This window comes from Caballeronia sp. BCC1704 (assembly GCF_902833455.1).
Classification (GTDB): Bacteria; Pseudomonadota; Gammaproteobacteria; order Burkholderiales; family Burkholderiaceae; genus Caballeronia.
This window is the reverse complement of record NZ_CADFFT010000004.1, coordinates 112,983-336,598: the sequence shown is the minus strand read 5'-3', so window position 1 is coordinate 336,598 and position 223,616 is coordinate 112,983. Positions and strand designations below refer to the sequence as shown.

The following is a 223,616-nucleotide window of genomic DNA, read 5'->3' as shown; positions in this document are numbered from 1 at the left end:
CGCTTGCAAACCTCGTCGGCGACCTCCATATCACCTTTCGCGAGGGATGCGCGCAGCTCGACGGCGTCGATGTATCGACTGAGATCCGCGCCGAGGAAATCGGCAATCGCGCGTCCGCGATCGCAGTGCATCCCGAAGTGCGGCAGGCGCTCGTCGCCCGCCAGCGGGCGTTTCGCAAGCGCCCGGGGCTCGTTGCCGACGGCCGCGACATGGGCACGGTCATCTTCCCCGACGCCACACTGAAGGTGTTTCTGACCGCGAGCGTCGAGGCCCGCGCGGCGAGACGCCATAAGCAATTGATGCAAAAAGGCTTTTCTGCTAATATGGATGACTTGCTGCGCGATTTGCGCGAACGCGACGCCCGTGACATGAACCGGGCAGCCGCGCCGCTCAAGCCCGCGGCGGACGCGAAGACGCTGGACACCTCCGGTTTGTCGATCGATCAAGCGGTCGAGCAGATCATCGGCTGGTACAGCGAAGTGCGCGTATAGCTTGAAACGTAGTAGATGTGCCGGTTCGCCCGCCGCAGTGTTCGACTGATTGGTCGGCTTCCGGATAGTTGGGTGCTCCGCCATGTGGCGGAGCGTGTGTTAAACCCCTTAACCCCGTACGGCTTCGCGCATCGTCGGCCTTTTTGGCCATTCGCGCAAAAGCTGTGCAAATATTGATTTTTATGTCCGACCTGCAAACCTCCACCCCGAATAACGAATCTTTTGCGGCTCTGTTCGAAGAGTCGCTGACCAAGCAGGACATGCGCGCTGGCGAAGTGATCTCCGCCGAAGTCGTGCGTGTCGACCACAACTTCGTGGTCGTGAATGCTGGTCTGAAGTCCGAAGCCTATATTCCGCTCGAAGAGTTCCTGAACGACGCGGGTGAAGTGGAAGTGCAGGCGGGCGACTTCGTTTCCGTCGCGATCGACGCGCTGGAAAACGGCTATGGCGACACCATCCTGTCGCGCGACAAGGCGAAGCGTCTGGCTTCGTGGCTGTCGCTGGAAAAAGCGCTGGACAACAACGAGCTGGTCACCGGCACCATCACCGGCAAGGTGAAGGGCGGCATGACCGTGATGGTCAACGGCATCCGCGCGTTCCTGCCGGGTTCGCTCGTGGACACGCGTCCGGTCAAGGACACGACCCCGTACGAAGGCAAGACGCTCGAATTCCGCGTCATCAAGCTCGACCGCAAGCGTAACAACGTCGTGCTGTCGCGCCGTGCCGTGATCGAAGCTACCCAAGGCGAAGAGCGCGCAAAGCTGCTCGAAACGCTGAAGGAAGGCGCGATCGTGGAAGGCGTGGTCAAGAACATCACCGACTACGGCGCGTTCGTGGACTTGGGCGGCATCGACGGCCTGCTGCACATCACCGACATCGCATGGCGTCGCGTGCGTCACCCGTCGGAAGTGCTGTCGGTCGGCCAGGAAGTCACCGCGAAGATCCTCAAGTTCGACCAAGAGAAGAACCGCGTTTCGCTTGGCATCAAGCAACTGGGCGACGATCCGTGGGAAGGCATCTCGCGCCGTTACCCGTCGGGCACGCGTCTGTTCGGTAAGGTCACGAACATCACCGACTACGGCGCATTCGTCGAAGTGGAATCGGGCATCGAAGGCTTGGTCCACGTGTCGGAAATGGACTGGACGAACAAGAACGTTGCACCGTCGAAGGTCGTGCAGCTGGGCGACGAGGTCGAAGTCATGGTTCTCGAAATCGACGAAGATCGCCGCCGTATCAGCCTCGGCATGAAGCAGTGCAAGCCGAATCCGTGGGATGACTTCAGCCGCAACTTCAAGAAGGGCGACAAGCTGCAAGGCGCGATCAAGTCGATCACCGACTTCGGCGTCTTCATCGGTCTGCCGGGCGGCATCGACGGTCTGGTTCACCTGTCGGACCTGTCGTGGTCGGAAACGGGCGAAGAAGCGGTTCGCAAGTACAAGAAGGGCGACGAAGTCGAAGCAGTGGTTCTGGGCATCGACGTCGAGAAGGAGCGTATCTCGCTCGGCATCAAGCAGCTCGAAGGCGATCCGTTCAGCAACTTCGTCGCGATCAACGACAAGGGCGCAATCGTCGACGGCGTCGTGAAGTCGGTCGATCCGAAGGGTGCGGTCGTCACGCTGTCGGGCGAAGTCGAAGGCTACCTGCGCGCTTCGGAAATTGCACAGGACCGCGTGGAAGATGCGCGCAACGTGCTGAAGGAAGGCGACAAGGTCAACGCGATGATCATCAATATCGATCGCAAGTCGCGCGGCATCAACCTGTCGATCAAGGCGAAGGATTCGGCCGAGCAGCAGGAAGCCATGCGCGGCCTGCAAGCTTCGGACTCGAACGCCGCCGCTACCGGCACGACCAACCTCGGCGCGCTGCTGAAGGCCAAGCTCGACGGCCAGAACAGCTAAGCCTTAACGGTACTGCTGCAGTATGACCAAATCGGAATTGGTCGCCCAGTTGGCCTCGCGATTTCCGCAACTTGTGCTCAAGGATGCGGATTTCGCGGTCAAGACGATGCTCGATGCGATGTCGGAGGCGCTTGCCAACGGTCATCGCATCGAAATTCGCGGCTTCGGCAGCTTCGGGCTCAACCGTCGTCCGTCGCGCGTCGGGCGCAATCCCAAGTCGGGGGAAAAAGTGCTGGTGCCGGAGAAATTCGTGCCGCACTTCAAGCCGGGCAAGGAATTGCGCGAACGCGTCGATGGCCGCGCCGGCGAGCCGCTGAAGGCGTCGAATGACGACGATGCGGACGATCTCTGATCGGCGCGCATCGGTACGAATCATTGCGTGCGCGCAAGTGATCCGCCGCGACGTCCGGCCATGAGGCAATCGACCAGAAAAGCACCCCATGTGGGTGCTTTTTTTTCGTCCCGACGGGCTGCACGCGGCGCCTCGCGTTCGCTAGCGCACATAGTTCGGACGTTTCGTCGGAGGCTTGGGCCGCGCCGGTGCTTCGAAGCAAACGCATCCATTACAATACCGGTCACTTTGACTCGGGTAATCACGTAGGCCGAACGGCGAAGCGACGGCCGCGAGATGCACCGCCATTGCGAGACGTTCATGAAATTCATAGTCTGGCTGATCCGCGTTCTGGTCTTCGTGTTGTTGCTCGTGCTGGCGCTGGCCAACACGCAGACGGCGACGCTGAATTTCCTCGCAGGCTACGCCTGGCAGGCGCCGCTGATCCTGATCGGGCTGGCGTTCTTCGTCGTGGGACTGCTCGCCGGGCTCGTTTCGGCGGTGCCGGCGATGCTGCGCTTGCGGATCGAAAACGGGCGTCTGAAGCGTGACGTGCGCGCCGCACGGGAGACGCCGCTGGTCAAAGAAGAACCGCCGATGCCGCCGCTCATCTGATACGCGCATCGTCCGGGCGGCGGCGCTTGCGCCCGATTCGTCCGAAGCAGACACCTAACCGACTCACCGAACATTCGCATGGATCTAGACTTCTGGTGGCTGCTCGTCATCCCGGTCGCTTTCGCGCTAGGCTGGATGGCATCCCGCTACGACCTGAAAACGCTGTTATCCGAGAATGCGAACCTGCCGCGGTCGTACTTTCGCGGCCTGAATTTCCTGCTCAACGAGCAACACGACAAGGCGATCGACGCGTTCATCGAAGTCGCCAAGCTGGACCCTGAAACCATCGAACTGCACTTCGCGCTCGGCAATCTGTTCCGGCGGCGCGGCGAGACGGATCGCGCCATTCGCGTGCATCAGAACCTGTTGAGCCGCGCGGACCTGCCGGCGGCCGAACGCGATCACGCGCTGTACGAACTGGGGCAGGACTTCCTGAAAGCGGGCCTTCTGGATCGCGCGGAGGAAACGTTCCGGTCGCTGGAAGCCGGCGAGTATTCGCTCGGCGCGCAACGCGCGTTGCTCACCATTTACGAGATCGAAAAGGACTGGCCGAAATCCATCACGACGGCCGAACGCATCGAGAAGATGGGCGCGCCGTCGCTGCACATGGAAATCGCGCATTTCCACTGCGAACTCGCGCAGGAAGCCTTGCAGCGCAAGAATCAGGACGATGCGCGCGCCGAACTGAAGCTCGCGCTGGCGTCGAATCCGGACAACGTCCGCGCCACGATTCTCTCGGGTGACGCCGAAGCCGCCGCCGGAAACGTCGAAGCCGCGATTGCCGTCTGGAAGCGCGTCGAGGCGCAGAACGAAGCGTATCTGCCGCTCGTCGCCGAGAAGCTGATGAAGGCGTATGCCGCGCTGGGGCGCAAGGAAGAGGGCGTCGACTTGCTGATCGACTACGCGACGCGCTATCCGTCGAACGATCTTCTGGATGTCGCGTACAAGCATGTTCAGGAACTGCGCGGTCTCGATGCGGCGCACGCGCTCGTGCGCAGGCAGATGGAGATCGCTCCGAATCTCGCGGGCATGACGCGCCTGCTCGAAGCGCAGGAAGCGACCGCCGAGGAGCCGCGCCGGGGCGAACTGCAGCTCATGCGCACGCTCGTCAAGCAACGCACCAAGAATTTGCCCCGCTATACGTGTCAGACTTGTGGCTTCCGCGCGCGTCTATTCTATTGGCAGTGCCCCGGCTGCAGCGGCTGGGAGACTTACGCGCCACGACGCGTCGAACCGATCACGAGTTCGGCCTGAGTTCGCACACTATCGCGAGCGCGCTGTTTGCGCGCTCATCATCATCGCCGCTATCTTAGAAACCCACGGAGAGCTATGAAAGTTACCATCGTTGGTACGGGTTACGTCGGTCTTGTGACCGGTGCTTGCCTCGCTGAAATCGGCAATGACGTGTTTTGTGTCGACGTCGATCCGCGCAAGATCGAGATTCTCAATAACGGCGGCGTGCCGATTCACGAGCCGGGCCTCCAGGAAATGCTCAAGCGCACGCGTGCAGCGGGGCGCATCCAGTTCTCCACCGACGTGAAGGCGAGCGTCGAGCACGGCGACATTCAGTTCATCGCGGTCGGCACGCCGCCCGACGAAGACGGCTCGGCCGACCTGCAGTACGTGCTCGCGGCCGCGCGCAATATCGGACGCTATTCGAACGGCTTCAAGGTGATCGTCGACAAATCGACGGTGCCGGTCGGCACGGCGCTGCAAGTCAAGCGCGTCGTGGACGAAGAACTGAAGGCGCGCGGACGCGACGACGGCTTTTCCGTCGTATCGAATCCCGAGTTCCTGAAGGAAGGCGCCGCGGTCGATGACTTCATGCGGCCGGACCGCATCGTGATCGGCATCGACGATGATCAGGCCGGCAACCGCGCGCGCGAAATGATGAAGCGCCTGTACGCGCCGTTCAACCGCAATCACGAGCGCACGCTCTACATGGACGTGCGTTCCGCCGAGTTCACGAAGTACGCGGCCAACGCCATGCTCGCCACGCGCATTTCGTTCATGAACGATCTGTCGAATCTCGCGGATGCGGTCGGCGCGGACATCGAATCCGTGCGTCGCGGCATTGGCTCCGACCCGCGCATCGGCTATCACTTCTTGTATGCGGGTTGCGGCTACGGCGGCTCCTGCTTCCCGAAGGACGTGCAGGCGCTCGTGCAGACGGCGCGCGAAAACGGACATCGGCTGCAGATTCTCGAATCGGTCGAAGCGGTCAACAACGCGCAGAAGGAAGTGCTCGTCAACAAGATCGTCAAGCGCATGGGCGAAGACCTGCGCGGCCGCACGTTCGCCGTGTGGGGCCTCGCGTTCAAGCCGAATACCGACGACATGCGCGAGGCGTCGAGCCGGCGTCTGATCGCGTCGCTGCTCGAACGCGGCGCGACGGTGCGAGCGTACGATCCGGTCGCGATGGCCGAGGCGCAGCGCGTGTTCGCGCTCGATCTCGAAGGCCGCCGCGAAGACATGGAGCGTCTGCACTTCGTGCAAACGCAACAGGAAGCGTTGACGGGCGCGGACGCGCTTGTCATCGTGACCGAATGGAAGGAATTCAAGAGTCCGGACTTCGGGCACTTGAAGAGCGAGCTGAAGATGCCGGTTATCTTCGACGGCCGCAATTTGTATGAACCGGAAGCGATGGCAGAACTAGGCATCGATTATTTTGCAATAGGACGTCCCCATGTCGAACTCGACGGCAATGGCAGCCGGCAATAGCCCGGCGAATATCCCAGTGGTGCCGCGCGCCCGCATTTCCGCGGCGCGCGTGCTGGTGGTCGGCGATGTGATGCTCGACCGCTACTGGTTCGGCGATGTGAACCGCATCTCGCCCGAGGCGCCCGTGCCGGTCGTGCACGTGCAGAAGAAGGAGGATCGCCTGGGCGGGGCGGCGAACGTCGCGCGCAACGCGGCGGCCCTCGGCGCGCAGGCGGGTCTGCTGTGCGTCGTGGGGCATGACGAGCCGGGCGAGCGCATCGTCGAGCTGCTCGGCGAGAGCCGGGTCGCCGCGCACCTCGCGCGCGACCCGGAACTGCTCACGACCATCAAGCTGCGCGTGTTGTCGCGCCAGCAGCAACTGCTGCGCGTCGACTTCGAGAACACGCCGAATCACGAAGTGCTGCGCGCGTGCCTCGAACGCTTCACCGAACTGCTGCCGCAGCACGACGTCATTCTGATGTCGGACTACGCGAAGGGCGGTCTCACGCACGTCACGAAGATGATTGCCGACGCGCGCGAGGCCGGCAAACCCGTGCTCGTCGATCCGAAGGGCGACGACTGGGAGCGTTATCGCGGCGCGACGCTCATCACGCCGAATCGCGCGGAATTGCGCGAAGTGATCGGCCACTGGAAGTCCGAGGAAGACCTGCACGAGCGCGTGACGAAGCTGCGCGCGGACCTCGACCTCGGCGCGCTCTTGCTGACGCGCTCGGAAGAGGGCATGACGCTCTTCACGGAGAACCAGGTGCTGCACAATTCGGCCGAAGCGCGCGAAGTGTATGATGTGTCGGGCGCGGGCGACACCGTCATCGCAACGGTCGCGACGATGCTCGGCGCGGGCGTGCCGCTCGTCGATTCGATCGTGTACGCGAACCGCGCGGCCGGCATCGTCGTGGGCAAGCTCGGCACGGCGACCGTCGACTACAACGAACTCTTCGCCTGATCTCACATGACTTTCATCGTTACCGGGGCGGCCGGCTTTATCGGCAGCAATATAGTCAAGGCGCTCAACGAGCGCGGCGAGCATCGCGTGATCGCGGTGGACAACCTCACGCGCGCCGACAAGTTCAAGAATCTCGTCGATTGCGAGATCGACGATTACCTCGACAAGACCGAGTTCGTCGAGCGCTTCCGGCGCGGCGACTTCGGCAAGGTGCGTGCGGTGTTCCACGAAGGCGCCTGCTCCGACACGATGGAAACCGACGGCCGCTACATGATGGACAACAACTTCCGGTACAGCCGGGACGTGATGGACATCTGTCTCGCGCAGGGCGCGCAGTTTCTGTATGCGTCGTCGGCGGCCACGTACGGCGGGTCGAGCCGCTTCGTCGAGGAGCGCGAAGTCGAGAAGCCGCTCAACGTGTACGGCTACTCGAAGTTCCTTTTCGATCAGATCGTTCGTCAGGTCTTGCCGAAGGCAGGCAGCCAGATCGTCGGCTTCCGCTATTTCAACGTGTACGGTCCGCGCGAGACGCACAAGGGGCGCATGGCGTCGGTCGCGTTTCACAACTTCAACCAGTTCCGCGCCGAAGGCAAGGTCAAGCTCTTCGGCGAATACAACGGCTACGCGGCGGGCGAGCAGACGCGCGATTTCGTGTCCGTGGAAGACGTGGTGAAGGTCAATCTGCACTTTCTCGATCACCCGGAGAAGTCGGGCATCTTCAACCTCGGCACGGGGCGCGCGCAGCCGTTCAACGACATCGCGTCGACGGTCGTCAACTCGCTGCGCGCGATCGACGGCGAAGCGCCGCTGTCGCTCGCGGAACTCGTGCAGCGCGGGCTGATCGAGTACATCCCGTTCCCCGACGCGCTGCGCGGCAAGTACCAGTGCTTCACGCAAGCGGACCAGACGCGCCTGCGCGCAGCCGGTTACGAAGCGCCGTTTCTCACGGTTCAGGAAGGCGTCGACCGCTACGTGCGTTGGCTATTCGGCCAGCTATAAACGCGTTCGAAGTCTCTCTACACTGGGTCTCGCGGTCGGCACTGTTCGCCGGCCGGTTCTTCTGGAGACTCAGCATGTTCAAGCAAGCCCTTTCGACCCTCGTTGCGCTCGCGCTCACCCTGTCCATCGGTTCGGCGCTCGCAGCGGTCGATGTCAACACCGCCAATACCGATGCCCTGCGCGGCATCAAGGGCATCGGCCCGGCGAAGGCGAAAGCCATTCTCGATGAACGTCAGGCGCACGGCCCCTTCAAGGATGCGGCCGATCTCAGCTCGCGCGTCAAAGGCATGGGCGGCAAGACGGTGCAACGGCTCACGGCCGAAGGCCTGACCATCGGCACGGCGTCGAAGACCGCGGCCACCGGCACGACTGCGGCCACCGGCGCCAATGGTGCCAACGGCGTCAGCGCGACGCCCGTGCTGTCGTCGCAGGCGTCCAAGCCTGTGGTCGTCAAGAAGTAAGCGGTAGGGCGCGCGGCGCGGCTTGTCGGCGGCCGCGTCGCGCGCTGCAACGGGTTTCTTCGCTCCTTCAGCCTTCGGATGTTTGGGCTCCCCGCGGTCTGCCTCGCCGCGGGTTTTTTGCGTGACGAAAGCCGCGCGTTCGGCCGCTCGCGTAGCCATCCGCGCGGGAGGGGCGAGGCGCATGGCGGGAAGCGGTGGGCTACAATCAGTGGACTCCCATATCAATATTCCGGCGAACGCGCGCACGAGCATGCGCAGTCGTTCCGTGGAACCCGAATTCGGTCCGCTATGGCTTACATGACTATCGAAGACACGATCGGCAATACGCCGCTCGTGCAACTCGTCCGCGTGGTGGACGATGAAATCCGCAGCCGCAATAACGTCGTGCTCGGCAAGCTCGAAGGCAATAACCCGGCGGGCTCGGTGAAAGACCGTCCGGCGCTGTCGATGATCAGGAAAGCTGAAGAGCGCGGCCGCATCAAGCCGGGCGACACGCTGATCGAGGCGACGAGCGGCAACACCGGCATTGCGCTCGCGATGGCAGCAGCCGTGCGCGGCTACAAGATGGTGCTGATCATGCCGGAGGACCTGTCCATCGAGCGGCGTCAGAGCATGGGCGCGTACGGCGCGCAAATCATTCTCACGCCGGTCACAGGCGGCATGGAGTACGCGCGCGATCTCGCCGATCAGATGCAGCGCGACGGCCGCGGCATCATCCTCGATCAGTTCGCGAATCCGGACAATCCGCTCGCGCACTATGAAACCACCGGTCCGGAACTGTGGCGGCAGACCGAAGGACGCATCACGCATTTCGTCTCCTCGATGGGCACGACTGGCACGATCATGGGCGTGTCGCAGTATCTGAAGGAGAAGAACGAGAGAATCGAGATCATCGGCGCGCAGCCCGAAGAAGGCTCGCGCATTCCGGGTATCCGCAAGTGGCCGGAAGCGTACTTGCCGAAGATTTTCGATCGGAGCCGCGTGGATCGCGTGGAGAACGTGAGTCAGGCGGCAGCCGAGGCAATGGCGCGGCGGCTCGCGTCGGTGGAAGGCATCTTCGCCGGCATTTCGTCGGGCGGCGCGTGCGAAGTCGCGCTGCGCGTTGCGCGTCAGCTCGAGAACGCGACCATTGTGTTCATCGTCTGTGACCGCGGCGACCGTTATCTGTCGACGGGCGTCTTTCCCGCCTGAGCGCTCATCAATCGCGGTCCGCTTCGCACGGCGGACCGCCGATGAGAGCGACCTTACTGCGACGCGTCGCCCGCCGCCATGCGCGCCTTGACGGCCTCGCCCAACTGATACACGGCGAGCGCGTAGAAGAAGCTGCGGTTATAGCGCGTCAGCACATAGAAGTTCTTGAGGCCGAGCGTGTATTCGGTCGCGCGGCCCGGCGTCGGCAGGTCCACGACGGTCAGCGGCGTGGCCGCCTCCGCGCCCAGATTCAGGCCCGGTTCGGTCAGCAGCATGCCGGCCTTCGTCAACTGCGCGAGCGACCAGTGCGGCTCCGGCTGCCCGTCGGCCGCGGCTTGCGCGATGCCCTGGCTGCCTTCATCGCCCGCAATGCGCCACACGACCGGACGGCCCGGCTCCCAGCCGTTCTGCTTCAGATAATTCGCGACACTGCCGATGGCATCGGCCGGACTCGTGCGCAAGTCGATGCGGCCGTTGCCATCGAAGTCCACCGCGTATTGCACGATGCTGCTCGGCAGAAACTGCGGAATGCCGATGGCGCCGGTGTACGAGCCGAGCACGGTCGTCGGATCGATTTGCGAATCGCGCGTCCAGACGAGCAGGTCTTCGAGATTCTTGCGGAACGTCGCCTGACGTTCGGCGCGGTTCGGCGTGTTCGGGTAGTCGAACGTGAGCGTGGTCAGCGCGTCGAGCGCGCGGAAATTGCCCATGTACTTGCCGTAGATGGTCTCGACACCGATGATCCCGACGATCACTTCCGGCGGCACGCCGAACTGCGCGGACGCGCGCTGCAACGTGGCCTGATTCGCGCGCCAGAACTTCACGCCCGCGTTGATGCGAATCGGCTCGATGAAACGCGACTGGTACGCGCGCCAGTTCTTGAGCGAGGGCGTGGGCGACGGCAACACGAGCTTCACCGCCGTCGCGGAGTAGCTCACGCGATTGAAGAGGTCGTGCAGCGTGGCGGGATCGAAATCGTAGCGCGCGACCATGTCGTTGATGAACGCGTCGACATTCGGGTTGTTCGCGTACCGCTGCGGCACGATCTCTTCTTCGAACACTTGCCCTTGCGGCGTCGCGCTCTGCGGCTGCTGCGACTGCGCAAGGGCACTGTTGCCGCAAACGCCGCCGATTGCGCACAGCAAGGAAGCGATGAACGCGCGCGTCAGCGGCTTGAGAGAGGAATCGAGCGAGGCAAGCTGAAAAGTCATAGTGTGCTTGGTGAGCGATTGAGGGCGATGCCGGATGTTCTGCCGTCGCGTGCAGCTTCTTGCAACGATTCTTGACCGAGCGCATTGGCCTGCAACGTGCCGTCGGCGCTGGCTGCCGGGGCGTCGGGGCAGTATAACCGACGCCCTGCGCGCGCCATGCCGATGCGGCTCCGCAAGACTCGGGGCGACGGCCGTTTCGAACGGTGTGGTAACTTAACGTCAAATGCGCGGCACAGGATCGCGTATGACGAAAAAAGACGAGACGCGCCGACGACAGCGGCACTGCGAGACATCATGGCCACCGGCTTCTACACCCACTCCGACTGCCTTCAGCACGATAACGGCCAGTGGCATCCCGAATGCGCCGCGCGCCTTCAGGCAATCGAAGATCAACTCATCGCGAGCCGCATCGACGCCCTGATCGAGCGTGAAGACGCGCCGCTCGCCGACGAAGCCGATCTGGCGCGCGTGCACACGCAGGCGCACATCGACTACATCAAGAGCCGCACGCCCGAACATGGGCGAAGCGAACTGGACCCGGATACGTCGATGTGTCCGCAGTCGTATCGCGCGGCGTTGCGCGCGGCGGGCGCGGCCGTCGCGGCGACCGATGCCGTCATCGAAGGCCGCTACGACAACGCGTTCTGCAGCGTGCGTCCGCCGGGCCATCACGCGGAGCCCGCGCGCGCGATGGGCTTTTGTCTTTTCAACAACGTCGCGATCGCCGCGCGTCATGCGCTGGAAGTGCACGGACTGCAACGCGTAGCGGTCATCGACTTCGACGTGCATCACGGCAACGGCACCGAAGCCGCCTTCACCGGCGACTCGCGCGTGCTGATGTGCAGCTTCTTCCAGCATCCGTTCTATCCGTTCAGCGGCGCGGACAGCCACGCGCCGAACATGGTGAACGTGCCGCTGCCCGCGCGCACCAAGGGCATGGCGGTGCGCGAAGTGATCGACATGATGTGGCTGCCTCGCCTCGAGGAATTCAAGCCGCAGATGCTGTTCATCTCCGCCGGCTTCGACGCGCACCGCGAAGACGACCTCGGCAACATGGGCCTTGTGGAAGACGATTACGCGTGGATCACCGAGCAGATTCGCGCGGTCGCCGAGCGGCACGCAGAAGGGCGCATCGTGAGTTGTCTCGAAGGCGGATACAACCTGTCGGCGCTCGGGCGTAGCGTCGTCGCGCACTTGCGGGCATTGGCGCAGATTTGACGCTGCGCCTCGCCGGTTACTGCATTTATTTCTGTTCTGGCGGGAGGCACACGATGTATGTGGACGCACTCAGAACCATCTCCCCGGCTTGCCCATCCCTACCGGTGAAGGCTGTGATGTAGCCGGTTGGGGTCGCGTGCGACGGACATGAAAATGTCGCCGTCGTGGGGCCTGTGGGAACGATCGAAATATCCGTCCCCCGCCAGTGGAAGGCGGTGGCGGAACCAGAGGCGAGGCCGCCGCCCCTGGCCGATACGGTGCAGGTCCCGCTTGTTCCGCCTGTGCAACTTAATTGCACATAAGCGTCCTGCGTGGCGAATGCGGTGACCGGCGCAGCGGCTGCAACGGAAAACGCGATTGCGGCAACAGAGAAAGCAGCCGTTTTCTTCATTTTTTGACGACTCCACAGTCATTTAGGAGTGTTGAATCTAACTCGGCGCTCGTCTCGTTAATAGATGAATTCATCTCGGCGCGAATCGTTTCTTCCACAATGATCAAACCGGGGAGACAGATAAAGCGCGCGATCATATAAGATTTGGCAATGAGAGCATCGATTTCGATTATTAAAAGAAATCTAACCGACACGGTAGAATCGCTGCCTCAAAATCACGAGCCGCGCGGCAGTCCGCTTTGCGATAGCAAATTCCTTCGGCAGCCACCGCGTCGCGTTTCCATGATCGACATACGTAACCTCTCGCAGCGTTTCGCGGGACCCCGAGGCTGGGTCGAAGCGCTGCACAACGTCAACTTGACGATTCCGGCCGGCGAAGTGTTCGGCATCATTGGGCGCAGCGGGGCGGGCAAGAGCACGCTGGTGCGCACGCTCAATCTGCTGACGCGGCCGAGCGAAGGCAACGTGATCGTCGATGGCCGCGATCTCACGACCCTGCGTCCGGACGACTTGCGCGCCGCGCGCCGGGACATCGGCATGATCTTTCAGCACTTCAACCTGCTGTCGTCGCGCACCGTGTACGGCAACGTCGCGCTGCCGCTCGAACTGGCGGGCAAGAAGCGCGCGGAAATCGAAGCGGCGGTGCTGCCGCTACTCGACCTCGTCGGCCTGACAACACACAAGGACAAGTATCCCGCGCAAATCAGCGGCGGGCAGAAGCAGCGCGTGGGCATCGCGCGGGCGCTCGCGAGCAAGCCGAAAGTGCTGCTGTCGGATGAAGCCACGTCCGCGCTCGATCCCGAAACCACGCGCGCGATTCTCGACCTGCTGCGCAAGATCAATCGCGAACTCGGGCTCACCATCGTGCTCATCACGCATCAGATGGAAGTCATCAAGCAGGTCTGCGACCGCGTGGCCGTGCTGGACGCAGGGCGCGTGGTCGAAGAAGGCAAGGTCGTCGATGTCTTCATGCAGCCGCATCACGAAGTCACGCGCGCGCTCATCGGCGATGTCATCGCGCACGAGCTGCCGCCCGCGCTGAAGGCGCGCGTCGCCGAGCGGCTCAAGAGCGGCAGCGGCCATTTGCTGCGGCTGGCGTTCACGGGCTCGGGCGTCGACCAGCCGATTCTTTCGGAAACGATCCGCCGCTACGAACTGGACTTCAACATTCTGCACGGCCAGATCGACGAGATTCAGGGTCAGGCGTTCGGATCGCTCGCCGTGCTGGCGGGCGGTCAGCCGGTCAAGGTCGCGGAGGCGATCGCTTATTTGCGCACGCAAGGCGTGGTGGTGGAGGAGTTGTCCCATGTTGAGTGAAATGTTCGACATGTTCGTGCAGTCGTTCTGGGAAACGCTGATCATGGTCGGCATCTCGGGACTCGTCGGCGCGGCGGTGGGCCTGCCGCTCGGCGTGCTGCTCTATCTGACCGACCGCGACGGCGTGCTGCGAAACATGGCCGTGAACCGCGTGCTCGGTGGCATCGTTAATGCGGTGCGCTCGACGCCGTTCATCATCCTGCTCGTCGCGGTCATTCCGTTCACGCGGCTCATCGTCGGGTCGTCGATCGGAACGGCGGCGGCGGTCGTGCCGCTCACCATCGCGGCGGCGCCGTTCATCGCGCGGCTCGTCGAAACGGCGCTGCGCGAAGTGGATCGCGGTCTCATCGAAGCCGCGCAGGCCATGGGCGCGACCACGAGCCAGATCGTCTTCAAGGTGCTGCTGCCCGAATCGCTGCCGGGCGTCGTCGCGGGACTCACCATCACGTTCGTCTCGCTGGTCGGCTATTCGGCGATGGCGGGCGCGATCGGCGGCGGCGGTCTCGGCGATCTCGGCATTCGCTACGGCTATCAGCGGTTCCTGCCGGAAGTCATGCTGGCGGTCGTCGTCATTCTCATCGTGTTCGTGCAGCTCGTGCAGTCGTTCGGCGACTGGCTCGTGCGCCGTCTGAGCCACAAATAATTCCACCGAAAAAAGGTCAGCACATGCAACGTCGATTCATTCTGAAGTTCGCCGCGGCGCTCGGCGCGGCATCGCTCATCAGCACGCTCGCGCACGCGGACGACAACGCCATCAAGGTTGGCGTGACGGGCGGCCCGCACGCCCAAGTCATGGAAGTCGTGAAGCAGGTCGCCGCGAAGAACGGGCTGAAGATCACGGTCGTCGAATTCTCGGACTATGTGCAGCCGAACGCGGCGCTCGCGGCGGGCGATCTCGACGCCAACAGCTATCAGCATCAGCCGTATCTGGACGCGCAGGTGAAAGACCGCGGCTACAAGCTCATCAAGGTGGCCGATACGGTCACGTTCCCGATGGGCATCTATTCGAAGAAGCTGAAGTCGCTGAATGAGTTGCCGAATGGCGCGCGCATCGCCGTGCCGAACGATCCGACCAACGGCGGCCGCGCGTTGCTGCTGCTGCAAAAGCAGGGCTTGCTGAAGCTGCGCGCGGATGCGGGCCTGAAGGCGACGCCGCTCGATATCGTCGAGAATCCGAAGAAGGTGAAGATCGTCGAGCTGGACGCCGCGCAGATTCCGCGCTCGCTCGGCGATGTCGATGCCGCCGCCATCAACACGAACTTCGCGATGGAAGCAGGCCTGAAGCCCAAATCCGACGCAATCGCCATCGAAAATCCGCACGGCCCGTACGCGAACATCATCGCCATCCGCGCCGCCGACAAGGACAAGCCGTGGGTCGGCAAGCTCGTGGCCGCCTATCATTCGCCGGAGGTGAAGCAGTTCATCGAAGGCAAGTACGCCGGCGCGGTCATCGCGGCCTGGTGAGAGGGTTTCGCAGCGTCTCCGGGTTTATTGGGATGGGAAGCGAACGACCGTTCGATTAAAGTAGCCTCAATCTATTGCACGCTGACCCTGCTCGCTTGTCGATGGCCGAAGCGCAAACGCGCCGCTCGTATAATGACGCTGGGTTGACGTAATCGTAACTTTGGAGCGTGTGGATGAAAATTCTGGTGCCAGTCAAGCGCGTGGTCGACTACAACGTGAAGGTCCGCGTGAAATCGGACAACACGGGCGTCGAACTCGCCAACGTGAAAATGTCGATGAACCCGTTCGACGAGATTGCCGTGGAAGAGGCGGTGCGTCTGAAGGAAGCGGGCGTCGCAACCGAGGTGATCGCGGTGTCGTGCGGTGTCACGCAGTGTCAGGAAACGCTGCGCACGGCGCTGGCGATCGGTGCGGATCGCGCGATTCTCGTTGAAACGTCCGAAGAGTTGCAGCCGCTGGCGGTCGCGAAGCTGCTCAAGGCGCTGGTCGATCAGGAAAAGCCGGAACTCGTGATTCTCGGCAAGCAGGCGATCGACGACGATTCGAACCAGACCGGTCAGATGCTCGCCGCGCTCGCGGGCCTGCCGCAGGCGACGTTCGCATCGAAAGTGGTGATCGCCGATGGCCGCGCGACTGTCTCGCGTGAAGTCGATGGCGGCGCGGAAACGCTGTCGCTCAAGCTGCCCGCGGTCGTCACGACCGACCTGCGCCTGAATGAGCCGCGCTACGTGACGCTGCCCAACATCATGAAGGCGAAGAAGAAGCCGCTCACGACCGTGACGCCCGCGGATCTCGGCGTCGATGTCGCGCCGCGTCTGAAGACGCTGAAAGTCACCGAGCCGCCCAAGCGCAGCGCCGGCGTGACGGTGCCGGACGTGAAGACGCTGGTGGAGAAACTGAAAACCGAAGCGAAGGTGATCTAACGTGACGACTCTTGTAATTGCGGAACACGACAACGCGTCGATCAAGGCGGCGACGTTGAACACGGTCGCGGCAGCGGCCAAGCTCGGCGGCGATATTCACATTCTCGTTGCGGGTTCGAACGCGCAGGGCGCGGCGGAACAAGCGGCGAAGATCGCAGGCGTTTCGAAGGTGCTGCTGGCCGATGCGCCGCAACTCGCCGAAGGGCTTGCCGAGAACGTCGAAGGCACCGTGCTGAATATCGCGAAGGTTTATTCGCACATCGTCGCGCCAGCGACGGCTTACGGCAAGAACATCGCGCCCCGTATCGCCGCGCATCTGGATGTCGCGCAGATCAGCGAGATCACGGCTGTGGTGAGCGCCGATACGTTCGAGCGTCCGATCTACGCGGGCAACGCGATCGCGACGGTGCAATCGGCTGATCCGATCAAGGTCATCACGGTGCGCGCGACGGGCTTCGATCCTGTCGCGGCTGAAGGTGGCAGCGCATCGGTCGAAAAAATCGAAGCAGCGGCCGATGCAGGCGTCTCGCAGTTCGTGAACCGCGAAGTCACGAAGCTGGACCGCCCGGAACTGACGAGCGCGAACATCATCGTCTCGGGCGGGCGCGGTCTCGGCAGCGGCGAGAACTACACACAAGTGCTGGAGCCGCTCGCGGACAAGCTGGGCGCGGCGCTGGGCGCATCGCGCGCGGCGGTCGACGCGGGCTACGTGCCGAACGATTATCAAGTCGGCCAGACGGGCAAGATCGTCGCGCCGCAGTTGTATGTGGCGGTCGGCATCTCCGGCGCGATTCAGCACTTGGCCGGCATGAAGGACAGCAAGGTGATCGTCGCGATCAACAAGGACGCCGAAGCGCCGATCTTCAGCGTGGCGGATTACGGCCTCGTCGGCGATCTGTTCTCGGTCGTGCCGGAACTGGTGAAAGAACTCGGCTGATCGCGTGCGTCGCGAGCGGCGCCTGCAATAGAAAAACAAAGGGCGCGACAACCGTTGCGCCCTTTTTGCATGCGGAAACGAAAGAGGAGACAAACGATGAGCTACCGCGCTCCCGTGAAGGACATGCTGTTCGTCATGAAGGAACTGGCCGATATCGACAGCATCGCCGCGCTGCCGGGCTATGAGGACGGCAACTTCGACACCGCGCAGGCTGTCGTCGACGAAGCCGCGCGCTTCTGCGGCGAAGTGCTTGCGCCGCTGAACGTCACGGGCGATCGCCAACCCAGCACGTGGGCGAACGGACAGGTGACGACGACGCCCGGCTTCAAGGACGCGTTTCGCCAGTTCGCGGAGGGCGGGTGGCAAGGCATCGTGCATCCGGCGGAGTTCGGCGGACAGAACCTGCCGAAGCTCATCGCGACTGCCTGCATCGAAATGCTCAACTCGGCCAATCTTTCGTTCGCGCTCTGTCCGCTGCTGACAGACGGCGCCATCGAAGCGTTGCTGACCGCGGGCAGCGAGGAGCAGAAGGCGCGCTATCTGCCGAAGTTCATTTCCGGCGAATGGACCGGCACGATGAACCTCACCGAGCCGCAAGCCGGCTCCGATCTCGCGCTCGTGCGCACGCGCGCCGAGCCGCAGGGCGACGGCACGTACAAGCTCTTCGGCACGAAAATCTTCATCACGTACGGCGAGCACGACATGACGGAGAACATCGTGCATCTGGTGCTCGCGCGCACGCCGGATGCGCCGGAAGGCGTGAAGGGCATCTCGCTCTTTATCGTGCCGAAGTTTCTCGTCAACGACGACGGCTCGCTCGGCGCGCGCAACGACGTGCATTGCGTCTCCATCGAGCACAAGCTCGGCATCAAGGCGAGCCCGACCGCCGTGCTCCAATACGGCGACCACGGCGGCGCGGTCGGCTATTTGATCGGCGAGGAAAATCGCGGCCTCGAATACATGTTCATCATGATGAATGCCGCGCGTTTCGCCGTCGGCATGCAGGGCGTCGCGGTGTCGGAGCGGGCGTATCAGCAGGCGGTCGCGTATGCGAAGGAGCGCGTGCAAAGCCGCCCGGTGGATGGCAGCGCGAAAGCCGCGGTGCCGATCATCCAGCATCCGGACGTGCGACGCATGCTCGCCACCATGCGCGCCTATACGGAAGGCGCACGCGCGCTCGCGTATGTCGCCGCCGCGCACAGCGACCTGGCGCACGCGCATCCGGAAGAAGCAGTGCGCAAGCGGCATCAGGCGGTCTATGAATTTCTCGTGCCGATCGTCAAGGGCTTCAGCACCGAAATTTCCGTGGATGTCGCGAGCCTCGGCGTGCAGGTGCACGGCGGCATGGGCTTCATCGAGGAAACCGGCGCCGCGCAGCATTATCGCGATGCGCGCATCCTGCCGATCTACGAAGGCACGACCGGGATTCAGGCCAACGATCTGATCGGGCGCAAGACCGTGCGCGATGGCGGCGCAACCGCGCAGGCGCTGCTCGCGCAGATCGACCAGACCATCTCGGCGCTCGCCGAAGTCGATGGCCAGGCGTTCAAGTCGATGCATCGTCATCTGAGCGCGGGCAGCCTGTCGCTCGCGCGCGTCATCGAGTTCGTCGTGGCGCGGTTCAAGAGCGATCCGAACGCGGTGTTCGCGGGCAGCGTGCCGTATCTGAAGCTCGCGGGCATCGTGCTTTCCGGCTGGCAAATGGCCCGCGCGATGCTCGTCGCGCAAGCAAAACGCGCCGAGGACGAGCCGTTCTATTCGGCGAAGATCGCGACCGCCGAGTTCTTCGCGGAACACATCTTGTCGCACGCGCCCGGCTTCGAGGCGGCGATCGTGAGCGCCAACGGACACGAAGGCGTGCTCGCGCTGAGCGAAGATCAGTTCTGAAAACGACGACGGCGCCTTTGCAGGCGCCGTCGTTCAATCAGCCGGTCGAAACGTCAGGCGTCGGCGTAGGCGGGTCGCCCGGTGACGCTTGCATCGCCGAAGTAGCGATGCACCGACAAGTCGTCCGAGCGGATTGCCGGCTGTCTGCCGGACATCAGATCGGCGAGCAACTGGCCCGAACCGCACGACATCGTCCAGCCGAGCGTGCCGTGGCCGGTGTTGAGGAAGAGATTGGGCACGGGCGTGCGGCCGACGATCGGCGTGCCGTCCGGCGTCATCGGGCGCAGGCCGGTCCAGAAGCTCGCGCTCCCGGTGTCGCCGCCGCCGGGAAACAGGTCGTTCACGCACATTTCGAGCGTCTCGCGACGCGCCTGCTTCAGCGTCTTGTCATAGCCGACGATCTCCGCCATGCCACCGACGCGAATGCGGTCGTCGAAACGCGTGATCGCGATCTTGTACGTTTCGTCGAGCACGGTGGAAACCGGCGCGCGCGTCGCATCGACGATCGGCGCGGTAATCGAATAGCCCTTCAGCGGATACACCGGAATCTTGACGAGATCGCCGAGCAGCTTCGGCGAATACGACCCGAGCGCGACGACATACGAATCCGCCGTGATAAGTTCGCTCCCGCACTGCACGCCGGCGATGCGGCCGTTGTTCACGCGCAGCGCGTCGATCGGCGTGTTGTAGCGGAACTCGACGCCGAGCGCTTCGGCCATCGCGGCCAGGCGCGTGGTGAACATCTGGCAGTCGCCGGTTTCGTCGTTCGGCAGGCGCAGGCCGCCCGTCAGCTTGTGCGACACGGCGGCGAGCGCGGGCTCGGCCGTCGCCAGTTCCGCCGCCGACAGCAGTTCGAACGGCACGTTGGCGTCCTTCAATACCGCGATGTCTTTCGCCGCGCCGTCCAACTGCTGCTGCGTGCGGAAAACCTGCAACGTGCCGCCGGTGCGGCCTTCGTATTGAATGCCGGTGTCCGCGCGCAACGCCTGCAGGCAGTCGCGGCTGTATTCGGCGAGGCGCACCATGCGGCCTTTGTTCACCGTGTAGCGCTCCTGCGTGCAGTTGCGCAGCATCTGCCACATCCACTGCAGCTGGCTCATCGTGCCGTCGAGGCGGATGGCGAGCGGCGCGTGCTTTTCGAACATCCATTTGACGGCCTTGAGCGGCACGCCCGGCGCGGCCCACGGCGACGCGTAGCCCGGCGAAATCTGTCCCGCATTGGCGAAACTGGTTTCCAGCGCGGGGCCGGCTTCGCGGTCGATGACCGTGACTTCGTGCCCGGCGCGGGCGAGGTAATACGCGCTCGTCACGCCGACGACGCCGCTTCCCAGAATAACGATTCGCATGTGATCTCCGTTTCCGATCCGACTGGACAGTCGCGAATCGCACGAGGGCTGCGACGGATTGTCCGGCTAGTGTTATCGCCTATACTATTGGCAGTAAGGCAGTTTTAGTTATTGTATTTCGCGGATTTTCAGGAAGGAGACGATGAGAACGCAGCGAAATCCGCTTCGGACGCTCGATAAACTCGATCACAAGATTTTGAGCATCCTGCAGCAGGACGGACGCATCGCGATGAAGGATCTGGCGGAGCGTGTCGGCCTGTCGGTGACGCCGTGCATCGAGCGCGTGCGGCGCATGGAACGCGACGGCGTGATCACCGGCTACTACGCGCGCGTGAACCCGGCGCAACTGGGCGCGGCGCTGCTCGTGTTCGTCGAGATCACGCTGGATCATAAAAGCGGCAACATGTTCGACCAGTTCCGGCGCGAGGTTCAGCGCATTCCCGAAGTGCTCGAATGTCATCTCGTTTCGGGCGATTTCGACTATCTGATCAAGGCGCGCATCGGCGAAATGGCCGACTACCGCAAGCTGCTCGGCGACATTCTTTTGCAACTGCCCGGAGCCGTGCAGTCGAAAAGCTACGTGGTGATGGAGGAGATCAAGGAGACGCTGACCATTCCGGTCGACGTCTAAAAAACTGTTTGCGGTCGCGGCGCAATACTGTATATTTGTACAGTACTTCAAGACGCAACTCTGTGACCGCAATGCGCACGCCGGACGATGAATTCCCTGTCGCGCCGCCTTCGCCGCTGAAGGGGCGCGGCGCTGTGTCCAACCTTCAGGGCCGCTACGAGAAGGACGAGCGCGAGCGCGTCGACGACGGCTGGACGCACGAAACTGCCGAGGACGAAGGCTCGCCGCCGCTGCGCACGCAGGTTTTCGAGGAACGCGCGAAGAGTATTCTCACGCGCAACAACTCGCCGGACATCCCCTTCACGGTTTCGTTGAACCCCTACCGTGGCTGCGAACACGGCTGCATCTATTGCTTCGCGCGTCCGACTCACAGCTATCTCGGCCTCTCGCCGGGACTGGATTTCGAAAGCCGCATCTACGCGAAAATCAACGCCGGCGAATTGCTCGAGCGCGAGCTGGCGAAGCCGAGCTATCAGCCGGACCCCATCGCGCTCGGCGTAAATACGGACGCGTATCAGCCGGTCGAGCGCGATCTGAAGCTGACGCGGCGGGTGATCGAGATTCTCCACGACTGCGGGCATCCGTTCGGGGCGATCACGAAGTCGTCGCTGATCGAACGCGATATCGATCTGCTCGCGCCCATGGCCGAGCGCAAGCAGTTCATGGCGGCGATCACCGTTACGACGCTCGATGCCGACATCGCGCGCACGCTCGAACCGCGCGCCGCCACGCCGTCGCGCCGGCTGCGCACCATTCGCACGCTCGCGGAGGCGGGCATTCCGGTCGGCGTGAGCATCGCGCCGGTGATTCCGTTCGTCACCGAACCGGACCTAGAGCGCGTGCTGGAAGCCTGCGCGGAGGCGGGCGCGACCACGGCGAGCTATATCGTGCTGCGTCTGCCGTGGGAAGTGGCGCCCCTTTTCAAGGACTGGCTCGCCGCGCATTTTCCGGATCGCGCGGACCGCGTGATGAGCCGCGTGCGCGACATGCGCGGCGGCAAGGACTACGACTCGGACTTCGCCACGCGCATGAAGGGCGAGGGCCTGTGGGCGGACATGTTGAAACAGCGCTTTAGTCAGGCGACGAAGCGGCTCGGTCTAAACCTGCGCAATCGCGGCATTCTGGACATGTCGGAGTTCCAGCGGCCAGCGAGCGCGAAGGCCCAGCGGGCGGCGGCGCCTGCCGCTGGCTGCCAGTTGAACCTATTCTGACCTTATTGCGACAACGTCTTGGCGGCTTCCACCTGGCCTTCGAAATACGTCTGGAACGTCAGCGCGAGGCCCGTCATCAACAGGAATGCTCCGATCAGCAGCGAGAAGATCACCACGAAGATCACCGTCCAGCCCGAGTGACTCTGGCGGCCGGTATGGGCGTTGAACTGCGCGTCCCACTTCGCGTCGGGCCGCAGTCCGTAGACGATTGCCGAGAGAAATGCCGCGAGCAGCGACACCGCGCCCGGCAGGGCGAGCGCCCAGCCGAGCACCGACGTACGCTCGGTCGCGGCGAGCAGCAGATAGCCGACCGCGCCCATCGCGATCCCCACGATATGCGCCCAGCCGTACTTGTCGCGCATGCCATACAGATAGAAGCGGTGAAGCCCGATGCTGCCGAACAGAAACGCAAGCGCGGCGGTCAGTGTTTTCGAACGGAAGTAGGTCGGAGCCGCCTTGCCCGCAGGCTTGGACTCGGACTGCGCGGCAACGGACGAGGAAGTCATCTTGGAGAGCGGTGATAAGTGCAGATTCGTCATTTTACGATGCGGCGCGCGGCGTAGACAGAACGCGACATTTCGGTCGCGGCGGCTCCCGGCGCTGCACGTTGCCAGCAAAAAATGCGTTAAGTGTTTGTTAGGGCTTCGGATTCCCGTTATAATCGCGTGTTCTGGTAGTTCCGAACCCCGGTTTTCAAGGATTTCAGCATGGTCATCATCCGCTTGGCTCGTGGCGGCTCGAAGAAGCGCCCGTTCTACAACATCGTCGCAACCGATTCGCGTAGCCGCCGTGACGGCCGCTTCATCGAGCGCGTGGGTTTCTACAACCCGGTCGCCACCAAGGGCGAATCGCTGCGTATCGCTCAAGATCGCCTGACCTACTGGCAAGGCGTCGGCGCGCAACTGTCGCCGACCGTCGAGCGTCTGGTCAAGCAGTCGAAGCAAGCTCAGCCGGCTGCTTAAGCTGTCTTGTGCTTGTCGATTGAGTGGCGCGTCACGCCGTCAAGCGTGGCTGCTGCTCGGTCACTCCATATTCGCCCAAAGGTTCGCTGATGCCCGCGCGTGATCCCCAAAACGGCCACGAGTCCGGTTCCGTCAGTCAACCGAAGCCGGGGCAACAGGAAGGTGCCGCCACGTTCGGCGCGTTCGTCCGCAAGCCGGGCGCGCGCCGCGTGGCGGCCGGCGTTTCGGGCGCAGGCAAGTCCGAAGGCGGGGTCGAGGGCATCGAACCGGCGGAGCATCTGCCGGAAGATGCAGTCGAAGTCGGCTTCATCGTGGATGCCTACGGCCTGAAGGGCTGGGTCAAGGTCATGCCGCATGCGCACGGCAAGTCGGGCGGCGACGCGCTGCTCACGGCCAAGCGTTGGTGGCTCGTCAAGAATCGCGACCGCAAGTCCGCGCGCCGTTTGCAGTCGAAGGTGCACGGAGATTCGATCGTCGCGAGTTTGGCGGGTTGCGACGACCGCGACGCCGCGCTGACGCTGAAAGGCTACGCGGTGCATATCGCGCGGAGCGACTTTCCGAAGCTCGACGACGAAGACGAGTTCTACTGGGTCGATCTGATCGGCCTCGATGTCGAAAACGAAGCGGGCGTGGCGCTTGGCCGCGTCGCCGACATGATCGACAACGGCGCGCACTCCATCCTGCGGGTCGAGTACCCGGCCACGAACAAGGATGGCGAGCCCGTCACCGGCGAGCGGCTCATTCCGTTCGTCGGCGTGTACGTGAAGACGGTGGATCGGGCGGCGAAGCGTATCGTCGTCGACTGGGACGCCGATTATTGAAAGCCATCGGCAGAACACGGAGAGGGCGATGCAGTTCGATGTCGTGACGCTCTTTCCCGAGATGTTTCGCGCGCTGACCGACTGGGGTATTACCAGCCGGGCGGTGAAGCAGGGGCGGTTCGGTTTGCGTACGTGGAATCCGCGCGATTTCACCACCGACAACTACCGCACCATCGACGACCGTCCTTACGGTGGCGGCCCCGGCATGGTCATGCTGGCGCGTCCGCTGGAAGACGCGATCGATGCGGCCAAGACAGCGCAGCGCGAGCAGGGCATCGAGAACACGCGCGTCGTGATGATGTCGCCGCAAGGCGCGAAGCTGGACCATGATCGCGTGATGCGTTTCTCGCAGGAACCCGGCCTTGTGTTGTTGTGCGGCCGGTACGAAGCGATCGATCAGCGCTTGATCGATCGCGTGGTGGACGAGGAAGTGAGCCTCGGCGACTTCGTGCTCTCGGGCGGCGAATTGCCGGCCATGGCGCTGATGGACGCGGTCGTGCGCCACTTGCCCGGCGTGCTGAACGACGCGCAATCGGCGGTGCAGGACAGTTTCGTCGACGTATTGCTCGACTGTCCGCACTACACGCGCCCGGAGGAATACGAAGGCGTGCGCGTGCCGGATGTGCTGCTCGGCGGCCATCACAAGGAAATCGACGCCTGGCGCAGGCGCGAAGCATTACGCAATACGTTCATCAAGCGGCCCGATCTGATCGAGCGGGCGCGCAAAAGCAAGTTGCTGAGCCGTGCCGACGAGGCGTGGCTTGCAAGTCTCGCGAAGGACGCGTCGAAGCCGCAATAAGCTTCGGGCGACGAGCGGGACAAAAGGGGGCGCCGACCGACATCGGCGCCGGAAGTGAACCCATCCTCTACCGGGGCCTCATTACCAGAAGTCGAGGCACACAACTCCGGCAAGATGGCACAAGGAGTCAGTAATGAATCTGATTGAACAACTCGAGAAGGAAGAGATCGCACGCGTGCTGGGCGAGAAGGCCATCCCCGACTTCGGTCCGGGCGACACGGTCGTCGTCAACGTGAACGTCGTCGAAGGTACGCGCAAGCGCGTGCAGGCTTACGAAGGCGTCGTGATCGCAAAGCGCAATCGTGGCCTGAACTCGAACTTCATCGTCCGCAAGATTTCGTCGGGCGAAGGCGTCGAGCGTACGTTCCAGACCTACTCGCCGCTGCTCGCGAGCATCGTCGTGAAGCGTCGCGGTGACGTTCGTCGCGCGAAGCTGTACTACCTGCGCGAGCGTTCGGGCAAGTCGGCTCGAATCAAGGAAAAGCTGGTCTCGAAGGACCGTGCCGCTACCGCCGCCGAGTAAGCGCTCAGCAGCGCAGTCGCACCGGAAAAAGCACCCCTCGCGGGTGCTTTTTTCTTTGGTGTGTTCAAATCGTATCTTCCACATTCAGGCTTGAGACCCGTGTCCACTGGCAAGACATCGACTCCGCGTATTCTCGAACCCGAACTGATGCCCGTCGTCTCGACGGGCGAAGCCATGCCGCCCATTCCGCCGGAACACCTGACGCCGGATGGACTGCGCGAACGCTTCACGAAAGAACTCGACTGGACGCAGGAGCCGCCCGAGCAGCGCATCAAGGCGATCGGCGGCGATCCGCGCGTCGCTTCGGTGCTCGTGCCGCTCGTCGTGCGCGAGGGCGGGCTGACTGTGCTGTTGACTCAGCGAGCCGATCATCTGTCCGATCATGCCGGCCAGATCAGCTTCCCTGGCGGACGCCGCGAGCCCGAAGACGCCGATGCCGCCGCCACCGCGCTACGCGAAGCGCGCGAGGAAGTCGGCCTCGGCGCGGAGCATTGCGAAGTCATCGGCGCGATGCCCGACTATCTGACCGGCACGGGCTTTCGCGTGACGCCGGTCGTCGCGCTCGTCTATCCGCCGTTCACGTTGCAGGCCGACACGAGCGAAGTCGCCGATATCTTCGAAGTGCCGCTCGCGTGGCTCATGAATCCCGCGAACCACGAAGTGCGCGTGTTTCGCTGGGAAGGCGGCGAGCGCCGGTTCTTTGCCATGCCGTACGCGCCGTCCGAAGGCAAGGCGCCGTACTTCATTTGGGGCGCGACGGCCGGCATGTTGCGCAATTTCTATCGCTTCCTCGCTGCACGTTAGCCACGCTCGCAACGCGCGCAGCGACCGATCGTACAAAACGCGCAAGGCGCTGTGATATCGTTACGCGAAACTCGAATCAACCGACTGTTTCGGCGCTTCGCATGACTTTTTTCTCCGTATTGCTGGCTCTCATCATCGAGCAAGTGCGTGCCTTATCGCCGCACAATCCTGTTTCGTCGTTGCTTCAGTATCATGCGGAATCCACCGCGCACGGCTTCGATGCCGGCAAGCCCAAGCACGGCGTTCTCGCGTGGCTGCTGGTCGTATTGCCGTGGACGCTCGCGGTCGGCCTCGTGTATTACGTGTTGTATCGCATCAACTTCGTTCTGGCGTTCTTGTGGAACGTGGTGATCGTGTACTTCACGCTCGGCTTTCGCCAGTTCAGCCACTATTTCACCGACATCCATCTCGCGCTCAATAACGACGACGTTCCGCGCGCGCGCGAAGTGCTGACGGAGTGGACCGGGCTGGATACCGTCGATATGCCCGTGAGCGAAATCGTGCGGCACACGCTGGTTCATGCGGTGGTCGCGTCGCATCGGCACGTGTTCGGCGTGTTCTTCTGGTTTCTCATCCCGATCGGTCCGGCGGGCGCGGTGTTCTATCGCATCGCCGAATATCTGGCGCGTGCATGGGCGATGCCGAGCCCCGAGCGCACCGCGGAGTTCTCGTCGTTCGCGCAGCGGGCGTTCTTCGTGATCGACTGGATTCCGACGCGCCTGACCGCAATGGGCTTCGCGATCGTCGGCAACTTCGAGGACGCGATCTACGCGTGGCGCAATCACGCGCGGCAATGGCCGGACTCGAACGACGGCGTGCTGCTGGCCGCAGGCAGCGGCGCGTTGGGCGCGCGTCTCGCGGGGCCGCTCGCCGAACCGTTGAGCGTGGAAGCCCTCGCTGTCGGCGATGCAAGTCCGCTTCCCGTCGGCGACGACTGCACGCCGCGCACGTTGCAATCGGCGGTCGGCCTCGTGTGGCGCGCCGTCATCTTGTGGATGCTGCTCTTGCTGATGCTCACCATCGCGGTGTGGCTAGCGTGAGCGTCAGCCGTCGAGCGGATCGCGCTCCGTCTGACATTGCCAGCACACGGTGAACTGCGGCTCCAGCCGTTCGCCGCAATGCTTGCAGAACCAGGGCCGGGCGTTCGCGTCCGGCCCTTTTTGCGCGCGGTCCAGCATACGGCGCGCCAGCGCTTCGTCGCGATCGTCGACGATCCATATTTCCGGTGAACATTGATCGGCCGGGATCTCGCCTAGCGCACCGTTGAGATAGCGATTGTGCAGCTCGCACGGCACGCCCGCTGTCGCCAGCACATTCACCCAATGTTGTGCCGTGATCAGGTTGGGCGCCCACGTGAGCCGTTTCATCGCACGATCTGGCTGGCTTCGTGCACGAGTTGCGCGTAGAGCGCGTGCCGCTCCGGCCGGATCTTGCCGGCCTCGACCGCTTCGAGCACCGCGCACCCCGGTTCTTGCAGATGATGGCAGTTGTAGAAGCGGCAGTGGCCCAGATACGGGCGGAAGTCGGCGAATGCGCGTTCGAGTTGGCCTTCCGACAGGTGCTGCAGCCCGAATTCCTGAAAGCCGGGCGAATCGATCAGCGAGCCGCCGCCAGGCAACGTGTAGAGGCGCGTGAACGTGGTCGTGTGCCGGCCGCTGTTGAGTGCCGACGATATCTCGCGCGTGGCGGCGTCCGCATCGGGCACGAGCAGGTTCACGAGCGTCGACTTGCCCATGCCCGATTGCCCGAGCAGGATCGTCGCGCGGTTGCGCAGATGCGCATCCAGTTGCGGATGCACTTCGCCCGGACGCGCCTTCGCCGACAGTTCGATCACCGTGTAGCCGAGCTCGCGATACGGCGTGAGGCGTTCGCGCGCGAGCGGCAGCGCGTCCGTCACGTCGGTCTTGTTGAGCACGATGAGCGCGTCGAGTCCGTGCGCTTCGGCCGCAATGAGCGCGCGCCCGAGCAGGTCTTCGCTGAAGTGCGGCTCGGTGGCGAGCACGACCAGCAACTGATCGAGATTCGCGGCGAAGAGCTTCGACTTGAACTGGTCTGAGCGGTAGAGCAGATTGCGCCGCTCGCCGATCTCGATGATCACGCCCTGATCCGCCGACGACTGTTCGTACATCACGTGGTCGCCCACTGCCACGTCGCTCTTCTTGCCGCGCGGGAAGCATTGAAGCATCGCGCCGCCGTCGTCCGGCATCACGAGATAGTGCCGGCCGTGCGCGGCGATCACCGTGCCGCGAAGGCGCGCGGCGGACGACGCGCCGGTCTTGCGCGGGGCGCGCGTCGTCATGCGGCGTGTTGCATCAGACGGTCGATGCGCTGCGAGGCGGGCGGATGCGAATAATAGAACGCGGTGTAGATCGGATCGGGCGTCAACGTGGATGCGTTGTCCTCGTACAGCTTCACGAGCGCGTTGACGAGATCCTTCGGGTCGGTCTGGCTCGCGGCGAAAGCGTCGGCTTCGAACTCGTTCTTGCGCGATGTCAGGCTGCCGAGCGGCGTCACGAAGAACATGAACACGGGCAGCACGAGCATGAACAGCACGAGCGCGAGCCCGTTGTTGCCGCCGACGAGCGACGGCCGCACGCCCAACCCTTCGTAGAACCAGACCGTCTGAACGAGCCAGCCGAGCAGCGCGAGCATCGCGAGGCTGATGCCGAACATCACGATCATCAGCTTGAGCACGTGACGGCGCTTGAAGTGACCGAGTTCGTGCGCGAGCACCGCTTCGATTTCGCTGCCGGACAGCCGCGCGAGCAGGGTATCGAAGAACACGATGCGCTTGGCCGCGCCGAAGCCCGTGAAGTACGCGTTACCGTGCGCGGACCGGCGGCTGCCGTCCATCACGAAGAGGCCCTTGGCCGCGAAGCCCGTGCGCGACATCAAATTTTCGATGCGCGCGCGCAGCGCCTCGTCTTTCAGCGGCTCGAACTTGTTGAAGAGCGGCGCGATGAACGTCGGGTAAATGATCATGGCGAGCAACTGGAACGCGACCCAGACCATCCACGTCCACAGCCACCAGTAAGCGCCTGCGCGATCCATGAGCCACAGCGTGAGCAGGAGCAGCGGCGCGCCGATCACGACGCCGAGCACCGTGCCCTTAACCAGATCGACGAAGAAGAGCTTCTTCGACATGCGGTTGAAACCGAACTTCTCTTCCACAACGAAGTGGCGGATGTAGTCGAACGGCAGGTCGATGAGGCTCGTGATCGCGACGACCGACGCCACCAGCGCGATCTGCCCGAGATAACCGCGGCCGAGCCAGCCGGAGATGGCGTTGTCGAGCGCCTGCACGCCACCGAGCAGCGTCAGCGCGATCAGCACGACGGCGCTCGTCACGACCTCGATCATCGTGAGGCGCGTGCGCTCGATCGTGTAATCCGCCGCCCGCTGATGCGCCGCGAGCGGGATGGTGCCGGTGAACTGCGGCGGCACGCCGTTGCGGTGCGCGGCGACGTGGCGAATCTGGCGCGACGCGAGCCAGAGCTTGGTCGAGACCATGGCGGCGAGCGCCACGACGAAGACGGTCGAGAAGGCGAGCGAGAGGTGGGTCATCCGGGCATTCCGATTGAACTATGCGAGAATTATAGGTTCTTGGCCGTGTCGCCGTTGTCACATCATGCCATCGCGGTGGCTTAGCAGATGCCTTCGGCCCGCGCCTCATTCTCTTCTCAGGCAGCATCCATGACCGACTCTTCCGACCGTCCCGCAAGCGCTGACCTCGCCGCCGAATCCGCACTCGCGCGCAGCGACATGAATCTCATCTGGCTCGACATGGAAATGACCGGGCTGGACCCGGACAACGACCGCATCATCGAAATCGCCGTGGTCGTGACGAATTCGACGCTCGACAAGATGGTGGAAGGTCCGGTGCTCGCCATCCACCAGACGGAAGAAGCGCTCGAACGCATGGACGAGTGGAACCGCAACACGCACGGCCGCTCGGGGCTGATCGAGCGCGTGAAGGCGTCCACGGTGGATGAAGCCGAAGCGACGCGGCAGATTCGCGAGTTTCTCGGCCAGTACGTGCCGCCCGGCAAGTCGCCGATGTGCGGCAACTCCATCTGTCAGGACCGCCGTTTCATGGCGCGCTGGATGCCGGAACTGGAGACGTTCTTCCACTACCGCAATCTGGACGTCAGCACGCTCAAGGAACTGTGCCGCCGCTGGCAGCCGGCTATCTACAAGGGCTTCCAGAAGCGCGCGATGCACACGGCGCTCGCCGATATCCACGAGTCCATCGACGAACTGAAGTACTACCGCGAGCACTTCTTGATTCCGGCGGCGGCGAGCAGCGCGCCTTAAACCTTCGGCGGCCGGATCGCGCTCTTGGGACGAAACGCGGCGACGACTTCCGGCTGCGTGTCGATATACGGCCCGCCGATCAGGTCGATGCAATAGGGCACCGCCGCGAAGATGCCCGGCACGGTCGTCTTGCCGTCCGCGTCCTTCACGCCTTCCAGCGTCTCGCGGATGGACTTCGGCTGCCCCGGCAAGTTGATGATGAGCGCCGCGTGATCGGCGGTCTCGCGAATGACTGCCACTTGTCGCGAAAGGATGGCGGTCGGCACGAAGTTCAGGCTGATCTGGCGCATCTGTTCGCCGAAGCCGGGCATCGGCTTCGTGGCGACGGCGAGCGTGGCTTCGGGCGTCACGTCGCGGCGCGCCGGGCCGGTGCCGCCGGTGGTCAGCACGAGATCGCAGCCGAGCGTATCGACCAGTTCGATCAGCGTCGCGGAAATGGTGGCCGCGTCGTCCTGAATCAGCCGCGTTTCGGCGCGCCAGGGCGACGCCATCGCGCCGCCGAGCCACGCTTGCAGCGACGGCAAGCCCTTGTCCTCATACACGCCTTGCGACGCGCGATCGCTGATGGACACGAGTCCGACGATCAACTCGTCCGGATGACTGCGCTCAGGCTTCATCTTTGCCTTCCTCGTCGTTCTCGTCGATGTCTTCGTCTTCCTCGTCTTCCACGCCCGCCGCGTTCTTGATCCACTGGAACAGCTCGCGGTAGTAGCGCGGCGGCTTCTGCTGCTGGCGCTCCTTGCGCGCGTTGCGAATCAGCGTGCGGCCTTCCTGCGGATCGACGCCCGGATGCTCGCGAATGAAGTCGGTGAGCGCGGCGTCATCGGCGAGCAATTGTTCGCGTGTGCGCTCGATCCAGTGCAGCCGCGCCGTTTCCGCCTTGTTTACGCCGCGATGCGTGTCGAGCGCGGTGCGCAGCGCGGCGACTTCCTCGTCCGAAAGCGAGCGCATCACGCGCCCGACATACTGCAATTGGCGGCGCTTGCCTTCGTGATCCGTGATGCGGCGCGCTTCGCGCACGGCGCTGTCGAGATCTTCGGGCATCGGCATGCGCTTGAGCGCGTCTTTCGGCAGCGCGATGAGCGCTTCGCCGAGCTCTTGCAGCGCGTGCATCTCGCGCTTCAGTTGCGATTTGCTCGGGCGGTCGTAGGCCTGATCGGGCGCGTCGTCGCGATCGGCTTCCATCGGTTGAATGCGGGTTTTACGGTTCATGGCGACATTGTAGCTTGCGCTCGCGCGCGAGCCGACGCGGTCGCGGCGGGTGAACGCGCGCCGTCCTTGCTATGATCGCGTGGAGAGTCGGCGCGCGTCTTGAGCGACGACAGGCGCAACAACGGGCGCAACGACGGGCGCAACGACAGGCGCAACGACAGGCGCGACATTCATGACACGGAGCGCGACGGGCGCTTGCGCGGTCAACAAAACCGAAGGCAACGACACATGGCAGCAGACATCGACGTCAGGCAACGCTTTTTTCCGCACACGCAAGACGAGTTGAAGGAGATCGCGTCGGATATCCTGCGCTACGCGAAGGAACTCGGCGCGAGCGATGCCGCCACCGAAATCTCCGAAGGCGACGGCCTATCGGTGAGCGTGCGGCGCGGCGAAGTGGACACGATCGAGCATAACCGCGACAAGATGGTCGGCGTCACGGTGTTCATCGGCAAGAAGCGCGGCAACGCGAGCACCGCCGACTTCACGCGCGAGGCGTTGCGCGACACGGTCGCGGCGGCGTACAACATCGCGCGATTCACGGCGGAAGACAGCGCCGCCGGGCTCGCCGAGGAAGAACTGCTCGAGAAGTCGCCGCAGGACCTCGATCTCTATCACCCGTGGGACATCGACGCCGAAGAGGCCGCCGACATCGCGCGCCGCGCCGAGGCTGCCGCGTTCGCGGTCGACAAGCGCATCACGAATTCGGAAGGCGCGAGCGTGTCCGCGCAGCATTCGCAATTCGTGCTCGCGACTTCGCGCGGCTTCATGGCGGGCTATCCGTACTCGCGCCACTACATCGCGTGCGCGCCGATCGCGGCGAGCGGCCGCGATATGCAGCGCGACGACTGGTACACGTCCAAGCGCGACGCCTCCGAGCTTGCCGATCCGGAAGCGGTCGGGCGCTACGCCGCCGAGCGCGCGCTCGCGCGCCTGAACGCGCGCAGCCTCGACACTCGCAAGTGCCGCGTGTTGTTCGAAGCGCCGCTCGCCGCGGGCATTCTCGGCGCGTTCGTGCAGGCCGTGAGCGGCGGGGCGCTGTATCGCAAGACCACATTTCTCGTCGACAGTCTCGGCAAGCCGGTGTTCGCGCCGCACATTCAGATCGTCGAAGACCCGCACGTGCGCGGCGGCATGGGCAGCGCGCCGTTCGACGAAGAAGGCGTGCGCACGCAGCGGCGCAATGTCGTCGAAGACGGCGTGGTGCAGGGCTATTTCCTCTCGACGTATTCGGCGCGCAAGCTCGGCATGCAGACGACCGGCAACGCGGGCGGCTCGCACAATCTGTCGATGAAGAGCACGCACACGCAGCCCGGCGACGACTTCGAAGCCATGCTGAAGAAGCTCGGCACGGGCCTGCTGCTGACGGAGCTGATGGGGCAGGGCGTGAACTACGTGACGGGCGATTACTCGCGCGGCGCGTCGGGCTTCTGGGTCGAGAACGGGGAGATCCAGCACGCCGTGGAGGAGATCACGGTCGCGAGCACGCTACAGGAAATGTTCCGCCATATCGAAGCCGTGGGCGCGGATACCGTGGTGCGCGGCACCAAGGCAATCGGCTCGGTGCTGATCGAGCGGATGACGGTGGCGGGGCAGTAAGCGCTTCCCGCGCTGCTGCTGGCGAAACGAAAGGCCCCGGACGACGCGCAGTCGTCCGGGGCCTTGGTCTTTGTTACGCGCGCCGCTCGTACGTGACGAACGCGAACTCGAAGTCGTTGGGCGCCGCCGCGCGATGCCGCTCGCGCGACACTTCGCGCCACAGCGACGCGTCGGGCGCGGGAAAATGCGTGTTGCCGTCGAAATCGGCGTCGATTTCCGTGACGATCAGCTTGTCCGCGCGGCCGATCGCATCGCCATAAAGCTGCGCGCCGCCGATCAGGAACGCCTCGGCCGCGCCGTCGGCAGTCGCGAGGGCGAGGGCTTCGTCGATGCTCGTCACCGTGTCGCAGCCTTCGAAGCGGCGCGTGGCGTCGCGCGTCACGACGATGTTGCGCCGCCCGGGCAACGGCCGCCCGATCGACTCGTGCGTCTTGCGTCCCATGATGATGGGCGCGCCCATCGTCGTGCGTTTGAAGAAGGCGAGGTCTTCGGGCAGGCGCCACGGCAGTTGGTTATCGCGTCCGATCACGCCGTTGCGTGCGCGGGCGACGATGAGAGTGAGCGTCGTCATGTGCAGTCAGGAGAGAGGCGGCGCGCGCCGCCGGGCCGGGGCACGCATTCTAACCGACGCGCTGCCATCGACGAGGGGCTCAGCCTCCGGAAGCGTCCTCGGCGTCGTCGCGATAGGCGCGCGGGATTTCCGGCGCGATCTCGTCCCACAACGTCACGCTCGGAATGGCGGCCGGTCCGCGCCTGCCCGCGGCGTCTGAATCATTGGCCGCACTGTTATTGATCGCGGACCAGTCGAATACTTGCGTCTCGCTCGCGTCCGGCTGCCCATTAGCTGTCAATTGAAGGTGCGGTAAATTGTGATCGAGAGCCATTGTCAATGCATTGAACGAAGTAATTAATTCCAAAAGTCAGTATCGGGAAATAAAATCGCGGGTCGACAGGTATGAAAGACAATTCGCCGTTTCATTCGTAGGGCGCGCGGGCGAAACCATAGCTAAATGCATGCCATCCGCATCGCGGCCTTGACAGGCAATGCGCCCAGCGAAGCGGGTCTGAGTGAATCGGTGAAAACCTTCGGAAAACGTTTCATGCGCGAAACGTCGGGCAAGAAAGGGCGAAATCCTGGGCAGAATCGGTATAAGCTCTCGTCGTATAAAATGCACGACGCAAACTTGCAATAAATCCGTGCGAAGCTGGTCGCGAGCCTTAGCCAGCAAGGTTTCGCGACGAGTCAAGCGGTCTCGGACGGTATTTGTTTTTGGTGATTCTGGGTTATAGTAGTCTCTTCAATGCGGCGCAGAATCAAACCAAAAGGGTTTCGCGGAAGGCTGCCGGCGCCATGCGCGGCACGTTCCAGGGGGCGAGGTATCGAATTGCAAGTCCGTACGCATCACCTGCGAGGGCCAAGAATTCTGCTTGAAGCGAAAGCCTGAACTACGCGACCTTTTCAACGAACGTTGAACCAAGGATCTGAATAATGGACGTCGCTCGGCGGCAACTGATCTATGTGACTCGGGACCCCAGCGAAACGCTATGCGCGCGTTTCGAGGAACGCGGCTGGCAAATCGAGATCGTGGCAAGCGCGCGCGACACGCGCAAAGCGTTGCGCAGCGACCTCGCGATGGGCGGGCTGCTCGATTTATCGGGACATTTCGAATCACACGAACTGGCGGCGTTCGAATCGTCGCTGACCATGACCAACGTCGGCTGGGTGGCGGCAACCGTCGCCGGCCAGCTCGAAGACGCTGCAGTGCGCCGGTTGATCCGCGACTACTGTTTCGACTACGTCACGCTTCCCACGTCGAACGACCGCGTGGTCGATTCGGTCGGCCACGCCTACGGCATGGTGGCGCTGCACGACGCGGCGTCGAACGACGCGCGCAGCGAGGGCCGCGCCGAGGGCGAGATGGTCGGTTCGTGCGACGCCATGCTCGCGCTCTTCCGCTCGATCCGCAAAGTCGCGATGACGGACGCGCCCGTCTTCATTTCGGGCGAATCGGGCACCGGCAAGGAACTCACCGCCGTCGCCATCCACGAGCGTTCGGCGCGCCGCGATCAGCCGTTCGTCGCGATTAATTGCGGCGCGATTCCCGCGCATCTGCTGCAATCCGAGCTCTTCGGCTACGAGCGCGGCGCTTTCACGGGCGCGAATCAGCGCAAGATCGGCCGCGTGGAAGCGGCCAACGGCGGCACGCTTTTCCTCGACGAAATCGGCGATCTGCCGCTCGAAAGCCAGGCGAGCCTGTTGCGCTTCCTGCAGGAGCGCAAGGTCGAGCGTCTCGGCGGCCACGGATCCACGCCGGTGGACGTGCGCATCATTTCGGCGACGCACGTCGACATGCAGACCGCGATGATCGAAGGGCGTTTCCGCGCCGACCTGTATCACCGTCTTTGCGTGCTTCAGATCGACGAGCCGCCGCTGCGCGCGCGCGGCAAGGACATCGAACTGCTCGCGAAGCACATGCTCGACCGCTTCAAGAAGGACGCGAGCCGCCGCCTGCGCGGTTTCTCCCCGGATGCGATCGCCGCGATTCACAACTACGGCTGGCCGGGCAACGTGCGGGAACTGATCAACCGCGTGCGCCGCGCCATCGTGATGTCGGAAGGGCGGCAGATCACCGCGCGCGATCTCGAACTCGGCGAATATGTCGAAGTGGCGCCCGTCTCGCTCGCGCAGGCGCGGGAAGCGGCCGAGCGGCAGGCCATCGAGCTCGCGCTTCTGCGGCATCGCGGGCGTCTGGGCGACGCGGCGCACGAACTCGGCATCTCGCGCGTCACGCTGTATCGGCTGCTGAGCGCGCACGGCATGCGTCACATCGAAGTGGACGCGCCCCCGGAACACGCCACGCGCGGCTGACCGGCGCATCGTTTCCGCTCACCGCAACGGGCGCCGCAAGGCGCCCGTTCTTCTTTTTACGAACGCCAGCGCCGAGGCGGGCCGCTTGATAAAATCGGTGGTTTCCGCCTCTCTTCGCGTGGCCCGTGCCCGCATTCAAGGAACATCGAATGAAACAGTATCTCGAGCTCGTCCAGACGATCCTCGATACCGGCACGTGGCAGGAAAACCGCACGGGCATCCGCACCATCAGCATTCCGGGCGCGATGCTGCGCTTCGATCTGCAAGAAGGCTTTCCCGCCGTCACGACGAAAAAGCTCGCATTCAAGTCGGCGATCGGCGAGATGATCGGTTTTCTGCGCGCGTCGAAAAGCGCGGCGGACTTCCGCGCGCTCGGCTGCAAGGTGTGGGACGCGAACGCGAACGAAAATCCGCAGTGGCTCGAAAATCCGTATCGCCGCGGCACGGACGATCTCGGCGACGTCTACGGCGTGCAGTGGCGCAATTGGCCCGCGTACAAGCTGATCGACGCCGGCGCGGGCGACCAGATCGCCGATGCGACCAACCGCGGCTATGAACTCGTGACGAGCTTCGTCGAAAACGGGCGCGAGCAGGTGTTGCTGTACAAGGCCATCGACCAGTTGCGCCAGTGTCTCGACACCATCATCGAGCGGCCGACTGACCGGCGCATTCTCTTTCACGCGTGGAATCCTGCGAAGCTCGACGAGATCGCGTTGCCCGCGTGTCATCTGCTGTATCAGTTCATCCCGAACGTGGCGAAGGGCGAGATCTCGCTGTGCCTGTATATCCGCAGCAACGACGTCGGCCTCGGCACGCCGTTCAATCTGACCGAGGGCGCGGCGCTCCTGCATCTCGTCGGGCGGCTCACGGGCTACAAGCCCCGCTGGTTCACGTACTTCATCGGCGACGCGCACATCTACGAGAATCAGCTCGACATGCTCAACGAGCAGTTGAAGCGCGAGCCGTATCCGCTGCCGCAGTTGATCATCTCGGATCGCGTGCCGGATTACGCGGTGACGAAGCGCTATGAGCCCGAGTGGCTGGAGAAGGTCGAGCCGAGAGACTTCGCGCTGGAAGGCTACCGTCATCACGATCCGATCAGCGCGCCGATGGCGGTTTGATCGAATCTAGAACCTCTGCAACGCGCGGCTCCGGTCGCGCGTTTTTGTTTCTAGCGTCCCGATAGAAACGCTTCGAAATGTCGCTGCCCCGCGGGCGTCACGCGCAACACGCGGCGCTTGGCGGTGTGCTCGACCCAGCCGTGCGTTTCGCACGCTTCGAGATACGCCGCGCCGAGCGCGCCGCCCAAGTGCGGACGCCGCTCGCTCCAGTCGATGCACGTGCACGCAAAACGCCGCCGCCGCGCGCGCTGCGCTGTCACGTCTATGCCCAGTTCCGCGAACGCGTGCGCCCCGTCGGGCGTGGTGTCGAGCGCGGACGATTCGCGCGTCGCAAAATCGCCGGGCGCGGCCGCGAGCCAGCGGCGCGCGAGCATGCCGTCGAAGAGCCGCACGGCCAGTTCGCCCGCGAGGTGGTCGTAGCAGGTGCGCGCATAGCGCATCTCGAGCGGCACGGCGCTCGCCGGACGCTGCGGCGCGGCTTGCGGCGCGCTCGCGCGCGCGAGGTTCGCGAGCGCCTCGATGGCGGCGGCGATATCGGGCGTCGCGATGCGGTAGTAGCGATGCCGCCCGCTGACTTCGAGCGCGAGCAGCCCGCCTTCGGTCAGCCGCGCGAGATGCGCGCTCGCGGCGGACGGCGACAGGCCCGCGATCATCGTCAGTTCGCCGGCGGGACGCGCGGTGCCGTCCATCAGCGACCAGAGCATCGCGGCGCGGCCCGGATCGGCCAGCAGCGCGCCGATGCGCGAGAGGCCGGGACAATGCCGCGAGCGAACGTCATCGAGAGCGGAATTCATGGCAAGGGCACGCAAAAGAAGGGTACGCAACGGTCGATGCCACCACTCTAGCGCGCTCGCGCACCCGACGTTTCACATCCGCGTGAAATGTCGATGCGGCGCTAGCGGCGCTAGAATGGTCGCTCGTATCTCCCTTGTATCACCACGCAGCCAGGAATTCGCATGTCTAAGCTCATCACGGCAGCCGCGCTCGCCGTTCTCACCCTGTGCGCGGGCTGCGCGGGCGGGCCGTCGTCGTCGGCGGGCGGCGGCAGCATCACGATGTACGGCACCATGGATCAGGGCGTCACGGTTCACAACTAGCCGCCAATTTTCGCGGCCTATAATCGCGGCTTCTTTCTTCGCTGCGAGCCGCCATGACCACGCCGACCCCGCCCGCCGCCTTGCGCGCAGGCCGCGCCGAAACCACCTTCCGCTTCCTTGCCGAGCCGATTTCCGTCAATTTCGGCGGCAAGGTGCATGGCGGCGCGCTCATGAAATGGATCGACGAAACCGCCTACGCCTGTGCCGCGATGTGGAGCGGACGCTATGCCGTGACGGTGAGCGTCGGCAACATTCGCTTCAGGCGGCCGATTCTCGTCGGCAATCTCGTCGAGTTGCGCGCGCGCGTCGTGCTGACGGGACGCACCAGCATGCACATTCACGTCTCGGTGCACGCGGGCGATCCGAAAGTCGGCGAACTGGAGCAGACCACCGACTGCCTGATGGTGTTCGTCGCCGTCGACGAAAAGGGGCAGCCCACGCCAGTGCCGGCGTTCGTGCCCGAATCGGAAGAAGAGAAGCGTCTCGCGAAATACGCGATGGACGTGAAAGACGCGCTCGATGCAATCGTCGAGCTGAAGCCGGAAGAAGTGGCGGCGGGCAAGGTCTGATGCCGACTTCGCGTTCAGCGCGACGCGCTTCCGTTCACGACTGCGCTTCTGCGCCGGCTCGACCGTCCCGTGCGCCCGACGCGACTACGCCGTGCGAACGCTGGCCGTAGCAGGCGCGCTCGCCCGACTTGCGCTTGTTGACCGAAAACGCCTGCGAACGCCTGCTGCCTGCCGACCATTCGCGTGCGCACGACGCCATTGCGCCGTGCGAACGCTGGCCGTAGCAGGCGCGCTCGCCCGACTTGCGCTTGTTGACCGAAAACGCCTGCGAACGCCTGCTGCCTGCCGACCATTCGCGTGCGCCCGACGCGACTGCGCCGTGCGAACGCTGGCCGTAGCAGGCGCGCTCGCCCGAATAGCGCTTGTTGATCAAAACGCCTGCGAACGCCTGCTTCCTGCCGACCATTCCCGTGCGCCCGACGCGACTACGCCGTGCGAACGCTGGCCGTAGCAGGCGCGCTCGCCCGAATTGCGCTTGTTGACCAAAAACGCCTGCGAACGCCTGCTTCGTGCCGACCATTCGCGTGCGCCCGACGCCACTGCGCCGTACGGACGCTTGCCGTAGCAGGCGCGCTCGCCCGACTTGCGCTTGTTGACCGAAAACGCCTGCGAACGCCTGCTTCGTGCCGACCATTCGCGTGCGCCCGACGCGACTACGCCGTGCGAACGCTGGCCGTAGCAGGCGCGCTCGCCCGACTTGCGCTTGTTGACCGAAAACGCCTGCGAACGCCTGCTTCCTGCCGACCATTCCCGTGCGCCCGACGCGACTACGCCGTGCGAACGCTGGCCGTAGCAGGCGCGCTCGCCCGAATTGCGCTTGTTGACCAAAAACGCCTGCGAACGCCTGCTTCGTGCCGACCATTCGCGTGCGCACGACGCCATTGCGCCGTACGAACGCTTGCCGTAGCAGGCGCGCTCGCCCGAATAGCGCTTGTTGATCAAAACGCCTGCGAACGCCTGCTTCGTGCCGACCATTCGCGTGCGCACGACGCGACTGCGCCGTGCGAACGCTCGCCGTAGCAGGCGCGCTCGACCGACTCGCCCTTGCCGGCCGAGAGCGCCTGAGACCGCCCGAGACCGCCTACTTCCTGCCGACCATCTCGTGCGGCTTCACCCATTCGTCGAACTGCTGCTCGGTCACGTGCCCGAGCGCGAGCGCGGCGGCCTTGAGCGTGGTGCCTTCCTTATGCGCCTTCTTGGCGATCTGGGCGGCCTTGTCATAGCCGATGTGCGGATTGAGCGCCGTCACCAGCATCAGCGATTCGTTAAGCAGGCTGTCGATGCGCTCCTGATTCGCCTCGATGCCCACCGCGCAGTTGTCGTTGAAGCTCTGCGCGCCGTCCGCGAGCAGGCGGATGGACTGCAGCACGTTATGCGCGATCATCGGCCGGAACACGTTTAGCTCGAAATTGCCGCTCGCGCCGCCGAAGTTCACCGCCACGTCGTTGCCGAACACCTGACAGCAGAGCATGGTCACGGCTTCGGACTGCGTCGGGTTCACCTTGCCCGGCATGATGGAACTGCCCGGCTCGTTCTCCGGAATCGATAGTTCGCCCAGGCCGCAGCGCGGGCCGCTCGCGAGCCAGCGAATGTCGTTGGCGATCTTCATCATGCTCGCCGCGACGGTTTTCAACGCGCCGTGCGCGGCGACGAGCGCGTCGGCGGCGGCCATCACCTCGAACTTGTTGGGCGCGGTTTCGAACGGCAGGCCGGTCAGCTTGCCGATGGCCTGCGCCACTTTCACCGCGAACTCCGGATGCGCGTTCAGCCCCGTGCCGACCGCCGTGCCGCCCTGCGCGAGTTGATAGAGATGCGGCAGCGTCGCTTCGACGTGGCGGATGCCCTGGTCGAGTTGCGCCACATAGCCGGAAAACTCCTGACCGAGCGTGAGCGGCGTCGCGTCCTGCAAGTGCGTGCGGCCGATCTTCACGATATCCGCGAACTGCTTCGCCTTCTGGTCGAGCGTCTCGCGCAGCGTCTTGAGCGACGGCACCAGATGCTTGACGATCGCATACGCGGCGGCGACGTGCATCGCGGTCGGGAACACGTCGTTGGACGACTGGCCGCGGTTCACGTCATCGTTCGGATGCACGAGGCGCTCTTCGCCGCGCGGCCCGCCGAGCAGCTCGCTCGCGCGATTGGCGATCACCTCGTTCAGATTCATGTTCGTCTGCGTGCCGGAACCGGTCTGCCACACGGCGAGCGGAAATTCGTCCGGATGCTTGCCGTCGATGATCTCGTCGGCCGCCTGCATGATCGCCTGCGCCTTCTTTGCGTCGAGCACCTTCAGGTCCTGATTCACCTCGGCGGCGGCGCGCTTGATGATCGCGAGCGCGGTGATGAGTTCGGGCGACTGCTTTTCCGTCGATATCTTGAAGTTCTGCAACGACCGCTGTGTTTGCGCGCCCCAGAGCTTGCCGTTGGGCACGGCGATCTCGCCGAACGTGTCCTTCTCCATACGTACATCGCCCTGTGCGTTCTGTGTCATGGCCTGATGTTCCTTTGAAGTGGTCAAAGCTGTTCGTCGACGGGCAGCAGCTTGAAGACGCCCGTCATCGCGTTACGGTAAAAGCCGGCGTCGGGATCGAAGTTATAGGTCACCGTGCCGATGTCTTCCTGGCTGGTCCACACGAGACCGGACTGCGGCGAGCCGGTGCGGCGCAGCTCCGCCATCACCGCCGCGCTCGCCAGTTCCACGCGCCAGCTCGCTTTCGGCGAGATGCCCCTGTCGAACAGCGCCGCGACCTGCTCCGCGACGGGCTTGCTGTGAATCACGAGCGCCAGTTCGGTGTTGAGCCGCGCCGAGCGGGGATCGAGATTCATCGATCCGATCACGAGGATACTCCGATCGATCACATACGCCTTGGCATGGAGACTCGCGCGCGACGAGGAACCGAAGAGGCCGGGCGGCGGGCGGCTTTCGCCCTCGGGCTGAAGCGGCTTGAATTCGTACAGTTCGACGCCGTTTTGCAGAAGCGGCACGCGATACGGCGCATAGCCCGCCTGAACCGCGACGGCATCGGTGGCGGCGAGCGAGTTGGTCAGCACCGCGACGCGCACGTGGCGGCGCGTCAGGTCGGCGAGCGCCTTCACGCCCACGTCGTGCGGCACGAAGTACGGCGACAGAATGAGGAACTCGTTCTGCGCGTTCTTCATCAGCTCGGCGAGCCGCGTCATCGGCGGGCTTTGGTAGTCGTCGCTCGGATGCTCGATTTTCGCGGGCGAATCCGCTTCGAACTCGGTCGGCGCCCAGACGAGGCTCATCTCGCCGCGCGATATCTGCTGGGCGAGCGGCGTCGCGTTGAGCGGCTTGGCGTTCAGCGGGTCGGCTTGCTCGCGCCAGTGGTTGCGAAGATCCTCGCGCGTCTTGTCGAGTTCGGACGGATCGAACTTCTGCTTGTTCAGCACGCGCAGCGGGTAGGAGAGCGTGCTGTTCCAGTAATCGTCGAAGCTCGCGGAAACCTTGTGCACGACCGGGCCGGCCGTGAACATGTCGAGGTCGCGGAATTGCAGCGTCGGGCTGGCGTTGAAGTATTCGTCGCCGAGATTGCGCCCGCCGACGATCGCGATCTGGTTATCCGCGATCATCGCCTTGTTGTGCATGCGGCGCGTGAAGTGGTTCAGATTCGTGAAAAAGTTCTGCGTGCGCTCGGCGAAGCTGCGTTGCGCGCTGCCGTACGGGTTGAACACGCGAATCTCGATGTTCTCGTGCGAGTTTAGCGCCGCCATGATGCGGTCGATGTCCTTGAAGTTCAGGTCGTCGACCAGCATCCGCACGCGCACGCCGCGATCCGCGGCATAAAGCGCCGCGCCCAGCAGCAGCTTGCCGGTGTTGTCCTCTTCGGCGATGTAGTACTGCATGTCGAGCGTCTTCGTCGCGGCGCGAGCGAGCGCGACGCGCGCCTGAAGCGCATCGGAGCCGGTCGGCAGCAGGCGCACGGCGGATTCGTCCGGATGCTGCTTTTCGAGCGGCGCGAGCGCTGTTTGGAGCGGCGTCGGCTCGGTCGCGGACAGCGCGTGCGTCACCGGACGATCGAACGCGGTGGCGGGCGGGCGCGTCGCGCATCCGGCGCAGAGCGCGGTGATGACCGCCATGGCCGCCATGCGGCGCGTGCGGCTCGTCCATTTAGTTGTATTCGTCGCGATTGGAGCGCGCGCGACTTCGCTTTCGGCTTGGCGAATTCCCCGGATTTCCGACACTTCGCTTCCTCTTTTTTGTTTATCTCGATTCGGCTGCTTCCGTGCGACCGCTTAAGGCAAGCAGCTTCGCCACACAGCAAGAAGCGTTCTCGCCGATGCGGCATCTCGAAATCATTCTAGGGGAACTGGCGTGCGGGCCAGGCGAGCAAACGCACGATGCGCGGAAATCGGCAGGCGAAAAAAAGCCCGCTCGGCAGAGCGGGCTATAACCCCTGTTACTGGATAAGTCTCAAGGAGGAGACGGGTTCATCCTAACAACGCGCGCCACGAGCACCAACCAAGCATTCTTGCTTTGCATATGCATGGCGCGTCGAACTCATCAGGCGACGCTTTTGGAAGCAGCATCGACGCGATCGCCGGCGCGCGCGACGCCCGTTTCCACCAGCCGCCTGCTGATGCGATGAAAGCGCAGCGTCATCAATACAGCGACGCTCGCCAGTCCCGCAGCGAGTCCCCACCACAAGCCTTTGGCGCCCAGTTCGAAGTGAAACGCGAGCACATAGCCCGTCGGAAAGCCGACGCCCCAGTAGCCGAACGCGGCGGCGAGCATCGGCACGCGCGTGTCTTTCAGGCCGCGCAGGCAGCCCGACCCGACCGTCTGCATGCCGTCGACGATCTGGAACACGGCCGCGACGCTCAATAGCGATGCGGCAAGCGCGACGGTTCGCGCATTGGCGGGATCATCGAGATGCAGATACAGGCCGACGATCGCGCGCGGCGCGGTAATGAGCACGAGCCCCGAGCACATCATGAAGCCGACGCCGAGCGCCAGCGCGACGAAGCCCGCGTGACGCGCCGCGACCGGCACGCCCGCGCCAGCCCAGTAGCCGACGCGCACGTTCGCGGCCTGTCCGATCGCGAGCGGCACCATGAATGCCGCCGACGCCACGTTGAGCGCGATCTGGTGCGCGGCGAGCGGCGCTTCGCCGAGCAGGCCGACCATCATGCCGGTCGCGAGAAAGAGCGTCGATTCGACGCCGTACGTGATCGCGACCGGCCAGCCGATGCCGAAGAGTTCGCCCATGAGCGGCAGATGCGGCCGCGCGGCGGCGACGAAATGGCGGTAGCGCGGGCGCAGATGCAGCAGCGCGACGAGCGCGAAGGCCGTCAGCCAGACGGTGATCGCGGTGGCCGCCGCCGAGCCGAGAAAGCCTTCGCGCGGCAGGCCGTACGCGCCGTGGATCAGCCCGTAGTTCAGAAAGCCGTTGACGAACACGCCGCCGATGGACACCCACAGCAAGCGCTTCGCCGCGCCGATGGCCGGCAGAAACGCGCGCATCATGCCGATGCCGATCAGGCTGCCCGGCGTGCCCCAGCGCAGCACCGCGCAGTATTCGCCGACGTTGTGCGCGAGCGTCGCGGGTTCGTGGAACGCGAGCAGAATCGGCTCCGCATACGACAGCAGCACGAACGCCGGCACGGCGAGCAGCACGGACAACACGAGCCCCGTCCAGTAGATGCCGGGCACGCGGTGTTCCGCATCCGCGCCGCGCGCATGGGCGACGGCCACGCTCACCGACGTCAGTACGCCTTGCAGCAGGGTCACCACGACGAAGAACATGTTGGCGCCCAGACCGCCCGCGGCGAGCGCGTCGGGACCGAGCGAGCCGAGCAGAATCGTGTCCGTCACGCCCATCGCCATTTGCGACAGTTGCGCGATGGCGAGCGGCGCGGCGAGGCGCGCGGTATCGACGGCATGGCGAGACAGACTGACGTGTCCCGAATGCGCGCGGGTCGCGCGGCTGGTGTGCGATTGCATGATCGAGAGAAAGGAGCGCAAGGGCGCGTGGACGCGTCCGTGTCGTGCGCTGAAACCTGAACGAAAGACGACTAGCTTATTGCCTCGCGCGCGGCATGTCGATGACGCGCCCCGTTATGGTCGTCTTTTCGCAAGCGGCGGGCGCATGGGCGCAAGCGGCATCAGTCGGGCGCGCGCACTCGGATCTTCTGGCCGTCGAGCATCACGACCTGACCCGCGCGGATCTTGCACGTCTTGCGCAGTTCCACTTTGCCGTCGACGGTGACATCGCCCATCGCGACGCGCGCCTTCGCCGAGCCGCCGCTGTCGGCGAGTCCCATCAGCTTGAGCAGGTTGTGGAGTTCGACGTAATCGCCCGTGAGGGTGAATTGAAGCTGCGGCATGGCGGGCGTTCGGAATGCAAGAAGACTTGGATGATAAACCAGCGCGGAGCATCTTCCGGGCATAGCGCGTGCTCGTACACGATCGACCGTTCGTTTCGCCGGATTAAGCAGATGTAGCGAAGTGAAACCGCCGGTAACAATGACTCGTTTCGGGAAACTCGCGCGTCGTCCGGCCGGTCTGTAGGTTTGATCGATGCAGCTTCGGTCATCTTCTAAACGACAAGTCGCGTCATCGCGTTCCGAGTTGTCGAACGCGTTTGGCGGACACACCCAGAGAGGACAAGCTCATGACTAAGGCTCGAATTCTGATGATCGGCGCCGCTTTCGCCGCGATGGCTGCCACCGGCGCGCAGGCGCAAACCGCCCAGCCGGCCGACTCCGCTCCCGGTCAGGCGCCGATGCAGGCTCAGCAGCAAGTGTCGCCGCCGCCGCAAAACGTGGTCGCCCCGGCACCGACCGATCCGCTCGTGCAGAAGCGCAACGCCGACGCGCAGGCCAACGCGGAATATCGCGCGTCCAAGAAGGCGTCGAAGGCGGAGATGAAGGCTGCCGACAAGCAGGCCAAGCAGCAGTACAAGGAGGAAGTCCGCAACGCGAAGATCAATCGCAAGGCCGACAAGGCCGCCGCGAAGGACGACCTGAACGCCGCGACCGACCGCACGCCGAAGGATGAAGGCGAGCAGCACTGATCGCGCAGGACGCCGCGAAGCCTGGCTGACTCTCGCTTCGCGGCGGGAACACAACGACCACACTAACGACCACACGGAGGACGCCATGAATCGACGCACCCATACATTGCTGGCTGCGCTCATCGCGGGCGCACTGACGAGCGTGAGCGCGGCACCGGCTTTCGCGCAATCGACGAGCGACGCGCCGACCCACGCCGACAAGAAGGCCGCGAAGAAGCAGGCCGAAGCGGACAAGGAATCCGCCGTCGCGCAGGCGAAGGCGGACAAGAAGAAGACCGAAGCGCAATCGGAGGCGAATGAAGCCGCCGCAAAAGCCAATCTGAAGGATGCCAAGAAGGCCGATTAAGCGCGTCTTGTAGAGCCGCGGCCCGTCGAAGGAAACACGTGCCGCGGCAAAGACTTGCGTGCGCGGGTTGTATGGATATACAGTGTGCGTCACTTCTTTCGACGCCCGCATTTCTCTGTGCTGACCCTTCCGGACGACACCGCCACCGCCGACGCCTCCTCTGAGAACGTCGCCGCTTATCTTGCCAAGCTCAACGATGCGCAGCGCCGGGCGGTCGAATTCGGTGTCGACGCGCCGGGGCGCTGCGGCGGTCCGTTGCTCGTCATCGCGGGCGCGGGCTCGGGCAAGACCAACACGCTCGCGCATCGCGTCGCGCATCTGCTGGTGAAGGGCGCGGATCCGCATCGGATTCTGCTGCTGACCTTTTCGCGCCGCGCGGCGCTCGAAATGACGCGGCGCGTGACGCGCATCGCGACGAACGCGCTCGGCAGCAAGAGCGCTATCGCGCAGGGGCTCACGTGGTCCGGCACGTTTCACGGCATCGGCGCGCGGCTGCTTCGCGATTACGCCGATCTCGTCGGCCTCGCGCCGTCGTTCACCATCAACGACCGTGAAGACTCCGCCGACCTGATGAACCTCGTGCGCCACGAGCTCGGGCTCTCGTCGAAAGAGAAGCGGTTTCCCGCCAAATCGACGTGCTTCGCCATCTACTCGCGCGTCGTCAACACGGGCGCGTCGCTCGCCACCGTGCTGGACCAGGCGTATCCGTGGTGCCGCGAGTGGGAAGCGGACCTGAAGCGCCTCTTCGCCGCGTACGTGAGCGCGAAGCAGGCGCAAAGCGTCCTCGACTACGACGACCTGCTGCTCTACTGGTCGCACCTCGCCGCCGAGCCGAGCATCGCGGCGGACTTGTCGAGCCGCTTCGATCACGTGCTCGTCGACGAATATCAGGACACCAACCGCCTGCAAGCCACCATCCTGCTCGCGATGAAACCGGACGGACGCGGCCTCACCGTCGTGGGCGACGACGCGCAGTCCATCTATTCGTTTCGCGGCGCGACGGTGCGCAATATCCTCGACTTCCCGCAGCACTTCGACCCGCCCGCCGCGACCGTCACGCTCGACCGCAACTATCGCTCGACGCAGCCGATTCTCGAAGCGTCGAACGCGGTGATCGGGCTTGCCACTGAGCGGTACACGAAGGATCTGTGGACCGACAAGGCATCGGCGCAAAGGCCGCGCGTCGTTTCGGTCGCCGACGAGGCGGATCAGGCGCGTTATGTCGTCGAAAAGGTGCTGGAGGCGCGCGAGGCCGGCATGAAGCTCAAGTCGCAGGCGGTGCTCTTTCGCGCGGCGCATCACAGCGCGACGCTCGAAATCGAGCTCACGCGGCGCAACATTCCGTTCGTGAAGTTCGGCGGCCTCAAGTTTCTGGACTCCGTGCACGTGAAAGACGTGCTCGCGGTGCTGCGCTGGGCCGAGAATCCGCGCGATCGCGTCGCGGGCTTTCGCGTCGCGCAACTGCTGCCGGGCATCGGGCCGGCGATTGCGGGGCGCTTACTCGATAGCGTCGCGCAGGCCGAGCGCGCGCCGACCGCGATCGCCGCGTTCGGAGCGCCCGCGCGGGCGAGCGAAGACTGGCCGCGCTTCGTCGCGCTCATGGGCAAGCTGTGCGGCCGCGAATCGCCGTGGCCCGCCGAATTCGAGATGATCCGCCGCTGGTACGAGCCGCACCTCGAACGCAATCACGAAGACGCGGCTATCCGCATCGGCGACGTATTGCAGATGGAAAGCATCGCGTCCACGTACCCGACGCGCGAGCGTTTCCTCACCGAACTCACGCTCGATCCGCCCGACGCGACGAGCGACGAGTCCGGCGTGCCGCTCATCGACGAGGACTATCTGATTCTCTCGACCATCCACTCGGCGAAGGGGCAGGAGTGGCGCAACGTGTTCGTGCTGAACGGCGTGGACGGCTGCATTCCGTCCGATATGGGCACGGGCAGCGACGAGGAAATCGACGAAGAGCGCCGCCTGCTGTATGTCGCGATGACGCGGGCGAAAGAAGATCTGCACATCGTCACGCCGCAGCGTTTCTACGTGCACAACCAGACGAATCTCGGCGATCGCCACGTGTGGGCGCAGCGCACGCGCTTCATTCCGCCGCATCTGATGCAGCACTTCGAGGCCGGCGCATGGCCGCCGGTGCCGGTCGCGGCTGCGCCGACGGCGGCGGGCCTGGCCGCGGCGGCGAAAGCGAAGATCGATATCGCCGCGCGGCTGAAGGGAATGTGGGAGTAGGGCCGCGCTCGTTCAGCGCGGGGCGCGTGAGGCGCGCGGCACGCGCGGCGCGCTGCCGAAAATGCTGCGCAGCCACGCCGCGAAGCGCGTGAAGCCGTCGTAGGGTTCGTCGACGAAAAGCTCCGGCCGCATCGAGCGCAGATATTCCAGCAGTTGCTGCGCTTCCTGTTTCTGGATCGATCCGTAGAAGATGCCCAGCCGCAGCAGCGCGCGCAGTTCGCCGAGCTTTTCGCGCGCGGTGGAGCCGACGTTCGTTTCCACCGCGATCTTCGCATCGAAGACGCGCTGGCGCAGCGAATCGGCGAGCCGCCAGGCGGGCGTCTGCATCTTCTGCTCGACTTCGCGGATATCCACCGCCGCCGACTTGATCTGCGAGGCGAGCACGTCCACCTGCGAGGCGTCGCCCTTGGCTTCGGTGACGATGGCCGTCGCCCATTCGCGCGACGCTTTCACCAGATCCTCGGCGCTCCAGTCGGAGCGGATCGCGAACGCGAAGCCATGCTCGGCCGCCTGCCGGATCAGAATTTCGACGACATCCGGGAACTCCTTGTCGAGCGCGCGCTTGGCCCACGCATACTGGCCGTGCGTGAGCATGCGCTGCACGGCCTGCTCGGTGAGCGGCGTGTCGTTGTCGAGCAGCTTCGCGCGCAAAAAGTCCTCGAACGACGGCGTGACGAACTGCGGGTCGAGCTTGAGCGACAGACGCAGGAACGCCTCGAAGTCGCGATTCAGCGACGCGATCGTTTCATCGCGCAACGAAAGAGTGATTTGACGCATGTCGGTTTCCGGTTCCGCGCTCGGCTGGCCCGATGGCGGGAAATGCTGTCGGCCTGCCGCGCGGGCGGAGTCCGTTCGTTTCAGATAACGGCGGAGCGGCCGGAAACTTGAGGGCTCTAGAAAGGCGCCTCGCTTCGGTGTTCAGCGCAGCACGACGAGCTGCCAGACGAAGAACACGCCGAGCGATACCGCGATCGTTAGCAGCGCGCGGCGTGTCAGCGCGCAGACGGCGATCGCCGCCAACGCCGCGATCAGTTGCGGATTGCGCCACGTCAGCTCGGCGCCGTTGCCGTGCGGCGAGACCGTCATCGGCACGATGATCGCGGTGAGCACCGTCACCGGCACGAAGCCGAGCGCCGTGCGCACGACCGGCGCAAACGACAGCCGCTCGCCGAGCACGAACACCGCGGCCCGGATCAGATACGTGACGAGCGCCATGCCGACAATCAGGATGACGTAGTTCATTGCGCGCGCTCCTTGGCGTCTTTCATGCGCGGTTTCTGTTCGATGAGCGTCAGCAGCAAGCCCACGGCGACGCCGGCGAGCACGGCCGCGAGCAGCCCGAGCTTGTACGGCCAGCCTTGCCACGCGAACGACAGCACGCCCGAGGCCAGCGCCGCCGCGATGAAGCGCAGCGCCACGAGTTGCGGAACGATGATCGCGATGAACGTGGCGACCATCGCGAAATCGAGCCCGAGCGACTTGAGCCCCGGAAACGCTGCGCCGAAGAAGAGCCCGATGAGCGTCCACGCTTGCCAGTTCGCATACATCGCGAGACCGGAGCCGAGAAAGTAGTGCGGCCCTGTTTCGCCCGGCGCGCGCGCTCGATAGTGCGCGTAGGCGACGGCGAACACTTCGTCGGTCAAGAGGCCGGCCAGCGCCCAGCGCCAGCGCGCGGGCAGATGCGCGACGTAGGGCGCGAGCGTCGCCGAATAGAGCACATGGCGCAGATTGACGACGAAGGTCGTCGCCCAGATGACGGCGAAGCTCGCGTGTCCCGCGATCATGCCGGCCGCGATGAACTGCGCCGAGCCCGCGAAGACCGCGAGCGACATCAGCTGGCCGTGCCAGAGCGTGAGCGGACTAGCCGTGACGAGCGTGCCGAAGATCACGCCGAAGGGCGCGGCGCCGATCATCATCGGAATGGTGTCGCGAGCGCCGGCGGTGAGTTCCCGCCAGGCGTTGCCGGATGGTGCGTTCAAGATCGTCCTCCTGATTCGCGGAGGATAAGGCGGCGTGAATGCGAAAGCTTGTACGTTCTTGCGGTGTCAGTGTTGTCGCGCGCGGTTGCTTGGGCGGACGCGGCCGTGATGCAGATTGCGGTGCTGTGCGATCCCGGAGTGGTTTCCGTTGCACGCGTCGTGCGTGCGAAACGAGGGTGCATCGGCGTGGTGGGCGTCGGTGTTGGCGTTCGTGTTGACTTTGGCGTCACGGTCGGGTCGCGCTCGCCGCCGACGGCACGCGACTCACGCCCTCCTGCAACTCACCGCCAGCGCCCCCGGCGCAACGCGGAACGGCTGCTTGCCGTGCCGCGTGAAACAGCCGCGGTCGGCGAAGCCTCTCGCCGTTCACGGCGAGCAACTCCCGCACTCCCGGCCAATCACCGCCAGCGCCCCGGCGCGACCCCGAACGCCCGCTTGAAATGCCGCGTGAAGTGGCTCTGATCGGTGAAGCCGCTCGCGGCCGCCACCTCCGCGATCGACGCCCCCGCGCGCAACGCCGGCAGCGCCCGCGCGATACGCAACTGATTGCGCCACGCATGCGGCGCGAGGCCCGTTTCGCGTGTGAAAAGCCGCGCCGCGTGAAACGTCGAAAGCCCGACGACGCGCGCCAGTTCGGCGAGCGTGACCGGTTCGAGCAGATCGTCGGCGAGGCGGGATTTCATCGTGGCGACGCGGGCGGCATCCGCGGCGGGCGGCCCGCACGACGGACGTTGCACCGCATGCCGGGCGAGCAGCGTCGTCACGGCATCGACGAGCGCCGTCTCAGCGGCGAGCGGATCGGCGCGGGTGGCGTCGTTTGTGGCATCGCTCGTCAGGCTTTCCAGCGCCCGATGCGCGCGCAAAAGCCGGCGCGCGAGATCGTCGTCGTGGATGATGTCGGTCGAGAACCACGGCGAAGCCGCGCGCGGCGACAGCTCACGCGCGAGCGCTTCCACGAACGGCACCGGCAGATAGAACACGCGATAACGCCACCCGGCGTCGACGGCGCGCGCGCCGGTATGCAGCTCGCCCGGATTGATGACCGGCACCGACCCCGCTTCCGCCACGTGATGCGAGCCGCGATAGTCGTAACACTCCGCGCCCGCTTCGATGACAGGCACCGTGTACGCGTCGTGCCAGTGCGGCGTGAACGCGTGATCGTAGTACTCGGCGGTGACCATGTCCGCGTCCGGCACGAGCGGCGAGCGCCAGTAACGCGCGGCGTTGCGAAAGCGTGGGGCGGTCATCGGTGGATGCGCGGATTCGAAGGGCGAATTGCTCAGTCTACCGCTTCATCGCGCGGCGCAAAGCGCGGCGAGTGCATTCTGGCTGCCGCTACGGTTGGATTGGAATGCGGCCGACAACGCCGCACTCGTGCGGCCCGCGACGACGCGGCTCGCTCACTTGACCGGTATCGTCGTGCCTTCTGGCATCGGGACCGCCGTGACGCTGTTTTTCCCGCTGCCGCTCGTCACGCGGTCGCTGTACGTCAGGTACACGAGCGTGTTGCGCTTCGTATCGACGATGCGCACGACATGCAGCGTCTTGAAGATGAACGACATCCGATCCGTGAAGACATCGGTCTTCTGCTTGAGCGGCTGCGCGATCTTGATAGGCGCGACCTGACGGCAGGCAATGGACGCCTCGGTCGGGTCTTCCGCGATGCCTAACGTGCCCTTCACGCCGCCCGTGCGCGCCCGCGACACATAGCAGGTCACGCCGGAGACGAGCGGATCGTCGTACGCCTCGACGCTCACGCGGTCAGAGCCGGTGAAGCGGAAGTTGGTATTGACGCTCGCGATTTCCTCGGCGTGCGCGATGCCCGCGCCGAAAAGAAACACGAGCGATGCGCTCAGAACGAACGGTGCGGTGCGCTTCATTGAGATCCCACGCATAAAAGAAAAAGGGCGTCGTATTGTAACGACGCCCTTCGGTCTCTTCGATTCTTCTGCTGCCCGCGGCGCCGGCATCAATGGAAGATCAGGTAAAGGATCACCAGCACCACGACCGGCACACCGAGCAGCCATCCGAGTAGGTAAGGCATATCGTCCTCCTTGCGCATGTTTGTTTTCGACGGTTCCAGTATCGCGGACCGTGACGGCCCGCGTTAGCGGTGCGCGTCCGAAATGCGTGTAGGCGCTGTCCTATCGGGTCTTACGGCGGCGTTACGGATTCGTCATGCCATCATGAGATACGCCGTCGCGCGATTTCTTCGCCGGCCGGTCGCGATACAGCGCGCGCACGTAGTCCAGATGGGCGCCTGCGCAGTCGCGCGCGCGGGCCGGATCGCGCGCCACGATGGCGTCGAGCATTGCCCGATGCTGCGCCAGCAGGTCGGCTTCCACGGCGTCGTCGTAATCGACGAGGCGATGCGACGTGAGCATCGACTCGCGCATCACTTCGTTCAGGCCGTGCATCACGTGCGTCAGCGCGATGTTGTGCGTCGCATCGGCGATGGCGAGATGGAAGGCGGCGTCTTTTTCCGCGATGCGCGTGCTTCTCTGCGCGACGGCGGATTGCAGCGCATCAAACGCGGCGGCAATGCGCGCGAGATCGGCGTCGGTCGCGCGCTCGGCGGCGTAGGCCGTGGCGAGCGTCTCTAAGCCGTGACGCAGTTCGAGCACGTCGGCGCTCGCGTCGGGCTGCTGTTCGAGCAGTGCGGCGAGCGGATGCGACACGAGCGGCGCCGTCACGTCCGATACGACAAAGCCGCCGCGCCCCGCCGCGCGAATGAATCCGTCCGATTCGAGACGAATGAGTGCCTCGCGCAGCGACGGCCGCGACACGTTCAGCTGCTCCGCGAGATCGCGCTCGGCGGGCAGGCGCTGGCCGGGCAGCAGCGTGCCGTTCGAGATCAGTTGACGAATCTGGCCGGACACGACATCGGAGAGGCGCACGCGGGCGTAGGCGTGCGAGTGGACGGGCTGGAAGGTCATCGGTTGGAGCAACGCGGCGAGAGGCTTTGGATTACCCTAGTTTGACACGAAAGCGCCGCATCCCTAAAGTCTTGGTCAGACCAAGCTGACCAACGCGGACTGTCCGCCAAGCAATCACCATGAAAGTTGCCCTTTTCGTCCCCTGTTTCATCGACGCGTTTTATCCGCAGATCGGCATCGCCACGCTGGAATTGCTGGAGCGGCTCGGCCTCGATGTCGACTATCCGCAGGATCAGACATGCTGCGGCCAGCCGATGGCCAATAGCGGCGCGCACGCGGACGCGGCCGGCGCGGAGCGCGTGTTTGCCCGCAACTTCGCGGACTACGACTATGTGGTCGGCCCGTCGGCGAGTTGCACGCATCACGTGCGCGAGCACTTCACGGCCATCGAGCAGACGAGCGCCGTCCAGAAGGTGCGCAAAAGCACATATGAACTCGTCGAGTTCCTGCACGACGTCTTGCAGGTGCGTGACTTTCCGTGGGCCGAGTTCCCGCATCGCGTCGGCCTGCACAACAGTTGCAGCGCGGTGCGGCATCTGCGCGAGACGTCGAACTCGGAAGTCGCGGGCACGCCGTATTCGAAGCCGCGCGCCTTGCTGGAACGCGTGAAGGGCATCGAGTTCGTCTCGCCCGCGCGGCCCGATGAATGCTGCGGCTTCGGCGGCACGTTTTCCGTCACCGAAGAGGCCGTGTCCGTGCGCATGGGGCAGGACAAGGTGCGCGACCACATCGGCGCGGGCGCGGAGTACATCGTCTCGGGCGACATGTCGTGTCTCATGCATCAGCAGGGCTGCGCCGAGCGCATGAAGCTCGACGCGAAGTTCATCCACATTGCGCAGGTTCTGAACGGAGCGCGGGCATGACGAAGACCGTTCGCATCGATCACGCAAAGGCTGCGGGCGCGTTCCTGCAGAAAGCCGACCACGTGGCGTTTCACGACAAGCGTCTCTGGGACTTGCGTTCGAAGCGCGACGCGCAGGCGCACGGCATACCCGAGTGGGAAACGCTGCGCAATCTGGCATCGGGCATCAAGGAGCACACGCTGTCCCATCTCGCGGATTACCTCGCCCAGTTCGCGGATCAGGCCGAGAAAAACGGCGTCGTCGTGCATTTCGCGGCGGACGCGGAAGAGCACAACGCGCTCGTCTACAAGCTGATGAGCGAGCGCGGCATGACCACGCTCGTCAAAAGCAAGTCGATGCTGACCGACGAGTGCTACATGCGCGACTATCTGGAGCCGCGCGGCATCACGGTGATGGAGACCGATCTGGGCGAGCGCATTCAGCAGCTCGACCATCAGGATCCGAGCCATATGGTCGTGCCGGCCGTCCACAAGCTGCGCGCGGACGTGGCGGAACTCTTCGGCAAGACCATCGGCACCGATCCGAAGAACAGCGACATCCACTATCTTGCCGAAAGCCAGCGCATGAACACGCGGCCGTACTTCGTGCGCGAAAAGACGGCGGGCATGACGGGCTGCAACTTCGCGGTCGCGGAGACGGGCACGGTTGTCGTCTGCACGAACGAAGGCAACGCGGATCTCTCCGCGAACGTGCCGCCGCTGCATATCGCGTCCATCGGCATCGAGAAGCTGATTCCGACCATCGCCGATCTCGGCGTATTCGTGCGCATGCTCTCCCGCAGCGCGCTCGGCTCGCCGATCACGCAGTACACGTCGCACTTTCGCGCGCCGCGGCCGGGCACGGAGATGCACTTCATCCTCGTCGACAACGGACGCTCGGAGCGGCTCGCGCTCGAAGACTTCTGGTATTCGCTCAAGTGCATCCGCTGCGGCGCGTGCATGAACACCTGTCCGGTGTATCGGCGAAGCGGCGGGCTGTCGTACGGCGGCACGTACTCGGGGCCGATCGGCGCGATCATCAACCCGACCTACGACCTGAAGCGCTACAGCAGCCTGCCGTTCGCCTCGACGCTCAACGGCAGTTGCACGAACGTCTGCCCGACGAAGGTCAACATCCACGAGCAGATTTACAAGTGGCGCGCGGTGATCGCGGAGCGCCACGAAGTGCCGTTCGTGAAGCAGGAAGTGCTGAAGATGGCGGGGCGTCTGCTCGCGAGTCCGACGCTTTACCGCGCGACGGTCGCGTCGCTCGGCGGCGCGTTGAAGCGGCTGCCGAACTTCGTGCTGTACAACCCGCTCAACATCTGGGGCCGCGGGCGCGACTTGCCCGAAGCGCCGGCCGAGACCTTTCACGAGTGGTACAAGAAAAACCGGAAGCCCGCCAAATGACGACCCGCGATGCCTTTCTCGCAAAGATTCGCGCCGCGCAGCCCGCAGCGCGTCCGCGCCCCGAACTGCCGATTTTCCCGTCGCCCGAAGGCGACCTGCAGACGCGCTTCATCGCCGCGCTGACCGCGATGGGCGGCACCACGGCGCACGCGCACAGCCTCGACGAAGTGAAGGAGATGATTGCCGCGCGTTTCGGTGCGGATGCGGTTGTGGCGTCTGCCGTGCCCGGTATCGAAGGCACGCGTGTGCTCACGCCGGATACGGCCCCGGCGTCGCTCCAGGATGTCGATGTGGGCGTCGTGCGCGGGCGTTTCGGCGTCGCGGAGACCGGGTCCGTCTGGTTCAGCGAAGACGAGTACGTCGTCAATTCGATCGGCTATCTCGTGCAGCATCTCGTGGTGCTGCTCGATCCCGCGCAACTCGTCGACGGCTTGCAGCAGGTGTATCGACGGCCCGACTTCCAGTCGGCGCGCTATGCCGTGCTGGTGACGGGCCCCTCCGCGACGGCGGATATCGAAGGCGTGCTGATTCGCGGCGCGCAGGGCGTGCGCTCGCTGACCGTCGTGTGGATTCAGTAGCGCCAGAAGATTGCGACCGCGATGCCGCCGAACAGCAGCCACTTCACGATGTAATACACGGTCCGGTTCCACGCCTTCAGCCGCTTGCCGACGAGCCGGATCGAATACAGATACTTGAACGCGCGATTCAGGCCGCCCGTGCGGTCGCCGGTTTCGTTGGGCGAGGCCGCCGCGCGCATCAGAAAGCCGCCGACTGCGTTGTTTACCGCCTGCGCCCAGCGGTACTTCATCGGCCGCTCGATGTCGCAGAACAGAATGATGCGGTCTTTGTCCGTCGTGTTTTCGGCCCAATGCAGATAGGTTTCGTCGAAGACGACTTCCTCGCCGTCGCGCCACGAATATCGCTCGCCGTCCACGACGATCGCGCAGCCGTCGTCGTTCGGCGTCACAAGCCCGAGGTGATAACGCAGCGACCCGGCGTACGGATCGCGATGCAGCGTGAGTGTGCCGCCGGGCGGCAGCATCGCAAACATCGCGGCTTTCACGCTCGGGATGTTTTGCAGAATCGAGAGCGTCTTCGGGCAGACCGCGACCGCCGACGGATGCGGCCGGTCATACCACTTCAGATAGAAGCGCCGCCAGCCGCGCCGAAAGAACGAATTGAAGCCGATGTCGTTGTACGCGCCGGCCGCCTGAATCTTGCTTGCTTCGTGCAAGGCGAGGGCTTCGTCGCGAATCGTCTGCCAGTGCGCCTTGATCGGGGCGAGATCCGGAAACAGGGAAGGGTGAAGATACGGCGTGGACGGCACGCGCGAGAAGAGATACACGAAGCCGTTCACCGGCGACATGAACGTCGAATGATCGGATAGCTGCCGGAAGAAACCGTGGCGAACCTTGCCGCGCCAGTGCGTGTACGCGGCACACGCGATAAACAGCATGAGAATCAGCCACCGCATCTGCGTTTCCCCCTTGCGTCACTGTCGCCGTTAGCGTCAACAAAACGTGACGGAATTATCAAACGGAAACGCAGTGTCTGCTGAAACGGCAGCGCGAAGGCCAGAGCGTGAGCACAAAACAAAAAGCCCAGTCGCATGACTGGGCTTTTTGCTTGGAGCTTTTGGCTCCCCGACCTGGGCTCGAACCAGGGACCTACGGATTAACAGTCCGGCGCTCTACCGACTGAGCTATCGGGGAACATCTACTACATTGACACTGACTAAAAAGCCCAGTGAACTGACTGGGCTTTGCTGAATTTTTGGCTCCCCGACCTGGGCTCGAACCAGGGACCTACGGATTAACAGTCCGGCGCTCTACCGACTGAGCTATCGGGGAACATCTACAGCAGAGAAGCGGAATTATAGGGAGCGTCTCTTACCCTGTCAACGCCGATTCTTCACTCAAAACACCTTTTTGCACCGACGCGAACTCGTCCTATAGCTGACCACAGAAGCTGGCCGCAGGAAGGACGGCCGTTCGCCTCAACGCTCGAGCAGATTCAGCTTGTCCTTCACGTCCTTGAACTCGTCGGCTTCGGGCAGCGGCGCCTTCGTCTTCGTGATGCTCGGCCAGTTGCGCGCGAGATCGGCATTCAGTTCGATGAACTGCTGCTGGTCGCCGGGCACGTCTTCTTCGGCGTAAATGGCATTCACCGGGCATTCGGCCACGCACACGGCGCAGTCGATGCACTCGTCCGGATCGATCGCGAGAAAGTTGGGACCTTCACGGAAGCAATCCACCGGGCACACATCCACACAGTCGGTGTAGCGGCACTTGATGCAGCTTTCGGTCACAACGTGAGTCATTCAGGCTCCTGCATGCGGAATTCGTGGGGGCGGCGTCCGGCAGCCTGCGTGGGTCAATGCGGGTACGCGCGCTGAAACGCGTATTGTAGCGTAACGGTCAAAACGGGCGCGACCGCCGCGGGACGTGCCTTATATCGTTTTGGAATGTATGTATGCGCGGTTGCCAAAAACGGTCGGCGAGCGTCTTGCCGGTCCGCGCATTCGGGTAACATGGCCCCAAGGCACGCCGCGGCAAGACGGCGCGCGGTCTCATCGCTCGATGTTCCAGCCAAACCATGATCATCAATTCGCTGCTCGATACCGACCTCTACAAGTTCACGATGATGCAGGTCGTGCTGCATCACTTCCCGGCTGCGCACGTGGAGTATCGCTTCCGCTGCCGCACGCCGAATGTGGATCTCGTGCCGTACATCGACGAGATTCGCGACGAAGTGCGCCAGCTCTGCAATCTGCGCTTCCGTGAAGAAGAGCTCGACTATCTGCGGCGCATGCGCTTCATGAAGAGCGATTTCATCGACTTTCTCGCGCTCTTTCATCTCAACGAGAAGTCGATCCAGATTTCGCCGTCGCCGAAGAACAACGGCGAGATCGACATTCTGATCGAAGGGCCGTGGCTGCATACGATCCTGTTCGAGATTCCGGTGCTCGCGATCGTCAACGAGGTCTACTTCCGCAACACGCAGCGTCAGCCGGAGTACGAGACCGGGCGCGAGCGCCTGCGCGACAAGATCAAGCTGCTCGCCACGCCGCCCGAGTACTCGGATTGCAAGATCGCCGATTACGGCACGCGCCGCCGTTTTTCGAAGCAGTGGCACGAGGAAGTGGTGCTGACGCTCAAGGAGCGGCTCGGCGCGCAGTTCGCGGGCACGAGCAACGTGTTCTACGCGATGAAGCACGGCCTGCGGCCGCTCGGCACGATGGCGCACGAATATTTGCAGGCGTGTCAGGCGCTGGGTCCGCGCCTGGGCGATTCGCAGATTTTCGGCTTCGAGATGTGGGCGAAGGAATATCGCGGCGACCTCGGCATCGCGCTGTCGGACGTGTACGGCATGAAGGCGTTCCTGCGCGATTTCGACATGTACTTCTGCAAGCTCTTCGACGGCGCGCGCCACGATTCGGGCGATCCGTTCGACTGGGGCGAGCGCCTCATCCGGCATTACGAAGAAAATCGCTGCGATCCGCGCACGAAGGTGCTGGTCTTCTCGGACGCGCTCGACATTCCCAAGGTGCTGCAACTCTACGAGCGTTTCCGTGGGCGCTGTCAGCTTGCGTTCGGCGTCGGCACGAATCTCACGAACGATCTCGGCTATCAGCCGCTGCAGATCGTCATCAAGATGGTCCGCTGCAACGGCCAGCCGGTGGCGAAGCTCTCCGATTCGCCCGGCAAGAACATGTGCGACGACAAAGCGTATCTCGCTTACTTGCGTCAGGTGTTCGGCATCGAGCAACCGGTCGAAGAAAGCTGACACCGCACGCGGCCTATGCCGTTCGGCCGAGGTCCGTCCCGCGCGGACCGGTCGATATAATCGGTTTCAGCTTCACGTCGCGGATTTATCGCCGCGACTTCTCCACGCATGCATCGACGAGGACGGCACCATGGACACATCGGCCGCGCGCCGCAACATTCTCGCGCGCATTCGCAGCGCGCAGGGCAGGAAAGGCGCGCCGACCGAGGCCGAGCGTGCCGCCGTCGACGAGTATCTCGCGCGGCATCCCGCCGGTCCGCGTCCGCCGCTTCCCGCCACGCGCGACGAACTGATCGCGCGTTTTCGTCTGGAAGCGGAGCGACTCTCGACGAGCGTCGCCGAAGCCGAGGCGCTCGCCGACGCCCCTGCCGAAGCCGCCCGCTATCTCGACGCGCTCGGTCTGTCGCGCGATGTCGTCGCGTGGCCCGCGCTCGCTGATTTGCCGTGGATGCAAGCGGGCATCGCGGCGTCGCTGCGCAAGCCCGTCGATGCGGACCTCGTCGGCATCACCGGCTGCTTTTGCGCGGCTGCGGAGACCGGCTCCATTGTGCTGCTGTCGGGACCGGAGACGCCCGCGTCCGGCGCGCTTCTGCCGCAGACGCACATCGCCATCGTGCCGGCGTCGCGCATCGTCGCCGCGCACGAAGACGCCTTCGCGCTGATGCGCGCGGAGCGGGGCGAGTTGCCGCGCGCCGTGAACTTCGTGTCGGGGCCGTCCCGCACCGGCGATATCGAACAGACCATCGTGCTCGGCGCGCATGGCCCGTATCGTGTCCACGCCATCATCGTGCGGGGAGCGTAGGGACAGTGCCGCGTTTCGTTTGGGGCTTTCTGCTATCGCTTTGCGCGATCTCTGACGCTTCGGCCGCCGCGCTCGACGGCGCGTCCCTGTCAGCGGCGTGGGGCGTTCCATTCATCGGCATCCTGCTGTCCATCGCGGTGTTTCCGCTCGTCGCCGGCAAAGTGTGGCATCACCATTTCGGCAAGATCGCGGCGGCCTGGGCGCTGGCGTTCCTCGTGCCGTTCGCGTTCGCGTTTGGCATCGGCACGGCGTTCGGCGTGCTCGTTCACGCGATGGTCGAAGAGTACGTGCCGTTCATCATCTTGCTCGCCGCGCTCTATACGGTAGCGGGCGGCATCTGCGTGCGCGGCAATCTGCACGGCTCGCCGCGCGTCAACACCGCGTTGCTCGCGCTCGGCACCGCGCTTGCCAGCATCATGGGAACGACGGGCGCGGCCATGCTGCTGATTCGTCCGCTCTTACGGGCCAACGACAATCGCAAGCATGTCGCGCATGTCGTGGTGTTCTTCATCTTTCTGGTGGCGAATGCGGGTGGCTCGCTGTCACCGCTCGGCGATCCACCGCTCTTTCTCGGCTTTCTGAACGGCGTCGATTTCTTCTGGACGACGCAGCATCTCGCACTGCCGACGCTCTTCGTCTGCGGCGTACTGCTCGCGCTTTTCTACGCGCTCGACAGCTACTTCTGGCGCGGCAAAGGCGAGTCGCGGCGGCCGTTTCTCGATCCGACGCCGGACACGCCCACGCTCGGCGTCGACGGCATGATCAATTTCGTACTGCTCGCCGTGATCATCGGGCTCGTGCTGATGAGCGGCTTGTGGAAGCCGGGCGTCGCATTCGATGTATTCGGCACGCACGTCGCATTGCAGAACGTCGTGCGCGATGCGGCGCTGGTGCTCGTGCTCCTTGCCTCGCTCGCGCTCACGCCCAAGCGCGCCCGCGCGGGCAACGCATTCGACTGGGCGCCGATGATCGAAGTCGCCAAGCTCTTCGCGGCGATTTTCGTCACCATCGCTCCGGTCATCACCATCCTGCGCGCCGGCGAGGCGGGCGCGTTTGCCGGGATCGTGCGCGCGGTATCGGATGCGAACGGCGAGCCTGCTCATCTGGCCTATTTCTGGGCGACCGGGCTGCTCTCGTCGTTCCTCGACAATGCGCCGACTTACCTCGTCTTCTTTAACCTCGCGGACGGCGACGCAGACACGCTGATGACCACGGGCGCCACGACGCTCGCCGCCATCTCGGCGGGCGCGGTCTTCATGGGCGCGAATTCGTATATCGGCAATGCGCCGAATTTCATGGTGAAGGCGATCGCGGAATCGCGCGGCGTGCGCATGCCGGGTTTCTTCGGTTACCTCGGCTGGTCATGCGTCGTGCTGTTGCCGCTTTTCGCCGTCACCGGCTGGCTATTTTTCTAGGAGCATGAGATGAAGAAAGTGCTTGTGGCTCGCCCTACGTTTCCTGACGTGATCGAGCGCCTGAAACAGTATTTCGAAGTCGACGTGAACCTGGGCGACGTGCTGCCGCAAGACGAATTCGCGCGCCGGCTCGCCGATAAGGACGGCGCGTTCACGGCCGGCGAGATGGTCGGCGAGAAGGAACTGGCGGGCGCGCCGAACCTGAAAGTGGTCGCCAACATGGCGGTCGGCTACAACAATTTCGACATGCAGGCGTTCGACGCGCACAAGGTGCTCGGCACCAACACGCCGCATGTGCTCAACGAAAGCACCGCCGATTTCGGCTGGGCGCTGATGATGGCGGCGGCGCGTCGCGTCACCGAGTCGGAGCACTTTCTGCGCGCGGGCAAGTGGCAAAAGTGGTCCTACGATTCGTTCCTCGGCGTCGACGTGTACGGCTCGACGCTCGGCGTGATCGGCATGGGACGCATCGGGCAGGCGCTCGCGCGGCGTGCGAGCGGCTTCAACATGCGCGTGATCTATCACAACCGCTCGCGCGTCGCGCCCGAGATCGAGGCGCAACTCAATGCGGAGTACGCGTCGAAGGAAGATCTGCTCAAGCGCGCGGATCATGTCGTGCTCGTGCTGCCGTACTCGAAGGAAAGCCACCACACGATCGGCGCGGCCGAGCTCGCGCTGATGAAGCCGACGGCCACGTTGACGAACATCGCGCGCGGCGGAATCGTCGATGATGCGGCGTTGATCGAAGCGCTGCGCGAGAAGCGCATCGCGGCAGCGGGCATCGACGTGTTCGAAGGCGAGCCGAATCTGAATCCCGGTTTCCTCGCGCTGGAGAACGTCGTGCTCACGCCGCATATCGCGAGCGCGACGGAGACGACGCGTCGCGCGATGGCGAATCTCGCCGCGGACAATCTGATCGCCGCGCTCGGCGAAGGCCCGCGCGCCGGCAATCCGCCGAATCCGATCAACCCCGGCGTGCTCGGCTCATGATCGAATTGCTGTACGGCGCGCTCGCGTTGCTGGCGGTCGCGCTGGTCATCGCGTTGATCGCGCTTGTCGCTGTCATGCGGCGCGCCGCGTCTGTCGATATCGACGAGGAGTTCGCCGCGCTCACCGATCGCGTGAACGACATGGGCGAAGCGCATGCGCGCGCGCAGGAGCGGCTCGAACGCGGACTGCGCGGCGACATCGCGGAACATGCGCGCGTCTCGCGCATGGAATCGCAGGGCGGTTTCGCGCAGTTTCATCAGACGCTCGCAACGCAACTGGCGAGCACGTCGAGCGTGCAAAACGCGCAGTTCGACGCGCTCGCCCAGCAACTCGCGCAGCAGAGCCAGCAGGCGCGCGAGGATCAGAGCAACGCCCTTAAGCGTTTCGCCGATTCCATGACGCTGCATCTCGCGCAACTTTCCGAAGCGAACGACCGGCGCCTGGCGGAAGTGCGCGCGACGCTGGAAGCGCGCCTTAAGGACATCGAAGCGAACAACGCCGCGAAGCTCGAAGAAATGCGTCGCACGGTCGACGAGAAACTGCACGCGACGCTCGAGCAGCGGCTCGGCGAATCGTTTCGGCTGGTGTCGGAAAGGCTGGAGCAGGTGCATCGCGGGCTGGGCGAGATGCAGTCGCTGGCTGCGGGCGTCGGCGATCTGAAGAAGGTGCTCACCAACGTCAAGACGCGCGGCATCTGGGGCGAAGTGCAGCTCGAATCGCTGCTGGAACAGTTGCTCACCCCCGATCAGTACGCGAAGAACGTCGCCACCGTGCCGAACAGCAACGAACGCGTCGAGTTCGCGATCAAGCTGCCGGGCCGGCACGACGCGCCGGGTATCGCCGGTTCATCGGGCGATGTCGCGACGCCGGTGTGGCTGCCCATCGACGCCAAGTTTCCCCGCGAGGACTACGAGCGTCTTATCGACGCTCAAGAGCGCGCCGATCCCGTCGCGGTGGAAGAGGCGTCGCGCGCGCTCGAAGGACGCTTGCGCGCCGAGGCGCGGGCGATCGCGCAGAAGTACGTCGCGCCGCCTTATACGACGGATTTCGCGTTGCTGTTCCTGCCGACCGAAGGGTTGTACGCCGAAGTACTGCGCCGTCCGGGCCTGAGCGACTTCTTGCAACGCGAGTACCGCGTGAGCGTCGCTGGCCCAACGACGCTGACCGCACTGCTCAACAGTTTGCAAATGGGATTCCGGACGCTCGCCATCGAGAAGCGGTCGAGCGAAGTGTGGCAAGTGCTCGGCGCGGTGAAGACGGAGTTCGGCAAGTTCGGCGACGTGCTCGCGCGCACCAAGGCGCAACTGGAAACCGTCACGCGGTCGATCGAGGCGGCGCAGACGCGCACGCGTCAGATGGGCAAGCGCCTGCGCGACGTGGAGGCGCTGCCTCACGAGAAGGCGGCAGGCGTGCTCGGAGATCTGTCGTCGCCCGAGAGCGACGACGAAGTGTGAAGCGCGCTCAGGCGGCGCCGTCCGCGAGACGATCCAGCGAATCGCCGGTAATACGCACGACGCGCCAGTCCGGCAGCACCGTCGCGCCCATCTTCTCGTAGAAGTCGATGGCGTTCTGGTTCCAGTCCAGCACCGACCACTCGAAGCGTCCGCACTGGCGCTCGACGGCGAGCGCGGCCAGTCTCTTCAGCATCATCGTGCCGACGCCGCTGCCGCGCAGCGCGGGGCGCACGTAGAGGTCTTCGAGATAGAGACCGCGCTTGCCGAGGAAGGTCGAGAAGTTGTGGAAGAAGAGGGCATAGGCGACGACTTCGCCTGCCTGCTCGGCGACGAGCGCCTCCGCTGCCGGGCGCGCGCCGAAGAGCGCGTCCCGCAAGCCGTCCTGCGTCGCGACGAAAAGATGCGTGAGCTTCTCGAACTCCGCGAGTTCGAGCATCAGGCCGTAGATGGCGCCGATGTCGGCGGGCGTGGCCGGTCGAATGGACGCGGCGCTCATGCTTCTTCCGGTGCGTCGGACAGCACAATTTCGATGCCGCCGAAGCGCGACGCCACCCAGTTATACGCGTGGCAGGCAATCCACAGCAGCACGAAGCCGAGAATCGCGTTGAGCAGCAGCGCGCTCGTCACCGTGCTCACCTCGACCGAGCCGTAGCGCACGAATGCGACGACGACGCCGAGCAGCACGATCGGCACGCTGAAAGTCAGATACACGAGGATCAGCGCCTTGGCCGTCTGTCCCGGTGCGATGGATGAGATCTGCTTTTTCATGGGAGGAGAACCCCGTCTATCGATAGTTGGAATGTGGGTCGCCGCGGCTTCGCGCATGATGAGTTCGCTATTGACTGTTCGCTGTCAGATGAGGCCGTCGAACGGCACGATGTTCACTTCGTCGCCCGCGTCGATATCGGCGCGGTCGTGTTCCAGCACGATGAAGCAGTTCGCCTCGCTCATCGAACTCAGCACGCCCGAGCCTTGCGGGCCCGTCGTCACGACGCTCCACTGGCCGTTGCTGTCGCGCGTGGCGATCCCGCGCTGGAATTCTGTGCGGCCCGCGCGTTTGCTGATCGGCGCGGCACTGCGCGCGCGAATCACCGTCGGTTCGTGCCGCGTCGCGCCGGACATTGCGATGAGCGCCTCGCGCACGATGAAGTAGAAGGTCGCCATGACCGCGACCGGGTTTCCCGGCAAGCCGAAGAAGAGCGCCGACTTGCCTGTGCCCGCGCGAGGACCGGACCACAGACGGCCGAACGCGAGCGGCCGTCCGGGGCGCATCGCGATTTTCCAGAACGCGACGTCGCCGAGCGAGTTCATCAGTTCGCGCGTGAAGTCGGCATCGCCCACGGACACGCCGCCCGAGCTGATCACCACGTCCGCGGCTTCCGTCGCCTCGCGCAGCGCTTTTTCCAGCGACGCGCGATCGTCGCGGACAATGCCCAGATCGACGGTTTCGACATTCAGCCGGCGCAGCATCGCGAAAAGCGTGTAGCGGTTGCTGTCGTACAGCGTGCCGGGCGTCAGCGGTTCGCCGACGGAGCGGAGTTCGTCGCCCGTCGAGAAGAACGCGACGACGAGGCGCTTATGCACGTCGACTTCCGCGATGCCGAGCGAGGCCAGCAAGCCGAGATCCGACGCGCGCACGATGCGGCCCGCGCGCAACGCCGGCTTGCCGCGCGCGAGGTCTTCGCCCGACAGCCGCCGGTTCTGGCCTGCGCGGACGGCGTCGGCAGCAAAACGAATCTTGTCGCCTTCGCGGGCGACGAGTTCTTGCGGCACGACGGTGTCGCAGCCTTCGGGCATCAGCGCGCCGGTCATGATGCGCACGCATTCGCTCGGCGTCGGTCGACCCGCGAACGGCCGTCCGGCGAGCGCGGCGCCCGCGACTTCGAGCGTCAAAGCCTGCGTTGCCGACGAGAGCGCCGCGCCGGAGAACGCATAGCCGTCCATCGCGGAGTTGTCGAACGCCGGCACGTCGATGGGCGAGATCACGTCTGCGGCGAGCACGCGGTTCAGCGCATCGAAGAGGCCGACGCGCTCCACCTGCTGCGCCTGCCCGCGCGGCATCGCCCATTGACGCACGATTTCCTGCGCCGCCTCGACGGGCAACGCATTCGGATCGTAGTGAGCGACGCAACCGGACAGTGGCTTCAACGTGGTCATGAACTGGCGTGAGGCGCGACGTGCGCGAGAAGCGGCAGACGCCGCGTGACGAAAGGCCGCCGGTGGGCTGGCGCAACGCTGTGCGAGCGCCGGCGTCTCTTTACCGGCGCTCCAGCTCGGCTAGCTGGCGTAAATCATTAATATTGTAAAACGCGCGATCCTCGTGAAATGGCACTTGCACCGCCTTGTGGCGCGCGTACCACGCGCGTACTTTGCGCTCGCCGGCCGCGAGCCGGGCGTCGAGATCGTCGGCGAGCGAGGCGCGCTGAATCGCGAAAACCGGGTGCGCGATGCGTTCGCCGGTCGGTTCGATCGTCGCGGCATAGGCGATGTCGGCGTTTTCGGCGTCGAGCGCTTCGCCGAGCAGCACGCCGAGCCGTTCATCGACGAACGGAGCGTCGCACGGCGCGATCAGCACGAACTCCGTGTGCGCCGCGCGCAACGCCGCCGCGATGCCGGCGAGCGGGCCGGGGTAGTCGCCGAGCGTGTCCCCGATCACGCGGGCGCCGAACGGCGCGGCAAGTTTCGAATACGCCTGGATGTTCCGGTTGGCGCTGATCAGCATGGCGCTCGCTTGCGGCGCCAAGCGGCGCAGCACGTGCAGCGCGAGCGGTTCGCCGAGAAACGGCTGCATGCCCTTGTCGACGCCGCCCATGCGCGAGCCGCGCCCGCCCGCGAGCACGAGACCGGTGATGTTCGAAGCCGAAGCGGCGCGCGCAGTCCCGATCACGTGAAAAGACTCAGCCGCCGATGTACGACATTTCCACGCGCGGGCCGTCTTCCCGCGAGGCCGCCGACGCGCTGCCGCGCAACTGCGAGTAGCGGTCGCCGCGCGCTTCCCAGATGCGGGCGATGGCCGTGGCTACGTCGTCATCGCTCGCACCGCCGCGGATCAGCGCGCGCAGATCGTGGCCAGCGGACGCGAAGAGGCACAGATAGAGCTTGCCTTCGGTGGAAAGCCGGGCGCGCGTGCACGAGCCGCAGAAGGCGCGCGTGACGCTCGAGATCACGCCGATTTCGCCGCTGCCATCCCGGTAACCCCAGCGTTGCGCGGTCTCGGCGGCGGTGTGCGCTTCGAGCGGCGCGAGCGGGAAGTGCGCCGCGATGCGCTCGACCACTTCCGCGGACGGCAGCACTTCGCTCATGTTCCAGCCGTTGGACGCGCCGACGTCCATGTATTCGATGAAGCGCAGAACCACGCCGCTGCCTTTGAAATGGCGCGCCATCGGCACGATTTCCTGGTCGTTCGTGCCGCGCTTGACGACCATGTTGACCTTGATCGGCGCGAGACCGGCCGCTTGTGCCGCCGCGATGCCTTCCAGCACGTCGGCGACGGCGAAATCGGCGTCGTTCATGCGGCGAAAGAGGGCGTCGTCGAGCGCATCGAGGCTGACCGTGACGCGCGAGAGGCCCGCGTCCTTCAACGACCGAGCCTTGCGCGCGAGCAGCGAACCGTTGGTCGTGAGCGTGATGTCGAGCGGCCGGCCCTCGGGCGTGCGCAGTTGCGCGAGCCGCTCGATCAGAAATTCGATGTTCTTGCGCAGCAGTGGCTCGCCGCCCGTCAGGCGAATTTTCTCGACGCCATGCGCGACGAACACGCGTGCGAGCCGCTCGATTTCCTCGAACGACAGCAGCGCGGAATGGGGGAGAAACGGGTAGTCCTTGTCGAAGACATCGCGCGGCATGCAGTAGACGCAGCGGAAGTTGCAGCGATCCGTGACCGAGATGCGCAAGTCGCGCAGGGGACGCGCGAGCGTGTCCGTCAGCAAGCCGGATGGCGCTGCCGCGGCGCCGGCGAAATCCGGGATCGCGCTGACATCGGCTAACGGGATGATGCGTCGGTACATGGCTGCTCGGGACTTCGGTCGAAAAGGCGATCAGCCCATTTTAGCGGAAGCGGGCAAGTCCGGCCGGGCACGGCCAGGCTCGGTGGACCGGGCTTTCCACTAGTGCGCAAAGAAAAAACGCCATCGACCTGAGGTCGATGGCGTTTCGCATGCTACATCGCGCGATCCCGTCAGTGCGCGCTCTTGCCGGTTTCCACCTGCTGCATCGGGGCGGTGTCGAGCGGCGGGAGCGGCTTGCGCTCGCGCGGCACGCGCACCGGCGCCGGTTCCTGCGCGGCCGCGGCATTGGCCGCGCGCAGCTTGTCGGCGTCCGTGTTCACCCAGACGAGGCCGGCCGTGTCGAGCATCGGCTTCAGCGCGTCCGTTCCCGTCGACGATGCGGCGGGCGTCGGTTGCGTCGCGGCAGGCTTCACCGGCTCCGACACGACCGGAACCTGCGGCTCGATCGTCACTTCCGGCTGCGCTATCGGCGCGGCTTCCGACTGGATCGGCTCGACCGCGGTCGCAGCCGGCGTCGAAGCAATCGCGGCGGTTTTCACCGGCTCGGAGACCACGGGTGCTTCCTGCGCTGTTTCCGCCTGGCTCGCGGCTTCGACGGGCTTCGGCTCGTCGACGACCACCGGCGCGAACGGATCGACCGGCTTCGTTTCCGCGACCTTCGGCGACGGCCCGAACGGGTTCTCGACGGCCGGTGCCACTGCGGGCTTCGCGAAGATGTCCGGCGCAGGCTGGGAATCCGCGTTGGCTTCTGCCTTCGCTTCTTCGCTCGCTTGCAACGGCTCGGCTTGCGCGGCCGACGCTGCTACCGGCGCGGCTTCCTGCGGCTGCGCCTGGCGGTTGTCCGCAACCCGCTGCGACTCGGCTGCAACTGGACGCGTTTCTCGGCGTGCGGCGGCTTCCTGCGCGGCTTCGGCATCGAACACACCAGCTTGCGCCGACGTGCTTTCGGCTGCGCCTTCGGCTTCCGCGACATCGGCGGCGTGGTTCACCGTCATGCCTTCTTCATCGCGATCACGGCGACCGCCACGGCGACCCCGGCGGCGGCGACGGCGCTCTTCGCCTTCGCGCGCGGCTGCGGCCTGATCGGCGGAGAGGGCATCGATGTCTTGCGGCAAAGCGTCGGCATTAAGCGGCGTGGTGTCCGCAATTTCCGATGCTGCCGTCTCGCCTTGCGTCAATGCTTCGACGGCGGCTTCCGGCTGCGGCTTGCGGCGCTCAGCGCGTTCGGGACGCTCCGTCCGTTCGGCGCGCTCGCCACGGTCGGCACGCTCGCCACGGTCGGCACGCTCGCCACGCTCCGGACGCTCGCGGCGTTCCTGACGCTCGGCGGCTTCCGGACGCGGTGCGCGCTCGGCGCCACGTTCCTGGCCGCGATCGCGCGGCTCACGCGGCTCGCGCGGCTCACGAGCCTCGCGCGGTTCGCGGGCCTCACGCGGTTCGCGCGTCTCGCGGGGTTCACGCGCCTCGCGCGGTTCCCGGGCTTCGCGCGGCTCGCGGACTTCGCGCAGTTCACGGCCTTCGCGTCCTTCGCGAGCTTCGCGCGGCTCGCGGCCTTCACGCGTGCCACGTCCTTCGCGATCTTCGCGACGCGCGGGCTGACGGCTCGCACCGTTGCCGGTCGTCGCCGCGCCATTGGCGGCCGCGCCTTCACGGCCCGCGCCGCCGCGACGATTGCGATTGCGGTCGCCGCCGCCCGTGCGCTCGCCGCGCTCGCCGCGTTCCGTACGCTCGCGCTGCGGGCGCGCTGCCGGCTGCGCTTCGACGGGTGCCGGCGCGGGCTTCATTTCAGGCTGAATGCCAAAGAGGTTCTTGATCCAGGCGATGAAACCGCCGGTCGCCGGCACCGGGGTCGGTGCGGGCGCGGGCGCGGCCTCGACAGGCGCGGGCTTGACCGGCGCGCTCGGCGCCGGCTTCTCGGGCGTGATGCCCTTGACCGCCGCTTCCTGCTTCGGCTTCACTTCCTCGGCGCGCTTGCTGTAGCCGGTCTCGGATTCGAGTTCGCTCGCCGCTTCGACGGCCATCTTCCACGAGGCGCGCGGGTCGTCCAGACGCGCATCGTCGTGACGCAGGCGCTCCAGCTTGTAATGCGGCGTCTCCAGATGCTTGTTCGGAATCAGAACGACGTTCACCTTGAAGCGCGACTCGATCTTGTTGATTTCCGAGCGCTTCTCGTTCAGCAGGAAGGCGGTCACCTCGACCGGCACCTGGCAATGAATCGCCGCGGTGTTTTCCTTCATCGCTTCTTCCTGAATGATCCGCAGCACTTGCAGCGCGGACGATTCGGTATCGCGAATATGGCCCGTGCCGTTGCAGCGCGGGCAGGTCACGTGGCTGCCTTCGGACAGCGCCGGACGCAGGCGCTGACGCGACAGTTCCATCAAGCCGAAGCGCGAGATCTTGCCCATCTGCACGCGCGCGCGGTCGTGCTTGAGCGCGTCTTTCAGGCGTTGCTCGACTTCGCGCTGGCTCTTGGCCGACTCCATGTCGATGAAGTCGATCACGATCAGGCCGCCCAGATCGCGCAGGCGCAACTGACGCGCGACTTCGTCGGCGGCTTCGAGATTGGTGCGCGTGGCGGTTTCCTCGATATCCGCGCCCTTGGTGGCGCGCGCCGAGTTCACGTCGATGGCGACGAGCGCCTCGGTGTGATCGATCACGATCGCGCCGCCCGAGGGCAGCGGCACCGTGCGCGAGTACGCCGTTTCGATCTGATGCTCGATCTGGAAGCGCGAGAAGAGCGGCACGTCGTCGTGATAGCGCTTCACCTTTTGCAGGTTGTCGGGCATCACGATATCCATGAAGGCGCGCGCCTGGTCATGGATTTCGGTCGTGTCGATGAGGATTTCGCCGATGTCCGGCTGGAAGTAGTCGCGAATCGCGCGGATGACGAGGCTCGATTCGAGATAGATGAGCATCGGCTGGCCGGCGACGCCACTTTGCGACGCGGCTTCGATCGCGCGCCACAGCTGCATCAGGTAGTTCAGGTCCCACTGGAGCTCTTCCGCCGAACGGCCGATGCCGGCCGTGCGCGCGATGATGCTCATGCCTTCCGGCAGTTCCAGCTGCGCCATGGTTTCGCGCAGTTCCTGCCGCTCGTCGCCTTCGATTCTGCGCGAGACGCCGCCGCCGCGCGGGTTGTTCGGCATAAGCACCAGATAGCGGCCGGCCAGCGAAATGAACGTGGTCAGCGCCGCGCCCTTGTTGCCGCGCTCTTCCTTTTCGACCTGAACGATGAGTTCCTGGCCTTCGCGCAGCGCATCCTGGATGCGCGCGGAGCGCATCTCGACGCCGTCGCGGAAATACTGGCGGGCGACTTCCTTGAACGGCAGAAAGCCGTGGCGGTCTTCGCCGTAGTTGACGAAGCAGGCTTCGAGCGACGGCTCGATGCGGGTGACGACTCCCTTGTAGATGTTGCCTTTGCGCTGTTCGCGCCCGGCGGTTTCGATGTCGATGTCGATGAGCTTCTGTCCATCGACGATGGCGACGCGCAGTTCTTCTTGCTGCGTCGCATTGAACAGCATGCGTTTCATTGAACGGCTCCAGAGCGGCTTTGACCCTTCCTCGTCTGGCGAATCGGCGCGGATTCGAACATCGGCGCGAAGCGGGAGGGCGGGCGTGCCACGCTTTTTGTGTTGTCACAAAAGCACGCCGGAGCGGATTTTAGGCGGGAGAATTGCCGAAAGCTGGCATCGGGCCGACGAATGCGGCGGCCGGGCCAAGGGGCACATGCGACAACGGCAGCGCGCGGAGGCGATGCGGCCCGTGGCAAGGACGAACGGCGGCGCGGGGCTTTCCGCGTCTCGAAATGGACGCACGGAAAGCCGCAGCGCTCTTTCAACAGAGCCTTTCCCTCCCGACGGCGTTCGCGAAAGGAAGAGCGGTGTCGCGCGAACCGGCGCGATGCTTCGTTACCGATCTTCGTCTTCGCGGACGTGCCGCGCCGGCAGCCGCGGGCTACGTGCTCCCGCCTGCTTGCCGTGTCTCGCCTCGTTGCGGCGTTTTTTTGCGTCTCGCGCTTCGCAGGAATCAGCGCAGCAGCGAGATGCGTCGCCGTTGTTCGCAAATCGGCGAGCCCCGATGTGCCGTCTTCGCCCGTTGCTCGATGGCAGGGCTAAATTGGGCGGGCAGCCGGTTGAACGCCCGGATGCCATCAGTTCTCGCCGATGAAATTCTTTTTGACCAAAAATCCGTTACCGATCGGCGATCGACCCGACCGAACGCGCCTGTGGGCTCCGTCCCTGCCGGTGATATCGCCGTGCGTGCAACTCGTTGCTCGATTTTCCGGGCGAGCAACCGGCCCTGGGCGCAAGTAAAATAACGGTTTATCGCTTGCACCTGTACAGTCTGATGAATCGCGCCGTAGCTCCTCATGGGTAACTGAGTCGAGTCCGGCCTTTTCAGGCTGCTCGCAAATTATATTCAGAATGAATGAGTTAGGCAAAACATCCCATAAACAAGTTGCAAGCGAGCGCACGTCGATGATCGAAGTCGATGAAACCGCTGCCGGACAGCGCATCGACAACTTCCTTCTGCGCGTCTGCAAGGGCGTGCCCAAGAGCCATATTTACCGGATTCTCCGCAGCGGCGAAGTGCGCGTGAACAAGGGCCGCATCGACGCCGCGTACCGGCTGGAGCTGGGCGATCTCGTGCGCGTGCCGCCCATTCGCATCGCGCAGGCCGACGAAGCGCCGGTGTCGTCGAATGCGCCCGCCGCCGAATTCCCGATTCTCTTCGAAGACGAGCACCTGATCGTCATCGACAAGCCGTCGGGCGTGGCGGTGCACGGCGGGAGCGGCGTGGTGTTCGGCGTCATCGAGCAACTGCGCAACGCGCGGCCGCACGCGAAGTTTCTGGAACTGGTGCATCGGCTGGACCGGGAGACGTCCGGCGTGCTCATGCTCGCCAAGAAACGCGCGGCGCTCGTCAACTTGCACGAGCAGATTCGCGAAAATCGCGTCGACAAGCGCTATTACGCGCTCGGACACGGCGACTGGCCGAGCGACTGGGGCCGGCGGCGCATCGTGAAGGCGCCGCTGCACAAATACGTGGCGGCGGACGGCGAGCGGCGCGTGCGCGTTCAGGAAAACGGGCTGGCGTCGCATACGGTGTTCAACTTGATCGAACGTTGGACGGATTACGCGTGGGTCGAGGCGGAACTCAAGACCGGCCGCACGCACCAGATTCGCGTGCACATGCAGAGCATCGGCCTGCCGATTGCGGGCGACGCGAAATACGGCGACTTCGCGCTGAACAAGGAACTCGCGCGGCCGAGCGCGATGCCTTCGCTCAAGCGCATGTTTTTGCACGCCTATCGGCTGAAAATCACGCATCCCGCGACCGGCGCGCCGCTGCAGTTCGAAGCGCCGCTGCCCGCCGAGTGCAGGCGCTTCATCGAACAACTCAAAAACCGAGAGACATAAATGGCGCGGCAGCAATTCGATCTGATCGTTTTCGACTGGGACGGCACGCTCATGGATTCGACCGTCCACATCACGCGGAGCATTCAGGCGGCGTGCCGCGATCTCGGCCTGCCGGTGCCCGCCGACGAATCCGCGAGCTACGTGATCGGCCTCGGCCTCAAGGACGCGCTGCAAATCTGCGCGCCGACGCTCGATACGAAGGACTATCCGCGCCTCGCCGAGCGGTATCGCTTCCATTTTCTGACGATGGGCCAGCAAACCGAGCTTTTCGCCGGCGTGCGCGAACTGCTGCAGGAATTGCGCGACGAAGGCTATTTTCTGGCAGTGGCAACAGGCAAGAGCCGCGTCGGGCTGAACCGGGCGCTGGATCAGTCGCGCCTGACGAGCGTTTTCGACGGCACGCGCTGCGCCGACGAAACCTTCTCGAAGCCGCACCCGGCGATGCTTCAGGAGCTCACGCGCGAACTGGGGCAGGACCTGTCCCGCACGCTGATGATCGGCGACACCACGCACGACCTGCAAATGGCCATCAACGCGGGCGCGGCGGGCGTGGGCGTCGCGTACGGCGCGCATCCGGCGGATTCGCTCACCGCATTGCAGCCGCGTTTTTGCGCAGATAGTGTCGCGTCGCTGGCCGGCTGGCTTCGGGAGCACGCATGACCGAGCCGACACGAGAGGCGGTGCGCGTCTGCGCATCCGACGAACTGGTCGATGGCGGCGCGGGCGTGCGGCTCGGGGCGCAGGACGGGAGCGGCGAGGCGGTCGTGTTCTTCGTCCGCTACGACGGCAAGCCGTACGGCTACCTGAACCGCTGCGCGCACGTGCCGATGGAACTCGACTGGGCCGAAGGCCAGTTCTTCGAAAGCTCGGGCCTATACTTGATGTGCGCGACGCACGGCGCGATCTACGAGCCGGACACGGGCAAGTGCGTCGGCGGCCCGTGCCGAGGCGCGCGGCTTCGGCCTGTCGCGGTCGAGGAGCGCGAGACGCCGGAAGGCCGCGCGGTGTTCTGGCTGCCCGACGACGCGCTTCGCCCCGCCTGATTCCCCTTTTTTCCTTTGACCCGGCCGTACGACCGGAAGACCACGCATGTCCGATAACCTTTCGCCCAACCCGCGCGGCAACGACAACTGGGAGCGCGACGCGCTGGAACGCGTCGCGCTTGCCGCGATTCGCGAGCAACGCGCCGCGCGCCGCTGGCGCATCTTTTTTCGCTTCGTCTTTCTCGCGGTGCTCGCGCTGATCGGGTGGGGCGTGTTCGATTTCACCGGCGATCACGTCGCCAAGTCCGGCAAGCACACGGCGCTGATCGACCTTCAGGGCGAAATCTCCGCGAACAGCGACGCGAGCGCCGACAACATCGACGGCGCGCTACAAAGCGCGTTCGAAGACGACGGCACGGCGGGCGTGATCCTGCGCATCAATAGTCCGGGCGGCAGTCCGGTGCAGGCGGGCATCATCAATCGCGAGATTCGGCGGCTGCGCGCGAAATATCCGAAGACGCCGCTCTACGTGGTCGTCGACGACATGTGCGCGTCGGGCGGCTATTACGTCGCGGCGGCAGCGGACCGCATTTATGTGGATCGCGCGAGCATCGTCGGGTCGATCGGCGTGCTGATGGACGGTTTCGGCTTCACGGGCCTGATGGACAAGCTCGGCATCCAGCGCCGCATGCACACGTCGGGCGCGAACAAGGGCGCGTTCGATCCGTTCTCGCCCGAAACGCCGCAAATGACGGCGCACGCTCAGGAGATGCTCGACGAGATTCACACGCAGTTCATCGACGCGGTGAAAGAGGGACGCGGCAAGCGTCTGAAGGACGATCCGGATCTCTTCTCCGGCATGTTTTGGACGGGCGAAAAGAGCGTGCAGCTCGGTCTCGCAGACGGCTTCGGCGACGCGAACTACGTGGCGCGCGAGATCATCAAGCAGCCGGATATCGTCGATTACACGCAGAAGGAAAGCATCAGCGAGCGCGTGGTGCGGCGCTTCGGCGCTTCCGTGGGCGATGCCGCCGTGCGCGCGCTGACGCTCGGCGGCAAGGTGCAGTTGCGCTGATTCGTAACGCGCTTACGACGCGAGCAGCAGAAAAATGGCCGGGCGCTTGTGCAGGTCCGGCGCGGCGTGCTTTTTCCAGTCGGCTGCCGTGCGCGTGACGATTTGTTCGCCCGGCAGCGTCAGGTCCACGGCCACGCAGATCAGCGTCGAAGGCGCGCAGGCCGCGACGAGCGTGTCGAGCATCGCGCGGTTGCGGTACGGCGTTTCGATGAAAATCTGCGTTTGATTCGCCTTGCGCGACAACTGTTCGAGTTCGCGCAGGCGCTTGCCGCGTTCCGCTGCATCGACCGGCAGATAACCGTTGAACGCGAAGCTCTGGCCGTTCATGCCCGAGGCCATCAGCGCGAGCAGGATCGAACTCGGACCGACGAAGGGCACCACTTTCACGCCGCGCTCGTGCGCCCGCCGCACCAGCAGCGCGCCGGGATCGGCGACGGCGGGGCAGCCCGCTTCTGAGACGAGGCCGGCGTCGGCGCCCGCGAGGATCGGCGCAAGCAGCCGGTCGATTTCGGCGCGCGGCGTGTTCACGTTCAGCTCGCGTATCTCGATTTCCTGAATCGGCCGTTCGGTGCCGACTTTCTTCAGAAACGCCCGCGTGGTCTTCGCGTTTTCGCCGATGTAGTAACCGAGCGCCGCAGCCCGCGCGCGCACCGGCTCGGGAAGCACGGACGCGAGCGCGGCGGCGTCGCCTTCGCCGAGCGTGTTCGGGATCAAATAGAGAACGCCGCTCATGCCGCCCCCAGAACCGAGAGGCCGGCGGCGCGCAGCATCTTTGTCAGCGCGATGAGCGGCAGGCCGATGAGCGCCGTCGGGTCGTCCGAGTCGATCGCGTCCAGGAGCGCGATGCCCAGACCCTCGGATTTCGCGCTGCCCGCGCAGTCGTAGGGCGTTTCGGCGCGCAGATAGGCTTCGATTTCAGCGTCCGAGTAGTCGCGAAAGCGCACGCGCGTGACGATATCGGCGGATTGCACGTCACCCGTGCGCGTGTCGAAGAGGGCGAGCGCGGAGTGAAATTCGACGCTGCGGCCGCGCATCGACCGAAGCTGTTCGACGGCGTTGTCGTGCGTGCCCGGCTTGCCGAGCTGACGGCCATCGAAGGTCGCGACCTGATCGGACCCGATCACGAGCGCGCCCGCCGCGTCCGCCAAGCGCTCGGCAGCGGCGCGCGCCTTCGCGATCGAAAGCCGCACGGCGGTGGCTTCGGGCGATTCGCCTTCGAGCGGCGTTTCGTCGATATCGGGCGAAACGACGTCGAACGGAATGCGCAGGCGCTGCAGCAACTCGCGCCGATACGGCGAACTGGACGCCAGCACGAGGCGCGGCGCTTGAGGAATCGACATATTGAAAACCGGTGAAATGGGTGGATAAGCCACAGACCGCGTACGCAGCCTTAACTATTTGACTCGAAAGAATAAAGCCTATATGATTTTGGGCTTTTCATCGGCTGTCAGGGCATTGGCGCGGGCGGGAATGCAAATTGGGGCGTGCCGGGCGTGCTCCAAGTCGGCGGGCAGTGCATACTGAGCGCATGCAGACCGATGCAAGCCCACGCTGCGTCGGCGGATGAAAGAACGAACAACCCGGCATAAGGCAGGAGCGCGCATGACTCAGAATCCTGGCAAACCTGCGAGCCTCGCTGATCTGCGCGCGCTCGACCTTTACGACTTCGCCGAGAACAAACGGCAGGCGGCGGGCGCGTTGCGTACGTCGCAAATGCCGCGCATGTTAGCCGAAGTACCGGCGGACGCGCCAGAGGACGACACGGTCTTCACCTGGCAGGGCGAGGGCTCGACCCAGCCGGAATTGCAGGACGACGGCACGGAAGCGCCGCAGCCGTATCTGCGCCTCGCGGTGCACGGTTCGGTGTGGCTCACGTGCCAGCGCTGTCTTTCGCCGTACTCGCAGCATCTCGACGTCGACGCGACGTATCGGATCGTCGCGACGGAGGAAGAAGCAGACGAGTATCCGCTCGACGAAGATGAAATCGAAGTGATCGTCGGCTCGCGCCAGTTCGATCTCATCGACTTGATCGAAGAAGAGCTGTTGCTTTCCTTGCCGCTCGTGCCGAAGCATAGCGTCTGTCCGGAAGTGCATGAAAGCCTGCTCGCAGGCAGCGCCGAGGACGAGGCCGACGAAGGCGGCGAGGAAGCCGAGAAACCGAATCCGTTTGCCGTTCTGGAAAAGCTCAAGACGAGCGGTCCGGACGACAAGAAGCATTGATGGCGCAGTGCGGCGAATCCTCGCCGCACGCAATCTCCCGCTTCGAGCGGTGGGCCGGGACGGCCGGAGTTTTCCGCGAACGCGGAGACAGGTCGCCCTGTGTTAGAATTCGCAAAATTTTTCTGGAGTAATCATGGCAGTTCAGCAAAACAAGAAGTCGCCGTCCAAGCGCGGCATGCACCGTTCCCACGACTTCCTCCCGACGGCACCGCTGGCTGTCGAACCGAGCACGGGGGAAGCGCATCTGCGTCACCACGTGAGCCCGAACGGCTACTATCGTGGCAAGAAAGTCGTCAAGACGAAGAACGACTAAGCGTTCGTTCTGCGCTTTGCCGCGTGCGCATCGCCGTCTTGCGGTGGCTCGCGCCTGGCACGCTGTTGACACTTTCCCGGTACGACAAGAAGGCGGCATTTCACTGCCGCTTTTTTGTGCCTGAAATTCGTCGCTTTCCATGACCGTAAAGATAACCATTGACTGCATGGGAGGCGACCACGGTCCGGCCGTGACCGTTCCCGCCGCTGTCAATTTCGTGCGCTCGCATCCCGACGCGCACCTGATGCTCGTCGGCATCGAACAGGCGATCCGCGCCCAGTTAAAGAAGTCGAAGGCGCTCGACGAGCCGCGCCTGACCGTCGTTGCCGCAACCGAAGTCGTCGCCATGGACGACCCGGTCGAAGTCGCGCTGCGCAAGAAAAAAGATTCGTCGATGCGCGTGGCGCTTAACCTCGTGAAGGAAGGCGAGGCGCAGACCTGCATTTCCGCGGGCAATACGGGCGCGCTCATGGCGGTGTCGCGCTACGTGCTCAAGACGCTCGCGGGCATCGAGCGGCCGGCCATCGCCTTCGCGATGCCGAGCCAGAAGGGCTACACGACCGTGCTGGACCTCGGCGCGAACGTCGATTGCGAGCCCGAACATCTGTTGCAGTTCGCCGAAATGGGCCACGCGCTCGTGTCCGCGATTGAAGGCCGCGAGCGGCCGACCATCGGGCTGCTCAATATCGGCGAAGAAGTCATCAAGGGCAACGAAACGATCAAGCGCGCGGGCGAGCTGCTGCGCGCGAGCACGCTCAACTTCTACGGCAACGTCGAAGGCAACGACATCTACAAAGGCACGACCGACGTGGTCGTGTGCGACGGCTTCGTCGGCAATGTCGCGCTGAAAACGTCGGAAGGGCTCGCCAAGATGCTCTCCGACATGATCAAGGAAGAGTTCACGCGCTCGCTTTCGAGCAAGCTGATGGCGCTCGTCGCCATGCCGGTGCTCAAGCGGTTCAGAAAGCGCGTCGATCCGGCGCAATACAACGGCGCGGCGCTCCTCGGCCTGCGCGGGCTCGTGATCAAAAGTCACGGCTCCGCGGAAGCGTACGGCTTTGAGTGGGCGATCAAACGCGGGTATGATGCCGTCAAAAATGGCGTGCTCGAACGCCTCGTGCGCGCGATGGAGGAAAATGCGCTGTCCGCGCCGTCCGGACAAGACTCGGGCACGAGCGCGCCGGCTGCCGGTGCGTCCGCCGACGCGCTCGCGCTTCAGCCGAATTCCTCGCCTAACCCCTCGCCTAACCCGCCGGACGCGTCCGGCACCGCGCAACACACGAAGGCATAATGGCTCAATCCAATCTCTACGCTCGCGTGCTCGGCACTGGCAGCTATCTGCCGTCCGAGCGCATCACGAATCAGGCATTGGCGGACCGTCTCTCGCAGCAAGGCGTCGAGACGAGCGACGAATGGATCGTCGCGCGCACGGGCATCCACGCGCGGCACTTCGCGGCTCCGGATCAAACCACGAGCGATCTCGCGCTCATCGCTTCGCAGAAGGCCATCGCGGCGGCCGGCATCGATCCGCAGTCGATCGACCTCATCATCGTCGCCACATCGACGCCCGACTTCGTGTTTCCGAGCACCGCGTGCCTGTTGCAGAACAAGCTGGGCATCAAGAACAACGGCGCCGCGTTCGACGTGCAGGCCGTGTGCTCGGGCTTCGCGTACGGCATGGCGACGGCGGACAGCTTCATTCGTAGCGGCATGCATCGCACGGCGTTGGTCGTCGGCGCGGAGACGTTCTCGCGCATTCTCGACTTCAAGGACCGCACGACCTGCGTGCTGTTCGGCGACGGCGCGGGCGCAGTGGTGCTTCAGGCGTCGGAAGAGCCGGGCGTGCTCGCGAGCGCGCTGCACGCGGACGGCAGCTACGCCGACATTCTCTGCACGCCGGGCAACGTGAACGGCGGCGTCGTGAGCGGCAGCGCGTTCCTGCACATGGACGGCCAGGCGGTGTTCAAGCTCGCCGTGAACGTGCTGGAGAAGGTCGCGATCGAAGCGCTCCAGAAAGCGCATCTCACGCCGCAGGAGATCGACTGGCTCATTCCGCATCAGGCGAACATCCGCATCATGCAGAGCACCTGCCGCAAGCTGCACTTACCGCAGGAGCGCATGGTCGTGACGGTCGGCGACCACGGCAATACGTCGGCGGCGTCGATTCCGCTCGCGCTCGACGTCGCGGTGCGCGACGGCCGCATCAAGCGCGGACAGAACGTGCTGATCGAAGGCGTCGGCGGCGGCTTCACGTGGGGCGCGTCGGTCTTCCGCTATTGATTCTTTCATCCGTCTCCCTCCATTAATCTGCAACTGATCCGCTGTCGATGAAGCTGCGCGCCGCGCGTGCAACCGGCGACGCCGCGCGCGCCCTCGACGCATAGGCGGATCATTCCAATCCAACGAGGACGATATGAAATTTGCGTTCGTTTTCCCGGGCCAAGGCTCGCAATCGATCGGCATGCTCAACGCCTTTGCCGATCACGCCGTGGTGCGCGAGACGGTGCAGCAGGCATCGGATGCGCTCGGGCAGGATCTCGCCAAGCTGATCGCCGAAGGTCCGGCCGAAGAGCTCAATCTGACGACGAACACGCAGCCGGTCATGCTCACGGCCGCGTACGCCATCTACCGCGTATGGGAAAAGGAAACCGGCCTTTCGCCGGCGCTGGTCGCGGGCCACAGCCTCGGCGAATACACGGCGCTGGTCGCGGCGGGCGCGCTCGCTTTCGCGGACGCGGTGCCGCTCGTGCGCTTTCGCGCCCAGGCGATGCAAAGCGCGGTGCCGGTCGGCGAGGGCGGCATGGCGGCGATTCTCGGTCTCGACGACGACACGGTGCGCGCAGTGTGCGCGGAAACCGCGTCGGCGGGCGTCGTGGAAGCGGTGAACTTCAATGCGCCGTCGCAAGTGGTGATCGCGGGCGCGAAGGCGGCTGTCGAAAAGGCGTGCGAAGTGGCGAAAGCGAAAGGCGCCAAGCGCGCGTTGCCGCTGCCGGTTTCCGCGCCGTTCCATTCGTCGCTGCTCAAGCCCGCGTCCGATCAACTGCGCGACTATCTCGCGAACGTCCGCATCGAAGCGCCGCGCATTCCGCTGATCAATAACATCGATGTTGCGAAGGTCTCGGACCCCGCCGCGATCAAGGACGCGCTCGTGCGTCAGGCCGCGGGTCCCGTGCGCTGGGTCGAGTGCGTGCAGGCAATGGCGCGTGAAGGCGTCACGCACGTCATCGAATGCGGTCCCGGCAAAGTGCTCGCGGGGCTCACGAAGCGCATCGACGGCAATCTCGTCGGCGGTGCGGTGTTCGATCCCGCCTCGCTCGAGGAAACGCGCAAACTGATCGCTGGATAAGAGGCAACCACATGAACATGGACAATCAGGTAGCTATCGTCACGGGCGCGTCGCGTGGCATCGGGCGCGCCATCGCGCTGGAACTCGCTCGTCAGGGCGCGACGGTCATCGGCACGGCCACGAGCGAAAGCGGCGCGGCGGGCATCAGCGAAGCGCTGGCGCAGGCGGGCGGCAAGGGCCGCGGCGCGGTGCTGAACGTGAACGACGCCGCAGCGGCCGACGCGTTCATCGAAGCCACCGTGAAGGAGTTCGGCGGCCTCAACGTGCTCGTGAACAACGCGGGCATCACGAAAGATCAGCTCGCCATGCGCATGAAGGACGACGAATTCGACGCCGTCATCGACACGAACCTGCGCGCGGTCTTCCGCCTGTCGCGAGCCGTCCTGCGCCCGATGATGAAGGCGCGCGGCGGCCGCATTATCAACATCACGTCGGTGGTGGGCTCGTCGGGCAATCCCGGTCAGGCGAACTACGCGGCGGCGAAGGCCGGCGTCGCGGGGATGACGCGCGCGCTGGCACGCGAGATCGGCAGCCGCGGCATTACCGTGAACTGCATCGCGCCGGGCTTCATCGATACGGACATGACCAAGGTCCTGCCGGAAGAGCAGCGCGCCGCGCTCACCACGCAAATTCCGCTCGGCCGGCTCGGCAGTCCGGAAGACATCGCGCATGCGGTGGCGTTCCTGGCATCGCCGTTCGCCGGCTACATCACGGGCACGACGCTGCACGTGAACGGCGGCATGTACATGTAATAGGCATTTCGCCGAATATCGCTTAATATCCGCGCGGCACACGGGCGCGCAAAATGCTCTCACCGGCATGCGCGCCCCGTACAGCGCGGCAGCAACGAACGATGCAGGCCGTCGGCTCGCGCCTTGATGAAGCGCAGCAGGCGGCGAAGCATGGAACTGACGCGCCGTATTTTGCGGGTACAAACCTGATAAAATGCGCGCACTCGTATTTTTGAACTTTTATTCCCTCGGAGGGCTGCATGGACAACATCGAACAGCGCGTGAAGAAGATCGTCGCCGAACAACTCGGCGTGGCGGAAGCCGAAATCAAGAACGAAGCGTCGTTCGTGAACGATCTGGGCGCTGACTCGCTCGACACGGTGGAACTGGTGATGGCGCTGGAAGACGAGTTCGGCATGGAAATCCCCGATGAAGAAGCCGAGAAGATCACCACGGTTCAGCAAGCGATCGACTACGCTCGCGCCAACGTCAAGGCCTAAGGCCGGACGCGCCAGCGACCCGTCGCTCTTCGAGCTTGAAGCATCGTCGCTGCAAAGACCGATTTAACAGCCACAGGGCACACAGGGCGGTTTCCTGTGGCCGCTGTGGCTTTTGCTTTTCGTCATTCTATGGATAAGGGGTTAACGTGAGCCGTCGTCGAGTTGTTGTTACAGGCCTTGGGCTCGTTTCGCCTGTCGGCAATACCGTTGCCGACGGCTGGGCCAATCTGGTGGCGGGCAAGTCGGGCATCGCCAACATCACGAAGTTCGACGCCACGAACTTCTCCACGCGTTTCGCGGGCGAGGTGAAGGGCTTCAGCATCGAAGACTACATGCCCGCCAAGGAAGCGCGCCACATGGATACCTTCATCCATTACGGCTTCGCGGCAGGCGTTCAGGCGATGCAGGACAGCGGCCTTGCGATCACCGACGAAAACGCCGAACGCGTGGGTGTGGTGGTCGGCTCGGGCATCGGCGGGCTGCCGATGATCGAAGTCACGCAGACCGAGCTGCTCAATCGCGGTCCGCGCCGCATTTCGCCGTTCTTCGTCCCGGCGTCGATCATCAACATGATCTCCGGCCATCTGTCGATCCGCTTCGGCCTCAAGGGCCCGAATCTGTCGATGGTCACGGCGTGTACCACTGGCCTGCACTGCATCGGCGAAGCGTCGCGCCTGATCGAATACGGCGACGCCGACGTGATGATCGCGGGCGGCGCGGAAGCGACGGTTTCCCCGCTCGGCATCGGCGGCTTCGCGGCGGCGCGCGCGCTCTCGCAGCGCAACGACGACCCGGCGACGGCCAGCCGCCCCTGGGACACGGACCGCGACGGTTTCGTGCTCGGTGAAGGCGCGGGCGTCATGGTGCTCGAAGAATACGAGCATGCCAAAGCGCGCGGCGCGAAGATCTATGCCGAAGTGCTGGGCTACGGCATGAGCGGCGACGCTTACCACATGACGGCGCCGCCCGAAGACGGCGACGGCGGCCGCCGCGCGATGGTCAACGCGCTCAAGAACGCGAAGGTCAACGCGGACGAAGTCAACTACGTGAACGCGCACGGCACGTCCACGCCGCTCGGCGACATCGCGGAGACCATCGGCATCAAGCGCGCGCTCGGCGATCACGCGAAGAACATCGTCGTGAACTCCACGAAGTCGATGACCGGGCACCTGCTCGGCGGCGCGGGCGGGCTGGAGTCGGTGTTCACGGTCCTCGCCGTGCATCATCAGGTCTCGCCGCCGACCATCAACATCTTCAATCAGGACCCGCAGTGCGACCTGGATTACTGCGCGAACACGGCGCGGGAGATGAAGATCGACGTCGCGGTGAAGAACTCGTTCGGCTTCGGCGGCACGAACGGCTCGCTCGTCTTCAAGCGTTTCTGAGCACGGCGCACTCGTCAAGGACGGGGGACACGATGACGGGCGCGCATCTGAATCGGCCGCATGGGGAAGCGGGCACACCGCCGCGCATCCCCATGCGGCCTTCGCGTTTTCTGTTCGCGGCGCTCATCGGTTTTGTCGTCCTGGCGGACGCGGCCGTCTTCCGGGCGGTCTTCGCGCAATTTGGGCCGCTTCACGCGACCGTGGCCGCGCTAGCGTGTCTAGCGGCCCTCGCCCTGGCGGCCGTGCGCTGGACGCTGCGCCAACCGGCGGCCATCGGCCTGCACGCGGACGGCGTCACGGTCTGGAACCGCGCGGGCTACGCGCAGTACCGGCGCATCGTCGGCTGCGCGCAATGGGGCGCGGTCGTCGCGCTCACGTTGTCATCGGAAAAAGGCGGGCCGCGCGCGCTTCTCGTCGCGGCGGATTCCATCGATCCCGACACCTTCCGCCAGCTTGCCGTGCGCGCCCGCCGCGCCGCCAGCGCCTACCTGTAAAGACTGTAACGGTAGATGAGCGTCCGGGATAACGCGAAGTCCGTGACGCTACAATACCCGTCCGCGCAACAGCCCAAAGTCAAACGGATTCCCAGGTGAGCGAAAAAGAAATCGACCAAGTGCTGGTCGAACGCGTGCAGAAGGGCGACAAAGCCGCGTTCGAACTGCTGGTCGCCAAATACCACCGCAAGATCATTCGACTGATCTCGCGCCTCGTGCGCGATCCCGCCGAAGTCGAGGACGTCGCCCAGGACGCCTTCATCAAGGCCTACCGCGCGCTGCCGCAGTTTCGCGGCGAATCGGCGTTCTACACCTGGCTGTACCGCATTGCCGTCAACACGGCGAAAAACTACCTCGCGACGCAGGGACGCCGCGCTCCCACTTCTACCGAAGCAGATGCGGAAGAAGCGGAAACTTTCTCCGACGCCGACCAACTAAGGGATATCAACACGCCCGAGTCGATGTTGATGAGCAAGCAGATCGCTCAAACGGTCAATGCTGCGATGGCGCTGCTGCCCGAGGAATTGCGCACCGCCATCACGCTCCGGGAAATCGAAGGATTGAGTTACGAGGAAATCGCGGAGATGATGGACTGCCCGATCGGCACCGTCAGATCGAGAATTTTCCGTGCTCGGGAAGCCATTGCGGCAAAATTGCGTCCGTTGTTGGACACACCCGAAGGCAAACGCTGGTAAGCCGGCTGGAAACTTCGGGACAGGGACGCGATATCTGGGTTAGGTGGTGTCACTACGGCTGGTTTCGAAGGATTGGGGAGCATCATGGGGTCGGTCTCGATGCAATCGAACGCAAAATCGCAGGGAAATTCGCAGGCAAGCTCGCGCGGGGAGCGCATGTCGGCGTTCGCCGACGGTGAATCGCTCGGCGAAATTGGAAACATCGGTCAGTTCCTGGCGGAACTGACGAGCGAGGACCGCGCGGCGTGGTCCGACTATCATCTGATCGGCGACGCGCTGCGTTCCGACGATCTCGCCGAGAGCCCGGCGCGCAGCCGCGCGTTCATGGCGTCGTTCGCGGCGCGCTTCGAGGCCGAGGCGCACGTGCTGGCGCCCGCGGCATCGGCTTCGGCGCATAAGGCGCGCAGCGGCATGCTGCGCCGGCGCGTGGTGCCGGCGTTCGCGGTCGCGGCCGCCGCGGCCACGCTCACGTGGATCGTCGTGCCGCAAATGCAGGGCGTCGGCGTCCACTCGGGCGCGCAAGTGGCAAGCGTCGCGCAGCCGGATTCGGTGCAGCGTGTGGCGCTGGCGTCGGTGCCGGCCGTGACCACCGCCGCGCCGGTCGTCGAGGCGAACATCATCCGCGACGCGAATCTCGATCAGTACCTCGAAGCGCATCAGCAGTTCTCGCAGCAGCCTGCGATTCCCGGCGCCATGCCACTGATTCGCGCCGCGGTGACAACGCAGAGCCAATAACTGAAGGCAGGTGTGCGGTTGAATAAAACTAGATATTGGGGGCGGCTGCCGGCATTGATGTTCTGCGCAGCCGCGTTGTTGTGCGCGGCATCCGCATCGTTCGCTGACAGCGGCAACGCGCCGGATCGCAAAACCGCCGCCAACCTGCTCAACCGCATTCAGGAAGCGGCCCAGCAGCAGAATTACGAGGGCACCTTCCTTTATCAGCGCGGCGCGACGGTCCAGTCGTCGCGCATCACGCACGTCGCCACCCGCGGCGACGGCGATTACGAATCGCTCGAAAGTCTCGACGGCGCGCCGCGCCGGATGCTGCGCCACGACGACGACATGCTCACGTTCGTGCCGGAGCGGCATCTGCTCGTCATGGAGCATCGGCAGAGCAAGGATTCGTTTCCGTCGCTGCTCGCCACGAGCGGCGATCAGGTGCTCGCGGTGTACGAGCCGAAGCTGCTCGGCACCGACCGCGTCGCGGGCATCGAGAGTCAGGTGATCGAACTCGACCCGAAAGATGCCTATCGTTTCGCCTACAAGCTGTGGGCGGACGCGAAGACCGGTCTCTTGCTGCGCGCGCAGACGCTCGATCCGGACGGCCAGGTGCTGGAACAGCTTTCGTTCTCGCAGGTGCGTATCGGCGGGGCGATCGATAAAGCCTCGATCGCGAACGGCATGCGCGCCACGGCGGGCTGGAACGTCGTGCGCCCGCCGGTGCAGCCGGTCGACTTGCAGGCGCAGGGCTGGCAGATCAAGCCGACCATTCCCGGCTTCAGGCTGATCCGCCAACTGCGCCGGCCGATGGCGTCGAGCGAGCAGGGCCAGCCGCCGATTCCGGTCGATCAGGCCGTATTCTCAGACGGCCTTGCCGCCATTTCCGTGTTCGTCGAGCCGGTCGAGAAGAATTCCCGCAAGGAAGGCGCGGGCAATAACGGCGCGACGCATGTGCTCGTGAAGCGTCGCGGCGATTTCTGGATTACTTTGCTGGGCGAAGTGCCGCAAGCCACGTTGCAGCAATTTGCTTCTACCATAGAATACAAGCCTTCCAAGTAATCGAATCCCTCGGCCTTCCATCCATGAGCAACTACTCGCTGCGCAAGTTCATCGCGGCCGCGGCGCTCGCCGTGTGCCTGCCGTTCATCTCGCAAGCGGCGGCAGCAGCGCCCACGGTGAATCTGCCGGACTTCACCACGCTCGTCGACAAGGTCGGGCCTTCGGTCGTGAACATCCGCACGACCTCGCGCGTCGGCTCGTCGGGCGAAATGCGCGGCTTGCCGCCGGGCCTCGATGAAGGCGACATGTCGGAATTCTTCCGGCGCTTCTTCGGCATTCCGATGCCGGGGCAGCCGGGCTCGCCGCGCGGCCACGGTGGCGGCGGCGGTGGCGGAGGAGGCGGCGATCAGGGCAAGGGCGGCAGCCGCAGCCTCCCGCCCGATGACAGTCAGGACAACTCGGAGCAGAGCAGCGGCGTCGGCTCGGGCTTCATCCTCTCGACCGACGGCTACGTGATGACCAACGCGCACGTGGTGGACGACGCGGACACGATCTACGTCACGCTCACCGACAAGCGCGAGTTCAAGGCGCGGCTCGTCGGCGTCGACGAGCGCACGGACGTCGCGGTCGTGAAGATCAGCGCGTCGAATCTGCCGGCCATCACCATCGGCGATTCGAACAAGGTGCGCGTCGGCGAATGGGTGCTCGCCATCGGCTCGCCGTTCGGGCTCGACAACACGGTGACGGCGGGCATCGTCAGCGCGAAGGGCCGCGACACGGGCGACTACCTGCCGTTCATCCAGACCGATGTCGCGGTGAATCCCGGCAACTCCGGCGGTCCGCTCATCAACATGGCGGGCGAGGTCATCGGCATCAATTCGCAGATCTACAGCCGCACTGGCGGCTTCATGGGCATTTCGTTCGCGATTCCGATCGACGAGGCCATGCGCGTGGCGGATCAGCTGAAGACGTCGGGCAAAGTCACGCGCGGGCGCATTGCGGTCGCGATCGGCGAGGTGACGAAGGACGTGGCCGATTCGCTCGGCTTGCCGAAGGCGCAGGGCGCGCTCGTCAGCAGCGTCGAGGCGGGCGGGCCGGCCGACAAGGCGGGCATTCAGCCGGGCGACATCATCCTCAAATTCAACGGCGTGAACGTGGAAACGGCGACTGACCTGCCGCGCATGGTCGGCGACAGCAAGCCGGGCATGAAAGCGACGATCACGATCTGGCGCAAGGGCCAGTCGCGCGATCTGCCGATCACCATCGCAGAAATGCAGCCGGACAAGGTCGCCAAGACCGAGCAGCGCCGCGCGCCGCAGCCGAAGGAGCGGGCGAGCAATTCGCTCGGCCTCGCGGTGAGCGACATCCCGGCCGAGCAGAAGAAGGCGCTCAAGCTCAACGGCGGCGTGCAGGTGGATGCCGTCGAAGGGCCGGCGGCGCGCGCGGGCTTCCAGAAGGGCGACATCATCATGCGGATCGGCGACACGGACATCACGAGCGCGAAGCAGTTCGAATCCATCGCGCAGGGGCTCGATGCCAGCAAGATGGTCGCGATTCTCGTGCGCCGTGGCGACAACACGCAGTTCGTGCCGCTGCGCCCGCGCGTGCCGGCGCAGAAGTGACGGCCGCGCGATGAGGGCGGACCACGCCGCGCATTTCGTGCTGTACGGGCGCGCGTGGTGCCATCTGTGTGAAGACATGCGCGCGGAGCTCGAGCCGATCGCGCAACGCTTCGGCGTGGCGATCGAGTGGATCGATATCGACGACGATCCGCACCTGGAGGCGCGCTACAACGAGCGCGTGCCGGTGCTGATGCTGGACGGCGTCGAGGTGTGCGAGCACCGGCTCGACGTGGATGCCGTCCTGGCGGCGCTTGCCTCGCGCCGTTCATAGAGCCGCCGAACGCCGAAAACGCCTGCCCACCCCCTTTTCGGCTAAAATGCAGAAGTTTTCCCCCAAATTTTTCAAGGCGTGCTCCGCATGTGTGAGGGCGCGCCTTTTTCGCTTGATCGGCACTGAATGAATCATATTCGTAACTTTTCGATCATTGCGCACATCGATCACGGCAAGTCCACGCTCGCGGACCGCATCATCCAGTTGTGCGGCGGGCTGTCCGATCGTGAGATGGAAGCGCAGGTGCTCGATTCGATGGACCTGGAACGCGAGCGCGGCATCACGATCAAGGCGCAGACGGCGGCGCTCACCTACAAGGCGCGCGACGGCCAGGTCTACAACCTCAATCTGATCGATACGCCAGGACACGTCGACTTCTCGTACGAAGTCAGCCGTTCGCTTTCCGCTTGCGAAGGCGCGCTGCTCGTCGTCGATGCGAGTCAGGGCGTCGAGGCGCAGACCGTTGCGAATTGCTACACGGCAATCGAACTGGGCGTGGAAGTCGTGCCGGTGCTGAACAAGATCGACTTGCCGGCCGCGAATCCGGAAAACGCGATCGCCGAGATCGAAGACGTGATCGGCATCGACGCGACGGACGCCGTGCATTGCAGCGCGAAGACCGGCCTCGGCGTGGAAGACGTGCTCGAATCGCTGATCGCGAAAGTGCCGCCGCCGAAGGGCGATCCGGACGCGCCGCTGCAGGCGCTGATCATCGACTCGTGGTTCGACAACTACGTCGGCGTCGTGATGCTCGTGCGCATTTTCAACGGCACGCTGAAGCCGAAGGACAAGATCAAGATGATGGCGACCGGCGCTCAATATCCGGTCGAGCATCTCGGCGTGTTCGCGCCCAAGTCGACGAACCTGTCGCAATTGTCGGCGGGTCAGGTCGGCTTCGTGATCGCGGGCATCAAGGAACTGACAGCCGCGAAGGTCGGCGACACGGTTACGGTCGCGAACCGTCCGGCGGCCGAGCCGCTGCCGGGTTTCAAAGAAGTGAAGCCGCAGGTTTTCGCGGGGCTGTATCCGGTCGAAGCAAATCAGTACGACGCGCTGCGCGAATCGCTCGAAAAGCTGAAGCTCAACGACGCGTCGCTGCAATTCGAGCCGGAAGTGTCGCAGGCGCTGGGCTTCGGCTTCCGTTGCGGCTTCCTCGGCCTTCTGCACATGGAGATCGTGCAGGAACGGCTCGAACGCGAATTCGACATGGACCTCATCACCACCGCGCCGACGGTGATTTACGAGGTCGTCCAGCGCGACGGCACCACCATCTCCGTCGAGAACCCGGCGAAGATGCCGGAGCCGTCGAAGATCGAGGAAGTGCGCGAGCCGATCGTTACCGTGAACCTGTACATGCCGCAGGAGTATGTCGGCTCGGTCATCACGCTGTGCACGAACAAGCGCGGCCAGCAGATCAACATGCAGTACCACGGCCGTCAGGTGCAGTTGACCTACGAAATCCCGATGGCGGAAATCGTGCTCGACTTCTTCGACCGCCTGAAGTCGACGTCGCGCGGCTATGCGTCGATGGACTACGAGTTCAAGGAATATCGCGCGGCGGATGTCGTGAAGGTGGACATGCTGATCAACGGCGACAAGGTCGATGCCTTGTCCGTCATCGTTCACCGCTCGCAAAGCCAGAGCCGCGGCCGCGAAGTCGCGTCGAAAATGCGCGAACTGATCCCGCGCCAGATGTACGACGTGGCGATTCAGGCGACCATCGGCTCGAACATCATCGCGCGCGAAAACATCAAGGCGCTGCGCAAGAACGTGCTCGCCAAGTGCTACGGCGGCGACATCACGCGCAAGAAGAAGCTGCTCGAAAAGCAGAAGGCGGGCAAGAAGCGCATGAAGCAGGTCGGCTCTGTCGAGATTCCGCAAGAGGCTTTCCTCGCCATCCTGCGCGTGGACGAGTGACGTTCGCGCGCCGCCGGGCGCAGAACAACAACCGACGATAACAACCGGAAGCGATTGATGAATTTCGCATTGATTCTCTTGATCCTCGTCGTGGTGACGGGTATTGCATGGGTGCTGGACAAACTGGTGTTCGTGAAGCAGCGCCGTCGCTCGGCGGACGCTGCCGTGGCCGAGTTCGACCGCCAGCAGGAACGCGTCGGCGAGCGCTTCGCCGATGAAAACGCCGACCAGACGCGCGCGCGCCTGCGCAACGAGGCGCTGCGCCAGCCGTGGTGGCTGGAATATACGGCGAGCTTCTTCCCTGTGATTCTCGCGGTGTTCGTGGTGCGCTCGTTCATCGTCGAGCCGTTCAAGATTCCGTCCGGGTCGATGGTGCCGACGCTGCTTGTCGGCGACTTCATTCTGGTGAACAAATACGAGTACGGCCTGCGCCTGCCGATCAGCAACACGAAGCTGACGCAAGGCAAGCCGCTCACGCGCGGCGATGTTGTCGTGTTCCGCTATCCGAAAGACGAATCGGTCGACTACATCAAGCGCGTGATCGGCCTGCCGGGCGATACCGTCGCGTACGAAAACAAGCAGCTCACGATCAACGGCAAGCCGGTGCCGGAAACGCCGCAGCCGGACTACTTCGACGACGAGCGCATCGGTTACGCGAAGCAATTCATCGAAGATCTCGACGGCCGCAAGAACGCCATCCTCAACAATCCGCAAGTGCCGCCGTTCGTCGTCGGCCAGGACGACTTTCCGTATCGCGACAACTGCGTCTACAACGCGCAAGGCGTGACCTGCAAGGTGCCGCCGGGCCATTACTTCATGATGGGCGACAACCGCGACAACAGCGCCGACAGCCGCTACTGGGGCTTCGTGCCGGACAACAACATCGTCGGCCGCGCGTTCTTCATCTGGATGAACTTCAGCAACCTGAAGCGCATCGGCTCCTTCGAGTGATCCATCGCGGTGCCGTCGCGCTCGCGTCGGCGCTGCTTCGAAACGGCGTGAAGAAGCGCGGCTAAGACCGTCTCGCCACGCGTTTTCCCGGCTCGCCGGGCGGAATCGGCCGCCCGCGCGGGCGCGTTATACTCTGTCCATGCCATCTTCTCCGTTGGAAAGCCGGCTGCAGTACGAATTTCGCAATGCGGAATTGCTGCGCCAGGCGATGACCCACCGCAGTCACAGCGCCACGCACAACGAACGGCTCGAATTTCTCGGCGACTCCGTTCTCAATTGCGTGGTGGCGGCGCTTTTGTTCCAACGATTCAGCAAGCTCGACGAAGGCGACCTCTCGCGCGTTCGGGCGAACCTCGTCAAACAGCAATCGCTTTACGAAATCGCGCAGGCGCTCAACGTCTCGGAAGGCTTGCGTCTGGGCGAGGGCGAACTCCGCAGCGGCGGCTTCCGGCGTCCGTCGATTCTGGCGGACACGCTCGAAGCCATCTTCGGCGCGATCTTTCTCGACGGCGGCTTCGACGCCGCGTTTGCCGTCATCAAGCGTCTCTACACGCCGGTGCTCGATCACATTGATCCGCGCACCATCGGCAAGGACGCGAAGACGCTGCTTCAGGAATATCTGCAGGGCCACAAGATCGCGCTGCCGACTTACACCGTGGTCGCCACTCACGGCGCCGCGCACAACCAGCAGTTCGAAGTCGAATGCTCGGTGCCGAAGCTCGATGTGAAAGTGTCCGGCTCCGGCGCGAGCCGCCGCGCGGCGGAACAGGCGGCGGCCAAGAGGGCGCTCGATGAAGTCATGGCCGCGGCGCCCACGCTCGGCGTGAAGCCTAAGCGCAAGGGCGCGCGCGCCGCCAAGCTCGCGCAGGTGGAAGTGGTGCCGGGCGTGACCGGCGTGCAGGCCGCGCTCGACTTGCGCTCGCCGGAGCGCCGCGAGCGCGATCGTCAGCGCAACCATTCCGCCGATGCGAGCGCGTCCGCCGAGCAGACGCCCGCCGCGCCGCTTGCCGTGATTCGGGCAACGCACGTCGAGCCGTCCGCTGCGTCGTACGCAGCCGCCGAGAAGCCCGAGCGGCACGTCATCCATCGCCCGGAGAAGGCGGTGAAGAGCGAAGCGGCGCAAACGCCGGATGCGAGCGCCGACAACGCGCCGCCCACCGACGACGCCCGCAGCACCGCCAGCGACGACGCCTCGGCCAGCCGCGTCGTGCGCGCCGCCGACGCCGGCCACTGACGCGCCTTCAGCCGCACATGCGCCATCGCGCCCTCGCAACATCGCGCACAACGAACCTTCGCCGCACACCACTATGAACGCTCCCACATCTCCCGGTTTCCGCTGCGGCATGGTCGCCATCGTCGGCCGGCCCAACGTCGGCAAGTCGACGCTCATGAACGCGCTCGTCGGCCAGAAGGTGAGCATCACGTCGCGCAAGGCGCAGACGACGCGCCATCGCATTACCGGCATCAACACGGTCGAGGACGCGCAGTACATCTTCGTCGACACGCCGGGCTTTCAGACCCGCCACAGCGGCGCGCTCAACCGCTCGCTGAATCGCGCGGTGACGTCCACGCTGACTTCGGTCGATGCGATCCTGTTCGTGATCGAAGCGGGCCGCTTCGGTCCCGACGACGAGAAAGTGCTCGACCTGATTCCGGCCGGCACGCCGACGCTTCTGATCGCGAACAAGCTCGACCGCGTCGGCGACAAGGATTCGCTCTTTCCGTTCATGCAGCAGATGTCCGCGCGACGCGACTTCCGCGAAATCGTGCCGCTCTCGGCGAAGAATCCGGATGACATCAAGCGGCTCATGTCGGTCGTGAAGCCGTATCTGCCGGAAGGCGAGCCGATCTACGGCGAGGACGATCTGACCGACCGCAGCGAGCGCTTCCTCGCAGCCGAGATTCTGCGCGAGAAAGTGTTCCGCTGGACCGGCGACGAGTTGCCGTACACGAGCACCGTGCTCATCGACAAGTTCGAGACCGAAGGGCGCCTGCGCCGCGTGTTCGCGACCATTCTCGTGGAGCGCGACGGCCACAAGGCGATGATCATCGGCCAGAAGGGCGCGAAGCTGAAGCAGATCAGCACCGAGGCGCGGCTCGACATGGAAAAGCTCTTCGACGGTCCCGTGTATCTGGAAACCTTCGTCAAGGTGAAAAGCGGCTGGGCCGACAACGAAGCGGGCCTGCGCGCGTACGGCTACGAGTGAGGCCCGGACGACGCTCATGGACGCCGGCTCGAACGACGCGTGGATGACCCCGCCCGCCGACGATCGTCCCGAGGACGACGTCGGCGCGAGCGAGCGACCGTCGCCGAAGCGGCGGCGGGGATCGTCGTCCACCGCTGCCGCCAGCACGAACCCCCAACGACCGCGCCCGCGCTCCGACTTTCGCGTCAGCGAGCAGCCGGGCTTCGTGCTGCATAGCTATCCGTATCGCGAGACGAGTCTCATCATCGACGTGTTCTCGCGCGATCACGGGCGCATTGCGCTCGTCGCGAAGGGCGCGAAGCGGCCGCATTCCGCGCTGCGCGGCGTGCTGCAAACCTTCCAGCCGCTCGGCCTTTCCTGGACCGGCAAAGGCGAAGTCCGCACGCTGACCACCGCCGAATGGGTCGGCGGCATGCTGCCGCTGCGAGGCGACGCGCTCCTGTGCGGCTTCTACGTCAACGAACTGCTGGTCAAGTTCTGCGCGCGCGAAGACCCGCATCCCGCGCTCTTCAATCACTACGTGCTGACGCTGTCGCGGCTCGCGCACGACGAACCCGCCATACAGGTGCTGCGCTCGTTCGAACGCGTGCTGTTGCGCGAAACCGGCTACGCGATGGCGCTCACGCGCACCGTGGCGCGTTCCGCCGTACTGCCCGAAGGCCGTTATACGTTCGATCCCGAGCGCGGCGTGCGCGAAGCGTCCGACGACCTTCCCGCGCAATGGCCGGTCATCGCGGGCCAGACGCTCATCGACATGGAGCGCGACGACTACAGCAGCCCGCAAACCGGCGCGCAGAGCAAGACGCTGATGCGCTTTCTGCTCAACTACCATCTGGGCGGCGCGCCGCTCGCCACCCGTCAGATTCTGATCGACCTGCAAAATCTATGAGCTTCTTTCTCTCATCGCCCGCGAGCGTGATCGATCTCGGCGTGAACATCGATCACGTCGCCACGCTGCGCAACGCACGCGGCACGTCGTATCCCGACCCGATTCGCGCCGCGCTCGCCGCCGAAGAAGCGGGCGCGGACGCCATCACGCTGCATCTGCGCGAGGATCGCCGTCATATTGTCGATGCGGATGTGCGGACGCTGCGTCCGCTCCTGAAAACGCGCATGAATCTGGAATGCGCCGTTACGCGCGAAATGCTCGATATCGCGTGCGAAATCAAGCCGCACGATGTCTGCCTCGTGCCGGAAAAGCGCCAGGAATTGACGACCGAAGGCGGACTCGACGTCGCGGGGCAATTCGAAGCCGTGAAGGCCGCGTGCGCGCAGCTCGCGGGCGCGGGCAGCCGCGTGTCGCTTTTCATCGATCCCGACGAGACGCAGATTCGCGCGGCGAAGGAAGCCGGCGCGCCCGTCATCGAACTGCATACCGGGCGCTATGCCGAAGCGCACGACGAAGCCGAGCAGCAGCGCGAATTCGAGCGCGTCGCGAGAAGCGTCGAGTTCGGCAATTCGCTCGGCCTCAAAGTGAACGCGGGCCACGGACTGCATTACACCAACGTGCAGCCGATCGCCGCGCTCGATGGCATCGTCGAATTGAACATCGGGCACGCGATCGTCGCGCACGCGATCTTCGCGGGCTGGGACAACGCGGTGCGCGAGATGAAAGCGATCATGGTCGCTTCGCGTCTCGCCGCGCAAACGAAGCGTTGAGCACAGCCATGGCTATCTACGGAATCGGCACGGACCTCGTGCAAGTCAGCCGCGTCGCGGGCGTCATGGAGCGCACCAACGGGCGCTTCGCCGAGAAAGTGCTCGGCCCCGACGAGCTGCGCATCTATCACGCGCGGCGCGCGCGCTCCGAAGTGCGCGGCCTCGCGTTTCTCGCCACGCGCTTTTCCGCGAAGGAAGCGTTCTCGAAGGCCATCGGCCTCGGCATGCGCTGGCCGATGACCTGGCGCGCGCTGCAAACGCTCAACGAGCCGAGCGGCAAGCCGGTGATCGTGGCATCGGGCGAACTGGCCGAATGGCTCGCGCAACGCGGCATCACGGCGCAAGTGACGCTCAGCGACGAGCGCGACTACGCGGTGACGTTCGTCATCGCGGAAATTGCGGAAACCGCGGACAAGGCGTGATCGCGCCGAATCATCACACTCACATCACAACAAGAAGCCAATTGAATCCGATGAAACGCATTCCCGGCCCCGTCATGTACGACGTCGCCGGCACGACGCTCAACGACGCGGATATCGAGCGCCTTTCGCATCCGATGACGGGCGGCATCATTCTCTTCGCGCGGCATTTTCAGGACCGCGCGCAACTGGTCGCACTCACCGACGCCATCCGCGCGGTGCGCGACGACATTCTGATTGCGGTCGATCACGAAGGCGGGCGCGTGCAGCGTTTTCGCACCGACGGCTTCACGGTGCTGCCCGCGCCGGGCAAGCTCGGCGCGTTGTGGGACCGCGATGTTCTGGCCGCGAGCAAGGCGGCCACCGCGTTCGGCTACGTGCTCGCGTCGGAACTGCGCGCGTGCGGCATCGACATGAGCTTCACGCCGGTGCTCGATCTGAACTACGGACAATCGCAGGTGATCGGCGACCGCGCGCTGCATAGCGATCCGCGCGTGGTGACGATGCTCGCGAAGAGCCTGAATCACGGTCTTGCGCTCGCGGGCATGGCGAACTGCGGCAAGCATTTTCCGGGGCACGGCTTCGCGGCGGCGGACTCACACGTCGCGTTGCCGACGGATGACCGCCCGCTCGACGAGATTCTCGCTGCGGACGTGCGTCCGTACGACTGGCTCGGGTTGTCGCTCGCGTCGGTGATTCCGGCGCACGTCATCTACACAAAGGTCGACGACAAGCCGGCCGGTTTCTCGCGCATCTGGCTGCAAGACATTTTGCGGGGCAAGCTCGGCTTCAACGGCGCCATCTTCAGCGACGATCTCTCGATGGAAGCGGCCCGCGCCGGCGGCACGCTCACCGAAGCCGCGACGGCCGCGCTCACGGCGGGTTGCGACATGGTGCTCATCTGCAATCAGCCGGAAGAGGCGGGCAAGGTGCTGGAGCAGTTGCGCTTCACGCCGACGAAAGCGTCGCAGCAGCGCATCAAGCAGATGCGTCCGCGCGGCAAGGCGCTGCGCTGGAGCAAGCTGCAAAGCCAGCCCGAGTATCAGGCCGCGCGCCAGTTCGTGAAAACGGCGCTCGGCTGAACGGCTCATCCGAATGACAAAACGCCACGGCAGTTGCTTGCCGTGGCGTTTTCATTTGACGACTCGCGCCGCTTTACGACGATTCCAGCTTCATGCGCTGGAGCTTGTTGTAGAGCGTCTTGGGACTGATGCCGAGCAGCGTTGCCGCCCGATGCCGCGTGCCGCCGACCGCTTCGAGCGTCGCGCGAATCAGCATGTCCTCGACATCGGCGAGCGCCGTGCCCACCGTCACCTGTACGCTGCTGCCATTGAGCCCGCGCCCGCCGATTCCGCCCGGCTCGTCGACGCGCAACGTCTCGATCGTCTCGCCCGACGCGTGATACGCGCGGCGCACGCGCTCGCGCATTTCGCGCACGTTGCCCGGCCATTCGTTCGCGAGGCATTCGCGCAGGAAAGCCGGGCTGATGCGCTTGGGCGACCCGCTCGTGATGCCGGCGATGTGATTTTCGCGGTTCAATTCGTCGACGAACTGCTCGGCCATGAGCGCGATGTCGTCGTCGCGTTCGCGCAGCGGCGGCAGCACGATCGACGACGCCGACAGGCGCTGGAACAGGTCTTCGCGCAAGGCGCCGCTCGACACGGCATCGCGGGCCGGCGCGCGCAATGCGGCGATCAGGCGGAAGTCCGTCATGATGCGATTGCTGCCGCCGACGCGCATGAACGTCTGCGAGTCCAGCGCGCGCAAGAGCGCTTCCTGCTGGGCCGCGGGCAGGGAGTCGATTTGATCGAGAAACAGCGTGCCGCCGCCCGCTTGTTCGAGCAGGCCCGGCTCGCGGTTTTCCGCGCCGGCGAACGCGTTGCGCTCGTGGCCGAAAAGAACGCTGTCCATCGAGCGGTGCGCGCCTTCTTCGCGAATCGTCGAGCAATCGAAGCTGATGAACGGCCCCTTGCGACGGCGGCTCAGCTGATGGATGGTGTGCGCCGCGAGCTTCTTGCCGGTGCCCGGCTCGCCGCTGATCAGCACGGCGGCTTCCGTGGGCGCGGTGTGCTCGATCTGATCGTAGACGTGCTGCATCGGCACGCTGCGTCCGAGCATGTCGCCGAAATGGCCGAGTTCGCGCAGCGTCGAGCGCAGCGCCTGCACTTCTTCCGTCAGTTCGTAAGGACGCGGAATGCGCGCCAGCAGGCTGCGCAGACGCGGAATGTTGACGGGCTTCAGCAAGTAATCCCAAATACCGTGGCGCAGACCTTCGATCGCGCTTTCGACCGTCGCATTGCCCGTCATCACGATAACGGGGAGCGCGCCGTCGGGCGGCTGCGAGGGCAGGCTCGGCAGGAGGTCGAGGCCGCTGCCGTCGGGCAGGTTAAGGTCGATCAGCACGACGTCGGGAATGAAGCGCGTCAATGCGGAACGGGCTTCGGCGAGCGTCGTCGCGGTGTCGACCGAGAAGCCGTCGGCGGACAAAATCGCGGACAGGCCGGAAAGGCTATTGGGATCGTCTTCGACAATCAGAGCGTGTGGCATGGCAGACACAACGTATCAAAATGGACTGTAATTGCCGTTGCCGCATGCGTCGCCAGGCGAGGGCGGCGCTTGAAACTCGGGCGCTCGTGGGCGGGCTGCGGCGTCTCGTCACGGTCGAACATCGGATCGGCGTAGCATCCCGCTGCGGTTTTTCTTTTTGTCCTGCGAGTGGATGGGGCTATTGCGTCATTGCGGCTTCACGTGCAGATCGTTGTTGACGGATTGCACCCCCGACACGCTGCGAGTTACTGCGACGGCCTTCCGAATCTGTTCCTCCGAGTTCACGTTTCCGGACAGCACCACGACGCCGCGATACGTCGACACGCTTACCGCGAGCGACTTCAATCCGGGGTCGGCCAAGAGCGCCGTTTTCACGCGCGCGGTCACCGAGGCATCCGACGCGTGATCTCCGGCGGACTCCGTGGTCGGTGCCGACGCGCATGCCGCCAGGAAGAAGGCGGGCAAGGCGAGCGTCGCGACGATCAGCAGTCGGCCACAGAGAGACGGCGAGTTGCGCATGTCGTGTTGTTTAGTCCGTATCAGCCGAACTGAGCAGGAACTGTGCCAAGCGATTATTGACGAACTGCCGTCCACCCCAGCGCCTGATTTCTCTGGGAAAAGGGGAGCGAAGGACAGTCGTTCGGAACGCGCCACACCACGACATTGCAACAATGACCGGTAAAGTTTGCCTGAAATTGTCAAAAACTTCATGCAAAAGAAAAAGCGCCCGCGATGGGGCGCTTTTTTGTGACAGCGGCGGGAGGCGGTTTCGGAACCGCCGCCCGCGTGCCGCGCAAGGGCGTAATCGTTACGTCTTACGCGCGGCTGCGGTACTCGTTCGTGCGCGTGTCGATTTCGATCTTGTCGCCGATGTTGCAGAAGAGCGGCACTTGCAGTTCGAAGCCGGTGTGGAGCTTGGCGGTCTTCAGCACCTTGCCCGACGACGTATCGCCCTTGACGGCCGGTTCCGTGTACACGATTTCGCGAACCAGCGTGGTCGGCAGTTCGACCGAGATCGCCTTCTCGTTGTAGAACACGACTTCGCACGCCATGCCGTCTTCGAGGTAGTTGAGCGCGTCGCCCATCATTTCGGCTTCGACTTCGTACTGGTTGTAGTCGGCGTCCATGAACACGTACATCGGGTCGGCGAAGTACGAGTACGTCACTTCCTTGCGGTCGAGCACGACGACGTCGAACTTGTCGTCCGCCTTGTAGACGGTTTCCATGCCCGCGTTCGTCAGCAGGTTCTTGAACTTCATTTTCACGACCGCTGCGTTACGGCCGGACTTGTTGTATTCGGCGCGCTGCACGACCATGGCATCGTTGCCGATCATGACGACGTTGCCGACGCGGAGTTCTTGTGCGGTCTTCATAAAACTGGATCCTTACGAATGAATATGGCCAGACTTGGCTAATTAATGTTGATAGTGGCTGATCGGACTCGCGGCGCTGTCAGAACGTTTTCGTCATGGGCCGCGACAGATTCGCGCGACAGAAAGCGGCTTGCTCATCGGATAACCGCTTATTTTAACTGAGTTTTTGCTTATTTGGCGAGCCGGGCCGGCACCGCGCGCGGTTTCATGCGATACGGACGACGGCGCGTTCGCCGTTGTCACGGCGCCATGCGGGCAGTCACATGCGAGACCAGATTGCCGGCCAAATCGCCGACGCTCGCCAGTTCATCCGCCCAGGCAGAAGCCCGCGACTCGAATTCGCCCCGATGCCGCCAGAAGTCCGCCCAGTCCGGCGTGCCCGCGCCATTCCATGCGTGCCAGAAGCGGCTGATCGACTGTTCCGCCGCTGGCGACAGGCCACGCGTGATGTGCGCGAGCGCGGCGTCGAGCTTCGGCAGATGCGCGTCGTCGGCCTGCGGATAGATGTGCCAGACGAAAGGCTTTCGCGCCCACTGCGCGCGCACGAACGAGTCTTCGCCGCGCACGAAGTTGATATCGGACGCCCACAGCAGGTCGTCGAAACGCGGTTGCTCGACGAATCCGAGCGCGTGCGCCTGAAGCGCGCCCGCCCGCGCCGATGTGCCCGCCGCGAATTTCGGCAGGCCGAAGAAACGCGCGACCGCGCCGGAGATGCGGCCCTCGGGCACAAGGAGAACGATAGGCGCCGCGCCGTCGCGCCATTGCGCGAGCAGCGCATCGACGGCGGGGTTCTCGTACGCGAAGAGGGAAACGACCGTCGAGCCGTCGTCCGGACGCGCGATGCCCACGCGTTCTCGCCACCAAGCCGCTGCATCGAAGCGCGTGCGCGCGGTGTCGAGATCGCGCTCCTTCAACACGCCGCCCGTGCCCGCGCCGAGGCCGGGAAAGAAGAACGTCTTGTCGAGCGGATAGCGCGGATGCGGCGAGGGCCGCAGATGGAAGTCCGCGACCCAGTCCTCGCCGCTCAGATATTCGAGGTTGATCCACACGGGCTTGCGCTCGCGCCGCGCCATCGCCGCGATGTACGCGTGCGGCAGTTCGCACGCGAAGGCTTCGACGACGACATCCGCGATTTCGATGGTGTCGCCAGCGTGCGCGGGCTCGCGCCAGTGCTCGATGACGACGCCCTCAGCCTCCTGCCGCGCGAGCGACGCATCGACGGCGGGGCAGAGCGCGTGAAAAACCGCGAGATCATCGACGAAAAGCCGCACGCGCCAGCCATGTTCCGCGCGCAGTTGACGCGCGAGCCGCCAGCACACGCCGATATCGCCGAAGTTATCGACGACCGCGCAGAAGATGTCGCAGGCGAGTTCCGCGGAGGGAGATGTCGTGGAGGCGGTAGACATGGCGAGAGGGCGGCCGGCGGGACCGCGCCGTAATGATCTAAACTGGCGATTCTAAGATACCGTCCGCCCCACGGCTTGCCGCCGCCCTTGTCCCTTCGCGCTTCGTCGCGATATTCGCTGCATGACTCAGACCGACGCCCCCGAATCCCATTTCGACCCGAAGAAGACGCTCGCGCAACTGCCGCATCTGCCGGGCGTGTACCGCTATTACGACGGCGACGGCAACGTGCTCTACGTCGGCAAGGCGCGCAATCTGAAGAAGCGCGTGTCGAGCTACTTCACGAAGACGCTGCATTCGCCGCGCATCGCGATGATGGTCACGCGCATCCGCAAGATCGAGACGACGGTGACGCGCTCGGAAGCTGAAGCGCTGCTGCTCGAAAACAATCTGATCAAGGCGCTCGCGCCGCGCTACAACATCCTGTTTCGCGACGACAAGTCGTATCCGTTTCTCAAGCTGACCGGGCATCAGTTTCCGCGCATGGCGTACTACCGCGGCGCGGTGGACAAGAAGAACCAGTATTTCGGGCCGTTTCCGAGCGCGTGGGCCGTGCGCGAGAGCATCCAGATTCTGCAGCGCGTGTTTCAGTTGCGCACGTGCGAGGACTCGGTGTTCAGCAACCGCACGCGTCCGTGTCTGCTGCATCAGATCGGGCGATGCACCGCGCCATGCACCGGCCTTATCACCGAGGAGGACTACGCCCGCGACGTCGCCAACGCGTCGCGCTTTCTGCTCGGGCGGCAGGGCGAGGTGATGAAGGAACTGGAGCAGAAGATGCACGCGTTCGCCGCCGATCTCAAGTTCGAGCAGGCAGCGGCCGTGCGTAACCAGATGAGCTCGCTCTCGACCGTGCTGCATCAGCAGGCGATCGAAGTCGGCAGCGACAGCGACGTGGATATCCTCGCGGTCGTCGCGCTGGGCGGCAAGGTGTGCGTGAATCTCGCGATGGTGCGCGGCGGGCGGCATCTGGGCGACAAGGCGTATTTCCCGGCGCATGTGGAGAGCGCGGTGGCGCTCGGCGGCGACGAGGACGACATCGAGGATGGCGAGCCGGGGGAAATCGCGGTCGAGGGAGAGGTTGACGCGGATGTGGACTTGTCCTCAAGCGTGGAGGCAAAGGCGAAGTCTGAGTTGAACGCCGAAGCCAACGCCACAGCCAACGCCAACGCCGAATCGGAGATCGAAGCCGAAGCGCCACCCGATGCCAGCGCAGACACAAAAGCCACCCCCGAACCCCGCGAAGGCTCCCTCGAATCCGAAGTGCTCGAAGCCTTCATGGCGCAGCACTACATCGGCAATCGCGTGCCGCCGGTGCTGATCGTGACACATGCGCCAAGCCGCGAACTCGTCGATCTGCTCATCGAACAGGCCGGGCACAAGGTCGCGCTGCTGCGTCAGCCGCAAGGCCAAAAGCGGGTATGGCTTTCGATGGCCGAGCAGAACGCGAAGCTCGCCCTCGCGCGTCTCTTGTCGGAGCAAGGCTCGCAGCAAGCGCGCACGCGCTCGCTGGCGGAAACGCTCGGGCTAGAGATGGACGATCTCGCGCTGATGCGAATCGAATGTTTCGACATCAGCCATACGATGGGCGAGGCGACGCAGGCGTCGTGCGTCGTGTATCACCATCACAAGATGCAGACGGGCGAATACCGTCGCTACAACATCAACGGCATCACGCCCGGCGACGACTACGCCGCGATGCGCCAGGTGCTCACGCGCCGCTACGAGAAGATGGTCGCGCAGGCGGCCGCCAACGCGAATGAGGAAGCGGCGGCCCTGCAACCCGAAAACGCCGCCGATCCGAACGTCACGCCCGATGCGGCGCCCGCGGTCGCGGCAGGCGGCACGCTGCCGAACATCGTGCTGATCGATGGCGGCAAGGGGCAGGTCGAGATCGCGCGGCAGGTGTTCTCGGAACTCGGGCTGGATCACGGCATGCTCGTCGGCGTGGCGAAGGGCGAAGGGCGCAAGGTCGGCCTGGAGACGTTGATCTTCGCGGACGGGCGGCCGGCGCTCGAACTAGGCAAGGAAAGCGCCGCGCTGATGCTCGTCGCGCAGATTCGCGACGAAGCGCACCGCTTCGCGATCACCGGCATGCGGGCGAAGCGCGCGAAGGCGCGCCAGACGTCGCGTCTGGAGGAACTCGAAGGCGTCGGCGCGAAACGGCGTCAGCGGCTGCTGTCGCGCTTCGGCGGATTGCGCGGCGTGCAGGCGGCGAGCGTCGAAGACCTGGCGAGCGTCGAAGGCATTTCGCTTGCGCTCGCGCAGCAGATTTACCGGCAGTTGCATTGACAGGCCCCGCCGCGCGGCCCGCTGCGAGCCGCGCCGCGCGGGGCGCGCCTTGTGAGCGGCAGAGCGACACGGCACAATGGCGGCTCCCTTACATGTCCTTCACTCGCTGATCGCCCATGCCGTTCAACTTACCGATCTTTCTGACGTGGTTGCGAATCGTGCTGATTCCGCTCGTCGTGGGCGTGTTCTATCTGCCGGACATGATGTTGAGCCCGGAGCATCGCAATCTGCTCGCGATGATCATCTTCGTGCTCGCCGCGCTCACCGATTGGTTCGACGGCTTTCTCGCGCGCAAACTCGATCAAACCTCCGCCTTCGGCGCGTTCCTCGATCCGGTCGCCGACAAGCTGATGGTGACGGCCGCGCTCCTCGTGCTCGTGCAGCTTTCACGTCTGAACGCGGTGATCGCGCTCGTGATCGTCGGCCGGGAGATCACCATTTCGGCGCTGCGCGAATGGATGGCGCAGATCGGCGCATCGAAGAGCGTGGCGGTGAATTCGCTCGGCAAGTTCAAGACCGTCTGCCAGATGGTCGCCATTCCGATGCTGCTGTTCTACGGTCCGCTGCGTATCGCGGGCACGCAGTGGGTCATGGACACGCGCGTGTGGGGCTTGTGGCTCATCGACGTCGCGGCTTTCCTCACCGTCTGGTCGATGCTGTACTACATGAAGCTCGCGTGGCCGCAGATTCGGGAGCGCGGCGGCATGTTGTGAGCCGGTGTCGGCGCAGTGCAAAAAATTGCGTCGAATGCGAATAAACCGCACGAGAGACAGTTGACAGGCGGCTTTTCCTTCTACATAATCTCGTTTCTCTGATGCGCGACGCAAAGCAGCAAGCGAATAAGCGAAGCGGTCAAGCAAGAAGTGAATGCGGGAGTAGCTCAGTTGGTAGAGCGCAACCTTGCCAAGGTTGAGGTCGCGAGTTCGAGACTCGTCTCCCGCTCCAGGTTTCGAAGTTTTCGGTGCAAGCAGCGCGTGAGCGAAGCGGCATCGGAAACAGCAAGCAGTAGATAGCAGTAAAGCAGCGCAGGTTTTACGCGGGAGTAGCTCAGTTGGTAGAGCGCAACCTTGCCAAGGTTGAGGTCGCGAGTTCGAGACTCGTCTCCCGCTCCAGTCAAAGGGGAAGCAACGCTTCCCTTTTTGTTTGGTGAGTCAGCCGGCGTCGTTCGACCGGCGCGCACCACACCGCTTTCGGCGCGATAGCAAAGCGGTTATGCAGCGGCCTGCAAAGCCGTTTAGACCGGTTCGACTCCGGTTCGCGCCTCCACTTGAAAAGCCCTGACCCGTCAGGGCTTTTTCTTTATCCGCGCTTCATTCGGCACCGACGCAACCGGCCGCGCGGCATAATCGCAGAACGCCCGTGCGATCCGATATCTATTCCCATGACCGACCGACTCTCCGACATTCAATGGCGCTGGAAGCCCTTCGACGACCTCACGCCCGCTGAAGTCTACGACATGCTCGCCGCCCGCAGCGCAGTGTTCGTCGTCGAGCAGAATTGCGTGTATGGCGACATCGACGGGCTCGATACGAACGCGTGGCATCTTCTCGCGTACGGGGAAGGGGACAAGCGTCCGCGCTTGGCGGGCTACCTGCGCGTGCTGTTGCCGGGCAATCCGGACGCCAGCGAGAAAGACGTGCGCATCGGCCGCGTGCTGACGACCGCCGGCTTTCGCGGCATGAAGCTCGGCAACGCCATGCTGGAACGCGCGCTGAAACACATCCTCGAACAATGGCCGGATGAGCCCATCAGCCTGCACGCCCAGGCGCACTTGCAACGGTTCTACGGCGCATTCGGCTTCGTGCCGTCGTCGGGCGTGCATGACGAAGACGGCATCCCGCACGTCTGGATGCGCCGTCCCGGCTTCGGCTCATGATTCGGCTCATGACGCGGTCGCGCGCACCGGCTTGACCGGCGTCGCGCGCTCCTGACGCAGCCGCGAGCGCGCCGACAGCCGCAGCCAGTGGCGCAGCGCGATCAACGCGCCGATCACGCTCATCATCGAGCCGGGAATCCACAGCAACAGACCGCCGATCTGCTGATCGCGCATCGGCGTGATCCAGGTGAACGCGCGGCCGCAGATCGAATAGATCGGATACAGCTCGTGCGGCGTGAAGAAGATGAACGCGCCGAGAATGATCTGCGGCGGAATCGCGGCGATCACCACGAGAATGCGTCGTCCCGGCGCGAGCCGCGCGGGCGGCGCGGGCCGCGGGTCCAGCACGAGCCACCAGAACAGCAGCCCGTCGATCACCATGCTCCAGTTCATCACGCGATAGAGCCGGGCATCGAGCATCGCCTTGAAGTGGATCGGCGAGAGCAGCCAGAAGTAGATCAGCCCGACGAACAGCAGCACGGCGACGGCCGGATTGAACACGATATCGAAGAACATGCGCGCCGCTCGCGTCTCGGTGAGCGGGCGCAGCCAGCGTTGCCGCCAGGCGAACGGCACCCCGGCGCGCAGCGCCGCACCGGGATACGACAGCGCGATCAAGAACGGCCCGAGGTGATGCAGCACCAGATGTTGCAGCCGATGCATGAAGAACTCGTGCTCGAAAAAGTAATCGAGCCGCGTGTGCAGCGCCACGTACAGCGCGCCCAGGCCCAGCCAGAACGCAATGTGCCGCGAGACGGACACTCGCGCATGCCGCGCGCCGCGCGCGAACAGCACCGCGGCGGCGAGCACGGCGATCACGACCGTCGGCGACGGTTCCCACGGGTCGAGCCAATAGAGGAGCGTGTCCATGTCACGCGTCCTTCGAATGGATGATGCGGCGCAGATCGGCCGCGATGGCGTCGATGGAATCGCGGTCGGTCGCAAGCAGGCGCGCGTGGCCTTCGCGATCGAAGATATAGACGCCTGAGCTGTGCGAGACCTCGTAGGCGCCGCGCGGATCGCGTTTTTCCATCTGATACGCGATGCGATACCGCTGCGCGACCGCTTCGATGGCGCGGTCGCTGCCGGTCAGCCCGACGGCATGCTTTTCGTCGAACGCGCGGACGTACGCGCGCAAAAGCGGCGGCGTGTCGCGCGCGGGATCGACGGAGACGAACAAGATGCGTGCGTTGTCCGCGTCCGGTCCGACGCGCTGTAAAACCTGCATCAGCCGCGCCATCGTTTCGGGACAGACATCCGGGCAATGCGTGTAGCCGAAGTACACGAGCGTCGTGTGGCCCTCGAACGAGCGTCCGGTCACGGGCGCGCCGCTGTCGTCGGTGAGCGAGAAGTTCAGGTCGGGCAAGTGTCCTGACACGTCCGTCAGATGCCACGGCTCGCCGGGCCGCGAGCATGCGGCGAGCGCGAGAAAAGCAAGCGGAGCGGCAAACCGGCGCCAGCGCGCGGCCAGCGTTAGAGGCGAAGCGGGGAACGAAGTGTGCATCGGGAGGATCGGGCCGCGATAGGCGGCGGGCTTTGACGGCAGGAACATCTGTCGCAAAATACACGCCTTTGCGGACCGAGGTGGCGCATCATCTACGTTGCGGACCATTTTTGAGACGATTTGCCGCACAATCCCGGCGTGCCGAAAGCTCCGTCGAAGATGAACGGAAGGCTCGCCGAATGCGTCCGTCAGTCACGCGGCTTTCCAGACCGAAAGCTGGCGCACGTAAGATGCGCAACACTTCGCGCGCCGCGCGCCGTCAAAGGGAAACCACAGGCCAACGACCGATGCAAATTCTTCCCGATTCCCTGTCTCTCGCCGAGACCGCATTCTTCTTCGATTTCGACGGCACGCTCGTCGAGCTCGCCTCCACGCCGGACGGCATTTTCGTGCCGCGATCGGTGCCCGACATTCTCGCTGCGTTAAGACGCGCGACCAACAACGCGGTCGCGGTCGTGTCCGGGCGGGGTATCGACAATATCGACTCGTTCTTGCAGATGCCGGACTTGCCCGTCGCGGGCATGCACGGCGCGGAGCGGCGCGACGCCAACGGCGATGTCCAGCGCATCGGCTTCAACGACGAGCGGCTTCTTCGCATGGAGCATGTGCTCGAAGGCGTGGTCAAAGCCAATCCCGGCATGCTGCTGGAGATCAAGGGCGCGGCGCTCGCGCTGCACTACCGTAACGCGCCCGACCGCGAGCCGGCCGCGCGCGCGGCGACCGAGCGGCTCGTGAACGAGTACGCCGATGCCTACGTGCTCCAGCCCGGCAAGATGGTGTACGAGATCAAGCCGAAGGACGTGGACAAGGGCCGCGCGTTGCGCGCCTTCATGGCCGAGCCGCCGTTCACGGGTCGTAAGCCTGTGTTCATCGGCGACGACCTGACCGACGAGAAAGGCTTTGCGGTCGTCAACGAGTTCGATGGTCTGTCCATCAAAGTCGGTCCGGGCGAGACGGTGGCGCGCTCGCGCATCGAATCGGTGGAACTGCTGCTCGACTGGCTGCAAGTGATCGCGGGAACGGCGGGGAAGCACGCGTGAGCCGTCTGATCATCGTTTCGAACCGGGTCGCGCCGATCTCCGAGGGCGGTCCGGCAGCGGGCGGGCTGGCGGTCGGCGTCTACGACGCGCTCAAGGAGACCGGCGGCGTGTGGTTCGGCTGGAGCGGCGAAGTGCTCTCCACGCCGCCCGACGGCATCACGCTGGAGGAGCACGGACCGGTGACGTTCGCGACCATCGGGCTCGTGCGGCGCGACTACGACCAGTATTACCGCGGCTTTTCGAACGCGACGCTGTGGCCTGCGTTCCACTATCGCCCGGACCTGATCGAGTTCGATCGCCATGAGTACGACGGCTACTGCCGCGTGAATCACTGGCTCGCCGCGCGGCTCGCGCCGCTGCTGCGGCCCGACGACGTCATCTGGGTCCACGACTATCACCTGATTCCGTTCGCGCAGGCATTGCGCGCGCTGGGCGTCGAGAATCGCATCGGCTTCTTTCTGCACATTCCGTTTCCCGCGTCGCAGATTCTGTTAAGCGTGCCGCGTCACCGCGAACTGGTCGAGGCGCTCTGCGCGTTCGATCTGCTGGGCTTTCAGACTGAGCCGGACGTGCGCGCGTTCTGCGATTACATCGAAACCGAGGCGGGCGGGGCGCTCACGCGGCACGCTGACAAGCCTGTCGAGATTCGCGCGTTCGGCCAGACGCTGAAGGCGGCGGCGTATCCCATCGGCGTGTACCCGGACGAAGTGCGCGCGCTCGCGAAGGACGGCGAAGGCGGGCGCGACGTGCAGATCGTCAAGGAGACGCTGCATCAGCGCAAGCTGGTGATGAGCGTCGACCGGCTGGATTACTCGAAGGGCCTCGTCGAGCGGTTTCGCGCGTTCGAGCGTCTGTTCGAGCACGATCCGCAGCAGCGCAACAACGTGTCGTTGCTCCAGATCGCGCCGCCGACGCGCACGGACGTCGACGCTTACCGCGACATCCGCCAACAGCTCGAAGCCGAATCGGGGCGCATCAACGGGCGCTATGCGGAGCTGGACTGGACGCCGATCCGCTATATCCATCGCCAGTACGAGCGGCCCGTGCTCGCCGCGCTCTTTCGCGAGGCGCATGTCGGCCTCGTGACGCCGCTGCGTGACGGCATGAACCTCGTCGCGAAGGAATACGTGTCCGCGCAGAATCCGGACGATCCCGGCGTGCTCGTGCTCTCGCAGTTCGCGGGCGCGGCGCGCGAACTGACGGCGGCGCTGATCGTGAATCCGCTCGACATCGACGGCATGGCGGATGCGCTCGCCACCGCGCTCGCGATGCCGCTCGACGAGCGCCGGACCCGGCATCAGGAGATGTATGCGCTCTTGCGCGACAACAATGTATCGGTGTGGCGCGACAACTTCCTGCGGGATCTGAAAGCGCGATAGACGCAAAAAAAAAACCGCGTTTCCTTGTCAGAAAACGCGGCTTATTCGTCACTTGCTTGTCAGGCCGGCTGCTTGTGCGGCGTCGCGACGATGGAAGGCAGCTTGCCATGTTGCTTGGCGAGCAACTCGCGATACAGCCCCGGCCGCTCGCGCAGTTCTTGCGGCGAGCCGTCGTCGATCACGCGGCCCGCGCTCATCACGATGATCCGGTCGAAGTTCTGCAGCGTCGAGAGCCGGTGCGCGATGGCGATGACCGTGCGGCCGATCATCAGCCGGTCGAGCGCCTGCTGAATCGCTTCTTCCGAGGCGCTGTCGAGCGCGGACGTGGCTTCGTCGAGCAGCAGGATCGGCGCGTTCTTCAGAATGGCTCGCGCGATCGCAATGCGCTGGCGCTGGCCGCCCGACAGCTTCACGCCGCGATCGCCGACGATCGTATCGAAACCTTCCGGCATCGCCTCGATGAAATCCGTGCAGCGCGCCTCGCGGGCCGCGGCGAGCACTTCCTCGCGGCTCGCATCCGGACGCCCGTACGCGATGTTCTCGAACACCGTGCGATGGAACAGCGAGATGTCCTGCGGCACGAGCGCGATGGCGTGACGCAAGCTGTCCTGCGTGATCGTGGCGATGTCCTGACCGTCGATTTTGATGCTGCCTTTCTGCGTCTCGTAGAAGCGTTGCAGAAGCGCGAGCACCGTGGACTTGCCCGCGCCCGACTTGCCGATCAGGCCGACACGCTGGCCCGGCTCGATATGCAGATGGAAGTTGTCGAGAATCGGCCGGCGGCGCGGATACGCGAACGTCACACCTTCGAAGTCGACGCGTCCGCCTTGCGGCACGAGCTCCGTCGCGTCCGACCGGTCCGGCATGCCGTGCGGCTCCAGCAGCGTCTGCACGGCTTCGGCGAGACGCGCGACGTGCTGCGTCACATCGACGAGGGCGACGGCGAGATCGCGCGTGCCGTGCAGGATGGTGAAGCCGAGCGAGCTGACGAGCACGATATCGCCCGAGGTCGCGCGGCCTTGCGACCACAGCCACAGCGCCCAGCCGAGCAAGCCAGCGGAAAGAATCGCGGTGACGACCGCGTGGAAGAGGCGCAGCTTCTCGAGGTACAGCAGGCTTTGCTGGCGCGCGACCATTTCGGCCTTCACCGTCGAGCCGAAGCGTTTTTGCTCGCGAAACGTCATGCCGAACGCGCGCACGAGCGCCATGTTGCCGATTACGTCGACGAGCTCGCCATCCACCGACGCCGCCTTCGACGCAAAGCTGTGATGCCGCGCCGAGCCGCGCTTCGCGAGCCGGTAGAGCACGAGCGCGAGAATGATGGAGGCGGCCATGAGGCCCGCCGCCATCAACGGATTGACCGCGACGATCATCACGATCGCGCCCAGCACCGCGATGCACGGCGGCAGGACGTTCCACGCCATCACGTTTTCGGAGGTGTAGATGGCGTTCGAGGTCGCGGTAATGCGGCTCGCCAACATGCCGGGCTGCTTCTCGGAGAAGTACGTCGGCGAATGGCCGGAGAGGTACGAGAACAGGTCCTTGCGCAGATCGCCCGTGACGATCACGAACACGTGCGCGCCGACCCAGCCGCCGACCCGCCACAGCAGGTTGTCGGCGGCGATCAGGCCGACCAGGATCATGAACGCGCCCCAGAGCGGGCCCGGGTGGCCGCGCCCTTGACCGAGCACGTCGATCAGATGCTTGATCGCGTATTGCGACGCCAGCGCGCACCCGACGGCCGCGAACACGCTCGCGAGCACGATGGCATGGGCGATCGGATGCCGGCGGATGTAGCGCATCAGGAACGCGAGCGGGCGGTGCGCATAGCTCGCGAGCTTGGCGTTGTGCGCGTTACGCTGGGAGACGGTGAGTTGGTCCAATGGTCTTTTTGGGTCGTAAAGCGGTTGAGCGTGTGTTGCGCCTTCGGGCGATGCCATGCGGATGCACTGCCTGTCCGATGCGTCGGCGTGGCCGGCGCGATTGACATCGAAACCGAGGCGGCGCGGCGCCGTCTCCATCGCTGAATTGTAGCCAGTAACCGGGCGTGCGAACGTCGTTCAGGCAAATGATGCACGGCGGATGTTGCCGTCCGTACATCGACTGTGCGCTTCGCGTCGTATCCGCGAGCACGTCTTTTCGGCTTGGGCGCGCATTGTAAGCATATCGCGCGCATTTTTGCGATGAAGCGGCGGCTGGCGGGCCGCCGCGCGTGCTCCTGTCCGGGAGCTTCTCGCGCGGCAGCGTCGATATAAGCATGGGATGCGCCAGCATCCCGTTCAATGTGTCTCGCGACGACAGCGAGCGAGTGGCCGCCCGTGCATCGCCGCGGCACGTGCTCCAATGTAGAACAACCTTAATAAACAGGGGTTTGTTAAATGTTTCCCCGGTGTAACAAGGTAGATAAGTTGAAATGACTCCCTGTCGCCGATGTAAAAGGCTCCATAATGCGCTCCGGGTTTTCACTTAGACTTTTTGACAGCTTTCTGTAGGAAGTCGTCAACCGCCCGAGCCCGAGCGCGTTTATTGCTGGGCGCGGCGGTTTTTGAGATATGGCTCCGAAGTTGCTTGTGGCAACGCCCGCGTGGAGCCGGTGATCAGCGACCCGCTTTTTCACTCGAGCACCAGCCGCTGCCGAGGCCGACGCGCCGCGAAAAGCTCTCGCCCGAGCCGAGCGATTCGCTCCCGATGTCAAACATGACAGCAGTACCTTGCCTGACCTTTTATTAGGAGTTTCACGATCATGCGAATCGCTCAAATCGCGCCCCTCCACGAGGCTGTTCCGCCGAAGCTCTACGGCGGCACGGAACGCGTGGTGTCTTATCTGACCGAGGCTCTTGTCGAGGCTGGACACGACGTCACGCTCTTCGCGAGCGGTGATTCGCAGACGTCCGCGAAGCTCGAAGCCTTCTGGCCGCAAGCGCTGCGCCTCGACCCGACCATCCGCGACACGATGGCGCCGCACATGCTGCTGCTCGAAGAAGTCCGCCGCCGCGCCGACGAGTTCGACGTGCTGCACTTCCATATCGACTATTACCCGTTCTCGCTGTTCGCGCGCCAGCCGGTGCCGTTCCTGACGACGATGCACGGCCGTCTCGATCTGCCGGAACTGCAGCCGATCTTCAATACGTTCAAGGACGTGCCGGTGGTGTCGATTTCGGACAACCAGCGCCAGCCGCTGCCGCAAGCCAACTGGCTTTCGACGGTGTACCACGGCCTGCCGGAAAACCTGCTGAAGCCGATTCCGAACGTGAAGCCCGGCTATCTGGCGTTCCTCGGCCGCATCTCGCCGGAGAAGCGCGTGGACCGCGCTATCCGCATCGCGCAGGCCGCGGGCATGAAGATCAAGATCGCGGCGAAGCTGGACAAGGCCGACCGCGCTTATTACGAAGAAGAGATCAAGCCGCTCTTCGCGTTGCCGCACGTCGAGTACATCGGCGAGATTAGCGAGGCCGAGAAGACCGAATTCCTCGGCAACGCGCATGCGCTGCTGTTCCCGATCGACTGGCCGGAGCCCTTCGGCCTCGTGATGATCGAGGCGATGGCCTGCGGCACGCCGGTGATCGCGTTCAATCGCGGCTCGGTGCCGGAAGTGATCGAGAACGGTGTGTCGGGCTTCGTCGTGGAAGACGAACTCTCCGCGATCGCTGCGGTGAAGCGCCTCGACTCGCTGTCGCGCGCGAAGGTTCGCGAGACGTTCGAGACGCGCTTCTCGTCGAAGGTGATGGCGGCGCGCTACGTGCAGAACTACGAGGAACTGCTGCGCCAGAAGCGCCGCACCGTTCTGCGCGAAGTGAACGCCTGATAGCTGCGAACTGTCCGTGGCCGCAGCGATGCGGCTCGGAGAACGCCCCGCCCGCCGAAAGGTGCGCGGGGCGTTGTCGTAATGGCACAGTCCAGACGTAATTCGAGCGCTGCGCCGCATGCGCGAAGCGAAACCGATGACGCCCTCCGTAATCTCCCTATAATGTCCGAGCTTTGCGCTGCGCAAGGCGCAGTGGCCGCCCGCTCGCACGGACAGCGGCGGCAGGCAACGTTTGTGGACAGGAGCGCACCCTTTGGCGAGAACCAAGCAAACCAGCGCGAGCCAGGCACCGGGCGCAGGGACGTTGTTCGCGCTGCGGGCCATCGGCGTGATCCTCGCGGCACGATGGGCGCTCTCGATGTCGCAGATGGGCTATCTGTCCTCGGTGCGCGCGATGACTTCGTCGCCATGGGCCTGCCTTAATCTCGTCTTGATCTTCCTTCTGATCGTGCTGCCGGGCGCGAAGCCGCGCATGGAGCGTCCGCTGCACCCGTTGCCGCAGTGGCTTCGGCAAGCGCTGAGGCTGCTCGCGCTGCTGACGTTCGGCTTCGCGATATTCTCGGTCGGCGCGTTTGTCTGGACGTCGGGCTGGCGGCGCTTCGTGCACACGCTCGCTGAAACCAACGGCTGGCTGGCGGTCGCGCCGGCGCTCTATGCGGTGGTGATGTGGATCTGCCGGCCGCGCGCGCTGTGGCGCACGAACATCGCGGCGCGGCGCTTCGCTATCGGCCGCTATGCCATTTCGCTCGATCCCGTCACGCGCACGGCGATGGTCTGGGCCGAAAGCCGCAAGCTCGGCCAGTACGACGCACGAGAACTGTCGGTGAAATGGCCGGTCCTGGCGGCATCGGCGCAGCCGGCCGCGGTGCCTGTGGCATCGAACGGCATCGCGCGGCGAAGCTGGTTTTTGCGGCGTCCGAAAGTGGAACTGCTGTGGGATTCGCCCGCCGCAGCCGGTCACAATCGCACGACGGTTTTTCGCGCGTCGCTTTCCACCGAGAGCGACCGCAGCGCCGCACGCGCGCTCGACGCCACGCTGAGCCAGGTCTAAGCTGCGTCGGACGGAGCCGTACCGGTCTTTCTTGTCGATCGAGGGAGGAAAGGATGCTGATACGTTGGTTGCTCGCCGCGCTTCATCTCCTCGCCTTCGGCTTCGCGCTCGGTTCGGTGCTCGCGCGTGCGCGCGCATTGCGCCGGCTGGACGCGTCGGAATCGGTGCAAGCGAACGCATTGCGTCTGCGTGACGTGTTCCGGTCGGACGGGGTGTGGGGCATCGCGGCTGTCGTGCTGATCGTCACCGGCCTGACGCGCGCGTTCGGCAGCTTCGAGAAGGGCGGTGCGTACTATCTGCACGAGCCGCTTTTTCACTTGAAGATGACCGCGCTCGTGGTCATTCTGCTGATCGAAGTCTCGCCGATGCTCGCGCTGATCCGCTGGCGTGCGGCGCTGGCGCAGGGCGGGGCGATCGACTTGACGGGCGCGCGGCGCTTCGCGTGGATGAGCGATCTCGAGGCGGCGCTCGTCATCGTGATGGTGATTGCGGCGACTGGGATGGCGCGGGGCGTTTGGGCGAGGTGAAGTGCCGGGTTTGCGCGCGGGAAATGAAAAAGGCCCAAGTCGCTAGACTTGGGCCTTTTGATCTTCGGTGTCTTGGCGTTACCAGCACCAGAATTCTGGTGGGTAGTACTGGGATCGAACCAGTGACCCCTGCCGTGTGAAGGCAGTGCTCTACCGCTGAGCTAACCACCCGAAGAGATTGAGATTATGTCAGGACTATCTCGTCTCGTAAAGCGATTCTTTAAGCAATTTCGAAAAATTATGCGGCGACCGCATCCGGCTGGGTCTGCGGCGCTTCCGTGCGCCACACGCTCGTGCCCTTGAGCGCCTTGTCGAGATCGTTGAGCATCGCTTCGTGCGCGGCGAGTTCTTCGCCGCTCGCGACGATCACCGGCAGATCGAGGTCGTCGAGCGCGATGCGCGGCGCCGCCGTCGCGCCTTCCGTTTCCGCATCGCCCAGCATGTCGATGACGAGGCTCTCCTGGCCGCGCGTCATCGCCAGATAAACCTCGGCGAGCAATTCGGAGTCGAGCAGCGCGCCGTGCAGCGTGCGGTGCGCGTTGCTGATGCCGAAGCGGTCGCACAGCGCGTCGAGCGAATTGCGCTTGCCGGGGAACATCTGCTTCGCATGCGCGAGCGAGTCGATCACGCCGGCGCAGATATCGGACACCTTCGGCAGCCCGAGCAGCGCGAATTCCATGTCGAGAAAGCCGATATCGAAGGGCGCGTTGTGGATGATGAGCTCCGCGCCCGCGATGAAATCGCGCAGCTGCGCGGCGATCTCCGCGAACTTGGGCTTGTCGCTCAGGAATTCGGTGGTGAGGCCGTGCACCGCCAGCGCGCCGGGGTCGCTGTCGCGTTCCGGGTTGACGTAGATGTGCAGGTTGTTGCCCGTCAGCCGGCGATTGATCAGCTCGACACAGCCGATTTCGATGATCCTGTCGCCCGTGCGAGCGTTCAGGCCGGTGGTTTCGGTGTCCAGTATCAGTTGGCGCATGAGATTCGGTGTAGTGCTGCGTTCAGCTTTCGGCAAGCGATGTCACGCCGCGATTGGCGAGCGCATCCGCGCGTTCGTTCTCGGGATGGCCGGCGTGTCCTTTGACCCAGCGCCATTCGATCTCGTGTTGCGCGACGAGCGCGTCGAGGCGCTTCCACAAGTCGGCGTTCTTCACGGGCGTCTTGGCGGCCGTCATCCAGTTCTTTTTCTTCCAGCCGTGAATCCACTCGCTGATACCTTTCTGCACATATTGCGAGTCGGTGTGAATCACGGCGTGGCACGGCCGCTTCAACGCCTCGAGGGCGGCGATCACGGCCATCAACTCCATGCGGTTGTTCGTGGTCGCGGCTTCGCCGCCGAACAGTTCCTTTTCGAGCGCGCCGAAACGCAGAAGCGCGCCCCAGCCGCCTGGACCGGGATTGCCTTTGCAGGCGCCGTCAGTATAGATGTCGATTACTTTGGCCGATGCGGATTCGTCAGTCATCAATGCTCGTTGCGAGTGTGCGGGGCCGCGACCGGAGCGAGTCCGGGCGCGAGCGCGGTTTTTATCAGCTTGCGTGGACCGATGAGCCGCATGCCGCGCACGCGCTTCACCGCGGTGATCATGTACGCAGCGCCGAAGATGGGCCACCAGCGGTCGCCGGCGGGCTCCATGAATTCATAGCGCTGCAGCCATTTGTCCGTCAGCAGCGGCGGACGATAGCAGCCGAAGCGCCCGCGTTCAAGGTCGAAGCCGAGCAGCTTTATCCAGTCCTTGATGCGCGTGAACGCGATCATGTCGTGCGCCTCTGGCACGAACGGGCGTCCTGCCACCTTTCCGAGCGATTGCCGCGCGCCCCACAAGCTCAGCGAATTGAAACCCAGGATGATCAACTGGCCTTCGGGCACGAGCACGCGCTCGGCTTCGCGCAAAAGCCGGTGCGGATCACGCGAGAATTCCAGCGTATGGGGCAGCACGAGCAAATCGACGCTCTGCGCTTCGAACGGCAAATCCAGGAATTCGCACCAGACCGTGCTCCGGCCTTCCGGCGCGCTCGCGCCTCGTGCGGACGTGCGCGGCAGCGTGTACGGCGCGCTGGCGCCGCTTTCGGCGTCGAGCACGAGGGCGCGCCCGGTCATGCGATTCTCGCGCAAGGCGTCCAGTTGCGGCATGCCGAGCTGAAGCGCGTGATAGCCGAAGATGTCGCAGACCACGCGGTCGAGCTGCGCCTGTTCCCACTCCAGCACGTAGCGTCCGGGCGCGGAGTTCGTCCAGGCGGGCCAGTCTATAATCGCTCGGTCAGACATGTTCGGATGCCGCGTAGATGATCGCCATGGATTCGTTTGCTGAAGATTCGTCCAAACGCGCGCCCAGGCGCGAACTCGAGTACGTGCCGGTCCCGGCCTTCGAAGACAACTACATCTGGCTCGTGTCGGATTCGCGCGATGCCGTCGTGATCGACCCGGGCGACGCCGCACCCGTCGAGGCCTATCTCGCCGAACGCGGCTGGCGGCTGACCGCTATTTTACTCACGCACCATCATCGCGACCATGTCGGCGGCGTGAAAGCATTGCTCGATAGCCGATCGGACGAGGGCATTCCGGTGTACGGACCGGCCGGCGAGCGCATTGAGCATCTGACCGAGCGGGTTGCCGACGGCGACACGGTGCGCATCGCGCAGCCTGCGCTCCGCTTCACCGTCATGGATGTTCCCGGCCATACGGCCGGCCATATCGCATACTTTCAGGAAGACGACGGCAACGGCACGCCGCATGTCTTTTGCGGCGACACGCTGTTCGCGAGCGGCTGCGGGCGTCTTTTCGAAGGCACGCCGCAGCAAATGCTCACGTCGCTCGACGCACTCGCCGCGCTCCCGGACGCGACGCTCGTGCACTGCGCGCACGAGTACACGCTGTCGAACATTCGCTTCGCGCGGGCCTGCGAGCCGGACAGCGCGGCGCTCTCACGCTGGAGCGACGAAGCGCAGGCGCTGCGCGCCGCCGGCAAGCCGACGCTGCCTACGACCATCGGTCATGAAAAAGCGGTAAATCCGTTCTTGCGCGTCGATCAGCCGACAATTCAAGCGGCGCTTGTCGCGCGGTTCCAGGAGCCGGTCAGCAGCCGCACGGAGGCGTTCCGCATGCTGCGCGGATGGAAGGATAACTTCCGCTGATCGCAGGGAACTTAATCCAATACTTTAGGAACGGCGATAGATGCAAGATTTTGCAGGGGTTTTACGTGCATTCTTATTGACGTCCTAGGTTCGGTTCCGTACCATCGGCTCCAAATTTCCAAGCATATCTTTTGGAAGCCGAGACGTTCATGCGACTAACATTAAGTGCGCTATCCGTCCTGACGCTGGCCGCGTGCGCCAGCCAGGGGCCGACAGCGCCCGCCTCCGATCCTACTTCCGCCACTCCTACCGCCGCCTCGCAGCAACAAGTCGCCGACACGATTCGCCGCACCGCAGCCGCCAAGGAAACCATCAACGTCGACAAGACGCCTGTCACTTCGCTCGCCGGTTCCGCGGACTTGTGGAGCCGCATTCGCAATGGCTTCCAGATTCCGGACCTGCAAAGCGATCTCGTCGACATGCAGGTGAACTGGTACGCGCAGCGTCCGGATTACGTCGAGCGCATGACCACGCGCTCGCAGAAGTACCTGTATCACATCGTCGAGGAACTGGAGCAGCGCCACATGCCGACGGAACTGGCGCTTTTGCCGTTCATCGAGTCGGCGTACAACCCGCAGGCGCTGTCGGTTGCGAAGGCGGCCGGCATGTGGCAGTTCGTGCCGGGCACCGGCCGCGATTACAACCTCAAGCAGAACATGTGGCAGGACGAGCGCCGCGACGTGCTTGCGTCGACGAGCGCCGCGCTCGACTATCTCTCGCGTCTGCATGACATGTTCGGCGACTGGCACCTGGCGCTTGCCGCATACAACTGGGGCGAGGGCAATGTGCAGCGGGCCATTGCGCGCAACGAAGCGGCCGGCTTGCCGACCGACTACGAAAGCCTGCGCATGCCCAACGAGACGCGCAATTACGTGCCGAAGCTGCAGGCCGTCAAGAATATCGTGACGAATCCGCAGCAGTACGGTCTCGCGCTGCCGGACATTCCGAATCACCCGTACTTCGTCACGGTCACGACCGCGCGCGATATCGACGTGACCATGGCCGCGAAGCTCGCCGGCATGAGCGTCGAGGAATTCCGCTCGCTGAATCCGTCGTTCTCGAAGCCGGTCATTCTCGGCGCGACGAATCCGCAAATCCTGCTGCCGTTCGACAACGCCGCCACGTTCCAGCGCAACCTCGGTTCGTACACGGGCGCGTTGTCGTCGTGGACCACGTACACGGTGACGGAGCGGGCGCGGCCCGCAGCCATCGCGGAGAAGATCGGCGTCGACGCGGACACGCTCATGTCGGTCAATCGCATTCCGGCGGGCATGCGTCTGAAGCCGGGTTCGACCATCGTCGTGCCGCGTACGGACGACGACGACGAAGACATCAGCGCGGACGTCGCCGCCAACGCGATGCTCGCGGTCGAGCGCGACGTGCCCGACACGCGCAAGATGGCCATTCGCGTGCGCCGCAAGCAGTCCATCGCGACGCTGGCGGACCGTTACAACGTATCAGTGGCGCAGGTGCGCGCCTGGAACCATACGCATCGCGATATGTTCATGCCGGGGCAAGTGGTCGTGCTGCATGTTCCGTACGGTCGTGCCGTGCCCGCCGAGCCGGGCCCGGTGCGCGTCGAGACGGTGGCGGCGTCGAGCCGTTCTTCGGGCGGCGTCAGCCGAATCGGCACGCATGTCACCGCGAAAACGCCGCACGGCAAGGCGCCGGGGCATACGCTCACGCGCGTGTCGGCCACGATCTCGCCGAAGACGGGGGCTTCCGCCAAGCCCGCTGCCGCGGCCAAGACGGAAAAGCACGCCGCCGCGCATCCGGCCGGTTCCAAGGCCAAGAAGAAATAAGCGCAGCGCGGCTCGCGCTTTCTGCTTATTCCACGCCGTCACCAAGGTGACGGCGTTTTCATTTGGCGGCGCAGTTAAACTGGCGTTTCAAAAGAACAACTGTCCAGCGCATGCCGTCCTCCGTTCGTCTCCGGGTGTTCTTCCTCTTCGCCGCCGGGTATTTCGTCTCGTACGTGTTCCGCGGCGTCAATCTCGGCTTCGCGCCGCTCATCACGCATGATCTCGGTCTCTCCGCCGCCGATCTCGGCTTGCTAACGTCGCTCTATTTCATCGGCTTCGCGATCGCGCAGATTCCGGTCGGCGTGCTGCTCGACCACTACGGGCCGCGCCGCGTCACCGCCGGCATGCTGGTCTTCGCGGCGGCCGGCATCTGGACGTTCGGTGCGTCGCACGGGCTGGGCGGATTGATGGTGGGCCGCTTGCTGATCGGCGTAGGCGTTTCCGTCTGTCTGAGCGCGGCGTTTAAGGCGTCCGCGCAGCATTTTCCGGTCGCGCGCCTGCCGCTCGTCAACGGCTTCACGATGGCGGTCGGCGGGCTCGGCGGCGTGGTCGTCGGCTCGCCGCTCGCGTCGCTGTTGCAGACGGCGACATGGCGGCAGGTGTCGATCGGCCTTGGCGTCTTCACGCTCGTCGTCGCGGCAGCCATCGCGCTGTTCGCGCCTCGCAAGGCCGACACGCATCATCAGGCCGATATCATCAGCCAGTTCAAGGGCACCTGGCACATCCTCAAAAGCGGCGCGTTCTGGAAGATCGCGTCGTTCTCCGTCGTCACGCAGGGCGTCTTTTACGCGATGCAATCGCTGTGGATCCGCCCCTATCTGCTCGACGTGATGAACCTGACGCCCGCGCACGCCGCCGCGCTCGTCTCGGTGCTCGGTTTCGCGATGATGCTCGGTTGCGTCGGCTTCGGCGCGGCGGCGCGCGGCATGGAGCGGCGCGGCGTGTCCGTCTACGCGTTCTGCGGCGTGGGAATGGCGCTCTACGTGCTCGTGCAGGTGTTGATGGTGCTGCGCGTGCCGCTGCCGCCCGCGACGTTACTTGCCGCGTACGGCGTGTTCGGCGGCACGGGCATATTGAGCTATGCGGTGATGGCCGAGTATTTCCCGTCGCACATGATCGGCCGGGCGACGACGACGCTCACGCTCGTGATTTTCCTGTTGATCTTCGGGTTCCAGGTCGGCGTGGGCGCAGTGCTTTCGCGCTGGACGCCGGAAAGCGGCCACTATCCGGCAGCTGCGCACGTGACGGTGTGGAGCGTTTTGATCGCGTTGCAATTGGCGAGCGCGGTATGGTACGTGTTGCCGAGCCGCGTGCTGCATAAGACGGGGCGAACTGCATCGTAGAGGTGTCGCGAGAACGGGACGTGCGGCAAGCGGAGACTTCCGAAATTTGGCGAAACGTCTGATTTCACGCTATAATTCGAAGGTTTGAGCATATCAACCCGCACCCTAGCGCCTACCTCCCATACACCGTCGTTCGCTGCGCCTGGCAGCGCGCGCTGCACGCCGCAATCGTCCGCTCCGCAACCTCGTTCGCTTAGTGCGAGCAAGCTGGTCGGAGCCGCGATTCCCGGGTTTCCCGCGTGTCAGCCGCCGCCCTCGCGCAAGGATGCCCGCGCTCGTTTCGTGCCGCGGCCCCACGCCTGAATTTCGGACAGACAGGTCGGTAACAGGGTGTTCCCCCAAGGAGCTTCCCGTGTTGCCGTCATTCTCCCCAGCACTTCTCGCACTTGCCGACGGCACGGTCTTTCGTGGTCAATCGATCGGCGCCGAAGGTTCGACGATCGGCGAAGTGGTGTTCAACACCGCGATCACCGGCTATCAGGAAATCCTGACCGATCCGAGCTACGCCCGCCAGATCGTCACCCTGACGTATCCGCATATCGGCAACGTCGGCGTCAACGCCGAGGACGTCGAAGCCAGCCGAGTCCATGCCGCCGGCCTCATCATCCGTGACCTGCCGGTGCTCGCTTCGAATTTCCGTTCCGAGCAAACCCTCTCCGATTATCTGAAGGCGCAAGGCATCCCCGCCATTGCGGGCATCGACACGCGCAAGCTCACGCGCATTTTGCGCGACAAGGGCGCGCAGAACGGCTGCATTCTCGCCGGCAGCGACGACGAGGCGAAGGCTCTCGAACTCGCGCGCTCGTTCCCCGGACTCGCCGGCATGGACCTCGCGAAGGTCGTGTCGACGAAAGAGCGTTACGAGTGGACGCAGCGCGAATGGCGCCTCGGCAGCGGCTACGGCACGCAGGACGCGCCGAAATTCCGCGTCGTCGCGTTCGACTACGGCGTCAAGTACAACATTCTCCGCATGCTGGCCGAGCGCGGCTGTCACGTGACCGTGCTTCCGGCTGAAGCGACTGCCGCCGACGCGCTGGCGCTTAACCCGGACGGCATCTTCCTGTCGAACGGCCCCGGCGACCCCGAACCGTGCGACTACGCGATCGCCGCCACGCGCGAATTCATCGAGCGCGGCATTCCCACGTTCGGCATCTGCCTCGGGCATCAGATCATGGGGCTCGCCGTCGGCGCCAAGACCACGAAGATGAAGACCGGCCACCACGGCGCGAATCATCCGGTGAAGGACATGGAAGACGGCCGCGTCGTGATCACGTCGCAGAACCACGGCTTCGCGGTCGATGCCGCGACGCTCCCCGCGAACGCCAAGGTCACGCACGTCTCGCTTTTCGACGGCACGCTGCAAGGCTTCGCGCTGACCGACAAGCCCGCGTTCTGCTTCCAGGGCCACCCGGAAGCGTCGCCCGGCCCGCACGACATCGCGTATCTGTTCGACCGCTTCATCAAGCTGATGGAGACGGCGAAGGTCGCCGCATAAAGAACACCACAGAGCACAGTTATGCCGAAGCGCACAGACATCAAGAGCATTCTCATCATCGGCGCGGGCCCGATCATCATCGGTCAGGCGTGCGAGTTCGACTATTCCGGCGCGCAGGCGTGCAAGGCGCTGCGCGAGGAAGGCTACAAGGTCATTCTCGTCAACAGCAATCCCGCGACGATCATGACCGATCCGAACACGGCGGACGTCACCTACATTGAGCCGATTTCGTGGGAAGTGGTCGAGCGCATCATCGCGAAGGAGCGCCCGGACGCGATCCTGCCGACCATGGGCGGGCAGACCGCGCTCAATTGCGCGCTCGACCTGTTCCATCACGGCGTGCTGGAGAAGTACAACGTCGAGCTGATCGGCGCGTCGCCGGAAGCCATCGACAAGGCGGAAGACCGCCAGAAGTTCAAGGACGCGATGACCAAGATCGGCCTCGGTTCGGCCAAGTCGGGCATCGCGCATTCGATGGAAGAGGCGCTCGCCGTCCAGGCGCAGATCGCCGAAGCGACCGGCAGCGGCGGTTATCCGACCGTGATCCGGCCGTCGTTCACGCTCGGCGGATCGGGCGGCGGCATCGCGTACAACAAGGAAGAGTTCGAGGAAATCTGCCGTCGCGGTCTCGATCTTTCGCCGACGCGCGAGCTCTTGATCGAAGAATCGCTGCTCGGCTGGAAAGAGTACGAGATGGAAGTGGTCCGCGATAAAAAGGACAACTGCATCATCGTGTGCTCGATCGAAAACCTCGATCCGATGGGCGTGCACACCGGCGACTCCATCACCGTCGCGCCCGCGCAGACGCTCACCGACAAGGAGTATCAGGTGCTGCGTAACGCGTCGCTCGCGGTGCTGCGCGAGATCGGCGTGGACACGGGCGGCTCGAACGTGCAGTTCGCGATCAACCCGAAGGACGGCCGCATGGTCGTCATCGAGATGAATCCGCGTGTGTCGCGCTCATCCGCTTTGGCGTCGAAGGCGACGGGCTTCCCGATCGCGAAGGTCGCCGCGAAGCTCGCCTGCGGCTACACGCTCGACGAGCTCAAGAACGAAATCACCGGCGGACAGACGCCGGCATCGTTCGAGCCGACCATCGACTATGTCGTGACGAAGGTGCCGCGTTTCGCGTTCGAGAAATTCCGCGAGGCCGATTCGCGTCTCACGACGCAGATGAAGTCGGTCGGGGAAGTGATGGCCATTGGCCGCACGTTCCAGGAGTCGTTCCAGAAGGCGCTGCGCGGTCTGGAAGTCGGCGTGGACGGTCTCGACGAAAAGACCACGAGCCGCGACGAAGTGATCCGCGAGATCGGCGAGCCGGGCCCGGACCGCATTTGGTATCTCGGCGACGCTTTCCGCCTCGGCCTCACGCCCGAGGAAATCTTCGAGGAAACGTCGATCGACCCGTGGTTCCTCGCGCAGATCGAACAGATCGTGCTGAAGGAGAAGGCGCTGCAAGGCCGTGCGCTCGAAAGCCTCACGCGCGACGAACTGCTGTATCTGAAAAAGAGCGGCTTCTCGGATCGGCGTCTCGCGAAGCTGACGGGCTCGACGCAAGCCGACGTGCGCAAGAAGCGCCATGAACTGAAGGTGCGTCCGGTGTACAAGCGCGTCGATACGTGCGCGGCCGAATTCGCGACGAAGACCGCCTATATGTACTCGACCTACGAGGACGAGTGCGAAGCGAATCCGACGGACAAGAAAAAGATCATGGTGCTCGGCGGGGGGCCGAACCGGATCGGGCAGGGCATCGAGTTCGACTACTGCTGCGTTCACGCCGCGCTCGCCATGCGCGAAGACGGCTATGAAACCATCATGGTCAACTGCAATCCGGAGACCGTGTCCACGGACTACGACACCTCCGACCGCCTCTACTTCGAATCGCTGACGCTCGAAGACGTGCTCGAAGTCGTCGATCTGGAAAAGCCGGTCGGCGTGATCGTGCAGTACGGCGGCCAGACGCCGCTCAAGCTCGCGCTGGACCTCGAGGCGAACGGCGTGCCGATCATCGGCACGTCGCCGGACATGATCGACGCCGCCGAAGACCGCGAACGCTTCCAGAAGCTCCTGAAGGATCTCGATCTGCGCCAGCCGCCGAACCGCACCGCGCGCAACGAAGACGAAGCGTTGAAGCTGGCCGAAGAGATCGGTTATCCGCTCGTCGTGCGTCCTTCGTATGTGCTGGGCGGCCGCGCGATGGAAATCGTGCACGAGCCGCGCGACCTCGAACGCTACATGCGCGAGGCCGTGAAGGTGTCAAACGATTCGCCGGTGCTGCTCGATCGCTTCCTGAACGACGCTATCGAATGCGACGTCGACTGCATCTCGGACGGCGAAGCCGTGTTCATTGGCGGCGTGATGGAGCACATCGAGCAGGCGGGCGTGCACTCGGGCGATTCGGCCTGTTCGCTGCCGCCGTATTCGCTGTCGGACGCGACCGTCGACGAGCTGAAGCGCCAGACCGCTGCCATGGCCAAGGCGCTGAACGTCGTCGGCCTGATGAACGTGCAGTTCGCCATCCAGCAGGTTCCGCAGGAAGACGGCACGAAGAAGGACGTCATCTACGTGCTGGAAGTGAACCCGCGCGCATCGCGCACGGTGCCGTATGTGTCGAAGGCGACGAGCCTGCCGCTCGCGAAGATCGCCGCGCGCGCGATGGTCGGTCAGACGCTCGCGCAGCAAGGCGTGACGAAGGAAGTGGTGCCGCCGTACTTCAGCGTGAAGGAAGCGGTGTTCCCGTTCGTCAAGTTCCCGACGGTCGATCCGGTTCTCGGACCGGAAATGCGTTCGACCGGCGAAGTGATGGGCGTGGGCCGCACGTTCGGCGAGGCGCTTTTCAAATCGCAACTCGCGGCCGGTTCGCGCTTGCCGGAATCGGGCACGGTGCTCTTGACGGTGATGGACGCGGACAAGCCGAAGGCCGTGGAAGTGGCGAGCATGCTGCACGAGCTCGGCTATCCGATCGTCGCGACCAAGGGCACGGCAGCGGCCATCGCGGCGGCGGGCGTGCCGGTCAAGGTCGTCAACAAGGTGAAGGACGGCCGGCCGCATATCGTCGACATGATCAAGAACGGCGAGATCGCGCTCGTCTTCACGACGGTCGATGAAACCCGCGCGGCGATCGCCGATTCGCGCTCCATCCGTATGAGCGCGCAGGCCAACAAGGTCACGTACTACACGACGATGTCGGGCGCGCGTGCCGCCGTGGAGGGCCTGCGTTATCTGCGCGATTTGGAAGTCTATGATTTACAAGGCTTGCATGCTCGCCTAAACTAAGGCTTCGACGACTGGTCTAAGTAACACGAGCCGCGGTTGAGCGGTATCTCCTCATACGGGAGATGCGCTAACCGCGGTAATTTTTTTACGGCTGTTTTTTGCTTTGGGTTGTCTATGAGCACGATTCCCTTGACCAAGCGCGGCGCGGAGTTGCTGCGCGACGAATTGCAACGCCTGAAGGCTGTCGAGCGTCCGGCGGTCATCAACGCGATCGCGGAAGCGCGCGCGCAGGGCGATCTTTCTGAAAACGCAGAATACGATGCCGCGAAGGAGAAGCAGGGCTTCATCGAGGGCCGGATCGCCGAACTCGAATCGAAGCTGGCTGCAGCGCAAGTGATCGACCCGACGACCGTGGATGCCGATGGCCGCGTGGTGTTCGGCGCGACGGTCGAACTGGAAGACCTGGAATCGGGCGACACCGTGACGTACCAGATCGTTGGCGACGACGAAGCGGATATCGATCACGGCCTGATCTCGGTGAGCTCGCCGATTGCGCGCGCGCTCATTTCGAAGTCGGAAGGCGACGTCGCGTCGGTGCAGGCGCCGGGCGGCGCGCGCGAGTACGAAATCATCGCTGTCCGTTACGTCTGATGGCCATCGCGCACCGCGTTTTTCGCATCGTCAGCATGCTCTGGGTCGGCAGCCTGCTGACGCTCGGCCTCGTTGCCACGCCCGTTCTCTTTTCGATGCTGGACTCTGCCGTGGCCGGATCGGTGGCCGCGCAGTACTTCAGGATGGAGGCGTTCGTGGGCGTCGTCAGCGCGCTGGTTTTGATCCTGATCGGCAATCGCTTCGTGAAAAGCGGTATCGCGGACTATAAGCGCGTGCGGTGGATTGTCGCCGTGATGCTGGTGTGCGTGCTCGTCGGTTACTTCGCGTTGCAGCCGTTCATGAACTCGCTGCGCATGGCGGCGCAGGCAGCCGGCACCGAGCTCGCCAGTTCGCCGTATGCGCGGCAGTTCGGCATTTTGCACGGCATATCGAGCGCCATCTATCTGATCGAATGTCTTTTCGGCATCGCGCTCGTGTGGCGCTTGCCGGGCAGTGCGCCTAGCGCCATCGTGCCGAAGAACAAATCGGCGAAGATGGCGGCCAAGCGGGCGCGGAGCTAATCCGCGCCGTGGCCGCATGCGGCGCGAACGTTCTCGCGCCGCGCTGCTTACTTCGCGGCCTGATGCTGGCGCTTCGAGCTCGTCTGACGCTTCTTCGCGCGCTTCACGTTGCCACCCGCGGTCACGCGCTCGTTGCCGAGCACTTTGAGCGTTTGCTTCTTTGGCTTTTTAAACGCAGGCGCATCGCGCGAAATTTTCACGGCTTTGACGATGCGCGGCGCGCGGCCCTTCGAAGGGCGCTCGACGGCTTCCGCCGCGCTCGGCGGCATGGTGCTGCGCGTGCGCGCGTTGCGGCTCTTGGCCGGCGCGGCGCCTTCCGGCCGCCAAATGACGAGCAGCTTGCCGATATGCTGGATAGGCGCTGCGTTCAGGCGGTCGCAGATTTCGTCGTAAATAGCGATGCGCGCTTCGCGGTCGTCGCCGAACACGCGGATCTTGATGAGCTGGTGCGCTTCAAGGTGCACGCCGATTTCGTTCAGCACGGCATCCGTCAAACCCTCCGCGCCGACGAGCACGACGGGCTTGAGCGCATGGGCCTGGGAGCGCAGGTCGGAGCGTTGGGCAGGAGAGAGTTCGAGAGCTGGCATGAGAGATTGGGGAGTCGACTAAAATAGGGCGGCGCGGGCCTGACGGCGTGCCAAACGCGTCATGCGAAGTGCGAAGAAGCCGGCAAGATGGCCGGGTTCGGCCGGTCGAGGTGGACCGCCGCCAAAAACAAAATAGGCCGGAGACGCGATTGCCGGGCGCATTCGAGCGCCCGCGGAAACGTTCCGGCCGACAAGACGCGTATTATCCGCTAAAAGCGCCGCATGTTGCTGCAAGATTTCGCGCACGCAATCCCGAGACCACGCATCGGCGCGGACTGCTCGCGCCACCGAAACACCTTCCACGCCGCATGAATGCGGCATGAGTTCAGCTTGAATGGCAAAGAATCGCTTCAATCATTCGTGGTTGCATGACCACATCAACGATCCGTACGTGAAGATGGCGCAACGCGAGGGCTATCGGGCCCGCGCCGCGTACAAGCTCAAGGAGATCGACGAGCAGGACAAGCTCATCAAGCCGGGGCAGGTCATCGTCGATCTGGGTTCAACGCCCGGAAGCTGGAGCCAGTATGCGCGCAACAAGCTCGCGCAGGGTTCGAAGCGCGACGCGCAGCGCGAGGGCGGCATCGACGGTACGATCATCGCGCTCGATATCCTGCCGATGGAACCGATCGCGGACGTGACTTTCATTCAAGGCGACTTCCGCGAGGACTCGGTGCTCGCGCAACTGGACGAAATCGTCGGTGAGCGGCAAGTCGACCTTGTAATCTCCGACATGGCCCCCAACCTCTCCGGAGTAGCGAGTGCGGATGCGGCGCGGATCGAGCATCTTTGCGACCTGGCGCTGGAATTCGCTCAAAACCATCTGAAACCGGAGGGTGCGCTGCTAGTCAAATGTTTTCATGGCAGCGGCTACAGCCAGATCGTCGAGAAGTTCAAGCACCAGTTCAAAGTCGTCGCGCCGCGCAAGCCCAAGGCGTCTCGGGATAAATCGTCCGAGACTTTCATCCTCGGGCGGCGGCTCAAAAATCCGGCTGCCGGACCCGCTTAAACGATGTCGGCGAATTTCAGCGATGTTTTCGCGGATTATGCCGAAAAAAGACCATCTAACGCTATTTAGGCGGTAGTGAAACCTTATGGCAGGGGTTAGCGGTCTGGATTAGAATGCTTTGGTGGCGCCGCAAGGTTTATGTAGGCGCCCGTCTATGAGTGAGGAGTGGTGCTTTGAACAACAATATGTTCTCTAAAGCGGCAGTGTGGCTCGTGATCGCACTGGTGCTGTTTACGGTGTTCAAGCAGTTCGATAAGCCCCGCGTCCAGGAAGGCGTGTCGTATTCGCAGTTCATGGACGACGCCAAGAACGGCAAGGTCAAGAACGTCACGGTTCAGGGGCGCAATCTCACGGTCACTCCGACAGACGGCCAGAAGTACCAGATCGTGTCGCCCGGCGACATCTGGATGGTCGGCGATCTGATGAAATACGGCGTTCAGGTCAGCGGCAAGGCTGACGATGAACCGAATGCGCTCGTCTCCGCGCTGTACTACCTTGGGCCGACGATCTTGATCATCGGTTTCTGGTTCTACATGATGCGGCAGATGCAGGGAGGCGGCAAAGGCGGGGCGTTCTCGTTCGGCAAGTCGCGAGCGCGGCTGATCGACGAAAACAACAACGCGATCAACTTCACGGACGTGGCCGGCTGCGACGAAGCGAAGGAAGAAGTGTCGGAACTGGTGGACTTCCTGCGCGATCCGCAGAAGTTCCAGAAGCTCGGCGGGCGCATTCCGCGCGGCGTGCTGCTGGTCGGCCCTCCAGGTACTGGTAAGACGCTTCTGGCGCGCGCCATTGCGGGCGAAGCCAAGGTGCCGTTCTTCAGCATCTCGGGTTCGGACTTCGTGGAAATGTTCGTCGGCGTGGGCGCGGCCCGCGTGCGCGACATGTTCGAGCAAGCCAAGAAGCATGCGCCGTGTATCGTGTTTATCGACGAAATCGACGCGGTCGGCCGTCATCGCGGCGCCGGCATGGGCGGCGGCAACGACGAGCGCGAGCAGACGCTGAACCAGATGCTCGTCGAAATGGACGGCTTCGAGGCAAATTCCGGCGTGATCGTGATCGCCGCGACGAACCGTTCGGACGTGCTCGACAAGGCGCTCTTGCGTCCGGGCCGTTTCGACCGTCAGGTGTACGTCGGTCTGCCGGATATCCGCGGCCGCGAGCACATCATGAAGGTGCATCTGCGCAAGGTGCCGATTGCGAACGACGTCGACGCATCGGTCATCGCGCGCGGCACGCCGGGATTCTCGGGTGCGGATCTCGCGAACCTCGTGAACGAAGCCGCGCTCTTCGCGGCGCGTCGCGGCAAGCGGATCGTCGAAATGCAGGACTTCGAGGACGCGAAGGACAAGATCTTCATGGGTCCCGAGCGCAAGTCGGCGGTCATGCGTGAAGAGGAACGCCGCAACACGGCGTACCACGAGTCGGGCCACGCGGTCGTCGCCAAGCTGTTGCCGCATGCGGACCCGGTTCACAAGGTCACGATCATGCCGCGCGGCTGGGCGCTGGGCGTTACGTGGCAACTGCCGGAGCATGATCGCGTGAACCTGTATCGCGACAAGATGCTTGAAGAGATCGCGATCCTGTTCGGCGGCCGCGCAGCGGAAGAAGTGTTCCTGAACTCGATGTCGACCGGTGCTTCGAACGACTTCGAGCGCGCAACGAAGATGGCGCGCGACATGGTGACGCGTTACGGCATGTCCGACGTGCTCGGCACGATGGTGTACGTCGACACGGAACCGGACGGCATGTTTGGCAAGCTGGCCTCGAAGACGGTTTCGGAAGCGACGCTGCAAAAGGTCGATGCGGAAATCCGCCGCATTCTCGACGAGCAGTACGCGCTTGCGCGCAAGCTGCTGGAAGACAACCGCGAGAAGGTCGAAGCCATGACCAAGGCGCTGCTCGAATGGGAAACCATCGACGCAGACCAGATCAGCGACATCATGGCCGGCCGTCCGCCGCGTCCGCCGAAGAACATGCCGCCGCCGTCGGGCGACTCGCCCTCGAGCGGCAATAGCGGCACCGAAGTGAAGCCGGGCAGCGCAACCGCGCCGGCCTAAGCTTCCCGAGTCGTATCATGGGCCGGCGTGCAATGCACGCCGGCCCATTTTCATTTCAGGCCCGCGTTCTGCCGGGTCGAACGCCCAGCCACTCGCTCTCGCCCACACGCTTGACCACGCTCACTTCCTCCCCCGCACTCGCCGAGCCGCTGCAATGCGGCCGTTTCACGCTGACGTTCGAGCGACCGCTCGTCATGGGCATCCTGAACGTCACGCCGGACTCGTTCTCTGACGGCGGCCGCTTCCTTTCCCGCGACGCGGCGCTCGCGCGCGCCGAGCAGATGCTTGCCGACGGCGCCGACATGATCGATATCGGCGGCGAATCGACTCGTCCAGGCGCCCCGCCAGTGCCGCTCGACCAAGAGCTGGAACGCGTCGTCCCGATTGTCGAAGCATTGCGCGGCGTGCAGATTCCGCTTTCGGTGGATACCTACAAGCCCGCCGTGATGCGCGCCGCGCTCGAGGCCGGCGCGGATATGATCAACGACATCTGGGGGCTGCGTCAGGACGGCGCACTCGATGCAGTGAAGGACAGCAACTGCGGTCTGTGCGTGATGCACATGCTGGGCGAGCCCCGCACGATGCAACTGCACGAACCGGTCTACGACGACGTCGTCGCGTCGGTACGAGACTTCTTCGCCGAGCGGCTGGCCGCGCTCACGACGGCGGGCATTGCGGCGAATCGCATCACATTCGATCCCGGCTACGGCTTCGGCAAAACCGTCGGGCATAATTACACGCTACTTGCCGAACTCGCGGCAACGCTGCCAGGCGGCACGCATCGCGCGCTATTGGCCGGCATGTCGCGCAAATCGATGCTTGGCGCCGTCACCGGTCGCAGCGCGAGTGAGCGCGTGTTCGCGAGTGTCGCGGCGGCGGTGTGCGCGGCCGAACGCGGCGCGGCCATCATCCGCGTGCACGACGTGGCCGAGACCGTAGACGCACTGAAAGTTTGGCAAGCCACCAGGCAGGCGGCGCGTCGCGCGCACGATTGACGCGCGCTGGCGTCGTAACACTGCGGCGAAGGCGCTCGCGCTCGCAGTTCACCAACGAACAACGCGGATAAAGAACAGGCGCCGTAATCCGCGAGGAGGGTCACGCAACAATGGCAAGACGATATTTCGGAACGGACGGCATTCGCGGGCGCGTGGGCGCGGCCCCGATCACGCCGGATTTCGTGCTCAGGCTCGGCTACGCGGCCGGGAAGGTGCTCGCGGGCGGCGACCAGTCGCCGCAGAAGGGCAACCGGCCGACGGTGCTCATCGGGAAGGACACGCGCGTGTCCGGCTACATGCTGGAAGCGGCGCTCGAGTCCGGCTTCTCGGCAGCCGGCGTCGACGTGATGCTCGCCGGCCCGATGCCCACGCCCGGCGTCGCCTATCTGACGCGCGCACTGCGGCTGTCGGCGGGCGTCGTCATCAGCGCGTCCCACAATCCCTACGAGGACAACGGCATCAAGTTCTTCTCCGCCGATGGCAACAAGCTGCCCGACGAAGTCGAACACCAGATCGAGGCGCAGCTCGAACAGCCGATGGACTGCGCGCCGTCCGAACGGCTCGGCAAGGCGCGCCGTCTCGACGACGCGGGCGGCCGTTACATCGAATTTTGCAAGAGCACGTTCCCCGCGAGCTTCGACTTGCGTGGCCTGAAGCTGGTGGTCGACTGCGCGCACGGCGCGGCGTACGACGTCGCGCCGCACGTATTCCACGAACTCGGCGCGGAAGTGGTGCCGATCGGCGTGTCGCCGAACGGCTTCAATATCAACGACGGCGTCGGCGCGACGGCCCCGGATGCGCTCGTGCGCGCGGTGAAGGAGCATGGCGCGGATATCGGCGTTGCGCTGGATGGCGACGCGGACCGCCTGCAGATCGTCGATTCGGCCGGGCGCCTCTATAACGGCGACGAGTTGCTCTACGTGCTGGTGAAGGACCGCATCGCGACGCACGGCAACGTGGAAGGCGCGGTCGGCACGCTGATGACCAACATGGCGGTCGAAGTCGCGCTGAAGGAGGCCGGCGTGCAGTTCGTCCGCGCTGCGGTCGGCGACCGCTACGTGCTCGAAAAGCTGCGCGAGCACGGCTGGCAGCTCGGCGCGGAAGGCTCGGGCCACATTCTGTCGCTGGATCGGCACTCGACGGGCGACGGCATCGTCTCGGCGCTCCTCGTGCTCGCGGCGCTCAAGCGCAGCGGCAAGACGCTCGCCGAACTGCTCGACGGCGTGAGCCTTTTTCCGCAGAAGCTCATCAACGTGCGCATGAAAGCGGGCGCGGACTGGAAAAACAGCGACGCCATACGCCGCGTTGTCGAGCAAGCCGAGCAATCCCTCGAATCGCGCGGTCGGGTCTTGATTCGCGCGTCGGGAACGGAACCGGTGTTGCGCGTGATGGTGGAAGCCGCCGCGCAGGCGGACGCCGTCCGGCACGCGGAAACGATTGCGCAGGTCGTAAAAGACGTCACGTCGTAAGCGTTCGCGGAAAAACGCGCATTTCGCAAAAAGCGGGCTTCGGCCCGCTTTTTTATTGCCCGTTCGCAGCCTGACGAATGAACGCACGATCGACTTTCCGTTTGAAAGTCGCCTGTCACATCGCCTTAACGGAGAGTCACATTACTGTCACAGAGACTGCCTATATTTCGCGGTGTCGTCCCACACGCTATTCAACCCTGGAGGTCTCATGAAATTGATGCACACCGCGCTCGCTGGCGTAATTGGCGCAATGCTGGCCATCTCTGCGCAAGCGGCCGATATCACCGGCGCGGGCAGTACCTTCGCAGCTCCGATCTACACCAAGTGGGCAGATGCCTATCAAAAAAGCGGCGGCGGCAAGGTCAACTACCAGGGCATCGGTTCGTCGGGCGGCGTGAAACAGATCATCGCGAAGACGGTCGATTTCGCGGGCTCCGACGCTCCGCTGAAAGATGACGAACTCGCGAAAGACGGCCTCTTCCAGTTCCCGACGGTGGTCGGCGGCGTGGTGCCGGTCATCAACGTGCCGGGCGTGAAGGCAGGGGAACTGACGCTGTCGGGCCAGGTGCTCGGCGACATCTATCTCGGCAAGATCAAGAAGTGGAACGACCCGGCGATCGCGGCGCTGAACCCGAAGGTCAAGCTGCCGGATACCGACATCGCCGTGGTGCGCCGCGCCGACGGCTCGGGCACGAGCTTCATCTGGACCAACTATCTGTCGAAAGTCAACGCCGACTGGAAGTCGAAGGTGGGCGAGGGTTCGACGGTCAACTGGCCGACCGGCACGGGCGGCAAGGGCAACGACGGCGTCGCGGCGTTCGTGCAGCGTCTGCCGGGCGCGATCGGCTACGTGGAGTGGGCGTACGCGAAGCAGAACCACATGACCTACGTCGGCCTGAAGAATTCGGCGGGCACGGTGGTGGAGCCGAAGACGGAGACGTTCAAGGCGGCGGCCGCGGGCGCGGACTGGTCGAAGTCGTTCTATCAGATCCTGACGAACGAGCCGGGCAAGGACGCATGGCCGATCGTCGGCGCGACCTTCGTGCTCTTGCATTCGACGCAGGACAAGGCGGCGCAAGGCACCGAAACGCTCAAGTTCTTCGACTGGGCGTTCAAGAACGGCGGCCAGGCTGCGAACGACCTCGATTACATCTCGCTGCCGGAGTCGGTCGTCTCGGAAATCCGCACGCAGTGGAAGGCGAAGGTCAAGGATGGTTCGGGTAAGCCGGTCGCGGAGTAATGCCGAAGTAGCGCCGTCATATTGTCTCAAACTGTCCTAAGCTGAAGCGGCGGACAAATGCAGCAAAGCAAGCAGTAAAGAAGCAGCAACAAGCCGCGCGGCGATCGAAAGGTTGCCGCGCGTCTGACACGTAGCGTAACCAAGGCTCCCATGTCGGACATCAACTTAGCGTCGGCACCGCCGGCGGCGCAATCGCAGCGCGCGCCGAGCCGTATCGGCGACATCGTTTTCGGCGGCATCACCCGGCTGGCGGCCGTGGTAACGCTGCTCCTGCTTGGCGGCATCATCGTTTCGCTCATCATCGCGTCGATGCCGACCATCCAGAAATTCGGGCTCAGCTTTCTCTGGCGCGCGGAGTGGGATCCGCCCAGCGAGAGCTTCGGCGCGCTCGTGCCCATCTACGGCACCATCGCCACCTCGATCATTGCGCTCATCATTGCGGTGCCGGTGAGCTTCGGCATCGCGCTCTTTCTGACGGAACTGTCGCCGACGTGGCTGCGCCGGCCGCTCGGCGTCGCGATTGAACTGCTCGCGGCGATTCCGTCGATCGTCTACGGCATGTGGGGCCTGCTCGTGTTCGCGCCGATCTTCGCGACGTACTTCGAAAAGCCGCTTGGCACGCTGCTCGCCGGCGTGCCGCTCATCGGCGCGTTGTTTGAGGGACCGCCCATCGGCATCGGCATTCTGTGCGCGGGCGTCATTCTCGCGATCATGATCATTCCGTACATCGCGTCCGTGATGCGCGACGTCTTCGAAGTCACGCCCGTGCTGCTGAAGGAATCGGCGTACGGCATCGGCTGCACGACGTGGGAAGTGATGTGGAAGATCGTGCTGCCGTACACGCGCGCCGGCGTGATCGGCGGCGTCATGCTCGGTCTCGGCCGCGCGCTCGGCGAGACCATGGCGGTGACCTTCGTGATCGGCAACACGAATCTGCTCGACAACGTGTCGCTCTTTTCTCCGGGCAACAGCATCACCTCGGCGCTCGCGAACGAATTCGCGGAAGCGAGCCCCGGCCTGCATACATCCGCGCTGATGGAGCTCGGTTTGATTCTCTTCGTCATCACGTTCATCGTGCTCGCGCTGTCAAAGCTGCTCTTGATGCGCATGCAGCGCGCGGAGGGTGCAAAGTGAGCCGTCCCGCGACGTTCAATCAGGATCACGAGCGCACGGTCGCCACGCGCATGAAGCTGCAACGCCGCCGCCGCGGCACCAACGCGATCGCGCTGACGCTTTCGCTCGCGGCCATGGCCTTCGGCCTCGTGTGGCTCGTGTGGATTCTCTTTACGACGCTGAAGCTCGGCGTCTCCGGCCTTTCGGTCGAACTGTTCACGCAGTCGACGCCTCCGCCGAACACCGATGGCGGCGGTCTCGCCAACGCGATCGTCGGCAGTCTCATGCTCGTCGTGCTGGCAACGTGCATCGGCACGCCGCTCGGCATTCTCGCGGGCGTGTATCTCGCGGAATACGGGCAGAAGCGCTGGCTCGCGAACGTGACGCGCTTCATCAACGACATTCTGTTGTCCGCGCCGTCAATCGTCGTCGGTCTCTTCGTGTATGCGCTCGTCGTCGCGAAGATGGGGCGTTTCTCGGGCTGGGCCGGCGTGATCGCGCTCGGACTGCTGCAGATTCCCATCGTCATCCGCACGACGGAGAACATGCTGAATCTCGTGCCCAACGCGCTGCGCGAGGCGGCCTTCGCGCTCGGCACGCCGAAGTGGAAGATGGTGATGTCGATCACGCTGAAGGCGTCGGTCGGCGGCATTGTGACGGGCGTGCTGCTGGCGGTTGCGCGCATCGCAGGCGAGACCGCGCCGCTGCTCTTCACGGCGCTGTCGAACCAGTTCTTCACGCTCGACATGAATCAGCCGGTGGCGAATCTGCCGGTGACGATCTACAAGTTCGCGATGAGTCCGTTCCCGCAATGGCAAACGCTCGCGTGGGCCGGCGTGTTCCTGATTACGCTCGGCGTGCTGGGTCTGAATATCCTGGCGCGCGCGATTTTTTCCAAGAAATAAGGGTGGAGTGATTCCATGAACATGGTCGAAAGTGGTGTCAGCCACCTGAATTCGAAGACTGAAGCCAAGCCGGTCGAGCGCGGTCCCGCGCCGGGCAGCGCGCGTCCGACGCACGGTTCGCAGCCGGCGGATTCCATCAAGCCGAAGATCGAGGTCAACAACCTCAACTTCTTCTACAACAAGTATCACGCGCTCAAGAACATCAACCTGCGCATTCCCGAGAAGAAAGTGACCGCGTTCATCGGTCCGTCGGGATGCGGCAAGTCCACGCTCTTGCGCACGTTCAACAAGATGTTCGCGCTCTATCCGGAGCAGCGCGCGGAAGGCGAAATCCTGATGGACGGCGCCAACCTGCTCGACACGACGAAGGACATCTCGCTCTTGCGCGCGCGCGTCGGCATGGTGTTCCAGAAGCCGACGCCGTTCCCGATGTCGATCTACGACAACATCGCGTTCGGCGTGAAGATGTTCGAGCAACTGTCGCGCTCGGAGATGGACGACCGCGTGGAATGGGCGCTGACGAAGGCGGCGCTCTGGACCGAAGTGAAGGACAAGCTCACGCAAAGCGGCTACGGTCTGTCGGGCGGCCAGCAGCAGCGTCTGTGCATCGCGCGCGGCATCGCCATCCGGCCGGAAGTGCTGCTGCTTGACGAACCATGCTCGGCGCTCGATCCGATTTCCACGGGCCGCATCGAAGAACTGATCGCGGAGCTGAAGAGCGATTACACGGTGGTCATCGTCACGCACAACATGCAGCAGGCCGCGCGCTGCTCGGACTACACTGCTTATATGTACCTCGGTGAATTGATCGAATTCGGCGACACGGAAAAGATCTTCATCAAGCCGGCCCGCAAGGAAACGGAAGACTACATCACGGGCCGCTTTGGCTGATCGGCCGGTCAGCGAACGAACAAAGGACTACAGGAGCAGAACATGTCCGATAAACATCTGTCGAGCCAGTTCGACGCCGATCTGAACGCGGTGTCCTCGAAAGTGCTGGAAATGGGCGGTCTCGTCGAGTCGCAGATCACCGCGGCCATGCAGGCGTTGAACGAATTCGACGTGCAGATCGCGGATCAGGTGATCGCGGCGGAAGCGCGCCTGAACACGATGGAAGTCGAGATCGACGAGGAGTGCAGCAACATCATCGCGCGCCGTCAGCCGGCCGCGCGCGACTTGCGTCTGCTCATGGCGATCTCGAAGACCATCACGAATCTCGAACGCGCCGGCGACGAAGCCGAGAAAATCGCGAAGCGCGTGAAGCGCATCAACGAAGACGGCGCGGGCCGCACGGTGAACATCGCGGAAATCAAGCTCTCGGGCGAGATGGCCGTGTCGATTCTGCGCCGCGCGCTCGATGCGTTCGCGCGTCTGGACACGGTCGCCGCCGCGCAGATCGTGCGCGACGATAAAGCCATCGACGAAGAATTCCGCGCCTTCGTGCGCAAGCTCGTGACGTACATGATGGAAGACCCGCGCACCATTTCGGCGGGGCTCGATTATCTGTTCATCGCGAAAGCGGTGGAGCGCATCGGCGATCACGCGAAGAACATCGCGGAGTTCATCATCTACATCGTGAAGGGCACGGACGTGCGCCACATCTCGCGCGACCAGCTCGAACGCGAGGCGCTCAGTTAATCCAACGATTCACTCAAGCAAAAAGGTCAAGAGGTGCCGATGCCCAGCAGTATCCTCGTCGTCGAAGACGAACCCGCGATCTCCGAACTGATCTCGGTGAATCTGCAACATGCGGGACATTGCCCGATTCGCGCCTATAACGCGGAGCAGGCGCAAAACCTGATCAGCGACGTGCTGCCCGACCTCGTGCTGCTCGACTGGATGCTGCCCGCGAAGTCCGGCATCGCGTTCGCGCGCGAGCTGCGCAACAACGAGCGCACCAAGCATATTCCGATCATCATGCTCACCGCGCGCGGCGACGAGCAGGACAAGGTGCTCGGACTCGAAATCGGCGCGGACGATTACGTGACCAAGCCGTTCTCGCCGAAAGAACTGATGGCGCGAATCAAGGCGGTGCTGCGCCGGCGCGCGCCGCAGCTGACGGAAGACGTCGTCGCGATCAACGGCCTGCGGCTCGATCCGGCGACGCATCGCGTGGCGGCGAATCATTCGGGCAACGACATCAAGCTCGATCTCGGGCCGACGGAGTTCCGTCTGCTGCATTTCTTCATGACGCATCCGGAGCGCGTGCACAGCCGCACGCAGCTGCTCGATCAGGTCTGGGGGGATCATGTGTTCGTCGAGGAGCGCACGGTCGATGTGCATATCAAGCGTCTGCGCGCCGCGCTCAAGCCCGCAGGCTGCGATGCTATGATCGAAACGGTACGCGGCAGCGGCTACCGGCTCGCGAAAGGCGCCTGAGCCCGCGCGCATCTTCGCCTTCATCGATCTCCCGACAACATGAACATCATCTGGACGCGTTCTATCGTGTCCCTCGCGCTCCTCGCGGTGCTGTGCGCCGCGATCGGCGCATTCGCGGGCGTGCGCGCGGCGCTCGCTGTCGCCGTCGTCATGCTCGTCGTGCAGAGCTTCGTGAGCACGTATCACACGCAGCGGCTATGGCGTCTCTTAGACGCGCCGGTCTACGGCCAGGTGCCGAGCGCGCTCGGCATCTGGGGCGAAATCTATTACCGCCTGCACAAGCTCGCCAAACGCTGGCATGCGCAGGTCCGTCAGGTCGAGCAGCAGCATTCGCGCTTCATCCAGGCGATTCAGGCATCGCCCAATGGCGTCGCGATGCTGGACGATCACGACCAGATCGAATGGTGCAACGCCATTGCGGAGAAGCACTTCGGGCTGGACGCGAAGCGCGATCTGCGTCAGCACATCACACATCTCGTGCGTCATCCGGATTTCATCCGCTATCTGAATTCGCACCGTTACGAAGAGATGCTCATCATGCGGGGCATGGGCGCCAACCGGCAGCGAACCGTCTCGGTGCAGGTGTTCCCGTACGGCGAGAATCGCAAGCTGATTCTCACGCAAGACATTACCGAACTCGAGCGCACCGATTCCATGCGCCGCGATTTCGTCGCGAACGTCTCGCACGAACTGAAGACGCCGCTCACCGTGCTCTCCGGCTTTCTCGAAACGATGCGCGAGTTGCCGCTGGACGAAGCCGACCGCGCGCGTTATCTCGACATGATGAACCAGCAGGCCATGCGCATGCAGAACATCGTGCGCGATCTGCTCGTGCTGGCGAATCTGGAAGGCGATGTCCATCCGCCCGGCGACGAGTTGCTCGACATGCGCGCGGTGCTGCGTCATCTGGAAGACGACGCCAACAGTCTTTCGGGCGGGCGTCATCGCATCCATTTTCATAACGACGACGCGCTGACGGTGGCCGGCGCGGAAACCGAACTGGTGAGCGCGCTCGGCAATCTCGTGACCAACGCGGTGCGCTACACGCCGGATGGCGGCAGCATCGACGTGTCATGGGAGCGCGTGGACGATCGGGCGGTCTTTACCGTGCGCGACAGCGGCCTCGGCATTCCGGCGGAGCATATTCCGCGCTTGACGGAGCGTTTCTATCGCGTGGATAGAAGCCGTTCGCGCGATACGGGCGGCACCGGGCTCGGGCTTGCCATCGTCAAGCATGTGCTGCAACGGCATCATGCCGATCTCGAGGTGAAGAGCGAAGTGGGGCGGGGCAGCACGTTCACCGTGCGCTTTCCCGCGTCGCGCACGGCGTTGCGCAAGTCCGTGGCGGCTTGAATTGGCACGGCGCGTCGCGCGCCGTTTCTTCGCGAATCACGAACAGAATTTCGCGAGCAGTCCCAACTGTGCGTTGCGCAGCGCCTTGCCCGAACGGCGCTTGCGATAGTGCCCGTCGCTTTGCATGACCCACGCCGACTGGTTGTCGCCGAGACACACGGACAAGCCTTCGGCAATCACGCGGCGCTTCAGACGCCGGTCGCGGATCGGGAACGCCACTTCCACGCGGCGAAAGAAGTTGCGATCCATCCAGTCGGCGCTCGACAGATACACGTCTTCCTTGCCGTTCGCATAGAAATAGAAGATGCGGTGATGTTCGAGGAAACGCCCGACGATCGAGCGCACCGTGATGTTCTCCGACAGATCTTCGACGCCCGGCTTCAGCGAACACACGCCGCGCACGATCAGGTCGATCTTCACGCCCGCATGCGATGCCTCATACAACGCCGCGATCACGGTCGGTTCGAGCAGCGCGTTCATCTTCGCGACGATGCGCGCCCGCCGTCCCGCGCGCGCATGTTCGGCTTCGGCGCGAATTGCTTCGATCAGCTTCGCATGCAGCGTGAACGGCGACTGCCATAGCTGATGCAGCGCAAGCTCGCCGCCGATGCCCGTCAACTGCTGGAAGACGTGATGCACGTCTTCGCACATTTGCTGATCCGCGGTCATCAGGCCGAAGTCGGTATAAAGGCGCGCCGTGCGCGGATGATAGTTGCCGGTGCCCAGATGCGCGTAACGCTTGAGCACGGTCTTGCCGCCTTGCGACACGCGCCTCACGATCAGCATCATCTTCGCGTGGCACTTGTGGCCGACCACGCCATACACGACATGCGCGCCCACCGCTTCCAGTTGCGACGCCCAGTTGATGTTCGTTTCTTCGTCGAAGCGCGCGAGCAGTTCCACGACCACGGTCACTTCCTTGCCGTTGCGCGCGGCCTGCATCAGCGCGTCCATCAGCGGCGAATCGGTGCCGGTGCGGTAGATGGTTTGCTTGATCGCCACCACTTGCGGATCTTTGGCCGCTTGCAGCAGCAGTTCCAGCACGGGCTGAAAGCTCTCGTACGGATGATGCAGCAGGATATCGCCCTGATCGATGGCATCGAAGAGATTGGTCGTGTTCGCAATCGACTTCGGCACCGACGGAATATGCGGCACGAACTTGAGGTCCGGCCGGTCGACCATTTCGGGCAACTGCATGAGCCGCACGAGATTGACCGGCCCGTTCACGCGATAGCAGTCGCGCGGATTGAGCTGGCTTTCGTCGAGCAGGCGGCGAATGAGATGCGGCGGCGTTTCCGCGGATACTTCGAGCCGCACCGCATTGCCGAGATGCCGCGCGGGCAGTTCGCCCTGCAACGCGACGCGCAGATTCGTGATCTCGTCTTCGTCGACGAAGAGCTCGCTATTGCGCGTAATGCGAAACTGATTGCAATTGCGCACCGTCAGGTGCGGAAACAGTTCGCTCACGAAGTGCTGCATGAAAGAACTCAGCAGCACGAAACCATGCGGATAACCCGAAAGCGCCTCCGGCATGCGCACGAGGCGCGGCAACGCGCGCGGCGCCTGCACGATGCCCATCATCGCCTGGCGGCCGAACGCGTCGGTGCCTTCCAGTTCGACGACGAAGTTCAGGCTCTTGTTCAGCACGCGCGGAAAAGGGTGCGCGGGATCCAGCCCGATCGGCGTCAGCACCGGCAGCAGTTCGTTCTGGAAATATTCGCGCGCCCACGCGGTCTGCTGTTCGGTCCAGGTCTCCGCGCCATGAAAATAAATTCCTTCCATTTCGAGCGCGGGCAATACGGTCTCGTGCAGCATCGCGTATTGTTGATGCACGAGGCGTTGCGCGCGTTCGGAGACGAGATCGTAGACGTGTTGCAGCGACATGCCGTCCGGCGAGAGCGTGCCGGGGTTGTCGCGCATCTGCTCCTGAAGCCCGGCCATGCGGACTTCGAAAAATTCGTCGAGATTGCTGCTCGTGATGCAGATAAAGCGCAGACGTTCGAGCAGCGGCACCGATGTGTCGGCGGCTTGCGCCAGTACCCGCTCGTTGAAACCTAAGATGCCTAGTTCACGGTTGAAGAGCGGATAACGTATGGACATCGGCTGGGCGTAAGGTGTCTCGATCGGAAGGGCAGAAAAGCGTTCGGATGATCTCACACTAGGATGTCTTTATTGTGACAGAACGATTTTCACAAATTCTACTCACATTGCGGATAGCGTCGCTAGCGGGCGCGCGCGTTCCCGGTTCTGGTTCGCGCTTCCGTTCGGTTTCCGATCTTCGCGCCGGCATGAAATAAAATTCGTGTCTCTCTCCGCAGCGTGTCGCTGACACGCGGTTGCGCTTCCTTACTTCTCGATTTCCGGATATCCGATGGTCACACATCCTCATCTTCTCGCCGCCGTCGACCTCGGATCGAACAGTTTCCGGCTGATCGTCGGCCGGGTCGAGGAAACGCCCGCGGGCAGCCAGATCTATCAGGTCGATGCGTTGCGCGAGCCGGTTCGTCTCGCGGCCGGTCTCTCGAAGGACAAGATGCTCGATCGCGCGTCGCAGTTGCGCGGCTGGGATGCGCTGAAGCGTTTCGGCGAGCGTCTGCGCGACTTCCACCCGGATCAGGTGCGCGCGGTCGCCACCAACACGCTGCGCGTCGCAAAAAACGCGCACGACTTCCTGATCGAAGCCGAAATCGCGCTCGGTTTTCCGATCGAAGTGATCGCGGGCCGCGAGGAAGCGCGCCTCATCTATGCGGGCGCGGCGCATTCGGTGCCGGCGAGCGCGGGCAAGCGGCTCGTCGTGGATATCGGCGGCGGATCGACGGAGTTCATCATCGGCGCGCATTACACGCCGATTCACATGGAAAGCCTCTATATCGGCTGCGTGAGCCACAGCCGCCAGTTTTTCCCGGCCGGCAACGTGGACGAATACACGATGCGGCAGGCCGAACTCGCCGCCAAGCGCGAGATTCAGATCATCTCGCGTGAATACAAGCAGACCGGCTGGGATCAGGCGATCGGCTCGTCGGGCACGGCGCGGGCGCTCGCCGAACTGGTCGAGGCGAACGGCTTCAACGATCCCGAATACACGCACGGCATTTCGCGCGGCGGGCTGGAACGGCTGAAGCGCGCGCTCATCAAGGCGGAGAACGTGAACCGGCTGAAGCTCGTCGCGCTGAAGCCGGACCGCATACCGGTGCTCGCGGGCGGGCTTTCCATCATGCTCGGCGTGTTCGAGGAACTGGGGATCGAATACGTCGATACGACCGACGCCGCGCTGCGGCTCGGCGTGCTGTACGACCTGCTCGGCCGCTCGCAACATCAGGACATGCGCACGGTGACGGTCGAAGGCTTCAAGCGCCGTTACGGCGTCGATGCCGCGCAAGCCGAGCGCATCGGCAATCTGGCGATCAGCTTCTACGATCAACTCGGCGAGCCGGACGGCGAGCGCAGCGTGGAGAACCGCATGTTTCTCGCGTGGGCGGCGTCGCTGCATGAGATCGGCTTGTCGATCGCGCACAGCGCGTATCACAAGCATTCGGCGTATATCGCGAGCAATGCCGACATGCCCGGCTTCTCGCGCACGGATCAGGCGCGGCTCGCGGCGCTCGTGCTCGGTCACGCTGGCAAGCTCGGCAAGCTGGCGCAGGCGCGCGGCGTCGACTGGACGCTGCTGTTCTGCCTGCGACTCGCCGCGCTTCTGTCGCGCCGCCGCACGGATGTCGGCCTGCCCGGCATCGAAGTCAAAGCCGCGGGTGGCGGCTTCGAAGTGCGTCTGCCGAGCGAGTGGGTGACGAACAATCCGCTGACCGACTACAGCCTCGCGCAGGAAGCGATGGAATGGGAAAAGATCGGGCGGCCGTATCGCGTGATTTACACGGATTGAGCATCCTCCCGACGCTCAACGTCCCGCGTCGCCGATGAAGTGCCGCGCGTAACGCGCGTTGATGTCGGAGAGGCGGAATAGCGTCAGAAAATCCGCCGTGTTGAAATCCGGGTCCCACGCGGGCGCGCCGCAAATCTTCGCGCCGAGGCGCAGATAGCCTTTGACGAGCGGCGGCGGACTCACCGCGACGCCCGTGCGCAGCTCCTCGACTGGCAGCGGCGTATGCGCGAAGGCGCGGTACTCGTGCGCGGTGAGCGCGTCGGCGGGCAGCGACGCGTACAGATTCGCGGCGTAATGACCGCCGTCGTTCATGCCGACGCTCGCGCAGCCGAGCATCGTCTCGTAGCCGTTCTGCATCATGTACGTGGCGAGCCCGCCCCACAGCGACATGATGACCGCGCCGTTGCGATAGTCCGGATGCACGCACGAGCGGCCCACTTCGACGAGCTTCGGCCGCAGATGCGTGAGACGCGACATGTCGAATTCGCTTTCCGCATAGAGACGGCCGATGCGCGCGGCCTGATGCGGCGGCAACACGCGATACGTGCCGACGACCTTCAGCGTGTCGAGATCGCGCACGAGCAGGTGATCGCAATAGGCGTCGAACGCGTCGACGTCCAGCCCGGCGGGGCCCGACAGACGCGCTCCCATTTCCTCGGCGAACACGCGGTAGCGCAGACGTTGTGCTTCGCGCAGCGCGTCGTCGGAGCGCGCCCATGCGACCTGCAAGCGGTGCTGGCCCGTGACGGTTTCGGCCGTGCGCGGAAGGTGGCGGCGCGAATCGAGCGAGAGCGATGACGCTCCGAAGGGCAGGAAAGGCGTCGGCAGATCGTGCATTGGCATTCCTCGGCGGAAAGGTGACTAACTTTCCGCCAATGTAAGGATGCCGGGTGACGCTCGCATGGCTTGGCAGTGACGTTTCGATGAAACGACACACGCCCCCGCGACATGCGCTTTCGACCTCTAAAGCAGGTCCGGACACATCACCGTGCGCACCACGACTTGCCCGTCGCCGCCGCGCGAGCGGCCTTGGAACCACCACACGCCGCTTTTCTTGATGGACCAGTCCGCTTCGTGTCCGGTCAGCAGCAACGCGGCCACGCGCCCGAGCGTCGGCTGATGCCCGATCACCACGACGGTTTGTCCGACGACATCGGGCCAGCCGGCGGCGTCGAGCACGTGCTGCGCGGTCTTGCCGGGCGCGAGATCGTCCACCACGCGATAGCGGTCGCCGAACGCTTCGGCGGTCTGGATCGTGCGCGTGGCGGGACTCGCGAGGAAGAGGGCGTCGTCGTCGATGCGCGCTCGCAGCCACTTCGCCATGCCTTGCGCCTGCTTGCGTCCGCGCGAGGTGAGCTGACGCGCGAGGTCGCTCGACGCCTGGTCTTCCGCTTCGGCGTGACGCCAGAGAATGAGGTTCATCGATCGTCTCCAGAATGAATGGCGTTTGCGATTGGCTTAGAACGTTGCGTGCCCGCTCGTAGCGTCGCCGCGCAGTCGCATTTGCGGATATGAGGCATCGACGCTACAATACGCGGCTAGTCGGAGCGTAGCGCAGCCTGGTAGCGCATCTGATTTGGGATCAGAGGGTCGAAGGTTCGAATCCTTTCGCTCCGACCACGATACAACGAAGGGGTTACAAGTCTCGGCTTGTAACCCCTTCGTCTTTTCCAGGAAACCTCATGCCGCGTATCGCCTTGTCGTTCGCATGCTCCGCCGTCTTCGCGCTCGCGTTGTCCGCGTGCGCCGATTCCTCCAGCCAGAAGCATCCTCCGCAAGATCCGCCCGACTATCACGGCGTGCCGACCGACACGCGTCCGCCGTCGATGTTGATCGCGCCGACGCAGCCGCAGTAATCCGACTGCGAATCGGTCATAACGACTGAGTAAGAGACTCTAACGCAGATCGAAGCGAATTTTTTGCAGCACGGTTATCATGGGGCAACTCGTCGCAACTGGGTTTCGCCATGAATCTGTTGTGGGTTTTCGCTGCGGTCGCGCCTCTCGCGCTTGCTTCGCTTTTCGGGTTCGCCGCCCGCATCGATCCGGCATCGGGCCGCTGGCGCACGCGAAGGAGTACGCGAAGAGACGCGCCTTCGGACGCCTGAGTCAGCAGGCGCTACTGCTTGCAGCGGATCACCATCGAACGATTCTTGATGTTCGCGCCGAAGATGCCCGCCACCGATCCGCCCGAAGTGGCGCCGTTGTCGGCGTCTTTCGAAATCACGTCGTAGCCGTACGCGCCGCACACTTCGCCCGCTTGCTTGTAGCACGCTGCCCAGCTCGTGCTCGCGTCGCTGCCGCTGCAGTTGATCGCGAAGCCCGTGTCACCCGAGGGCAGGTAGGTCATCGTGGCGGTGTGCGCGCAGCCGGCCAGCGCGCCGCTCAAGGCCGCCGCCGCGAATAGCGCGGCCGCGGTCATCGTGTTTGCGAATCTCATTGTCTTCCTCGTAACGGCCGCGCGCCTCTTTAGCGCGGCGGCAAATAGCGCGACGGGTCCGTCGAGCGGCCCATGTAGCGCACCTCGAAGTGCAGCATCGTGCGATCGCTGTCGGTGTCGCCCATTTCGGCGATCTGTTGTCCCTGCTGCACCGTCTGACCTTCCTTCACCAGCAACGCGCGATTGTGGGCGTAGGCGGTCAGATAGTCGTCGTTATGCTTGACGATCAGCATGTTGCCGTAGCCGCGCAGGCCGTTGCCCGCATAGACGACACTGCCTGTCGCCGCCGCCACGACCGGCGTGCCCGCCGAGTTCGCGATGTCGATGCCTTTCGAATTCTTGCCGTCGAAGCCGCGGATCACGGTGCCTTGCGCCGGCCATACCAGTGAGACGCCCGGACCTGGTTTCGCGGGTGCATCGGCCTTTGCTTCGCTCTTTGCGCCGGTGCCTGCGCCTGCCGACGTCGCGCCGGACGCGCTCGCGCTGCCCGCAGGCGGCTCGACGCGCAGCACCTGGCCGACTTCGATGGCGTCCGGATTCGTGAGCGCGTTCCAGCGCGCGATGTTCCTGGTCGACGTGCGGTTCTCCCGCGCGATCTTCGAGAGCGTGTCGCCGCGCTGCACGCGATAGTATCCCGGCGCGACCGGGGCTGATCCGCACGCGGCGAGCACCGCGACCAAGGATGCGACGACCGCTGCGCGGACGACCTGTCCAATTCTTTTCTGCAAAACCTGACCTCGTAGAGCGCCGCCGCGCGTCGGGCGGCGGCGGATAGGAAGGCAGGATTTTACCGTCCCGGATTTGCGCGCACAGAAAGGCGCGTGCGAGTCGGCGGGCGCGGGCTTTAGGGCGCTGACGAGATCACGAGCCGAAGCGACGCCGTCTCGGTCTTGCCCGGCGCGAGCCAGCGCAGGCCGTAGCCGTTGTGGATGGCGTCGGGCAGGCCGATCCACGGCTCGACGCAATAGAAGTCCGACGTATCCGACTCGGTCCACGTCGTGACGGCGTACCACGGCACCGAATCGGGCTGTTGCAGCTCGAAGCTCACGGTGCGGTTCGGCAAGACGAGCCGCACGGGTTCATCGGAAGGCCCCGTCAGGCAGTGAAAGCAGTCGACGATACTCGCATCCGCCAGCGAATAGCGCGGCGCGCCGGTTTCGGCATCGGTGATGGAGCCGTCCGGCAACTGACGCCGCCGCTCCGTGCGCGGCAGCTCGACGCTGCTTTGCGCGCGCTGATCGTGCGGCAGATGAAAGTAGAAGTGATGCCCCGCGTAGTAAGGCAACGCGACTTCGCCCGGATTCGATGTCGTGAGTTCGACCTCCAGCGTCACGCCGTCGATGAGACGGTAGGCGGCCTCGAAGCGGAATGCGAACGGATAGCCCTCGCGCGTCGCGTCGCTGTCCACGAGCGTCATGCGCACGCCGTGGCCGTCGGCATCGCGCGTGGAAGAGAAGGGCAGATTGCGGGCGAAGCCGTGCGTCGGCAGCGCATGTACGGCGCCGTCCGGATCGCGCCACTTGCCGATCTCGCCATCGACAAAATGCCGACCGAGAAACGGGAACAGCAACGGATTGCCGCCGCGAATCTTCGCGGCATTCGACCAGGCGGCTTCATCGAGCGAATCCGGCCAGTGGATGACCGGCTCGCCGCCGACGCGCCAGGTCATGAGCCGGCCGCCCGCCTGCGGCGCGAGCTGGATGACCGCGCCGTCGCGCTCGATTTCGATGACGTCTTTCTCGCATGACATGGTGGCAACGCACTCCGTTCAATGGCCGACTGGTTCAAGGATTCGTCGATTCTGCCTTGGATTGTTCTACGCATAAACCCTTTGCGGGAAACCGCGACTGCACAGCGCAATCACGATGTGTTGTTATATGTACCTAATGTGAGGAACCAGACGGACAGGAGTCGACATGGATCTGGCGATGGCAATGGGCGTCGCGATGTTTAGCCTCTTCGGCGCGAGCACGGCGGTCTTTCTCTATAAACTCAAAGGATGAAACCTTAATAAACGGTCACGCGTTTCTTTCGGTTTTATTGGACTCTGCTTTCCGTTATATTCTGATTCGCCGACGTTCTCCTGTCGGTGTCCATTTGTGTGCGCAAGCCGCTTGGCGCTGGGTTTTCCCCTAGGCATAATCGGTCCCGGCTTGCGCGCCGCACCATTTTTTCCCCATTTATCTCTGCTTCGCGCCACACGGCGCGGCGAGCGATTTCGCGGCGCGTCCTTCATTTCTCCACGACAAGGACCGACGCGTGACTCTCTGGTTTCTCGTATTTCTCAGCGTGCTTCAGGGCGTAACCGAACTCTTTCCGGTGAGCAGCCTCGGCCATACATTGCTGGTTCCAGGTTTGATCGGCATGCATATCGACAAGCACGCGCCGCAATTGCTGCCGTTTCTCGTCGCGCTGCATCTCGGCACGGCGCTCGCGTTGCTCTGGTATTTCCGCAAGCGCTGGATTGCGCTGATCGGCGGCTGGTTCGCCTCCCTCGGCGGACGCCGCAACGACGACGCGCACATGATGTGGGCGCTCATCATCGGCACGATTCCGACGGGCATCGTCGGTCTGTTGCTCGAAAAGCGCCTCGAGGCGATTTTTCATGATCTGCGGATCGTCGCCGCGGCGCTGATCGTGAACGGCGTGTTGCTGTGGCTCGGTGATCGCCTGCAGAAGAGCCGCGCCGCGCGCGCGCCGGAAAAGCTCACGTTCAAGCAGGCGTTTCTCGTCGGCCTGGCGCAGATGGGCGCGCTGATTCCCGGCTTCTCGCGTAGCGGCCTGACGATGATCGCGGGCGTCGGCGCGGGTCTCACGGCCGAGGCGGCGGCGGAATTCTCGTTCCTGCTCGGCACGCCGATCATTTTCGCGGCGGGCGTGCTCGAGTTGCCGAAGCTCTTTCACGCGCCGGGCCAACTGTTCGACGCCGTGCTCGGCGGCGTGCTGACGGGCATCGCCGCTTATCTGAGCGTGCGCTTCCTGATGCGCTATTTCGAAGGCCACGGCAAGCTCGCGTCGTTCGGCGTGTATTGCGTGATCGCCGGCATCTTCTTCCTCGGCTGGTTCATGATGCACCCCCAGCCGGTTTGATGCGCGTGACCGCGCGGTAGGGCGGATGAGGTAAAATCCCGGCTCTCCCGGCTGCGCGACTTGCGCGCGTAGCCGTCACCCGCCCTTAGCTCAGTTGGATAGAGCAACGGCCTTCTAAGCCGTAGGTCACACGTTCGAATCGTGTAGGGCGGGCCAGCGGAATATCAAAAGGGCCACGCTTTGCGTGGCCCTTTGTCGTTTCGGCTCTCCCGTTTCATGTCTGCTCCGTTTAATCAGGCGTCCTATTGAACGCATAAAGTTCAGATCATTCGCGCATCAAACTGGCCCACTTCCTGCCCATATCTGAACGCGCGCGGCGCCTCGCGACCAACGCCTTCGAACATCCCGAGCGCCGCTCGCTTGCGGTGCGCGCCTGCATCATCGCGGCGCGCGATGCACCGAATGAATCCGCGAAAGAGGGCGCATGAACAAACGAGCCTACGAATCGAGTACGGCGCAATGCGCGCTATGGAACCGCAGGCAATTGCGCGTCGAACGCGAAGCGCGGCGCGTGCTCGTCGCGTCGACGGAGCGCGCGCTCGGCGAGTCGCTCGTCAAGCTGTTCGATCTCAAAGGCTTTCCCGCGCGATTCGTCGCCGACGTGTCTTCGCTCAGACAAGGCGTCAGCGAATGGCATCCGCACGTGCTGTTCATCGATACGCGCATCGGCGGATGCGCTCACTACGCGCTCGTCCGCGAACTTCAGGCGCATCCGGACGATCAGACGCGTCTCGTCGTCGCGATGAGCGGCTTTCTGCCTGAAGAGCCGCTCGCCGCGCTCAAAGAAGCGGGTTACGACGGCCACTGTCGCCGCCCGTGTCCGGTGTGGCAGATGACCGATATCCTCGACGAGTACTTCGCCTGCCACCTCGTGCGCTAGCGGACAACTTGTTTCACGAAGCGCAAGCGTGAAAGCGAGCCGAGATCGGTCAGAAAACCGACCGCCGCCTCATGCTATTCTCGCTGCACGCCGGCTGGCGCGAGAAGGTCGACGCGCCCGGCGCCGCACCACTTCGCAACGAGGAGAATCTTCATGCCGATCCATCATCGAGCGCCCGCTCGCGCCTGCATCCGCACGACCGTGGCCGTCGCGTTCGCTGTCGCCAGCGCGGGCGCTTTCGCGGCCAACCTGGGCTTTCTGAACAACACGCCGATCACGTACATGAAGCAGCGCGATCTTCAGGCGCTCAACAAGGCCGCGCAAACCGCGCTCGATACCAAGAAGGACGGCGAATCGCTCGACTGGAACAACGAAGGCACCGGCAATACCGTGCCGATCAACGGCACCGTGACGCCGCAGAACACGTTCGATTCGGACGGGCTCAAGTGCCGCAAGGTCACGCTGGTCGCCAACGCGAAAGGGCAGACGCAGACGTGGGCTCCGACCGCCTGCAAGCAAGCCGACGGCAAATGGAAGCTGAAGAAACAATGAGCATGAGCGGAGCGAACGCGCGATGACCGGCCGCACCGTATCGTGCGGGGTCGTCATCTTGAACGCACAGGGCGACGTCCTTCTGTGCCATGCGACCGAAACCGCGCATTGGGACGTGCCCAAGGGTCAGGCCGATCCGGACGAGAGCCCGCGCGACGCGGCGTTGCGCGAGCTCGTCGAAGAGACGGGCATCGTGCTGTCGGCCGAGCGCCTTGCGCATCTGAAGGATCTCGGCCGCTTCGTATATCGGCGCGACAAGGACCTGCACCTTTTCGCGGTGCGCGTCGCGGACGATGAAGTGGACCTGGCCAAGTGCGTGTGCGAGTCCTACTTCCCGCGCTATAGCGACGGCACCATGATTCCGGAGATGGATGCCTACCGCTGGGTCAGTCCCGCGGAAGTCGACCGCTTCGCGAGCCGCAGTCTCGCGCGGCTTTTCCAAACGACGCTTTCACTCGCGGAACTGCACGAAACGCTCGACTGAACGCTGAAGTTTCGCCTTAGTCGACCCGGTGGTCGTTCGGATGCGCGAAGAGCGCCTTCATCTCCGGCGACATCGGGAATCGCAGGTTGATGCCGTCGGGCGGAATCGGCTGCATGAACCACGCTTCGTAGAGCTTCGCGGCCTCGCCGCTGCGCTGCATGTTCGCGATCACGTCGTCGACCATGCGCTTGAACACCGGATCGCCTCTGCGCATCATGCAGCCGTAGGTCTCGGTCGCGAGCGATTCGCCCGTCACCATATAGTCGCTGCGCGCCGCGCCTTGCTCGGCGATCTGTCCGTAGAGCAACGGATCGTCCATCACGAACGCGACCGCGCGATCATTCTTCAGTGCTCCGAACGCTTCCGCGTGATCGCGCGCGCTGATGATGCGCATGTTCAGCTTGCGCTCCATCGTCATCTGCCGAAGGATGCGCTCATCCGACGTGCCCGCCGTGGTCGCGACGGTCTTGCCGGCGAGATCCGCGTAGTCGCGAATGCCCGACTTGCGCTTCACCGCCATGTGGATGCCGTACTGAAAGATGCTGTTGGAAAACGCGACGAGCGGATCACGCTCCGCGATATGCGCCGTCGAGCCGCATTCCAGATCGATCTGGTTGTTGACCACGTAGGAGATGCGGTTCGCGGACGTAACCACCACGTTCTTGATCGCGAGATTCGGCATGTTGAGCCGCCGCTTGACTTCGTCGACGACCTTCAGCGCGATGGCATACGAATAGCCCGTCGGCTGCTGCCGCACCATGTACGAGAACGGCACCGACGACTCGCGCGCGCCCAGCACGATGGCGCCGTTCTCCGCGATCTTGCGCAGCGTTGCCGATGGCGGCATTTGATCGATCGCCGCCTGCGCGGAAGCCGCATGTGCGGCCGGGCACGTCAGCGCAAGCGCCGCCGCCATCGCGCCGACGATGCGAACTGCGGGCGTTTGCGACGCTTTCATGGTGTCCTCGCTCGGAGCGTGAGCCTTCGCGCGATCACGCCGGCTTGCCCCAGCTGTCGCGCAAGCTGACGATCCGGTTGAACACCGGCTTGCCCGGCTGCGAATCCACGCGGTCCGCGACGAAGTAGCCGTGCCGCTCGAACTGGAAGCGGTCCTCCGGCATGGCTTCGCGGGCGCTCGGCTCCAGATACGCATTCACGACGCGCTTCGAGTCCGGGTTCAGCGCGTCCAGAAACTCCGCGCCGCCCGCGCCCGGCTGCGGCTCCTTGAACAGACGGTCGTAGATGCGCACTTCGGCGGGGTAGGCCGTGGCCGCGCTGACCCAATGGATCGTGCCCTTGACCTTGTACGCGTTCGCGCCTTCCGTGCCCGACTTGCTGTCGGGGAAGTAATTGCAGTGGACGGCGGTCACGTTGCCGTTTTCGTCCTTGTCCGCGCCCGTGCATTCCACGACGAAGCCGTACTTCAGCCGCACCTTGTTGCCCGGGAACAGCCGGAAATAGCCCTTCGGCGGCGTTTCCTGAAAGTCCTCGCGCTCGATCCACAGTTCGCGCGAAAAGGCAAACGAGCGCGTGCCACGGTCCGCATGATGCGGATGCACCGGCGCGCTGCACTCGTCGGTCTGGCCTTCCGGATAGTTGTCGATAATGAGCTTCAGCGGATCCAGCACGGCGATGGCGCGCGGCGCTTTTTCGTCGAGATCGTCGCGCAGCGCGCCTTCGAGCACGCTCATGTCGATCCACGAATCCACCTTCGTCACGCCGACGCGCTCCACCATCAGGCGGATGCTTTTGGGCGTGAAGCCGCGACGCCGCACGCCGACGATCGTCGGCATGCGCGGATCGTCCCAGCCATCGACGTGATTCTCCTGCACGAGTTGCAGGAGCTTGCGCTTGCTCGTGATCGCGTACGTGAGGTTCAGACGCGAAAACTCGATTTGCTGCGGCAGCGGACGCTTGAACACGCCGTCGTTCGCGAGCTGCGCGAGAAACCAGTCATACAACGGACGATGATCTTCGAATTCGAGCGTGCACAGCGAATGCGTGATGTTTTCGAGCGCATCCGACACGCAATGCGCGTAGTCGTACATCGGGTAGATGCACCACGTGTCGCCGGTACGATAGTGATGCGCGAAGCGGATGCGATAGATGACCGGGTCGCGCATGTTGAAGTTCGGCGAGGCCATGTCGATCTTCGCGCGCAGCACGTGCTCGCCTTCCTTGAACTCGCCCGCCTTCATGCGGCGGAAGAGGTCGAGGTTCTCTTCCGGCGTGCGGTCGCGATACGGCGAGTTGATGCCCGCTTCCGTGGCCGAGCCGCGCGTCGCGCGCATTTCCTCGGCGCTCTGGCTGTCGACGTACGCCTGACCCTTCGCGATCAGCATTTCCGCGAATTCGTACAGCTTGTCGTAGTAGTCGCTCGCGAAGTATTTATGCTCGCGGCCGTCCTTGTTCCAGTCGTAGCCGAGCCACTTCACGGCGTCGATGATGGAGTCCACGTACTCGACGCTTTCCTTCTCGGGATTGGTGTCGTCGAAACGCAGATGGCACACGCCGCCGTAGTCCGCGGCCAGCCCGAAGTTCACGCAGATGCTCTTCGCATGGCCGATGTGCAGATAGCCGTTCGGCTCGGGCGGGAAACGCGTTTCGACCCGCTGCGCCCATTTGCCGGAGCGGTTGTCGTCTTCGATGATGTTGCGGATGAAATTGGATGGCGCCGGGGCGTCGTTGCGATCGGTGTTCATGCGAAAAAGAGTGCCAACGGATGCGCTCGCGTGTGATCGGTTCGGCAGCCGTTCCGCGCGGCTCGGAACGGGTTCGAATCATGACTGAATATCGGGTCGATTCTACCTTACGCAACCGGCGCGGGCAGGCGGGTTGCGCCTCGCCGCCAGCGGGCGGCGCGCGAGCCGTTTCGTAACGACCGTAACGGGACGTAAATCGCCTTGTGAGCCGCATCGGGCGGATTTTATGATCGGCTCGCCACGTCGGGTTTCGGCCCGGCGAAGCAGCACAAGAAGACATCACAACGACAACACAAGCAGAAGAAGGAACCCAGCCATGAAGAAGATCGCTATCACGACCATCAAGCTCGCCGCGGCCGCCGCGCTCGTTTCGAGCCTCGCCGCGTGCTCGGGGATGTCGCGCCAGCAGGCGCACGCCGGCGTCGGCGCCGCAGCCGGCGGCGCGCTCGGCTATCTCGTGACGGGCGGGCCGCTCGGCACCGTCGCGGGCGCGGCGGCCGGCGGTCTGATCGGCGCGGGCGTGCGGTGATCTTCGCTCAGATCGCCTTTGACGCCCGTAGTCGCGCGATTTTCTCGTCGTCGTAACCGAGCACGTCGGCGAGCACGCTCGTCGTATGCTCGCCGAGCATCGGCGGATGCGCGCGCGCTTCGGGCGGCGTCGCGCTCATCTTGATCGGGCTCGCGACGAGCTTCACCGCGCCGCCTTCCGGATGCGGCAAGTCGATCTGCATCCGGCGCGCGACCACCTGCGGGTCGTCGAATACTTCCGCGAGATCGTTGATCGGCCCGCACGGCACGCCCGCCGCTTCGAGCGCCGCGAGCCACGCGTGCTTGCCGCGCGCGCGCACCATGTCCGCGAGAATCGGCACGAGCAGTTCACGATTGCGCACGCGCGACGGGTTCGTCGCGAAGCGCGGATCGTCGGCCAGCTCGGCGCGCCCGCCCGCTTCGACGAACTTGCGGAACTGGCCGTCGTTGCCGACCGCGACGATGATCCAGCCATCGCTCGTCTGGAAGGTCTGATACGGCACGATGTTCGGGTGCGCGTTGCCCCAGCGCACCGGCGGCTTGCCGCTCGCGAGGAAGTTCGTGTTCATGTTGGCGAGCATGGCGACCTGCACGTCGAGCAGCGCCATGTCGATGTACTGGCCTTCGCCCGTTCTGTCGCGATGGCTCAGCGCCGCGAGCACGCCGACCGTCGCATACATGCCGGTCATCAGGTCCGCGATGGCGACGCCGGCCTTCTGCGGGCCGCCGCCCGGCTGGCCGTCGCGCTCGCCGGTGATGCTCATAAACCCGCCGATGCCCTGAATGATGAAGTCGTAGCCCGCGCGCTGCGCATACGGACCGGTTTGCCCGAAGCCCGTCACCGAGCAATAGACGATGTCCGGCTTCACCTGCTTCAGCGATTCGTAGTCGAGCCCGTACTTCTTCAACTGGCCGACCTTGTAGTTCTCCAGCACCACATCGCTTTGCGCGGCGAGTTCGCGCACGATGCGCTGGCCTTCTTCCGTCGCGATATCCACCGTCACCGAGCGCTTGTTGCGGTTGGCCGCCAGATAGTAGGCGGCTTCGCGCGTGTCCTCGCCGTCCGGCGTCTTCAGATACGGCGGGCCCCAGTGGCGCGTGTCGTCGCCGGTTCCGGGCCGCTCGATCTTGATGACGTCCGCGCCGAGATCGGCCAGAGTCTGCGCGCACCACGGTCCCGCCAGCACGCGGGTGAGATCCAGTACGCGGATATGGCTCAGTGCTCCCATTCGATATATCGCTCGCTTGATGTGGTTCGGTGGATCGCCTGCCGTTCTCGCGACTGTCGCACGAAACCGCGCCGACGCGAAAGCAGGGCGTAGGCGACGACTTTCGGGGGCGCTTGCTCAAACCGTTATCGGGCGGGGCCGCGCGGCGAATCCCGTATAATCAAAGATTACTTCTGCCTGGCCGAAAGTCCTTGTCGCAAGCCGTGCCGGGCAATACCAAAAACCGCATCAGAGAACGCAGACGCGCCCCGTACGCCATGAAAGCCGCCGAAATACGCGAGAAATTCCTGAAGTTCTTCGAATCGAAGGGCCACACGATCGTCCGCTCGTCGAGCCTCGTGCCCGGCAACGACCCGACGCTGCTTTTCACGAACTCGGGCATGGTCCAGTTCAAGGACGTGTTCCTCGGCGCCGAATCGCGGCCGTACACGCGCGCGACCACCGCGCAGCGCAGCGTGCGCGCGGGCGGCAAGCATAACGATCTGGAGAACGTCGGCTATACCGCGCGGCATCACACGTTCTTCGAGATGCTCGGCAACTTCTCGTTCGGCGATTATTTCAAGCGCGACGCCATCCACTATTGCTGGGAGCTGTTGACGAAGGTCTACATGCTGCCGCCGGAGAAGCTCACCGTCACCGTCTATCAGGAAGACGACGAAGCCTACGACATCTGGGCGAAGGAAATCGGCGTGCCGACCGAGCGCATCATCCGCATCGGCGACAACAAGGGCGCGCGCTACGCATCGGACAACTTCTGGCAGATGGCCGATACCGGCCCGTGCGGTCCGTGCTCCGAAGTGTTTTATGACCACGGCCCGGAAATCTGGGGCGGCCCGCCGGGATCGCCTGAAGAAGACGGCGACCGCTTCATCGAGATCTGGAATCTCGTGTTCATGCAGTTCAACCGCGACGCGCAGGGCAACATGACGCCGCTGCCGAAGCAGTGCGTGGACACGGGCATGGGCCTAGAACGCCTTGCCGCCGTGCTTCAGCACGTGCATAGCAACTACGAAATTGACCTGTTCCAGACGCTCATCAAGGCCGCCGGCCGCGAAACGAACACGGCCGATCTCGAGAACAACTCGCTGAAGGTGATCGCGGACCACATCCGCGCGTGCTCGTTTTTGATCGTCGACGGCGTGATTCCCGGCAACGAAGGCCGCGGCTACGTGCTGCGCCGTATCGTGCGCCGCGCGATCCGTCATGGCTACAAGCTCGGCAAGAAGAGCGCGTTCTTCCACAAGCTCGTGGCCGATCTCGTCGCGGAAATGGGCGCGGCGTATCCCGAACTGAAAGACGCGCAGCAGCGCGTGACCGACGTGCTGCGTCAGGAAGAAGAGCGCTTCTTCGAGACGATCGAGCACGGCATGTCGATTCTCGAAGGCGAGCTCGCCGAGCTGGAAAAGAAGGGCGTCAAGCAACTGGACGGCGAACTCGCGTTCAAGCTGCACGACACCTACGGTTTCCCGCTGGATCTGACGGCTGACGTGTGCCGCGAGCGCGGCGTGACGGTCGACGAACCCGCGTTCGACGACGCGATGGCCCGCCAGCGCGATCAGGCGCGCGCGGCCGGCAAGTTCAAGCTCGCGCAGGGCCTCGAATACTCGGGCGCGAAGACCACGTTCCACGGCTACGAGAAGGAAATTTTCGACGACGCGAAGATCGTCGCGCTGTATGTGGAAGGCGCGTCGGTTCAGCAGGCCGAAGCGGGACAACAAGCGGTCGTCGTGCTCGACCACACGCCGTTCTACGCGGAATCGGGCGGTCAGGTCGGCGATCAGGGCGTGCTCGTCAACGCGTCCACGCGCTTCGAAGTGGCCGACACGCTGAAAGTGCAGGCCGATGTCGTCGGTCATCACGGCACGGTCGCGCAGGGCACGCTGAAGGTCGGCGACGTGGTGAAGGCCCAGATCGACGCCGTGCGCCGCGCCCGCACCGCACGCAATCACTCGGCCACGCACCTGATGCACAAGGCGCTGCGCGAAGTGCTCGGCGGCCACGTGCAGCAGAAAGGCTCGCTCGTCGATGCCGACAAGACGCGCTTCGACTTCGCGCATAACGCGCCGATGACGGACGAGCAGATCCGCCGCGTCGAAGAGATCGTGAACGCGGAAATTCTGGCGAACGCGCCGGGCGTCGTGCGCGTCATGTCTTACGACGAAGCGGTGAAGGGCGGCGCGATGGCGCTCTTCGGCGAGAAATACGGCGACACGGTGCGCGTGCTCGATCTGGGCTTCTCGCGCGAACTCTGCGGCGGCACGCACGTGCAGCGCACGGGCGATATCGGCTTCTTCAAGATCGTGATGGAAGGCGGCGTGGCGGCGGGCATTCGCCGCGTCGAGGCGATCACCGGCGACAACGCGGTGCGCTACGTGCAGGAACTGGAGGCGCGCATCAACGCGGCGGCGAGCGTGCTGAAGGCGCAGCCCTCGGAACTGACGCAGCGCATCGGGCAGGTTCAGGAGCACGTGAAGTCGCTCGAAAAGGAACTGGCCGCGCTCAAGTCGAAGCTCGCGTCGAGCCAGGGCGATGAACTCGTCTCGCAAGCGGTTGACGTCTCCGGCGTTCACGTGCTCGCCGCCGAACTCGAAGGCGCGGACGTGAAGACGCTGCGCGAAACCGTCGACAAGCTGAAGGACAAGCTGAAGAGCGCGGCCATCGTGCTCGCATCGGTCGATGGCGGCAAGGTGAGCCTGATCGCGGGCGTGACGCCGGATGCATCGAAAAAGGTGAAAGCGGGCGAACTCGTCAACTTCGTCGCGCAGCAAGTGGGCGGCAAGGGCGGCGGGCGTCCCGACATGGCGCAGGCAGGCGGTACGGAGCCTGCCAAGCTGCCGGCCGCGCTCGCGGGCGTGACGGGCTGGGTGCAGCAACAACTCTAAACACAGCGCATTTCGCGCGAAGCAGTCTGAAGCGGCCCGATTCGGCGAAAGTCGATCGGGCCGTTTGCATGAGTGATTACAAGCTGTCAGGCATACGACGTGCAACTCCGGTTCATCCAACCACAAAGGGAGATGAACCATGAATCGCACAATCGTATCCGTTTTGCTCGCCACCGCGATGATCGCTTTGACGGGAGCGGCGCAGGCGAAGGGCTGCATGGAAGGCGCGGCCGTCGGCGGCGTCGCGGGGCACGTGGCGGGCAAGCATGGCACGGCGGGCGCGGTCGGTGGCTGCGCGATCGGCCATCATGAGGCCAACAAGAAGGACAAGAAGGCTCAACAGGCTGCGGCAGCAAGCGCGCCGAGCGGCAAGTAAGCCGTAGCACGCGGGCGGCTGGCGGCTTACTTGCCGCTCGCGTTCGCCGGGCGCGCGCACAGCGGCATCGCGTGACCGCGCCCGCGCGACCGAACCGCTAAAATGGCCGGCATCCCGGCGCAGACGCATGACCTACATCGTCCGCGCGCAGCCCCGAGCCATCACAGCGATCCCATGACAGCGCCCACGCCACCCACCCAGCATTTCGCCTCCGACAACTACGCCGGCATCTGCCCCGAGGCGCTTGCCGCACTCGTCGAGGCCAACACGAGCGGCCACGAACCCGCGTATGGCGACGATTCGTGGACCGCGCGCGTCTGCGACCGCATCCGCGAACTGTTCCAGACCGATTGCGAAGTCTTCTTCGTCTTCAACGGCACGGCGGCCAATTCGCTCGCGCTGGCTTCGCTGTGCCAGTCGTACCACTCGGTCATTTGCCACGAACTCGCGCATATCGAAACCGACGAATGCGGCGGCCCCGAGTTCTTCTCCGGCGGCTCGAAGCTGCTCACGGCGAAGGGCGAGAACGGCAAGCTCACGCCCGATGCCATCGAGGAACTCGTCACGAAGCGCGCCGACATCCACTATCCGAAGCCGAAGGTGGTCGCGCTCACGCAGGCGACGGAAGTGGGCACCGTTTATACCGTCGAGGAAGTGCGCGCGATCGCAGCTATCGCGAAGCGCCGGCATCTGAAGGTGCATATGGACGGCGCGCGTTTCGCAAATGCGGTCGCGACGCTGAACGTGCATCCGTCCGAGATCACGTGGCGCGCGGGCGTCGACGTGCTGTGCTTCGGCGGCACGAAGAACGGTCTGCCGGTTGGCGAAGCGGTCGTGTTCTTCGATAAAGCGCTCGCCACGGATTTTGCGTATCGGCTGAAACAGGCCGGGCAGCTTGCATCGAAGATGCGCTTTATCTCCGCGCCGTGGCTCGGCCTGCTCGATGACGACGTGTGGCTGCGCAACGCCCGCCATTCGAACGCCATGGCGCAACTGATGGCCGAACGCCTCGCCGATATTCCCGGCGTGAACGTGCTGTTCAAGCCCGAGGCGAACGCGGTGTTCGCGGAACTGCCCGCGCATGTTTCCGCGGCGCTGCGGGCGAAGGGCTGGCGCTTCTATCAGTTCATCGGCTCGGGCGGCTGCCGGCTGATGTGCGCATGGGACACGAAGCAGGAAACCGTCGAGCGTTTCACCGACGAAGTGCGCGCGCTTAGCGCGGCCCGCTGATGTTCCAACGTGCTGCGCGCGCGGCGGAACCCGATTGACACGTTCGCCGCGCGGCTCCAACATGGCCGCACCCTTAATCGCCTGCCACCGCCCGCCATGGCCTTCATCTTCTATCTGACGCATATCCATCTCGGCTACGACTCGCTCGACATGCTGCAAAGCGAATGCGCGCGCATCGGCATGAAAAGGCCGCTCGTCATCACCGACAAAGGCGTCGCGGCGGCGGGGCTGTCCGCGCGCGTGATCGAGAGCGCGAAGCTCGGCGCGCTGCCCGTATTCGACGACACGCCATCCAACCCGACCGAAGCCATGGTCATTCAAGCCGCCGCGCAGTACAAGCGCGAAGGCTGCGACGGGTTGATCGCGGTCGGCGGGGGTTCGTCGATCGATCTTGCGAAGGGCGTCGCGATTGCCGCCACGCACGACGAACCGCTCACGCACTACGCGACCATCGAAGGCGGCAGCGGCAAAATCACCGAGCGCGCCGCGCCGCTCATCGCGGTGCCGACCACATCCGGCACCGGCAGCGAAGTGGCGCGCGGCGCGATCATCATCCTGAACGACGGGCGCAAGCTCGGCTTCCATTCGTGGCACCTGCTGCCGAAGTCCGCCATCTGCGATCCTGCGCTCACGCTCGGCCTGCCGCCCGGCCTCACCGCCGCGACCGGCATGGACGCGATCGCGCATTGCATCGAAACGTTCCTCGCGCCGGCGTTCAATCCGCCCGCGGACGGCATCGCGCTGGACGGGCTCGAACGCGCGTGGGCGAACATCGAGCGGGCCACGCGCGACGGTCAGGACCGCGACGCGCGCCTCAATATGATGTCGGCGTCCATGCAGGGCGCGATGGCGTTTCAAAAGGGCCTCGGCTGCGTGCATTCGCTGTCGCATCCGCTGGGCGGCCTTGCGGTGAACGGGCGCACGTCGCTGCATCACGGCACGCTCAACGCGGTCGTTCTGCCCGCCGTGCTGCGCTTCAACGAGAGCGCGCCGACCGTCGTCGCCGAGCGTCGTTTTGAACGCATGCGCCGCGTGATGAACCTCGCGGATAATGCGGACGTCGCGCAGGCGCTTCACGACATGACCGAGCGCCTCGGCTTGCCGACGCGTCTCTCGCAAATGGGCGTGGACGTAAGCATGTTCGACAAGGTGGTGAAAGGCGCGCTCGCGGACCATTGCCACAAGACGAACCCGCGCGAGGCGAGCGCCGACGACTATCGCCGCATGCTGATGGAATCGCTCTGACCCATGACCAAGCCGGTTCGAACCACGCGAGCGGATTACCCGCACTTTCTCGCGATCAGCACGCGCTGGTCGGACAACGACGTGTATGGGCACGTCAATAACGTCGTCTATTACAGCTACTTCGATACGGTGGTGAACGAGTATCTGCTGCGCCAGGGCGTGCTCGATTACACCGAAGGCGAGACCATCGGGCTCGTCGTCGAGACGCGCTGCAATTACTTCGCGTCGGTGACGTTTCCGCAGCGCATCGACGCCGGCTTGCGCGTGGAGCGGCTCGGCACGTCGAGCGTGCGCTATGAGGTCGGCATCTTCGCGGAAGGTTCGGACGAGGCAGCCGCGCAAGGGCATTTCGTGCATGTGTACGTGAATCGCGTGACGCGCAGGCCGGTGCCGTTGCCCGCGCCTCTCGTCGATGCGTTGAAGCCGCTCGTCAACGCCTGAGGGTGTCGTGTCGCTTCAGTGGTTCACTGTCAGCCTGCTGAACGGCGTGAGTGTCGGGCTGCTGCTTTTCATGCTGTCGGCCGGGCTCACGCTCATCTTCTCGATGCTCGGCGTCCTCAACTTCGCGCACGCGAGCTTTTACATGCTGGGTGCGTATGTCGGTCAAGCGCTTGCCATCCATAGCGGATTCTGGGTCGCGCTGGTTCTGGCGCCGCTCGTGGTCGGCGCGCTCGGCGCACTGTTCGAGCGATATCTTTTGCGACGCGTGCATTCGCGCGGCGCGCTCGCGGAACTGCTGCTGACATTCGGCGCGGCCATGGTGATAGGCGAGGGCGTGAAGCTCGTCTGGGGCCTCGGTCCCTTGCCCGCGACGATCCCTCACGCGCTCGACGGCCCGCTCTTCACGCTCTACGGGGCGGCCTTCCCGCGCTATCGCGTTTTTATGATGACGCTTTCCATCGCGATGCTCGGCGCGCTCGCCATCGTGCTTCGCACATCCCGCACCGGCCTCGTCGTGCGCGCAGCGCTGACGCATCCGGCAACCGTCGAGACGCTCGGCCATGACGTGCCGCGCGTCTTCACGACGGTCTTCGCGGTCGGCACCGCGCTCGCCGCGCTCGCCGGCGTGATCGGCGCGCCGCTTGCCGTGATCGAACCCGCGATGGCCGATGCGGTCGGGCCTATCGTGTTCGTCGTCGTGGTGATCGGCGGCATAGGCTCGCTGTCGGGCGCGCTCATCGCGTCGCTCCTGATCGGCTGCGCGCAGACTTTCGCGGTCGGCTCGACGGCATCGGCGGGCAGCATCGCGGCATCGTTCGGCATCGCATTGCCCGATGCGTGGCGCGCGCTGACCCTCGCGCAGCTTGCGCCGGTCCTGCCGTATCTGCTGCTCGTGGCGATGCTCGCCGCGCGCCCGCACGGATTCATGGGCGAGCGCACGCGCGATGCATAGGTCGGTCCCGTTCGTCCTGCTAATGGCCGCGCTCGCGCTGCCGCCTATTTTCTTCCATCAATCGTGGCTGCTCGCGTATCTCGCGCAGACGGCGACGTTGATCGTCTTCGCGCTCTCGTTCAACCTGCTGCTCGGCGAAACCGGCTTGCTGTCGTTCGGGCACGCGGTGTATGCGGGCCTCGGCGCGTTCGCCGCCGCGCATGTGTTCAACGGCTTGCGCGTGCCTTTGCCGCTGCTGCCGCTCATCGGCGGATGCGCCGCCGCGCTAGCCGCCGTGCCCATCGGCGCGATCTCGACGCAGCGCGCGGGCACCGCGTTCGCGATGATCACGCTCGGCATCGGGGAGCTCGTCGCGGCGAGCGTGTGGCTCGTTCCCGGCTGGTTCGGCGGCGAAGGCGGCGTGAGCATCGACCGCGCGAGCGGACCGCCGTTCTTCGCGTGGACGTTCGGCCCGCTGTGGCAGGCGTATGCGTTGATCGCGTGCTGGTGCATCGTCTCGACTCTCGCGATGTTCGCGTTCACGCGCACGCCGATGTGCCGGCTCGCCAACGCCGTGCGCGACAACCCGGCGCGCGCCGCGGCCATCGGCTTTGCGCCGCGCCGCGTGCGCTTCGCGATGCTTTTCGTGTCGGCGTTCTTTGCGGGCGTCGCGGGCGTGCTGTCGCTCGTCAGTGTCGAACTCGTGTCGGCGGAAAGCGTCGGGCTCGCGCGCTCGACCGGCGTGCTGGTGGCGACCGTGATCGGCGGCACGGCATCGTTCTTCGGTCCCGTGATCGGCGCGGTGCTGCTGACGTTTTTCAGCGTAGGCGTCGCGAGCGTGTCCGCCGCGTGGCCGATGTACCTCGGGCTTTTCTTCATGTGGGCGGTCGTCGCGTTGCCGGATGGCGTCGCGGGCCTTGTGACGCGCGATTGGCGCGCGCTCGTCCTGCGCGTGCTGAGCGCGATTGCGTGGGGCGTTGCAGTCGTGGTTGCGGTCGAGACGCTCTATGCGCGTCACGCCGATGCCGTCACGCCGTCGCGCGGCGCGTGGTGGATTGTGGTGCCGTGCGCGTTGCTCGGGCTTTGGCTCGCTCGCATAAGCGCACGAAGGGAGCACGCGCGATGACGTCGGCACTACACGTCGAAGGCATCGTCAAGCGATTCGGCGCGACCGAAGTTCTGCGCGGCGTCGATCTGCGCATCGAGAATGGCGAGCGCCACGCGATCATCGGACCGAACGGCGCGGGCAAGTCGACGCTCTTCGATCTGATCTCGGGCCGCGCGAAGCCGGACGCGGGCCGCATCGTCGCGCGGGGCGTCGATATCACCGGCAAGCCGCCGCAGCGCGTGAGCCGCGTGCTCGCGCGCAGCTTCCAGACGACGAGCGTGTTCGCGCGTCTGTCCGTGTTCGACAACCTTCGGTGCGCGGTGATGGGCGCGGCGTCGTCGCGATGGGTGGATCGCTGGTTTCGCTCCCACGCGATCGACGAGCGTGCCGGCGCGATGCTCGATGCCATCGGTCTTTCTTCACGCGCCGACGAGCCCGCCGCGCGCCTCACGTATGCCGAGCAGCGCGCGCTCGATCTGGGCGTCGCGCTCGCAACGGATGCGCCGCTCATTCTGCTCGACGAACCCACTGCGGGCATGAATCGCGCGGAAGCGGCGCGCGCGCTCGCGTTGATTCGCGCGACGACGGAAGGCCGCACGCTGCTCGTCATCGAACACGACATGGATGCGGTGTTCTCGCTTGCGGATCGCGTATCGGTGCTGGTTCGAGGGCGCGTGATCGCCTCCGATACGCCCGATGCGATCCGTCGCAATCATGATGTGCAGGAGGCTTATCTGGGAGCCGCGCCATGAGCGTGCTTCTGCGCATCGAGGACTTGCGCGCATGGTACGGCGCGGCGCAAGTGCTGCACGGCGTGAACTTGTCGGTTGCAGAAGGCGAGGCGGTCGCGCTTGTCGGCCGCAATGGTTCAGGCCGTTCGACGCTCGCGAAAGCGATCATGGGCCTCGTGCGATGCGCGGGCGATATGCGTTATCGCGACGCGCAACTCGTCGGACAGCGCGCGTTTCGCATCGCGCGGCTGGGGATCGGCTATGTGCCGGAAACGCGCGATGTATTCCCCGCCTTGAGCGTGCGCGAGAACCTCGCGCTCGGCGAACGTAAAGGCACGCGCTTCGCCTTCGACGATGCGTACGCGCTCTTTCCCGCGTTGAAGGAGCGCGCGTCGGTGAAGGCCGGCGCGCTATCCGGCGGCGAGCAGCAGATGCTGTCGCTCGCGCGCACGCTGATGGGCGATCCATCGCTCATCGTCATCGACGAGCCCGGCGAAGGGCTCGCCCCGCAGGTCATCGCGCAAGTCGCCGCGTGCCTCTCGACGCTGCGCGAACGCGGCGTCGCGATACTGCTGATCGAAGAGCGGCTCACGATCGCGCGCATGCTCGATGCGCGCGTCGCAGTGATGGGACACGGCGCGGTGCGCTTCGACGGTTCGCTCGCGCAACTGGAGCAGCGTGACGACGTAATGCGCGAGTGGTTGTCGGTAGGGTGAATCAGCCTTTGCTGTCGCGCTCCACGATCCATTCGTGCTTCGGGTCGTTCTTGAAGTGCCACGTCCGCTTGTCGCCCGCCATCACGTTCAGATAGTAGTTGTCGTAGCCATACGGCACGACGACCGGGTGATAGCCGCGCGGCACCATCACGACATCGTGATCTTCCACGGCCATGGTTTCGTCGAGATCGCGCTCGTCGGTATAGACGCGCTGGAACGCAAAGCCTTGCGGCGGGTTCAAGCGATGATAGTACGTCTCTTCGAGTGCGCTCTCGGTTGGTACGTTGTCCTGATCATGTTTATGCGGAGGATAACTCGATGCATGTCCGCCGGGCGTTCTCACTTCCACCACGAGCAGCGACTCGGCGGTTTCGGTTTGCGGGAGAATATCGCAGACGTAGCGCGTATTCGCGTGCTTGCCGCGAGTCGAGCGTTTCATCTGCGATGGCTCGATGAGGCGAGGCGGATAGCGTCCCGTTGCAGGCGCGCTTGCCACCGCAAGCTCCGTTTCGCGCTCGGCCCGCACGATGGCGGCGAGCTTCGGCGGCACATAGACCGCATACGGCGCGGCGTCTTCGAACACGCTGTCGCGCGAGCCGATCGACTGCCAATGCTCGTCGCCCGCTTCGATGCTGACCGTTCCCGTCAGCACGACGATGCAGCTTTCGCGATCCGCGTCGTACACGTGCACGACATCGTCCGCATCCATGCGATACGCGGCGAAGCCCACATGCTTCCAGCCCGCGGAATCCGGTGTAACGCGCGCGATGGTCTGGCCTTCGCGCGATGCTTTCACTAGCAGGCTCATGCCGCCTCCTTGTACGTTGCATCGACGAGCGCGCGCAGCGTGCGATAGCCCTTGTCGGCATACGCATAGCTCGGCGCAATCACGGGGTCTTGTTCCGCTTCCACCACGAGCCAGCCGCGATAGTCATGCGCAGCAAGACACGCGACGATGCCGGGATAATCCACCGCGCCGTCGCCCGGCACCGTGAACGCGCCGTTGATGACCGCATCGAGAAAGCTCCAGTTTCGGTTACGCGCGAGCTTCACGATATCGGTGCGCACATCCTTGCAATGCACATGGCACACGCGCGCAATGTGCTTTTGCAGCACGCTCAACGCATCGCCGCCGGCGAACGTGATATGGCCGGCATCGAAAAGCAGGCCGACGTCATCGCTCGTCAGCGCCATCAAACGGTCCACGTCCGCCGGGGTTTCGACATACGCGCCCATGTGATGATGATAGGCGACGCGCACGCCCTTAGAAAGCGTGTATTCGGCAAAGCGGTTCAGCCGCTCGGCATATTGCGACCATTGCGCATCCGAAAAGAAGCGCGGACGCTGATACAACGGACGCGGCGCGCCCTGAATCGAATCCGCGACTTCGCCATAGACCATGACGGTCGCGCCGTTTTGCGCAAGCAGGTCGAGGTGCGGGCCTACCGCTTCGATCTCTTCTTCCGCGCTGCGTCGCGCGAGCTGGCCGGAATACCAGCCGGAGACGAGCGCGAGATCGTATTGCGCGAGCAGCGCCTTCAACGCCTGCGGTTCGCGCGGGAACTTGTTGCCGAGCTCGAAGCCTTCATAGCCGATGCGCTTGCCTTCGGTCAGCGCCACGGAAAGCGGCGTCTCGCCGCCGAGCGAAGGCAAGTCGTCGTTCATCCATGACAAGGGGTTGATGCCGATGCGGACATTCAGGGGCATGGTGTCGTGTCCTTTTGATGCTTAGTCGATGTTGCCCGCGCGAGCCTTCAGCGCGCGTTCATACTTCGCGCGCGCGGACATGACCGCATCGCGATCCGAGACTTCGGGCACCGCCACTTCCCACCACCATCCGCCTTCATCGGTGGTGCGGGCGGGATCGGTGTCGATGGAGATCAGATAGCTGCGGTCCGCAGCCCGCGCGCGCTTCATCGCGTCCTGCAATTCATTGACGTTGGCGACGTGTTCCGCGAGCGCGCCCATCGAACGCGCGTGCATGGCGAAGTCGATGTGCGGCGCGCCCGAATCGCCTTGCTTGCAATCGTCGAGGAGATTGTTGAACGGCGCGCCGCCGCACGCCTGCTGCAAGCGGTTGATGCAGCCATAGCCGCGATTGTCGAGCAATACGACGATGAGCTTCGCGCCGAGCATCACCGATGTAGCCAGCTCGCTATTCATCATCAGATAGCTACCGTCGCCGACGATCACGATCACTTCGCGTTCGGGCCGCGCGAGCTTCACGCCGAGGCCGCCCGCGATCTCATAGCCCATGCACGAATAGCCGTATTCGACGTGATAGCCGCCCGGCGCGCCCGTGCGCCAGAGCTTCTGCAAGTCGGCGGGCAGCGTTCCCGCAGCGCAGACGACGATATCGTCGGTCGGCGACGCATCGTGCGAACGTTGCACCGCGCCGATCACCTCCGCTTCGCGCGGCAAGCGGCCGTCCGGCGGCGTGTTCGTCACATGCGCGACGGTCTCGCGCCAGTCGTTCGCAAGACGTTGCGCGCGCGTGGTCCATTCGGGCGCCGCACGCCAGTCGCCGAGCGCTTGCGATAACGCATCGAGCGCGAGACGCGCATCCGCTTCGACGGCCACGGCGTTTTGCTTCAGCGCATCGAACGGATTGGCGTTGATGGCGAGAAGCTTGGCCGCTGTGAAGAGCGTGTTCGATCCCGTCGTGAAGTCCTGCAAGCGCGTGCCGACAGCGAGCACGCAATCGCTCGCATGCGCCAGTTCGTTCGCGGACGATGAGCCCGTCACGCCGATGCCGCCCACGTTCAACGCGTCGTCCCATGCGAGCGCGCCCTTGCCCGCCTGCGTTTCCGCGACCGGAATGCCGTGCTTGTGTGCGAAGTCGCGCAGCGCCTCGGTGGCGAGACCATACAGCACGCCGCCGCCCGACACGATCATCGGTTCGCGTGATTCACGCAGCAACGCGGCGGCACGCTCGATCTCGCGCGACGATGCGGCCGGCGCATGAAACTCGACTGCACGCGGCTCGAAGAACGAAGCAGGGTAGTCGTACGCCATCGCCTGCACGTCCTGCGGCAGCGCGAGCGTCACGGGTCCGCATTGCGCGGCATCGGTCAACACGCGAATGGCGCGCGGCAACGCGCTCAACAACTGCGCGGGATGCACGATGCGATCAAAGTAACGCGACACGGCCTTCAGCGCATCGTTCGCGGATGCGCCGCCATCATGTGCATCTTCGACTTGCTGCAACACGGGGTCAGGCGCGCGCGAGACGAAGATATCGCCGGGCAAGAGCAGCACCGGCAAGCGGTTCACATGCGCGAGCGCGGCCGCTGTGACGAGATTCGTCGCGCCCGGCCCGATCGAAGTCGTCACCGCCATCATGCGGCGTCGCATGTGCGCCTTGGCGAAGGCAATCGCGCTATGCGCCATCGCTTGTTCGTTATGCGCGCGATACGTCGGCAGTTCTTCGCGATGCCGATAGAGCGCCTCGCCCATGCCCGCGACATTGCCGTGCCCGAAGATCGCGAATACGCCGCCGAACAGCGGCTCGCCGTGTTCAGTGCGCAGTGCCGCGAGATAGCGCACGAGCGCCTGCGCGGCGGTCAGTCTGATGGTGGAAGCCACTGCGTTCATGCGGCCTGCTCCTGGGTTGCGTGAAGGGTCTTGATATCGGCGGTCGTATCTTGCGATGCGCGCGCATCGCGCCATGCCGCGATCAACGTCTCGAACGTGCGGCGCACGCGGGCGATGAGTTCGTCGTCGCTTATTTCGCCCGCAAGCCATGCGTGACTCGGCTCGTGAAAGATGGTGCGGCCTACAGTAAAGCCTTTGCATGTCTTCGACGATGCCGCTTCCCTGAAGCCATCGCGCAACTGATCGACGCCCGCGGACAGGCCCAATAGCACGACGCCACGGCAATACGGATCGCGCTCGGCGATCAGGCCATCGACGGCTTGCCATTGCGCCGCGCTCATCGGTTCGAGCTTCCACCACTCCGGGTATAACTGAAGGTTATAGAGGCGCTTCAACGCGCGATAGACGGTGTCGTCCGCAACGGGCGGTCCGTTCTTCGGCACGATCACTTCGAGCAGCAGTTCGTGGCCGCTTGCCTGCACCGCATCGTAGAGCGCGCGCAACTGCGCTTCCTGTTCGAGGCGCACGTCATGCGGATGATCCGGGTGATAGTGAACGAGGCACTTCACCACATGCTCGCGCGGCCATTCGACGAGCGTCGTGCCGACCGATCGGCCATGATCGAAGACGAGCGGCATGGAGCCGGGCAACTCCACCGGCCGGCCGATCCACCAGCCGCGCCCCGTTGCCGCGTTCAGCGCATCCTGTCCATAGCGGTCATCGATCAACACGCCGATACGTCCTTCGAGTTGCAAGTCCTTTTCCGTCTGCGCGACCGCTTCGACGAACAAGCCCTTGAGCGCCGCTATGCGCGCTTCGCTTGCGCCCGTTTGCTGCGCGAGTTCGAAGAACTGGTTGCGATGATCGAACGCGAAGCCCAGCACTTCGTCCCATGCCTTGCGCGCAGGGCTCACGCGATGCAGCCGCGCGAGCGTCGCATCGCGGTCGGGGCGGCGCATGCGCGTCGGGTCTTGCTTCGCGGCGGCGAGGAAATAGTCGAGTTCGGCGGGCGTGGGCATCGCGGGCGCGCAGCCGTGTCGCGAAACGACGAGCGCGCCGCAGGCATTCGCCGCGCTCGCGCAGGCTTCGAGCGGCGCATCGCGCAGCCAGCCCGAGAGGAAGCCGGAGGCGAACGCATCGCCTGCACCGAGCACGTTCAGCACTTCCACTTCGACGCCGCCGTGTATCGGCGCGTCGTCGATGGAAGCGGGCACCGCGCCTTCGATGATCGAGCATCCGAGCGGCCCGCGCTTCACCACGAGCGTCGCGCTCGTGACGGTACGCACCATCGTGAGCGCATCGATGAGACGATCCTTGCCGCCCGCGATACGGAACTCTTCTTCGGTGCCGATCACGAGATCCATCAGCGGCAAAATACGCTGCAAATGCGCGGTCACGCCTTCGTTCGCCACGAAGCGCGTCTCGCCGTCGGCCTTGCCCGTGAGACCCCACAACACCGGCCGATAGTCGATGTCGAGTATCGTGCGGACCTGATTGCGTCGCGCATATTCGAGCGCGCGGCGGCTCGTGCGGTTCACGTGCTCCGTCGAAAAGTGCGTGCCCGTGATCAGCAGCGCCTTCGATGACGCGATATACGCTTCGTCGAAATCGCTTTCGTCGACGGCCATGTCCGCGCAGTTCTCGCGATAGAAGACGAGCGGGAACGTATCGCGGTCTTCTATGCCGAGCAGCACGAGCGCGGTCAGCCGCTCGGGATCGGTTCGAACGTGACTGATATCGCAGCCTTCGCGCGCGAGCGTTTCGGTGAGAAAGCGCCCCATGTGGTCGTTGCCGACGCGCGCGAGCATCGACGACTTGAGCCCGAGCCGCGCGCAGCCGAACGCGATATTCGCCGACGATCCGCCCAGATACTTTGCAAACGTCGATACGTCTTCGAGCCGCGCGCCGACTTGCTGCGCATACAGATCGACGGCGAGACGCCCGAGGCACACGATATCGCGCGTGCGATCCGGCGCGAAACGGGAAGTGTTTTGTGCAGGCATGAATGATGTCCCTGGTATCAGATGGTCGCGCCTTCGAGCTCGCCGATCATCTTCTGCATTTCCGCGCCGCCCGCCATCATGTCGAGCACTTCGTTCTTCGTGATGGTGTCCTTCGTGAAGGTGCCCATCGAACGGCCGCGGTTGAGCAGCGTGAAGGAATCGCCGATCGGATACGCGTGGTGCACGTTATGCGTGATGAAGATCACGGAGATGCCTTTCGCGCGCGCCTTGTGAATGAGCTTGAGCACATTGAAGCTCTGCTTCACGCCGAGCGCGGCGGTCGGTTCGTCCAGAATCAGCACGCGCGCGCCGAAGTGAATGGCGCGCGCAATCGCGAGACATTGCTTCTCGCCGCCGGACATGGTGCCGATAGGCTGATGCGCATCGCGCACGTTGATGCCCATTTCCGCGAGCTTGGCACGCGACGTTTCGGCGGCGAGATCGAGGTCCATCACGCTGAAAAGACCGAAACGCTTCTTCTGCGGCTCGCGGCCCATGAAGAAGTTGCGCGCGACCGACAGCAGCGGCACGAGCGCGAGGTCCTGATACACCGTCGCGATGCCGAGGTCGAGCGCTTCCTTCGGCGATTGAAAATGCACGGGCTTGCCATCGACCAGATACTGGCCAGCAGAAGGCGCGTGCACGCCTGCCAGCGTCTTGATGAGCGTGGACTTGCCCGCGCCGTTATCGCCGAGCAGACAGTGCACTTCGCCGCGTTTGAGCCGCAACGTGACGCCGTTGAGCGCGATCACCTTGCCGAAGAACTTGCTGACGTTTTCCAGCGCGAGAATGTTGTCGTCGTTCATGGCGGTCGTCCTCATTGCGCCTGCGACACGCGGCGGCGCACGTAGTGATTGAAGAGCACGGCGATCAACAGCATCACGCCGAGAAACACGCGGAACCAGTCGGAGCTCACGTTCGTGTAGGTGATGCCGATCTGCACGACGCCGAAGATCAGTGCTCCGAAACATGCGCCGACGACCGAGCCGTAACCGCCTGTGAGCAACGTGCCACCGATGACCGCCGCGATGATCGCTTCGAATTCCTTCTGCAAGCCGCGATCCGCCGCCGCCGAGCCGATATCGCACACTTGCAGCACGGCGAAGAGGCACGAGCAGAACGCAGTCAGCACGAAGAGCGAAATCTTCACGCGCTTCACCGGCACGCCGACGTTTTTCGCGGCGTTCGCATCGCCGCCGACCGCGAGAATCCAGTTGCCGTAGCGCGTTTTCGCGAGCACGAACGCGCCGATCGCCGCGAGCACGAGCCACCAGATGATGACCTTCGGGATGCCGGGCACGAGCGGCTCGCCGCTATCGAGCAGCTTGCCGATGCCCAGATGCGCGAGCCACGTGAAGAAGCCGTGCAGCGCTACGCCATGAAAGAGCGTATCGGCGACCCAGTCTTTCTGCGCGAGATCGCCGACGCCGGAGATGATCGTGCGGTCCGCGAACATGATCGAGAGGGCGAGCGTCAGGCCGCGCAGAATGAACAGAAACGCGAGCGTGACGATGAATGACGGCAGGCGCGTGCGCATCACGAGATAGCCGTTGAGCGCGCCGAGCAGCATGGACGCAGCGAATGCGAAGAGAATCGAGACGGAAATCGGCCAGTGAAAATAGACCGAGGGCAGCGCGACCATCATGCCGGCGAAGCCGATCATCGAGCCGATGGACAAGTCGAATTCGCCCGCGATCATCAAAAGGCACGCGCCGACCGCGAGCAGCCCGAGGTAGGCGGCCACTTGCGACCAGTTCATCACGCCGTCGAGGTTGAACATGCCCGACGAGCCCGCGCCGAAGCCGAATACGATGAATACCAGCACCGTGCCCGATATCGCGGCGAATTCCGGACGGTTGAGCAGATGCCCGAACCACGACTGTCGGCGCACCCGCTCGTCCGATGACCTGTCCTTGTCGGTCGCAGCGTCGGCGCTGTCGTGCTGAGGATTCGCGTGTGGAGGATAGTGCTTGCCGGCTACGCCCATGATGGCTCCTTGAAACGATCACAAATGCGGTACGGATGCGTGCGGTCCTGCCGCGTCCGCGAACGGACGCAGCAGCATGTCGATGTCTGAGAAACGCGGGCGGCGGCTCGCGTGACGCGCCGCCCGAAGAAGGTCAGCCGCGCATCAGCGATACTGCCCGGCGTACTTCACGACCTTGTCGAGATTGTCTTTAGTGATGAAGCCCGGGCCCGAGCGAATGTTCTTCGGCCCGTACGACGGCTGCAAGCCGTAGGTTTCGAGGCGCGCCTTGAACTTCGGGTTCGCTTCGAGAAGCTGACGGATCTTCGCCGGATCGGTGGTGTGTTCCTTCTTCACGATGGCGAGCACCGCGACCGGAATGTAGCCCTGCAAGTACGGTTGCTGGTCGATGGCGAACTTGATCGTGCCGTCCTTGATCGCCTTCGCGATGTCGTCGGAGAAGTCGAAGGTCACGAAATAGACCTTGTTTTGCAGGCCCATTTGCGTCACGGCCTTGAGCGTCGCGGAAGCGGGCGTCGGTCCGAGCGTGAGAATCGCCTGCGTGTCCGGATGATTGCGCAGGAACGCCGAGACCTTCGACTGGATCTCGGTCGGGTCCTGTCCCGAGTCGACCGTGGACGCCTTGTAGTCCACACCGATGGCATCGGCGAAACCGCGGCAACGGTCGAACGACACCGTGTTCGTCGCGATATGGTTCACGCACAGAAACGACTTCACGCCGGCCGCTTTCGCCTTCTCGCCGGCCGCTTTACCCGCCACGTATTCCGGCTGACCGATGTGCATGATCGCGCCGAGTTGCGCGCTTTGTTCCTCGGTGCCCGAGTTGATCGTGACGAGCGGGATCTTCTTGGCCGTCACCTTGTTGAGCGCGCTCTTCAGCACGTCGAAGTCCGCGATCGTCGTGATCACGCCGTCGTAATTGCGCGCGGCGGCCTGTTCGATGAGACGCGCCATGTCGGCGATGTCGCCGTTGGGCGGATTGCGATAGTCGGTCTGGACGTTGAAGTCTTCGTCCGCCTGTTTGATCGCGTTCTTGATGGTGTTCCACCACGAGTCCGAGTCCGGCGCGTGGCTGATGAGCACGAATCTGGCGTCCGGCGCCGCGTGAGCGGGGGACGTCGTGAACAACGCGGCGCTGCACAGCGCAGCAGCAGCCGCCAGCGCGCGCAGCGCGGCCCGACCGTTGCAAAGGGTCATTGTCTCCACCTATCTCGGTTGTTGTCTGGTGTGATCTTTTGGCGAGCCGTTCGAGGGCGACGAGCCGCTCTCACCATGCTCACGAGCAAGAGTAGGTCAGTTTTCGGCGGTCTGCAATAGATATTTCAACGGTGCGACAAATGGAAAATGCTTTCCAAATCGCGCGCGGGCTTTCTATAATCGGCTGCACCGGCGCTCGCTTTCGGGCGCCGACGAACCGGGCTTTCCATGCAGGATGAAACCAGTACCGACGTCCTTTCTGTCGACGACCTGATGCAGCGGATCACCGATGCGTACGATTCGCTGCCGCGCCAGCTGAAGAGCGTGGCGTCGTATATCGAGCAGCATCGGCAGAGCGTGATGATGGACCGCACGAGCGATATCGCCGCGTCGTGCGGCGTGCATCCGTCCGCGGTCGTGCGTTTCGCGCAGCGTTTCGGCTTCTCCGGCTTCTCCGACCTTCAGGCGGTGTTCCGGCAGGCATACGCGGGCGGCAGCACGGCGCAGAGCTATCAGCAGCGCATTCGCAAGCTGATCGACGAGAAGGCCGGCGTCGCTTCGGGCGTTTCCGTGGCGCGCGAATTCATCGCGGCGAGCCGCGCGGGTCTGGACGAACTCGAAGCCGGCCTCGACGACGCGCAGTTCGAAGCCGCCGTCGAGATGCTCGAGAAGGCGGAGAACATCTACGTGATCGGCGTGCGCCGCTCGTTCGCGGTGGCGAGCTACATCGTCTATGCGCTCGGCCATACGAAGAAGCGCGTGCATCTGATCTCGGGCGTCGGCGGCATGTTCCGCGAACAGATCCGCAGCGTGAAGAAGGGCGACGTGCTCATCGCGATCAGCTTCGCGCCGTACGGCAAGGAGACGCAGTATTGTGTGCGCGCGGCGCAGCATCACGGCGCGGCAACGCTCGTCATCACCGATAGCCAGCTTTCGCCGCTCGCGCGTCATGCGAGCGCGAGTCTGCTCGTGAAGGAGGGCAGCGCGTTTGCGTTTCGCTCGCTAACGAGCACCATCTGCCTGTGCCAGGCGCTTTTCATCGCGCTCGCGTACCGGCTCGAATTGAACGTCGAAGAATCCAGGGAGACAGGCGGTTATGACGATTGACGTGGCGGTGTTTGGAGCGGGGCGCATCGGCAAGATTCACGCGGCGAATCTGGCGCGGCAGCCGGGCGTGCGGCTGAAGTATGTCGTCGATGTGAACCGTGACGCGGCGGCCGCGCTTGCGGAACAGCACGGCGCGCAAGTAGCCGATATCGACGGCGCAATGGGCGATGCGACGATCGGCGCGACCGTCGTGTGTTCGAGCACGGACACGCACGCGGACCTCATCATGCAGTCGGCCTCACAAGGCAAGCACGTATTCTGCGAGAAGCCGGTGGACCTGACGCTCGAACGCGCGCGCGCCTGCGCCGATGCCGTTCAACGCGCGGGCGTCGTATGCATGATCGGCTTCCAACGGCGCTTCGATCCGACGTTCTCGGCGCTGAAAGCCCGCGTCGATGCCGGCGAGATCGGCGATCCGGAAATGCTGATCGTCACGAGCCGCGATCCGGGCGCGCCGCCGGTCGAATACATCAAGCATTCGGGCGGCATCTTCAAGGACATGCTGATCCACGACTTCGACATCTTCCGCTGGATGCTCGATGACGAAGCCGAGACGCTGCACGCGACCGGCAGTTGCCTCTCCGATCCGGCTATCGCGGATGCCGGCGATATCGATTCGACCGCGGTCACGATCCGCACGAAGCGCGGCCGGCTGTGCCAGATCAACACGGCGCGGCGCGCGGCGTATGGCTACGATCAGCGGTTCGAATTGCTCGGCAGCGCCGGCATGCTTCAGGCGGGCAATGTGCGGCCGACCGAAGTGACCGCGTATTCGAAGACGGCCGTCTCGTCGGACGTGCCGGAAGCGTTCTTTCTCGAACGTTACCGCGCGGCGTATGCGCTGGAGATCGCGCATTTCTTCGATGCCGTCAATCACGGCAAGCCGGTCCGCACGACGGTCGCCGATGGCCTGAAGGCGCTGGAACTGGCCGAAGCCGCGACGCTTTCGTGGCGCGAGAAGCGCATCGTGCGGCTTGCGGAGCAACAAGCGTGAGCGCGGTGCGCGTGGTGAGCGTGGTGCGCGTAGGAATTGTCGGGCTCGGCCGGCTGGGCCGGCGCCACGCGGAGAACCTCGCGTGGCATGTGCCGAGCGCGAAGCTCGTTGCCGCGTGCAGTCCCGTCGACGAGGAACGCGCGTGGGCGCGCGAACGCTTGCCGGAGCTTGCGCTCTACGCGGACTACGACGCGCTGCTTGCCGACGCATCGGTCGATGCAGTGTGGCTCGTCACGCCCACATCGCTGCACGCGCGGCAGATCATCGCCGCGCTGGAGGCGGGCAAGCACGTCTTCTGCGAAAAGCCGCTCTCGCTCGATCTCGCCGAATGCGACCGCGTGATCGAAGCCCACGCACGGCATCCGCAATTGCACGTGATGATCGGCTTCGTGCGCCGCTTCGACGCGAGTTATCGCGATGCGTTCGAGCAAGTCGGGAAGGGCGCGATCGGCCGGCCGTTCATGGTGCGCTCGCAGACCTGCGACAAGAACGACCCCGATGGTTTCTTCGTGCGCTTCGCGCCGACTTCGGGCGGACTCTTTCTCGATTGCAGCGTGCACGACATCGACCTCGCGCGCTGGATGCTCGGCAATCCGCGTGCGAAACGCGTGTTCGCGAGCGGCACGATCGCGATACACGAGGGCTTGCACGAATGCGGCGATATCGACAACGGCGTGGGCGTCGTCGAATTCGACGATGGCCGGCTCGCCGTGTTCTACGCCTCGCGCACGATGGCGCACGGACATGATACGCAGACCGAAGTAATCGGCACGGCGGGGGCGCTGTCGGTCGGGCGCAATCCGCGGCTGAACCGCGTCGAAATCGCGGATGAGCACGGCATGCGCAACGCGTGCACGCCGACGTTCTTCGAGCGTTTCGAGGATGCGTTCTTGCGCGAGGCGCAGGCGTTCGTCGCGCTGCTGAAGGACGGCACGCCGACCGGTCTCACGCTGAACGATGCGCGAGAGGCGACGCGCATCGGCATCGCGCTGCGGGAAGCCTATGCGAGCGGGAGGCCAGTGGACCTTTGAGCGCCCCACAAAGCATCGCCCGCGTTCGCGTTGATACCGCCGTCAGCCGACGACCAGCGTGACCGGCTTGCCTATGCGGGCGAGCATTTCCACGAGCGAGTCGATGGTGAACTTGCTCGACTTCTTGTTGACGACGTCCGACACGCGTGGCCGCGTGACGTGAAGAATCTCGGCGGCGTCGGCTTGCTTCAGTTCTTGCGCTTCGATCCAGGCCGCCAGCTCGTCCATGAGTTGCTCTTTAAGCAAGAGCGTCTGACCGATGAGCGCCTGTGACTCGGCTTGATACCGGCGTGCTTCCGCGGGCGCGAAACCAAGCTCTGCGAAGATGTTCGCACCTCGCTTGGTCACGTGTCGGACTTTCGTGTCAACCTTGTTCATGTTCGTGCCTTTCTTTCCCGAACGATCGCCCGATAGCGAGCGGCGGCGATCTCCTTGTCGTGCGTGGATGTCGCTTGCGATTTCTTCTGGAAGCAATGCAATACGAAAACCGCTTCTTCGAACTTCGCTACGTACATAACGCGAAAGATTCCGCTTGTGCCCCTGATGCGGATCTCGCGCACACCGGGGCCAACATCGTTGAAGGGCTTCCAGTCTTCGGGATCAAGCCCGACTTGCAGACGGCCAAGTTGGAAGCCTGCTTCGCGCCGTGCCGCAGAGGGAAACTCAAGGATGTCGTCATAGGACGAGCCGACCCAGCGGATTTCTTTCTCATCGGGGCATTGTACAAAATTTTATACAGTTCCGCCGACGCACGCGGTCGAAAGGCGCCGGGCACGCAGAGACTGCGAAGGTTGGTGAACGAGAGCTGAAAAATCTATCCGCTCGCACTGGAGCCGTGAAGTGGAAAACTCCCAAGGGAAGCGAAGGAGGGCAACGCTCGGCCGGCAGGTAGATCTCCAACCGCTGCGTTAAAATGGAACCATCAGGCACACGGAAGGTTCAATCGCGATGGAAGTTCACAAGGAAGTCGACGCACGCGGGCTCAACTGCCCGTTGCCGATTCTGCGGGCGAAGAAGGCGCTGGCCGACATGACGAGCGGCCAGATTCTAAGAGTGCTCGCAACCGATCCCGGCTCGCAACGCGATTTCGCCGCGTTCGCCAAGCAGACCGGCAACGAAATCGTCGAGTCGAGTTCGCAGGACAAGACGTTTATCTTCTTGATGCGGCGCCGCTGAAAATCTCGAGCGCAAAAGCAAAATGCCCGTCACGCAAGTGACGGGCATTTTTTCGTACAGGGCCGTTGACGTTGACGCTTAGCCTTCGAGAACCGGCGAACGCGTGCGCAGGTATTCTTCGAAGTCCTTCGCCACTTCCGGATGGCGCAGCGCGAATTCGACCGTCGCCTTCAGATAGCCGAGCTTGCTGCCGCAATCGAAACGCGTGCCGTGATACTTGTACGCGAGCACTTGCTCATCCGACAGCAGCGACTGAATCGCATCCGTCAGTTGCAGTTCGCCGCCCGCGCCGGGCTTGAGCGCGCGGATGTGATCGAAAATACGCGGCTTCAGCACATAGCGGCCGACCACGCCCAGGTTCGACGGCGCAACCGCCGGCTCCGGCTTCTCGACGATGCCCGAGAGCTTGACGATGTTGTCTTCCCACTCCTTGCCGTCGATGATGCCGTACGACTTCGTGTCTTGCGGCGGAATCTCTTCGACGCCGATCACCGAGCTGTGATAGTGGTCGAAGACTTCGATCATCTGCGACATGACGGGCGGCCTGCCGTACAGCAAGTCGTCCGCGAGAATCACGGCGAACGGATTGTCGCCGACGAGCTTTTCGGCGCACAACACCGCGTGGCCGAGACCGAGCGCCTCGGCCTGCCGCACATAGAAGCAGTCCACGTGGCTCGGCTTGATGCTGCGCACGAGTTCGAGAAGCTTCTCCTTGCCGCGCGCCTCCAGCTCGGCTTCGATCTCATAGGACTTGTCGAAATGATCTTCGATGGCACGCTTGCTGCGGCCGGTGACGAAGATCATTTCGGTGATGCCGGCGGCCATCGCTTCTTCGACCGCGTACTGAATCAGCGGCTTGTCGACGACCGGCAGCATTTCCTTCGGGCTAGCCTTGGTCGCGGGGAGGAACCGTGTGCCGAGACCCGCAACGGGAAAAACCGCTTTGGTAACTTTTAGCATGTGATGACCCTGATCCTCTTAATCATTTAGAACATCGAGTGAAGCGACTGAACAGGGCGTAAAAACGACTCCCATCACACGGGCAGTCGCAATAATTGCGCCTGAAGCTTCTCGATAGTGGTCTTGAATTCTGCCAGCCTTTTGCGCTCCTGTTCAACGACAGCGGCCGGCGCTTTTGCAACAAAGCTTTCATTGCCCAGCTTCGCGTTACATTTGACGATCTCGCCGCCAAGACGTTCGACTTCCTTCGTCAAACGCTCGCGCTCGGCAGCCACGTCGATCTCCACTTTCAGCACCAGCTTGTGCGCGCCGACGATGGCGACCGGTGCGCCTGACGCTTCCTTGTCGAGCGCCGCTTCGTCGTCGATGATCTTCACTTCCGCGAGACGCGCGAGTGCCGCGACATAGGGCGCGAACGACGAAAGACGCGCGGCGTCGCCGTGCGCGAGCAAGGGCACCTTCACCGCGGGCGACAGGTTCATCTCGCCACGCAGATTACGACATGCGTCGATCACTGCTTTCAGTTCGGCGGCCCACTGTTCAGCGGATTCATCCAGCTTTTTCGTCTCGGCGCGCGGATACGGCTGCGTCATGATCGACGCTTCGCCTTCCTTCGCGCCCGCCGGGTAAGCGTCCGTCAACGGGGCGACCTTCTGCCACAACGCTTCGGTAATGAACGGAATGACCGGGTGCGCCAAACGCAGCACGGTTTCCAGCACGCGCAAGAGCGTGCGGCGCGTGGCGCGCTGCTGCTCGGGCGTGCCGTTCTGAATCTGCACCTTCGCGAGTTCGAGGTACCAGTCGCAGTACTCGTCCCACACGAACTTGTAAATTGCGCTTGCGACATTGTCGAAGCGATAGTCCGCGAAGCCCTTCTCGACTTCTGCTTCCACGCGCTGAAGCAGCGACACGATCCAGCGGTCCGCCTGCGAGAAGTCGGTATAGCCGCCGGGCCCGCAGTCGCCGGGCTTGCAGCCGGCCACGTTCGCAAAACCGCAATCGTGGCCTTCGCAATTCATCAAGACGAAACGCGTGGCGTTCCACAGCTTGTTGCAGAAGTTGCGATACCCTTCGCAGCGTGCCAGATCAAAATTCACGTTGCGACCGAGCGTGGCCATCGACGCCATCGTGAAGCGCAGCGCATCCGTGCCGAACGCCGGAATGCCGTCGGGAAATTCCTTGCGCGTCTTCTTCTCGATCTGCGCGGCCTGCTTCGGATTCATGAGGCCGCTCGTGCGCTTGGCGACGAGCGTTTCGAGGTCGATGCCATCCACGATGTCGATCGGATCGAGCGTATTGCCCTTGCTCTTCGACATCTTCTGGCCTTCCGCGTCGCGCACGAGGCCGTGCACATAAACGGTTTCGAAGGGCACCTTGCCGGTGAAATGCGTGGTCATCATCACCATCCGGGCGACCCAGAAGAAGATGATGTCGAAGCCCGTCACGAGCACCGACGAAGGCAGAAACGCCTTCAGTTCCTTCGTCTCGTTCGGCCAGCCGAGCGACGAGAAGGGCACGAGCGCGGAGGAGAACCACGTGTCGAGCACGTCGTCGTCGCGCTTGAGTGTGCCGGTGTAGCCCTGGCGTTCGGCGTCGGCGCGCGCTTCCTCTTCGCTCTTCGCGACGAAGATTTCGCCATTCTCGCCGTACCACGCGGGAATCTGATGCCCCCACCACAACTGACGCGAGATGCACCAGTCCTGGATGTTCTCGAGCCACTGATAGTAAGTCGTGGTCCAGTTCTCCGGCACGAACTTGATCTCGCCATTGCGCACCACGTCGAGTGCGGTTTCGGCGATCGACTTGCCCGGATTGAACGTGCCTTCGGGCGCGGGCTTGCTCATCGCGACGAACCATTGGTCGGTCAGCATCGGCTCGATGACGACGCCCGTGCGGTCGCCGCGGGGCACCATCAGCTTGTGCGGCTTGACGGAATCGAGCAGACCCAGCGCTTCGAGATCGGCGACGACCTGCTTGCGCGCCTCGAACCGGTCCATGCCGCGATATTTCTCGGGGGCGTTGTCGTTGATCTTCGCGTCGAGCGTGAGAATCTCGATTTGCGGCAGCTTGTGGCGCTGGCCGACCGCGTAGTCGTTGAAGTCGTGCGCGGGCGTGACCTTCACGACGCCGGTGCCGAACTCGCGGTCCACGTAGTCGTCCGCGATCACGGGAATCTCGCGGTCGCACAGCGGCAGCACCACCGTCTTGCCGATGAGATGCGCATAACGCTCGTCTTCCGGATGCACCATCACGGCGACGTCGCCGAGCATGGTTTCGGGGCGCGTCGTCGCCACCGTCAGATGCCCCGAGCCGTCCGGCAGCGGATACTTGATGTGCCAGAGGCTGCCGTTTTCTTCTTCGCTCACGACTTCGAGATCGGACACGGCAGTACCCAACACCGGGTCCCAGTTCACGAGCCGCTTGCCGCGATAGATGAGCCCTTGCTTGTAGAGCGTGACGAACACGTCGCGCACGGCGGCGGACATCTTGTCGTCCATCGTGAAGTATTCGCGCGACCAGTCGATCGACGCGCCGAGCCTGCGCACCTGCCGCGTGATGGTCGAGCCGGATTCCTGCTTCCACGCCCACACGCGCTTCAGGAATTCCTCCCGGCCCAGATCGTGACGCGAGATGCCTTGCGCATCGAGCTGTCGTTCCACGACGATCTGCGTCGCGATGCCCGCGTGGTCCGTGCCCGGCACCCACAGCGTGTTCTCGCCGAGCATGCGGTGATAGCGCGTGAGGCCATCCATGATGGTCTGGTTGAACGCGTGCCCCATGTGCAGCGTGCCGGTGACGTTCGGCGGCGGCAGTTGAATGGAGAAGTTCTTGGCACCTTCCTTGAAGGTCGGCGCGGAATAGCCGCGTTCTTCCCATTCCGGGCCCCACTGGGACTCGATGTTCTGGGGCTCGAAACTCTTCGCAAGCGTGCTGTCGCTCATCGTGAAATCTGCCGAAAAATGCGTGAAAAGATGCGGGGTAATCACCGATTATAAGGTTTGGACCGCGCAATCGGACGAATCCGGGCGCGGCCGGTCCGCGGCCGCGAATGGCTCGCCGGGCGACGCCATCGGCGCGGTCTTATAATGGTCGGCTCGCTGGCGACTCCTTGCCAGCTCCTTCGGTGCGCTTGCCGCCGCTCACTTTCCCATGCCCGATTTACTCGCCAACCTCAATCCCGAACAGCTCGCCGCCGTGACGCTGCCGAACGAGCCCGCGCTGATCCTCGCGGGCGCGGGCAGCGGCAAGACGCGCGTGCTCATCACCCGCATTGCGTGGCTCATTCAGCAGGGTTACGCATCGCCGCAGACCATCCTCGCCGTCACGTTTACGAACAAGGCGGCCCGCGAGATGATGTCGCGCCTGTCGGCGCTTCTGCCTATCGACACGCGCGGCATGTGGATCGGCACGTTTCACGGCCTGTGCAACCGCATGTTGCGCGCGCATTACCGCGACGCGGGCCTGCCGCAGTCGTTCCAGATTCTCGATACGGCGGACCAGCTTTCCGCGATCAAGCGGCTCATGAAGGGCCTGAACGTCGACGACGAGAAGTATCCGGCGAAGAATCTCCAGTACTTCATCAACAACGCGAAGGAACAAGGGCTGCGTCCGAAGGACGTCGATGCGACCGACAACTTCAATCGCAAGTTCGTCGAGCTGTACGAGGCTTACGACCAGCAATGCCAGCGCGAAGGCGTCGTCGATTTTCCGGAGCTGCTGCTGCGCTGTTACGAGCTGCTTGCGCACAATCCGCCGCTGCGCGCGCATTATCAGGCGCGCTTTCGCAACATTCTCGTCGACGAGTTTCAGGACACCAACAAGCTGCAATATGCGTGGCTGAAGCAGTTAGCGGGCGAGCACAACGCGATCTTCGCCGTGGGCGACGACGATCAGTCCATCTACGCGTTTCGCGGCGCGAACGTCGGCAACATGCACGATTTCGAGCGCGAGTTCCGCGTGCGCAATCTCATCAAGCTGGAGCAGAACTACCGCTCGCACGGCCATATTCTCGATACGGCGAACTATCTGATCGCGAACAACGCGCGGCGGCTCGGCAAGAACCTGCGCACGGACGCGGGGCACGGCGAGCCGGTGCGCGTTTATGAGGCCGCGACCGATTCGCAGGAAGCGGGCTGGATCGTCGAGGAAATCAAGGCGCTCATCAACACGGGCCTCGCGCGCGGCGAGATCGCGGTGCTGTATCGAAGCAACGCGCAGTCGCGCACCATCGAACATACGCTGGTGAACGCGGGCATTGCGTATCGCGTGTATGGCGGCTTGCGGTTCTTCGAGCGTCAGGAAATCAAGCACGCGCTCGCGTATCTGCGGCTAATCGACAACCCGAACGACGACACCGCGTTTGCCCGCGTCGTCAATTTCCCGACGCGCGGCATCGGTGCGCGTTCCATCGAGCAACTGGCTGACGCCGCGCGGCTCTACAACTGTTCGATGGCCGCCGCCGTGCCTTACGTGACCGGCAAGGCGGGATCGAGCCTCGGCGCGTTCGCGACGCTCATCGCGAAGATGCGCGCCGAAACGCAGCAGATGAGCCTGCCGGAAACGGTCGAATACGTCGTGCGCGCAAGCGGACTCGCCGCGTTCTACGAGACCGAGCGGGAAGGGCAGGACCGGCTCGAAAACTTGCAGGAACTGGTGAACGCAGCGGCGGCGTTCGTGAGCGAAGAAGGCTACGGGCTGGATACGCCCGCGCGCTCCATTCCGCTGCGCCCCGGCGCCACGGCCGCGCAGGAGATCAAGGCGGTGAGCGAGGACGGCGAGATCGAAGTGTTGGACGCGCCCGGCATCGCCGATCCCGCGCAGAATCCGGACACCATGACGCCGCTCGCGGGCTTCCTGTCGCATGCATCGCTCGAAGCGGGCGACAACCAGGCGCAAGCCGGACAGGACGCCGTGCAGTTGATGACGGTCCACGCGGCGAAGGGACTGGAGTTCACGGCGGTGTTCATCACCGGGCTCGAAGAAGGGCTCTTCCCGCACGAAAACAGCGCGCAGGAATCCGACGGGCTCGAAGAAGAGCGGCGGCTCGCGTATGTCGCGATCACGCGGGCGAAGGAGCGGCTGTATCTGTCGTTCGCGCAGAGCCGCATGCTTCACGGCCAGACGCGCTACAACATCCGCTCTCGCTTTTTCGACGAACTGCCGGAAGGCTCGCTCAAATGGCTCACGCCGAAAGTTGAAGCGGGCGCGCGCTGGGGCGGACGCGCCGACAACGCCGGCTGGGGCCGCGACTGGTTCGCGCGGCCGGGACAGGAACGCGGCGGACCATCGACGCCGAGTCCGGCGCTGCCGTCGTTCGCGAACGAACAGCGCGCGGCCGATACCGGCTTCAAGGTCGGGCAGGCCGTCTTTCACACGAAGTTCGGCGAGGGCACCGTGACCGCGCTCGAAGGTTCTGGCGGCGATGCCCGCGCGCAGGTGCGCTTCAAGCGGCACGGCGAGAAGTGGCTGGCGCTGGCCGTGGCCAAGCTACAGGCCGTCGAATGAAGCGGCTCGCGATCATGGCGGCGCTGCCGCAGGAACTGGGCGACCTGATCACGCACATGCGGGACGCGGGCGACGTGCGCACGGTGACGCTCGGCAAGCGCGAATATCACGTCGGCGAGGCGCACGGCGTGCCTGTGGTCGTGACGCTTGCGCGCATCGGCAAGGTCGCCGCGGCCGCGACGGCGAGCGCGCTCATCCATGTCTTCGGCGTCGATGCGATCCTTTTCACCGGCGTCGCGGGCGGCGTGCGGGCGGACGTGCGTGTGGGCGATATCGTCGTCGCGAACGCGCTGCTTCAGCACGATCTGGACGCGTCGCCGTTTTTCCCGCGCTACGAAGTGCCGCTGCTCGAGCGCACGCATTTCGACGCAGACAGCGCGTTGTCGGACGCGCTCGCCGCTGCGGCGCTCGCGTTCATCGAAACAGAAGGCGGCGCGCTCGCCGAGCGCTTCGCCGTCATGCGGCCGCGCGTGCATCGCGGGCTGGTGGTGAGCGGCGACAAGTTCATCGCGAGCCACGAGGCGGTGAGCGCGTTGCGCGCTGCGCTGCCGGATGCGCTCGCGGTCGAGATGGAAGGCGCGGCGCTCGCCCAGGTCTGCTACGAGCACGGCGTGCCGTGCGCCGTTGTCCGCACCATTTCCGATACGGCCGATGCCGCCGCGCCGGCGTCCTTCGCCGGATTTCTGACGGCGATTGCGGGGATGTACTCGTCGGGGGTGTTGTCGCGGTTTTTGATGCGGGCTGGGTGAGGCGGTTGAGGCGGTTGGCACATCCCGCTTGTTATTGAGAATGATTCTCAATACAATCGAGTCATACATCGTGGATACACGACTGGAGGCCCGACGTGACCAACGATCCGAAGCCCGACGGCGTAACGCACGCCGAACCGCGCGATGCACTAGCAGCCTGCGCCATCGCAGCGAACGCCGCCAAAGTTCTCGAAACAACCCGCCGCGCCTGGGCCGAAGCGCCCGCCGCGCTGTCGTCCGCGAGCGTCGAATGCCCACCGCCGCGCGCTGCGCGAAAGAAGCGCATCGTGCCGCGCCGCTCCCGCTGGGCGAGTCTCGTCGCCGCCCTGAACGAATGGAGCCCGAAGCCGCTGTGATCGCCGCCGACCATACTCCCAACGCCCTCGACACCCGCATGCTCGACGCAAGCCGCTTCCCGCTCGTACGCGTGCGACGCCGGGCGATGAAGCCCGGCTATGCGTTCGGGTGGTCCGCGCAGATGCGCCGGCTGCTCGCGCTCGCAACGCCGTTCGTCGTCGTCGCGGAACACAGCGACGACGAAACGCCCGACGACTTCGCTCTGCGCGCCGCGTGGCTGCGCACGCATCGCGGGGCGCTGGCGGCGCACTGCCGAGGATTCATCGTGATCGAACCGCGCATCGAGGCGCGCGCGACGACGCGCGAAACGCTGCGCGCGCTCACGCAAGACAGCGGCGTGCGAACGGTCGTTGTATCGAGCATGCGCGTGGCAGGCGAACTCGCGCCGGTCCTGCTCAGGCACGGCGCGGCACCGGCGAGCGCGCCGCTATCGCGCAGATCGAGCAAATCAAGCAGCCGCGCGCTCTGAACGCGCGGACCGCTGACACGCGCAACTGCCCGGACACAAAGAACCCGACGGCATCAGCGCCGCGCTCGGCAATCATGCGCCCAAAGCCGCTCGCAACCGTGTCGATCGCATCGTCCGATGACACGTCGCTGAGACGATCAGGGCGCGCCCTCTCTAGGCAGCCGTTCGTCCGCTGCTCTATGCTGTGGTGCGAGTCGCCAAGCCGCGACTCGCCCCGCATTGCATCTTGCAGAGGACGCGCATGCCGACTTACCGAGAAGCGTATCGCCAGTCGATCGAAGAGCCCGAAGCGTTCTGGGCCGAACAGGCCCGCCGCATTCATTGGCAGACGCCGTTCGAACAGGTGCTCGATGCGAGCAATCCGCCGTTCGCGCGATGGTTCGTCGGCGGGCGCACGAACCTGTGCCATAACGCGGTCGATCGCCATCTCGCCTCGCGCGCGCAGCAGGACGCGCTCGTCTATGTCTCGACGGAAACGGGCATCGAGCGTCGCTACACCTATGCCGAGCTGCACGCGGAAGTGAACCGCATGGCCGCCGTTATGCGCTCGCTGTCGGTCAAGAAGGGCGACCGCGTGCTCATCTATCTGCCGATGATCCCCGAGGCGTTGTTCGCGATGCTCGCGTGCGCGCGCATCGGCGCGATCCACTCGGTCGTGTTCGGCGGCTTCGCGGCGCCGAATCTCGCGGCGCGCATCGATGATGCCGAGCCCACGCTGATCGTCACCGCCGATGCGGGCGCGCGCGCGGGCAAGGTGATCGACTACACGCCGCTCGTCGACGAAGCCTTGTCGCGCGCCGAATTCAAGGTGCCGCAGGTGCTTCTCATCGACCGGCAGCTTGCGCCCGAGCGCCTTCAGGCGAGCTATCTGGTCGCCTACGAGCCGCTGCGCGAGCAATTCTTCGACGCCCACGTTCCCTGCGAATGGCTCGAATCCAACGAGCCGTCCTATGTGCTCTACACGTCCGGCACCACGGGCAAGCCGAAGGGCGTGCAGCGCGATGTCGGCGGCTATGCGGTCGCGCTCGCGGCGTCGATGGACCATATCTTTCAGGGCGCGGCCGGCGACACGATGTTCACGGCATCGGACATCGGCTGGGTCGTGGGGCATAGCTACATCATTTATGCGCCGCTGATTGCGGGACTGACGACCGTCATGTACGAAGGCACGCCCGTTCGTCCGGACGGCGGCATCTGGTGGCGGCTCGTCGAGCAGCACAAGATCAACCTGATGTTCACCGCGCCCACCGCGATCCGCGTCCTGAAGAAGCAGGATCCGGCGCTGATGCAGAAATACGATTTGTCGAGCCTGCGCACGCTCTTTCTGGCGGGCGAGCCGCTCGACGAGCCCACCGCGCAATGGATCCAGAGCGCGTTGCAGAAGCCCGTGATCGACAACTACTGGCAGACGGAAACCGGCTGGCCGATGCTGGCCATACCGCGCGGCATCGAACAATTGCCGTCGAAGCTCGGCTCGCCGGGCGTGCCGTCGATGGGCTTCAACCTGACACTGCGCAACGAGCTGACCGGCGAGCCGTGCGCGCCGGGCGAAAAGGGCGTCGTGACGCTCGGCTATCCGCTGCCGCCGGGCTGCATGCAGACCGTGTGGGGCGACGACCGGCGCTTTGTCGAGACGTACTGGCGCAGCGTGCCGAACCAGATGGTCTATTCGACGTTCGACTGGGGCGTGCAGGACGAGGACGGCTACGTGTCGATACTCGGGCGCACCGACGACGTGATCAACGTGGCGGGGCATCGACTGGGCACGCGCGAGATCGAGGAGGCGTTGTCGGCGCACGCGGCGGTCGCGGAAGTGGCGGTCGTCGGCGTGACGGATGCGCTCAAGGGCCAGACGGCGAAGGCGTTCGTCGTGCTGCGCGATGCCGATCGCATCAATGCGCCGGGCGCGCGCGAAGGCATGGAAGCGGAGTTGTGCCACGCGGTCGATACGCAGCTCGGCGCGATTGCGCGTCCAGCGCGCGTGCATTTCGTCTCGATGCTGCCGAAGACGCGATCGGGCAAGCTGCTGCGCCGCGCGATTGCCGCGCTGGCCGAAGGCCGCGATCCCGGCGAGCTGCCGACTATCGAGGACGCTAGCGCGCTTGCGCAGATCAGGGCGGCGCTGGAAGCATCCGGCAAGCGATGAGGCAGACACGCGGCATTGATCTTCCGCAAACGATGCCGCAATTTAACGCTCGCGGGCGATATTGCCTGATGCGGTGGCGCATACGATCAGGAGACCTTTTCAAAGGAGGGTCTCCATGTCATACCGATATTCCGACGCAGCCAACCTGGAAGGCACCGACATGGTCGGATCGCACCAGTGCGTCGATCTGGTCAAGCACTATGCGCACGCGCCCGCCACCGCGCTCTGGCGGGAAGGGACACCGGTGATGGATACCCCGTTGATCCCGGTCGGCACGGCCATCGCAACCTTCGTCAAAGGCGAATACCGGAGCCACCCGCACGGCAATCACGCCGCGTTCTTCCTGCGCAGCGACGGACATTGCATCTGGGTGATGGATCAATGGGCGAACGACGAGGACAACAAGCCGGTGGTCTCGTCGCGCGCCGTCTGTCGGAAAGGCCGGCTGAAAAACGGCAGATACGTGGACCCGAGCAATAACGCCGACGCGTTCTCCATCATCGAATGAGGACGAGCGTGAAATCGTGCAGCAGGCATTGGCTGCGTGCAGTGATCGGCGCTGCATCGCTGGCGGCGTCGGCCGCCGCCGGCGCCGTCGAGATCGCGTGCCCTGCGCGCGTGACGATGCAGCCCGCCGTCATCACCGATGCGCCGGACGGATGGCAGCTGCAGCAACGGCGCACGACGCTTTCGGTTCAGGACGTCGTCGTGACGATCGGGCCGCCGGAGCAACGGCATGATTTGAAGCCGGAGATCACGACGGTCAACGGCCGAAGGTCTTACAACTGGCGATTCGTCGCCGCCGAGAACGAGCACGGCGTCTGGCTGTCGTGCGGATATGGCAACACGATACTGCTTTCGCAAAAGCTCTCGACGCCCGTATCCCGATGTCAGGCGCAGGAGCCTATCGTCGAGAATGGCTACAGGAAGCTGATCATCACCTGTCGTTGAGCCTGCTCGCAAAGACAAACGCCCGATCACGTTTCCATGACCGGGCGTTCTACCGAAGCACGAGGCTCAAGCCTTCGCGTCGTGCGTCTTAGGCAGCAACACCGTCAACACGCCGATCAACGGAAGGAACGCACAGAGCTTGTACACATAATCGATGCTCGTCACATCCGCGAGATGCCCGAGCACCGCCGCGCCGACGCCGCCCATGCCGAACGCGAAGCCGAAGAACAGGCCCGCGACCATGCCGACCTTGCCGGGAATCAGTTCCTGCGCGTAGACCAGAATCGCCGAGAACGCCGACGCCAGCACGAGCCCGATCACCACCGACAGCACGCCGGTCCAGAACAGGTTCACATACGGCATCAGCAAGGTGAACGGCGCGACGCCGAGAATCGATACCCAGATCACCGCCTTGCGTCCGACCTTGTCGCCCACCGGCCCGCCGATGATCGTGCCCGCCGCGACCGCCGCGAGGAACACGAACAGGTGAATCTGCGCGGCCTGCACCGATATGCCGAACTTGCTGATCAGATAGAACGTGAAATAGCTCGTGATGCTGGCAAGGTAGAAGTACTTCGAAAAGACGAGCAGGACGAGCACGCTCATCGCCATCACGACCTTCTCGCGCGGCAGCGCCGCGTGCGCCGCTTTCCCGCGACCTTTCTTGACCGCCGGATGACGCTTGTACCAGCGGCCGATGTTCGCGAGCACGACCATCGCGAGCAGCGCGGCCGCCGAGAACCACGCAATCGAGCGCTGGCCGTGCGGAATGACGACGAGCGCGGCAAGCAGCGGCCCGAGCGACGAGCCCGCGTTGCCGCCCACCTGAAACAGCGACTGCGCAAGGCCGTGCTTGCCGCCCGAAGCCATGCGCGCCACCCGCGACGATTCGGGATGGAACACCGACGATCCGCAGCCCACCAGCGCCGCCGCGATCAGCAGCGTGCCGAAGTTGCCCGCGATCGACATCAGCAGGAGACCGGACAGCGTGAAGCCCATTCCGACGGGCAGCGAATACGGCTTCGGGTGCTTGTCCGTGTACAGCCCGACGATCGGTTGTAGCAGCGACGCGGTGATCTGATAGGTCAGCGTGATCAGGCCGATCTGCCCAAACGTGAGCGCGAACTCGCTCTTGAACATGGGGTAGATCGCCAGAATCAGCGACTGAATCATGTCGTTGAGCAGATGCGAGAAGCTGATGGCGCCCAGCACGGAATACACGGTGCGCGGCGCCGGCACGGGTGCCGCGTTCGACGCGCTGGCCGCATTCACTGCCGACGCGCCGCCCGAACTCGGGAAAGCGCTTTTGTCGATACTCGTTTGCATGGTTGAGGGAGGAAAGAAAGCGGTGGTGTCGGATTCGTTGATCTGCGCGCGATTCATGCGCGACCGAATGTGTGTCAAGTGTAGGGTGGCTTGCTTGCGTTGTCATGCCAAGGTTTGTCGAGAATCGGACACGTCGCGGGCGATGGGACGCGAATCGTCGGAACAAACGAATTTTGGCCGGTTATAAGAATCGCCGGGCACCGAACGGCCGTACGCACTGCGCTAAAGAAAACGAGGCTTATGCCGTAGACCAGCGATGTGGGCGTCCCGTAGAGCGGGCGTACCGTTCGAAGAAAATCACACGGGGATACATGATGAGACTCTTTCCGCTACGCGCCGCGCGAGGCGCCGGCCTGATGCCGAACGCCGCTTCGGGACAGGCGGCAGGCGCAGGACACAAGACGGCTTCGAAGCGCGCGCTGTCCGTGAAGGCGACGTTGCGCCTCGCGTTCGGCCTCGTTCTGGCGGGCACGCTCGGCATCGGCGCGATTGCGCTCACGCAGATCAGCCGGCTCAACGGCGCGACCGAGTCCATCTACACGCAAGGCTATGTCGCGAGCCGCGCGGCCGAAGAAACGCGCGGCTACCTGCTGCGCGCGAGCCGTTCGCAGAAGATGCTGCTTACCGCATCGACGGCGAAGGAACGCGACGACCTCGGCAACGAGATCGAACACGCGCTGACCGAGATCGGCAAGGAGCAGGCGCAACTGGCGCAGTACATCGACCATGCGGACACTGACGCGCTCGGGCAACAGAAGCGCTTTTCCGCCGCGCTCGCGACGTGGAGCGGCAACCTGCGCGGCTTCGTCAAGCTCGTGAAGGAGCAGCCGCTCGATCTCTCGCAGATGAACTGGCAAGTCGGCATGCAGGACGTCTCGCTGCTCGTCGAAACCAGCAAGCTGGAGAAAATGGTCGATGAACTCGTGGCGCGCCGGGGCGCCGCCGCGAAAGCGACCATCGACGCCGCCGCGTTCATCTTCCATTCGTCGTTCGTGATGGTGTCGGTGCTGACGATTGCGCTCTTCGTGCTCGCGATCATCGTCAGCGAATGGGTCGTGCGGCGTCTGTCCGGACAACTCGGCGGCGAGCCCGGTTATGCGAAGGAGATCGCGAGCCGCATCGCGTCGGGCGACCTCGCGTATCCGATTCGCCTCAAGCGCCGCGACGACGCCAGCATGCTCTACGCGTTGTCAGAAATGCAGTCGGGCTTGTCGGCGACGGTCGGCGACATTGCGGCGAGCGCGGAGGCGATCGCGTCGGCGTCGAGCGAAATCTCGACGGGCAACGTGGATCTGTCGCGCCGCACGGAAGAGCAGGCGGTCGCGCTGGAGAAGACGGCGGCCAGCATGGAGCAACTGACGTCGACGGTGCGCCAGAACGCCGATAACGCGATGCAGGCGACGACGCTCGCGCACAATGCGTCAGAGATCGCGGAGAAGGGCGGCAAGGTGGTGGGCCGCGTGGTCGAGACGATGGAGCGCATCGATGCGAGCGCGAAGAGCATCGGCGACATCATCGGCGTGATCGAGGGCATTGCGTTTCAGACGAACATTCTCGCGCTGAACGCGGCTGTGGAAGCGGCGCGCGCGGGCGAGCAGGGACGCGGCTTCGCGGTCGTGGCGGGGGAAGTGCGCGCTCTGGCGCAGCGGTCGTCGGCGGCGGCGAAGGAGATCAAGACGTTGATCGACACGTCGGTTTCGCGCGTGTCGGATGGCTCGACCTATGCGCAGGAGGCGGGCGCGACGATGGAGGAAGTGGTGCGCGCCGTGCGACGCGTGACGGACATCATGGGCGAGATTTCGGCGGCTTCGGCCGAGCAGAAGTCGGGCATCGAGGCGATCGGACACGCCGTTTCGCAAATGGACGCCGGGACGCAGCAGAACGCCGCGCTCGTCGAGCAGGCGGCGGCTGCGGCGCAATCGCTCGATGATCAAGCGCGCGCGCTTAAGGGGCTTGTTGGGAAGTTTCAGTTAGCTTGAGCGTTCTTTCTGTTGTTGGCCTTGCCCTTGCTCTTGCCCAGGGCGAGGGCGCTTCATGCTTGCTTAGATGAACTTCTCTTTCGTCGTGGAACTTGATTTCGCGTCGGTCTATTAGCGTTGCCCCTCCCCGGGGCGGGGGTCACTTTCTTTGCTGCTGCAAAGAAAGTAACCAAAGAAAGCAGCTTTTTCGCCCGCGGTTTCAAATGAAGGTGCACTCCGCAGAAAAGCATTGGCACTCAGCTTGAATCAGCCCTGAATCACCCTCCACGCCCGCTGACCGCCACGTCCTCCGAGCCCCTTGGCTCGTCAAAACCATCTTCAAACGACGGCTCTGCCACGTATTCAAGTCTCGGCAAGCCGCGTCAGCCCAACGACCAAAGGTTGCGAGACAACCGTTCTAATCAGCATTAACACCGGCGCGTAGGTGCCGGCTCGGCCGCGGTTGCGCCTATAGCTGCCCGTGGCCGCTTACGACTTGCGACTTACGACTTGCGGCTGTGGCAACGGCTACGACTAAAACTACGGCTACGACTGCGGCTACGGCTACGGCTATTCGTTGAAGTAATTGTTCAGTGATGCGAAGCATAAGATGGTTTTGACGAGCCAAGGGGCTCGGAGGACGTGGGTGTTCAGTGGGCGTGGAGGGTGATTCAGGGCTGTTTCAAGCTGAGTGCCAATGTCTTTCTGCGGAGTGACCACACGATCAATGCTTTGGGCCAAGAAAAAGCTGCTTTCTTTGGTTACTTTCTTTGCAGCAGCAAAGAAAGTGACCCCCGCCCCGGGGAGGGGCAACGCAAATAGACCGATACAAAAACAAGTTCCCCGACGAAAGAGCGCGGCGAGAACAAAGAGCAACGAGAAAAACAAAAGCTCAGATCAACTCAACTTCCTTCCAATCAGCATTGGAAAAGAAACGGCTAAGCTCCCGTGTGAGCTCATTGAGCGCCCCCATCTCTTGGGGAGAAATCTTGTGCACATGCTGCCCCACCGTCCAGTCGCCATAAACGAGCGCGACAGTCGAATCCTTCGACTTCACGGGCAGCAGCACGAAAGCCTGCGCCTCGCCGAGCGTCTCCTTGTACCAGCGCGGCAGCCGCGCGTCGATCCGCGGATCGTGCGCATTCTCGATGAAGATGCCGACTGGATTCGTGATCGCGAGATGGAACACATCGGGCCGGAACTCAGCGCTAAAAGAAAGCGAAGAAAGCATCGGCTCGATGCCCGCGCCCATGCCGAGACGCGCCTGGAATTCATTGTTGGCCTGGCGCACGAAGACGACCGTGCGCGAAAGACCGAGCCCCGCGAGCACCGCCTCCGACGCCAGCGCGAGCACCGGTGAAAGCGCGTTTTTCGACGGCAGCGAGCGCAAGTCGGCAAGACTCGCGCCGATGCGCGCCTCCGCCGATACGCTCGCCCGCGCCATGGCGTCCGCGTTCGCCTGCAATTCGACGATCTCGCGCATCACGCCGTCGCCGCTGTCCTCGCTCGCGAGCGCAAGGCTCATCGACGCGAGGGTTTCCGCATCCGCATTGAGTGCGCCGCTGTAGCGCTCGGCGATATCGACGAGCATCGATTCGCGCCCGCCCGCCGCGACGTTCTGCGCGGTGAGCGCATCGGCTACTTCGGTCGAATAGTTGGTGACGGCCTGTAGCCAGCGCACGTGCTTCGGCACGGTTTCATCCGGCGGCGCGGTCGGGTCGCTCGCGCGCATGCCGGCGCGGATCGTTTCCGGCAGACGCCAGCGGTCCGCCGCCTCGATGCCGATTTCCTCGAACGTCACGCCGAGCAGCGCGGCGCACGCGCTGCTGTCGCTGATGTTCTCGGTGGCCGCTTTGCGGCGCAACTGGTCCCACTCGTGTTCGAGATAGAACGCGACGAGCAGCTTGCCGATCTGCCGCATCAGCGTGCAGACCACCGCTTCTTCCGCTGAACGGAGGTCGATGCGCTCCGTCACTTGCCGGGCGACGGTGCCCGAAAGCAGCGTGCGGTTGAGTTCGAGCTTGGCGTCGATGCGGCGCGGCGCGCTCTGATGAAAGTGGTCGACGAGCTTGAGTCCGACGACGAGATGGCCGACCGCGTCCATGCCGAGCACCATCAGCGCCCGCGTGACGGTCGTGATGTTGCCGCCGAAAGCCATGTACATCGCGGAATTGGCGAGCCGCAGCACCTTCTGCGTGAGCCCGAAGTCCGACAGCACGACTTGCACGAGCGCAGTGAAGTCGAGGTCGTCGTCGCTCATCGCGGACACGGTCGTGCGCAGCGCCTGCGAAAGCATCGGGAAGTCCCCGCGCTCGCTCATGCGCCCCCACAACTTGTCCAGTAGTTCGGCCTTGGTGCGTGCCATGCGTAAAAAAACCTGTTGTAGCGCAACGGCTAACCCGAAGCGGCTCTGCCCGATCCATTCATTCAGCGGCCAGCCCCGGAAGATACACGGATTCAGGGCGTTAAGGCGCGCTCTTCGATTAGAACACGAACATTCGTACGCTCATATTGTCTCGTGCAGCACGAGCGAACTCGATTGGAACGAACGCGCGAGTTCGTCCGACGGCATGGCTTGACTGATCAGCCAGCCCTGTATGTGGTCGCAGCCCATTTCGGCGAGCAAGTCCCGCTGCGCCTCGGTCTCGACGCCTTCCGCGACGAGTTCCAGTCCGAGCGACTGCGCGAGCCCGACCACCGCGCTCACGATCGCGCGGTTGTTGCGCGACGTAATCAGGTTTTCGACAAAGCTGCGGTCGATCTTGAGCTTCGCGAGCGGAAACCGTTGCAGATAGGCGAGGCTCGAATAGCCGGTGCCGAAGTCGTCCACGGCAAAGCGGATGCCGAGCGCGCGCAGCGCTTCGAGCAGGCGCGTCGCTTCTTCCGGGTCCTGCATCAGCAGGCTTTCGGTGATCTCGAACACGAGCCGCTTGGCATCGATGCCCGTGAGTGCGATGGCTTCCTTCACCGCGGCCAGGAAGCGCTTGTCGCGGAACTGCCGCGGCGACACGTTCACCGACACGTAATCGAGCCGGATGCCGATGGCGTCCCACTGCACGAGCTGCATGCACGCCGCCTTCAGCACCCAGTTGCCGAGATAGTTGATGAGACCGATGGACTCCGCGAGGGGAATGAAGGTCGACGGCGGCACGAGCCCATGCACCGGATGATGCCAGCGCATCAGCGCTTCCACGCCGACGACCGCGCCCGTGCGGATCTTCGTGATCGGCTGGAAAAAGAGCGAGAACTCGCCGTTGCGCACGGCCTCGTATAGGTCGGCTTCGAGCTTCAGGCGTTCCGCGTCGGCGGGATCGTCGTCGAGCGTATGGACGACGAGCGTGTTGCCGCCCGCGGCCTTCGCCTGCGCGAGCGCGAGATCGGCCATGCGCAGCAGGCTCGCCTGCACGCCGGATTTCGCCGTCGCGCCGTCTTTCACGGCGTGGTCCGGATACAACGCCACGCCGATGCTCGCCGACAAATGCGTGTGCTGCCCGCGATACCGGTACGGCTGCGCGATCGCGGTCAAGAGCCGGCGCGCGAGATTCTCGGCGGCTTCGGCGGTCGCGCCCGCGGGCAGCAGCAGGGCGAACTCGTCGCCGGCGACGCGCGCCACGCGCTCGCCGTGCGTGGCCGTGTGCTGAATGCGGCGCGCGGTTTCGCGCAGCATGTCGTCGCCGGCCTCGGAGCCGAGCGCGCGGTTGATGCGCTGATAGTCGTCGATATCCAGCAGGACGAGCGCCGTATGCGTCCGCGTGCGTTCCGCTTCGGTCTGCATCGCGGTCACCGCCGCCTGAAGCGCGGTCGCGTTCTCGAGGCCGGTGAGCGGATCGTGATGCAGCGCGTGCGTCAGCGACGCTTCGCGTTCACGCCAGCGCGACACGTCGAACGCGGCGAGCGCGAAGCCGGGCGTGCCTTGCGAGGCGGTCGCCAGAAGCCGCAGCTCGACGCAGATCGGGTAAGTGAGCGACTTCACGAGGTTGAGCGTCGCGCATTCGAGCTGGCCGCTTGCGCGCGCGCGGGCGACGAGCGCGTCCAGTTCGCCCGCTTCCTCGGACGGCACGAGATCGTGCAGCGTCAGCATGCTCAGGTAGTCGTGGTGATAGCCGATGAAGTCGATGCTCGCATGCGACACGTACTGAAAGCGCAGCGCGTCGTCCACATGCGCGAGGAAATCGACCGCGCCGAGCGTCGCTTCGAGCGCGGCGGCGGGCTTGCCCGCGATGCTTACGCCGTGAGCCGCAGAGGACGCGGACGTCGGCGACCCAGCGTCGTGCTCGTGCGGATCGCGGTCGTCTCGCGCGGCGGGTCTCCATGCGCGGCAAAGCACATCGAGCGCGATGCGCCAGGGTGCGCGGCGGGAGACGGAGGTCCGGTTCGCTTGCATGGTCAGTTAAGGTTCTCGCGGCGGCGCGCGGCCGATGGTCGACGCTCAAGCTGATCGTCGGATGCTTCGGCGGCGCGCGATTACCGCTTCGAGCGGCTCGGCGTTCGGCGCGTCGGCATGACGCGCGGCACGCTCTATCAGGCGAGTTATCGGCGGTTCAGCGAAATTCTTTAACCGTCATGCCGCTGCATGGCGCTCTGGCCCGAGACGCCGCCGGCAATCAGGGAAAACGCCCGGCGCGGCCGTTGCGCGCTTGGCGTAAAAGATGGACGCATGGCGATTTTCGGTTACAGTGCGCGTTTCCGGCGGAAACGCCCCGGCCCCGGTCGCCATGCGGCGGGCGTTCCGCGTTACGGTCGCCCGATTCGGGAATTTGTCGCACACGTTACGCTTCATGATCGATTGTCTTTTATCGCCGGCCCGAGCAGGTCGTTGCGGCTTCGAGACCGCTCACGTGCCGGCGTCGGCGCAAACCTTTGCGCCCGCACTCGCTGTCCTGCCTGACGGATTCGTCGCTCTCATTCGGTTCCCGTCATGCCCGATTCTTCGCTGAAACTGCGCGCGCGACGCGAGCCGAGCGTCTATGTCGGCCGCCAGCCGATTCTCGACGGCGCGGGCGCGCTCGCCGCCTACGAGCTCCTCTTCCGCGATAGCCCCGAAAACCGCGCTCGCGTCGATGACGACGTGCAGGCGACCGCGCATGTCGTCGCGCGCACGGTCGGCGAGATCGGCGTGCCGGCCGTGCTGGGCCTGCATCCCGGCTACGTGAACATGAGCCGCGAGTTGATCTTCGACGACATCGTGCATCTCATGCAGCCCGAGCGATTCGTGCTCGAATTGCTGGAGAACATCGAGTTCGACGACGCGCTCTTCAAGCGATGCGCGCAGTTGCGCCGCGACGGCTTTCGCTTCGCGCTGGACGACGTGACGCGCCTCGACGATGCATTGCTCGCCGCGCTGCCATCGGTCGATATCGTCAAAGTGGACCTGCTCGCCGCCGAGCGCTCGCAGTTGCGCGAACTGACGGCGCTCGTGAAGAAGCACGGCAAGCTGCTCGTCGCGGAAAAGGTCGAGACGCACGAGGACTTCACAGAGGCGCGCGAACTCGGCTTCGATCTCTTTCAGGGCTACTTCTTCGCGCGGCCGCAAGTGCTGTCGGCGCGGCGCGCGAGCCCGGCGCGCGGCACGCTGCTGCGGCTTCTGGCCGTGCTCGGCAGCGATCCCGGCCTGCGCGAGCTCGAAGTGGAACTGAAGCGCAATCCGGATATCGTGCTGCAACTCATGCGCCTCGCCAATTCGAGCGCCCATGCGCGCGGACGCAACGTGTCGTCGCTGAAGGAAGCCATGGCCGCCGCCGGCACGCGCCAGTTGATGCGCTGGACGCAACTGCTGCTGTACGCGGACGGCAGCGGCCTGCCGTGGCGCTCGGATCCGCTCCTGCAACTCGTCGGCACGCGCGCGCGCTTCATGGAACTGGCGGCGAATGCGCTGCGTCCATCGGATGAAGCGTTCTCGGATGCCGCGTTCATGACCGGCATTTTTTCGCTCGTGCATGTGGTGGTGGATCTGCAGCCGGCCGAAATTGTCGATAAGCTGCATCTGGCCGCCGATATCCGCTCGGCCATTTTGGCCGGCAAGGGCGAACTGGGCGCGCTGCTCGGCATCGCGCGGGCGACTGAGCGCGGGGATATCGAAGCGATCGACGCGCGCCGGCTCGCCGATCCGGCGCTCGACGCGCTGACGCCCGCGCTTCTGGCTTCGCTTCAGGTCGAAGCGGCCGCGTGGTTCAGCGAACAGCGGCTCGACTGAACGCCGCACCAACCGGTCACGGAGAGACATCCGCATGAAAAGAAGAACGAAGATGGCAGGCGTGGCGCTTTCGGGCTTGATCGCATGCGCGGTCGCGGCGTATCCGTTGATGGCGCGCGCCACCCTCAAGCCGGGCGATGTCGCGCCGCCGTTCGTCACGCAGGCGTCGCTCGGCGGCAACGTCTTCGACTACTCGCTCGCGGACGCGCTAAAGAAAGGCCCGGTTGTGCTGTACTTCTATCCGGCGGCTTTCACGAAGGGCTGCACGATCGAGGCGCACGAGTTCGCCGAAGCGGTGGATCAATACAAGGCGCAGGGCGCGACGGTGATCGGCGTGTCGCACGACGATATCGGCACGCTGCAGCGTTTTTCAGTGAGCGAATGCCGCAGCAAGTTCCCGGTCGCGGCCGACACCGACGCGAAGATCATCGGCGCATACGACGCCGCATTGCCGTTCAAGAGCTCGATGGCCAACCGCGTGTCGTACGTGATCGCGCCGGACGGCAAGGTCATCTACGAATACACGAGCCTGTCGCCGGATCAGCACGTCGCGAACACGCTGCAGGCGCTGCGCGACTGGAACGCGAAGCACAAGGCACAGTGATGGCGGCCGCTTCGTTCGCTCGCAAAGGGTAGCCGTCATGCCGATCGTTCTCGCGCTCATCGCGCTGGCGGCGCTGATCTACGGCGCGGTGTGGTCCTTCGACGCGCTCGATGCGCGCTTCGGGCTGGGCGTGGCCGTCGGCGTCGCGGTGATCGTGGCGGCGGCGGTCGCGGCGGGCATCGCGTACTGGCTCGCGCGGCGTCGCGAAATCGCGCCGAATCTGCCACGCGTGAAGGGCGACGCCACCAACTGGACGCACGAACTGAAGCGCGACTGGGGCGGCGTGCGGCTCGCCGCTGGCAAGCGCCTGCTGGACGTGCGCATAGGCGAGGCGACCGGCCACTACATCTTCGCGGACTTGCGCGACGCGCAGATGGCGCAGGATGGCGCGCGCGGCGGGTGGCACGTCGTCCTCGATGTCGCCGACAAGGCTCACGCCCAATGGCGTCTGCCGATGACCGACCGCGCAGAAGCCCGCAAGTGGACGCGCATTCTCTCGCTCGCGGTCGCGCAAAAGCTCTGACGCGCGATGCCGCTGTCATTCCACGTGATAGCCGATGTCGCTGCGCACCTTGCCGCGAAACACCCAGTACGACCATGTCACGTAGATCATCAGCACCGGCAGCAGGAACAGCGTTCCGATCAGAAAGAACTGATGCGTGATCGGCGCGGCCGACGCGTCCCATAGCGTCACGGAAGGCGGCGCGATGAACGGCCACAGGCTGATGACGAGCCCCGTGAACGCGAGGAAGAAAAGGCCCATCGAGCAGACGAAGGGCAGCACTTCGCGGCCTTTTGAGAGGCTCGACCAGAGCTTCCACGCGAGAAAGGCCGTGAGCAACGGCACCGGCGCGAACGCGAAGGCCATCGGAAAGCCGAACCAGCGCGCCGCGATGCGCGCGTCTTTCAGCGGCGTCCACAAGCTGATGAGCAGAATGAACGCCAGCACGCCGATGAGCGCGAAGCGCGCCATCTTGCGGCCCCACGCCTGCAAGTCGCCTTCGGTCTTGAGCACGAGCCACGTCGAGCCTTGCAGCGCGTAGCCGAATATCAGGCCGACGCCGACCAGGAGCGGAAACGGCGCGAGCCAGTCCCAGCTCGTTCCCGAGTATTGCCGGCCCACGATCGGAAAGCCCTGAATGAACATGCCGAGCACGATGCCCTGCGAGAACGTGGCGAGCAGCGACCCGTATGCGAACGCGCGATCCCACAGCCACTTGCGCGCGCCGACGACTTCGCGGAATTCGAACGCCACGCCGCGAAAGATCAGCCCGAGCAGCATGAAGAGAATCGGGAAATAGACGGCCGGCACGATGATCGCGTAGGCGAGCGGAAACACCGCGAACAGTCCGCCGCCGCCGAGCACGAGCCACGTTTCGTTGAAGTCCCAGACGGGCGCGACGGAGTTGATCATCAAGTTGCGCTCGTCGTGGTCGCGGCGCAGCAGAAAGAGCATGCCGACGCCGAGATCGAAGCCGTCGAGCAGCACGTACATGAACACGGCCAGCGCGAGAATGGCGGCCCACAGCGGCACGAGATCGAGCATCGCGTTCTCCGGTTGTCAGGATGGCTAGTGCGGCCGGCGCGGCGGCACGATGTCGTCGCTCGGCGCGACATCCGCCGTTTGCCGCGACGTGTCGCCGCTCGACGATACCGCCGAAAGCGGCCGCGCCGCGCGCGTCTTCGGCTGAAGCAGTTCGTTCTCGTGGCCTTGCGTGGCTTCGGACGGACCGATGCGCACCAGACGCCGCAAGAGGATATATCCCGAGCCGAAGATCACGGCGTACGCGAGCACGTAGAGCAGCCACGAGAGCCCGACATCGCCGGTGGTGAGCGAGGGCGTCACCGAATCGCGGGTGCGCAGCACGCCGTACACGGTCCACGGCTGCCGGCCGGCTTCGGTCGTCGTCCACCCGGCGAGCACGGCGATGAAGCCGAGCGGCATCGCGAACGTGGCCGCGCGCAGCCATCGCCGGCTGCGTTCCAGCTTGCCGCGCGCGAAGAGCACAATGCCCGACAGCACGATCGCGAGCATCAGCATCGCGATGCCGACCATGATGTGGAACGCGAAGAACACGACCGCGACAGGCGGGCGGTCCTCGCGCGGAAAGTCCTTGAGCCCGCGCACGTAGCCGTTCGGATCGTGCGTCAGATAGATGCTGCCGAGCACCGGCACGGAGATTTCGAAGTGGTTACGCTCTTCGTCCTGATCCGGAATGGAGAAAAGATTGGCGGGCACGCGCGAGCCCGATTCCCATAGCGCCTCCATCGCTGCGAGCTTGGCCGGCTGATGCTTGAGCGTGTTGAGGCCGTGGGCGTCGCCGAGCACCATCTGCACCGGCACCATGATGATCAGGAAGATCAGCGACATCTTGAGCATCACGCGGCTTTCCTCGATCGCGCGGCCCTGACGCATGTACATGGCGCCGACGCCGAGAATGACGAAGGCGGTGGTCACGAGGAACGCGCTCACCGTGTGGCTCAGCCGGAACGGAAACGACGGCGAGAAGATCACGTCGAAGAAGCTGACCACTTCGAAGCGGCCGTCGGGCATGAGGCGGTAGCCTTGCGGCGTCTGCATCCAGCTATTGACGGCGAGAATCCAGAACGACGAGATGAGCGTGCCGAGCGCGACGAACAGCGCGGACATCACGTGCGCCCACTGCGGCACGAGCTTGCGGCCGAACAGCAGCACGCCGAGAAACGCCGATTCCAGGAAGAACGCGGTCAGCACTTCGTAGCCCATCAGCGGGCCGACGACGTTCGCGGTGCGGTCGGCGTAGCGGCTCCAGTTGGTGCCGAACTGAAACGGCATCACGATGCCCGACACCACGCCCATGCCGAACGACACCGCGAAGATCTTGAGCCAGAACGCCGACAGCCGCCGGTAGACATCGCGCTTGGTGATCCACCAGTTGACTTCCAGCGTGGCGATGAAACAGGCGAGCCCGACGGTGAAAGCCGGCAGCAAGATATGAAACGCGATGACCCACGCAAATTGAAAGCGCGAGAGCAGAACCGGGTCGATATGCATGAACGCTCCTTGGCGATTCTTGCAACGTTTGCGTGAAACGATGCGAAAGTGCGCGCGTCGTCCTTGGTCGTCCTTTAATACACCGTTTGCCGGGGCGGGACACGCGGCGCGCATGACCCCTTTGCTACAATTTCGACCTCGCGCTCATCAGCTAACCGCGTGCCGGACGACCGGGACGCGCATCGACTCATTGGGGACGGCCCCATTCTTATGGGAGTGACCCGATGTCCTGCATTCTTCTCTTCATTGCCGGTCTGCTGGAAGTCGCGTGGGCGGCCGGGCTCAAGTCGTCCGACGGCTTCACCAAGCTCGGGCCGTCCGTGTTCACACTCGTGACGGCCATCGGCAGCTTCGTGCTGCTCGCGCTCGCCATGCGCCAGTTGCCGCTCGGCACCGCGTATGCGGTGTGGACCGGCATCGGCGCGGTCGGCGCGTTCGTGTTCGGCATCGTGTTCATGGGCGAGGCGGTGTCGGCGGCGCGCATCGTGAGCGCGGTGCTCATCATCGCGGGCTTGATCGGACTCAAGCTCACGTCGGGGCACTGAAAGGCGCGGGAACGGCAATCGCTTGGCCGCTCGGGCACCACGCGCTCACCGCGGGCTTTTTGCGTGGATATAATGATCTGAAGTCAGTTTGACGGGCGCCTCGCGTGCGGTTGCGGTTTTCGCGGCGGGAGGCTGGCGGTTCCATCTTACGCGCGCCCGCGTCGCGGCATTTGTCGGTCACGCTCCGATCAGCGGAAGCGGGCCGATTGTTTCAGCCGGTACAGCATCGAGCCGTGGCCTTAAGCGCGCGGCTGGCGCAACAAGGAGGCGGCAATGCTGGAATCACTTTCGCTCGCTGCGGGCCTTTCATGGGCGAGCGGGCTGCGCCTGTACCTCACGGTCTTCGTCGCCGGCCTGTTCGCCCGCATGGGCGTCATTCATCTGCCCGATACGCTCGCCGTGCTCGCTTCGCCGTGGGTGATCGGCGCGGCGGCGTTCCTCGCGTTCGTGGAATTTCTCGCCGACAAGATCCCCGCGCTGGATTCCTTGTGGGACGCCATTCATACGTTCATTCGCATTCCGGCGGGCGCCGTGCTCGCGGCGGGCTCGCTCGGCCACGCCGATCCGACGCTGCTCACCGTCGCCGCGCTCGCGGGCGGCACGCTCGCCGGAGCGTCGCATTTCGCGAAGGCGGGCACGCGCGCGCTCATCAATCTTTCGCCGGAGCCGGTGTCGAACTGGGCGGCATCCGCCACCGAAGACGTCGGCGCGACGCTCGGCCTCGTGCTCGCGTTCTTCGTGCCGCTGCTGTTCCTCGTCATGCTGATCGCGTTTCTGGTGGTGGCCGGCTGGGCGCTGCCGCGTCTCGTGCGCGGCGTGCACGGCGGCGTGTCGCGCATGGCCAAGCATATGCTGCCGGGCACGCATAACCCGATCAGCCGACTGCGGAGCAAGCACGATTGAGCACCGCGGCCAACGACAAACCGGCGGCCAAGGCGTCGCAAGGACCGCACGCAGCGCACCACACGCATCCGGGCGCCCGACTCGGCTTCCTCCAGACCGTGCGCCAGTCGTGGCGCATGACCGCGCGCGACTGGCGCGCGGGCGAACTCACGATGCTGTTGCTCGCGCTCGTGCTGGCCGTCGCCGCGTTGTCGAGCGTCGGCTTTCTCGCGGATCGCATGCGGCAGGGGCTTGCCCGCGACGCCCGCCAGATGATCGCCGCCGATTTCGTCGTGCGCGCCGATCACCCGGTCGATCCGATGTTCGCGCAAGAAGCGCGCGCGCTCGGGCTGGAAACGGCGGGCACGACCATTTTCCCGAGCATGGTCAGTTCGGCCGGGCAGACGCCGCTTTCGCGGCTCGCGGCGATCAAGGGCGTGACGCCGGGCTATCCGTTGCGCGGCGCGCTGCGCATCGCGCCGGGCCCCGATGCGCCCGACTCGCCCGCGCAAGGCATTCCCGCGCCCGGCACCGTCTGGGTCGATCCCGCGCTGCTCGACGCGCTGAAGACAAAAGTCGGCGGCGCGGTGAAAGTCGGCACGCGCACGTTCACGGTCGCGGCGGTCATCACGCGGGAAATGGACCGCGGCTTCTCGTTCGTCAACTTCTCGCCGCGTCTCATGATGCGCGCCGATGAAATCGCCGCAACGGGGCTGGTCGGCTACGGCAGCCGCGTGACGTACCGGCTGCTCGTCGCGGGACCGGACGCGCAGGTCGAGCGGTTCGCGCAATTCGCGCGCGGCAAGACCGACGGCGGCAAGCTGCGCGGCGTGGCGCTCGAATCGCTGTCGGACGGCCAGCCGCAAGTGCGGCAGACCATCGACCGCGCGAGCCACTTTCTCACGCTCGTTTCGCTCCTGACGGCATTGCTCGCGGCGGTCGCCATCGCGATGGCCGCGCACCGCTTCGCGCGACGCCATCTGGACGGCTGCGCCGCGATGCGCTGCCTCGGCGTCAGCCAGCGGACGCTGCGCGCGCTCTTCGTCAACGAATTTCTGGCGATCGGCGTGATCGGCAGCGTGGCGGGCATCGTGCTCGGGTTCATCGGGCATCTGGTGCTGCTGCACGCGCTGGGTTCGCTCGTCGATGTCGAGTTGCCGCAGGCGAGCGTCTGGCCCGCGTTGCAAGGCATCGCGATGGGCCTCGTGCTGCTGCTCGGCTTCGCGCTGCCGCCGCTTTTGCCGCTGACGCGCGTGCCGCCGGTCCACGTGATCCGCCGCGAACTGGGCGATGCCAGCCGTATCGCGTATGCGGCGTACGGCGTCGGCGTGCTGCTGTTCGGGGCGCTGCTCGTGGTCGCGGCGGGCGAGCTGAAGCTCGGCGTGATCGTCGCGGGCGGGTTCGCGGCGGGGCTGCTGCTTTTCGGCGTCATCGCGCGGGCGGCGCTGTGGGCGGCGGCGCGCTTCGTGCGGCGCGAGAGGAGCCGCGCGGGCGTCGGCTGGCGCTATGCGCTCGCGTCGCTGGAGCGGCGCAGCGGCGCGAGCGCGTTGCAGATCACGGCGCTCGGCATCGGGCTGATGTGTCTCTTGCTGATCGGCATGACGCGCAACGATCTCATCAAGGGATGGCGCGACGCCACGCCGCCGGATGCGCCCAACGAGTTTCTGATCGACATCCAGCCGGACCAGCGCGACGGCGTGCTCGCCTATCTGCACGGCCACGGCCAGCCCGACGCCGTGCTTTCGCCGATGGTGCGCGCGCGCCTCGTCGCGATCAACGGCAAAGCGGTGAATCCGGACAGCTACGACAAGCCGGACGCGAAGCGGCTGGTGGACCGCGAGTTCAACCTCTCCTACACGACCGCGCTGCCCGACGACAACCGCGTGACGCAGGGCGCGTGGTACGGCACGAGCGGCAAGCCGCAGGTGTCGATGGAAGAGGGCATCGCGAAGACGATCCGCGTGAAAATGGGCGACATGCTGCGTTTCGACGTGGCGGGCCTGCCGGTGGAAGCGCCCGTCACGAGCCTGCGCAAGGTGGACTGGAATTCGTTCAAGGTGAACTTCTTCGTGCTGATGCCGCCCGAGGCGCTCGCGGACTTGCCCGCGACCTTCATCACGAGCTTCCATCTGCCCGCGAACGATCAGCGCATGATCGACGGCCTGATCGCCGCGTACCCGAACGTCACGGCTATCGACACCGCGCCGATTCTCGCGCAGATTCAGCGCACGCTCGCGCAGGTGATCGGCGCTGTGCAGTTCCTTTTCATCTTCACGCTCGCGGCGGGCGTGCTCGTGCTGTACGCGGCGCTTGCCGGCACACGCGACGAGCGCATGCGCGAGTCCGCGTTATTGCGCGCGCTCGGCGCGTCGCACCGGCAAGTGCGCTCGGTGCAGGTCGCGGAGTTCGTCGCGGTCGGCGCGTTGTCGGGCCTCATGGCCGCGCTCGGCGCGCAGGGCATCGGCTACGTGCTCGCGTCGCGCGTGTTCGAGTTTCATATCGATTTCAATCCGTGGCTCGTGCCGGCGGGCGTCGTCGCGGGCATCGCGTGCGCGGGGCTCGGCGGCTGGCTCAGCCTGCGGCGCGTGCTGGCGCGCCCGGCGCTGCAATCGCTGCGGGACGCGTAGTTTTCAGTCAAAGCAAAGCAATGAGCGAAGTGAATCAAACGGCTTCCGAAGACGAAGCGACGAATCAACAACACGCGCCGACCGCGTTCGAACTCATCGGCGGCGAGGAGCGCGTGCGCGCGCTCGTCGACCGTTTCTACGATTTGATGGACCTGGAGCCCGAGTTCGCGGGCATTCGCGCGCTGCATCCGCCGACGCTCGACAATTCGCGCGACAAGACCTTCTGGTTCCTGTGCGGCTGGATGGGCGGACCGGACCACTACATCAGCCGCTTCGGGCATCCGCGGCTGCGGGCGCGGCATCTGCCGTTCGCCATCGCGTCGAGCGAGCGCGATCAATGGCTGCGCTGTATGGCGTGGGCGATGGAAGACATCGGCCTCGCCGAGCCGCTGCGCGAGCGCCTGCTCACGTCGTTCTTCGATACGGCCGACTGGATGCGCAACCGTCCCGGCTGATTCGCCCCGTTGTGTACCGGGCGAGGCCGCGCCGGTTTGCGGCATCATCTGCGATCAACCGACCATCCAAGGCTTTCGAGGACACGAAGTCATGACTACACGCGCGCTCTTTCGCGAAGACGCTTATCAGAGACGCTGCGATGCGACCGTCACCGCCATCGACGAGGCGGGCATCCATCTGGACCAGACCGTGTTTTATCCGCTCGGCGGCGGGCAGGCGGGCGATGCCGGAACGCTGACGCTCGCGGACGGCACGGTCGTCGCCATCGCGGATACGCGCAAGGCCAAGTTCGAAGGCGCGACGCCCGACGATGCCGTCCATGTGCCCGCGCCAGGTCAGGAAGAAGCGCTCGCGAAGCTGAAGGTAGGCGACACAGTGAGCGCGGAAATCGACTGGGAGCGGCGGTATCGGCATATGCGGCTGCATACGGCGAGCCACCTGATCTGCGCGGTGCTGCCGTATCCGGTCGATGGCTGCAGCATCACGACCGATTACGCGCGGCTCGATCTCGCGACGGTCGAGCCGATCGAGCGCGAAGCAGTGGAAGCGAAGCTGCGCGAGCTCGTCGGCGGTTCGCACGACGTGCGTACCGAATGGATCACCGACGACGAAATGTCTGCGCGCCCCGAACTGGTCCGCACGATGACCGTGAAGCCGCCGATGGGTCTCGGCCGCGTGCGGCTCTTGCGCATCGAGAACGTGGACTTGCAGCCGTGCGGCGGCACGCATGTGCGCAATACCGGCGAAATCGGCACGCTGCGCATCGCCAAGCTGGAAAAGAAGAGCGCGCGCACGCGGCGGCTCGTGCTGGAACTGGCTTGACGGTCGTGACCGGCTTGACCGGCGATCGGCGCGCGCAGGACGTCCTCGACGTCTGGTTCGGCGCGCCGGGTTCGCCGGAATTCGGCACCGAGCGCAGGCAGTGGTGGACCAAGAAGCGCGCATTCGACGCCATGCTGACCGAACGCTTCGGCGCTCTGCTCGACGAAGCGCAGGCGGGCGGCCTGGAAGCGTGGGCACGCGAGCCGCTTTCTGCGCTCGCGCTGATCGTGGTGCTGGATCAGTTCTCGCGCAATTGCTATCGCAACACGCCGCGCGCGTTCGCCGGCGACGCGCGGGCGCTGACGCTCGCGAAGAAACTGGTCGAGCAGGGCGATGATTCGCGGATGCCCAGCCACTGTCACCGCGCGTTCGTGTACACGCCGTTCGAGCACGACGAAACGCTCGCCAGCCAGCGCGAATCCGTGCGCCTTTTCGCGAAACTGCGCGACGACACGGGCGTCGCGAGCTTCTACGACTCCGCGTTGAGACACGCGGAAGTCATCGAACGATTCGGGCGCTTTCCGCATCGGAACAGGATACTCGGACGCGAGACGCTGCCCGCCGAAGAAGCGTGGCTCGCCGAGCACGGCGGTTTCTAGAACTCCGTCGATAGTCACGCGCCGCGCGCCGACTTATTTTCATCGCTTTGCTTTTGCGGGAACGCGATGAAAGACTTCAGCAAGATCACACTGGTTTCCGTGACGGGGCTGCCCGATGCGACGCGCGCCGTCTATGCGCTCACGCTGAGCCTGCGCCAGATGCCCGGCGCGCGTGCCGTGCTGTGCAGCCCGCAGGCGCCCGCGAGTTTGCCGCCCGGCATCGAGCATCGCAAGATCGCGCCGCTCAATTATCAGGAATACTCGTGGTTCATGATGTACGCGCTGTGGCGCGTCGTGGAGACCGAGTTCGCGCTGATCGTCCAGGATGACGGCTGGGTGCTCGATACCGCGAACTGGACCGACGCTTTCCTCGACTACGATTACGTCGGCCCGATGGCGCACGTCGGTCGTATCGACACCGGCGAAGGCACGCGCTGGGTCACGCACTACGCGTGGAGCGCCGAACTCGGCAAGCCCGGGCAGACGGTGATGCCGGTCATCAACGGCGGCTTTTGCTTGCGCAGCCGGCGCATGATGCGCGCGCTCATCGACCATCCCGAGATCCGAATGACGATTCCCGCGCCCGACAAGATCGGCGGCGATGCGCTCAAAGTGGAATGGACGAACTGCGCACTCAACGAAGACGTGCAACTCACGTGCGTGCTGCGGCCCGAACTGGAAGCCGTCGGCCTGCGGTTCGCGCCGGTCGAAATGTGTCTGCGCTTCGGGATCGAACATGCCGGGGCCGTGCACCGCGACGTCGACATGATGTCGCTCTTCGGGCAGCACTGCAAATGGCGGCGGCTCATCGGCATCGATCCGCCGGTCATTCAGTATCGGACCAAGCGCAGCATCGCCGAGCGCGCGTTCCGGGAAATGGATATCGCGCGCATGCTCGAAGCGCGCGGCTATGAACTGCGCTTCGCGCCCGAAGACCTGTGATGCGCGGGGCGCAAACTTAACGTCCGCCCGTCACGTCCAGAATCGCGCCGGTCACATACGACGACGCATCCGAGAGCAGCCAGACGATCGACTCTCCGACTTCGTCCGCCGTGCCGGGGCGTCCGAGCGGCGTGTGCACACCGAGCACGTGCGCGCGGTCCGGCTTGCCGCCGCTCGCGTGGATCTCGGTTTCGATGAGGCCGGGGCGGATGGCGTTGACGCGCACGCCTTCCGGGCCGAGCTCCTTGGAAAGCCCGATGGTCATCGCGTCGACCGCGCCTTTGGAGCCCGCGTAGTCCACGTATTCGTTCGGCGACCCGAGCCGCGCCGCCGCCGACGACACGTTCACGAGCGAACCGCCGCGGCCGCCGCGCGAGCGCGACAGACGCCGCGCCGCCTCGCGCGCGCACAGATACGCGCCGAGCACGTTGGTGTCGAAGATGCGTTTGAGCCGCTCGATGTCCATGTCGGCCAGCGGCGCGCCCGGTGCGACGATGCCCGCGTTGTTCACCACGCCGTCGAGCTTGCCGAAGGCCTGCTCGGTGGCGTCGAACATGGCGATGATCGCTGCTTCGTCGCGCACGTCGCCGGCTATCGCGATGGCCTTGCCGCCCGCCGCGCGCACCGCCGCGACGGTTTCTTCGGCGGCTTGCGCGTTCGACGCGTAGTTCACGCCGACCGACCAGCCGCGCGCGCCCGCGAGAATGGCAGCCGACCGGCCGATGCCGCGGCTCGCGCCGGTGATCAGGATGACTTTGGACATCGCTCGATTCTCCTTAGACTGCGTTGCGTTTCTTGGACCACTTGTCGTTCGCGGGCGGCGTGTAGGCCGCGAGCTTCGCGATCATTTCGTTCGGCTCGGCGGCCACCTGGATCATGTCCAGATACGGCTTGCGCATGAAGCCTTCGTCGATGGTATGACGCAGCATCGACAGAAGCGGCTCGAAATAGCCGTTCACGTCCAATAGGCCGACCGGCTTCTGGTGATAGCCGAGTTGCGCCCACGTGTAGACCTCGAAGAACTCTTCGTACGTGCCGACGCCGCCGGGCATCGCGACGAAGGTATCGGCGAGATCGGCCATCTTCTTCTTGCGCTCGTGCATGTCGGGCACGACGTGCAATTCCGTGAGGTCCGTATGGCCGACTTCCTTCGCGAGCAGCAGTTCGGGAATCACGCCGACCGCGCGTCCGCCGGCGGCGAGCACTTCATCGGCGATCAGACCCATCAGCCCGACGCGGCCGCCGCCATACACGAGCGACAAGTTCGCCTCGACGAGCGCGCGGCCGAACGCGCGCGCGGCTTCGGCATAGACGGGGCGGGCTCCGGTGGCGGAGCCGCAATAGACACACACTGCCTTCATTATCGGGAATCCTTCGGTGTTTCGTTCTTCGATGCGCTGGCGGCATCGTCGCGTGGCGGCAGGAAGTCCGCGTATTCGCGCTTGGGCATCTTACCGGACACCAGATCGTCGAAAAGCTGGCGCGAGCGGCCGCGCAGATACGGCGCCATGATCGAGATGATGTGCACGCTCACCTGATGAAGCTCCGCGCGAATCGCTTCCTGATCGTTGTACTTGCGCGGGTTCATCACGTACTGATACGAGAGCCAGTAGGTCGCGATCACGCCGATGTTCGTCGCGATCACTTCGATCTCGGCGGGCGTCGCGACCATTTCCTGATCGGCGACGAGCGCCTCGCACAACTGCTGCCCAAAGCGCACCTTGTGCGTGATGATCTGCTTGAAGTGCGTCTCCAGCGTGCGGTTGCGCGCGAGAAGGTCGTTCAGGTCGCGGTAGAGAAAGCGATACGTCCAGAGAAAATCGGCCATGTACTGCAGATAGGACCACATCTCGTCGATGGTCGGCCGGTGATCGTCCGGAAAGCGCAGGCGCTTCTGAATCTGCTGCTCGAACTGCGCGAAGATGCTGTTGATGATGTCGTCCTTGTTGCGGAAATGGTAGTACAGATTGCCTGGACTGATTTCCATCTCCTCGGCGATGGTCGTCGTGGTGACGTTGGGCTCGCCGATATCGTTGAACAACTTCAGCGACAGCTCGAGAATCCGTTCGCGGGTACGGCGGGGAGGTTTCGCTTCCATGTCGTCCGACCTTGGCATCCGGTTGCGGCGGCCTCGTGCAAGCATGCCCGCGTCCGGTTCCGTTGCTATTTTTGAGAATATCGGACGATTATAAACCGCTCGTTCTCCGTTCCGGACGCGGCCTCGCTGACCCGGCGACGACTTTACGAGATACCGCGCGCTCAAGCCAAAAGACGCCCTAGCCACGCGGCCGCAGCGGGCGCATGCGGCCACAGAATCATGGCCCACGTGAGCACGCATACCGCGAGCGCGACCATCACGGCGGCGCTGCCGAAGTCCTTCGCGCGCTTGGAGAGTTCATGGCGTTCGAGCGAGATGCGGTCGATCGCCGCCTCGACGCTCGAATTCAACAGTTCGACGATCAGCACCAGCAGCACCGAGCCGATCAGCGCGGCGCGCTCGACGGGCGCCACCGGCACGAACAGGCTGCACGGCAACAGAATGGCCGCGAGCGTCAGTTCCTGCCGGAAGGCGCTTTCCTCGCGAATCGCGATGCGAAAACCTGCGATCGAGTTCTTCATCGCGTGCCAGGCGCGCGTGAAGCCGCGATTGCCCTTGTACGGATTGAAGGGCAGGTCGTCGGTGCCGAGCGGTTCGGTCGCCTGAGCGTGCGAATCGAGCGTATCCGCGCTGGCGTCGGTTTCGTCGTCGAACGGGTCCATGATGCGGCCCGCCGCCGCGCGGGCGTTCGCTTCGGCGCGTTCCTCCGCCAACGGGCGACGCGTCATGCGGGCGCCCGGTCGGTGCGCGGCGCGCGCGGCTCGAACTGCCGCAAATGCGACGCGAACTGCTCCGACGCCGCGCGCCAAGAGAAGCGTTCGGCCCAGGCGCGCGCGTCGGCACGGTCGATCTTCAGCGCCTGAAGGCACGCCTCGCGCAGGTCGTCGTTGAGCGCGCCGGGGCCGTGTTCGCCGAGCACGTCGATCGGGCCCGTGACCGGATACGCCGCGATGGGCGTGCCGCAGGCCATCGCTTCCAGCAACACGAGGCCGAACGTATCGGTGCGGCTCGGGAACACGAAGACATCGGCGGCGGCGTACACCTTCGCGAGTTCCGGCTGCGACAGCACGCCGAGATAGTTGACGTTGGTATAGCGCGATTTCAGTTCGGCGAGCGCCGGGCCTTCGCCCGCGACCCATTTCGAGCCGGGCAGGTCGAGCTTCAGAAACGCTTCGACGTTCTTTTCGATCGCCACGCGCCCGACGTACAGAAAGATCGGCCGCGCGGTGTTGAGCACCTTCGAGTCCATCGGATGGAAGATGTCGAGATCGACGCCGCGCGTCCACAGCACGACGTTCGTGAATCCATAGGCCTCCAGATCTTTCTTGACCACGGGCGTCGGCGCCATCACCGCCTGCGACGGTCCGTGGAACCAGCGCAGAAAGCGATACGTCATTGCGAGCGGAATGCCGAAGCGCGCCTTCACGTATTCGGGAAACCGCGTGTGATAGGCAGTCGTGTACGGCAGCTTGTGACGCAGCGCGTACGCGCGGGCGGCGAGGCCGAGCGGGCCTTCCGTCGCGATGTGCAGCGCATCGGGATCGAACGCGTCGATGCGCTCGGCGACATGACGGCCCGGCATCAACGACAGGCGAATCTCGGGATAGGTCGGGCAGGGAATCGTCCTGAATTCGAGCGGCGTGAGCATATCCACGCGATGCCCGAGCGCCGTCAGTTCCTTGCTCGTGCTCTTGAGTGTGCGCACGACGCCGTTGACTTGCGGCTCCCATGCATCGGTCACGATCATGATCTTCATTGCGGTTCCTCGTGTGGCCTGATGGATGCGTTCACGCCGTCGCGCGGGCTTTCGCGGCGGGTTGTCCGGACGCGTGCATGACGGTCCAGTAGACGACCTTCAGTTCGCCGTCGTAGGTTTCGACGAGCGCGGAGAGACTCTCTACCCAGTCGCCGTCGTTGCAATACAGGATGCCGTCGATATCGCGAATCTCGGCCTTGTGGATGTGCCCGCACACGACGCCGTCGCAGCCGCGGCGGCGCGCTTCATCGGTCATCACGCGCTCGAACTGCGAAATGAAATTGACCGCGTTCTTGACCTGATGCTTCAGGTACTGTGAGAGCGACCAGTAATTGAAGCCAAGTTTCGTGCGCACGCGATTGAACCAGCGGTTGAGCAGCAGGATGGCGGTGTACGCGGTGTCGCCGAGATAGGCGAGCCATTTGGCATGCTGAATGACGCCGTCGAAGAGATCGCCGTGGACGATCCACAAGCGCTTGCCCGCGAGCGTCGTGTGAAACGCCTCGCCGCGCACGTGAATGTCGCCGAACGCGAGGTCGCAGAACTGGCGCGCGGCTTCGTCGTGATTACCGGGGATATAGACGACCTGCGTGCCCTTGCGCGCCTTGCGCAGGATTTTCTGCACGACGTCGTTGTGCGCCTGCGGCCAGAACCAGCCTTTGCGAAGCTGCCATCCGTCGATGATGTCGCCGACGAGATACAGATATTCCGATTCGTGATGCCGCAGGAAATCGAGCAGATAGGCGGCCTGACAGCCACCGGAGCCTAAGTGGATATCCGAGAGCCAGATCGTGCGATAGCGATGCGTTCCGTCCGCCGATTCGTTATCGGTGACGGGGGACGAGGCCTCAGGTGAATCGGATGACTCTGGCGCGAGCGCCGACGGATCGACGCGCAAGCCGGAACTGCGAAAACGGTAAGCGGTGGAGGGATCGAATGCCGGCGTGACTGTCGGGTGGAGGGCCATTGGCTCGCGCATCGAGTTTTGGTATGCGCATTACGCCGTGCGGCCGTGACCGAGCCGTGACAGTCACGAGAAGTTCGTATTACACGGGGAGTCGGGCAGGGGATGCTTACGCCGGGACGATGCGCGTGCCGGCGAGGCGGTCGTGCAAGAACTGGCGGGACGGATCAAGCCATACCGCTGCCGCCCAGAACGCTATCCAGACGGCAAGCACGATCAGCGTCTGCGGCACCGCCAGCGATAGGAGCGGGTGCAGCGCGAGCGGCGGCAGGAACCACAGCCACGCGAGCACGTAGCGCGCTAGCGCCCGGCCGACAGTGAGCGGCTCGCCGCGCGCATCGACGACTTTCAGACGCCAGGTTTTCATCGGCAACGTCTGGCCGCCGTGCGTCCAGAACCACACGAAATACGCCGCCAGCACGAGGCCGATCCAGGACATCAGCCAGTCGTGATGCGTGAGGCCGTTGCGCTGCTGCGTGAGCGTGCTGAAGAGATATCCGGCGACGAACACGACGCCGAACAGGATGACGCCTTCGTAGACCATCGTGGAGAGGCGCCGGCGCAGGCTGGGCGCGCGAAGCGGCGGGATGGTCGCGGCGGCGGAGACGCTCATCGCGCGATCACGAACCGTTGTACATCGAAGGCGCCTGCTGCGGCGAAACGGGAATCGGCGTGGCCGGGACGATGCTCGCGGCGTTCGGCACGGCAGGCTGCAACGGCGTGCCCGATGCCGGCGCGCCCGCGCCCGGCCCGGCTTCCGCGTGCGAAGCCGCATGGCCCTGCTCGCGCGCCGCGACGAGACGGTTGATGTCCTTCACTTCGGCCTTGCCGGTCGGCGGGGCGCTGACCACGGTCGGGCGGCGGCCTCGCTCGCTTGCGGCGAGCTTTTTCTTCTGTTCTTCCGAGAGCTTCTGATACGCGTCCCAGGCCTTTTCGCGCTTGTCGGGCGGCACGAGCTTCGACACCTGGTAGTTTTCCCGCGCGACCTTGCGCTGGTCGGGCGTCATGCGCACCCATTCCTCCATGCGCTGCTGCAGTCGCTTCTGCGCGTCCGGCGACATGCGGTGATAGCGCGATGCGATTTTGAGCCACTTTTGCTTGCGCTCGTCGCTGAAGGAGTCCCACTGCGTGGCGAAAGGTGCGAGCGCAACGCGCTGCGCCTCCGTCAGGCGGCTCCAAGAGAGCGGGTTGTCCGATGAAAGCGCGGCGAGCGGCGAGAGAGACCCGTCCGCGCCCGCGCTCGCGCCGCTGGGCGCGGCGGCGGACATGGACGCCGTGGCGGAGGACGAATAGAAACGCGGGTAAGTAGCGGCGAACGCGACCAGACCCGCAATCGCGCAGCCGAAGACAATCGCGAGACCGCGCTTGTAACTCACCCGAATTTCCCCCGCTCGGTTTGATGCTTAGTGATTGCGCGTCAGATACGCGTTGAAGCCGTGATCGAGATAAGCGTCGAGCGGCAGGCTGTCGCTCATCATGGCCGCGTCGATGTCGGCGAGTTCGGCCTTGCGCTGCTGATCTTCCCAGTAAGCGATGCCCGCGAGCGCCACGGCGAGCGCGAACACCGGGCCCGCCAGCCCGAAGCCGCCCAAGCGCGCGAAGAGGCTCTTGCGGCCCCGTGCGTCGCCGGAACCGCCGGCCGAGAGCGTGGCGCCCGCGCCGGCCAGAACCGGCGCGAACACAGGCGCGGCGGCGGCGACGGCCACTTTCTCGGGCTTCTTGCGCGCGATAGCGGCGCGGCGCGCCTCGGCGAGCCGATCCATCGCGGCGGCCGGAATGGCCGACGCGCTTTCGTCGAGCGCGCGAACGACCTTCAGCGCGAACTCGTTTTCCTTCGTTTCAAGAGCGGAACTCATAGCGTGATCCCTTTGGCTTTCAGGGCTTGCGCGAGAGCGTGCGTGGCGCGTGAACAGTGCGTCTTCACGCTGCCCTCGGAGCAGCCCATCGCGGCGGCCGTCTCTGCGACATCCATATCTTCCCAGTAACGCATGAGAAAAGCTTCTCGTTGACGCGCCGGTAATTTCTGGATTTCCGCGTCGATCAGGTTGAGCACCTGCTCGCGTTCCAGCCGGCTCTCGCTGCTTTCGCTGCCGGTCGCGCCGTCCTCGGATTCGAAGGTTTCGAGCGGGTCGAACTCGTCGTCGTCGGCGCTGCCGAACGAGGAGAACAGGCTGATCCAGGTATTGCGTACTTTCTGGCGGCGAAAGTAGTCGTGCGTCGCATTCTGGAGGATACGCTGGAACAAAAGAGGAAGCTCGGCCGACGGCTTGTCGCCGTATTTTTCCGCGAGCTTGATCATGGCGTCCTGGACGATGTCGAGCGCCGCGTCGTCGTCGCGGACGGTGTACACGGTCTGCTTGAACGCGCGTCTTTCGACGCCCGCCAGAAAATCGGCGAGTTCCTTGTCTGATGCCATCCGTTGGGGACCCGGCGCAACGAATTTGCGTCGAAAGAGATTGTGGAGTTCCAGGAAAACCTGCGGATGCTAGCAAATTTTCGCTGTCGCGGGAGGATCGGGAAACGATTTGTTGCGCGGTATTGCGTGCTCAGGGCGTGCGAGAAACGCCCGACCGAAACATTCGAGGCGTGGCGGGAATTTTTCTCTTGACCGTGCGCGCAAAAACGGGCTATCGTTCCCGACTCGCATCATAAAGTGAATTGTCTGCTTTGAGGCGAGCCCAAGAAGTTCGCCTGTCAAACCAAGACGCGCCGCTTGAACCCGAGCCACAAGCCCGGCAGAGAGCACCCGATCAATTTTTTGCCGAAAATTCGAAAGGTGATGAATGAACATGCCTAGCGCGGAATTCTCCACGTCGGATACCACTCCCTCTCACGAAGCCGATTCCATCGGCGCGACCGTGCTCATGCGCGCGCTCGCCGACGAAAACGTCGAGTTCGTGTGGGGCTATCCCGGCGGCTCGGTACTCTACATCTACGACGAGCTGTACAAGCAGGACCAGATTCAGCACATTCTCGTGCGCCACGAGCAGGCCGCCGTGCACGCCGCCGACGCGTATTCGCGCTCGACCGGCAAGGTGGGCGTGTGTCTCGTGACCTCCGGCCCGGGCGTCACCAATGCCGTCACCGGCATCGCCACGGCCTACATGGATTCCATTCCGCTCGTCGTCATCAGCGGGCAGGTGCCCACCGCGGCCATCGGCCTCGACGCGTTCCAGGAATGCGACACCGTCGGCATCACGCGGCCCTGCGTCAAGCACAACTTCCTCGTGAAGGACGTGCGCGATCTCGCTGCCACCGTCAAGAAAGCCTTCTACATCGCGCGCACGGGACGTCCCGGCCCGGTGCTGATCGACATTCCGAAGGACGTGTCGAAAGCGCCGTGCCGTTATGAGCCGGTCAAGAGCGTGTCGCTGCGCTCGTACAACCCGGTCACGAAAGGCCACTCGGGCCAGATCCGCAAGGCGGTGCAACTGCTCTTGTCGGCCAAGCGCCCGTACATCTACACCGGCGGCGGCATCATTCTCGCGGACGCATCGCGCGAACTGAACCAGTTCGCCGATCTGCTCGGCTATCCCGTCACCAACACGCTGATGGGTCTGGGCGGCTATCGCGCGAGCGACAAGAAGTTTCTCGGCATGCTCGGCATGCACGGCACGTACGAAGCCAACATGGCCATGCAGCACTGCGACGTGCTGATCGCCATCGGCGCGCGCTTCGACGACCGCGTGATCGGCGACCCGAAGCACTTCGCTTCGTCGCCGCGCAAGATCATCCATATCGACGTCGATCCGTCGTCCATCTCGAAGCGCGTAAAGGTCGATATCCCGATCGTCGGCGACGTGAAGGAAGTCCTGAAAGAGCTGATCGAGCAGCTTCAGCACGCGGAGCACGGCCCGGACACGGCCGCGCTCAAGTCGTGGTGGGACGAGATCGAAGGCTGGCGCGCGAAAGATTGCCTCGCCTACGACCGCAAGAGCGAGATCATCAAGCCGCAATACGTCGTCGAGAAGCTCGCGGAGCTGACCGACGGCAACGCCTTCGTGTGTTCGGATGTCGGCCAGCATCAGATGTGGGCGGCGCAGTTCTACCCGTTCAACAAGCCGCGCCGCTGGATCAACTCGGGCGGCCTCGGCACGATGGGCTTCGGCCTGCCCGCCGCGATGGGCGTGAAGATGGCTTATCCCGACGAGGACGTGGTCTGCATCACGGGCGAAGGCTCCATCCAGATGTGCATTCAGGAGCTCTCGACCTGCAAGCAGTACAACACGCCGGTCAAGATCATCTCGCTCAACAACCGCTATCTCGGCATGGTTCGCCAGTGGCAGCAGATCGAATACAAGAAGCGCTATTCCAGTTCGTACATGGACGCGCTGCCCGACTTCGTGAAGCTCGCCGAAGCGTACGGCCACGTCGGCATTCGCGTCGAAAAGACCGCGGACGTCGAACCGGCGCTCAAGGAGGCGCTGCGCCTGAAAGATCGCACCGTGTTCCTCGACTTCCAGACCGATCCGACCGAAAACGTATTCCCGATGGTGCAGGCAGGCAAAGGCATCACGGAAATGCTGCTCGGCTCTGAGGATCTATAACGCGGCTTTGTCACGCGAGGCTCGTGCGCGCCTGTCTTCACAAAGGACGAGCGCCGCGCGCGGGTTTCTCGGACGAACGCTTCTTCTGGACATATCGGGAAACACGCACATGAAACACATCATCTCCGTACTGCTGGAAAACGAGCCGGGCGCGTTATCGCGTGTCGTCGGGCTCTTTTCCGCGCGCGGCTACAACATCGAAACGCTGACGGTGGCGCCGACGGAAGACAGTTCGCTGTCGCGGCTCACCATCGTCTCCATCGGCTCGGACGACGTGATCGAACAGATCACGAAGCACCTGAACCGCCTGATCGAGGTGGTGAAAGTGGTCGACCTGACAGAGGGCGCCCACATCGAGCGCGAGCTGATGCTCATCAAGGTAAGGGCAGTCGGCAAGGAACGCGAAGAGATGAAGCGGATGGCGGATATCTTCCGCGGCCGCATCATCGACGTGACCGAAAAGACCTACACCATGGAACTGACGGGCGCCTCCGACAAGCTCGACGCGTTCATTCAGGCGCTCGACGCCACGGCGATTCTGGAGACGGTTCGCACGGGCAGTTCCGGCATCGGCCGGGGCGAGCGCATCCTGAAGGTGTAGCACCACACGCAACTCGACTCATTTCCTCTGCTTCTCGCGGAGACAGACCCAGGACTCAAGGAACCACCATGAAAGTTTTCTACGACAAAGACGCCGACCTCTCCCTCATCAAGGGCAAGCAAGTCACCATCATCGGTTATGGCTCGCAAGGCCATGCGCACGCGCTGAACCTGAAGGAAAGCGGCGTGAACGTGACGGTCGGCCTGCGTAAGGGCGGCGCTTCGTGGAGCAAGGCCGAGAACGCCGGTCTGCCGGTCAAGGAAGTGGCCGAAGCGGTAAAGGGCGCCGACGTCGTGATGATGCTGCTGCCCGACGAGCAGATCGCCGAGGTGTACGCGAAGGAAGTCCACGCGAACATCAAGAACGGCGCGGCGCTCGCGTTCGCGCACGGCTTCAACGTGCACTACGGCCAGGTGATTCCGCGCGCCGATCTCGACGTCATCATGATCGCGCCGAAGGCGCCGGGTCACACGGTGCGCAACACGTACACGCAAGGCGGCGGCGTGCCGCACCTGATCGCGGTCGCGCAGGACAAGACCGGCTCGGCGCGCGATGTGGCGCTCTCGTACGCGGTGGCCAACGGCGGCGGCCGCGCGGGCATCATCGAGACGAACTTCCGTGAAGAAACGGAAACCGACCTGTTCGGCGAACAGGCGGTTCTGTGCGGCGGCACGGTCGACCTGATCAAGGCCGGCTTCGAAACGCTGGTGGAAGCGGGCTACGCGCCGGAAATGGCGTACTTCGAGTGCCTGCACGAACTGAAGCTGATCGTCGACCTGATCTATGAAGGCGGCATCGCCAACATGAACTACTCGATCTCGAATAACGCCGAGTACGGCGAGTACGTGACGGGTCCGCGCATCGTCACGGAAGAGACGAAGAAGGCGATGAAGGCCGTGCTGAAGGACATCCAGACCGGCGAATACGCGAAGAGCTTCATCATCGAGAACCGCGCCGGCGCGCCGACGCTGCAATCGCGCCGCCGCCTGACGGCCGAGCATCAGATCGAGCAAGTCGGCGAGAAGCTGCGCGCGATGATGCCGTGGATCGCCAAGAACAAGCTCGTCGACCAGTCGAAGAACTAAGTTTTTCGCGCGTCACGGTTCTTGCTGTCATGAAAGCCGCCCGAAGCCGCTGTGCCGAGGGCGGCTTTTGCTATCCTACGGGTTTTAAAAACACAGACCTCGTTCATGAACTATCCCCATCCGATCATTGCCCGCGAAGGCTGGCCGTTCATCGCCATCGCGGCCGTCGTTGCCATTCTCGTGCAGGCGATCGGCGGCTTCGGCTTCGCCTGGATCTTCTGGCTGATCGTGATTTTCGTCGTCCAGTTCTTCCGCGATCCGCCGCGCCCCATTCCCACGCAGGCCAATGCCGTGCTGTGTCCGGCGGACGGGCGCATCGTCGCGGTGGAAACCGCGCATGATCCGTACGCGGGCCGCGAGGCGCTGAAGATCAGCGTGTTCATGAACGTGTTCAACGTGCACTCGCAGCGTTCGCCGGTCGACGGCGCGATCACGAAGGTGCAGTACTTCCCGGGCGCGTATCTGAACGCGGCTGTCGACAAGGCGTCGACCGAGAACGAGCGCAACGCCATCGTGCTGCAGACTGCGGCCGGGCATACGGTGACGTCGGTGCAGATCGCCGGACTGATCGCGCGGCGCATCCTCTGCTACGTCCACGCGGGCGAGCCGCTCACGCGCGGTCAACGCTACGGCTTTATCCGCTTCGGTTCGCGCGTCGACGTGTATCTGCCGGTCGGCAGCCGGCCGCGCGTGGCGATCGGCGAGAAGGTGTCCGCCTCGTCGACGATTCTCGCCGAGTTCGCGGAATAACGCGGAGGCGTCGATGGCGGCATTCAAACCGCGCCGGAACCGCATGAACGGAGCGCCGCCGCGCGCATTCCGTCGCAACAAGGCGGTGCAAGACGTCGGCGCCGTGGAAACGCGGCGCGCGAAGCGGCAGCAATTCCTGAGAAAGCGCGGCATTTATCTGCTGCCGAATGCGTTCACCACGGCCGCGCTCTTCTGCGGCTTCTTCGCCGTGGTGCAGGCGATGAACGTGCGCTTCGAGATCGCGGCCATCGCCATTTTCGTCGCGATGGTGCTCGACGGCATGGACGGCCGCGTCGCGCGCATGACGCATACGCAGAGCGCGTTCGGCGAGCAGTTCGACAGCCTGTCGGACATGGTGTCGTTCGGCGTCGCGCCGGCGCTCGTCATGTACGAATGGGTGCTGAAGGACCTCGGGCGCTGGGGCTGGCTCGCGGCGTTCGTGTACTGCTCGGGCGCGGCGCTGCGGCTCGCGCGCTTCAATACGAATGTCGGCGTGGTCGACAAGCGCTATTTTCAGGGCTTGCCGAGCCCGGCCGCGGCCGCGCTGATCGCCGGCTTCGTGTGGCTCGCGACCGACAATCGCGTGCCGCTCAAGCTCGTGTGGCTGCCGTGGGTCGCGTTCGCGCTGACCGTCTACGCGGGCGTCACGATGGTGTCGAACGCGCCGTTCTACAGCGGCAAGGCGCTCGATGTGCGCTATCGGGTGCCGTTCGCGGGCGTATTGCTGGTCGTGGTGGCGTTCGTGCTCGTTTCGTCGGATCCGCCCGTCATGCTGTTCTGCCTGTTCGTGCTGTACGGCTTCTCTGGCTACGTCTGGTGGGCGTACATGGCCATGCGCGGCAGACCGAATCCCGCGCGCAGCTCGCAACGGGATCACTAGCGCAGATCACTTTCGATGCAAAAAGGGCGACGGGTCGCGAAACCCGTCGCCCTTTTTTGCTTGCGGCAGTCGGCCTGTTATCCCGCGTCGACGAGTGTGCCGTTATGCACGCGCACGTGCTGGCCCTGCGCGAACGGCGGCTGCTGATGATAGGTGAAGTAACGCGTCTTGCCGTTTTCCATCCGCACGCGTACCGAGTAATCGGTTTCGCTGCGCAGGTGCTTTTCGACCGAATTGCCCGCGAGCCCGCCGCCGAGCGCACCGAGCAGCGTCATGGCGGTGCGGCCGCCGCCGCGTCCGAACTGATTACCGACGACGCCGCCCGCCACCGCGCCACCGACCGCGCCGATGCCGGTTCCGTGCCCTTCGCGACGCACGGCGGAGATGGCTTCGACGGTGCCGCACGTCGAGCAATAGGCGGGGTGTTGCGGCGGCTGCTGTGCGTATGATGGTTGCGCTGGCGCTTGCTGTACCGGCTGAGTCGCGGCTTGCGCGGGCGCAACAGCGGGTGCAGCCGCGGGCGCGGTTTGCGCGACTACCGGCTGGGCGGCCGACGGCGCGGCGGGCGCGACCACCGGTTGTTGCTGCGCGACCGCGGCGCTCTGCGTCTGCGCGTTCTGCGCGGAATTGCTATGCGCGCCCGGGAAAATTCCGGTCACGGCGGCCGTCGCCGCGAGGCTCGCGACGATGACTGCGCCCGCAGCCGTCGCGACCAGCGGATGCAGGCGGCGCGGCGCGCCGGTGCCGGGCGTGGGCGTCATGTTGTTGGTCCCGTTGTCCATTTTTGACCTCCGTTCGAGGCGAAGTGCCGATAGCGTCAATTCTCGCGCAGATGCCGCGTCGGCGCTTTTTCAGGTTGTAACCGCGTTTTCTTGACAGAAGCACGTTGGATGCCAGGCGTGACGGGCAAATAAGGTTCTTCGTGGATTGCGGGCAGAGGCCGTATGCAACCCAAAGCGGACCAATGCAGCAGTGGTTCGAGAATGACTCGTACCAAAGGGGAGCGGACGTTCCGTGCTTAGTCACCGGTCAAGGAACGGGTATCATCTCTCACCGCGACGCAGAACCGCGGCGTTGCCGTTTGACTCAATAATTTTCGACAATGGCCATTCCCGACTTTCAGACTTTGATGTTGCCCGTCCTGCGCTCTTCCGAAATGGGCGAGGTGAAAATT

Annotated in this window: 217 protein-coding genes, 8 tRNA genes and 1 pseudogene (2 of these 226 cut by a window edge); 143 read left to right on the top strand and 83 right to left on the bottom strand. The window is 64.4% G+C overall.

From position 1 onward, the window contains the following. From cmk to cysM, 10 genes are all read left to right on the top strand, one after another. Positions 1-491: the 3' portion of a (d)CMP kinase gene (gene cmk / locus HWX53_RS21355; protein WP_175944621.1), read on the top strand. Its footprint begins 190 nt before the window's first position; 491 of the gene's 681 nt are visible here — the last part of the coding sequence; the start codon falls outside the window, past its left edge; it ends in the stop codon at positions 489-491. A 164-nt stretch (positions 492-655) separates the two neighbouring features. Further along, on the top strand, positions 656-2,389 hold the full coding sequence (rpsA, locus tag HWX53_RS21350) for a 30S ribosomal protein S1 (protein WP_175944619.1): 1,734 nt from the start codon (positions 656-658) through the stop codon (positions 2,387-2,389). Positions 2,390-2,411: 22 nt separating this feature from the next. Continuing rightward, positions 2,412-2,741 (top strand): integration host factor subunit beta, encoded by a 330-nt coding sequence (locus HWX53_RS21345; RefSeq protein ID WP_008342376.1) that lies wholly within the window; start codon positions 2,412-2,414, stop codon positions 2,739-2,741. Between the two features lie 300 nt (positions 2,742-3,041). Further along, on the top strand, positions 3,042-3,335 hold the full coding sequence (locus tag HWX53_RS21340; protein ID WP_175945260.1) for a LapA family protein: 294 nt from the start codon (positions 3,042-3,044) through the stop codon (positions 3,333-3,335). A 78-nt stretch (positions 3,336-3,413) separates the two neighbouring features. After that, a complete protein-coding gene (gene lapB / locus HWX53_RS21335; RefSeq protein WP_175944617.1) occupies positions 3,414-4,589 on the top strand; it encodes a lipopolysaccharide assembly protein LapB in 1,176 nt (391 codons plus the stop codon). A 75-nt stretch (positions 4,590-4,664) separates the two neighbouring features. After that, entirely contained in the window at positions 4,665-6,056 is a 1,392-nt protein-coding gene (locus tag HWX53_RS21330; RefSeq protein WP_175944615.1) for a UDP-glucose/GDP-mannose dehydrogenase family protein, read from the top strand. Further along, positions 6,022-6,999, top strand: coding sequence for a D-glycero-beta-D-manno-heptose-7-phosphate kinase (gene rfaE1, locus HWX53_RS21325; RefSeq protein WP_244140210.1), 978 nt, complete (start codon positions 6,022-6,024; stop codon positions 6,997-6,999). Before HWX53_RS21330 ends, rfaE1 begins: the two co-directional genes overlap by 35 nt. Before the next feature lie 6 nt (positions 7,000-7,005). Beyond that, positions 7,006-7,998, top strand: coding sequence for an ADP-glyceromanno-heptose 6-epimerase (gene rfaD, locus HWX53_RS21320; protein WP_175944613.1), 993 nt, complete (start codon positions 7,006-7,008; stop codon positions 7,996-7,998). A 74-nt stretch (positions 7,999-8,072) separates the two neighbouring features. Continuing rightward, positions 8,073-8,459 (top strand): helix-hairpin-helix domain-containing protein, encoded by a 387-nt coding sequence (locus HWX53_RS21315; protein ID WP_175944612.1) that lies wholly within the window; start codon positions 8,073-8,075, stop codon positions 8,457-8,459. A 288-nt stretch (positions 8,460-8,747) separates the two neighbouring features. Continuing rightward, a complete protein-coding gene (gene cysM / locus HWX53_RS21310; RefSeq protein WP_175944610.1) occupies positions 8,748-9,650 on the top strand; it encodes a cysteine synthase CysM in 903 nt (300 codons plus the stop codon). A 53-nt stretch (positions 9,651-9,703) separates the two neighbouring features. Here cysM and mltB read toward each other — a convergent pair whose 3' ends face one another. Then, a complete protein-coding gene (mltB, locus tag HWX53_RS21305) occupies positions 9,704-10,861 on the bottom strand; it encodes a lytic murein transglycosylase B (RefSeq protein WP_175944608.1) in 1,158 nt (385 codons plus the stop codon). A gap of 294 nt (positions 10,862-11,155) precedes the next feature. Between mltB and HWX53_RS21300 the strand changes: the two genes are divergently transcribed. From HWX53_RS21300 to HWX53_RS21270, 7 genes are all read left to right on the top strand, one after another. Beyond that, the gene (locus HWX53_RS21300; protein ID WP_175944606.1) at positions 11,156-12,079 is read left to right on the top strand and encodes a histone deacetylase family protein; all 924 of its coding nucleotides are present in this window, start codon (positions 11,156-11,158) and stop codon (positions 12,077-12,079) included. A gap of 673 nt (positions 12,080-12,752) precedes the next feature. Then, positions 12,753-13,787 carry a methionine ABC transporter ATP-binding protein gene (locus HWX53_RS21295; RefSeq protein WP_175944603.1) on the top strand — a complete coding sequence of 345 codons (1,035 nt, stop codon included), beginning with the start codon at positions 12,753-12,755 and terminating at the stop codon, positions 13,785-13,787. Then, complete coding sequence (locus tag HWX53_RS21290) at positions 13,777-14,430, top strand: methionine ABC transporter permease (RefSeq protein WP_175944601.1); 654 nt, start codon at positions 13,777-13,779, stop codon at positions 14,428-14,430. The genes HWX53_RS21295 and HWX53_RS21290 overlap by 11 nt, the downstream gene beginning before the upstream one ends. Before the next feature lie 23 nt (positions 14,431-14,453). Then, positions 14,454-15,251, top strand: coding sequence for a MetQ/NlpA family ABC transporter substrate-binding protein (locus HWX53_RS21285; protein WP_175944600.1), 798 nt, complete (start codon positions 14,454-14,456; stop codon positions 15,249-15,251). A gap of 173 nt (positions 15,252-15,424) precedes the next feature. Next, positions 15,425-16,174 carry an electron transfer flavoprotein subunit beta/FixA family protein gene (locus tag HWX53_RS21280; protein ID WP_175944598.1) on the top strand — a complete coding sequence of 250 codons (750 nt, stop codon included), beginning with the start codon at positions 15,425-15,427 and terminating at the stop codon, positions 16,172-16,174. Between the two features lies 1 nt (position 16,175). Next, on the top strand, positions 16,176-17,111 hold the full coding sequence (locus HWX53_RS21275; protein WP_175944596.1) for an FAD-binding protein: 936 nt from the start codon (positions 16,176-16,178) through the stop codon (positions 17,109-17,111). Between the two features lie 96 nt (positions 17,112-17,207). Further along, a complete protein-coding gene (locus HWX53_RS21270) occupies positions 17,208-18,998 on the top strand; it encodes an acyl-CoA dehydrogenase (RefSeq protein ID WP_175944594.1) in 1,791 nt (596 codons plus the stop codon). A 53-nt stretch (positions 18,999-19,051) separates the two neighbouring features. Here HWX53_RS21270 and HWX53_RS21265 read toward each other — a convergent pair whose 3' ends face one another. Continuing rightward, a complete protein-coding gene (locus HWX53_RS21265) occupies positions 19,052-20,344 on the bottom strand; it encodes a D-amino acid dehydrogenase (protein WP_175944592.1) in 1,293 nt (430 codons plus the stop codon). A gap of 142 nt (positions 20,345-20,486) precedes the next feature. Between HWX53_RS21265 and HWX53_RS21260 the strand changes: the two genes are divergently transcribed. Both HWX53_RS21260 and HWX53_RS21255 read left to right on the top strand, forming a co-directional pair. Next, positions 20,487-20,975: an Lrp/AsnC ligand binding domain-containing protein gene (locus HWX53_RS21260; protein ID WP_175944590.1), complete on the top strand. Its 489-nt coding sequence runs from the start codon at positions 20,487-20,489 to the stop codon at positions 20,973-20,975. 71 nt (positions 20,976-21,046) lie between these two features. Then, positions 21,047-22,186, top strand: a complete 1,140-nt coding sequence (locus HWX53_RS21255) for a PA0069 family radical SAM protein (RefSeq protein WP_175945256.1) — start codon at positions 21,047-21,049, stop codon at positions 22,184-22,186. A gap of 2 nt (positions 22,187-22,188) precedes the next feature. Here the strand turns inward: HWX53_RS21255 and HWX53_RS21250 are convergent, their stop codons facing one another. Further along, the gene (locus tag HWX53_RS21250) at positions 22,189-22,692 is read right to left on the bottom strand and encodes an NINE protein (protein WP_244140209.1); all 504 of its coding nucleotides are present in this window, start codon (positions 22,690-22,692) and stop codon (positions 22,189-22,191) included. A gap of 201 nt (positions 22,693-22,893) precedes the next feature. Here HWX53_RS21250 and rpsP point away from each other — a divergent pair, with 201 nt between their 5' ends. The 6 genes from rpsP to HWX53_RS21220 all read left to right on the top strand — a co-directional run bounded on the left by rpsP (position 22,894) and on the right by HWX53_RS21220 (position 27,135). Next, positions 22,894-23,148, top strand: coding sequence for a 30S ribosomal protein S16 (gene rpsP / locus HWX53_RS21245; RefSeq protein WP_175944588.1), 255 nt, complete (start codon positions 22,894-22,896; stop codon positions 23,146-23,148). Positions 23,149-23,237: 89 nt separating this feature from the next. Beyond that, positions 23,238-23,969 carry a ribosome maturation factor RimM gene (rimM, locus tag HWX53_RS21240; RefSeq protein ID WP_175944585.1) on the top strand — a complete coding sequence of 244 codons (732 nt, stop codon included), beginning with the start codon at positions 23,238-23,240 and terminating at the stop codon, positions 23,967-23,969. Between the two features lie 28 nt (positions 23,970-23,997). Further along, positions 23,998-24,768, top strand: coding sequence for a tRNA (guanosine(37)-N1)-methyltransferase TrmD (gene trmD, locus HWX53_RS21235; protein ID WP_175944583.1), 771 nt, complete (start codon positions 23,998-24,000; stop codon positions 24,766-24,768). A 133-nt stretch (positions 24,769-24,901) separates the two neighbouring features. Then, positions 24,902-25,291, top strand: a complete 390-nt coding sequence (gene rplS, locus HWX53_RS21230) for a 50S ribosomal protein L19 (protein ID WP_159836713.1) — start codon at positions 24,902-24,904, stop codon at positions 25,289-25,291. A gap of 147 nt (positions 25,292-25,438) precedes the next feature. After that, on the top strand, positions 25,439-26,095 hold the full coding sequence (locus tag HWX53_RS21225; RefSeq protein ID WP_175945252.1) for a CoA pyrophosphatase: 657 nt from the start codon (positions 25,439-25,441) through the stop codon (positions 26,093-26,095). A 101-nt stretch (positions 26,096-26,196) separates the two neighbouring features. Beyond that, positions 26,197-27,135: a CobD/CbiB family protein gene (locus tag HWX53_RS21220; RefSeq protein ID WP_175944581.1), complete on the top strand. Its 939-nt coding sequence runs from the start codon at positions 26,197-26,199 to the stop codon at positions 27,133-27,135. Positions 27,136-27,138: 3 nt separating this feature from the next. On the opposite strand, the gene HWX53_RS21215 is transcribed toward HWX53_RS21220, so the two are convergent. Genes HWX53_RS21215 through HWX53_RS21205 form a run of 3 tightly spaced genes read right to left on the bottom strand, consistent with a single transcriptional unit; the run spans position 27,139 to position 29,659 of the window. Beyond that, positions 27,139-27,462, bottom strand: coding sequence for a DUF2007 domain-containing protein (locus tag HWX53_RS21215; RefSeq protein WP_175944579.1), 324 nt, complete (start codon positions 27,460-27,462; stop codon positions 27,139-27,141). Then, a complete protein-coding gene (rsgA, locus tag HWX53_RS21210) occupies positions 27,459-28,394 on the bottom strand; it encodes a ribosome small subunit-dependent GTPase A (RefSeq protein ID WP_175944577.1) in 936 nt (311 codons plus the stop codon). Before rsgA ends, HWX53_RS21215 begins: the two co-directional genes overlap by 4 nt. Next, a complete protein-coding gene (locus HWX53_RS21205; protein ID WP_175944574.1) occupies positions 28,391-29,659 on the bottom strand; it encodes a M48 family metallopeptidase in 1,269 nt (422 codons plus the stop codon). Before HWX53_RS21205 ends, rsgA begins: the two co-directional genes overlap by 4 nt. Before the next feature lie 129 nt (positions 29,660-29,788). Here HWX53_RS21205 and orn point away from each other — a divergent pair, with 129 nt between their 5' ends. Then, positions 29,789-30,409, top strand: a complete 621-nt coding sequence (gene orn, locus HWX53_RS21200) for an oligoribonuclease (RefSeq protein ID WP_175944572.1) — start codon at positions 29,789-29,791, stop codon at positions 30,407-30,409. Here the strand turns inward: orn and mog are convergent. Both mog and yjgA read right to left on the bottom strand, forming a co-directional pair. Further along, positions 30,406-31,026: a molybdopterin adenylyltransferase gene (gene mog, locus HWX53_RS21195; protein WP_175944570.1), complete on the bottom strand. Its 621-nt coding sequence runs from the start codon at positions 31,024-31,026 to the stop codon at positions 30,406-30,408. The two genes, orn and mog, sit on opposite strands and share 4 nt — an antisense overlap. Further along, positions 31,016-31,621, bottom strand: coding sequence for a ribosome biogenesis factor YjgA (gene yjgA / locus HWX53_RS21190; protein WP_175944567.1), 606 nt, complete (start codon positions 31,619-31,621; stop codon positions 31,016-31,018). The genes mog and yjgA overlap by 11 nt, the downstream gene beginning before the upstream one ends. Positions 31,622-31,849: 228 nt before the next feature. Between yjgA and pmbA the strand changes: the two genes are divergently transcribed. After that, complete coding sequence (gene pmbA, locus HWX53_RS21185; RefSeq protein WP_175944565.1) at positions 31,850-33,220, top strand: metalloprotease PmbA; 1,371 nt, start codon at positions 31,850-31,852, stop codon at positions 33,218-33,220. 73 nt (positions 33,221-33,293) lie between these two features. Here pmbA and HWX53_RS21180 read toward each other — a convergent pair whose 3' ends face one another. Both HWX53_RS21180 and HWX53_RS21175 read right to left on the bottom strand, forming a co-directional pair. Beyond that, positions 33,294-33,791: a dihydrofolate reductase gene (locus tag HWX53_RS21180; protein ID WP_175944563.1), complete on the bottom strand. Its 498-nt coding sequence runs from the start codon at positions 33,789-33,791 to the stop codon at positions 33,294-33,296. A gap of 79 nt (positions 33,792-33,870) precedes the next feature. Beyond that, the gene (locus HWX53_RS21175; protein WP_175944561.1) at positions 33,871-34,104 is read right to left on the bottom strand and encodes a hypothetical protein; all 234 of its coding nucleotides are present in this window, start codon (positions 34,102-34,104) and stop codon (positions 33,871-33,873) included. Positions 34,105-34,709: 605 nt separating this feature from the next. Between HWX53_RS21175 and HWX53_RS21170 the strand changes: the two genes are divergently transcribed. Next, complete coding sequence (locus HWX53_RS21170) at positions 34,710-36,089, top strand: sigma-54 dependent transcriptional regulator (RefSeq protein WP_175944559.1); 1,380 nt, start codon at positions 34,710-34,712, stop codon at positions 36,087-36,089. A 149-nt stretch (positions 36,090-36,238) separates the two neighbouring features. Then, positions 36,239-37,210 (top strand): thymidylate synthase, encoded by a 972-nt coding sequence (locus HWX53_RS21165; RefSeq protein ID WP_175944557.1) that lies wholly within the window; start codon positions 36,239-36,241, stop codon positions 37,208-37,210. 50 nt (positions 37,211-37,260) lie between these two features. Here HWX53_RS21165 and HWX53_RS21160 read toward each other — a convergent pair whose 3' ends face one another. Then, positions 37,261-38,004 (bottom strand): helix-turn-helix transcriptional regulator, encoded by a 744-nt coding sequence (locus tag HWX53_RS21160; RefSeq protein WP_175944555.1) that lies wholly within the window; start codon positions 38,002-38,004, stop codon positions 37,261-37,263. 162 nt (positions 38,005-38,166) lie between these two features. Here HWX53_RS21160 and HWX53_RS21155 point away from each other — a divergent pair, with 162 nt between their 5' ends. Both HWX53_RS21155 and HWX53_RS21150 read left to right on the top strand, forming a co-directional pair. Further along, positions 38,167-38,307 (top strand): hypothetical protein, encoded by a 141-nt coding sequence (locus HWX53_RS21155; protein WP_175944553.1) that lies wholly within the window; start codon positions 38,167-38,169, stop codon positions 38,305-38,307. A gap of 53 nt (positions 38,308-38,360) precedes the next feature. Further along, positions 38,361-38,876, top strand: coding sequence for an acyl-CoA thioesterase (locus HWX53_RS21150; protein WP_175944551.1), 516 nt, complete (start codon positions 38,361-38,363; stop codon positions 38,874-38,876). A gap of 34 nt (positions 38,877-38,910) precedes the next feature. Here HWX53_RS21150 and HWX53_RS21145 read toward each other — a convergent pair whose 3' ends face one another. The 6 genes from HWX53_RS21145 to HWX53_RS21120 all read right to left on the bottom strand — a co-directional run bounded on the left by HWX53_RS21145 (position 38,911) and on the right by HWX53_RS21120 (position 45,218). Beyond that, positions 38,911-39,282, bottom strand: coding sequence for a hypothetical protein (locus HWX53_RS21145; protein ID WP_175944549.1), 372 nt, complete (start codon positions 39,280-39,282; stop codon positions 38,911-38,913). Further along, positions 39,246-39,863 (bottom strand): hypothetical protein, encoded by a 618-nt coding sequence (locus tag HWX53_RS21140; protein WP_175944548.1) that lies wholly within the window; start codon positions 39,861-39,863, stop codon positions 39,246-39,248. The genes HWX53_RS21145 and HWX53_RS21140 overlap by 37 nt, the downstream gene beginning before the upstream one ends. A 94-nt stretch (positions 39,864-39,957) precedes the next feature. After that, a complete protein-coding gene (gene fumC, locus HWX53_RS21135) occupies positions 39,958-41,364 on the bottom strand; it encodes a class II fumarate hydratase (protein WP_175944546.1) in 1,407 nt (468 codons plus the stop codon). Between the two features lie 23 nt (positions 41,365-41,387). Further along, positions 41,388-42,980: a phospholipase D family protein gene (locus HWX53_RS21130; protein ID WP_175944544.1), complete on the bottom strand. Its 1,593-nt coding sequence runs from the start codon at positions 42,978-42,980 to the stop codon at positions 41,388-41,390. A gap of 415 nt (positions 42,981-43,395) precedes the next feature. After that, positions 43,396-44,835 (bottom strand): MATE family efflux transporter, encoded by a 1,440-nt coding sequence (locus HWX53_RS21125; protein WP_175944542.1) that lies wholly within the window; start codon positions 44,833-44,835, stop codon positions 43,396-43,398. 161 nt (positions 44,836-44,996) lie between these two features. Further along, positions 44,997-45,218 (bottom strand): RNA-binding S4 domain-containing protein, encoded by a 222-nt coding sequence (locus HWX53_RS21120; protein ID WP_175944540.1) that lies wholly within the window; start codon positions 45,216-45,218, stop codon positions 44,997-44,999. 287 nt (positions 45,219-45,505) lie between these two features. Between HWX53_RS21120 and HWX53_RS21115 the strand changes: the two genes are divergently transcribed. The 3 genes from HWX53_RS21115 (at position 45,506) to HWX53_RS21105 (ending at position 48,494) form a co-directional block, all read left to right on the top strand. Continuing rightward, the gene (locus tag HWX53_RS21115) at positions 45,506-45,907 is read left to right on the top strand and encodes a hypothetical protein (protein ID WP_175944538.1); all 402 of its coding nucleotides are present in this window, start codon (positions 45,506-45,508) and stop codon (positions 45,905-45,907) included. An 85-nt stretch (positions 45,908-45,992) separates the two neighbouring features. After that, positions 45,993-46,253 (top strand): hypothetical protein, encoded by a 261-nt coding sequence (locus tag HWX53_RS21110; protein WP_175944536.1) that lies wholly within the window; start codon positions 45,993-45,995, stop codon positions 46,251-46,253. Positions 46,254-46,370: 117 nt separating this feature from the next. Next, positions 46,371-48,494: an ATP-dependent helicase gene (locus HWX53_RS21105; RefSeq protein ID WP_175944534.1), complete on the top strand. Its 2,124-nt coding sequence runs from the start codon at positions 46,371-46,373 to the stop codon at positions 48,492-48,494. A 12-nt stretch (positions 48,495-48,506) separates the two neighbouring features. On the opposite strand, the gene HWX53_RS21100 is transcribed toward HWX53_RS21105, so the two are convergent. The 6 genes from HWX53_RS21100 to HWX53_RS21075 form a co-directional block, all read right to left on the bottom strand. Further along, complete coding sequence (locus HWX53_RS21100) at positions 48,507-49,271, bottom strand: DUF4088 family protein (RefSeq protein WP_175944532.1); 765 nt, start codon at positions 49,269-49,271, stop codon at positions 48,507-48,509. Between the two features lie 141 nt (positions 49,272-49,412). Next, positions 49,413-49,736, bottom strand: coding sequence for an AzlD domain-containing protein (locus tag HWX53_RS21095; protein ID WP_175944529.1), 324 nt, complete (start codon positions 49,734-49,736; stop codon positions 49,413-49,415). Continuing rightward, the gene (locus HWX53_RS21090) at positions 49,733-50,410 is read right to left on the bottom strand and encodes an AzlC family ABC transporter permease (RefSeq protein ID WP_175945250.1); all 678 of its coding nucleotides are present in this window, start codon (positions 50,408-50,410) and stop codon (positions 49,733-49,735) included. Before HWX53_RS21090 ends, HWX53_RS21095 begins: the two co-directional genes overlap by 4 nt. A gap of 461 nt (positions 50,411-50,871) precedes the next feature. Then, a complete protein-coding gene (locus HWX53_RS21085; RefSeq protein ID WP_175944527.1) occupies positions 50,872-51,720 on the bottom strand; it encodes an AraC family transcriptional regulator in 849 nt (282 codons plus the stop codon). Between the two features lie 153 nt (positions 51,721-51,873). Further along, a complete protein-coding gene (locus tag HWX53_RS21080) occupies positions 51,874-52,353 on the bottom strand; it encodes a CreA family protein (RefSeq protein ID WP_175944525.1) in 480 nt (159 codons plus the stop codon). 285 nt (positions 52,354-52,638) lie between these two features. After that, the gene (locus HWX53_RS21075) at positions 52,639-53,409 is read right to left on the bottom strand and encodes a FadR/GntR family transcriptional regulator (protein WP_175944523.1); all 771 of its coding nucleotides are present in this window, start codon (positions 53,407-53,409) and stop codon (positions 52,639-52,641) included. 119 nt (positions 53,410-53,528) lie between these two features. Here HWX53_RS21075 and HWX53_RS21070 point away from each other — a divergent pair, with 119 nt between their 5' ends. The 3 genes from HWX53_RS21070 to HWX53_RS21060 are packed head-to-tail and all read left to right on the top strand — an operon-like array spanning position 53,529 to position 56,238. Next, positions 53,529-54,272, top strand: coding sequence for a (Fe-S)-binding protein (locus HWX53_RS21070; RefSeq protein WP_175944521.1), 744 nt, complete (start codon positions 53,529-53,531; stop codon positions 54,270-54,272). Further along, positions 54,269-55,660, top strand: a complete 1,392-nt coding sequence (locus HWX53_RS21065; RefSeq protein ID WP_175944519.1) for a lactate utilization protein B — start codon at positions 54,269-54,271, stop codon at positions 55,658-55,660. Before HWX53_RS21070 ends, HWX53_RS21065 begins: the two co-directional genes overlap by 4 nt. Continuing rightward, positions 55,657-56,238 (top strand): LUD domain-containing protein, encoded by a 582-nt coding sequence (locus HWX53_RS21060; RefSeq protein WP_175944517.1) that lies wholly within the window; start codon positions 55,657-55,659, stop codon positions 56,236-56,238. Before HWX53_RS21065 ends, HWX53_RS21060 begins: the two co-directional genes overlap by 4 nt. Here the strand turns inward: HWX53_RS21060 and lpxO are convergent. The 4 genes from lpxO to fdxA all read right to left on the bottom strand — a co-directional run bounded on the left by lpxO (position 56,232) and on the right by fdxA (position 57,980). Beyond that, positions 56,232-57,134, bottom strand: coding sequence for a lipid A hydroxylase LpxO (lpxO, locus tag HWX53_RS21055; protein WP_175944515.1), 903 nt, complete (start codon positions 57,132-57,134; stop codon positions 56,232-56,234). The genes HWX53_RS21060 and lpxO overlap by 7 nt on opposite strands. Before the next feature lie 162 nt (positions 57,135-57,296). Next, positions 57,297-57,372: transfer RNA gene (locus tag HWX53_RS21050), tRNA-Asn, on the bottom strand. A 62-nt stretch (positions 57,373-57,434) separates the two neighbouring features. Further along, positions 57,435-57,510, bottom strand: a tRNA-Asn gene (locus HWX53_RS21045). A 146-nt stretch (positions 57,511-57,656) separates the two neighbouring features. Next, positions 57,657-57,980, bottom strand: coding sequence for a ferredoxin FdxA (fdxA, locus tag HWX53_RS21040; RefSeq protein WP_175944513.1), 324 nt, complete (start codon positions 57,978-57,980; stop codon positions 57,657-57,659). 275 nt (positions 57,981-58,255) lie between these two features. Between fdxA and pncB the strand changes: the two genes are divergently transcribed. The 5 genes from pncB to rmuC all read left to right on the top strand — a co-directional run bounded on the left by pncB (position 58,256) and on the right by rmuC (position 64,107). Beyond that, positions 58,256-59,446 (top strand): nicotinate phosphoribosyltransferase, encoded by a 1,191-nt coding sequence (pncB, locus tag HWX53_RS21035; RefSeq protein WP_175944511.1) that lies wholly within the window; start codon positions 58,256-58,258, stop codon positions 59,444-59,446. Positions 59,447-59,576: 130 nt separating this feature from the next. Continuing rightward, the gene (locus HWX53_RS21030; RefSeq protein WP_175944509.1) at positions 59,577-60,248 is read left to right on the top strand and encodes a lactate utilization protein C; all 672 of its coding nucleotides are present in this window, start codon (positions 59,577-59,579) and stop codon (positions 60,246-60,248) included. Between the two features lie 5 nt (positions 60,249-60,253). Then, a complete protein-coding gene (locus HWX53_RS21025) occupies positions 60,254-61,663 on the top strand; it encodes a sodium:proton antiporter (protein ID WP_175944507.1) in 1,410 nt (469 codons plus the stop codon). Between the two features lie 9 nt (positions 61,664-61,672). Next, positions 61,673-62,653: a D-glycerate dehydrogenase gene (locus tag HWX53_RS21020; RefSeq protein WP_175944505.1), complete on the top strand. Its 981-nt coding sequence runs from the start codon at positions 61,673-61,675 to the stop codon at positions 62,651-62,653. Then, the gene (gene rmuC / locus HWX53_RS21015) at positions 62,650-64,107 is read left to right on the top strand and encodes a DNA recombination protein RmuC (protein WP_175944503.1); all 1,458 of its coding nucleotides are present in this window, start codon (positions 62,650-62,652) and stop codon (positions 64,105-64,107) included. Before HWX53_RS21020 ends, rmuC begins: the two co-directional genes overlap by 4 nt. A 7-nt stretch (positions 64,108-64,114) precedes the next feature. Here the strand turns inward: rmuC and HWX53_RS21010 are convergent, their stop codons facing one another. From HWX53_RS21010 to HWX53_RS20985, 6 genes are all read right to left on the bottom strand, one after another. Beyond that, a complete protein-coding gene (locus HWX53_RS21010; RefSeq protein ID WP_175944500.1) occupies positions 64,115-64,603 on the bottom strand; it encodes a GNAT family N-acetyltransferase in 489 nt (162 codons plus the stop codon). Beyond that, positions 64,600-64,875, bottom strand: a complete 276-nt coding sequence (locus HWX53_RS21005) for a hypothetical protein (RefSeq protein WP_049655276.1) — start codon at positions 64,873-64,875, stop codon at positions 64,600-64,602. Before HWX53_RS21005 ends, HWX53_RS21010 begins: the two co-directional genes overlap by 4 nt. A gap of 84 nt (positions 64,876-64,959) precedes the next feature. Then, positions 64,960-66,264: a gephyrin-like molybdotransferase Glp gene (gene glp / locus HWX53_RS21000; protein WP_175944498.1), complete on the bottom strand. Its 1,305-nt coding sequence runs from the start codon at positions 66,262-66,264 to the stop codon at positions 64,960-64,962. Positions 66,265-66,364: 100 nt separating this feature from the next. After that, on the bottom strand, positions 66,365-66,919 hold the full coding sequence (mobA, locus tag HWX53_RS20995; protein ID WP_241269899.1) for a molybdenum cofactor guanylyltransferase MobA: 555 nt from the start codon (positions 66,917-66,919) through the stop codon (positions 66,365-66,367). Between the two features lie 85 nt (positions 66,920-67,004). After that, a complete protein-coding gene (gene moaA / locus HWX53_RS20990; protein ID WP_175944496.1) occupies positions 67,005-68,111 on the bottom strand; it encodes a GTP 3',8-cyclase MoaA in 1,107 nt (368 codons plus the stop codon). A gap of 170 nt (positions 68,112-68,281) precedes the next feature. Next, positions 68,282-71,641 (bottom strand): Rne/Rng family ribonuclease, encoded by a 3,360-nt coding sequence (locus tag HWX53_RS20985; RefSeq protein WP_175944494.1) that lies wholly within the window; start codon positions 71,639-71,641, stop codon positions 68,282-68,284. An 894-nt stretch (positions 71,642-72,535) separates the two neighbouring features. Between HWX53_RS20985 and HWX53_RS20980 the strand changes: the two genes are divergently transcribed. From HWX53_RS20980 to HWX53_RS20965, 4 genes are read left to right on the top strand one after another with little or no spacing between them, the layout of a single operon-like run. Then, positions 72,536-73,531: an RluA family pseudouridine synthase gene (locus HWX53_RS20980; protein ID WP_175944492.1), complete on the top strand. Its 996-nt coding sequence runs from the start codon at positions 72,536-72,538 to the stop codon at positions 73,529-73,531. After that, positions 73,532-74,191: an HAD-IA family hydrolase gene (locus HWX53_RS20975; RefSeq protein ID WP_175944490.1), complete on the top strand. Its 660-nt coding sequence runs from the start codon at positions 73,532-73,534 to the stop codon at positions 74,189-74,191. Then, positions 74,188-74,574 (top strand): Rieske 2Fe-2S domain-containing protein, encoded by a 387-nt coding sequence (locus HWX53_RS20970; protein WP_175944487.1) that lies wholly within the window; start codon positions 74,188-74,190, stop codon positions 74,572-74,574. Before HWX53_RS20975 ends, HWX53_RS20970 begins: the two co-directional genes overlap by 4 nt. Positions 74,575-74,620: 46 nt before the next feature. Next, positions 74,621-75,589 (top strand): S49 family peptidase, encoded by a 969-nt coding sequence (locus tag HWX53_RS20965; protein WP_175944485.1) that lies wholly within the window; start codon positions 74,621-74,623, stop codon positions 75,587-75,589. 12 nt (positions 75,590-75,601) lie between these two features. Here the strand turns inward: HWX53_RS20965 and HWX53_RS20960 are convergent, their stop codons facing one another. Continuing rightward, positions 75,602-76,321 (bottom strand): SAM-dependent methyltransferase, encoded by a 720-nt coding sequence (locus tag HWX53_RS20960; protein WP_175944483.1) that lies wholly within the window; start codon positions 76,319-76,321, stop codon positions 75,602-75,604. Then, the gene (locus HWX53_RS20955; RefSeq protein ID WP_175944481.1) at positions 76,318-76,929 is read right to left on the bottom strand and encodes a Maf-like protein; all 612 of its coding nucleotides are present in this window, start codon (positions 76,927-76,929) and stop codon (positions 76,318-76,320) included. Before HWX53_RS20955 ends, HWX53_RS20960 begins: the two co-directional genes overlap by 4 nt. A 262-nt stretch (positions 76,930-77,191) precedes the next feature. Here HWX53_RS20955 and HWX53_RS20950 point away from each other — a divergent pair, with 262 nt between their 5' ends. The 22 genes from HWX53_RS20950 to nagZ all read left to right on the top strand — a co-directional run bounded on the left by HWX53_RS20950 (position 77,192) and on the right by nagZ (position 97,120). Then, positions 77,192-77,809 (top strand): DUF177 domain-containing protein, encoded by a 618-nt coding sequence (locus tag HWX53_RS20950; RefSeq protein ID WP_175944479.1) that lies wholly within the window; start codon positions 77,192-77,194, stop codon positions 77,807-77,809. 133 nt (positions 77,810-77,942) lie between these two features. Then, the gene (gene rpmF / locus HWX53_RS20945; protein ID WP_159836666.1) at positions 77,943-78,122 is read left to right on the top strand and encodes a 50S ribosomal protein L32; all 180 of its coding nucleotides are present in this window, start codon (positions 77,943-77,945) and stop codon (positions 78,120-78,122) included. A 139-nt stretch (positions 78,123-78,261) separates the two neighbouring features. Then, a complete protein-coding gene (gene plsX / locus HWX53_RS20940) occupies positions 78,262-79,413 on the top strand; it encodes a phosphate acyltransferase PlsX (RefSeq protein WP_175944477.1) in 1,152 nt (383 codons plus the stop codon). Beyond that, positions 79,413-80,402, top strand: a complete 990-nt coding sequence (locus HWX53_RS20935; RefSeq protein ID WP_175944475.1) for a beta-ketoacyl-ACP synthase III — start codon at positions 79,413-79,415, stop codon at positions 80,400-80,402. Before plsX ends, HWX53_RS20935 begins: the two co-directional genes overlap by 1 nt. A gap of 133 nt (positions 80,403-80,535) precedes the next feature. After that, entirely contained in the window at positions 80,536-81,468 is a 933-nt protein-coding gene (fabD, locus tag HWX53_RS20930) for an ACP S-malonyltransferase (RefSeq protein ID WP_175944473.1), read from the top strand. A gap of 11 nt (positions 81,469-81,479) precedes the next feature. Next, positions 81,480-82,220, top strand: a complete 741-nt coding sequence (fabG, locus tag HWX53_RS20925) for a 3-oxoacyl-ACP reductase FabG (RefSeq protein ID WP_175944471.1) — start codon at positions 81,480-81,482, stop codon at positions 82,218-82,220. Positions 82,221-82,459: 239 nt separating this feature from the next. Further along, positions 82,460-82,699: an acyl carrier protein gene (gene acpP / locus HWX53_RS20920; protein ID WP_004197638.1), complete on the top strand. Its 240-nt coding sequence runs from the start codon at positions 82,460-82,462 to the stop codon at positions 82,697-82,699. 146 nt (positions 82,700-82,845) lie between these two features. Further along, positions 82,846-84,084, top strand: a complete 1,239-nt coding sequence (fabF, locus tag HWX53_RS20915; RefSeq protein ID WP_175944469.1) for a beta-ketoacyl-ACP synthase II — start codon at positions 82,846-82,848, stop codon at positions 84,082-84,084. 32 nt (positions 84,085-84,116) lie between these two features. Then, positions 84,117-84,578 (top strand): protein YgfX, encoded by a 462-nt coding sequence (locus HWX53_RS20910; protein WP_244140208.1) that lies wholly within the window; start codon positions 84,117-84,119, stop codon positions 84,576-84,578. Between the two features lie 95 nt (positions 84,579-84,673). Further along, entirely contained in the window at positions 84,674-85,273 is a 600-nt protein-coding gene (gene rpoE / locus HWX53_RS20905) for an RNA polymerase sigma factor RpoE (protein ID WP_159836660.1), read from the top strand. Positions 85,274-85,357: 84 nt separating this feature from the next. Continuing rightward, entirely contained in the window at positions 85,358-86,008 is a 651-nt protein-coding gene (locus HWX53_RS20900; RefSeq protein ID WP_175944467.1) for a sigma-E factor negative regulatory protein, read from the top strand. A 57-nt stretch (positions 86,009-86,065) separates the two neighbouring features. Then, positions 86,066-87,052: a MucB/RseB C-terminal domain-containing protein gene (locus HWX53_RS20895; RefSeq protein WP_175945244.1), complete on the top strand. Its 987-nt coding sequence runs from the start codon at positions 86,066-86,068 to the stop codon at positions 87,050-87,052. 23 nt (positions 87,053-87,075) lie between these two features. Then, positions 87,076-88,614 (top strand): DegQ family serine endoprotease, encoded by a 1,539-nt coding sequence (locus HWX53_RS20890; protein WP_175944465.1) that lies wholly within the window; start codon positions 87,076-87,078, stop codon positions 88,612-88,614. A gap of 10 nt (positions 88,615-88,624) precedes the next feature. Further along, complete coding sequence (locus HWX53_RS20885; RefSeq protein ID WP_175944463.1) at positions 88,625-88,885, top strand: glutaredoxin family protein; 261 nt, start codon at positions 88,625-88,627, stop codon at positions 88,883-88,885. 126 nt (positions 88,886-89,011) lie between these two features. Then, positions 89,012-90,802, top strand: coding sequence for a translation elongation factor 4 (lepA, locus tag HWX53_RS20880; RefSeq protein ID WP_175944461.1), 1,791 nt, complete (start codon positions 89,012-89,014; stop codon positions 90,800-90,802). A gap of 57 nt (positions 90,803-90,859) precedes the next feature. Further along, entirely contained in the window at positions 90,860-91,753 is an 894-nt protein-coding gene (lepB, locus tag HWX53_RS20875) for a signal peptidase I (protein ID WP_175944459.1), read from the top strand. Positions 91,754-91,892: 139 nt separating this feature from the next. After that, positions 91,893-92,987, top strand: coding sequence for a ribonuclease III (gene rnc, locus HWX53_RS20870; RefSeq protein WP_175944457.1), 1,095 nt, complete (start codon positions 91,893-91,895; stop codon positions 92,985-92,987). A gap of 73 nt (positions 92,988-93,060) precedes the next feature. After that, positions 93,061-93,960 (top strand): GTPase Era, encoded by a 900-nt coding sequence (gene era / locus HWX53_RS20865; RefSeq protein ID WP_175944455.1) that lies wholly within the window; start codon positions 93,061-93,063, stop codon positions 93,958-93,960. A gap of 16 nt (positions 93,961-93,976) precedes the next feature. Beyond that, positions 93,977-94,849: a DNA repair protein RecO gene (gene recO, locus HWX53_RS20860; protein ID WP_175944453.1), complete on the top strand. Its 873-nt coding sequence runs from the start codon at positions 93,977-93,979 to the stop codon at positions 94,847-94,849. After that, positions 94,846-95,619, top strand: a complete 774-nt coding sequence (gene pdxJ / locus HWX53_RS20855; protein WP_175944451.1) for a pyridoxine 5'-phosphate synthase — start codon at positions 94,846-94,848, stop codon at positions 95,617-95,619. Before recO ends, pdxJ begins: the two co-directional genes overlap by 4 nt. Positions 95,620-95,627: 8 nt before the next feature. Then, positions 95,628-96,041: a holo-ACP synthase gene (gene acpS / locus HWX53_RS20850; RefSeq protein WP_175944449.1), complete on the top strand. Its 414-nt coding sequence runs from the start codon at positions 95,628-95,630 to the stop codon at positions 96,039-96,041. 50 nt (positions 96,042-96,091) lie between these two features. Then, positions 96,092-97,120, top strand: coding sequence for a beta-N-acetylhexosaminidase (nagZ, locus tag HWX53_RS20845; RefSeq protein ID WP_175944447.1), 1,029 nt, complete (start codon positions 96,092-96,094; stop codon positions 97,118-97,120). A gap of 73 nt (positions 97,121-97,193) precedes the next feature. Here nagZ and HWX53_RS20840 read toward each other — a convergent pair whose 3' ends face one another. The 4 genes from HWX53_RS20840 to earP form a co-directional block, all read right to left on the bottom strand. Further along, a complete protein-coding gene (locus HWX53_RS20840) occupies positions 97,194-98,585 on the bottom strand; it encodes a sigma-54 dependent transcriptional regulator (RefSeq protein ID WP_175944445.1) in 1,392 nt (463 codons plus the stop codon). A gap of 186 nt (positions 98,586-98,771) precedes the next feature. Further along, positions 98,772-99,104 carry a BON domain-containing protein gene (locus HWX53_RS20835; RefSeq protein ID WP_175944443.1) on the bottom strand — a complete coding sequence of 111 codons (333 nt, stop codon included), beginning with the start codon at positions 99,102-99,104 and terminating at the stop codon, positions 98,772-98,774. Positions 99,105-99,400: 296 nt separating this feature from the next. Beyond that, on the bottom strand, positions 99,401-99,958 hold the full coding sequence (gene efp / locus HWX53_RS20830) for an elongation factor P (RefSeq protein WP_175944441.1): 558 nt from the start codon (positions 99,956-99,958) through the stop codon (positions 99,401-99,403). A 239-nt stretch (positions 99,959-100,197) separates the two neighbouring features. Then, positions 100,198-101,364: an elongation factor P maturation arginine rhamnosyltransferase EarP gene (gene earP, locus HWX53_RS20825; RefSeq protein ID WP_175944439.1), complete on the bottom strand. Its 1,167-nt coding sequence runs from the start codon at positions 101,362-101,364 to the stop codon at positions 100,198-100,200. Positions 101,365-101,485: 121 nt separating this feature from the next. Between earP and uvrC the strand changes: the two genes are divergently transcribed. The 6 genes from uvrC (at position 101,486) to HWX53_RS20795 (ending at position 105,530) form a co-directional block, all read left to right on the top strand. Further along, complete coding sequence (gene uvrC / locus HWX53_RS20820; protein ID WP_175944437.1) at positions 101,486-103,654, top strand: excinuclease ABC subunit UvrC; 2,169 nt, start codon at positions 101,486-101,488, stop codon at positions 103,652-103,654. Positions 103,655-103,770: 116 nt separating this feature from the next. Then, positions 103,771-104,367, top strand: a complete 597-nt coding sequence (pgsA, locus tag HWX53_RS20815; protein WP_175944435.1) for a CDP-diacylglycerol--glycerol-3-phosphate 3-phosphatidyltransferase — start codon at positions 103,771-103,773, stop codon at positions 104,365-104,367. A gap of 156 nt (positions 104,368-104,523) precedes the next feature. Further along, positions 104,524-104,599, top strand: a tRNA-Gly gene (locus tag HWX53_RS20810). Between the two features lie 91 nt (positions 104,600-104,690). Continuing rightward, positions 104,691-104,766 (top strand) — tRNA-Gly (locus HWX53_RS20805). Between the two features lie 80 nt (positions 104,767-104,846). Beyond that, positions 104,847-104,920 (top strand) — tRNA-Cys (locus tag HWX53_RS20800). A 115-nt stretch (positions 104,921-105,035) separates the two neighbouring features. Further along, positions 105,036-105,530, top strand: a complete 495-nt coding sequence (locus HWX53_RS20795) for a GNAT family N-acetyltransferase (RefSeq protein WP_175944433.1) — start codon at positions 105,036-105,038, stop codon at positions 105,528-105,530. A gap of 6 nt (positions 105,531-105,536) precedes the next feature. Here HWX53_RS20795 and HWX53_RS20790 read toward each other — a convergent pair whose 3' ends face one another. Continuing rightward, positions 105,537-106,400, bottom strand: a complete 864-nt coding sequence (locus HWX53_RS20790) for a cytochrome c oxidase assembly protein (RefSeq protein ID WP_175944430.1) — start codon at positions 106,398-106,400, stop codon at positions 105,537-105,539. A 1-nt stretch (position 106,401) separates the two neighbouring features. Then, entirely contained in the window at positions 106,402-107,034 is a 633-nt protein-coding gene (locus HWX53_RS20785) for an SCO family protein (RefSeq protein WP_175944428.1), read from the bottom strand. Between the two features lie 287 nt (positions 107,035-107,321). Here HWX53_RS20785 and otsB point away from each other — a divergent pair, with 287 nt between their 5' ends. Then, positions 107,322-108,074, top strand: a complete 753-nt coding sequence (gene otsB / locus HWX53_RS20780; protein WP_175944426.1) for a trehalose-phosphatase — start codon at positions 107,322-107,324, stop codon at positions 108,072-108,074. Further along, entirely contained in the window at positions 108,071-109,453 is a 1,383-nt protein-coding gene (gene otsA / locus HWX53_RS20775; protein ID WP_175944424.1) for an alpha,alpha-trehalose-phosphate synthase (UDP-forming), read from the top strand. The genes otsB and otsA overlap by 4 nt, the downstream gene beginning before the upstream one ends. Positions 109,454-109,512: 59 nt before the next feature. On the opposite strand, the gene HWX53_RS20770 is transcribed toward otsA, so the two are convergent. Then, the gene (locus HWX53_RS20770) at positions 109,513-111,393 is read right to left on the bottom strand and encodes an ABC transporter ATP-binding protein (protein ID WP_244140226.1); all 1,881 of its coding nucleotides are present in this window, start codon (positions 111,391-111,393) and stop codon (positions 109,513-109,515) included. 803 nt (positions 111,394-112,196) lie between these two features. On the opposite strand from HWX53_RS20770, the gene HWX53_RS20765 reads away from it, so the two are divergent. From HWX53_RS20765 to HWX53_RS20755, 3 genes are all read left to right on the top strand, one after another. After that, a complete protein-coding gene (locus HWX53_RS20765) occupies positions 112,197-113,258 on the top strand; it encodes a glycosyltransferase family 4 protein (protein WP_175944420.1) in 1,062 nt (353 codons plus the stop codon). 253 nt (positions 113,259-113,511) lie between these two features. Next, positions 113,512-114,309, top strand: a complete 798-nt coding sequence (locus HWX53_RS20760; protein ID WP_175944418.1) for a hypothetical protein — start codon at positions 113,512-113,514, stop codon at positions 114,307-114,309. A 53-nt stretch (positions 114,310-114,362) separates the two neighbouring features. Further along, entirely contained in the window at positions 114,363-114,836 is a 474-nt protein-coding gene (locus tag HWX53_RS20755; protein ID WP_175944416.1) for a DUF2214 family protein, read from the top strand. A 96-nt stretch (positions 114,837-114,932) separates the two neighbouring features. Here the strand turns inward: HWX53_RS20755 and HWX53_RS20750 are convergent. The 4 genes from HWX53_RS20750 to HWX53_RS20735 all read right to left on the bottom strand — a co-directional run bounded on the left by HWX53_RS20750 (position 114,933) and on the right by HWX53_RS20735 (position 117,099). Next, positions 114,933-115,007: transfer RNA gene (locus HWX53_RS20750), tRNA-Val, on the bottom strand. 67 nt (positions 115,008-115,074) lie between these two features. After that, positions 115,075-115,812, bottom strand: coding sequence for a DNA polymerase III subunit epsilon (dnaQ, locus tag HWX53_RS20745; RefSeq protein ID WP_175944414.1), 738 nt, complete (start codon positions 115,810-115,812; stop codon positions 115,075-115,077). A 22-nt stretch (positions 115,813-115,834) separates the two neighbouring features. Continuing rightward, positions 115,835-116,296 carry a ribonuclease HI gene (rnhA, locus tag HWX53_RS20740; protein ID WP_175944412.1) on the bottom strand — a complete coding sequence of 154 codons (462 nt, stop codon included), beginning with the start codon at positions 116,294-116,296 and terminating at the stop codon, positions 115,835-115,837. Then, positions 116,296-117,099 (bottom strand): methyltransferase domain-containing protein, encoded by an 804-nt coding sequence (locus HWX53_RS20735; RefSeq protein WP_175944410.1) that lies wholly within the window; start codon positions 117,097-117,099, stop codon positions 116,296-116,298. The genes rnhA and HWX53_RS20735 overlap by 1 nt, the downstream gene beginning before the upstream one ends. Before the next feature lie 17 nt (positions 117,100-117,116). Here HWX53_RS20735 and gloB point away from each other — a divergent pair, with 17 nt between their 5' ends. The 7 genes from gloB to HWX53_RS20700 all read left to right on the top strand — a co-directional run bounded on the left by gloB (position 117,117) and on the right by HWX53_RS20700 (position 126,993). Further along, complete coding sequence (gene gloB / locus HWX53_RS20730) at positions 117,117-117,965, top strand: hydroxyacylglutathione hydrolase (RefSeq protein ID WP_175944408.1); 849 nt, start codon at positions 117,117-117,119, stop codon at positions 117,963-117,965. Between the two features lie 149 nt (positions 117,966-118,114). Next, positions 118,115-119,767 carry a transglycosylase SLT domain-containing protein gene (locus HWX53_RS20725; RefSeq protein ID WP_175944407.1) on the top strand — a complete coding sequence of 551 codons (1,653 nt, stop codon included), beginning with the start codon at positions 118,115-118,117 and terminating at the stop codon, positions 119,765-119,767. 110 nt (positions 119,768-119,877) lie between these two features. Then, positions 119,878-121,110 (top strand): MFS transporter, encoded by a 1,233-nt coding sequence (locus tag HWX53_RS20720; protein WP_175944405.1) that lies wholly within the window; start codon positions 119,878-119,880, stop codon positions 121,108-121,110. A 352-nt stretch (positions 121,111-121,462) separates the two neighbouring features. Next, positions 121,463-122,605 (top strand): glutamine-hydrolyzing carbamoyl-phosphate synthase small subunit, encoded by a 1,143-nt coding sequence (gene carA / locus HWX53_RS20715; RefSeq protein ID WP_175944403.1) that lies wholly within the window; start codon positions 121,463-121,465, stop codon positions 122,603-122,605. 21 nt (positions 122,606-122,626) lie between these two features. Continuing rightward, positions 122,627-125,881 (top strand): carbamoyl-phosphate synthase large subunit, encoded by a 3,255-nt coding sequence (gene carB / locus HWX53_RS20710; RefSeq protein ID WP_175944401.1) that lies wholly within the window; start codon positions 122,627-122,629, stop codon positions 125,879-125,881. A 114-nt stretch (positions 125,882-125,995) separates the two neighbouring features. After that, positions 125,996-126,472, top strand: a complete 477-nt coding sequence (greA, locus tag HWX53_RS20705; RefSeq protein WP_175944399.1) for a transcription elongation factor GreA — start codon at positions 125,996-125,998, stop codon at positions 126,470-126,472. Positions 126,473-126,477: 5 nt separating this feature from the next. After that, positions 126,478-126,993 (top strand): DUF4149 domain-containing protein, encoded by a 516-nt coding sequence (locus tag HWX53_RS20700; RefSeq protein ID WP_175945242.1) that lies wholly within the window; start codon positions 126,478-126,480, stop codon positions 126,991-126,993. 47 nt (positions 126,994-127,040) lie between these two features. On the opposite strand, the gene HWX53_RS20695 is transcribed toward HWX53_RS20700, so the two are convergent. Next, positions 127,041-127,580 (bottom strand): YhbY family RNA-binding protein, encoded by a 540-nt coding sequence (locus HWX53_RS20695; RefSeq protein ID WP_175944397.1) that lies wholly within the window; start codon positions 127,578-127,580, stop codon positions 127,041-127,043. A gap of 334 nt (positions 127,581-127,914) precedes the next feature. On the opposite strand from HWX53_RS20695, the gene HWX53_RS20690 reads away from it, so the two are divergent. The 11 genes from HWX53_RS20690 to phoR all read left to right on the top strand — a co-directional run bounded on the left by HWX53_RS20690 (position 127,915) and on the right by phoR (position 140,103). Then, entirely contained in the window at positions 127,915-128,589 is a 675-nt protein-coding gene (locus HWX53_RS20690) for an RlmE family RNA methyltransferase (RefSeq protein ID WP_175944395.1), read from the top strand. A 173-nt stretch (positions 128,590-128,762) separates the two neighbouring features. Further along, a complete protein-coding gene (ftsH, locus tag HWX53_RS20685; protein WP_175944393.1) occupies positions 128,763-130,649 on the top strand; it encodes an ATP-dependent zinc metalloprotease FtsH in 1,887 nt (628 codons plus the stop codon). A 194-nt stretch (positions 130,650-130,843) separates the two neighbouring features. Then, entirely contained in the window at positions 130,844-131,644 is an 801-nt protein-coding gene (gene folP, locus HWX53_RS20680; RefSeq protein ID WP_244140225.1) for a dihydropteroate synthase, read from the top strand. A gap of 110 nt (positions 131,645-131,754) precedes the next feature. After that, entirely contained in the window at positions 131,755-133,113 is a 1,359-nt protein-coding gene (glmM, locus tag HWX53_RS20675) for a phosphoglucosamine mutase (protein WP_175944391.1), read from the top strand. 208 nt (positions 133,114-133,321) lie between these two features. Further along, positions 133,322-134,353 (top strand): phosphate ABC transporter substrate-binding protein PstS, encoded by a 1,032-nt coding sequence (gene pstS, locus HWX53_RS20670; protein ID WP_175944389.1) that lies wholly within the window; start codon positions 133,322-133,324, stop codon positions 134,351-134,353. Between the two features lie 150 nt (positions 134,354-134,503). After that, positions 134,504-135,487 (top strand): phosphate ABC transporter permease PstC, encoded by a 984-nt coding sequence (gene pstC / locus HWX53_RS20665; protein WP_175944387.1) that lies wholly within the window; start codon positions 134,504-134,506, stop codon positions 135,485-135,487. Between the two features lie 50 nt (positions 135,488-135,537). Further along, the gene (pstA, locus tag HWX53_RS20660; protein ID WP_241269897.1) at positions 135,538-136,371 is read left to right on the top strand and encodes a phosphate ABC transporter permease PstA; all 834 of its coding nucleotides are present in this window, start codon (positions 135,538-135,540) and stop codon (positions 136,369-136,371) included. 15 nt (positions 136,372-136,386) lie between these two features. Further along, positions 136,387-137,262 carry a phosphate ABC transporter ATP-binding protein PstB gene (pstB, locus tag HWX53_RS20655; protein WP_175944383.1) on the top strand — a complete coding sequence of 292 codons (876 nt, stop codon included), beginning with the start codon at positions 136,387-136,389 and terminating at the stop codon, positions 137,260-137,262. Positions 137,263-137,304: 42 nt separating this feature from the next. Beyond that, complete coding sequence (phoU, locus tag HWX53_RS20650) at positions 137,305-138,009, top strand: phosphate signaling complex protein PhoU (RefSeq protein WP_175944381.1); 705 nt, start codon at positions 137,305-137,307, stop codon at positions 138,007-138,009. Positions 138,010-138,048: 39 nt separating this feature from the next. After that, positions 138,049-138,750: a phosphate regulon transcriptional regulator PhoB gene (gene phoB, locus HWX53_RS20645; RefSeq protein ID WP_159836615.1), complete on the top strand. Its 702-nt coding sequence runs from the start codon at positions 138,049-138,051 to the stop codon at positions 138,748-138,750. 39 nt (positions 138,751-138,789) lie between these two features. Next, the gene (phoR, locus tag HWX53_RS20640; RefSeq protein ID WP_175944379.1) at positions 138,790-140,103 is read left to right on the top strand and encodes a phosphate regulon sensor histidine kinase PhoR; all 1,314 of its coding nucleotides are present in this window, start codon (positions 138,790-138,792) and stop codon (positions 140,101-140,103) included. Positions 140,104-140,139: 36 nt separating this feature from the next. Here phoR and ppk1 read toward each other — a convergent pair whose 3' ends face one another. After that, positions 140,140-142,203, bottom strand: a complete 2,064-nt coding sequence (gene ppk1, locus HWX53_RS20635) for a polyphosphate kinase 1 (RefSeq protein ID WP_175944377.1) — start codon at positions 142,201-142,203, stop codon at positions 140,140-140,142. A 271-nt stretch (positions 142,204-142,474) separates the two neighbouring features. Between ppk1 and ppx the strand changes: the two genes are divergently transcribed. Next, entirely contained in the window at positions 142,475-143,983 is a 1,509-nt protein-coding gene (ppx, locus tag HWX53_RS20630) for an exopolyphosphatase (RefSeq protein ID WP_175944374.1), read from the top strand. A gap of 15 nt (positions 143,984-143,998) precedes the next feature. Here the strand turns inward: ppx and HWX53_RS20625 are convergent, their stop codons facing one another. After that, positions 143,999-144,820 carry a GNAT family N-acyltransferase gene (locus HWX53_RS20625; RefSeq protein ID WP_175944372.1) on the bottom strand — a complete coding sequence of 274 codons (822 nt, stop codon included), beginning with the start codon at positions 144,818-144,820 and terminating at the stop codon, positions 143,999-144,001. Between the two features lie 126 nt (positions 144,821-144,946). Beyond that, positions 144,947-145,405, bottom strand: coding sequence for a histidine phosphatase family protein (locus tag HWX53_RS20620; protein ID WP_175944370.1), 459 nt, complete (start codon positions 145,403-145,405; stop codon positions 144,947-144,949). Positions 145,406-145,526: 121 nt separating this feature from the next. Between HWX53_RS20620 and HWX53_RS20615 the strand changes: the two genes are divergently transcribed. Together HWX53_RS20615 and HWX53_RS20610 are read left to right on the top strand one after the other, a co-directional pair. Then, positions 145,527-145,603: transfer RNA gene (locus HWX53_RS20615), tRNA-Pro, on the top strand. A 62-nt stretch (positions 145,604-145,665) separates the two neighbouring features. After that, a complete protein-coding gene (locus tag HWX53_RS20610) occupies positions 145,666-145,839 on the top strand; it encodes a hypothetical protein (protein ID WP_175944367.1) in 174 nt (57 codons plus the stop codon). Positions 145,840-146,101: 262 nt separating this feature from the next. Here HWX53_RS20610 and HWX53_RS20605 read toward each other — a convergent pair whose 3' ends face one another. From HWX53_RS20605 to HWX53_RS20595, 3 genes are all read right to left on the bottom strand, one after another. Beyond that, positions 146,102-146,404: a hypothetical protein gene (locus tag HWX53_RS20605; RefSeq protein ID WP_175945238.1), complete on the bottom strand. Its 303-nt coding sequence runs from the start codon at positions 146,402-146,404 to the stop codon at positions 146,102-146,104. Positions 146,405-146,451: 47 nt separating this feature from the next. Continuing rightward, positions 146,452-147,150, bottom strand: coding sequence for a peptidoglycan DD-metalloendopeptidase family protein (locus HWX53_RS20600; protein WP_241269789.1), 699 nt, complete (start codon positions 147,148-147,150; stop codon positions 146,452-146,454). A gap of 116 nt (positions 147,151-147,266) precedes the next feature. Beyond that, positions 147,267-148,172 carry an aldose epimerase gene (locus HWX53_RS20595; RefSeq protein WP_175944365.1) on the bottom strand — a complete coding sequence of 302 codons (906 nt, stop codon included), beginning with the start codon at positions 148,170-148,172 and terminating at the stop codon, positions 147,267-147,269. A gap of 509 nt (positions 148,173-148,681) precedes the next feature. Between HWX53_RS20595 and HWX53_RS20590 the strand changes: the two genes are divergently transcribed. The 5 genes from HWX53_RS20590 (at position 148,682) to HWX53_RS20570 (ending at position 151,428) form a co-directional block, all read left to right on the top strand. Then, on the top strand, positions 148,682-149,512 hold the full coding sequence (locus HWX53_RS20590) for an undecaprenyl-diphosphate phosphatase (protein ID WP_175944363.1): 831 nt from the start codon (positions 148,682-148,684) through the stop codon (positions 149,510-149,512). A gap of 79 nt (positions 149,513-149,591) precedes the next feature. Next, positions 149,592-149,668 (top strand) — tRNA-Arg (locus tag HWX53_RS20585). 268 nt (positions 149,669-149,936) lie between these two features. Then, on the top strand, positions 149,937-150,392 hold the full coding sequence (locus HWX53_RS20580; protein ID WP_175944361.1) for a hypothetical protein: 456 nt from the start codon (positions 149,937-149,939) through the stop codon (positions 150,390-150,392). Between the two features lie 153 nt (positions 150,393-150,545). Beyond that, entirely contained in the window at positions 150,546-150,944 is a 399-nt protein-coding gene (locus HWX53_RS20575) for an RT0821/Lpp0805 family surface protein (RefSeq protein WP_175944359.1), read from the top strand. 22 nt (positions 150,945-150,966) lie between these two features. Further along, the gene (locus HWX53_RS20570; RefSeq protein ID WP_175944357.1) at positions 150,967-151,428 is read left to right on the top strand and encodes an NUDIX hydrolase; all 462 of its coding nucleotides are present in this window, start codon (positions 150,967-150,969) and stop codon (positions 151,426-151,428) included. Between the two features lie 16 nt (positions 151,429-151,444). Here HWX53_RS20570 and HWX53_RS20565 read toward each other — a convergent pair whose 3' ends face one another. Then, on the bottom strand, positions 151,445-152,386 hold the full coding sequence (locus HWX53_RS20565; protein ID WP_175944355.1) for a transporter substrate-binding domain-containing protein: 942 nt from the start codon (positions 152,384-152,386) through the stop codon (positions 151,445-151,447). Between the two features lie 34 nt (positions 152,387-152,420). Beyond that, on the bottom strand, positions 152,421-154,130 hold the full coding sequence (locus tag HWX53_RS20560; protein ID WP_175944353.1) for a glutamine--tRNA ligase/YqeY domain fusion protein: 1,710 nt from the start codon (positions 154,128-154,130) through the stop codon (positions 152,421-152,423). Positions 154,131-154,446: 316 nt separating this feature from the next. Between HWX53_RS20560 and HWX53_RS20555 the strand changes: the two genes are divergently transcribed. Next, positions 154,447-154,659: an ornithine carbamoyltransferase gene (locus HWX53_RS20555; protein ID WP_175944351.1), complete on the top strand. Its 213-nt coding sequence runs from the start codon at positions 154,447-154,449 to the stop codon at positions 154,657-154,659. Between the two features lie 7 nt (positions 154,660-154,666). On the opposite strand, the gene HWX53_RS20550 is transcribed toward HWX53_RS20555, so the two are convergent. Then, on the bottom strand, positions 154,667-155,887 hold the full coding sequence (locus tag HWX53_RS20550; RefSeq protein WP_175944349.1) for a CaiB/BaiF CoA-transferase family protein: 1,221 nt from the start codon (positions 155,885-155,887) through the stop codon (positions 154,667-154,669). A 257-nt stretch (positions 155,888-156,144) separates the two neighbouring features. Here HWX53_RS20550 and alaS point away from each other — a divergent pair, with 257 nt between their 5' ends. From alaS to HWX53_RS20505, 9 genes are all read left to right on the top strand, one after another. After that, on the top strand, positions 156,145-158,769 hold the full coding sequence (alaS, locus tag HWX53_RS20545; RefSeq protein WP_175944347.1) for an alanine--tRNA ligase: 2,625 nt from the start codon (positions 156,145-156,147) through the stop codon (positions 158,767-158,769). A gap of 139 nt (positions 158,770-158,908) precedes the next feature. Then, positions 158,909-159,145 (top strand): hypothetical protein, encoded by a 237-nt coding sequence (locus tag HWX53_RS20540; protein WP_175944345.1) that lies wholly within the window; start codon positions 158,909-158,911, stop codon positions 159,143-159,145. A 174-nt stretch (positions 159,146-159,319) separates the two neighbouring features. Continuing rightward, on the top strand, positions 159,320-160,375 hold the full coding sequence (locus tag HWX53_RS20535; RefSeq protein WP_175944343.1) for a low specificity L-threonine aldolase: 1,056 nt from the start codon (positions 159,320-159,322) through the stop codon (positions 160,373-160,375). Positions 160,376-160,471: 96 nt separating this feature from the next. Next, on the top strand, positions 160,472-161,620 hold the full coding sequence (locus HWX53_RS20530) for an iron-containing alcohol dehydrogenase (protein WP_175944341.1): 1,149 nt from the start codon (positions 160,472-160,474) through the stop codon (positions 161,618-161,620). A gap of 3 nt (positions 161,621-161,623) precedes the next feature. After that, complete coding sequence (locus HWX53_RS20525; RefSeq protein WP_175944339.1) at positions 161,624-162,061, top strand: thioesterase family protein; 438 nt, start codon at positions 161,624-161,626, stop codon at positions 162,059-162,061. 70 nt (positions 162,062-162,131) lie between these two features. Next, the gene (locus HWX53_RS20520) at positions 162,132-163,013 is read left to right on the top strand and encodes a branched-chain amino acid ABC transporter permease (RefSeq protein ID WP_244140224.1); all 882 of its coding nucleotides are present in this window, start codon (positions 162,132-162,134) and stop codon (positions 163,011-163,013) included. Continuing rightward, positions 163,006-164,118: a branched-chain amino acid ABC transporter permease gene (locus HWX53_RS20515; protein WP_175944337.1), complete on the top strand. Its 1,113-nt coding sequence runs from the start codon at positions 163,006-163,008 to the stop codon at positions 164,116-164,118. Before HWX53_RS20520 ends, HWX53_RS20515 begins: the two co-directional genes overlap by 8 nt. Further along, on the top strand, positions 164,115-164,852 hold the full coding sequence (locus HWX53_RS20510; protein WP_175944335.1) for an ABC transporter ATP-binding protein: 738 nt from the start codon (positions 164,115-164,117) through the stop codon (positions 164,850-164,852). The genes HWX53_RS20515 and HWX53_RS20510 overlap by 4 nt, the downstream gene beginning before the upstream one ends. Beyond that, positions 164,849-165,547, top strand: a complete 699-nt coding sequence (locus HWX53_RS20505) for an ABC transporter ATP-binding protein (RefSeq protein ID WP_175944333.1) — start codon at positions 164,849-164,851, stop codon at positions 165,545-165,547. The genes HWX53_RS20510 and HWX53_RS20505 overlap by 4 nt, the downstream gene beginning before the upstream one ends. Position 165,548: 1 nt before the next feature. Here the strand turns inward: HWX53_RS20505 and iolB are convergent, their stop codons facing one another. The 7 genes from iolB to HWX53_RS20470 all read right to left on the bottom strand — a co-directional run bounded on the left by iolB (position 165,549) and on the right by HWX53_RS20470 (position 174,328). After that, positions 165,549-166,355: a 5-deoxy-glucuronate isomerase gene (gene iolB / locus HWX53_RS20500; protein ID WP_175944331.1), complete on the bottom strand. Its 807-nt coding sequence runs from the start codon at positions 166,353-166,355 to the stop codon at positions 165,549-165,551. Beyond that, on the bottom strand, positions 166,352-167,254 hold the full coding sequence (gene iolE, locus HWX53_RS20495) for a myo-inosose-2 dehydratase (protein ID WP_175944329.1): 903 nt from the start codon (positions 167,252-167,254) through the stop codon (positions 166,352-166,354). The genes iolB and iolE overlap by 4 nt, the downstream gene beginning before the upstream one ends. A 21-nt stretch (positions 167,255-167,275) precedes the next feature. Further along, on the bottom strand, positions 167,276-169,141 hold the full coding sequence (iolD, locus tag HWX53_RS20490) for a 3D-(3,5/4)-trihydroxycyclohexane-1,2-dione acylhydrolase (decyclizing) (RefSeq protein WP_175944327.1): 1,866 nt from the start codon (positions 169,139-169,141) through the stop codon (positions 167,276-167,278). Continuing rightward, the gene (iolC, locus tag HWX53_RS20485; protein ID WP_175944325.1) at positions 169,138-171,144 is read right to left on the bottom strand and encodes a 5-dehydro-2-deoxygluconokinase; all 2,007 of its coding nucleotides are present in this window, start codon (positions 171,142-171,144) and stop codon (positions 169,138-169,140) included. Before iolC ends, iolD begins: the two co-directional genes overlap by 4 nt. Before the next feature lie 17 nt (positions 171,145-171,161). Continuing rightward, positions 171,162-171,965, bottom strand: a complete 804-nt coding sequence (locus HWX53_RS20480) for an ATP-binding cassette domain-containing protein (RefSeq protein ID WP_175944323.1) — start codon at positions 171,963-171,965, stop codon at positions 171,162-171,164. Continuing rightward, positions 171,962-173,131 (bottom strand): ABC transporter permease, encoded by a 1,170-nt coding sequence (locus tag HWX53_RS20475; protein ID WP_175944320.1) that lies wholly within the window; start codon positions 173,129-173,131, stop codon positions 171,962-171,964. Before HWX53_RS20475 ends, HWX53_RS20480 begins: the two co-directional genes overlap by 4 nt. 144 nt (positions 173,132-173,275) lie before the next feature. Further along, positions 173,276-174,328 carry a sugar ABC transporter substrate-binding protein gene (locus HWX53_RS20470; RefSeq protein ID WP_175944318.1) on the bottom strand — a complete coding sequence of 351 codons (1,053 nt, stop codon included), beginning with the start codon at positions 174,326-174,328 and terminating at the stop codon, positions 173,276-173,278. A 228-nt stretch (positions 174,329-174,556) separates the two neighbouring features. Here HWX53_RS20470 and HWX53_RS20465 point away from each other — a divergent pair, with 228 nt between their 5' ends. From HWX53_RS20465 to HWX53_RS20455, 3 genes are read left to right on the top strand one after another with little or no spacing between them, the layout of a single operon-like run. After that, positions 174,557-175,435, top strand: coding sequence for a MurR/RpiR family transcriptional regulator (locus HWX53_RS20465; protein ID WP_175944317.1), 879 nt, complete (start codon positions 174,557-174,559; stop codon positions 175,433-175,435). Beyond that, entirely contained in the window at positions 175,425-176,429 is a 1,005-nt protein-coding gene (gene iolG / locus HWX53_RS20460; RefSeq protein ID WP_175944315.1) for an inositol 2-dehydrogenase, read from the top strand. Before HWX53_RS20465 ends, iolG begins: the two co-directional genes overlap by 11 nt. A 14-nt stretch (positions 176,430-176,443) precedes the next feature. Then, the gene (locus HWX53_RS20455) at positions 176,444-177,460 is read left to right on the top strand and encodes a Gfo/Idh/MocA family oxidoreductase (protein WP_175945232.1); all 1,017 of its coding nucleotides are present in this window, start codon (positions 176,444-176,446) and stop codon (positions 177,458-177,460) included. 42 nt (positions 177,461-177,502) lie between these two features. On the opposite strand, the gene HWX53_RS20450 is transcribed toward HWX53_RS20455, so the two are convergent. Together HWX53_RS20450 and HWX53_RS20445 are read right to left on the bottom strand one after the other, a co-directional pair. After that, positions 177,503-177,838: an XRE family transcriptional regulator gene (locus HWX53_RS20450; RefSeq protein ID WP_175944313.1), complete on the bottom strand. Its 336-nt coding sequence runs from the start codon at positions 177,836-177,838 to the stop codon at positions 177,503-177,505. After that, positions 177,835-178,161 (bottom strand): type II toxin-antitoxin system RelE/ParE family toxin, encoded by a 327-nt coding sequence (locus tag HWX53_RS20445; protein WP_175945230.1) that lies wholly within the window; start codon positions 178,159-178,161, stop codon positions 177,835-177,837. Before HWX53_RS20445 ends, HWX53_RS20450 begins: the two co-directional genes overlap by 4 nt. 247 nt (positions 178,162-178,408) lie before the next feature. Between HWX53_RS20445 and HWX53_RS20440 the strand changes: the two genes are divergently transcribed. Next, on the top strand, positions 178,409-178,636 hold the full coding sequence (locus tag HWX53_RS20440) for a sulfurtransferase TusA family protein (protein WP_175944311.1): 228 nt from the start codon (positions 178,409-178,411) through the stop codon (positions 178,634-178,636). A 78-nt stretch (positions 178,637-178,714) separates the two neighbouring features. Here the strand turns inward: HWX53_RS20440 and galU are convergent, their stop codons facing one another. Both galU and HWX53_RS20430 read right to left on the bottom strand, forming a co-directional pair. Beyond that, positions 178,715-179,596, bottom strand: coding sequence for a UTP--glucose-1-phosphate uridylyltransferase GalU (galU, locus tag HWX53_RS20435; RefSeq protein WP_175944309.1), 882 nt, complete (start codon positions 179,594-179,596; stop codon positions 178,715-178,717). 74 nt (positions 179,597-179,670) lie between these two features. Continuing rightward, positions 179,671-182,538 (bottom strand): valine--tRNA ligase, encoded by a 2,868-nt coding sequence (locus HWX53_RS20430; RefSeq protein ID WP_175944307.1) that lies wholly within the window; start codon positions 182,536-182,538, stop codon positions 179,671-179,673. 208 nt (positions 182,539-182,746) lie between these two features. Between HWX53_RS20430 and HWX53_RS20425 the strand changes: the two genes are divergently transcribed. The 7 genes from HWX53_RS20425 to HWX53_RS20395 all read left to right on the top strand — a co-directional run bounded on the left by HWX53_RS20425 (position 182,747) and on the right by HWX53_RS20395 (position 189,773). Further along, entirely contained in the window at positions 182,747-185,101 is a 2,355-nt protein-coding gene (locus HWX53_RS20425) for a UvrD-helicase domain-containing protein (RefSeq protein ID WP_175944305.1), read from the top strand. After that, positions 185,098-185,850, top strand: a complete 753-nt coding sequence (locus HWX53_RS20420) for a 5'-methylthioadenosine/adenosylhomocysteine nucleosidase (protein WP_175944303.1) — start codon at positions 185,098-185,100, stop codon at positions 185,848-185,850. Before HWX53_RS20425 ends, HWX53_RS20420 begins: the two co-directional genes overlap by 4 nt. Positions 185,851-185,945: 95 nt before the next feature. Continuing rightward, entirely contained in the window at positions 185,946-186,206 is a 261-nt protein-coding gene (locus tag HWX53_RS20415) for a hypothetical protein (RefSeq protein ID WP_175944301.1), read from the top strand. Positions 186,207-186,244: 38 nt separating this feature from the next. After that, positions 186,245-186,676, top strand: coding sequence for a hypothetical protein (locus tag HWX53_RS20410; RefSeq protein WP_244140207.1), 432 nt, complete (start codon positions 186,245-186,247; stop codon positions 186,674-186,676). A 241-nt stretch (positions 186,677-186,917) separates the two neighbouring features. Beyond that, entirely contained in the window at positions 186,918-188,822 is a 1,905-nt protein-coding gene (locus tag HWX53_RS20405; protein WP_175944297.1) for a propionate--CoA ligase, read from the top strand. 115 nt (positions 188,823-188,937) lie between these two features. After that, positions 188,938-189,330, top strand: a complete 393-nt coding sequence (locus tag HWX53_RS20400; protein WP_175944295.1) for a BPSL0067 family protein — start codon at positions 188,938-188,940, stop codon at positions 189,328-189,330. Positions 189,331-189,338: 8 nt separating this feature from the next. Further along, entirely contained in the window at positions 189,339-189,773 is a 435-nt protein-coding gene (locus tag HWX53_RS20395) for an STY0301 family protein (protein ID WP_175944293.1), read from the top strand. Between the two features lie 66 nt (positions 189,774-189,839). On the opposite strand, the gene HWX53_RS20390 is transcribed toward HWX53_RS20395, so the two are convergent. Next, entirely contained in the window at positions 189,840-191,099 is a 1,260-nt protein-coding gene (locus HWX53_RS20390) for an MFS transporter (protein WP_244140206.1), read from the bottom strand. Between the two features lie 314 nt (positions 191,100-191,413). Here HWX53_RS20390 and HWX53_RS20385 point away from each other — a divergent pair, with 314 nt between their 5' ends. After that, the gene (locus HWX53_RS20385; protein WP_175945228.1) at positions 191,414-193,078 is read left to right on the top strand and encodes a methyl-accepting chemotaxis protein; all 1,665 of its coding nucleotides are present in this window, start codon (positions 191,414-191,416) and stop codon (positions 193,076-193,078) included. An 871-nt stretch (positions 193,079-193,949) separates the two neighbouring features. On the opposite strand, the gene HWX53_RS20380 is transcribed toward HWX53_RS20385, so the two are convergent. Continuing rightward, positions 193,950-195,422 (bottom strand): HDOD domain-containing protein, encoded by a 1,473-nt coding sequence (locus tag HWX53_RS20380; RefSeq protein ID WP_175944288.1) that lies wholly within the window; start codon positions 195,420-195,422, stop codon positions 193,950-193,952. A gap of 141 nt (positions 195,423-195,563) precedes the next feature. Continuing rightward, positions 195,564-197,441 carry a bifunctional diguanylate cyclase/phosphodiesterase gene (locus HWX53_RS20375; protein WP_175944286.1) on the bottom strand — a complete coding sequence of 626 codons (1,878 nt, stop codon included), beginning with the start codon at positions 197,439-197,441 and terminating at the stop codon, positions 195,564-195,566. A gap of 534 nt (positions 197,442-197,975) precedes the next feature. On the opposite strand from HWX53_RS20375, the gene HWX53_RS20370 reads away from it, so the two are divergent. Genes HWX53_RS20370 through HWX53_RS20360 form a run of 3 tightly spaced genes read left to right on the top strand, consistent with a single transcriptional unit; the run spans position 197,976 to position 200,377 of the window. Next, positions 197,976-199,250: an EAL domain-containing protein gene (locus HWX53_RS20370; RefSeq protein WP_175944284.1), complete on the top strand. Its 1,275-nt coding sequence runs from the start codon at positions 197,976-197,978 to the stop codon at positions 199,248-199,250. Positions 199,251-199,284: 34 nt separating this feature from the next. Further along, positions 199,285-199,854, top strand: a complete 570-nt coding sequence (locus HWX53_RS20365) for a peroxiredoxin (protein ID WP_175944282.1) — start codon at positions 199,285-199,287, stop codon at positions 199,852-199,854. 37 nt (positions 199,855-199,891) lie between these two features. Further along, positions 199,892-200,377, top strand: coding sequence for a hypothetical protein (locus tag HWX53_RS20360; RefSeq protein ID WP_175944280.1), 486 nt, complete (start codon positions 199,892-199,894; stop codon positions 200,375-200,377). A 15-nt stretch (positions 200,378-200,392) separates the two neighbouring features. Here HWX53_RS20360 and cydB read toward each other — a convergent pair whose 3' ends face one another. Together cydB and HWX53_RS20350 are read right to left on the bottom strand one after the other, a co-directional pair. Next, on the bottom strand, positions 200,393-201,400 hold the full coding sequence (gene cydB, locus HWX53_RS20355; protein ID WP_175944278.1) for a cytochrome d ubiquinol oxidase subunit II: 1,008 nt from the start codon (positions 201,398-201,400) through the stop codon (positions 200,393-200,395). A gap of 24 nt (positions 201,401-201,424) precedes the next feature. Next, positions 201,425-202,888, bottom strand: coding sequence for a cytochrome ubiquinol oxidase subunit I (locus HWX53_RS20350; protein ID WP_175944276.1), 1,464 nt, complete (start codon positions 202,886-202,888; stop codon positions 201,425-201,427). A gap of 224 nt (positions 202,889-203,112) precedes the next feature. On the opposite strand from HWX53_RS20350, the gene sugE reads away from it, so the two are divergent. The 7 genes from sugE to HWX53_RS20315 all read left to right on the top strand — a co-directional run bounded on the left by sugE (position 203,113) and on the right by HWX53_RS20315 (position 209,761). After that, positions 203,113-203,433, top strand: a complete 321-nt coding sequence (sugE, locus tag HWX53_RS20345) for a quaternary ammonium compound efflux SMR transporter SugE (protein ID WP_175944274.1) — start codon at positions 203,113-203,115, stop codon at positions 203,431-203,433. 273 nt (positions 203,434-203,706) lie between these two features. Beyond that, entirely contained in the window at positions 203,707-204,336 is a 630-nt protein-coding gene (locus HWX53_RS20340) for a DUF4126 domain-containing protein (protein WP_175944272.1), read from the top strand. 116 nt (positions 204,337-204,452) lie between these two features. Next, positions 204,453-206,942, top strand: coding sequence for an FtsX-like permease family protein (locus HWX53_RS20335; RefSeq protein ID WP_244140223.1), 2,490 nt, complete (start codon positions 204,453-204,455; stop codon positions 206,940-206,942). A gap of 20 nt (positions 206,943-206,962) precedes the next feature. Continuing rightward, a complete protein-coding gene (locus HWX53_RS20330) occupies positions 206,963-207,397 on the top strand; it encodes a group II truncated hemoglobin (protein ID WP_175944268.1) in 435 nt (144 codons plus the stop codon). A gap of 91 nt (positions 207,398-207,488) precedes the next feature. Beyond that, positions 207,489-208,220: an alanyl-tRNA editing protein gene (locus HWX53_RS20325; protein ID WP_175944266.1), complete on the top strand. Its 732-nt coding sequence runs from the start codon at positions 207,489-207,491 to the stop codon at positions 208,218-208,220. Beyond that, complete coding sequence (locus HWX53_RS20320) at positions 208,217-208,819, top strand: DUF924 family protein (RefSeq protein WP_175944264.1); 603 nt, start codon at positions 208,217-208,219, stop codon at positions 208,817-208,819. The genes HWX53_RS20325 and HWX53_RS20320 overlap by 4 nt, the downstream gene beginning before the upstream one ends. A gap of 66 nt (positions 208,820-208,885) precedes the next feature. Next, positions 208,886-209,761, top strand: coding sequence for a DUF5672 family protein (locus tag HWX53_RS20315; protein ID WP_175944262.1), 876 nt, complete (start codon positions 208,886-208,888; stop codon positions 209,759-209,761). Between the two features lie 16 nt (positions 209,762-209,777). Here HWX53_RS20315 and HWX53_RS20310 read toward each other — a convergent pair whose 3' ends face one another. The 10 genes and pseudogenes from HWX53_RS20310 to HWX53_RS20265 all read right to left on the bottom strand — a co-directional run bounded on the left by HWX53_RS20310 (position 209,778) and on the right by HWX53_RS20265 (position 216,995). Beyond that, complete coding sequence (locus HWX53_RS20310) at positions 209,778-210,524, bottom strand: SDR family oxidoreductase (protein WP_175944260.1); 747 nt, start codon at positions 210,522-210,524, stop codon at positions 209,778-209,780. A 13-nt stretch (positions 210,525-210,537) separates the two neighbouring features. Beyond that, positions 210,538-211,122 carry a TIGR00730 family Rossman fold protein gene (locus HWX53_RS20305; RefSeq protein ID WP_175944258.1) on the bottom strand — a complete coding sequence of 195 codons (585 nt, stop codon included), beginning with the start codon at positions 211,120-211,122 and terminating at the stop codon, positions 210,538-210,540. After that, positions 211,122-211,859 (bottom strand): TetR/AcrR family transcriptional regulator, encoded by a 738-nt coding sequence (locus tag HWX53_RS20300; RefSeq protein ID WP_175944256.1) that lies wholly within the window; start codon positions 211,857-211,859, stop codon positions 211,122-211,124. The genes HWX53_RS20305 and HWX53_RS20300 overlap by 1 nt, the downstream gene beginning before the upstream one ends. A 161-nt stretch (positions 211,860-212,020) precedes the next feature. Beyond that, entirely contained in the window at positions 212,021-212,587 is a 567-nt protein-coding gene (locus HWX53_RS20295) for a diacylglycerol kinase (RefSeq protein WP_175944255.1), read from the bottom strand. Then, the gene (locus HWX53_RS20290; RefSeq protein WP_175944253.1) at positions 212,584-213,615 is read right to left on the bottom strand and encodes a glycosyltransferase family 1 protein; all 1,032 of its coding nucleotides are present in this window, start codon (positions 213,613-213,615) and stop codon (positions 212,584-212,586) included. Before HWX53_RS20290 ends, HWX53_RS20295 begins: the two co-directional genes overlap by 4 nt. Before the next feature lie 31 nt (positions 213,616-213,646). Continuing rightward, positions 213,647-214,423 (bottom strand): annotated as a pseudogene (locus tag HWX53_RS20285) (UDP-2,3-diacylglucosamine diphosphatase); the annotation flags it as partial. 265 nt (positions 214,424-214,688) lie between these two features. Continuing rightward, positions 214,689-215,192 carry an RDD family protein gene (locus HWX53_RS20280; protein WP_175944249.1) on the bottom strand — a complete coding sequence of 168 codons (504 nt, stop codon included), beginning with the start codon at positions 215,190-215,192 and terminating at the stop codon, positions 214,689-214,691. 7 nt (positions 215,193-215,199) lie between these two features. Further along, positions 215,200-215,955 (bottom strand): DUF3106 domain-containing protein, encoded by a 756-nt coding sequence (locus HWX53_RS20275; protein WP_175944247.1) that lies wholly within the window; start codon positions 215,953-215,955, stop codon positions 215,200-215,202. A 27-nt stretch (positions 215,956-215,982) separates the two neighbouring features. Beyond that, complete coding sequence (locus tag HWX53_RS20270) at positions 215,983-216,435, bottom strand: DUF3619 family protein (RefSeq protein WP_175944245.1); 453 nt, start codon at positions 216,433-216,435, stop codon at positions 215,983-215,985. Further along, on the bottom strand, positions 216,432-216,995 hold the full coding sequence (locus HWX53_RS20265) for an RNA polymerase sigma factor (RefSeq protein ID WP_175944243.1): 564 nt from the start codon (positions 216,993-216,995) through the stop codon (positions 216,432-216,434). Before HWX53_RS20265 ends, HWX53_RS20270 begins: the two co-directional genes overlap by 4 nt. Before the next feature lie 367 nt (positions 216,996-217,362). Here HWX53_RS20265 and HWX53_RS20260 point away from each other — a divergent pair, with 367 nt between their 5' ends. From HWX53_RS20260 to pssA, 5 genes are all read left to right on the top strand, one after another. Beyond that, complete coding sequence (locus HWX53_RS20260; RefSeq protein WP_175944241.1) at positions 217,363-219,126, top strand: acetolactate synthase 3 catalytic subunit; 1,764 nt, start codon at positions 217,363-217,365, stop codon at positions 219,124-219,126. A gap of 109 nt (positions 219,127-219,235) precedes the next feature. Continuing rightward, positions 219,236-219,727 (top strand): acetolactate synthase small subunit, encoded by a 492-nt coding sequence (ilvN, locus tag HWX53_RS20255; protein WP_008341906.1) that lies wholly within the window; start codon positions 219,236-219,238, stop codon positions 219,725-219,727. A gap of 68 nt (positions 219,728-219,795) precedes the next feature. Continuing rightward, complete coding sequence (gene ilvC, locus HWX53_RS20250; RefSeq protein ID WP_175944239.1) at positions 219,796-220,812, top strand: ketol-acid reductoisomerase; 1,017 nt, start codon at positions 219,796-219,798, stop codon at positions 220,810-220,812. Between the two features lie 105 nt (positions 220,813-220,917). Next, positions 220,918-221,562, top strand: a complete 645-nt coding sequence (locus HWX53_RS20245; protein WP_175944237.1) for a phosphatidylserine decarboxylase — start codon at positions 220,918-220,920, stop codon at positions 221,560-221,562. Between the two features lie 13 nt (positions 221,563-221,575). Continuing rightward, positions 221,576-222,442, top strand: a complete 867-nt coding sequence (gene pssA / locus HWX53_RS20240) for a CDP-diacylglycerol--serine O-phosphatidyltransferase (RefSeq protein ID WP_175944235.1) — start codon at positions 221,576-221,578, stop codon at positions 222,440-222,442. A 77-nt stretch (positions 222,443-222,519) separates the two neighbouring features. On the opposite strand, the gene HWX53_RS20235 is transcribed toward pssA, so the two are convergent. Then, the gene (locus HWX53_RS20235) at positions 222,520-223,224 is read right to left on the bottom strand and encodes a glycine zipper 2TM domain-containing protein (RefSeq protein ID WP_175944233.1); all 705 of its coding nucleotides are present in this window, start codon (positions 223,222-223,224) and stop codon (positions 222,520-222,522) included. A gap of 320 nt (positions 223,225-223,544) precedes the next feature. On the opposite strand from HWX53_RS20235, the gene HWX53_RS20230 reads away from it, so the two are divergent. After that, positions 223,545-223,616 carry the beginning of a restriction endonuclease gene (locus HWX53_RS20230; protein ID WP_175944231.1) on the top strand. It continues 849 nt past the right edge of the window, so the window shows 72 of its 921 coding nt (coding positions 1-72); the start codon lies at positions 223,545-223,547; its stop codon lies off the right edge, out of view.

What these genes read in the sequence shown, in the direction of transcription:
- dnaQ (WP_175944414.1), bottom strand. Translation starts at nt 115,812, where the DNA reads ATGCGCCAACTGATACTGGACACCGAAACCACCGGCCTGAACGCTCGC.
- HWX53_RS21120 (WP_175944540.1), bottom strand. Translation starts at nt 45,218, where the DNA reads ATGCCGCAGCTTCAATTCACCCTCACGGGCGATTACGTCGAACTCCAC.
- HWX53_RS20985 (WP_175944494.1), bottom strand. Translation starts at nt 71,641, where the DNA reads ATGAAACGCATGCTGTTCAATGCGACGCAGCAAGAAGAACTGCGCGTC.
- iolC (WP_175944325.1), bottom strand. Translation starts at nt 171,144, where the DNA reads ATGCCTGCACAAAACACTTCCCGTTTCGCGCCGGATCGCACGCGCGAT.
- HWX53_RS21130 (WP_175944544.1), bottom strand. Translation starts at nt 42,980, where the DNA reads ATGGCGGCCATGGCGGTCATCACCGCGCTCTGCGCCGGATGCGCGACG.
- nagZ (WP_175944447.1), top strand. Translation starts at nt 96,092, where the DNA reads ATGAAACGCATTCCCGGCCCCGTCATGTACGACGTCGCCGGCACGACG.
- HWX53_RS20960 (WP_175944483.1), bottom strand. Translation starts at nt 76,321, where the DNA reads ATGAGCGGCGTTCTCTATTTGATCCCGAACACGCTCGGCGAAGGCGAC.
- HWX53_RS20525 (WP_175944339.1), top strand. Translation starts at nt 161,624, where the DNA reads ATGACCAAGCCGGTTCGAACCACGCGAGCGGATTACCCGCACTTTCTC.
- HWX53_RS20385 (WP_175945228.1), top strand. Translation starts at nt 191,414, where the DNA reads ATGAGACTCTTTCCGCTACGCGCCGCGCGAGGCGCCGGCCTGATGCCG.
- pstS (WP_175944389.1), top strand. Translation starts at nt 133,322, where the DNA reads ATGAAATTGATGCACACCGCGCTCGCTGGCGTAATTGGCGCAATGCTG.
- HWX53_RS20505 (WP_175944333.1), top strand. Translation starts at nt 164,849, where the DNA reads ATGAGCGTGCTTCTGCGCATCGAGGACTTGCGCGCATGGTACGGCGCG.
- HWX53_RS20550 (WP_175944349.1), bottom strand. Translation starts at nt 155,887, where the DNA reads ATGGGAGCACTGAGCCATATCCGCGTACTGGATCTCACCCGCGTGCTG.
- HWX53_RS21255 (WP_175945256.1), top strand. Translation starts at nt 21,047, where the DNA reads ATGCGCACGCCGGACGATGAATTCCCTGTCGCGCCGCCTTCGCCGCTG.
- HWX53_RS20695 (WP_175944397.1), bottom strand. Translation starts at nt 127,580, where the DNA reads ATGCCAGCTCTCGAACTCTCTCCTGCCCAACGCTCCGACCTGCGCTCC.
- plsX (WP_175944477.1), top strand. Translation starts at nt 78,262, where the DNA reads ATGACCGTAAAGATAACCATTGACTGCATGGGAGGCGACCACGGTCCG.
- HWX53_RS20895 (WP_175945244.1), top strand. Translation starts at nt 86,066, where the DNA reads ATGTTCTGCGCAGCCGCGTTGTTGTGCGCGGCATCCGCATCGTTCGCT.
- HWX53_RS21205 (WP_175944574.1), bottom strand. Translation starts at nt 29,659, where the DNA reads ATGACCCACCTCTCGCTCGCCTTCTCGACCGTCTTCGTCGTGGCGCTC.
- iolB (WP_175944331.1), bottom strand. Translation starts at nt 166,355, where the DNA reads ATGAGCCTGCTAGTGAAAGCATCGCGCGAAGGCCAGACCATCGCGCGC.
- HWX53_RS20360 (WP_175944280.1), top strand. Translation starts at nt 199,892, where the DNA reads ATGCCGATCGTTCTCGCGCTCATCGCGCTGGCGGCGCTGATCTACGGC.
- acpS (WP_175944449.1), top strand. Translation starts at nt 95,628, where the DNA reads ATGGCTATCTACGGAATCGGCACGGACCTCGTGCAAGTCAGCCGCGTC.
- HWX53_RS21330 (WP_175944615.1), top strand. Translation starts at nt 4,665, where the DNA reads ATGAAAGTTACCATCGTTGGTACGGGTTACGTCGGTCTTGTGACCGGT.
- HWX53_RS20470 (WP_175944318.1), bottom strand. Translation starts at nt 174,328, where the DNA reads ATGACCCTTTGCAACGGTCGGGCCGCGCTGCGCGCGCTGGCGGCTGCT.
- HWX53_RS21010 (WP_175944500.1), bottom strand. Translation starts at nt 64,603, where the DNA reads ATGAGCGCCGCGTCCATTCGACCGGCCACGCCCGCCGACATCGGCGCC.
- HWX53_RS20765 (WP_175944420.1), top strand. Translation starts at nt 112,197, where the DNA reads ATGCGAATCGCTCAAATCGCGCCCCTCCACGAGGCTGTTCCGCCGAAG.
- cysM (WP_175944610.1), top strand. Translation starts at nt 8,748, where the DNA reads ATGGCTTACATGACTATCGAAGACACGATCGGCAATACGCCGCTCGTG.
- fabD (WP_175944473.1), top strand. Translation starts at nt 80,536, where the DNA reads ATGAAATTTGCGTTCGTTTTCCCGGGCCAAGGCTCGCAATCGATCGGC.
- pstC (WP_175944387.1), top strand. Translation starts at nt 134,504, where the DNA reads ATGTCGGACATCAACTTAGCGTCGGCACCGCCGGCGGCGCAATCGCAG.
- iolE (WP_175944329.1), bottom strand. Translation starts at nt 167,254, where the DNA reads ATGCCCCTGAATGTCCGCATCGGCATCAACCCCTTGTCATGGATGAAC.
- earP (WP_175944439.1), bottom strand. Translation starts at nt 101,364, where the DNA reads ATGTCTACCGCCTCCACGACATCTCCCTCCGCGGAACTCGCCTGCGAC.
- HWX53_RS21150 (WP_175944551.1), top strand. Translation starts at nt 38,361, where the DNA reads ATGACCACGCCGACCCCGCCCGCCGCCTTGCGCGCAGGCCGCGCCGAA.
- otsB (WP_175944426.1), top strand. Translation starts at nt 107,322, where the DNA reads ATGCAAATTCTTCCCGATTCCCTGTCTCTCGCCGAGACCGCATTCTTC.
- ilvC (WP_175944239.1), top strand. Translation starts at nt 219,796, where the DNA reads ATGAAAGTTTTCTACGACAAAGACGCCGACCTCTCCCTCATCAAGGGC.
- galU (WP_175944309.1), bottom strand. Translation starts at nt 179,596, where the DNA reads ATGCTAAAAGTTACCAAAGCGGTTTTTCCCGTTGCGGGTCTCGGCACA.
- HWX53_RS21220 (WP_175944581.1), top strand. Translation starts at nt 26,197, where the DNA reads ATGACTTTTTTCTCCGTATTGCTGGCTCTCATCATCGAGCAAGTGCGT.
- orn (WP_175944572.1), top strand. Translation starts at nt 29,789, where the DNA reads ATGACCGACTCTTCCGACCGTCCCGCAAGCGCTGACCTCGCCGCCGAA.
- uvrC (WP_175944437.1), top strand. Translation starts at nt 101,486, where the DNA reads ATGACTCAGACCGACGCCCCCGAATCCCATTTCGACCCGAAGAAGACG.
- HWX53_RS21145 (WP_175944549.1), bottom strand. Translation starts at nt 39,282, where the DNA reads ATGGTCGGCAGGAAGCAGGCGTTCGCAGGCGTTTTGATCAACAAGCGC.
- HWX53_RS20975 (WP_175944490.1), top strand. Translation starts at nt 73,532, where the DNA reads ATGGCGCGGCAGCAATTCGATCTGATCGTTTTCGACTGGGACGGCACG.
- HWX53_RS20315 (WP_175944262.1), top strand. Translation starts at nt 208,886, where the DNA reads ATGAAAGACTTCAGCAAGATCACACTGGTTTCCGTGACGGGGCTGCCC.
- HWX53_RS21250 (WP_244140209.1), bottom strand. Translation starts at nt 22,692, where the DNA reads ATGACTTCCTCGTCCGTTGCCGCGCAGTCCGAGTCCAAGCCTGCGGGC.
- HWX53_RS20515 (WP_175944337.1), top strand. Translation starts at nt 163,006, where the DNA reads ATGCATAGGTCGGTCCCGTTCGTCCTGCTAATGGCCGCGCTCGCGCTG.
- HWX53_RS20890 (WP_175944465.1), top strand. Translation starts at nt 87,076, where the DNA reads ATGAGCAACTACTCGCTGCGCAAGTTCATCGCGGCCGCGGCGCTCGCC.
- HWX53_RS21030 (WP_175944509.1), top strand. Translation starts at nt 59,577, where the DNA reads ATGGACACATCGGCCGCGCGCCGCAACATTCTCGCGCGCATTCGCAGC.
- HWX53_RS20425 (WP_175944305.1), top strand. Translation starts at nt 182,747, where the DNA reads ATGCCCGATTTACTCGCCAACCTCAATCCCGAACAGCTCGCCGCCGTG.
- HWX53_RS21095 (WP_175944529.1), bottom strand. Translation starts at nt 49,736, where the DNA reads ATGAACTACGTCATCCTGATTGTCGGCATGGCGCTCGTCACGTATCTG.
- fabG (WP_175944471.1), top strand. Translation starts at nt 81,480, where the DNA reads ATGAACATGGACAATCAGGTAGCTATCGTCACGGGCGCGTCGCGTGGC.
- HWX53_RS20270 (WP_175944245.1), bottom strand. Translation starts at nt 216,435, where the DNA reads ATGAGTTCCGCTCTTGAAACGAAGGAAAACGAGTTCGCGCTGAAGGTC.
- gloB (WP_175944408.1), top strand. Translation starts at nt 117,117, where the DNA reads ATGATCGCCATGGATTCGTTTGCTGAAGATTCGTCCAAACGCGCGCCC.
- HWX53_RS20510 (WP_175944335.1), top strand. Translation starts at nt 164,115, where the DNA reads ATGACGTCGGCACTACACGTCGAAGGCATCGTCAAGCGATTCGGCGCG.
- rsgA (WP_175944577.1), bottom strand. Translation starts at nt 28,394, where the DNA reads ATGACGACGCGCGCCCCGCGCAAGACCGGCGCGTCGTCCGCCGCGCGC.
- rpmF (WP_159836666.1), top strand. Translation starts at nt 77,943, where the DNA reads ATGGCAGTTCAGCAAAACAAGAAGTCGCCGTCCAAGCGCGGCATGCAC.
- HWX53_RS20365 (WP_175944282.1), top strand. Translation starts at nt 199,285, where the DNA reads ATGAAAAGAAGAACGAAGATGGCAGGCGTGGCGCTTTCGGGCTTGATC.
- moaA (WP_175944496.1), bottom strand. Translation starts at nt 68,111, where the DNA reads ATGTACCGACGCATCATCCCGTTAGCCGATGTCAGCGCGATCCCGGAT.
- HWX53_RS20325 (WP_175944266.1), top strand. Translation starts at nt 207,489, where the DNA reads ATGACTACACGCGCGCTCTTTCGCGAAGACGCTTATCAGAGACGCTGC.
- HWX53_RS20955 (WP_175944481.1), bottom strand. Translation starts at nt 76,929, where the DNA reads ATGTCGATTCCTCAAGCGCCGCGCCTCGTGCTGGCGTCCAGTTCGCCG.
- fdxA (WP_175944513.1), bottom strand. Translation starts at nt 57,980, where the DNA reads ATGACTCACGTTGTGACCGAAAGCTGCATCAAGTGCCGCTACACCGAC.
- HWX53_RS20900 (WP_175944467.1), top strand. Translation starts at nt 85,358, where the DNA reads ATGGGGTCGGTCTCGATGCAATCGAACGCAAAATCGCAGGGAAATTCG.
- HWX53_RS20380 (WP_175944288.1), bottom strand. Translation starts at nt 195,422, where the DNA reads ATGGCACGCACCAAGGCCGAACTACTGGACAAGTTGTGGGGGCGCATG.
- greA (WP_175944399.1), top strand. Translation starts at nt 125,996, where the DNA reads ATGAGCACGATTCCCTTGACCAAGCGCGGCGCGGAGTTGCTGCGCGAC.
- HWX53_RS21295 (WP_175944603.1), top strand. Translation starts at nt 12,753, where the DNA reads ATGATCGACATACGTAACCTCTCGCAGCGTTTCGCGGGACCCCGAGGC.
- HWX53_RS20840 (WP_175944445.1), bottom strand. Translation starts at nt 98,585, where the DNA reads ATGCCACACGCTCTGATTGTCGAAGACGATCCCAATAGCCTTTCCGGC.
- sugE (WP_175944274.1), top strand. Translation starts at nt 203,113, where the DNA reads ATGTCCTGCATTCTTCTCTTCATTGCCGGTCTGCTGGAAGTCGCGTGG.
- HWX53_RS20795 (WP_175944433.1), top strand. Translation starts at nt 105,036, where the DNA reads ATGACCGACCGACTCTCCGACATTCAATGGCGCTGGAAGCCCTTCGAC.
- HWX53_RS20935 (WP_175944475.1), top strand. Translation starts at nt 79,413, where the DNA reads ATGGCTCAATCCAATCTCTACGCTCGCGTGCTCGGCACTGGCAGCTAT.
- HWX53_RS21175 (WP_175944561.1), bottom strand. Translation starts at nt 34,104, where the DNA reads ATGGCTCTCGATCACAATTTACCGCACCTTCAATTGACAGCTAATGGG.
- HWX53_RS20265 (WP_175944243.1), bottom strand. Translation starts at nt 216,995, where the DNA reads ATGGCATCAGACAAGGAACTCGCCGATTTTCTGGCGGGCGTCGAAAGA.
- HWX53_RS21270 (WP_175944594.1), top strand. Translation starts at nt 17,208, where the DNA reads ATGAGCTACCGCGCTCCCGTGAAGGACATGCTGTTCGTCATGAAGGAA.
- HWX53_RS20835 (WP_175944443.1), bottom strand. Translation starts at nt 99,104, where the DNA reads ATGCGCAACTCGCCGTCTCTCTGTGGCCGACTGCTGATCGTCGCGACG.
- mltB (WP_175944608.1), bottom strand. Translation starts at nt 10,861, where the DNA reads ATGACTTTTCAGCTTGCCTCGCTCGATTCCTCTCTCAAGCCGCTGACG.
- HWX53_RS20400 (WP_175944295.1), top strand. Translation starts at nt 188,938, where the DNA reads ATGTCATACCGATATTCCGACGCAGCCAACCTGGAAGGCACCGACATG.
- HWX53_RS20520 (WP_244140224.1), top strand. Translation starts at nt 162,132, where the DNA reads ATGCTGTCGGCCGGGCTCACGCTCATCTTCTCGATGCTCGGCGTCCTC.
- HWX53_RS20335 (WP_244140223.1), top strand. Translation starts at nt 204,453, where the DNA reads ATGACCGCGCGCGACTGGCGCGCGGGCGAACTCACGATGCTGTTGCTC.
- HWX53_RS20555 (WP_175944351.1), top strand. Translation starts at nt 154,447, where the DNA reads ATGAAGAAGATCGCTATCACGACCATCAAGCTCGCCGCGGCCGCCGCG.
- HWX53_RS20565 (WP_175944355.1), bottom strand. Translation starts at nt 152,386, where the DNA reads ATGAAAGCGTCGCAAACGCCCGCAGTTCGCATCGTCGGCGCGATGGCG.
- HWX53_RS20605 (WP_175945238.1), bottom strand. Translation starts at nt 146,404, where the DNA reads ATGACCGCGGCCGCGCTATTCGCGGCGGCGGCCTTGAGCGGCGCGCTG.
- era (WP_175944455.1), top strand. Translation starts at nt 93,061, where the DNA reads ATGAACGCTCCCACATCTCCCGGTTTCCGCTGCGGCATGGTCGCCATC.
- HWX53_RS21170 (WP_175944559.1), top strand. Translation starts at nt 34,710, where the DNA reads ATGGACGTCGCTCGGCGGCAACTGATCTATGTGACTCGGGACCCCAGC.
- pssA (WP_175944235.1), top strand. Translation starts at nt 221,576, where the DNA reads ATGGCGGCATTCAAACCGCGCCGGAACCGCATGAACGGAGCGCCGCCG.
- HWX53_RS20475 (WP_175944320.1), bottom strand. Translation starts at nt 173,131, where the DNA reads ATGGGCGTAGCCGGCAAGCACTATCCTCCACACGCGAATCCTCAGCAC.
- HWX53_RS20965 (WP_175944485.1), top strand. Translation starts at nt 74,621, where the DNA reads ATGTCCGATAACCTTTCGCCCAACCCGCGCGGCAACGACAACTGGGAG.
- HWX53_RS20295 (WP_175944255.1), bottom strand. Translation starts at nt 212,587, where the DNA reads ATGACGCGTCGCCCGTTGGCGGAGGAACGCGCCGAAGCGAACGCCCGC.
- HWX53_RS20690 (WP_175944395.1), top strand. Translation starts at nt 127,915, where the DNA reads ATGGCAAAGAATCGCTTCAATCATTCGTGGTTGCATGACCACATCAAC.
- HWX53_RS20720 (WP_175944405.1), top strand. Translation starts at nt 119,878, where the DNA reads ATGCCGTCCTCCGTTCGTCTCCGGGTGTTCTTCCTCTTCGCCGCCGGG.
- ppx (WP_175944374.1), top strand. Translation starts at nt 142,475, where the DNA reads ATGGTCACACATCCTCATCTTCTCGCCGCCGTCGACCTCGGATCGAAC.
- phoR (WP_175944379.1), top strand. Translation starts at nt 138,790, where the DNA reads ATGAACATCATCTGGACGCGTTCTATCGTGTCCCTCGCGCTCCTCGCG.
- trmD (WP_175944583.1), top strand. Translation starts at nt 23,998, where the DNA reads ATGCAGTTCGATGTCGTGACGCTCTTTCCCGAGATGTTTCGCGCGCTG.
- rimM (WP_175944585.1), top strand. Translation starts at nt 23,238, where the DNA reads ATGCCCGCGCGTGATCCCCAAAACGGCCACGAGTCCGGTTCCGTCAGT.
- HWX53_RS21340 (WP_175945260.1), top strand. Translation starts at nt 3,042, where the DNA reads ATGAAATTCATAGTCTGGCTGATCCGCGTTCTGGTCTTCGTGTTGTTG.
- HWX53_RS20375 (WP_175944286.1), bottom strand. Translation starts at nt 197,441, where the DNA reads ATGCAAGCGAACCGGACCTCCGTCTCCCGCCGCGCACCCTGGCGCATC.
- HWX53_RS21160 (WP_175944555.1), bottom strand. Translation starts at nt 38,004, where the DNA reads ATGAATTCCGCTCTCGATGACGTTCGCTCGCGGCATTGTCCCGGCCTC.
- HWX53_RS21260 (WP_175944590.1), top strand. Translation starts at nt 20,487, where the DNA reads ATGAGAACGCAGCGAAATCCGCTTCGGACGCTCGATAAACTCGATCAC.
- HWX53_RS20530 (WP_175944341.1), top strand. Translation starts at nt 160,472, where the DNA reads ATGGCCTTCATCTTCTATCTGACGCATATCCATCTCGGCTACGACTCG.
- HWX53_RS21065 (WP_175944519.1), top strand. Translation starts at nt 54,269, where the DNA reads ATGACGAAGACCGTTCGCATCGATCACGCAAAGGCTGCGGGCGCGTTC.
- ppk1 (WP_175944377.1), bottom strand. Translation starts at nt 142,203, where the DNA reads ATGTCCATACGTTATCCGCTCTTCAACCGTGAACTAGGCATCTTAGGT.
- HWX53_RS20735 (WP_175944410.1), bottom strand. Translation starts at nt 117,099, where the DNA reads ATGTCTGACCGAGCGATTATAGACTGGCCCGCCTGGACGAACTCCGCG.
- pdxJ (WP_175944451.1), top strand. Translation starts at nt 94,846, where the DNA reads ATGAGCTTCTTTCTCTCATCGCCCGCGAGCGTGATCGATCTCGGCGTG.
- HWX53_RS20310 (WP_175944260.1), bottom strand. Translation starts at nt 210,524, where the DNA reads ATGTCCAAAGTCATCCTGATCACCGGCGCGAGCCGCGGCATCGGCCGG.
- mog (WP_175944570.1), bottom strand. Translation starts at nt 31,026, where the DNA reads ATGAAGCCTGAGCGCAGTCATCCGGACGAGTTGATCGTCGGACTCGTG.
- HWX53_RS21080 (WP_175944525.1), bottom strand. Translation starts at nt 52,353, where the DNA reads ATGAAGCGCACCGCACCGTTCGTTCTGAGCGCATCGCTCGTGTTTCTT.
- HWX53_RS20790 (WP_175944430.1), bottom strand. Translation starts at nt 106,400, where the DNA reads ATGGACACGCTCCTCTATTGGCTCGACCCGTGGGAACCGTCGCCGACG.
- HWX53_RS20910 (WP_244140208.1), top strand. Translation starts at nt 84,117, where the DNA reads ATGACGGGCGCGCATCTGAATCGGCCGCATGGGGAAGCGGGCACACCG.
- pmbA (WP_175944565.1), top strand. Translation starts at nt 31,850, where the DNA reads ATGGCAGCAGACATCGACGTCAGGCAACGCTTTTTTCCGCACACGCAA.
- acpP (WP_004197638.1), top strand. Translation starts at nt 82,460, where the DNA reads ATGGACAACATCGAACAGCGCGTGAAGAAGATCGTCGCCGAACAACTC.
- ilvN (WP_008341906.1), top strand. Translation starts at nt 219,236, where the DNA reads ATGAAACACATCATCTCCGTACTGCTGGAAAACGAGCCGGGCGCGTTA.
- HWX53_RS21165 (WP_175944557.1), top strand. Translation starts at nt 36,239, where the DNA reads ATGAAACAGTATCTCGAGCTCGTCCAGACGATCCTCGATACCGGCACG.
- HWX53_RS20980 (WP_175944492.1), top strand. Translation starts at nt 72,536, where the DNA reads ATGAATGAGTTAGGCAAAACATCCCATAAACAAGTTGCAAGCGAGCGC.
- HWX53_RS20410 (WP_244140207.1), top strand. Translation starts at nt 186,245, where the DNA reads ATGCTCGACGCAAGCCGCTTCCCGCTCGTACGCGTGCGACGCCGGGCG.
- pstA (WP_241269897.1), top strand. Translation starts at nt 135,538, where the DNA reads ATGAAGCTGCAACGCCGCCGCCGCGGCACCAACGCGATCGCGCTGACG.
- HWX53_RS20390 (WP_244140206.1), bottom strand. Translation starts at nt 191,099, where the DNA reads ATGCAAACGAGTATCGACAAAAGCGCTTTCCCGAGTTCGGGCGGCGCG.
- HWX53_RS20450 (WP_175944313.1), bottom strand. Translation starts at nt 177,838, where the DNA reads ATGAACAAGGTTGACACGAAAGTCCGACACGTGACCAAGCGAGGTGCG.
- HWX53_RS20280 (WP_175944249.1), bottom strand. Translation starts at nt 215,192, where the DNA reads ATGAGCGTCTCCGCCGCCGCGACCATCCCGCCGCTTCGCGCGCCCAGC.
- recO (WP_175944453.1), top strand. Translation starts at nt 93,977, where the DNA reads ATGGACGCCGGCTCGAACGACGCGTGGATGACCCCGCCCGCCGACGAT.
- HWX53_RS21265 (WP_175944592.1), bottom strand. Translation starts at nt 20,344, where the DNA reads ATGCGAATCGTTATTCTGGGAAGCGGCGTCGTCGGCGTGACGAGCGCG.
- rfaE1 (WP_244140210.1), top strand. Translation starts at nt 6,022, where the DNA reads ATGTCGAACTCGACGGCAATGGCAGCCGGCAATAGCCCGGCGAATATC.
- HWX53_RS21345 (WP_008342376.1), top strand. Translation starts at nt 2,412, where the DNA reads ATGACCAAATCGGAATTGGTCGCCCAGTTGGCCTCGCGATTTCCGCAA.
- HWX53_RS20755 (WP_175944416.1), top strand. Translation starts at nt 114,363, where the DNA reads ATGCTGATACGTTGGTTGCTCGCCGCGCTTCATCTCCTCGCCTTCGGC.
- fumC (WP_175944546.1), bottom strand. Translation starts at nt 41,364, where the DNA reads ATGACACAGAACGCACAGGGCGATGTACGTATGGAGAAGGACACGTTC.
- HWX53_RS21290 (WP_175944601.1), top strand. Translation starts at nt 13,777, where the DNA reads ATGTTGAGTGAAATGTTCGACATGTTCGTGCAGTCGTTCTGGGAAACG.
- HWX53_RS20595 (WP_175944365.1), bottom strand. Translation starts at nt 148,172, where the DNA reads ATGTCATGCGAGAAAGACGTCATCGAAATCGAGCGCGACGGCGCGGTC.
- HWX53_RS20785 (WP_175944428.1), bottom strand. Translation starts at nt 107,034, where the DNA reads ATGCACACTTCGTTCCCCGCTTCGCCTCTAACGCTGGCCGCGCGCTGG.
- glp (WP_175944498.1), bottom strand. Translation starts at nt 66,264, where the DNA reads ATGACCACGTTGAAGCCACTGTCCGGTTGCGTCGCTCACTACGATCCG.
- HWX53_RS20970 (WP_175944487.1), top strand. Translation starts at nt 74,188, where the DNA reads ATGACCGAGCCGACACGAGAGGCGGTGCGCGTCTGCGCATCCGACGAA.
- glmM (WP_175944391.1), top strand. Translation starts at nt 131,755, where the DNA reads ATGGCAAGACGATATTTCGGAACGGACGGCATTCGCGGGCGCGTGGGC.
- HWX53_RS20305 (WP_175944258.1), bottom strand. Translation starts at nt 211,122, where the DNA reads ATGAAGGCAGTGTGTGTCTATTGCGGCTCCGCCACCGGAGCCCGCCCC.
- lepA (WP_175944461.1), top strand. Translation starts at nt 89,012, where the DNA reads ATGAATCATATTCGTAACTTTTCGATCATTGCGCACATCGATCACGGC.
- cydB (WP_175944278.1), bottom strand. Translation starts at nt 201,400, where the DNA reads ATGCTCGATCTCGTGCCGCTGTGGGCCGCCATTCTCGCGCTGGCCGTG.
- lpxO (WP_175944515.1), bottom strand. Translation starts at nt 57,134, where the DNA reads ATGCGGTGGCTGATTCTCATGCTGTTTATCGCGTGTGCCGCGTACACG.
- HWX53_RS20300 (WP_175944256.1), bottom strand. Translation starts at nt 211,859, where the DNA reads ATGGAAGCGAAACCTCCCCGCCGTACCCGCGAACGGATTCTCGAGCTG.
- HWX53_RS20245 (WP_175944237.1), top strand. Translation starts at nt 220,918, where the DNA reads ATGAACTATCCCCATCCGATCATTGCCCGCGAAGGCTGGCCGTTCATC.
- HWX53_RS20885 (WP_175944463.1), top strand. Translation starts at nt 88,625, where the DNA reads ATGAGGGCGGACCACGCCGCGCATTTCGTGCTGTACGGGCGCGCGTGG.
- HWX53_RS20770 (WP_244140226.1), bottom strand. Translation starts at nt 111,393, where the DNA reads ATGGCATCGCCCGAAGGCGCAACACACGCTCAACCGCTTTACGACCCA.
- efp (WP_175944441.1), bottom strand. Translation starts at nt 99,958, where the DNA reads ATGAAGACCGCACAAGAACTCCGCGTCGGCAACGTCGTCATGATCGGC.
- pncB (WP_175944511.1), top strand. Translation starts at nt 58,256, where the DNA reads ATGATCATCAATTCGCTGCTCGATACCGACCTCTACAAGTTCACGATG.
- pstB (WP_175944383.1), top strand. Translation starts at nt 136,387, where the DNA reads ATGAACATGGTCGAAAGTGGTGTCAGCCACCTGAATTCGAAGACTGAA.
- HWX53_RS21225 (WP_175945252.1), top strand. Translation starts at nt 25,439, where the DNA reads ATGCCCGTCGTCTCGACGGGCGAAGCCATGCCGCCCATTCCGCCGGAA.
- phoU (WP_175944381.1), top strand. Translation starts at nt 137,305, where the DNA reads ATGTCCGATAAACATCTGTCGAGCCAGTTCGACGCCGATCTGAACGCG.
- HWX53_RS21300 (WP_175944606.1), top strand. Translation starts at nt 11,156, where the DNA reads ATGGCCACCGGCTTCTACACCCACTCCGACTGCCTTCAGCACGATAAC.
- rfaD (WP_175944613.1), top strand. Translation starts at nt 7,006, where the DNA reads ATGACTTTCATCGTTACCGGGGCGGCCGGCTTTATCGGCAGCAATATA.
- alaS (WP_175944347.1), top strand. Translation starts at nt 156,145, where the DNA reads ATGAAAGCCGCCGAAATACGCGAGAAATTCCTGAAGTTCTTCGAATCG.
- HWX53_RS21280 (WP_175944598.1), top strand. Translation starts at nt 15,425, where the DNA reads ATGAAAATTCTGGTGCCAGTCAAGCGCGTGGTCGACTACAACGTGAAG.
- HWX53_RS20405 (WP_175944297.1), top strand. Translation starts at nt 186,918, where the DNA reads ATGCCGACTTACCGAGAAGCGTATCGCCAGTCGATCGAAGAGCCCGAA.
- HWX53_RS20620 (WP_175944370.1), bottom strand. Translation starts at nt 145,405, where the DNA reads ATGAACCTCATTCTCTGGCGTCACGCCGAAGCGGAAGACCAGGCGTCG.
- folP (WP_244140225.1), top strand. Translation starts at nt 130,844, where the DNA reads ATGGGCATCCTGAACGTCACGCCGGACTCGTTCTCTGACGGCGGCCGC.
- iolD (WP_175944327.1), bottom strand. Translation starts at nt 169,141, where the DNA reads ATGAACGCAGTGGCTTCCACCATCAGACTGACCGCCGCGCAGGCGCTC.
- HWX53_RS21060 (WP_175944517.1), top strand. Translation starts at nt 55,657, where the DNA reads ATGACGACCCGCGATGCCTTTCTCGCAAAGATTCGCGCCGCGCAGCCC.
- lepB (WP_175944459.1), top strand. Translation starts at nt 90,860, where the DNA reads ATGAATTTCGCATTGATTCTCTTGATCCTCGTCGTGGTGACGGGTATT.
- HWX53_RS21020 (WP_175944505.1), top strand. Translation starts at nt 61,673, where the DNA reads ATGAAGAAAGTGCTTGTGGCTCGCCCTACGTTTCCTGACGTGATCGAG.
- HWX53_RS20350 (WP_175944276.1), bottom strand. Translation starts at nt 202,888, where the DNA reads ATGCATATCGACCCGGTTCTGCTCTCGCGCTTTCAATTTGCGTGGGTC.
- HWX53_RS20440 (WP_175944311.1), top strand. Translation starts at nt 178,409, where the DNA reads ATGGAAGTTCACAAGGAAGTCGACGCACGCGGGCTCAACTGCCCGTTG.
- HWX53_RS21285 (WP_175944600.1), top strand. Translation starts at nt 14,454, where the DNA reads ATGCAACGTCGATTCATTCTGAAGTTCGCCGCGGCGCTCGGCGCGGCA.
- HWX53_RS20725 (WP_175944407.1), top strand. Translation starts at nt 118,115, where the DNA reads ATGCGACTAACATTAAGTGCGCTATCCGTCCTGACGCTGGCCGCGTGC.
- pgsA (WP_175944435.1), top strand. Translation starts at nt 103,771, where the DNA reads ATGCCGTTCAACTTACCGATCTTTCTGACGTGGTTGCGAATCGTGCTG.
- HWX53_RS21005 (WP_049655276.1), bottom strand. Translation starts at nt 64,875, where the DNA reads ATGAAAAAGCAGATCTCATCCATCGCACCGGGACAGACGGCCAAGGCG.
- rnc (WP_175944457.1), top strand. Translation starts at nt 91,893, where the DNA reads ATGCCATCTTCTCCGTTGGAAAGCCGGCTGCAGTACGAATTTCGCAAT.
- HWX53_RS20430 (WP_175944307.1), bottom strand. Translation starts at nt 182,538, where the DNA reads ATGAGCGACAGCACGCTTGCGAAGAGTTTCGAGCCCCAGAACATCGAG.
- mobA (WP_241269899.1), bottom strand. Translation starts at nt 66,919, where the DNA reads ATGGGCGGCGTCGACAAGGGCATGCAGCCGTTTCTCGGCGAACCGCTC.
- rplS (WP_159836713.1), top strand. Translation starts at nt 24,902, where the DNA reads ATGAATCTGATTGAACAACTCGAGAAGGAAGAGATCGCACGCGTGCTG.
- phoB (WP_159836615.1), top strand. Translation starts at nt 138,049, where the DNA reads ATGCCCAGCAGTATCCTCGTCGTCGAAGACGAACCCGCGATCTCCGAA.
- HWX53_RS20340 (WP_175944272.1), top strand. Translation starts at nt 203,707, where the DNA reads ATGCTGGAATCACTTTCGCTCGCTGCGGGCCTTTCATGGGCGAGCGGG.
- HWX53_RS20580 (WP_175944361.1), top strand. Translation starts at nt 149,937, where the DNA reads ATGAACAAACGAGCCTACGAATCGAGTACGGCGCAATGCGCGCTATGG.
- HWX53_RS21115 (WP_175944538.1), top strand. Translation starts at nt 45,506, where the DNA reads ATGACTAAGGCTCGAATTCTGATGATCGGCGCCGCTTTCGCCGCGATG.
- HWX53_RS20540 (WP_175944345.1), top strand. Translation starts at nt 158,909, where the DNA reads ATGAATCGCACAATCGTATCCGTTTTGCTCGCCACCGCGATGATCGCT.
- lapB (WP_175944617.1), top strand. Translation starts at nt 3,414, where the DNA reads ATGGATCTAGACTTCTGGTGGCTGCTCGTCATCCCGGTCGCTTTCGCG.
- HWX53_RS20575 (WP_175944359.1), top strand. Translation starts at nt 150,546, where the DNA reads ATGCCGATCCATCATCGAGCGCCCGCTCGCGCCTGCATCCGCACGACC.
- rnhA (WP_175944412.1), bottom strand. Translation starts at nt 116,296, where the DNA reads ATGACTGACGAATCCGCATCGGCCAAAGTAATCGACATCTATACTGAC.
- HWX53_RS21100 (WP_175944532.1), bottom strand. Translation starts at nt 49,271, where the DNA reads ATGCGTCAAATCACTCTTTCGTTGCGCGATGAAACGATCGCGTCGCTG.
- HWX53_RS21125 (WP_175944542.1), bottom strand. Translation starts at nt 44,835, where the DNA reads ATGCAATCGCACACCAGCCGCGCGACCCGCGCGCATTCGGGACACGTC.
- HWX53_RS20950 (WP_175944479.1), top strand. Translation starts at nt 77,192, where the DNA reads ATGACTCAGAATCCTGGCAAACCTGCGAGCCTCGCTGATCTGCGCGCG.
- HWX53_RS21155 (WP_175944553.1), top strand. Translation starts at nt 38,167, where the DNA reads ATGTCTAAGCTCATCACGGCAGCCGCGCTCGCCGTTCTCACCCTGTGC.
- carB (WP_175944401.1), top strand. Translation starts at nt 122,627, where the DNA reads ATGCCGAAGCGCACAGACATCAAGAGCATTCTCATCATCGGCGCGGGC.
- HWX53_RS20370 (WP_175944284.1), top strand. Translation starts at nt 197,976, where the DNA reads ATGCCCGATTCTTCGCTGAAACTGCGCGCGCGACGCGAGCCGAGCGTC.
- HWX53_RS20560 (WP_175944353.1), bottom strand. Translation starts at nt 154,130, where the DNA reads ATGAACACCGATCGCAACGACGCCCCGGCGCCATCCAATTTCATCCGC.
- rmuC (WP_175944503.1), top strand. Translation starts at nt 62,650, where the DNA reads ATGATCGAATTGCTGTACGGCGCGCTCGCGTTGCTGGCGGTCGCGCTG.
- HWX53_RS20420 (WP_175944303.1), top strand. Translation starts at nt 185,098, where the DNA reads ATGAAGCGGCTCGCGATCATGGCGGCGCTGCCGCAGGAACTGGGCGAC.
- rpsP (WP_175944588.1), top strand. Translation starts at nt 22,894, where the DNA reads ATGGTCATCATCCGCTTGGCTCGTGGCGGCTCGAAGAAGCGCCCGTTC.
- HWX53_RS21215 (WP_175944579.1), bottom strand. Translation starts at nt 27,462, where the DNA reads ATGAAACGGCTCACGTGGGCGCCCAACCTGATCACGGCACAACATTGG.
- HWX53_RS20465 (WP_175944317.1), top strand. Translation starts at nt 174,557, where the DNA reads ATGCAGGATGAAACCAGTACCGACGTCCTTTCTGTCGACGACCTGATG.
- HWX53_RS20260 (WP_175944241.1), top strand. Translation starts at nt 217,363, where the DNA reads ATGAACATGCCTAGCGCGGAATTCTCCACGTCGGATACCACTCCCTCT.
- HWX53_RS20480 (WP_175944323.1), bottom strand. Translation starts at nt 171,965, where the DNA reads ATGAGGACGACCGCCATGAACGACGACAACATTCTCGCGCTGGAAAAC.
- HWX53_RS21315 (WP_175944612.1), top strand. Translation starts at nt 8,073, where the DNA reads ATGTTCAAGCAAGCCCTTTCGACCCTCGTTGCGCTCGCGCTCACCCTG.
- HWX53_RS20610 (WP_175944367.1), top strand. Translation starts at nt 145,666, where the DNA reads ATGCCGCGTATCGCCTTGTCGTTCGCATGCTCCGCCGTCTTCGCGCTC.
- HWX53_RS21180 (WP_175944563.1), bottom strand. Translation starts at nt 33,791, where the DNA reads ATGACGACGCTCACTCTCATCGTCGCCCGCGCACGCAACGGCGTGATC.
- iolG (WP_175944315.1), top strand. Translation starts at nt 175,425, where the DNA reads ATGACGATTGACGTGGCGGTGTTTGGAGCGGGGCGCATCGGCAAGATT.
- HWX53_RS21110 (WP_175944536.1), top strand. Translation starts at nt 45,993, where the DNA reads ATGAATCGACGCACCCATACATTGCTGGCTGCGCTCATCGCGGGCGCA.
- HWX53_RS21090 (WP_175945250.1), bottom strand. Translation starts at nt 50,410, where the DNA reads ATGATGATCGGCGCCGCGCCCTTCGGCGTGATCTTCGGCACGCTCGTC.
- yjgA (WP_175944567.1), bottom strand. Translation starts at nt 31,621, where the DNA reads ATGAACCGTAAAACCCGCATTCAACCGATGGAAGCCGATCGCGACGAC.
- HWX53_RS21075 (WP_175944523.1), bottom strand. Translation starts at nt 53,409, where the DNA reads ATGACCTTCCAGCCCGTCCACTCGCACGCCTACGCCCGCGTGCGCCTC.
- HWX53_RS20235 (WP_175944233.1), bottom strand. Translation starts at nt 223,224, where the DNA reads ATGGACAACGGGACCAACAACATGACGCCCACGCCCGGCACCGGCGCG.
- HWX53_RS21085 (WP_175944527.1), bottom strand. Translation starts at nt 51,720, where the DNA reads ATGACCGCCCCACGCTTTCGCAACGCCGCGCGTTACTGGCGCTCGCCG.
- HWX53_RS20330 (WP_175944268.1), top strand. Translation starts at nt 206,963, where the DNA reads ATGAGCGAAGTGAATCAAACGGCTTCCGAAGACGAAGCGACGAATCAA.
- HWX53_RS20625 (WP_175944372.1), bottom strand. Translation starts at nt 144,820, where the DNA reads ATGCACGATCTGCCGACGCCTTTCCTGCCCTTCGGAGCGTCATCGCTC.
- HWX53_RS20570 (WP_175944357.1), top strand. Translation starts at nt 150,967, where the DNA reads ATGACCGGCCGCACCGTATCGTGCGGGGTCGTCATCTTGAACGCACAG.
- HWX53_RS20290 (WP_175944253.1), bottom strand. Translation starts at nt 213,615, where the DNA reads ATGAAGATCATGATCGTGACCGATGCATGGGAGCCGCAAGTCAACGGC.
- HWX53_RS21070 (WP_175944521.1), top strand. Translation starts at nt 53,529, where the DNA reads ATGAAAGTTGCCCTTTTCGTCCCCTGTTTCATCGACGCGTTTTATCCG.
- HWX53_RS20535 (WP_175944343.1), top strand. Translation starts at nt 159,320, where the DNA reads ATGACAGCGCCCACGCCACCCACCCAGCATTTCGCCTCCGACAACTAC.